Raw genomic sequence first — 229,136 nt, 5'->3', positions numbered from 1 at the left:
ACGTTCGCGCGAAGAGTCGGTTACGGCGGGTTCGGACGTTCCCACCCGTGTAATCCGCCAGGTGGACGGCGTTGGTTCGTCGTTCATCTGCTGTTGGCCGAGGCCCCCCGAAATCACTGTTCGGGGGGCCTCGACGCACATCATCGGGTTGCTACTTTCCGCCCTGATTCGCCACCGCGGCGGCGCCGGCAGCTGCGGCCTCCGGATCCAGGTAGGTGCCGCCGGGATTGAGCGGCTTCAGGTTCTCGTCGAGGTCGTAACGCAGCGGGATTCCGGTCGGGATGTTCAGGCCCGCGATGTCCTCGTCCGAGATGCCGTCGAGGTGCTTGACCAACGCACGCAGCGAGTTGCCGTGCGCGGTGACCAGCACGTTCCGGCCGGCGAGCAGCTCCTGGGAGATGGTGTCCTCCCAGTACGGGATCAGACGCTTGACGACGTCGAGCAGGCACTCGGTCAAGGGAACCTCGTCGAGGTTCGCGTACCGGGGATCGGTGTCCTGGCTGTACTCGCTGCCGGCTTCGATGGCGGGCGGCGGGGTGTCGTAGCTACGACGCCAGAGCATGAACTGCTCGTTTCCGTACTCTTCCTTGGTCTGCGCCTTGTTCTTGCCCTGCAGAGCGCCGTAGTGGCGCTCGTTGAGACGCCAGTCGCGCACTACCGGGATCCAGTGGCGATCGGCGGCGTCGAGCGCGAGGTTGGCTGTGCTGATCGCGCGGCGCAGCAGAGACGTGTAGAGAACGTCGGGCAACAGGTTGTGCTCGGCGAGCAGTTCGCCGGCGCGCTTGCCCTCGGCCATGCCCTTGTCTGTCAGGTGTACGTCCACCCAGCCGGTGAACAGATTGAGTGCATTCCATTCGCTCTCGCCGTGGCGGAGCAGGACCAGGGTTCCGATACTCATGGCGTTCATCCTGGCACGAGTACCGGAACCCTTCTTGATCAACCCTGTCCGGAAATCAGCTCGGGGCAACTTCCGCAGTTCGCAGATCCTTGCGGAGGATCTTTCCGGCCGCGGATTTCGGCACGGTGCTGATGAATGAAACCTGGCGGACCTTCTTGTGCGGCGAGACGCGCTCGGCGACGAAGGTGATCACGTCGGCTTCGGTCAACTCGGCGCCGTCCTGGAGCACGACGAATGCCTTCGGGACCTCTTCGCCCTCGGCGTCGAGCACACCGATCACTGCGGCGTCGGCGATCTGCGGATGGGTCAGCAGCAAGGCCTCGAGTTCCGCCGGGGGAACCTGGTAGCCCTTGTACTTGATCAGTTCCTTGAGGCGGTCGACGATCTTGACGACGCCGTCGCCGTCGACGGTCGCGATGTCACCGGTGTGCAGGTAACCGTCGTCGTCGAGGGTGTCCTTGGTGGCCTGGTCGTTGCCGAGGTAGCCGAGCATGATGTTCGGGCCCTTGCACCACAGTTCGCCGGGCTCGCTGACGCCGTCCGAGCCGAGAGCCGGGTACGCGACCTCTTCGCCCGTTCCGGGGTCGACGAGCTTGCATTCCATGTTGGCGATGGTCGGACCACACGTGTCGAGGGCGATGTCGTCACGATCGAACGGGATCGCGTGCGAGACCGGGCTCATCTCGGACATGCCGTAGCCCTGGCGGACGTGGCAGTTCAACCGGTCGGCGACGGCCTTGCCGAGCGCCGCGTCGAGCGGGGCCGCACCGGAGAAGATGGTGTGCACGCTCGAGAGGTCGTACTGATCGACGAGCGGGTGCTTTGCCAGCGCGACGGCAACGGGCGGTGCGACGAAGATGTACGTCGACTTCTGCTCGGCGACGATCCGCAGGAACTCGACGAGATCGAACTTCGGCATCGTGATGAGGCTCGCGCGGCGGTAGAGCGCAGCGTTGAGCAGGACCGTCATGCCGTAGATGTGGAAGAACGGTAGGACCGCGAGGATCTTGTCGTCGGTCTCGATGCCCATCCGCGGAATGATCTGGCAGACGTTGGCCACGAGGTTCCGATGGGTGAGCATGACCCCCTTGGGTCGGCCGGTGGTGCCCGAGGAGTACGGCAGCACCGCGAGTTGGGTGGCCGGATCGAAGGAGACCTCGGGCGCCGCTGCACCCTCGCCGAGCAGATCACGCAGCGAGAGGTGGCCTTCGGCCCCGTCGAGTACGAACACGTTCTCGGCCGGGATACCGACCAGGTCAGCAGCGGCCTTTGCCTGCGGCAGGAGCGGCGAGACGGTGAAGAGGAACTTGGCCTTGGAATCGGTGAGCTGCTTGGCGATGTCCTCGGCGGTGTAGAGCGCGTTGATCGTGGTCGCGACGCCACCGGCACGAAGGATGCCGTGGAAGACGGAACCGAAGGCCGGGACGTTGGGCGAATGCAGCCCGACCACGTCGCCGACGCTGAGTCCGCGCGCTGCGAGAGCGCCTGCAACGCCGTTGATCTGTGCGATCAGCGAAGCGTATGTGGTGACTGCGCCCGAACTGCCCTCGACGAATGCCGTCTTGTCGAGGTCTGCGGGGTCGGTGTTTCCGAACAGGAAGTCGTAGACGCTGAGGTTGGGGATTTCAACGTCGGGGAACGGACTCTTGAAGCTCACTGTGCTCCTCGAAAAGTTGCGCGGCGGGGTGGTGTGACCAACTTACTGTGACTCACGGGAACAGTATTATTCCGTGACGACAGTCACAAGTAAAGGTCACTTTACGTGACACATCCGCGATGTGTCTCACCCCGCTCGATCAGCTCTGCGCGGGCTCCTCCTCGATGAGGTGCTTGAACGGTTCGAGATTCGCCAGCGACTCGCCTCGCGACACCCGCCACGCCCACTCACGCTTGATGGACGAGGAGAAGCCGAGTTCGAGGATGACGTTGAAATCGCCGTCGGCGGCTTCGAGAACCTGACCGAGCACTCGGTCGAGTTCATCGCCGGTCACGGCATGCTCCGCGATCTTGCCGACCAGGTAGATGTCCCCGACCTTGTCGAGTGTGTACGCCACCCCGTACAGACGGCGGTTGCGCTTGAGCAGGAACTTGTAGACGCCTTCGAAGTTCTCGTCCACCTTGCGGCACACGAAGGCCTCGACCCGCACACCGTGATTGCCAACGGTGAGCAGAGTCGACGTCTTGAGTTTGTGTTCACCGGGAAGTTCGACGATGAAATGCGCGTCGTCTTTTCTGGTGAAGTCGAGTTCACGCTCGGTGAGGGCCTGCTCGATGGTGTCCGAAATGCTGCTCATGTACGCACTCCCCCGGTCCGGCGCAGACGCCACAGACCCCGCGCACGGCGGGGCGAGAAGTCGCTGGGACCGGTTCCGTTGTTGTAGTTGACTGCGGCTTTGCGATAGCTCTCGAGCAAACCGTCCGCGGTGTGTTCCCACGAGAAATTTTCGGCGTGACGCGGTGCCTGCGCGGCGAGTTCGGCCAAGCGCGTCGGTGCTGTCACCAAAGATTCGAGGGCGCCGGCCCAGTCTTCGGTGCGGTGTCCTTGAACCAGCAGGCCTGTCTCCCCGTTGCGTACGGCTACTCCCAGTCCGCCGACGTCGGCGGCGATCACGGGAGTTCCGCAGGCTTGAGCTTCGATGGCGACCAATCCGAAGGACTCCGAATAGCTCGGCACCGCAACCAGATCCGAGGCACGGTAGACATCGGCGAGACGCTCAGGAGCCTGCGGCGGCAAGAACGTCACCTGCGCTGTGATGCCGAGTGAGCGTGCCAGTTCGATCAGCACGTCCGGCCGCGCGAGGCCAGTTCCGGACGGCCCGCCGACGACGAGGATGCGCAACGGCAACTCGGGGCGACGGCTGATCACTTCGGCGGCAGCACGCAGCAGAACGTCCGGCGCTTTCAGAGGTTGGATCCGGCCGACGAAAGTCACGACGACCTCGCCCGGGTCCAACCCCAACGACGCGCGGGCGGAATCGCGATCGCCCGGTCGGTAGCGGGTGAGATCGGCGCCGGGAGCCACGACGTCGATACGCGTGGGATCTGCGCCGTACAACTCGTGCAGCGCCTTGGCTTCGTCGGTGGTGTTGGCGACCAGGCGATCGGACTCGGCGACTACTTGCTGCTCGCCGATCTGACGTGCTGCCGGCTCCGGGGTGTCTCCCTCGGCAAGCGAAAGATTCTTCACCGCCGCGAGGGTGTGGGCGGTGTGTACGAGGGGCACGCCCCAGCGGTCGCGGGCCAGCCAGCCGACCTGACCGGACAACCAGTAGTGCGAGTGAATCAGGCTGTAGTACCCGGGGCCGTGGCGCGCTTCCTCCCGCAGAACTCCTGCGACGAAGGCACACAGTTGAGTCGGCAGATCCGCCTTGTCCAGCCCTTCGAAGGGACCAGCAGCAATGTTCCGAACCCGCACTCCGGGAGCGGCGTCCACCACGGGTGCGTCGGCCGAGGACGTCGCGCGGGTGAATATCTCCACCTCGACGCCACGTTTGGCGAGCTGAATGGCGGATTGCAGAACGTAGACGTTCATCCCACCCGCGTCACCGGTGCCGGGTTGTGCCAATGGCGAGGTGTGGACCGAGAGAACGGCCACCCGGCGAGGGCGCGAAATGTGCATGGGCGTCACGACTCCATACTGCCCCCTCACCGGGCGCGAACTCTAACCGAGGCTCGAGATGAAGGTTCGCACTTCGGACACGAATCGTGTCGGATCCTCCACGAACGGGCCGTGATTGCAGCCTTCCCAGTACGACGCCTGGGACTTGGGAATCAGTTCCTCGGCGTGCTTACCTGCGCTCACGTCGACGACGGAGTCGTCGGTTCCGTGCAGAACGAGGACCGGGATGTCCAGGTTGCGAAGCAACTCGTCGTGACCGACAGCACGGTTGAACAGTGCTGCGCGCACCCGCGGACGCGTCGAGAGGCTGTACCCGAACAAGGCCTGCGACGCTGCACCCTTGCCCTCGGGTGGGCCGGTGAGAGCATTGCCGAAAGCGCCGAGTGCACGGATCGCCTCGCGGGGATCTTCGGACATCGCGCCGGGAACTGCGCTACGCATCGCCGAGCCGACCTTGCCACCTTTTTCGCCGCGCCCGATGCTGGTGATCGCCCCGACCAGAACCGCGCCCGCCACCGCGCCGGTGCCGTGCGCTGCCAGGTAATCGCAGATCACCAGACCGCCGTACGACCAGCCGAGCAGGATCGCGTTCTCGGTGACGCCTTCGGCCGCAAGAACAGCCGCGACGTCGCCGGCCCAGTTCGCGGAATCGTCGTATCCGGATTCGGGCGCATCTGAGTAACCGTGGCCGCGCAGATCGACGGCGATCAGCCGATAGTCCGCGGCCAGGTCCGCGAGGACCTGCTCGCCCCAGCACTGCGAGGACTGAGCCCAGCCGTGCAGCAACACCAGCGGGGTCCCCGCCGAATTTCCGGTTACTCGATAGACGATGGACGTGCCGTCGACGCTGACGGCTTCACGAATAGACATGCCGTCACGATAGAGGCTGCGACTGCGGCGCCGACGGCGAGCATGTAGGCCGACGGGACGCCGTAGCGATCGATCAGCTGTCCGGCCAGCGCAGACCCGAGCGCCACGCCGACGCCGAGGCCGGTAACCGTCAGGGTCATTCCCTCGGTGAGCTTTTCCGGTGGGACGATCTGTTCGACCAGGGCTGTCGCGATGATGAGCGTCGGTGCGATGGTCGCGCCCGCCAGCACGTAGGCACCCGCAAGTGCGGCCACGTTTCCGACCAACAGAAGCGGGACGCTGAGAACGGCGACCGCCGAGGACGCGATCATCAACTGCCCGCGCAGCGATCGCGCCGGGTGCATCGACCCGAAGATCAGTCCCGCGATTCCCGAACCGCCGGCGAACAGCGCGAGGACCAGCGTCGCCGACCCCGGCGAATTCTGTTCCTTGGTGAACGCGATGGCGCCGACGTCGATGACGCCGAAGATCGTTCCGAGCATCACCATGATCACGATGACGATCCACATCACGTGGTTACCGAGAACCGATCGTCCGCGGCCGGGTCGACGCGGATGCACCTTCGGTTCGGTTCCGCGCTGTATGACCAGCAGCAGGGTTCCGGTGACCAGCAGGATCAACCCTGCCAGTGGTCCAGCCTCGGGGAAGAGCCCGATGCTCAGACCTACCGATATGACCGGGCCCGCCACGAAGCAGAGCTCGTCCACCACCGATTCGAAGGCGAAGGCGGTGCGCAGCTGAGGTTTTCCGACATAGATCGCCACCCACCTGGCGCGAATCATCGCGCCGATCGTCGGAGTGGCGCCGCCGGGGACGACCAGAACGAACAGCAGCCAGTCGGGAGCTTCCATCCGGACTGCGAGCAGGAGCGCCCCGATCGCGGTGACGCTCACGGCTGCGGCAATCGGCAGGACCGCTCGCTGTCCGAAGCGGTCGACCGCACGCGAGACCGCGGGCGCGATGATCGCCGACGAGAGCGCAAAAACCGCGGCGAGCGCGCCGGCGAGCGCGTAGTCACCACGAAGTTGCGAGATCATCGTCACGATTCCGATACCGATCATGGCGATCGGCAGCCTTGCGACAAATCCGGCGGCCGAGAAGGCGACCGATCCGGGGGCGGCAAAGATCTCGCGGTAGGCGCTCAGCAGGCCTTTGTTGGTGGATTCGCTCATGTCAGCTTCTCGTGCACTGAACAAGGTTCACAGAGCCGAGGCCGACTCGACAAATCGTTTTCACTGTGCGCTCGGGTTGACCTGTCGGTAACTTGCCTTACGATTGCGCGAATGAGTGTCCTGGTGTGTTTCCACGCCCATCCCGATGACGAAGTTTTCACTACGGGCGGCGTGATGAGAATGGCCGCCGACGCAGGTCACCGCGTCGTAGTCGTCACCGCTACCGACGGTGCTCTCGGTGAATTCCCCGACGGACTGTTGGACGAATACGAGACGTTGGCTCAGCGCCGCAGCCGTGAGCTCGAGGCGTCCACCGACGCGTTGGGTGCCAGTCGCGTCGTGTCCCTGCACTACCCGGATTCGGGGATGGTGGGTACGCCCGAGAACGAGAATCCGGAAGCGTTCTGCAACGTCGACGTCGAGAAGGCCGCCGAGCGTCTGGCCGAGGTTCTTCGTGAAGAGAACGCCGATGTCCTGACCATCTACGACCCCAACGGCGGATACGGCCACCCGGATCACATCCAGGTCCACCACGTCGGCGTTCGTGCTGCAGAACTCGCGGGCACGCCGTTCGTCTACGAGGCGTCCACCAACCGCGATCACATGAAGATGCTGATGCAGGCCAACCCCGAGTGGACCGAGGAGGCGCAGCCGCCGGACATCGAATCGTTCGGGCTTCCGGCTGACCAACTCACCACCGCAGTCGACGTCAGTTCGGTGATCTCGTCCAAGCGCGCGGCCATGTACGCGCACGCAACGCAGGTCGGCGATTTCGGCCCGTTCCTCGAAATGCCGACGGAGCAGCTCGCCGCGGCATTCGGCACCGAGTGGTTCCGTCGTCGCAACGCGCCGGAAGGGCTGTCGGAAACCGCCCTGCCCCTGTGAGTCACCGCCCTCGATAAACCGAAGTCCCGACGGAGGTTTCGGCGGCTCGTTAACATCGGTAGGCATGGACCTCGAACAACTTGTCGCGAGCATGCCTTTTGCAGTTCACACCGGAATTCAGTTGGACAGCGCGGCACCCGAACAGGTTGTCGGCCATCTGGATTGGGACAGCCACCGCACCACCGCCGGCAACGGAATGCACGGCGGCGCCTTGATGACGCTGGCAGACAGCGTCGGCGCCGTCTGTGCATTCCTCAATCTGCCGCCCGGCGCAAGTACGTCCACCACCAGTTCGTCGACCGTCTTCACTCGCGGCGTGCGCAAGGGCACGGTCACCGCCACCGCCCGGCCACTGCACGCGGGGCGCAGCACCGTCGCGGTGGTGACCGAGATCCGCGACGACGAGGGCCGCCTCGTCGCTCAGGTCACCGCATCACAGGCAGTACTGGGATCGTGAAGCTTCCCGCGTACCGCGCTTCGGGTGCCACCCTGCCGTACGGCAATCTGCTTGCCTCCCATGACGTTGCGATGGAGGGTTACTTCTGGCGATTCACGATGCCAGACAGCGGGCGGGTGGTGATCGCGCTCGCCGGAATCAACAAGGCCGACGGCGACAGCTGGTCGACGCTCGGTCTCGCGGCACATCCAGGCGGATTCCTCCGCACTGCTGAGCATCCGAATGGATCGGCCGATCCCCGTATCCTGGGGGCCTACGCCGACAACGCTTTCCGCGGCAATGCCGATCGACTCCAGGTCGATTTCGGCGACAGTCATCTCGACGTGCGCATCAGTAGTCAGCGATTCTGGCCGCACCGCCGCTTCGGGGGATCGAGTTACTTCCAATCAATTCCCGCACTCAATCAGTACTGGCATCCGTGGCTGCTCGGCGGCCGGGTCGAGGGAAGCGCCGTCATCGACGGGCAGAGCTGGGATCTCACCGGAGCGCAGGTGTACGGCGAGAAGAACTGGGGAAAGGGAGGATTTCCGGAATCCTGGTGGTGGGGACAGGCACAGGGGTTCACCGATCCTCGAGCCTGCGTGGCGTTTGCCGGCGGACAGGTCAGCGCCGGACCTCTGCGCACCGAAGTCACCGCCGTCGTTGCCGCGCTACCGGACGGAACGGTATTGCGGCTGGGTAATCCACTGACGTCACAGGTGGAGACGACGGTGTCCGACGATCGCTGGACGCTTCGGGGTTACAGCCGGAAGTGGAGCGTCGACATCAACGGGACCGCACCCATCGCCGACGCACACATACTTCCTGTTCCGATACCTGCCGAGCGTCGAAACGTGCCAGGAGCGCTCGAGCATCTCGGTGGAACGATGTCGGTCATCGTCCGGCGACGCGGCACCATTGTCTGGAAGGACAGGTCGAGGTTGGCTGCTCTCGAGCACGGCGGATTGGATCGGGCGCAGGCCGAACTCACTCGGCGGGAACAGCTCTCGCAAGATCGATGAGAGCGGAGGCCGCAGGATTCTTGCCGCCCGACGAACGCCAGACCAATTCCAGCCGAGATCGCGCCTCCGGTTCGAGATCGATCCGATGCAACTCCCCCACTGCCGACTCGGGAAGCACGGCCATTCCCAGCCCCTGCGCTGCCAATGAAACGATGATGCCGAGGTTGCTTGCCTCGAGCGCAACCGTCGGCGTGGTGCCGGCCGCGGCGCACGCGAAGTTCAGACACGTCCTGATACCGGTTCCCTCCGGCAGACAGATGACCGATCGCGTGGCGAGCTCGGCAAACGGTAGAGACGACACCTCGGCCAGCGGATGATCCGTTGCCACTCCGGCCACCAGTCGTTCGTCGGTGATCACCCTCGATTCGAGCCCTTCCGGCAGCTCTCCCGCCACCCCGATGACGGCTATGTCGAAGGTTCCGTCCGACACTCCGGCAAGCAGACTGCGCGAATCGTCCTCGGCCAGCGAGATGTCCAGGCCGGGGTGTCTGGTGTGCAACCGACTGAGCAGATCGGTCAGATCGGCGGAGGCACAGGCGGTGACCATCCCGACCGAAACGGAGCCGCGAACAAGTCCGTTCAGGGCATCGACAGCGTCGCGGGTGCTCTGAACGGAAGCAAGTGCAGCGTAGGCGTGTGGGAGGACAGCTCGCCCGGCGTCGGTCAGACGAACGGTTCGACCACTACGATCGAGCAATTCCTGCCCCAGCTCACGTTCCAGCCTTTTGACCTGCGCACTCACACCCGGCTGGGCTACGTGAAGCCGCTCGGCGGCGCGAGTGAAATTAGCTTCCTCAACGACAGCGACAAAGTACTCGAGTTGCCGAAGTTCCATAACTGCTAATTCTAGCTGCGAGACAAACTAGATCTTGGACTTATCGCCGGTACGGTAGAACGATGGAAGCATGACAACAACAGATGACGTTCAGAAGGCCGGAACCCCGGAAGACATCGCGAAGCTTTTCGTGCAGTTTGCCAACGCTGGTGACGCAGACGCCGTCGCCGCACTTTACGAGGAGGATGCGGTGATGGCCTTCCCGCCCGGGTCCCTCACCGTGGGCCGCCAAGCCATCCGCGAGGTGATCTCTCAGATGCTGGCAGCTGCACCGAGATTCACCGTCGAGGAATCTCTACCGACGGTGATCAGCGGCGACCTGGCAATGACCTCGACCAAACCTTCCGACGGAACCGGCGGGCGCACGCAGGTCGCGCGCCGCCAGCCCGACGGATCATGGTTGCGAGTCTTGGATCGACCGGAACTCTGACTACCCTCTTCGCAGTCAGACGGCCGACGCGCGGCGCATAGCCGCAGCGGGATCAGCAAACAGTGAGCTCAGTGACACGACCGTGGAAGCGTATTCCTGAACCCGATTGCCGAAACCGGTAATTCGAATGTCCTTACGCTCCAAGGAGGATGCCGTCGAGAAGGCCTCGGCGACATGGGGCACCCCGGCGGGATAGTCGGTAAATGCCTGACCACCCAGAATCACCCGATCCGGGTTGAACAGGTCACGCAGCATCGCCACTGTCCGGCCGAGGACGCGTGCTCGATCAACCAGAAGCTCGTGTGCCGGAATGGAACCCGACGACGCGGCCCGGTAGACGTCCGCGATCGTGACACGCTCGCTGCCCTGGATCACGGCGCCCGAAGACAAAGCCCGCGCGACTACGGCGCGGTCACTGATCGTCGCTTCAAGGCAACCCACGGCTCCGCAGGTGCACCGTGCGGACGAACCGGTGGGGAGGTGCGCGATCGAACCGGGTCCGCTGGACGGCGTGTGTACTCGCCCTTCGAAAGTGATTGCGATACCGGCAGTTTCACGAGCATAGAAGTACAGGCCGGTAGTGCCCGGCGTCGGGGCTTCGGCACGGTCGGTGCTGAGCAGAAGTTCCGACGCGGCCATCGCCTCGACGTGGGCGGCTACCGATACAGGGAGATCCAAGCCGGCTCCGATGATGGACCCGACCTTGGCGCCCTTCCATCCCAGACGCGGGTGATCGACGACTCCGGTCGCTGAATCGACGCGACCGCCGATGGCCACGCCGACGGCGAGCGGACGACGCTTGTGCCACCGCGAGGCAAAGGATTTGGCCGAGCGCGCAATCGTGGCAAGCGCGACAGCAGAATTGGTGGCAGGCGTCGGAATCTCGACGGCGCCGAGCACCTTTCCACGAATGTCGCTGGCGATGATGCTGGTGACGACGGCACCGATGTGGATGCCGACTGTCAGATAAGGCTCGTGGTTGACCTCGAACGGAACTCGCGGACGCCCGATTGCTCCGGATGCCGTCAGGTCCGCGCGTTCGCGCAGGATCCCGAGGTCCAGCAGGCTCGTGACCTGCCGGTTCACGGTGGCGATGCTCAGCCCTGATGCCTTTGCCGCAGTGTCACGTGAGAGCGGCCCACGGGATCGAGCAATGCGCAACACAGTCGCGGACGGACCGTCGGCGATGCGTAGTTCGGGCGCAACTATCTGGGTACGGGTCCGGGTTCCCGAGAGCGCGGTTCGCGATCGGATGTTCGGAATGGCGGAGATTGTGGGTGTCGACATGGCTGTCCCTTGCAGAAGGAGGAGAAGGCGCATATCTCTGTCGACCGAGAAATCAGCGTTTCCACTGGTCACACGAAGAAATAGACAGAAAAGGCGCAGAAATTAGCTGCAGAAAGAACGGCGGCGACAACACAGCTCTCGCGCCAGAGGCAGACGCGAACCAAGCGCAGCGGTCACATAGGTGACCCGCAAAGCGGCAGGCTGGTCGGTCGACATGGCTCCAAAAGTAGCAGCTTCACCGAGATTCACAAATCAGGTGCGGTAACGATCACACTGAACGCAACCCTGTCGGGGCGAAATCTCGCGTGTTTGGGTGGGCACACTCCCCACGAAAGGTGCACCATGTCTACAGCTTTCGCCAAGCCGACCCTCACGAATTCGGCATCAACGAACGGAGCGGCCGTTGACGCCGCTCGCGGCACTGTCACCACCCTCGGCGCGCATATCGGCGCCCGAATCGACGGAATCACTCTCGGCGGGCATCTCGACCCGGCGACGATTTCCCTCATCCGGCAAGCACTTCTCGAACACAAGGTGATCTTCTTTCGCGGGCAAGACCACCTCGACAACGATTCGCAGTACGAGTTCGCCCAACTGCTGGGTACCCCGACCACTGCCCACCCCACCGTGAAGTCGCACGGCGCAAAAGTTCTGCCCATCGACTCGGACCTGGGCAAGGCCAACAGCTGGCACACCGACGTCACCTTCGTCGACCGCATCCCCAAGGCTTCGATCCTGCGCGCGGTGCAGCTACCCGAATACGGCGGTTCCACGACGTGGGCGTCAGGGGTAGCCGCCTACAACGGACTGCCGGATCCGCTCAAGGCGCTCGCGGAGAACCTCTGGGCTCGCCACACGAACGTCTACGACTATGCGGCAACCAGCGCCGAGCGGCTCACCGAAGATCGCACGGCCGCCTACCGCGAGGAGTTCCAGTCCACGTACTTCGAGACGGAACACCCGGTGGTGCGGGTCCACCCCGAAACCGGAGAACGCACGCTCGTCCTCGGACATTTTGTCAAGAACTTCGTCGGGTTGAGCACCGAACAGTCGAACGGTGTATTCAAGCTCTTGCAGGATCACGCCATCAAGCTCGAGTACACGACGCGGTGGAACTGGGAAGCGGGTGACGTCGCGATCTGGGACAACCGCGCCACCCAGCACTACGCGATCGCCGACTACGACGATCAGTACCGGCGTCTGGAACGCATCACCCTTGCCGGCGACATCCCGGTCAACATCCACGGGGAACGAAGCCGCAGCATCGCCGGCGACGCTTCCGAATACTCGATCATCGAAGGCGCCTCGACTCTCCCATGACTTCACCGGATTCCGCCCCTCCTCCGCACGCCCGCGGATACGAAGGCTTCGAGGGTCGAATCGGCCGCACCGCAGCCGATTCGACCCCGTCGTGGCCCACCTCCACGACCCCGATTCCCGGATCACCCAACATCGTCGTGGTTCTGATCGACGACATGGGGTACAGCGACATCGGGCCGTTCGGCTCCGAGATCGAGACTCCCACCCTCGACCGCCTTGCCGCGCAGGGCATTCGGATGACCAACTATCACACGACGCCCCTCTGCTCGCCGTCGCGCGCAGCTCTTCTCACCGGCCTGAATCCGCACCGCGCCGGGTACGGTTTTGTCGCCAACGCCGATCCGGGCTACCCCGGACTGCGTCTGGAATTGGCCGACGACGTCCAGACACTCCCCGAAATCCTCCGCGGCGCGGGCTATGCGACCTATGCCGTCGGCAAGTGGCACCTCGTACGCGACGCCAACCTGGCCCCGGGACGAAGTCGTGACTCCTGGCCGACGCAGCGCGGTTTCGATCGCTACTACGGCTCACTCGAAGGCCTCAACTCCTTCTACTATCCCAATCAACTGATCTCCGACAATTCTGTGGTCGACGTGGACGAGTACCCCGAGGGGTACTACCTCACCGACGATCTGACCGACAAAGCGGTCGGGTACATCAAGGACCTCCGCGCCCACGATCAGGACAAGCCGTTCTTCCTCTACTTCGCACACGTCGCCATGCACGGACCGTTGCAGGCCAAGCCTGCCGACCAGAAAAAGTACCGCGGCCGCTACGACGAAGGGTGGGATCGAATCCGCGAGTCGCGGTTCGCCTCTCAGCTCGTGCAAGGCCTCTTTCCGGAAGGTACGCAACAAGCACCGCGAAACTCCGAACCCGGCTTCGACGTCCCCGAATGGGAATCACTCACGCCGGAAGTGCAGTCCAGGTTCGCCCGCTACATGGAGGTGTACGCGGCGATGGTCGACTCGATCGATCAGAGCGTCGGACGCATCGTCGACACCCTGGACGAACTCGGCGAGCTCGACAACACGATCATCGTCTTCACCTCCGACAACGGCGGCACCGCCGAGGGCGGTTCGGACGGGACCCGAAGCTACTTCGCACAGTTCGCGCATGTTCAGGATCCGGACTGGGTGGGCGATGTCCCCCACGACGAATCCCTCATCGGCGGACCTGAATTGGGCGTCCACTATCCACGTGGATGGGGACAGACGTCCAACACCCCGTTCCGGTTCTACAAAGGGCAATCCTTTGCCGGCGGGATCCGTGTTCCTTTTCTCCTGTCCTGGCCCGCTGGATTGAAACCCGGAGCAGACGACAACGGGATTCGCGACCAGTTCGCGTACGTCACCGACCTGACCCCTACGCTGCTCGAACTGGCCGGAATCGACGCACCCAGTGTGCGAAACGGGCTCCCGGTGAAAGAGTTCGACGGGGTGTCTTCCGCGTCCGTTCTGCGTTCGTCTGCCGCTCCGAGCACTCACACCGAGCAGTACACCGAGATGACCGGCAACCGTGGCTACTACAAGGACGGCTGGAAACTGCTGGCTCTCACCCCGGCGGACATCGACAAACCGCACTGGCAGTTGTTCGACGTCCGCACCGACCCGACCGAGCTCGACGACCTGGCATCACGGTTTCCCGACAAGGTTCGCGAACTCGCCGAGGCCTGGGACCACTCGGCGTGGGCGAACACCGTGTTTCCTCTACTCGGCAATACCGTCGGCGCGGTTCGCCGTCCGGAGGAAGGAGCACTCTCACGCCCGGTGCGACTACTTGCCGGAACGCCCCCGCTGGAGCGCTACCGCTCATCCAAGCTGATCGGGTTCCGCGACTTCGACATCACGGTCGAACTCGACGGTTACCGCGAAAGTGACGCCGGTGTCCTTGTCGCCCATGGCGATCCGCAGGGTGGGTACCTTCTCTACGTCGAGGACGGGCACCTGCATCTCGGGTACAACGCGTTCGGTTCCTACTCCGTTGTCGACGCCGGACCGCTGGCGCTCGGCACCGAACGCATCGAGCTGTCGGTGACGGTGGTACCGCGGTTGCGTTGGGATCTCCACGTCAGCGTCGACGGCATTCACGCGGGCCGGCTGCTCGGGCAAGTACAACTGGTGGGAATGGCGCCGTGGACCGGTATCTCGGTCGGTGTCGACGCCAGGGGACCTGTGTCGTGGGAGGTACGACGACGCCATGGTCCCTTCCGGTACAGCGGCGCGCTGCGCGCCGTCACCTACACACCCGGCCGGATACAAGTACCGCGTCGTCACATCGAATCCATCGAACGGGAAGCAGAGTATGCCGCCGACTAGCCCTACGATTGCATCATGACCATTTCTTCCGATGCCCGCATCGCCGTAGTCACCGGAGCCAGCTCCGGCATCGGTGAGGCCACCGCCCGCACCCTGGCAGCTCAGGGATTCCACGTCGTGATCGGTGCTCGCCGCGTCGATCGTCTCGAGAAGATCGCCGAGGAAATCGGTGGTACCGCTCTCGAACTCGACGTCACCGACGAGGATTCCGTCGACGCGTTTGCGGCCGTGGTCCCCCGTGTCGACGTGTTGGTCAACAACGCGGGTGGTGCAAAGGGTCTGGCAACAGTCCTGGACGCCGATCTGGACGACTGGCGGTGGATGTGGGAGACCAATGTTCTGGGCACGTTGCGTGTGACGAAGGCACTGCTGCCCAAGCTGATCGATTCGGGTGACGGTCTGGTCGTGACCATCACCTCGGTGGCCGCGCTGGAGGCATACGACAACGGCTCGGGCTACACCACCGCCAAGCACGCTCAAGCCGTCCTTCATCGGACATTGCGTGGTGAACTGTTGGGCAAGCCCGTTCGACTGACCGAAATCGCGCCGGGAGCCGTCGAGACGGAGTTCTCACTCGTCCGGTTCGAGGGCGATCAGGACAAGGCCGACAAGGTGTACGAGGGAATCACACCGTTGGTGGCGCAGGACATCGCCGAGATCATCGGTTTTGTCGCGTCGCGGCCGTCACATGTGAACCTCGATCAGATCATCGTCAAGCCGAGGGATCAGGCAAGCCCCGGTCGGTTCCACCGCACCACCAGCTAGTTCGAATCGTTCTGACTAACCAGTGCGAATCACCCGGTGCAGGACGAGGCCGAGATTGCGTGCAATCTCGGCCTCCGTCATTTCCGTGGAAGCGCTACGGGCACTTACGGTTTCACCAGCGGTGACGATGTACCGACCATCTCCGGCATAGTCGTACCAGTGGAACGTTATTCCGTCGTCTGTCGGTCTGCTGTCCACCGCTCCTCCCGGGTATGTGGTGACTTCACCGATCGAGGTCCGCTCTCGGCCGAAGAATCTGCTCACTTCCTCGCTCCCGCGCGCACCGGCAGCACTGCTCAGAAAGCTCGCTCTACCGGAAGTTTTCGGCCTTTCGATGCTCACACCACGCTCCGATCCAGCGGGGCAGGTCGGCAGGTGATCGACGAGCATCCGTGGAATTGCCGATGGGCGTACCACGGTGAAAACCACGTCGGAGCCACAGTCGACAGTCCTGCCGGGCAGTTGAGTCAGGAGCACCCCCAGGTCGCCGGCAACAACGCCGTGCAATCGCGTCACCGTACTCATGTTCTGCCCGTGAAAACCGAAAACCTCCACGCGAGCATCAGGATTCGCAAGAGCACCGAGAACGTGATGCAGCCGATCGTCGAGCAACCAAGCCAGGTGTGCTCCCGCTCGACGTCGCTCTTCTGTCAGCTCGTTCATGGTTTCGGCCGTCGGACGAAACCGCAGCGGGTACGGGAGTCGGTCACGTCCGACCGCTTCCCAGAGAATCTGGAATTCGAGGCCGGTGAACTGCCACTGCATGGTGGTCATTCGCCCAGCACCGCCGGGGAGACCATCGGTAGGTCGCCGACCAGGGCATTGCCGTTCTCGACGGTGACGAGGTAGCCGGGGGTGTCGTGAACGTTGTCTTCGTCTTGCCCTTGCCCTCGTCCCGGTGCCATGCCGCCGACGCCACCCATCGCGCCCCGACCGCTCTGCGCGCCCGTCGCCGAGGTACCGCCAGTTCCGTTGACGCCCCCACGCCCGCCATTGGCGAGGCCGCCCACGCCGCCAGGGCCGAGAGCGCCACCTCCGGTTCCACCTGGCCCGAAGCCTCCGGTACCGATTCCACCTGCGGAACCACCACCCGAACCGCTACCCATGAGGCCTGAAGGCACTCCGGAACCGAGCTGAGCACCATTCGGAGTTGCACGAGCTAGGCCATCTGGCGCTGCACCGGCGGACAGTGGACCGGCATGTGCCGCCGTGGTCCCGGCCGGGTCGGAATCGGTTCCGGATCGAACTGCATCGACGTTCGGATTCCCTTGGGCATCAACGCCGCTACGGTTGTCACCATTTCCGGAATCGGTGCCGGATGGATTCTGACCGGAACCGTGTCCGGGCGGGTTTGCCCCACCGGAGTTTCCACCGTCCGCTCCCCCGCCAATTCCGCCACCCGATGTAGATGGCGTGCCGAGCCCGTTTCCTGGACCCGAAAAGTTCCCGCCGTCGGCACCACCACCACCGAATGCGCCGCCACTTCCAGCCCCGCCACTTCCAGCCCCTCCACCGCCGGTGACCGGATTGAATGCGGCCGGGAGGATCGGCACCTGATCGTCCGCACGCTTCATGGACGGCAGATACACGTCCTTCATCACCTGGCGCGCTTGACGTTCGGCTTCTTCCGCTTCGTATTGGGCCTGCTTCCATGTAGCCCCGGGAACCATGCTGAGAAACCTCTCGACCGTCGAGGCGCCGTCGGGGGCCGGAATCGAGCGTTTGGCCTCGTCGAGTGCGATCTTCGCCTCCTCGATCTTGTTCGAGATCAGATCGACCCGCACCTTCAGCTCACCCGCATCAGCCGAGTAGACCAGCACTGCTTCCAGCGCAGCCGAGCCGCCGCGCCCCTGCCAGCCTTCGGTGATCGCACCGTTCACGTCGTTCTGGAACTTCCCGATGCCGGCTTCGACCCGGCCTGCAATGGCCTTCCAAGCCTCACCGATCGCACTCAGGGTTGCCGGATTCATCTCGTTGACGTGGTCGAAGATTTCGGAGTGCGACATCGCATCGAACGGATCGTCGTCCACGATTGCGTGTTCGCTGTACTCGAGCGACGACGTCTGGGCGGTGAGGGCATCGCGCTCACCCCAGGCTCGTGCGCGCTCCACATCGGCGTCGACGGTCGCAGCAGCCATCTCGTCGTCGAACGCGCCGCGGTCGTCGGTTATGGATTGCACCAGAGCAGATGTAGCGATTGCGCTCGCGATGGGAGTGCCGACAACTGGCAATGCCGCCACGCCAGGAGGCACGGCCTGCGTCGCTTCGGAGATTCTTCCCAGCACGTCTTCCAGAAATGGAATGCCCACCGCTGTCCCCCTGAAGTCGAAAACCCCCGTCGGACTCCCCCGAGCCGACAGCACTTACCTGTACAGACGCAAGCAGAGCCCGGACGGTTCCCTCATCCACGGATTTACCGCAGTACAGAGTTACGGCAGTGCCGACATCGACTTCCAGGTCGGCAGATCGATTGCCCAGTCGTAGATGTCGCCGTCCGCAGGAGACAGGTCGATCGACGTGCCGGTCACCTCTACGGGGTCACCGTAGAGGGCGGTTCCGAAGTATTCCTGCGCGTCGGATGTCGACAGGTTGATGCAACCGTTCGTGACGTTCGACGAGCCCTGCACCCCGGTGGTCTCAGGATTGGCGTGGATGAATTCGCCGTTGTTGGAGATGCGCACCGCCCAACGCTCACGCACGTTCTCGTAGAACGGCGGATTGGACATCATGAAGTCTTCGTACTTCTCCGTCACCATGTGAATGCCGCTGCGCGTGACGTTTCGAGGTTCGTTTCCCTCGCCGTAGCTGACGGGAATGTCCATGATCGTCTGACCGTCGCGCACCACCTGCATGCGGTGGCTGGGCGCATTCGCCTTCACGATCTGGCTACGACCGATCGTGAAGTCGAGCGTGAGATCCTGGTCGCCGAAGGCGCCACCGCCGTAGTTCAAGCCGTACAGCTTGGCGTCCAGATGGACAGTCGTGCCCGGCACCCAGTAATCGGCCGGACGCCAATGGGCCCGCGATCCGCCGTTGTCGTCGGCCAGCCAAGCCCACGATCCGGCGGTGGGCGGCACGGTGGTCACGACAAGCGCCTTCTCGACGGCCGCCTTGTCGACGACGGAGTTGTCGAACTGCAACGTGATCGGTGCCGCGATACCAACTTCTTGGCCGTCGGCGATGTTGAGGGTGGCGCCGGTGGTCGACTCCGGGGCAACCGTCGTAAAGCTCCCTTGGACTGGCACGGATTTACCGTCGGTCCCGGTTGCCGAGCCCGACCACGAATACGTGGTGCCGTAGCCGAGTGCCTCACTGACGGTGAACGATGTCTTGTCAGGCGACAATTGTCCTGCAACGGCTTTACCGGCTGCGTTGCTGAGGCTGACGTCGGACAGCGTTCCCTGGGTCACCGCCACCGAGACGGGAGCGACCGGGCTGACATCTTTGGTGCCGGGCGCCGGCGTCGACACCACAGTCGCCACCGGTGCTGGTTCGGCGGCCGCCGCGCCGCCCTGTCCGTCCTTGCCGCCGATCGTGCAGCCGACGACGGCCACCATCACAGCGAGCAATACAGCTACCAACGCAACAAGACGCGAACGACTTCTCCTACCACCCAGCTCATGCACTTCAACAGGCTACCTGCGGGCTCTGTCAGGAGTCAGACGGTGCAGCCCACAGTTACCGGTTCCGGTTCCAGGTGGACACCGAACGCGGCTTCGACGCCGTCGCGTACTGTCCGCGCGAGCGAGACCACATCCGCGCTCGTTGCCGACCCTCTGTTGGTCAACGCCAAGGTGTGTTTGGTCGACAGCCTGGCCGGTGCATCTTCACCGGGATAACCCTTCGAGAATCCGGCCCGTTCGATCAACCATCCGGCCGAGAGCTTGGTTCCACCGCTGCCCGGGAACTGCGGCACTGTGACGTCTCCGAGCTGTTCGGCGATTGCTCCGAGCACGGCGGGCAGCTTGTCGTCCGGCACCACGGGGTTGGTGAAGAAGGAACCCGCGCTCCAGGTGTCGTGGTCGTACGGATCGAGCACCATCGCCTTACCCGTCCGAAGTCCCAGAACTGCCTCGCGGACCTGCGACGCAGGTAACCGCTCGCCTTCTTCGGCCCCGAGTGCGGTGAACAGTTCGCGGTACGCGAGCGGGGCACTCAGTCCGTCGGTCGACGCATCGAATTCGACGGCGAGAACCACTGCTGCATCGGAATGCTTGAGGACGCTCGACCGGTAACCCAATTCGAGTTTCGACGGTTCGACCCACGACACTTCGCTACTGCGTCGGTCGAGCAATTGAACCCGCCGGAGCCGCGAGCCCACCTCGACGCCGTACGCGCCGACGTTCTGCACCGGCGTCGCACCGGTCGAGCCCGGAATCCCGGACAGGCACTCGAGGCCACCCAGTTCCGCGGCGACCGATTGACCGACTACTTCGTCCCACACGGCACCCGCTTCGGCAACGACGCGGTCCGTGTCGAGGCTCACGGTGGTGTTGGCCACACGAACGACAACTCCGTCGAATCCCGAGTCGGAGATCACGAGATTGGATCCGCCGGCGAGAATCAGCGTCGGGATCTGCTCGCGATCGAGCAGCGTCACGACGTCGATCAACGACTGCGTCGTCGGACATTCGGCGAGCAGCCGCGCCGGTCCCCCGATTCGGAGCGTCGTCAATCCCGACAAGTCAACGTTCTCGGACACGAAAGCGCCTGATTCCACGACGCGTCTGCCAATGGTTACGTCCCACACATCGATAAACGGTAGCCTCCACAATCGTGAGCCGTCGCATCGAGCATTCGTCGAAGTACACAGTCCCCGCCGAGAAGGTCCATGAGGCGGTGACCTCCGAGCAGTACTGGCGCGACCGAATCGTCGCTGTCGGTGGTCCCGGCGCAACGATCGAAGAGCTGACCGTTCGCGACGAGACCGTCGCGGTCACGATGTCGCAGATCATTGCCGCAGAGCATCTCCCCAGCATGGTGTCGAAAGTCGTCAACGGCGACATCGTCATCAAGCGCAGTGAAACGATGGCGCCTTTCAAGGACGGCAAGGCCACCGGCACCTTCTCCGCCCACGTCGACGGCGTTCCCGCCCGTGTCGAGGGCACGCAGGTGCTGACAGGTGACGAGAACTCCGCCACTCTCGAGATCGACGGTGAGGTCGAGGTCAAGATCCCGTTCCTCGGCGGAAAGATCGAAAGTGCGATTGTCGACGAGGTTGTCCGGCTCATCCAAGCCGAACAGGATTTCACCCGGGAGTGGATCACGAAGTAAAACCCTGCGGGCGGCGGCAGTTGTGGATACAGCCGATTTGGCTTGTCACAGCGTGTAACCGGTATTCTTTCCGATCATGGCTCGCCGCATCGACTACTCCGCCCGCTATCAGCACTCCCCCGAGCAGGTCTATGCGGCGCTGGCGGACCGCTCGTACTGGGAGGCCCGTGTCGAGGAGATGCGCAAGCATTCCGAGAACCATGTGGAACATTTCGAGGTCACCGATTCCGGAATCGATCTCGTGCTCCACCACATTCTTCCGCGCACGGATTTGCCTGACATCGCTCAGACAGTGATGAAGAAGGATCTTGTCATCACTCGTAAGGAGTCGTACGGCGCCTTCGGTGACACCGTGACCGGAACGTACGAAGCGTCCATCCCGGCCGGGCCGGGGAGTTTGTCCGGCACCATGGAGTTGTTCGCGACCGATACCGGGTCCACGCTGCGAACCACGTCCGAGGCCAAGGTCTTCATACCGTTCATCGGCGCGAAGTTGGAGCAACTGATGCTCATCAACCTCGTAGATCTGTTCCGCACCGAAGCCCAGGTCACCGCGACCTGGCTCGCCGCACGCTGAACCCGCCGTGAAGAAAGCTCCACCCCCGAAGATCGAGGGGGTCATCACCCGTGGCACGACGGGAATCAACAGACTGCGACGTAGTGACCGGTGGATCGTGCACAACCGCACTATCGCGCACGCCCTGAACAACGCGACCGATCCGTTGATCGTCGACCTCGGGTACGGGGCGAGGCCGGACACCACCTTCGAGATGGCAAGCCGCCTCACCGCTGTCCGGCGGGATCGACGCGTCATCGGGCTCGAGATCGACCCCGCCCGCGTGGTCGAGAGTCGTGACGGTGTCAGCTTCGCCCGTGGTGGATTCGAACTTGCCGGTCTCACACCCGTTTTCGTACGCGCCTTCAACGTGCTCCGGCAGTACCCGGAGGAGGCTGTGGACTCTGCGTGGTCACACATTCAGTCCGGTCTCGCACCGGGCGGGCTGCTACTCGACGGAACCTGCGACGAGCTCGGGAGACGTTGCGCCTGGGTGCTTCTCGACGCTGATCGTCCATTGACCCTGACACTGGCCTGGGATCCCTTCGACATCGAGCGCCCTTCCGACATCGCGGAACGTCTCCCGAAGGCTCTCATCCACCGCAACGTTCCCGGTGAGCCGATCCACGCGTTGCTCAGCGCGGCCGATCGAGCCTGGGCCACCGCCGCGCCGCACGCCTCGTTCGGACCTCGCCATCGTTGGGCTGCCGCATTGGAAATTCTTCGGGCGCAAGGAATTCCCGTGCAGCCCGCGCGGCGACGTCTTCGTGACTGCATCCTGACCGTGCCCTGGCACGTCGTAGCGCCGAATCCCTGAACTCACAGACGGGAAACGCCCCGCCGCGGAGGTGTTCTCCGCGGCGGGGCGTCCGTGTGCAGGCGTCGGGCTAGGACCCGAAGATGTTTTCCAGGCTTCCCAGTGAACCGGTCGAACTGCCGCCGTTGCCGGGATCGCCGCCGTCGGACTCTGCCGTGACCTTGACGGTGACTGCGGCCTGGGTCTCGGAACCGAGATAGCCGTCAGTTCCGCTGAACACCGCGGTGATTCGGCGATCTCCGAGTTCGGTGAAGGTGTGCGAGAGCGTGGCCTTACCGTTCACCACCGCAACTGGTCCACCGATCGGGGTGGTTCCGTCCATGAACTGAACCGTTCCTGCGCTGAGCGTAGGTACCACTGCCGCAACGAGATCAACCTTCGCGCCCTTGACCGCTGACGCCGGAGCGCTCACGGTGATGGACGTTTCCTGATCCTCCGCGGCCGGAGCCGTGACCGAAACCGACTGAGCGGCCGAGGTAGAGGTGAGGAATCCTGTTGCACCCGAGTAGACGGCCGTGATGTCGTGCGTACCGACGCTCGCGAACTCGTGCATGATCGACGCCTTGCCCTCGACGACCGGCACCGGCGAGCCGAGATTGCCCGAGCCGTCCTTGAACTGCACTGTGCCGCCCACCGGCGTCGGCGTAACGGTTACGGACAGACCAACTGCCGTACCGGTTTTTGCATCCGCCGGAACGGTCAAGACCGTCTGGGTCTGCTGGTCGGTGGGAGCCGGCGCCTTGACGTTCACGGTCTGGGCGTTCGATGTCGAACCCACGTAGTTGCCCGAGCCCGAGAACACTGCGGTGATGCTGTACTCGCCCGCCACGTTGAAGGTCGGCGTGGTTGTTGCCTTACCTGAGGCATCCACGGGAACCGGGGATCCCAGATCCCTGCCACCTTCCTTGAACTGCACGGTTCCGCCTGCAGCACCGGTCGAGACGGAGGCAGTGAACGACAAGGCCTCCCCTGTCGAACCTGTCGACGGGCCGACGAGGGTAGTCGTTGTGTTCTCCTCGACCACCACCGGAGCGACTGTCAGCGCATGTGGCGCCGACGTCGAAGTCTGGTAGACACCGGAACCGGAGTACACCGCCACGATCGAATGCGCTCCGACTACATAGGAATTCGTCAGCGAAGCCTTGCCGTTGGCATCGACGGGAACGGCGCCGCCGAGGTCGGTTGCACCGTCCTTGAACTGCACCGTGCCACCCGCCGGAGTGGGCGACACCGTAGCCTCGACGGTCACGGACTCACCTGCAACCGCGCTTGAGGGACCGGTGATCGTGGTGGCAGTGCTCTTGTCGGCTTCGGACACTACGACGTCGACAGCCGACGACGTGGAAGTCGCTACCTTTGCATTACCGAGATACTTGGCCGTCACGCTGTGGGTTCGGACGTCAGCCGGTGTCCAGGCAAGCGTTGCAACACCATTGGCGAGCGCGCCCGCACCGACCTTGGTGGCACCGTCGAAGAACTCCACCGAATCACCGTCGGCACCACCGGTCACCGTCGCGCTCAGCGGAACAAGTTGTCCCAACTTCACGCCACTGGTCGGTGACAGCGTCGTCGTCGAAATGTTCTTCGACACCGTCACCGCCGGGCCCTTGTTCTGGAAATCGGAACTCGTCACTGACGCGTTGTAATGCACCGAAGTATCCAACGGCACCTCACGCGCACAATCCGCGCCCACCGTGTACTTGAACTCGAAAGTCTTCGAGTCGTTGTTGTACAGCGGCCACTCTGTCAGTGACCCCTTCACACGAACAAAATCAGCACCCTTGGACTCGACACTCCGCGTCGAACCATTCACCTTCGCTGAACCCTCGACGTACGTCAGACATGTCGGATGAACATCCTTGATCGCATACAGGTAATCCACGACGATGTTCTTCCGCTTGAACACAGTCTTCACGGTGATCGTCTCGCCCTCGGACGGAGTCACATTGCTGATCGTCCGCGTGTATTCGTAGTTGTTCGCATTCCACGTCAACGAACCCGGTGTCTCCGGCGCAGCTCCCGCAACCCCGACACCCGCAACCACCGCGAAACCCGCAGCAACAGCAAACACACTCAGACCTGCAACTGCACGACGTGCAGAACCTACAGACATAGATTTTCCTTCTCGAGAAGTGAGGGATATGGGTGATGCCCCACCACCTGAAGCGGGCGGGGCATCACCGGGTATCGATTGCTAGGAGCCGAAGATGTTGCCGAGGCTGCCGAGCGAACCGGTGCCGTTGCCTGGTTCTTCACCGTCGACGGGTGCGGCGATCTGGACGGAGACCTGATCGGACGATGCCGTCACCGTGCCGGCGCCCGAGTACTCCGCCGCGACAACTCGCTGCCCTTGAGTTGCGGGCTTCCACGAAAGGCTGGCCTTTCCGGATGAATCGACCGTGGCCGTGCCGATGACGGTCTCGCCGTCCTTGAAGGTGACTGTGCCACCCGCATTGGCGGGGCTGATTTGAGCGGAGATCGTCTGGGCAACGCCGACCTGGCCCGCTACTACGCTGAGATCTGTTGTGGAGCTTGTTGTTCCGGCGGGCTGTTCGGCGACTGTCACATTCGCGGTGGTACTCGACCCGGTGACACCGGATCGACCGGCGAATACGGCTTCCACCGTCTGTGCACCGGCGACCGTCGGAACCCAGGCATAGGTCGCTTCACCGTTGCCTGCCACCGGCACCGAAGCGAGCACCGTTCCGCCGACCTTGAACGTGACCGTTCCACCGGTGCCCGACGCGGACACAGTCGCTTTGAGATTGGTCGACTTGCCGACCTGCGCGCCCGAGATCGGCGCCAGAGTCGTGCTGGACTGAGCATCGGCCTGCGAAACGTTCACGATCAGCGCTGCCGAAGCGGAGCCGACGGCACGCGCCGTGTCGGCGAACTTCGCTGTGATCGAGTGGTCTCCACGGGTGGTCGGTGTCCAGGCAAGTGTTGCAACACCATTGGCGAGGGTACCCGCACCAATCTTGGTGGCGGCGTCGAAGAACTCCACCGAATCACCGTCGGCACCACCGGTCACCGTCGCGCTCAGCGTCACCGGTTGCCCCACCTGAGCGCCACCGACGGGCGCAAGTGCTGTCGTCGAGACGTTCTTCTGAATGTTGACCGAAGGACCACGACCATTTGTCGTGTCATTCACCCAAGCCGAACCGTCGAAATGCACTGTGCTTGCCAGATCGGTCCCGCGCTCACATCCTGCGCCGACCCGATACTGAAACTCGAACGACTTCGTATTGTTCTGATACAACGGCCAATCCGTGATGCTCGCGCTCACACGCACAGAATCAGCGCTCACCGGCGTTTCCGGGGAATAGGCCTTCCCGTTCACCTTCGCCGAGCCCTCGACATACGTCATGCACGACGGATGAAAATCCCGAACCGCGTAGAGGTAATTGACCACAAAGTCGGTCCGCTTGAACACTGTCGTAGAGGTGATCACATCACCTTCCGACGGCGTCGCGTTACTGATCGTTCGTGTGATCTTGTAACCACTCGAATTGAACTCCGCCGTCACCGGAGCCGCACCAGCAACCCCGACGCCCGCAACCACCGCGAAGCCCGCAGAAACAGCAAAAACACTCAACCCACCGACAACACGACGAACACCACTCACGGACATCCAGATCCCTCTCGACAACGGGGCAGACAGGCGTCCAGGACAAGCGTCCGTCTGCTTTCGATGCCGTGACGTTATCCCATTGACTGCAAAGTAACTACGCTTTTCGCAGATTTAGTTCATCGGCGACATCGCCGAACTGCAGTAACAGTGGGCTGAACGTCCCGAACCGCACATCTGGATGCGTTCTTACCTGCGCTAAAGACAAAACAGTCGCCCGAAAATAGCGATTTACAAATCTCTGATATCGGCGTCATATTCGATTTCGGGCGTGATGCCAGAAGGTCGCAGGAGCCTCGAAGATCTCTCTCGGCTACAGGCTTGCGGCCAGAGCCAACTCGACCCGAACAGCAACGTCGACGCTCGCGTTCTCACACGAGAGATACAACTCGTGCGCGTCCAGTCGGCCTATCGCGACCGCATCGGCGACTACTTCGTTGAGCAGAACTTGAGAGATTCCACCGGAAGCGAGGTCGTGCACGGTGCGCAAAGGCGTGGTGATGCGGATGGGCCCGATCTGTTCACACTCGTCGTCCGCGAGCGGCAGTCGGTGCAGTGCTACCTGGCGGGTCGGCGCCGCGAGAGGGTGCGCAACGGAGAGGTGGATGAAGCGAGGTTGCAGGTGCCCGAGGCCATGCAGATCTGCGGCACTGTAGTGCGAGACGGTGGCGCTACCGGCGAACCACGTGCACCACTTCGCGAACTCGTCCAAGGCGGTATGTCTGACGCGTTCGAGGCGAAAAAGTCCGCGACACTCACATGTCCATGTTCCGGATTCCGTCATTTCTTCCATCAACGCCAGACCGAAACCCAGTTCGGATGCCTGGAGAGCCGTGACAAATCCGCACTGTCGCAGCGCCAGCAGTTCGAGTGATTCGTAGTCCGAAGCCATGACCACCTCCGGTGACCGTCGTAAACGCCGTTTCGAACAGACTACGGGCGAGTGTGTCGCGCATCACAGAAATGAGGAAGTGCGTATTCACAGAGTTCGTTCAGACTCGTCGGGAAGAATCTGGCGAATGACTGTCGCAGCGAACAACCCTCGTCCGCGCAACCGAGTGCTCATCATCCTTCTCGTGGTGATCGCCGTACTCGTCGCGGCGCTCGTCGGTGGAGAACTGTACGTACGCAACCAGGTGAAGACCTGCATGGCCGATCAGTTCCAGAGCGAACTGGGATCCCAGGTAGACGTCGGGTTGAGCTGGAAGCCCGTACTCCTGCAGGCAGTCGACAAGAAGGTGCCGTACATCAGCATCGACAGTGACGACTCTTCGTTCGGCCCCGCAACGGGAATGCAGGTTCACGCGAAGGTGAACGACATCAACTTGCAGCCCTCGGCGGGCAACAGCGGCACCATCGGCAGCTCCAGCGCCGACGTCACCTGGTCTACCGCAGGCATTCTCGCCACCTTGCAGGAACAGACCTTCGGCGGGCTCGTCTCCGGCGTCACCGCCGACTCGAGCGCCGGAACACTCGCGTTCGACGTCGGTCCGGTCGGGCTCGCGAAGCTCACGGTCAAGCCCACCGTCACCAACGGTGTGGTCGACGTCCAGACCGTCGGCGCCGAGATTCTCGGATTGGGTCTGCCGACCGATCTGGTCGACGGCATCGTCCAGACACTCACCGACAGCCTGCAGACCTACCCGCTGGACATGAAGCCCACGAAGCTGACCGTCACCGACGACGCTATCCAGATCTCGTTGGAGGGCGGCGCTTACGCCATGCCCGTCGCCGACGCGAACAACCAGAACACCTCGGCGGTTCCGGACAGCTGCGGCCTGCTGACCTAGTCGGCCAGACCGTCCAATACTGCTCGACTTCCGGATAGTCCGAGGCGGGTGGCGCCGGCCGCAATCATGTCGAGCGCTGCCTGCGTCGTACGTATTCCGCCACTGGCCTTGACTCCCACGCCCGGGCCGACCGTCTGCGCCATCAGTGCGACGGCCTCGACCGTCGCTCCACCCGCGGGGTGGAAGCCGGTGGAGGTCTTGACGAAGTTCGCTCCGGCACGCACAGCTGCGCGGCAACATTCGACGATAGCCTCGTCGGACAGCGCTGCGGTTTCGAGGATCACTTTGAGGATCGCACTCTCCCCCATCGCCTCGCGGACGGTGAGGATATCGGCCAACACCGCGCTGTAGTCGCCGGCGACCGCCGCTCCTACGTCGATGACCATGTCGATCTCGGCTGCGCCTTGATCGACGGCCAGTCGCGCTTCAGCACCCTTGACCAGCGAATGATGCTTCCCCGACGGGAATCCGACGACGGCCGCCGTCACAAGTCCCTCGGCGCGAATCGGCAACATCGACGGCGAGACACAGACAGCCAGCACACCGAGGCTGCGTGCTTCGTCGATCAGGGCGGTCACATCGGCCGCGGTGGCTTCGGGTTTGAGGAGAGTGTGGTCCAACATCGCGGCAACCTGGGAACGAGTGAGTGCAGCTTCAGACATGTTGGAAAGCTTGGCACACCACCACACGACCGTCGCTGCAGCCGCACCTGAGAGACTAGGCCGCATGACCGCTGCACCATCGATCGATGATCGTCGCTATGTTCTGTCCCTCGGCTGCCCCGACACCACGGGCATCGTCGCACGCATCTCGACCTTTCTCACCGACGTCGGTGGATGGATCGTGGAGGCTGCATACCACGCCGATGCCGACACCGGATGGTTCTTCACGCGTCAGGCGGTCCGTGCATCGTCGGTGAGCATGAGCATCGACGAGCTTCGTGAACGGTTCAAAGCTGTTGCGGCCGAGATCGGTCCGGAAACCGAGTGGACTCTTCACGACTCCGGCGCACCCAAGAAGATCGTGTTGCTCGTGAGCAAGGAAGGTCACTGCTTGCATGACCTCCTTGGCCGCGCCGCGGGCGGGGAACTCCCCGCAGAAATCAGCGCCGTCATCGGAAACCACGAAGATCTGCGCAGTGTCACCGAGCGCCACGGGATCGACTTCCACCATGTTCCGTTCGCCAAGGACCCGGCAGAACGGGGACCGTCCTTCGAGAAGGTCCGCGCCCTGGTCGACGCTCACAATCCCGACGCCGTGGTTCTTGCCCGATTCATGCAGGTGCTGCCCGAATCACTGTGCGAGCACTGGGCCGGGCGCGCGATCAACATCCACCACAGCTTCTTGCCGTCGTTCATCGGTGCCCGCCCCTATCACCAGGCGTTCGCCCGCGGCGTGAAGTTGATCGGCGCCACCTGCCACTACGTGACCGCCGAACTCGATGCCGGTCCGATCATCGAGCAGGACGTGATCCGTGTGGACCACGCCGACGATGTCGCCGATATGGTCCGTCAGGGTCGAGACATCGAAAAGCTCGTGCTCTCCCGCGGACTGCGCTGGCACCTCGAGGATCGTGTGCTGGTCCACGGGCGCAAGACGGTCGTCTTCAGCTAGAGCTGCGTTGCGCTAGAGATTGCGCAGTCGCACGATTTCCTTGTCGAACTCGTCGATGTTCTCGATCGACGACATGTGACCGACGCCCGGCAACACGATCAACCGTTCGAGGTTGCCGGCGTCGTCGAGGACTTGCGCAAGCTTGCGCGCATGGACCGGCGGAGTGAGTCGGTCGAGCGAACCGACGAGCACGGTGGTCGGCACTTCGAGATTGTCGAGTCCCTCGTGAATGTCGAGGGTGCTCAGCGCTGCTCCCCAACCTCCACGGATGCGGGGCTTGCACTCACGAACGATGTTCTCGCAGAACTGAATCTCGGCCTTGGTCGCGTTCGGTGACATCGAGACGTACTGGATCGCCTTCGTCATGGCGCCCGAGGAGACGAACGGAACGGGCGAACTGAGGATGGCGCGGCCCACGGGGACCGGCACGCGAGGGAAACGATTGGGCAGTGGGATGACCGTGGTCTCGGCGATCAACCTTTCGCTCGCGGTGCTCGCGAGCATGACCGCCGACGCGTACTTCTTGACCTCGTCGGGGTGACGACCCGCCCAGGCGATGATGCTCATCCCGCCCATGCTGTGACCGACGATGACGGCCTTCTTGTCCTCACGAACCGTGGCCGCCAGCACTGCAGAGAGATCGTCGGCAAGGACGTCCGGGCCGAGCGGAAGATTGCCGACGGTGCTGCGGCCATGACCGCGCTGATCGTAGGTGATGACGCGATATTCGCCGGCAAGCGCATTGACCTGCGGGTACCAGAATTCGGTGGAGCACGTCCAGCCGTGACTGAGAACGATCGGATCGCCGTCGACGGGACCGTAAGCCCGGACATTGATGATCGCACCGTCGTCGGTGGTCAGTTCGCTGATGTCAGCTTTGAGAGTCGGAGTCTTCAGGAGTGCATTGGGCTCGACGTCGCTCGAAAGAGTCAACCCACGCGTGGATCGCCGATGACGGATCCCAGCGACGGCCGCGACGAGTGCTCCCACTCCGACGGCGCCTGCCAGTACTCGAAGCTCTGTGGTGCGCGAACGACTGGACATGCATTTACCCCTGACTGCTGCTGACGACAGACGGATGCAATCTATGTGTGACTGCCGTTAACCGACACTATCACTCGAACAACGCCCGTTGTCAGCGTTGGAGAGAAGAGTGGGGCAGCACACCATGAGCCGGGAACCACGGCTCGGAATGAGCGGGAGTGCGGCAAACTACCAGCGAGAACCGCCGTGCTGAATGTCGTCCACCCGCGGGCGAACGTCGACGAGATACACGCACACTGCAACGACCGCGATGATGCCCAGGAGCCCGACAGGGGACGTCGCCAAGAGGATCAACGCCGCGACGATCAGAATTCCCAGCCAGATCGGCTTGGTCAATTTGTTGACCGCGGTGAAAGCGTCAGGACGCTGCCTGACGGCATGAACGATCGCGTAGACAGCACCCACCAATGCGAGCACTTTGAGTGCGAGAAAGATCAGACCGACTAGCCCATCGACTTGAGTCACAACTACATCCTAAGTTCTCATCCGGTTCCCGACGAACACGAAGGCTCCCACACTCGGCTGAGTGAGGGAGCCTTCGTCAGGTGGAGCTGGGCAAATCAGGCCTTCTTGGCCGGAGCAGCCTTCTTGGCCGGAGCCGGTGCGGTGGCCTTGGCCGGAGCAGCCTTGGCGGGTGCAGCCTTGGCCGGAGCGGCCTTCTTCGCGGCGGTGGTCGCGCGCTCCTGGACGTCGGAAGCAGCAGCAGTCACGCGAGCGGCAGCTTCCTTGGAAGCCTCGTCAGCCTGGTCACCGAGGTCGAGGACCTTCAGTGCAGCCTCGTCGCCTGCGTCGGCGATCTTCTCACCGGCGTCAGAGATCTTCTCGCCGACCTCTTCTGCGGTGTCCGAGATGCGTCCGGCAGCGCGGCCGGCCAGCTTGGCAGCCTGCTCGCCTACGGCGCGCGTCTGACGAGCAACGGTTCCGAGTGCGTCTTCGGTCAGCTCGACGGCGTCGCCGAGTGCCGACTCTGCAGCAGCGATGCCTTCTTCGACTGCGGGCTGCTTGCGGATGCGCTCGACTGCGTCTTCGCCACGTTCTGCGAGGGAGTTGTACAGATCTCCGGCAACCTTGAGGTATGCCTCGGCGACCTTGCGGAGTTCCTCGGGTGAGAACTTCTCGCGCAGCTCGGCAAGCTCTTCGGGCAGCTCGGACGGCAGGCCGGCGAGACGCTCGCGCAGCGCATCGACGCTCTCGGCAACGTCACCCTGGACGGAAGCGAGCTTCTCGCGAGCACCGTCGACACGGCCGTTGACATCGCCCTGGGTGTTCTCGGCGCGCTCACGAACCTGAGCAACTACATCGGCCACGGCCTGGACAACCAGGTCGCCTGCGCCGACGGCGGCGTAGAGCGAGGTCTTGACGCTGTCGATGGCGTTCTTGTCAGTCATCTTGTTCTCCTAGTGAAGTCTCGGTGTCTGGAATTGCGGCCGATTCAGCGAAATCGGGCGCTGCGGCTGGTCTTGACGACTCGTTCTCGCGACAGAACGAGTCGTAGATTTCGAGCAGTACTTGCTTCTGCCGTTCGTTGATGGCCGTCTCGGCCAACACCGCGTCCCTGATGGGACTGTGCGGGCGTTGCTCGAGATATCCCGCTTGGACGTACAGCACTTCTGATGAGACTCGAAGGCCCTTGGCGATTTGCGCCAGTACGTCCGCCGACGGTTTGCGCAATCCGCGTTCGATCTGACTCAGATACGGATTGCTGACGCCGGCGAGTTGAGCGAGTTGGCGCATCGAAACTTGGGCGGCTTCCCGCTGTGCACGAATGAACCCCCCGATGTCGTGTGCCGCAGAGCTGACGACGCGAGCTGCCAAGTCGCTTGCTCCGGCTGCGGCACCGGATGATTCACGATCTCCGTCATCGGAGTTCGTCGACTTCGCTGGCATTGCGTCCTCCCTTTCCAGTGGACATTTCCCAGAATAGGAGAGGGTGCTAACTATTGCAAGCACTACTGCTAGCACTCGTGGTGGACGTCACATACCGGACAGCTCAGCCGAAGATGAGCGTCGAAATCGTGTAGATCAGCAGTCCGGCGATCGAGCCCACAACGGTGCCGTTGATACGGATGAACTGAAGATCTCGACCGACCTGCAACTCGATCTTCTGGCTCGCTTCGTCGGCGTCCCACCGCTCGACGGTGTCACTGATGACTCCAGTGATCTCGTCGGTGTAGTTCTCCGCGATGTACTTGGTGCCCTGCACCAGCCAGCCGTCGACCTTCTCACGCATGGACTCGTCGTCACGCAGCCTGACTCCGAAGCCGGCGACGTTCTCGGCGACCTTGGTCCGCAGGGTGCTGTTCGGATCGTCGACGGACTCCATGATGAGCCGCTTGGCAACCTGCCATGTCGACGACGCCAGACCCGTCACTTCCTCGCGACCCATGATCTCGGCCTTGATCCCCTCGGCCTTCTTGATGGTCTCCGGGTCGTTCTGCAGATCATCGGCGAAGTCGATCAGGAAGCGGTTGGCGGCGAGGCGTACCTCGTGTTCGGGGTTGGAACGGACCTTCCAGGTGAACTCGACTAGTTCCTTGTAGATCTTCTCCCCCAGCATGGCGTCGACGAACTTCGGCGACCACGCGGGCGAATCGCGAACGATCACACGATCGATCGTCTCCTGGCTGCCGAGAGCCCACTGATGTGCCCGCTCGGCAAGCAATTCGATGATCGGCAGTTGCTTGTTGTCCTTGAGAAGTTCACCGAGCACTCGGCCGATCGGCGGTCCCCACATGGGCTCGGCCAGACGCTTCACGATCGTGTTGTCGATGATCTGGGCGATGTCCTCGTCGCGAAGAACCTCGACCATGCCGCGCAAGACCGTCGACGTCTCGGCGGCGACGCGAGCGGCGTTGGCAGGTTCGGCCATCCACGTTCCGAGCCGCAGCGGAATCTGCGCCTGCTGCACCTTGGCCGACACAACCTCGGGAGCCAGGAAGTTTTGACCGACGAATGAGCTCAGGCTGGCTCCGAGCTGGTCTTTCTTACGCTTGATGATGGCAGTGTGCGGGATGGGAAGGCCCATCGGATGACGGAAGAGCGCGGTGACGGCAAACCAGTCGGCAAGCGCGCCGACCATGCCTGCCTCGGACGCGGCCCGGACGTACCCGACCCACTCTCCGGCGCCGCGGGATTCCTGCCACCGGCAGAAGATGTAGACCACCGTCGCGAAGCCCAGAAGGCCAGTAGCGAAGACCTTCATCTTGCGAAGGTCCCGACGCTTGGCGGCGTCGTCGAAGGCGGAGAGGCTCAGTTGCTGCACCCTCGCCATTGTGCCGAAAGGTGTGACGCGGCGTAGCGCGAGCGACACGAAGTCCGATTCTGCAGGACCTAATCCCCCGAACTGCGGATGTGAGTGCCCGAGATAAAGGCGCGGACATTAAGCTGGACCGGAAAGTAGACCGATCGGACGTGGCTCGCACCACAGATATGAGATGACTCGTGGCCAAGAATGCCGTGCAGGACAACGAGCAGGTAGACGGCCCAGTCGTTGCTGATGCGAAGCCCGAGAAATCCGACGGTCGGAAGCGTCGTTGGCGTGAGCACAAGATCGCTCGCCGCGAGGAACTCGTCGACGGCACCATCGCCGCCATCCGCGCGCGCGGCCGTGAGATCGGCATGGACGAGATCGCGTCCGAGATCGGTGTCTCCAAGACCGTGCTCTACCGATACTTCGCCGACAAGAGCGACCTCACGACCGCCACGATGATGCGGTACGTCGAGACCATCCTGTCGCCGCGTATCTACGAAGCGATCAGTGGCGATCTCGACGATTTCGAACTCACCCAGGCGAGCATCACCGCATACGTCGAGACGGTGGCATCCGACCCCGACATCTACCTCTACGTCATGGCCAACGGCGCCGGCGCCAACCGCGACGTCGTTGCCGATTCCGAGCGCATGATCGCCGAATTGCTCTCCACGGTGTTGGGCAATCGTCTTCGCGAGATGGAGATGGATTCCGGCGGTTCGCTGCCGTGGGCGTTCGGGATCGTCGGCGGAATTCAGCTCGCGACGCACTGGTGGATCTCCAACAAGTCGATGTCCGCGGAATCGCTGATCGACTACCTCACGATGATGACGTGGGGCGGCATCACCGGCATAGCTGCGGTCAACGGATCACCGGCCAAGTTCAAGTCGGTTCCGCATCCCCTCGTCAAGCCTGCCGAGGACTGACTCGCCCGAGACCGAACTTTCGGGCCACCGGGCGCGATCCTGTGGCACTCTTTCGGCATGGCACAAGACTCGCTGTGGGAAACACCGGCCGCCAAGACCCTGCGGGTGGAGCCCGGGTTCGAACTCGATCAACTCGATCGCAACAGCACTCCGGGATTCACCGGAAACAAAGCTGACGGCGAACGTCTGCTCGAGGAGCGCGGCGCGGTTCTGTCCGACCTGCAGGAGTTGCTGTACGCCAACGGCCGGTCAGGGGACAGTCGTTCAGTCCTGCTGGTTCTGCAAGGAATGGACACCGCAGGCAAGGGTGGCATGGTCCGACACGTGATCGGTCACGTGGATCCTTCGGGAGTTCAGCACGCGGCCTTCGGCGTCCCGACCGAAGAGGAAAAGCAACATCACTACCTTTGGCGGATCAAGAAGGAACTCCCCCGCGGCGGCTATCTCGGTGTGTTCGATCGCTCCCACTACGAGGACGTCCTGGTAGTGCGCGTCCACGATCTTGTCCCGGAGGATGTCTGGAGCAAGCGCTACGACGAGATCAACCAGTTCGAAAAGGAACTCGTCGACGCCGGAACCACTATCGTGAAAGTCGCGATGTTCGTCTCGCTCGACGAGCAGAAGAAGCGACTCGAAGAACGTCTCGACCGCCCGGACAAGTACTGGAAGTACAACCCCGGCGACGTGACCGAACGCGGTTTGTGGCCTGCATATCAACAGGCGTATCAGGCAATGCTCGACAAGACGTCGACCGAGCACGCGCCGTGGTACGTCGTGCCGTGTGATCGGAAGTGGTACAGCCGCATTGCGGTCACGGAGCTACTGATCGACGCTCTGGAAAAGCTCGATCTCGACTGGCCCCCTGCCGACTTCGACATCGAGGCGGAGAAGGCACGACTCGCACAGTCTTGATCAGAAGCAGGCCTGATCAGAACAGGTGTGGGGATTCGCGGTGCACTTTGTGGTCGTGACGCACAGTACTGGCGTACAGGGCTACCGCGAGGCCGATGCACGCGACGCCGGCGAGGCCGGCGATCAATGCCCAACCACCCTGGCCTGAACCTGCCGCCACCAGAAAACTGCCGAGGCAGACCACTGTGGCCAGCACCAGGAAATACGACGCCCACGCTGCAAAGAGATTGAGCTTCATCGTTCGCTCCTCCGGTCGGATCTCTTTCGTTTCGACCGTACGCCGGAGCATGACGGTCGACAAGACACTGCCGCCTCGAGGTTTCCCGACGTCTACGCCGGGTAGCCGAATTACATGGACATCGGAACTCTTTATCGCGGAATCGAATCCGCTCGCGGACTGGACGGTCCGTCCACTGGCCTCAGGCGCAGAATCCTCGAGATCACGGAGCGATCCGACCGATCGCGCACTGTCGCGGCACTTCTGCGCGGCGCCGCCGTCGGGCATCCCATCCATCCTGCCCTCGTGACCATTCCCGCGGGCGCGTGGACGGCTTCGTTGATCTTCGATGTTCTAGGCGATCCGCAGACTGCACGACGGCTGATCGGGCTCGGATTGGTTTCGACTCCGCCGGCTTTGCTGACGGGATGGCTGGACTGGTCCGAACGTGGCGACGTCGCACGCCGAGTGGGGCTGGTGCACGCGGCGTCGAATGCAGTGGGGATCTGGTCTTTTGCGGCGTCGTACAGGCTACGCGGAAAGGACTCACTCGCGCTGGCGCGAGTGCTGTCGGTGCTGGGGCTCACCGCGGTCGGTGTCGGTGGCGCGCTCGGTGGTCACATCGTTTTCAAGCTAATGGACGATCCGGCCGTCGAGGCTGCAGCGACTCCGGTTCTCGATCCCATCCTGGATGTAGTCAACTGAGCCGATCGGACCTCGATACTGTTCAGGCGTAAGCACTTCCGGAGTAGCTCCGCAGTTCTCGCGCGGTCTCGTCCGAATCCGCCAATGGTCTGTTCATGACCCAGTGTGGGCTGCGCGCGCCCAGTGTCGCGGCAAAATCGGCGACGGCGTCCGGGGTCGGCACTGCGTGTTCGCCCAGATATCCGAGAACGATGAGGTCCTCCCCTGATCTGGTCTCCACGGCCAGGGCCCAACCGCACGTCTCCTCCCACAGCAAAGCCACCTCGCGCCCGGGGAAACGCGGCACAGTTCGGTCCAATGCGATGTAAGCCTCCAGAGGGTGCTCGCGCCTGCAACACCACTGCTCGATGCCGGCCCCCACACCGACCGCCACCCGTTGTACGTACCGCTCGAACCCGAGTCCGACGGTTGCGTCGACCAGCATTTGTTCTGTCATCGAACCTCACTCCTCGCCATCGTGTTTGGAATGTGCCCAGCGCTGACCGCGTCGAAACCCGGTTCAGATCACGGACTCCGGGTATCCCCAGACGAACCGATCAAGTGGAGAGGGGACCCGATGAAGTACTCGCCCGCTATGGCTCCCGGACGAATGCTGAAGATCTCCATGGTGTCGGTGAACGCCGATCCACTCGCACCGGTGGGCTGCTCGGCAGCCGGTGCACAGAACCTGCACGTCGACGAACTGTCTGCCGCCTTGGTTCGTGCCGGACACGACGTCACCGTCTTCACCAGGCGTGCCCACGTCGGTGGGCCGGACCGCGTTCGCGCCCGCGCCGGGTACTCCGTCGACTATCTCGAGGCCGGCCCGACGCAGGCTCTTCCGGATGCCGACATCCTCCCTCACCTGGGAACCTTTGCCAGCATTCTGCGCGCTCAGTGGAGTACCGACCGACCCGATGTGGTGCACTCGCACTTCTGGATGTCCGGTGTGGCAACGGAACTCGCGACCCGATCGCTCGGCATCCCCGTACTTCAGACATTCCATTCCCTGGGATCTGCGGCGCACCGCCACCTCGGAGCAGCCGACGACAGCCCCTCGGAGCGGACTCACCTGGAACCGTTGATCGCCAGGGGCGCAACCCATGTCATCGCGACCAGTTCGGACGAAATCTTCGATCTGGTCCGGCAGGGATCACCGCGATCACGGACCACGATGGTGCCCTCGGGCGTGGACACCGAAGCATTCACCCCGGAGGGACCCGCCGCGAAGAAAACCGCACCACATCGATTGATCTGCGTCGGAAGACTGGTGGAGCAGAAGGGCTTCGATGTTGCCGTCGCCGCGCTGGCTTCGCTGCCGGATACGGAGTTGGTGGTGATCGGCGGGCCACCCGTCGCGCAACTGAGCACCGACGAAGTGGCGATCCGCTTGGTCAAGCTCGCCGAGCGCCTCGGCGTCGCAGATCGCGTCCAATTGTTGGGACGGGTTCCGCACCGCCAACTACCGAAACTGATGCGATCGGCCGACGCCCTCGTGTGCACCCCTCGATACGAACCGTTCGGAATCGCGGCGCTGGAAGCAATGGCGTGCGGAGTTCCCGTAGTCGCGACTCCTGTTGGCGGACTGCGGGATACGGTGATCGACGGACTCACCGGGCGTCGGGTCCCGGTCAACAACCCGGTGGAAACCGCGCGCGCAGTCCGCCATCTTCTCGACGACGAGGACGAAGGCGCGGCGTTTGCACGGCAGAGCCGGGCCCGAGCGTGCGAATCGTATTCGTGGGATCACGTCGCCACCGAAGTGGTCCGCACCTACGGCCGCTGCGTCACAGCACCGCCGAGAGCCCGCCAACACAAGGGCACTCACCGAAGTGAAGTGCACTGACGCTGACGGGCTCTACGAAACTGAATTTCACGAAGCTTGGACTGAAACTGCGTGATCAAGCGGGGAAACGTCGGGTCTCTTCGAGTCCGATTGCATGATCGAGCGACTCGTAGCAGGCAAACATCGACTCCTGACCAGCTGCTTTGAGCAACCTTTGCACCGGGCGGGCGCAGACGAGCGCGAGTGTGCCGCCCACGTCGCGTGATCGCGTCGACAGGACCGACAGTACGGACAAGCCGCAGGTCCCCATGAATTCGAGTTCGGATAGATCGACGACCAGCGTCCGGTCCGCGGCCACGTGGTACGTCAAGAAGTCACGAAAAGCATTGGCGCTCATCAGATCGATCTCACCACGAACTTTGATCACAGCGGTGTGTGCACTGATGCGGTGCGCGTGAAACGATGCGGTCGCTGTCCCGGTCGCGGGAGGTCCGTAGTCTACCGATCCCTTCGCCGCGTTCGTAAAGCCTGAAATAGATGATCCTGGAACAACAGTCATGGTTCTCCCATCCCGCAACGGTTTACACTCTGCAAAAGAGAAGGGACCTCCGAAGGAGACGCACGATGAACGGGTCTCCAGAAATACGGATAAATCCCTCATCGGCTGTGTGCTCAACCTCGGTTTGAAACAGTACGCCAGCATGACGGACGTCACAAGTGCGTTGCGACCATTCGTTTCGGTGTTCCGAACAAAAATGTGGTTTGGTCTGCGGTTCCGCGAGGTAATCCGATGTTGCGATCGCCAACGGTCGTGAGCAGAATCGTGTCGTTTACCCCGGCACCACCATCGACCAAATTTCGTGTTCGGGGGTCACTGTGGAGGTCGGGATGGGTATCGTTCTCGGCACCAGACTTCACCGCGACCCCTGGTACGACGATCCGGAGAACTTATGGCACACCTCAGCGCACTCGAGCCCGATCAGGATCAGACTCAGCCAGTTGTGGAGTTGAGGATTCAAGCGACTCTCGATCAGCTGTCGATTTTGCGTGCACTGGCCGCCACCGTTGCCATTCAGGAAAACTTCGACCTCGACGCCATCGCCGACATCAAACTGGCCATGGACGAAATCTGTACGCATCTGATCGTTCGCGCTGCGCCTGATTCGGTTCTGGTGTGTCGGTTCGTCTTCACGCCCCCGCAATTGCACGTGTCCGTGTCCACGACGACCACGGAGTACGAGGACAGCAGTCAGCGTTCGTTCGGGTGGCACATCCTCACCGAACTCACCGATTCGATTTCGCTCGACCAGGAAGAGAACCTCGGCGGCGTCGGCTACATCACCACCATGAAGTTCACCAAGGCCCTCAGCGGGCGCCTGTGACCGCTTCCGCAGACGGCCCGTCACGCCCGCGTCGGCGGTCCACCGACGAATATCGGGACGTAATACCAGTTTTCGAGGAACTGCGGACCCTCGAGCCCCACAGCCCGGAGTACGAACGAGTGCGCACTGCACTCATCACCAGATGCCTACCGTTGGCCGAGCACATCGCCAGACGATTCGACGGTCGTGGCGAGGCACACGACGATCTGGTTCAGGTGGCGCGTCTCGGTCTGGTCAACGCCGTCGACCGTTTCGATTCCACGCGCGGATCCGATTTCGTCTCGTTCGCAGTTCCCACCGTCATGGGCGAGGTTCGACGACACTTCCGCGACACCGGTTGGGCATTGCGGGTTCCCCGCCGGATGAAGGAGTTGCACTTCCAACTCGGGCAGGCCATCAGCGAGCTGTCACAACAGCTCGGGCACGCGCCGACCGTCGACGAGTTGGCCGAGACGTTGGGGATCGAACGCGAAGAAGTTGCCCAGGCCTTGATCGCCGGCAACGCGTATCAGACGGTCTCGGTCGACGGTGCCGCGTCCAATCACACCGACGATCTCCCGCTCGTGGAGACACTCGGTGACTACGACGCAGCTCTCGAGAACGTCGAGAATCACGAGGCGTTGCGTCCGCTTCTCGACAAGCTGCCCGAGCGAGAGCGGACGGTGTTGATGCTCAGATTCTTCGGAAATCTGACGCAGACACAGATCGCCGAGAAAGTCGGTGTGTCCCAGATGCACGTGTCGAGGTTGCTCGCGAAGACATTGAGTAATCTTCGCGAGCAACTCGACTGAGCTCCGCGAACAATTCGACTGAGCAGGACCGAGCGGGTCAGATTGTTGCGGTGTCGATCACGAATCGGTATCGGACGTCGCTCTTGATCACGCGCTCGTAAGCGTCGTTGATGTCGCTCGCCGGGATCAGTTCGATTTCTGCGCCGATGCCGTGCTCGGCGCAGAAGTCGAGCATCTCCTGTGTCTGCGGGATACCGCCGACCATGGAGCCGGCGAGGCTACGACGGTTTGCGGCGAGCGAGAATGCTCGAACTTCGATCGGCTTCTCGGGTAGGCCGAGTTCGACGAGAGTGCCGTTGATGGCGAGCAAGGACATGTAGGCGTCGATGTCGAGGTTGACCGAGACCGTGTTGAGGATCAGGTCGAACTCGCCACGAAGAGCCTTGAACGTCTCACGGTCGTTGGTCGCGTAGTAGTGATCGGCACCGAGACGAAGGCCGTCTTCCTTCTTGCCGAGCGTCTGGCTCAGGACGGTGACTTCCGCGCCGAGCGCCTTGGCGATCTTCACACCGACGTGACCGAGGCCGCCGAACCCGATGATGGCGACCTTCTTGCCGGGGCCGGCATTCCAGTGCCGCAGCGGTGAGTACAAGGTGATGCCCGCGCACAGGAGCGGCGCTGCAACGTCGAGTTCGATGCCCTCCGGGATCGAGAGCACGAAGTGCTCGGTGACGACGATGTGCGTCGAGTAGCCACCCTGAGTGCGCTCGCCGTCGCGGCCGGTGGCGTTGTACGTACCCGTCACACCCTTGCGGCAGTACTGCTCTTCACCGGCGGTGCAGGCGTCGCACTCCCCGCACGAGTCGACGAAGCAGCCGACGCCCACTCGGTCGCCGACCTTGTGCTTGGTGACATCGGAACCCACGGCGGCGACGACGCCGGCGATTTCGTGTCCGGGGACGATCGGGTACTTCGCTCCGCCCCACTCGTTGCGAGCGGTGTGGATGTCGGAATGGCAGATGCCGGCAAATTTGATGTCGATGAGAATGTCCAGTGGACCGAGCTCGCGGCGTTCGACAGTGGTCTTCTCGAGGGGACCGTCAGCGGACGTCGCGGCATAAGCAGCAGCAGTAACCATGCACACATGCCTACCCGTGCATGGAGGGACCTGCAACTCGCAGGCCCCTCCATGACTTGTTCTTTACGTGACTTACCCGGCGTCGCGCTCGGCTTGCTCGGCCCGACGACGCAGGCGCCTCGCGGCCGCAACCATATTGCGCAGCGAAGGCTCGAGTTGCCACGGATGGCGAGTCTTGAGGCCGCCGTCCGGGTTTGCCCACAAGCGATCGAGAGAGATCGATTCGCTTGCCTCAGTGAGCAATTCGTCGAGTTCGTCGATGTCGGGAATCCGAGCCGAGCGAGATTCGTAGACACCGGGGCCGACGCCGTGCGTGAGCGCGCCTTCCTTGAGTGCTTCGAGAACCCACGTGATGGAGCGGGTCGCGACGATAGCCGTCACATCGGCGTCCAACCGTTCGATGGCGTCGACCACCGACGACCGAGCGGAGTACGTCAAATGTGTGTGGATCTGTGTTTCCGGCTTCGCTCCACCTGTTGCCAGACGGAACGCGTCGACGGCCCACTCCAGGTAGGCCTCCCGGCCGTCCTCACGCAGTGGCAGCAGTTCACGAATTGCCGGTTCGTCCACCTGGATGATGGCGATTCCGGCAGCTTCGAGATCCGCGATTTCGTCTCGAATGACAAGTGCCAGTTGCTCTGCCGTTTCGTAGAGCGGCTGATCCTGGCGAACGAACGAACGGGCGATCATGGTGACCGGACCCGTCAGCATGCCCTTGACCGGCTTGTCGGTCAGCGACTGCGCGTACGCAATCCACTCGACCGTCATCGGCTTCGGACGTGCGATGTCGCCGTAGAGAATCGGCGGACGCGTGCAACGAGATCCGTAGGCCTGAACCCAACCGTTGTGCGTGAAGGCATAGCCCTCGAGCAGTTCGGCGAAGTACTGGACCATGTCGTTGCGCTCGTGCTCGCCGTGCACGAAAACATCGAGACCGATGTCCTCTTGCAGACGGATTGTGCGCTCGATCTCTTCCTGGATGCGCTTGTAGTAGTCGTCCCACTCCAAACGCCCCTGGCCGAGTTCGTAACGAGCCTGGCGAATCGCGTCGGTCTGCGGGAACGAACCCAGTGTCTGGGCCGGCACCAAGGGCAGATTCAACCGTTCCTGCTGAGCCTTACGACGCTCCTCGTACGGTGCACGCACACGATCTTCGGGCTTGATCGCGTTCACCCGAGCACGGACAGCGTGCTTGAGCTTGAAGTGCACCTTCGTCGGACGCTTACGCCACTTGTCCGAAGGACCTTCGGTGAGCGCCTTCGCCAGTGAGACGACTTCGCCGACCTTCTGCTTCGCAAAAGCCAGACGGTCTGCGACGTCTCCCGGAATGTCGTACTCGGAGAGCACGTCGTACGGCACGTGCAGCAGCGACGACGACGTGGAGACGACGAGGTCAGGCACAACGTCTTTGAGTTCGTTCAGGTACGTCAAGGTGTTGAACCGGTCGACGCGCCAGACGTTGCGACCGTCGACGACGCCCGCGTAGATGCGCTTGCGCTTGATGTTCGGCACCGCGGCCAGTTCCTCGGCCGTGATCTTGCCGTGCACCAGGTCCAGACCGAAGGCTTCGATCTTGGTGGGCGCCAAGATGTTGAGGGCTTCGCCGAACTTGCCGTACGGACCCGTCACCAACAGGCGCGGGCGCAGCGGGGCCGTCGAAAGCTTCTCGTACGCACGTCCCAGAGCGGCTAGCTCCTCGGGGGTGCGGTCCTCGGTGACCGAAGGCTCGTCCAACTGAACACAGGTCGCACCGGCCTTGGCGAGCTGCTCGAAGAGCTTCTCGTACTCGGGCAGGAGCGCGTCCAACAGGTCGAGCGGGGTGAAGTTCGGATCGGACTTCTCGGTGGCAGGTCCGACCTTCGAAAGCAGAAGCAGCGAGACGGGCCCCATGATGACGGGGCGCAATTCGATGCCGCGCGCCTTCGCACGTTCGAACTCGTCGAGAAGTGCATCCGAGTTGAGCGCGAACACAGTGTTCGCGTCGATCTCGGGCTGACGGTAGTAGTAGTTCGTACCGAAGAAGCGCACCAGCTCGAGAGGCGGGAAGTCCGGGCGGCCGCGGGCCATCGTGAAGTAGAAATCGAGCGGATCGAGGGCGCCCTCGAGCGGCTTGAACCGCTCCGGCACTGCGCCGAAGAGCAGCGCATTGTCGAGCACGTGATCGTAGAAGGAGAAGGTGTTGCCGGGAACCTGGCTCAATCCCGTCGCAGCCAATTCGCTCCAGGTCGATTCCTGGAGTTCCTTGGCGACCGCGAGAAGTGCGTCCTTGTCCGAAGTGCCGTGCCAGTAGGACTCGAGGGCGCGCTTGAGCTCACGGCGCGGCCCGATGCGCGGATACCCCAGGACGCTGGAGCCGAATGCTGCAGTGCTGCTGGACATGCGGTCGACCTTTCTAACCGAGGGGCGCGAGCGCCCTGTGCGCCTTTGTGGTAGCCGGAACTACCAGAAAGGCGCACAGGGGCGTTGGGCCTTAGCTTGCCTGCTTGGTGGAGCGACCGTTGTCGGCGTACTCGTAGAAGCCCGCGCCGGACTTCTTGCCGGTCAAGCCTGCTTCGACCATACGCAGGAGCAACGGCGGAGCGGAGTACAGCGGCTCCTTGAACTCTTCGTACATGGAGTCGGCGATGGACTTGACGGTGTCGAGTCCGACCAGGTCCGTCAGAGCCAGCGGACCCATGGGGTGCGCGAGGCCGAGAACCGTTGCCTTGTCGATGTCTTCCTTGGTCGCGAAGCCCGACTCGACCATGCGGATCGCCGAGAGCAGGTACGGCACCAGGAGTGCGTTGACGACGAAGCCGGAGCGGTCGGCACTGCGGACGACCTGCTTGCCGAGGATGTCGCTGGCAAAAGCCTCGGCGCGCTGCGAGACGGAGGCACTGGTCTTGAGCGTCGTCACCAATTCGACGAGCGGCAGAACCGGAACCGGGTTGAAGAAGTGCATGCCGATGACTCGCTCGGGACGCTTGGTTGAGATGCCGAGCTTCATGATCGGGATCGACGACGTGTTGGACGCGAGAACCGCATCCGGGTCCGTCACGACCGCGTCGAGCTCGGCGAAGATTTCGCTCTTGATCTTCTCGTCTTCGACGACGGCCTCCACGACGAGCTGGCGGTCCGCGAAATCTCCCAGATCGGAGGTGAAACGCAGACGCCATGCGGCCTGCTCACGCTCACGTTCTGTGATCTTTCCGCTGCTCACGCCGCGGTCGAGCGAACGCAGGATGCGTGAACGCCCGGCTGCTGCAAGCTCGCGAGTCTGCTCGAAGACCAGAACATCGACATGTGCGCGGGCGCACACCTCGGCGATTCCGGCACCCATGATTCCGGCGCCGATAACGCCGACGCGCTGAATTTTTTCGCTGGTCACGTCAGCTCCTTGTTTGTCTCGTGGAGTTTGTCTGGTGAAGGTGTTGCAAAACAAGCACTTCGAACTGCGTCGACGCTGGTGGCCGACGCAATCGGAACTGCCTTGAAGACGAGAGAAAGTAGTGTGGTGATACAAGCAGGGGAGAGACCCGAAGCCGAGCCTCTCCCCCACCCGAAGTCAGTTCTTAGTGGAACTGTCCCTCTTCGGTGGAGCCCTTGAGAGCTGCCGTCGAGGTGTTGGGGTCAACGGTGGTGGCGATGGTGTCGAAGTAGCCGGCGCCAACCTCACGCTGGTGCTTGATGGCGGTGAAGCCACGCTCTTCGGCAGCCTTGAACTCGCGCTCCTGCAGGTCGACGAATGCCGTCATGCCTTCGCGGGCGTAGCCGTAGGCAAGGTCGAACATGCCGTAGTTGAGCGAGTGGAAGCCGGCCAGCGTGATGAACTGGAACTTGAAGCCCATTGCGCCGAGCTCCTTCTGGAACTTCGCGATGGTCGCGTCGTCCAGGTGCGCCTTCCAGTTGAAGGAAGGGGAGCAGTTGTAGGCCAGGAGCTGGTCCGGGAATTCGCTGCGAACGGACTCGGCGAACTTCTTTGCAACCTCGAGATCCGGCACGCCGGTCTCCATCCAGATGAGGTCTGCGTACGGTGCGTAAGCCTTGGCGCGAGCGATGCAGGGCTCGATGCCGTTCTTGACGCCGTAGAAGCCTTCAGCCGTGCGGGTTCCGTCGAGGAACGGGCGGTCACGCTCGTCCACGTCGGAGGTGATGAGGGTTGCGGCCTCAGCGTCGGTGCGGGCGATGATGACGGACGGAACGTCCGCGACGTCGGAAGCCAGGCGAGCCGAGGTCAGGGTGCGGATGTGCTGCTGCGTGGGGATGAGCACCTTGCCGCCGAGGTGGCCGCACTTCTTCTCCGAAGCGAGCTGATCCTCCCAGTGGACACCGGCAGCGCCGGCGCCGATCATGGCCTTCTGCAGCTCGTAAGCGTTGAGAGCGCCACCGAAGCCGGCTTCGGCGTCGGCAACGATCGGAGCGAGCCAGTTGCTGACGGAGGTGTCACCCTCGGTCTTGGCGATCTCGTCGGCGCGCAGCAGTGCGTTGTTGATGCGACGGACGACGGTCGGAACCGAGTTGGCCGGGTAGAGGCTCTGGTCCGGGTACGTGTGGCCCGAGAGGTTCGCATCGCCGGCAACCTGCCAACCGGAGAGGTAGATGGCCTTCAGGCCGGCGCGAACCTGCTGCACAGCCATGTTGCCGGTAAGTGCACCGAGGGAGTTGATGTAGTCCTCGTTGTTCACGAGATCCCACAGGATCTCGGATCCGCGACGAGCGAGGGTCTGCTCCTCGACGACGGTGCCCTGGAGCTTGACGACCTGATCGGCCGTGTAGTTACGAGTAACGCCCTTCCAGCGAGGGTTGGTGTCCCAATCCTGCTGGAGCTCAGCTGCGGTCTTCGGGGTGCCGGTGGTCGACATCAAGACTCCATCTCTTTGATCTGCTGGTCCGGCCTGTTGTGAGCAGTACGTGCGTACTACTTCACATACTTGCCAGGCCCTTCTTGTGTACTTACCGAGGATGGCACATCGAAAAAGTGCCGTCTACCTGTTGCTAATGCCAATCTTCGCTACCTTTTCAACACACTTTGCTAAGTCTGTGAAGATTCCTACGCGACTGGTACTACCCAATCGGACAGGTTCCGTACTGGCGAGTAGGAAAGAAACCGCAGGCTGTGAACGAAATGCACTCAACTCCGCCGCTTGCGAATTCCGGCAGTTCGCATGGCACTCGGAACAGGCCCTTCCGCTACTTCGGAGCCAACTTCGCTACCTGCGAGTGACCGCAATCACTCCCCGGCAACAGGCTTCGCTCGGGCAATTCCAGGGATCTACCCGCCAGAAAGCCACAGACAACCCGTTCGCCGGCCATATGCTGTCGAACCATGACTTGTCGTTCGACGCCCCCGACCGGGCGATAAAGCGGTGCCGGACAACTATCAGCGGCCACCGAACAACCAGGCATGGTCGCAATCCGGTCCACAGCCGCCGCAGTTGGGCTACCGAGCCGCGCCGCAGTCGTATCCCCCGCCCCAGGGATTCCCGCCTGCACCGCCACGTGGAAATCCGCCGCCGCGTCGGCCCGGCTGGGTGATTCCGGTATCCGTAATCGGAGTCATCACTGTGTTGGCTCTCTTCGGCGGGCTTGCCTGGGTCCTCTGGCCGAAGGACGTCCCCAACTCGGCCGCCGGTGGCGCCGCCCACACCACCATCGGCGCCGCGAACACACCCGGCACCACGACAACCGCTCCCAGCACGACATCCCCGACGACCACACGCGCCGCGAACTTCCCGGCCGGTGCGTCCGCCTGCCCCGGCGGGCAGCCGGCCGGAAGTTACAAGGAGTCCGCGACAAGTGGGGGCAAAACTTCATGTGAGTTTGCCGAGGCGGTTCGGATCGCCTACGGGAACTCCGGTGCAACCGGTGCATCCAGCACCGTGTCCGCACGTAGTCCGGTGACCGGCAAGGAGTACACGATGGCATGCAAGGTGACCTCCGGCATCGTCACCTGTACCGGCGGAGACAACGCGGTTGTGTACTTGCGCTGACGGGCGCAATTGCGGCATCGGCAACCCGGTGCGTGTCGTTCCAGTGTCGCACTTACGGATCCTCCGATAGCGTGACCGCATGCCTCTGTACGAGTTTCGCTGTACCGGCTGCGGCCCGCTCGAGCGGTCGTTCGCGATGGCCGAAGTGCCCCAGTCGATTACTTGCCCCCAGTGCAGTCTCGAGTCCAAGCGGGTGGTCTCGTCTCCCCGGTTGAGTCACGCGTCGTCGGCCGCGATGGGTCTACTGGACAGCACTGCTCGATCGGCTCACGAGCCTGCCGTGGTCAGTGGGTCGCTACCCGGCCGCGGCCGGCAATCTGCCCCGACGACGTCCAATCCGTTGCACCGCAAGCTACCTCGCCCCTGAGCGTCCTCACCGCGCGTCCTCGCCATGAGGCCCGATCCGACACGAAAGTCCTGCCGCCACGAGTTTTCCGTTTCTTCGAGAATGAGGAGTGCATATGCCTGAACTGCTGTTTCCACTCGATTCCGCCAAGAAATTCACCGACCAGGCAATCGTCGGCCACAATCGGTGGCACCCGGACATCCCAGCGGCGGTGACAGTGAAACCCGGTGATGCGTTTCGTGTCCATTGCCGCGAATGGTTCGACGGCGCAATACACAACGACGACTCAGCCGACGACATTCTCAATGCACCACTGACCACGGTCCACACGCTGTCCGGCCCCTTTGCCGTCGAAGGCGCGAAGCCCGGCGACCTCTTGATCGTCGACATCTTGGATATCGGGCCTATCCCCCAAGAAGATTCGGGTCCGTTGGCCGGCCAAGGCTGGGGGTACACGGGCATCTTCCCTCGGAACAACGGCGGCGGCTTCCTCACCGAACAGTTCCCCGATGCGTACAAAGCCGTCTGGGATTTCTCCGGCCAAACGGCGACGTCGCGTCACATTCCGCACGTCTCGTTCACGGGCATCGTCCACCCGGGACTCATGGGCACGGCTCCGTCGGCAGCCTTGCTCGCCAAGTGGAATGCCCGCGAGGGCGCCCTCATTGCCACCGATCCCAATCGGGTTCCCCCGCTTGCACTTCCGCCCGAGCCCCGCGATGCAGTACTGGGAACCTTGACCGGTGACGAGTACACACGCGTGGCCGGCGAGGCGGCGCGCACCGCTCCCCCTCGCGAGAACGGTGGAAACCAGGACATCAAGAACCTCACCAAGGGCAGCCGAATCTTCTATCCGGTATTCGTGGACGGTGCGAATCTGTCGGTCGGCGATCTTCACTTCTCCCAGGGCGACGGAGAGATCACTTTCTGCGGTGCCATCGAGATGGGCGGCTTCATCGATCTTCGTGTGGACATCATCAAGGGCGGAATGGATACCTACGGCGTTTCCGAGAACGCCATCTTCATGCCGGGCAACACGGATCCGCAGTATTCCGAGTGGCTTGCGTTCTCGGGCACTTCCGTCACGTTGGACGGCGAACAGAAGTACCTGGATTCACATCTGTCCTACCAGCGTGCGTGCCTGCATGCGATCGAGTATCTGACCAAGTTCGGGTACGCGCCAGAGCAGGCGTACCTGCTACTCGGCGCGGCGCCGATCGAGGGCCGCCTGTCGGGTGTCGTGGATATCCCCAACTCGTGTTCGACGGTCTATCTCCCGACTGCGATCTTCGACTTCCCCCTTGCACCCTCGTCGAGCGGGCCGTTCCAGATCGATCCCGGAATCGGCGCCCCGCGTTCGGAGAACAGGGTCTAGGCCTCCGGCCCCGTGAGTGGTTAGGGAGTGCCGAGGCTCCTCAACCACTCACGGGGGCGGAGCCCCTGTGCGAAGACTGCGAACCCACCTTTGCGAAGCCGGACTGTCACTCGTATCCTGGGAAAATGTCGAAAACCTTTGTCGGTGTCCGGCTCCGCCAACTGCGGACCGAGCGCGGGTTGAGTCAGGCTTCGCTGGCCAAGACGCTCGAGATCTCGGCAAGCTATCTCAATCAGATCGAGCACGACGTCCGGCCACTCACCGTGCCGGTTCTCCTGCGAATCAGTGAAGTCTTCGGTGTCGACACCACCTTCTTCTCCCCGCAGGACGACACACGCCTGATCGCGGAAATGCGTGAAGTTGCCCTCGATCAGGAGATGGGTATTGACGCCGACGCCCACGAAATCGCGGAGATGGTCTCCACCCACCCCGGCCTCGCCAAGGCGATGGTGAACATGCATCGCCGCTTCCGCAACACGACGGCCCAGCTCGCCGCAGCCACGGAGGACCGTTTCTCGGACGGCAGCGGCAGCGGTTCGATCACCATGCCGCACGAGGAAGTGCGCGACTACTTCTATCAGCGACAGAACTACATCCACGATCTCGACACCGCAGCCGAAGAACTCACTGCCCGGATGCGCTTTCACCGTGGCGACGTCGCCGGCGAGATCGCCAGACGCCTCGAGTCCGTCCATGACGTGCAGATCGTTCGACGAGTCGACTTGGGCGAGAACATACTTCACCGTTACGACCCGGACACCAGGGTCCTGGAAATTTCCGCAAGGCTCTCCGGCGGGCAACAGGTCTTCAAGTTCGCGACAGAACTCGCATACCTCGAGCATGGCGACCTGCTCGACTCGTTGGTGGCCGAGGGCAACTTCACCAGCGAAGCGTCGGTCTCCCTGGCGAAGCTTGGTTTGGCCAACTATTTCGCCGCGGCCACCGTGCTGCCCTACAGCCAGTTTCACGAGGTTGCCGAGGACTTCCGGTACGACATCGAGCGCATGTCCGCCTTCTATTCCGCGAGCTACGAGACGATCTGCCACCGCCTCTCGACCCTGCAGCGCCCCAAACTTCGCGGGGTTCCGTTCATGTTCGTGCGTGTCGATCGTGCCGGAAACATGTCGAAGCGTCAGTCCGCCACCGGATTCCACTTCTCCACCAGCGGCGGTACGTGCCCGCTGTGGAACGTCTACGAGACGTTCTCATATCCGGGCAAGATCATGCCTCAGATCGCGCAGATGCCCGACGGTCGTCGATACCTCTGGGTTGCGCGCACGGTCGAACGTCGAGCGGCTCGATACGGACAGCCCGCAAAGATCTTCGCCATCGGATTGGGATGCGAGATTCGACACGCCCACCGACTCGTCTACAGCGACGGTCTGGATCTGGACGAGTCGAATCCGGGAACGCCGATCGGCTCGGGCTGCCGTGTCTGCGAACGCCTCAATTGTCCGCAGCGTGCCTTCCCTCCGTTGGGTAAAGACCTCGACATCAGCGAGCACCGGAGTTCGATTTCGCCGTACGTGATTCGCTGACCGCGCTAACGCACGTGGTCGCGTAGGAACGCGACTGTGCGATCGAACGCGATCACCCCGTCCACGGTGTCGAGGTCGAACTGATATTCGTGGTCGAGTGCAGGCTCGTGATCGTCCGGGTAGAACAGTGCATCGACCTCGACGCCCAGATCGGCGAGCCGTTCTGCCATGGGTTTCGACTGGTTGGCGGTCAGTGGGTCGACATTTCCGCCGGTGATGAACGTCGCTGGAAAGTCCGAGGTCACATGACCCAGTGTCGACATCTGACCCACTGCAGTCGACCCGTCGAAGTCCCTCGTTCCGAGGTACCCCCACAGCGATTGCTTGTCGACGCCCCAACCGAAGTACTTCCCCTGTGACAGCAGCGGTTTCAGATCGAAGACCCCACAGTCGAGGACAACTCCGCGTATCTGCTCGGGACGTAATGCCGGCTCCACACCCATTTCCGACGCGTAGTCAGGGCTGGTCATGACGGTCGCCAACTGACTGGACAACTGCGCGCCTGCCGAATCTCCCGCAAGAAAGAGATTGGTCGAATCGACATGCAACCTGTCCGCATTGCTCACGATGAATCGATACGCGTCGTTCAGCTGATTCACTGCGGTGGGGTAATACGCATCTGGTCCCAGTGAGTAGTCCACCGAAATCACAGTGAAGCCTTGATTTGCCAACAGTTTGTAGTAACCGTCGGCATCAGTTCTCGATCCTGATATCCAGCCACCGCCGTGCACCCAGACCACCGTGGGTAGCGCCGAAGTGGACTCCGACGGGTAGTACGCGTCCAGTTGTGCATCGTCGTCGCCGTCGCGGTACGACTGATCGAGAATCGAGACGATTCCTGACGGTGCATGCCTGTCGAGTTGTGCGTGAGTCGCTTCGGAGCCACCCGCTGACATCCACCGTACGAGGAGAACTCCTGGCCACGGACTGACGAGTGCCGCGGTTACCCCGGACAGCAGAATGACGACGAATACCGCCGCGATTCCGACAATGCGCCTTCGCCGTCTGTCGGGGGAAGACGCGCGCACAACAACTCCTGGGGTCGGATCGGATTCACCCAGGCTAGACCAAAAGGACCAGTTGAGAATTCCCTGGCAACGCACCCGCGGAGCTTTGTCCAAAATGACCATTTTCGCAGTGGTTCACCACAATCCGACATTTAGCCGGTATGAGCCTCGAGAAACTGAACCGTGCGATCGAGCGCAGTGAGACCGTCGGCATTGTCCAGATCGAACTGATACTCGTGACCGAGCGCCGGAACGTGATCGGCCGGATAGAACAGTGTGTCGACCGCAACTCCCAACCCGGTCAATTTGTCAGCCATCGGTTTCGACTGAGAATCCGTCAACGGATCGGCGTTGCCGCCGCTGATGTAGGCAGGCGGAAATCGATCGGTGACGTAGTTCAAGGTCGACATCTGATCCGCTGCGGCGGTACTCATGAAGTCACGCACGCCGGTATACGCCCAGAGGGACCGATCAACTCCCCAACCGATGATGCCGGGTCCGCCGACCATGTTCCCGACGTCGTAGATTCCACAGTTCAGGATTACTCCACGTAACTGATCCGGCCGCAGCGACGGGACCACGCCCACACGGTTCGCATAGGCGGGATCAGTGATGAGAGTGGCGAGCTGACTCGAGAGTTGCGCTCCCGCAGAATCACCCGCCAGAACGACCGTCGTCGGATCAACATGCAGCCGTTCCGCATTCGCGACGACGTACGCGTGAGCGTCGTTGAGCTGCCGCACTCCCGTCGGATAGTGGTGCTCAGGTCCGAGTGAGTAGTCCAGGGACACAACTGTGTAGCCACGCGAGGCCAGCAACTCGTAGTACGGCGCGTAGTTGGACTTGCTTCCCGAGATCCAGGCACCGCCATGAGTCCAGATCACCGTAGGCAATGCGGTCGTCGTCGCTGCGGGAAAGTAGACATCCAGGTATGCGTCGTCGTCATCGGCGCGGTACTGCTGGTCCTTGATCGAGTCGACGCCTCCGGGCGCGTGCTTCTCGAGCGCCTCGGTGACTTTCACCGCATCACGATCGAAGACCCATCGCACGGTGAGTGCGCCAGGTCTCGGGCTCAGAACGAAGGCCAGAACCACGGCTCCGACCAGAACGAACACAATTGCCAGAGCCCACAGCAAGCGCCTGCGCCACCGATGCGGTGAAGGGTTCGTCATCGGGTTTCCTTCACTCTCGGCACAATGTCCGGATCAGCGTAACGCGAAGCCGGTACCGCCAAGTGCGATCAGCCGAGTTCAGCGATCCGCCTCTGCGCGAGTGCCTTGACTTCACCCTTGGCTACTTTGCCGCCTGCCGCCATCGGCAATTCGGCGACCGTCATCACGTACTCGGGTATGTACTCGCGGGTCACTCCTCGGCTCTGCAGCCAGGCGGTCAGATCCTCCGAACTCAGATCGTCATCGGCGGACACGACGACCGCACAGACCTTCTCACCGAACAGCGGATCGTCGACCCCGACCACGGCGACCAACTCCACCGAAGGGTGCGCGCGCACGTACTCCTCGACTTCGACCGCGGAGATGTTCTTGCCGCCACGAATGATGATGTCGGCTTTGCGCCCGACCACACGCACCCGTCCTGTCTCGTCGATCTCGACGATGTCGCCGAGAAGCATCCAACCGTCATCGGTGTACAACTCGTCGTTCGCATCGGTGTCCCCCCAATAGCCCTGACACATCAGCGGTCCGTTCACCCCAGGCTGACCGCGGCAGACGGAGCCGGTCATTTCCTTTGCCGCATCGTCGAATACACGAACTTGCATGCGATCGATGACGTGGCCGCACGTCTTCAGTCGGGTGTCGGAATCGTCCGAAACCGTCGTCACCGAGACGGCGCCGGTTTCGTTCGATCCGTAGAACTGCAGGACAGCCGCTCCGGTACGTTGTTCGAATGCCAGCGCCTCCGAATAGGGCACGGCTTCACCACCGGTGAACATGAAACGAAGTGACGAGAGATCGGCCGATTCCGCGGCCTCCGAACGCAACAGCATCTTGAATTGTGTACTCACACAATTCAAAGCAGTCACCCGTTCGCGCTCGATCAACTCGATCATCACCGAAACGTCGAAGCGTTCCATGACGACATTGCGAGCACCGAGTAGTGCCGGCAGGAAATGCGAAGTCCAGAGGCCGAATCCGAAAGGTGCTGGAACCGCGCCGAGGAACACCTCATCCGAACCGATCGCCGCCGCCTCGGCGGCAATCTCGGAGAAACCAACCCAACGATCCTCGGTTTGTGTGACCAGTTTGGGTAGGCCCGTTGTGCCGGAGGTCGAGTTCAGCATCGAAACGGCTGACGTGACAAAACACGGACTGGTTGCGGGGAACTGCTTTAACTCGACCGGCAACGAGGTGAGTTCGCCGTTTGCGCTCACGCGTTCGAAACTCACGTCGGCGCGTTCGTCGGCGAAGACGACGTCCAGTCCGGGATGCTCTGCCCGCAGACTCGCCACGAGTTCGGCGGTACCGACGCCGCGCAGCGTGCGAGTGGTGACGAGAACGGAGGCTTCCGAGCGGGCGATCAGATGAGAGATCTCGCGAATGCCCGAGCGCGAACCGATTCCGACGGCGACGCGGCCGGTACGAAATGCTGCGCAGAGAGCCGCATGGAATACAGCGGTGTCGGGGAGCAACACGGCTACATGTCCGTATCCCTCACCAGCTAGATCCAGCGCCGACGCGATCGCATCGGCAGCCGCGTCGTACTGCTTCCACGACACCCTCGATTCCGGAGTGACAAAGGCGGTTTCGTCCGGGATGGTCTCAGACCAATGCCTGACCATTTCGCTGATGCTGACGCCGGCGAAGCGGTCCGGATTCGTGGCGAATTCACCGACGGTGAAGTCGAGTGTCTTCGTTTCAAGCATGATCGTCGATCATCTCCCGTCGGCGCTGAGGACGCCCATCGATTGTTTGTACGCGTTGTCCAGTGTCGCTGCGGAATCGCATTCGTGGACGAGTTCGCCGCGCTGCATGACATATCCGCGGTCGACAACCGATTTCAGTGCAGTAAGTGCCGGTTCCGTCACGATGACGGTCACACCCTCGGCGGCCAGACCCCCGACCAATGCTCGCAGCTCCGCGACGATTTTCGGTGCCAGTCCTGTCATCATCTCGTCGAGGAGCAACACCTTCGGGGTTTCCAGAAGGGCCCGCCCCAGAACCAACATCTGCTGCTCACCACCGCTGAGGACCCCGGCATAACTCTCCGAGCGTTCACGCAGGATCGGGAACCTCTCGAAAGCTGTTTCCACGGCTTCGGCTTTCAATCCCAGCAGGTCTGCGCCCACGCGTAGATTCTCGCGAACGGACATTCGCATGAACAGTTGCCTGCCTTGGGGAACGTAGGCAAATCCGCTGCGGACACGATCCAGTGCCGATAATTTCTGGATCTCTCGACCATCGAATTTGATTGTCCCGGTGGCGGGAACCGAGCCGTAGATGGATCCCGCCAAGCTGGTCTTGCCCGCACCGTTCGGCCCGACGATGGCTGTCACTTCACCGGCGGGAGCGGCAAGGGAGACTTCCCGGACGGCGACAGCGGATCCGTATCGAACTGTGACTCTGTCGAGTTCGAGCATGTCAGGCGCCTTCCTCGTATTCGGAACCGAAATAGACTTCTCGCATCGCGTCGCTGGCCAAGCACTCCTGCGGTGGTCCGTAGAACGCCACTGATCCGAAATTGAGCAGCACGATCTTGGTTGCGAGCGCCGCGATGAGATCGACGTTGTGATCAACCAGGACTACTCCTTTGCCCTGCGCGGCAATCGATCGCACGGCACCGGAGATGGCAGCGATGCCGTCGTGATCCGCGCCGGCAAACGGTTCGTCCAACAGGAGGACTTCGGGTTCGGTCGCCATCGCCCGCGCCACCTCGACCAGACGCTGCGCCCCCAAACTGAGATCCCCGCAAGCACTCTCGACGTCGGTGACCGAGTATCGCGCAGCAATCTCCCGGGCCCGCTGTGCTGTCCGGTCCCAGTTCTCGAAAGGTCCTTTGATCGCCCACCACAGCGAGTGCAGAGGTGAGGTGATCTTGTGCCCGTACAGTCCCGGGATGATGTTGTCGACGGCGTCGAGTTCCGCCGCGAGCTGCGGATGTTGAAACGTGCGCGAGAGCCCTTGCCGTGCACGGCGCTCCGACGGCCCGGTCAAGGGAGCACCCGCGAGCGCGACGGTTCCGGAGTCTGCTTGCTGAGTGCCGAAGATGCAGTCCACCAGTGTGGTCTTGCCTGCCCCGTTCGGGCCGACCAGTCCGATCACCTCTCCCGGTCCGACGCTGAACGAGACATCGTCGACAGCGCGGACGCCTCCGTAGGACTTGTGGAGCCCGCTCACTTCGAGTAGCCGAGTCATCGATTGCCACGCTCCTTGTACAGACGGTTCATTCGACCCAGAACGTTCTGACTCCACCCGATCACCCCACCAGGCGCGACGATGAGGATCACCAGGACGGCTCCGGCAAGCAGGAGTTCGCCACTTCCCTGGTACCCGGGCATATTCAGCGTCACGATCACCACGATCAATGCACCGAGCGGAGCACCCCACGCCGAACCGCGACCGCCGATGATCGGCATGAAGATTGCGAGGAAAACAATACTGAGAGTGAAGGTTTCAGGAGTGACAGCCTGCACCGACACGGTGAACAGCGATCCGCCGGTCGACGCGATCGCAGCACCGATCGCCAGCGCCACGACGGTCAGGTGCGCAGGATTGACGCCGGAAGACCGTGCGACATTACGATTGTCGCGGGCAGCTTGCAACATCAGCCCCCACACCGATTTCCGGAGTCGATCCACAGCGACCGCGATCAGACACACGAACAAGATCGCGAACACGACCAACACATAGCGCGGTGGCTCCCAGCCGAACATCGTCACAGTCTCGACACCCGAGATCCCGGCCGACCCGCCGGTGAAACTCGGCCCGTCGATCAACCAGTGCTCGAAAGCGATACCGAACAACAAGGTCACCGCGGCAAGGTAGAAGCCGGAGAGTTTCTGTGTTGCCAAGCTGAGGAGTACTGCAACCGCTGCAGCGGCGAGGGCGCCGAGAATCCATCCCCACCACATCGACAACCCGGTCCGAACCGAGATCAGCGCAACGGCATACGCGCCGATCGCCGCATACGCGCTGTACGCCATCGACAGTGATCCCGCGAGCACGAATGGCACGTACATGCCGAGTGCGATCAGCGAATACGTCGCAGCGAGGAACACCAGATCCTGCCGGTACAGACTCGGCCCCATCCACAGCAGCACGGCAGCAACCACGACCACGGTGATCAGCGCTTCTCGTGACAGGGCGAGCATCCTCGTCCGGGAACGGCCGGATGTAGTGGGCGGATTTGACGTCAGCGGACTGGTAGAAAGCGAGGCCATCAGACGCGAACCTTCCTCGAGAGCAAGCCTTCCGGACGGAAAGCGAAGAACACCAGGGCAATCAACAGAATCGCGGTTTGCGCAGCACTCGCACCGAAGTAGTACGGGGCGAATACCTGGACGACGCCCAACACCATTCCGCCGATCAGCGGAGCCCAACTTCGGCCGGTACCACCGATGACGAGTGCGATGAATGCCGTCAGCGTCCATGACAGACCGCTCGTGAACTGAACACCGGCCTTGGGAGCGAACAGAAGTCCGGCGACGGCGGCGATCACACCCGCGAGGGTGAACGCGATGAGGCGTACCCGATCCACCGGCAAGCCCAGGACGCGGGCGGCATCCGGACTGTCGCCGACGGCGCGTAGCAGACGGCCCGAGGTGGACCGGTTCAGCCACAGTCCGATACCGACGAAGATCACGGCAGTTCCGACGACGAGTACAACGGTCGAACTGTCGACGGTGGCACCGAGCACCGATATCGGATCGAAGTCGAAGATCTTCTGTCCGGGAAGTGGTGTTCGGCCGAAGACCGTGCCGGCGAGCTGCTGGATCCCGAACAGTACTGCGGTCACCGCCACCAACGCCGGTAGTTCCCCACGACCCGAACGCTTCTGAACCTGTTTGACCACAAGCTTTTCCGTCAGGATCGACAGCGCCACCGCTACCGCGATCCCCAGCGGCATGGCAATCCAGAGAGCGAGCCCGTAATTGATCGCGACCCAACTCGACGCCATGGCCGCAGCCATCGCGTACGGGCCCATCGCAAAGTTGAAGAAATCGGCGCCGACCACCACGAGATACATTCCGAGGGCTATCAGCGAGAAGAAGGCACCGATCTCGATGGCTGCGAGCCACAGTTGTGCGTCTGTCATGTCAATGCTCCTCGGTTATCCGCACGGGGGCTGGTAGGAATCCCACGGACGGGCAGGCTTGTTGTCCTCACCGAATTCGACGAGTACCAGGCCGCAGAGGCTGTCCGGAGCCAGGTGATCCTGCGAGGAGAACGACAGTGTCAATCCGTCCTGGCCGAAGCTGGCGGGAAGTGCCGAAACCTGTTGAAGAGCATCACGAACGGCCGTCCGATCTCGGTGGTCGCCGGCAATTTCGATTGCCTCGGCCAACATCATGACGGCGTCGTACGCCTGTGCGTCGTAGGCGGTCAGTTGATAATCAGGCCCCTTCACCGCCTGCACCTTGCGACGCAGTTCGGCGGTTCTCGGGTTGTTCTCACTGAGCGAGCCCATGTACACCATGCCGCTCAACGCCTTCGGGTCCGCCAAAGCCCAAGATGCGGGCTGGTTTCCGATGGAAGCGAGTGAGAAGCGTTGCGTCTGCGGGGTGACCTTCGACAAGGTGTTGTGCGCGAGGATTTCGAAGTGCCCGCCGATACTGGCGACCAGAATCGCGTCCGGTTCGGTTTCCGCGAGACGTGAGACCTGTGCGGTGATGTCCGCGGCATCGACCGGCGCCTTTTCGACGCCCGTCACTCTCGCGCACTTCTCGAGCGCCGGCCACAGGGTCTTGATGATTCCGTCGATGGACGCACTCGCGTCACCGAGAATTCCCAGGGACTTGTACCCCATCTTCTCGAAAGCCCCGCAGTACACCTGGGCGTACTGCTTCAACGAGTTCGGAATCATGAACGAGAAGTCGTTGTCGGGCGCCGAGGCAAAGGCGTCGCTGAGAACGACCGGAGCTATCGCAGGAATCTTCGACTGCTGGAGAATCGACTTGGCCTGCAGCACCGACCCGCTGCCCGTGGCGAGGATGACCGCACTGGACCCGTGATCGACCAACTTCCGAATGATCGACGGGGTTTTGGTGGGACTGCTCTCGTCGTTCTCGACAACCAATTCGACTTGCTTACCGTTGATTCCGCCCGCCTGGTTGATCAGGTCGACGGTCATCCGCACCGTCTTGCCGGCGATCGTGCTGTACGACGCACCGGGCCCGGTGGAGTCCTCGTCCAAACCGATGACGATGGTGTCTTCGGGAATGACACCGGCAGATGCGCACGCGCTCGCCCCGAGGACCACTGCCGCGCAGACGGCGATCGCCTTTCCGAGTCTCACATCGAACTCCCGTCCAAACTGTGCTTGGTAAATCAAACAAGCGCTTGATTTACGAGTGTGGACAGAAGTATGCACTGGGTCACACTGATAGTCAAAATCCGAACTACACGCGCAGGAACTGCGGTGTTACGGCTTCTGCAGCTGCCGGATCGACGAGCTGAGTTCGCGAATGACGGACTTCAATTCGTCGACATCAGAGCGGAGTTCGGCAAGGTCCGAGTCGGGAGATTCGGTCTGCGCTTCCTTCTTCGCCGTGCGCCGCGCAATGCGTGCCACCGGCTCACCGTCGACGGAACGTGCGGCAAAGCCGTCCAGGAAAACCGAAATCAGATTGCGCTGCAGATCTTCGGCCAATTCGGAAAGCTGTGGGCGATACTGCGCGACGGTGGACCAGACGGATTCACGCAGGAGACGGTGAAACTGTTCGGGATCGATGTCTTCCCGAAACTCCGCGTCGGCAATTCCGCGAGCGATAGCCGATCGCCAGTAGCTGTGTGCCTTCTGAACCAGGATGGTGATGGGCGCGTCCGCCGGTTGCGACGAAAGTATGGCTTCTCCCTGATAGACCTCCGTGGCATACGGGTGATCCACCGCCGAGGCAAAGGAGACCGACACCATCGTGGCCAGGCGATTTCGAGCCGAACCTTCCGGTTCGATCGAGTCCTCGTACCGGACGTTGAGATCTTCGAGGAACCGGACGACGATCTCGTTGGCTATCGCATCCTTGGAGTCGAAGTAGTGATAGAGGCTGCCGGAGAGGATCCCGACTTCGTCGGCGATGTCGCGCACCGTCGTCGCGGCGATTCCCCGCTCACTGAACAGCTTGGCCGCATGAGCGAGTATTTCGTCCCGTCGGGTCGAGCGCACGAGAAGATCCTTCCGACGTTCCGATCGTCAAGCGAGTGCTTGATCAATTTCTCGTCGATGCTAACACCGCACCCTCGCTGACCTGCGGTGTGAGGTCCTGGATACCCAATCGAAACACCGGACACACACTTGTCACCGACAGTCATTCCACCGCAACAACTTCCACCTACTCTGTGCACTCGACGAATACAGCGTTGTATACGCACTCCGGATACAGATCTGTCAGAGCCATTGTCTGCCAGAGCCATCGACACGAAAGGCCCGTACATGCGAACCTTCTCGAAGCGCACCCTTGCCGCGCCGGCCGCTCTCGCCGCGCTGGGCTTGGTTCTCACCGGCTGCGGAAGCAAGGCAACAGACACCGCATCGGGAGATTCGACGGCTACGTCGTGCGTCGACACCTCGGGGGACACGATCAAGGTCGGTTCCCTGAATTCACTCTCGGGCACCATGGCCATCAGTGAAGTGACGGTCCGCGACTCCATCTCGTTGGCGGTGCAGGAGATCAACGATTCCGGCGGTGTACTGGGTAAGAAGATCCAGATCGTGGCAGAGGACGGTGCGTCGGAGCCGACAGTGTTCGCCGAGAAGGCCGAGAAACTGATCAGCAGCGATTGCGTCGCAGCAGTTTTCGGTGGCTGGACCTCCTCGAGCCGCAAGGCCATGCTGCCCGTGTTCGAGGACAACAACTCTTTGCTCTACTACCCGGTCCAGTACGAGGGACTGGAAGATTCGAAGAACATCTTCTACACGGGCGCAACGACCAACCAGCAGATCATCCCGGCGCTGGATTACCTGAAGGAGAAGGGCGTCAAGTCGCTGTATCTGGTCGGCAGCGACTACGTGTTCCCGCAGACCGCCAACCGCATCATCAAGGCGTACGCGGCAGCGAACGGCATCGAGATCAAGGGCGAGGATTACACGCCTCTGGGTTCGACCGACTTCTCCACCATCGTGAACAAGGTCCGCACAGCCGACGCCGATGCCGTGTTCAACACACTCAACGGCGATTCCAACGTTGCGTTCTTCCGTGAATACTCGAATGTCGGCCTGAAACCCGCCGACATGCCCGTCGTCTCCGTCTCCATTGCGGAGGAAGAGGTCGGTGGTATCGGAGTCCAGAACGTCGAAGGCCAGCTGACGGCGTGGAACTACTACCAGACCATCGACTCCCCCGAGAACAAGAAGTTCGTCGCGGCGTACAAGGCGAAGTTCGGGCAGGACAAGCCCACGTCCGATCCGATGGAAGCGGCATATACCTCCGTCTACCTCTGGAAGAACACCGTCGAGAAGGCCAACTCGTTTGCGGTCAAGGATATTCAGGACAACGCCGACGGTGTGACCTTCCAGGCGCCCGAAGGACTCGTCACCATCGACGGCGACAACCACCACATCACCAAGACTGCCCGGATCGGCGAAATCCGTTCCGACGGACTGATCTACACGGTCTGGGATTCGGGACAGCCGATCGAGCCGGATCCGTACCTGAAGAACTACCCCTGGGCTGAGGGCCTCGGTAGCTGATCGACAAAAGGCGGAATTGACGGAATCGACGAGTAGAGAGGTGGAGCGTCTGTCATGGATGTTGTGATCGGGCAGTTGTTCACGGGTTTGAGTATCGGATCGATTCTCCTGTTGGCAGCGTTGGGGTTGTCTCTCACGTTCGGGCAGATGGGTGTCATCAACATGGCACACGGCGAGTTCATCATGGCCGGCTCGTACACCGCATACGTAGTGCAGCAGGTGATCTCGAATGCAACGGGATCGTTGATCATTTCTCTGCTCGTCGGTTTCGTCGTCGGCGGACTGATGGGTGTTGTGCTCGAAGTGGTCCTGGTATCGCGGATGTACCACCGACCCCTCGACACCCTGTTGGTGACATTCGGCGTCGGATTGATCCTTCAGCAGTTGGCGCGCGACATCTTCGGCGCGCCGGCAGTCAATGTTTCGGCGCCGAGCTGGCTTTCGGGCGGGGTCGATATTTTCGGCGCCGTGGTGCCGAAAACCCGCATCTTCATTCTGGTGTTGGCGATCGCAGCAGTGATCGCACTTTCGGTCGCACTGAAGCAGTCGTCGATGGGTAGACGCATCCGGGCCGTCGTCCAAAATCGCGATCTGGCCGAGACGAGCGGAATCTCCTCTCGTCGTACGGACATCACGACCTTCTTCCTCGGTTCCGGGCTCGCCGGCGTCGCGGGTGTCGCGTTGACGCTCATCGGTTCCACCAGCCCGACCATCGGCCAGTCCTATCTGATCGACGCCTTCCTGGTTGTTGTCGTCGGCGGTCTCGGTCAGATGAAGGGAGCCGTGATCGCAGCCTTCGCCCTCGGCATCTTGAACTCGTTCATCGAGTACTCGACGACAGCGTCGATCGCGAAGGTGATCGTGTTCGTCATCATCGTCGTCTTCCTTCAAGTTCGGCCGCAGGGCCTGTTCGCAGTCAAGACGAGGAGCCTCGTATGAGCATCCTGAACAATTCCCGAATTCGGGTGTGGGGCGGTTTTGCACTTGCCGCGATCGTGCTGTTCGCCGTCGCTCCGGCTGTGCTCTCGGACTTCAGGCTGTCACTGTTGGCAAAATTCCTGTGCTTCGCCATAGTCGCTGTCGGTATCGGTTTGGCTTGGGGCAGAGGCGGAATGCTCACGCTCGGCCAGGGCGTCTTCTTCGGAATCGGCGCATACGTGATGGCGATGCACCTCAAGATCGCCGATGCCGAACTCAAGGGCGACGCGGTCCCGGACTTCATGTCCATCGCCGGCAAGACCGAACTGCCGGGATACTGGCAACCGTTCGCCTCGCCATTCGTGGCGATCTTCGCCATCCTTTTCCTGCCGGCCGCTGTTGCCTTTCTCCTCGGACTCGGTGTGTTCAAGCGGAGAGTCAAGGGCGCGTACTTCGCGATCCTCTCGCAGGCACTCGCCGCGGCTTTCGCGATCCTCTTGATCGGCCAGCAGTCGATCGGTGGCAGCAACGGCCTCAACCGCTTTCGCACGTTCTTCGGTTTCAATCTCAACGATCCGGCGAACAAGCAGATGTTGTTCTTCATCGCCGCCGGAGTTCTTCTCGCATCGGTCGCTCTGATTCGCCAGCTGATGAACTCCCGATACGGCGAACTCCTCGTCGCCGTCCGTGATCAAGAGGAGCGAGTACGTTTCCTCGGATACGATCCGGCGAACATCAAACTGGTCGCCTACGTGACCGCGGCGTTCCTCGCCGGTATCGCCGGCGCGCTGTTCGTTCCGATCGTGGGCATCATCTCCCCCGCCGACGTCGGGATCGTCCCGTCCATCGCTTTCCTCATCGGGGTCGCGATCGGCGGCCGCGCAACGCTTCTCGGTCCGGTACTCGGTGCGATCGGCGTCGCGTGGGCGCAGTCGACATTCTCGGAGAAACTCCCTTCGGGATGGATCTACGCACAAGGGTTGATGTTCATCGTCGTGGTCGGGTTCTTCCCGGCAGGTGTGGCCGGATTGTTCGCCCTGATGCGCCACCGCAAGAAGCGTGAGACCCCGGCCGACCCGCCGGTCAAGGTCTCCCAACCCGAACCAGTGGAGGTGTCGTCATGACCAACACAACCGCCACCAGCGAACCCACACCGGCACTGGGTGGCAACGCCGGAATGTCGTCCGAGTACCTCGAAGTACGAAATCTTTCGGTCAGCTTCGACGGTTTCAAGGCCGTCGACGGCGTCGACTTGACCCTCATGCAGGGCGACCTGAGGTTTCTCATCGGCCCGAACGGGGCTGGAAAGACAACGTTGGTCGACGCCATCACCGGACTCGTTCCCGCGACGGGTTCCATCACGAAGTCCGGCGAGCAACTGCTCGGCAAGAAGGTTCACAAGATCGCCCGCCTCGGCGTCGGGCGAACCTTCCAGACGGCAAGCGTCTTCGAAGAGCTCTCGGTGCTGCAGAATCTCGACATCGCGGCCGGAGCCGGCCGATCACCGTGGAACCTGCTCAGAAAACGCAAAGGTGTGCTTCCCGAGATCGAAGAGGCGCTGGAGACAACCGGGTTGGAGCACCTCAGGGACACCGCCGCAGGCATTCTGGCGCACGGACAGAAGCAGTGGCTCGAAATCGGAATGTTGTTGGTACAGAACTGTTCCGTGCTCCTGCTCGACGAGCCCGTCGCAGGCATGAGCCTCGAGGAGCGCGAGGAGACCGGGAACCTTCTGCGGCGCATCGGCGGTGCGCGAACCGTCGTCGTAGTCGAGCACGACATGGACTTCATGCGATCCTTCGCCACGTCCGTCACAGTGCTCGCCGCTGGGAAAGTGCTTGCCGAAGGAACTGTGGCGGAGGTCCAAGCCGACCCCAAGGTGCAAGAGGTCTACCTCGGCACAGCCGCTGCCGGAACCGATCTCGGCGCCGACACCGAACCGACCCCGGAGGACTGAATCATGCTCGAGCTCGTCGACATCCGCGCCGGCTACGGACGCACCGAAGTGATCCACGGCGTATCCCTGCTGGTTCCCAGCGACGGAGTTGCGGCAGTCATGGGTCACAACGGTGCGGGTAAAACCACCTTGCTGCGCGCCGCCGTCGGTCTGATCAAACCTACACGGGGAAAGGTACTTCTGAACGGTGAGGACATCACCGGTCTACGGCCGAGCGCCCGCGTCGCTCGCGGACTTGCCTACGTACCCCAGGGTCAGCAGTCGTTCGGACAACTGACAACTGCCGAGAATCTTCGGGTGGTCGCCGACGGGCGCAAACGCGGAAAGGCACTCATCGCAGAGGCATTGGATCTGTTTCCCGCACTCACCACGCTCCTCGACCGTCGCGCGGGACTTCTCTCCGGTGGGCAGCGACAACAGCTTGCCATCGCTCGCGCCCTGATCACCGAGCCCAAGATCCTCATTCTGGACGAACCAACCGAGGGCATTCAGCCCAACGTGGTCGCCGAAATCGAAAGAACCGTCATGGAACTCACCGAGCGCGGCGATCTCGGTGTCCTCCTCGTAGAGCAGCACATCGGTTTCGCGCTCCAATCTGCGCAGCATTACAGCATTCTCGCGGCGGGACACGTGACCTCGACCGGTGAGGGCGGCACCACGTCCACCGAGGCGGTTCGTCGAGCGATGGCAATCTGACATGAGTGTGCGCCCGCCGCTGCGCGAGCAGGTCTATCGGTCGATCCGGAACGATCTGATGTCGGGTCAGATCGCGCCATCCGAACGACTCGGCGAAGAACGGTTGGCTCATCTCTACGGTGTCTCGCGAACACCGGTGCGCGAAGCGCTCGCGAAGTTGGAATCCGACGGGCTGGTCGAGCGCGACGAACATGGACTCTTTCCGTACCGACCGCACCTCGACGAGTTGGGTGGCCTCTACGAGCTGCGCATACTCCTCGAAGTGCACGGGCTTCGGCGGGTACTAGACGGTGAGGCCCCCGCTCATGATCGAGACGCGCTCGGTTCCGAACTCGACAAGTGGTACACATTTCTCAAACAGATGCCGGTACCGGACGCCGGCTTCGTGACGCTCGACGAGGAGTTCCACATCGCGCTCCTCGCCTCATCCGGAAACCACGCGTTGGTCGACGCCTTGCAGGCCGTCAACTCGAAGCTGCGCCCCGTGCGGATGTTCGACTACCTGACTCCCGACCGTATGAAGGCCACCGTGGAGGAACATATCTCCGTCGTCGAACTGGTGCTGGACGGCAAGATTCCGCAAGCACACGAGGCACTGGTGTCGCACATCGACATCTCTCGTGCGGTTGTCCTCGACCGCGCTCGGCAGGCCCTCTCGTTGGCCGCCATGGCCAACGCTGTGCGGAACTGATCGAGCGGGAGTCACCGCCCCTCCGAAAATCGCACTTGCTCAGCGTGGGAAGGCTCTCGGAAATAGGAATGGACTCACAGCGGTTGCACCTCACAACGACGCTTGCGTTCTATTCGCTGAGAAAGGCTCCACCTCCATGGCCGTACCACTTTCCATCCTCGATCTCGCCCACATCGGCGACAACGAAACCGCCAAAGACAGCTTCGACGCCAGCGTGACCTTGGCGCAGCGTGCCGAGGAGTGGGGTTACAAGCGAATCTGGTATGCCGAGCACCACAACATGGGTTCCATCGCGTCTTCGGCCACCAGCGTTCTGATCAGCCACGTCGCCGCGCACACCAGCAAAATCCGCCTCGGCGCCGGTGGAATCATGCTGCCCAACCACGCACCGCTGACGATCGCCGAGCAGTTCGGCACCCTCGAGACTCTGCACCCGGGTCGCATCGATCTCGGTCTCGGTCGCGCGCCCGGTAGTGATCAGAAGACCATGCAGGCTTTGCGACGCGACCCGAGTTCTTCGGACAGCTTCCCGCAGGACGTACTCGAGCTTCAGGGCTACCTCGGCGACACTTCGCGCGTCCCCGGAATCAATGCCGTTCCCGGTAAGGGCACTCACGTTCCGCTCTACATTCTCGGATCGTCACTGTTCGGAGCCAAGCTCGCCGCGATGCTCGGCCTGCCGTATGCATTTGCCTCGCACTTCGCCCCCAACGCCCTGCGCGACGCCGTCGCGATCTATCGACGCGAGTTCAAGCCGTCGGAGCAGTTGGCGGAGCCGTACGTCATCGCGGGCGTCAACGTCATCGCCGCCGACACCCATGAGCAGGCTCAGCAGGACTTCCTCGCGGCCAAGCGTTCGCGCGTCAGCCTTCTTCTCGGACGCGGACGCAAGTTCACGGACGACGAAGCGGACATGCTGCTCGACTCCCCCGCGGGTCAGCAGGTTCTGCAGATGACCAAGTACAGCGCCATCGGCACGCCCACGGAGGTCCGCGCCTACCTCGACGAGTTCACCGAGCATGCACAGGCCGACGAGCTGATCACGGTGTCGACCGGCACCAACCGCGAGGCTTGGTTGCGCACGTTCGAACTCCTCGCCGACGTGAGCGATCTGGTACCCGCCTAAGCTGCCGGTATGGGCGATCCATCCCGTCGCGGGTTCATCTCGGTACTGGCAGTTCTACTTTCGACGGGTTGGGCCGCCAACCACTTTGCTTCGCTCATCCCGGTTCTCCGGGTGGACGAGGGTCTTTCGCATACCGTGCTCGACGGTGTTTTCGGTATCTACGCGCTCGGACTCCTACCCGGCCTGTTGACCGGTGGAGCACTGTCGGATCGCGTCGGCCGAGCTGTAGTCGTCCTGCCCGGAGCGCTCATAGCCTCGCTCGGAACCTTGATTCTTCTTCTCTGGCACGACGCGCCCGGGCTCATGGTCGGGCGCCTCGTTGTCGGTATCGGTGCCGGTCTGGCAATCGGCGCCGGCACCGCGTGGGCGGCTGACCTTCGCGGCAAGTCCGGAACCGTGATGGCGGGCGTAGTACTCACCTCGGGTTTTGCACTGGGACCACTGTTTTCGGGTCTGTTGGCACAATTTGCCGCCTTCCCACTCGCTACGCCCTTTGTCGTCTCGGCCGTCTTGTCGGTGGGTTCGGTTACCGCGGCAGCTGTGTGGAGTCGTACACCTGTTTCCGTAGAAGCCGCGACCATCACACCCGTCCCAGACGGCGCGGAGCGCTCCGTCGCAAATGCGCCAGACGGCGCGGAGCGCTCCGTCGCAAATGCGCTGCTCTGGGCACTTCCGTTGGCGCCGTGGGTGTTCGCCAGCGCAACAGTCTCTTTTGTGACCATGACGGCCAGGCTCGGAGACCGCTACTCCGGCCCTCTCCTTCCGGGTTTCGCGGCGGCGCTGACTCTGGGTGCTGGAATCTTGGTTCAAACCGCTGCGCGCCATCGCAATTGGGGTCCTCAGGCCGGCACGGTCGGCGCCGCACTGGCGGCGCTCGGATACTGCCTGGTCGCCGTCGGCGGCGCGCACCCCGCGCTCGGGTTGTTCATCGTCTGCGCGCTCGTCCTCGGTACGGCCTACGGACTGTGTCTGCGTGAGGGACTGCTCGACCTCGAGTCGCTGGCTCCCCCGGCCTCGCGGGGCGCCCTGACCGGGATCTTCTACGTCGGCACCTATCTCGGATTCGGACTGCCGGTGCTACTGGTTGTCATCGAACCCACGATGGGTCCGTCGCTGCCGTTGGTGATCCTCGCCGCTGTTGCCGCCGTCGTTGCCGTGGTCCGATTCCGTCGATTGCGGTCGACCCAGGCTTCCTCGTCACATCCGCGTCTCGAAGCCGCATCGGTCTGAACACCCGTTCGGACGGAGTTGGCGGTACTTGCAGTCGCAGCTACCCGGCGGTGTTAGCGTCGGAGGACCAGAAGGTCACTGCGTAGGGACACAGCAATGGGCAAGAGCGAGGCGGGCAAGGCCGAATCGGCCAAGAGTAGTGCGGACGACCTGACGGGTCGGCGCATCCTGATCACCGGCGCTGCCCGCAATATCGGTTCTTCGCTGGCCAGACGCCTGTACGACCGTGGTGCGTCCGTGGGACTGCTCGGCCTCGAGCCTGAACTTCTCGAACAAGTCGCCACTTCCTGCGGCCGCGCGCCGTGGCAGTTGTGCGACGTCGCCGACCTCGAGCAGGTATCTCGCGGCGTCGACTACATCGCTGAGAAGCTGGGAGGCATCGACGTCGTCGTCGCCAATGCCGGTGTCGAGGCGAACTCGTCGATCCTCGGCGGCGACCCTGCGGACATGCGCCGCGCCGTCGAAGTCAATCTCATGGGCACGTACTACACCCTGCGCGCAGCCGGTCCGCACATCAGTCACGAAAACGGTTACGCCCTGGTGGTCGCCTCGGCTCACGGCGCCGCCAAGCATCCGTTTCGCGGACCGTTCGGTGCTTCGCGCGCCGGCGTCGAAGCCTTGGGTGACGCGTTGCGCTTGGAAATGAAACACCTCGGCACCAAGGTGGGCGTCGCGTATATCGGCGACATCGACACCGATACCACCGCACTGTCGTTCGACGGAGCACGCGGAACCCTCGCCAGCGCCGGCACCACGACCGTCGCTGACGCCGTCGACGCGTTCGAGCGCGGTATCGTCGGCCGGAAGTCACGCGTACACGCGCCACGCCGCAGCGCCGCGGTTCGCCACATCGCGCAACGAGCTATCGACCTCCGTCCCTCTCACATCCGTGGAGTCGCATGAACCCCCGCATCCCGCCCGGCCGATTCAAGGACCTCGGTCCGATCAACTGGGGAATCTGGCGTGTCCTGTCGAAGGCTGCCGGAGCACCCGATGCGCATCTGTTCAGCACCTTGGGGCGCACGGGCGGACTCTTCCGCGGTTGGCTGCACTACTCCGGCTCACTCATGCCCGGCGGCAAGATCTCTCGCCACGACACCGAACTGATCATCCTGCGGGTCGCGCACCTGCGGGACTGCGGTTACGAGATGGATCACCACATCAGGCTCGGCCGCAAAGCCGGAATCGACGCAGAAGAACTGGCCCGAATCATCGAGGGCCCTGGCGCTTCCGAGTTGAGTCCGCGTCACCGTGCGATCTTGACTGCGGTCGACGAGTTGGTCACCACCAAGGACGTCACCGACGACACGTGGGGAACGCTCTCGCAGCATCTCGACGATCGTCGGTTGATCGAATTCACCTTGTTGGTCACTCAGTACGACGGCCTGGCCACCACGATCGGAACCTTGCGGGTTCAGCGCGACTTCTCCTGAAGTTCCGCGGCGGCCGTAACTCAGCTCTAACCCGAAGACATCTGGACGAAACACCTGATCAATAGCGTATACAGGTATGTCGACAGGGATGAATACGGCGCCGGAGCCACTGCGTGAGGTGGTCTACCGGGAACTACGCACCGAACTGGTCAACGGGACTATCGGGTTCGATCAGCGCCTGACGGAACCGAAACTCTCCACGCGTTTCGGCATTTCTCGCACACCAGTACGGGAAGCGTTGACGATGCTGTGCGCCGATGGACTCCTGCGCCGGGAAGAGTACGGGTTCTCCGCCGTGCGCCCGAGTATCCCGCGGATCCGAGATCTGTATGAACTCCGAATCACTCTGGAACTACAAGGAATTACCCGGGCGATCGCAGATCCGACGATCCGGCACGACCGAACAATCCTCGACGACGAATTGGTGCGGTGGCGTGCCCTGGCTCTCGATCCGCCCGCTCAGGAACCGGGGTTCGTCGAACTGGACGAGGAATTCCACGTCGCCGTACTGAGGGCGTCGGGAAACAATGAACTGGTCGCGTCGCTGCTGTCGGTGAATTCCCGTATCCGGCACGTTCGGATGTACGACTTCATGGTCAACGGCCGCATCGACACCTCGATCGCGGAGCACATTCGAATCCTCGAAGAACTACGTGCCGGCAATCTGCCCGAGGCCCGCACGCTTTTGCACCAGCACATCGGCGAGTCTCTCGACGTCGTCCTCGACCGAGTGACCCGCGCGATCACCGCGCTCTCACTCGCCAACATCACGGACTGATCGGAGCAGTACACACCATGACCATCGCAGCAGAAGTTTTCACCCCGACAGCCCGGGTCGAGCAGGCATTCCAGCGGATCGAGGAAGTAGATCGCCCCGAAGTCTGGATCACGTTGCGCCGCAAGGAAGATGTGCTTGCCGATGCCGCTTCGGTCGAAGCCAGAATCGCCACGGGCGAGCATCTTCCTCTGGCTGGGCGTCTGGTCGCCGTCAAGGACAACGTCGACGTCGCCGGTCTGCCGACCACAGCGGCGTGCCCCGAATTCGCGTATTCGCCGGACGAAACCGCCAGTGCCGTTGCGCGGTTGATCGAGCACGGGGCTGTTGTTCTGGGGAAGACCAATCTGGACCAGTTCGCCACCGGACTGGTCGGAACGCGCAGTCCGTACGGAGCCGTTCGCTGCGCCTGGGACGAAGAGTTGATCTCGGGCGGTAGTAGCTCCGGATCCGCCGTCGCTGTCGCGCTGGGAATTGCAGACATCGGAATCGGCACCGACACTGCCGGTTCGGGCCGGGTGCCGGCAGCGTTCCACGGGATCTACGGACTCAAGCTCTCGCTCGGCGTCATCCCCGCCCACGGAGTAGTGCCCGCCTGCGTCGACTACGACGCTCTGACGGTATTTGCCGACGACCTCGAATCGGCAACCGCGGCAGCGGCAATCATGATCGGCCACGAACCTCGAGATCCCCGCAGCCGCGTCTGGCCTTCCGACGTTCGTCTCGCGGCGGCGCCGAATCCCCGCGTCGCCGTCCCCCGAATCGAGGATCTCGCTCAACTGAGCCCGCCGTATCTGGCAGCATTTCAGGACACTGTGACAGCTCTGGTAGCCGGCGGCGCCGAGACCGAGACCGTCGACATATCCGGACTGCTCGACGCGGCCCGATTGCTCTACGACGGCGCCGTGGTGGCGCAGCGGTACGCCGCTGCCGGCGAGTTCCTCGAAACTCGTCCTGCCGGAGCAGATCCCGCGGTGTCCGACATCGTGCTCGGTGCGAAGCACCCCACCGGATACCAGCTAGTCGACGATCTCGATGCTCTCACCCGCGCCAAGGCTGCCGCCCGGGAACTCCTCGCCGGGTTCGACGCCCTACTGCTTCCCACCACCACCGAACACCCGACGATTGCCGCCGTGACCGAGGATCCGTTCGGAATCAACCGCCGGATGGGAGCTTTCACCAACTTCTGCAACCTGCTCGACATGGCGGCCGTCGCGGCGCCCGGACACCGCACTGCCGAAGATCACCCGTTCGGCGTCATGTTCGTCGTACCCGCTTTCGACGACCAGATCGCCATCGACCTCGCTGCGCGACTCGGCGGTGTGCCTTCACCCACCCTCGTCGATACCGGAATCGACCTCGCAGTATTCGGCGCTCACCTGCGCGGGCAACCCCTCAACACACAGTTGGTCGACCTCGGCGCGCGGTACGTCGAAACCGTCACGACCTCGGATGCCTACCGGCTCTTCGCTCTCGACACGACGCCACCGAAGCCCGGCCTGGTACGCCGTGGCCCTGGACTCGGCGCACCGGTCGTCGGCGAGATCTTCCGAATCTCACCGGCCGGGCTGGGAACGTTCCTCGCCGCCTTGCCTGCACCGATGGCGCTCACCAGCGTCGAGTTATCCGACGGCAGAACGACAGTCGGTTTCAGCTGCACTCATGACGCCGTAAACGGCGCAGCTGACATCACCGACTACGGCGGTTGGGCCGCGTACCTCTCTCGCTGACAGTCACGGCTTGCAGAGTCGAGTGACGGCCTCGCGCACCACTTCACGGCGGCGCGCGATCTCGTCGGCGTCGACGTTCTGGTTGTCGGCCACACCGGGGGCCACCACCCAGCCGAACACGAGGCCGAACAGCATCGTGATCAGGTCCTGGGGGTCCCAGTGCTTCGAGATGAGGCCGTCTTCTTGAGCCTTGCGGATCGTGGCCATTCGCGGAACCCAGCTGGAATGTTCCTCGGCCAACTTCTTCATCCGTGGTGCCTCACCCTGCAATTGACCCCAGATCATCATCCGTTGAATCTGTGGTTTGCCGAGCATTGCGTCGAACAGTTCGACAGCATGCGCGGGCATGTCTTCACCGGTGAACTCGACGGATTCCATCGCCTGCTCGAAGTCGACGTCGAGCACCGCGTGGAACAACGCGACCTTGTCACCGAAATAGGCGTAGAGGCGCTCCTTACTGGCGTTTCCGTTCTTCGCAATCCGATCGATGCGCGCACCGGCAAGCCCGTAGGTGCCGAATTCTTCTTGCGCAGCGTCGAGGATTCGCTGTTTCGTCGCGGTCACGTCAGTGGGAGCCATAGTGATGATGGTAACCGAACGAACTATTTCGTTTGACTCACCCGAGAAGGCTGGAATACCTTTTTCCAATGACCACCACGTCCCACGTCGACGGCGGCACTCTGCCACCGATCCCGGCTGTCTCCGAGAATCCGAATCATCAACGTCGCTGGCTGGTGCTCTGCATCGTCGCGTTCGCTCAACTCATGGTGGTGCTCGACGGCACCATCGTCTCCATCGCCCTACCGGCAGCCCAGGAGGAACTGGGCATCAGCGACCTTGACCGCGCGTGGGTGGTCACGTCGTACGCCTTGGCGTTCGGTGCGCTGCTGCTCCTCGGCGGACGTATCGCCGACTACTGGGGCCGCAAGCGCTCCTTCATCGTCGGCATGGCGGGCTTCGCGGTTGCCTCCGGCATCGGCGGCATCGCGCAGAGCGGTATCGAACTGTTCATCGCTCGCGCCGGCCAGGGCGTCTTCGCAGCATTGCTCGCGCCCGCTGCGCTGTCGATGCTCACCACCACCTTCATCGGAGAGAAGGAGCGCGCCAAGGCTTTTGCCGTCTACGGCGCGATCTCCGGCGGTGGCGCTGCCATCGGCCTGCTCCTCGGTGGAGTGCTGACGCAGTACGTCGACTGGCGTTGGTGCCTGCTCGTCAACATCCCGATCGCGCTGATCGCCATCGCTGCAGCCGTCCCGATCGTCAAGGAAACCAAAGCGCACGGCGACACGAGCTACGACCTTCCCGGCGCTGTCCTCATCGCCCTGGGGCTCGGCTCACTGGTCTACGGATTCACACGCGCCGAGCACGGCTGGGGTCAGGCGGACACTTTGCTGTTCATCGCACTGGGTCTGGTCTTCCTCGCGATCTTCGTGGTCGTCGAGAGCCGCAGCAAGAATCCGCTTCTACCGCTGAGCGTTCCGTGGCATCGCGATCGCGGCGCTGCTCTGATCGGCTCCATGCTGGTGGGCGCCGCCCTGCTCGGCGGCACGTTGTACCTGACGTTCTACCTGCAGATCGTGCTCGGATTCAGCCCGGTCATGGCCGGCGTCGGATCGCTGCCGATGGCGTTCTTCATCGTCTTGGCGTCGACCATCGCAGCGCAGTTGTCCACCAAGATCGGCCCCAAGCCGCTCATGGTCGCCGGCCCGCTGGTGGCAGCAGTAGGACTGCTCATGCTGACCCAGATCGAGGTACACAGCTCCTACTGGACGCACGTGTTCCCCGGCCTCGCGATCTTCGGCTTCGGACTGGGTCTGCTGATGGTGCCGATGCAGAACCTCGCACTGATCGGTGTCCCCGACCACGACGCCGGCGCTGCCAGTGCCCTGGTCAACGCCACCCTGCAGATCGGCGGCGCACTCGGAACCGCACTGTTCACCACGATCTACGCTTCGGCAAAGTCGGCCTTCACCGCCGACAACGCGGCGCCGATCCCGCCGGAAGGCATTCCTGTCGACATGTCGAACGCGACCATCCCGACTGGTGACCAATTGGCGCTACTCCCCCAGCCGGTGCAGGACTTCGTCGCCTCGATGACGGACTACTTCTTCGGCGCCGAGGTATCCGGATACTCGGCCGCATTCGGTTGGGCGGCAATCCTGTTGGCGATCATCGCACCGGTAGTGCTGGTTCTGGTCCGCGCCAAGAAGGGTGATCTGCCCGCCGAGGGTGCAGTCCACATGGGGTAACCCCTGTGCGCCTTTATTAACCGCCCGCGGTTAATAAAGGCGCACAGCAGGTCAGGCCTTCTTCAACACCTCAGCCACCGGAGTGCTGCTGCGGCCGATCAACTTCTGCAGGTCGCCAGACTCGGTGTCCAACGCCCCCTTGGCAATTGCAGCATCGGAATCGGCGAGGATCTGCGCAACCGGTGCAGGCAGTCCGACGCTCTCGAGAATGCCTTCGTATGCCTCCGCGTCCACGAACTGGTACGCGACGGGCTTGCCGGCGAATTCGCTGATCTTTGCGGCCAATTCGGCATAGGTGAGCCTCTCGTCACCGCCCAACTCGTACACTGCACCTTCGTGGCCATCGGTGGTCGCGACTACTGCTGCGGCGTCGGCGTAATCCGCACGCGCCGCAGCCGCGATCTTGCCTTCCGCTCCCGCACCGACCAGTGCGCCGCGTTCGATCACACCGGCCAGGTCGTTGGTGAAGTTCTCCCAGTACCAACCGTTGCGCAACAGCGCGAACGGAATACCGCTCCGAATGAGCACGTCCTCGGTCGCCTTGTGCTCGGCAGCAAGCTTCATCGGCGTGTCCTGAGCATTCAAGATGCTCGTGTAGGCGATGAATCCGACGCCGGCAGCCTTCGCCGCGTCGATGATGTTGGCGTGTTGCGCGAGCCGTGACCCCACTTCACTTCCCGAGATCAGAACCAGCTTGTCGACGCCCGCCAGTGCGGTTTCCAACGCCGAGGCATCGGCGTAGTCCGCTTGGCGTACAACTACTCCGCGGGCGGCGAGGCTTTCCGCCTTCTGTGGATTGCGGACCACTGCGACGATGTCGGACGCGGCGGTTCCCCGCTCGATCAACGACTCGACTACCAGTTGTCCGAGGTTTCCGGTTGCGCCGGTGACTGCAATGCTCATGCGAACTCCCGATCCAGGTTGAAGCGTAAATGCGTTCTGCAACCATCATGCACTTATTTTTCGTAAGTGCAACACGTCGAGTTAGCGCTATGGGATCGTGCAGTAGTAGCCTGGGTTCATGACCAGCACCGACTCACCTTCACGTGCTGCCCAGACCCCTGATCCGAATGCCGACGTCGTGGACCCAACGCTCGAGGCTGACGTCTTCGCTCGCGGGTGCAACTCTCGGGCGGCATTGCAGAATGCAACCGGACGCTGGGGAGCACTCGCGCTGGCGGCATTGAACGAGGGCCCGTACCGGTTCAGTGCCCTGCGCCGACGCGTCGACGGAGTCAGCGAGCGCATGCTCTCGCAGACCCTGCAAACACTCGAGCGGGATGGCCTCGTGCACCGTGAGGTACTCGAAACCATCCCGCCCAAAGTGGAATACAGCCTGACCGAACTCGGCGCCGACGTCGCCGCAAAGATCACGGCCCTGATCGAACTACTCGAGTCGCAGGTTCCGAAAATCGTTGCGTCACAAGCGTCGTACGACGCTCGGAATCAGCTCAACTTGTCCGAAAGCTGAGCGATGAACTCGTCGAATGCGTAGGGAACGCTCAGCACCGTCGGAGCGGACGTAGCCATCGCGTAGTCCATTCCGACCAGACGAACCAGACGGCCGTTCGACACCGAGGTCATGTTCGCGAACGGACCGAAGGACATCAGCTTGTCCAGGTTGGTGCCGTCGGCGTCGACGAGAATGAAGACGTCGGCGTCGAGTGTGTCGATGGATTCCATGCCCACGGACACCGAACTGTCGCCGGAAGTGCACACTGCGTCGACACCGGGCGAGGTCTTCACCCCGAGCTGGCCGAGAAGACGGATCCGCGGGTCGGTGCCGCAGAAGACGATCAGGCCCTCGTCGGTGCGCATTGCATACGTTGCGGTTTTGCCCTGGAACTGTGGGTGATCAGCGGCCTGCTTCTCGAAGTACGCCCCGGTCTCGTCGATCAGCGTCTGGGCCTGCTCCGGCTGTCCGAGCGCTGCACCGATCATGCTCATCTGCTTGTCCCACGCCGTATCCCACGGCTGGTCGGGGAACGCGACGGTCGGCGCGATGTCACTGAGACGCTTGTACTCGCCCTCGTCGATGCCGGAGTAGACGGCGAGGATCACGTCGGGATCGAGCCCGAGGATCTGCTCGAACGGGATATCGGGATTGGTCGTCATGAGAACAGGCTTGGCACCGTTCAGACGCGAAGCGTCCCAGGGCAGGATGTTGTTCTCGATGCCGGCGCCGGAGAAGCTCTCCATGGCGACCGGAACCTTGTTCAGTGCGATCACCGCATCCTGGCCACTCCATCCGATGGTCACGATGCGCATAGGCTCCGCGTCGATCGTCGTCGAACCATAGGCGTGGTCGACGGTCACGGGGAACGCCCCCGCCTCGGCGGCACCCGAAGCTTCGGCGTCCGATCCGGAGTCACCTGAGGTTCCACAGGCGGAGAGCGTCAGCGCGACGCAAGCCGCGAGCAGTACGGAACGAGTTTTCATGAGTGGTCCTTCGAAAGCCGAATGGTCGACTCGGGACGCTAATGCGTTGCGCGCCTACACCCCGACTCGAAGGCCTCAGATGGCGGTTTCGCAACACAACTCGACACAAAAGACGAAAAACCCCGTGTGCCTTTCCGGTAGTGCGAACTACCGAAAAGGCGCACGGGGCCGAAGGCCCTGCCGTCAGAAGTTGATCATGTGGCCGGCGAGGCCGTGGATCGCTTCCTGCAGTGCCTCACTGAGCGTGGGGTGGGTGTGGACGTTGCGTGCCAACTCGTTGACCGTGAGGTCCCACTTCTGGGCCAAGGTCAGCTCGGGCAGCAGTTCCGAAACGTCCGGTCCGATGAGGTGCCCGCCGAGCAGTTCGCCGTACTTCTTGTCGGCGATCAGCTTGACGAAACCGGTCGGGTCACCGAGACCGTGTGCCTTGCCGTTGGCAGCGAACGGGAAGTTCGCGACCTTGACGTCGTAGCCCTCGGCCTTGGCCTGCTCCTCGGTCAAACCGAACGAGGCGACCTGCGGCTGGCAGAACGTCGCACGCGGCATCATCCGGTAGTCACCGAGTGTCTGCGTCTCCGCGCCGCCGATGGTCTCGGCAGCGACGACAGCCTGAGCTTCTGCGACGTGCGCGAGCTGCAGCTTGGCGGTGACGTCACCGATGGCGAAGATGTGCGGGACGTTGGTGCGCATGTAGTCGTCGATCGCGATGGCGCCGCGATCGGTCAACGCGACACCGGTGTTCTCGAGACCGAAGCCCTCCACACGCGGTGCGAAGCCGACGGACTGCAGAACCTTGTCGACGACCACGGTCTCGATCTCGCCGGACTTGTTGTCCTTGATCGAGACGGTGACCTTGCTGCCGTCGTCGCTGATGGACTGCACAGCGGCACCGGTCTTGATGGTGACGCCGAGCTTCTTGTACTGCTTGGCGATTTCCTTCGAGACGTCGGCGTCCTCGTTGGGCAGTGCCCGATCGAGGAACTCGACGATCGTGACGTCGACGCCGTAGTTCTTGAGGACGTAACCGAACTCCATGCCGATCGCGCCGGCACCGACGATCAGGATCGAACCCGGAAGGTCACGGGTGAGGATCTGCTCTTCGTAGGTCACGACGTTCTCGCTCAGCGAGGTGCCGGGCAGCAGCTTGGTGTACGAACCCGTCGCGATGATCGCGTTGTCGAACGTGATCGTCTCGGTGCCACCCTTGCTCAGCTCCACGCTGATGGTGTTGGCGTCGACGAACGTGCCCTTGCCGTCGTACTCCGGGATCTTGTTCTTCTTCATCAAGAAGTGAATGCCCTTGACTCGCCCGTCCGCGACCTTGCGGCTGCGATCGAAAGCGGAGCCGAAATCGAAGGACACGTCTCCGGACATGCCGAACGTCTTCGCTTCTTTCGTGAAGATGTGCGCGAGTTCGGCGTTACGGAGAAGCGCCTTGGACGGAATGCAGCCGACATTCAGGCATACACCGCCCCAGTACTTCTGCTCGATGATGGCGGTGCTCAGGCCCAGTTGTGCCGCGCGGATAGCAGCGACGTACCCACCGGGGCCGGCTCCGAGGACAACGACGTCATAGTGTGAGGTCACGATTCACCAGGGTAGTCCTGCATCGTTTCGCTGTCCCCAGATGGTCGTATTACCCGTCGGTAGCCCACACTTCTCGGGCAACTCGGGCGAAATTTCCGCCGTACACGGCCTCGATCGACGGCTCGTCGAAGCCCCGCTCACGCAATACCTGATCAAGTGTCAGCACCTCCTCCGGAGGAGTCCACTGCAGTGGCCCCCACGCGGTGTACGCCTCGGAGAACGACGACGGGTTCTGCTCGATCTCTTCGCGGAAGTCGTCGGCGTCGAATGAGAAGTCGGAGCCGATCCCGACATGATCGATGCCGACGAGTCCCACAGCCTCTTCGATGTGGTCGGCCATCGCGGACAGCCGAGCCTGGTCGTCATCCGGTCCGTTGACGCCGAGGAATATGCCCACGCCGTTGATCCCGACGACGCCGCCGGTCTCCGCACACGCTCTGGCCTGATCGTCGGTGATGTTGCGCGGATGCTCCCACAACCTTCGGAGGTTCGAGTGGCTGTAGATCATTGCTCGCTGGGTGATAGCTGAGATGTCCAACCCCGTCTGTACAGAACAATGTGAGCCGTCGACCGTCATTCCGACGCGATTCATCTCGGCAACCAGGTCACGGCCGTATCCACTCAACCCCGTGTCCGCCAGGTCCAAGCAGCCGCAGCCGGCAGCGTTCATGTAGTTATACGTCGGCAACATCGAGCGGACTCCGAGGTCGTAGAAGTACGAGACGTTGGCCAGGTCTCCCTCCAGCGGATTCGAGTCCTCCAGGTCGAAGGCCAGGGCGATTCCGCCGGACTCCTGAATCTCGACGACGCCGTCGACGGTGAAGACAGGGGTGATCTCCGGGAACTCGACCCGCGCCTGCCACGCGAAACTCTTGGCGATTGCCGTCGAGTCCGCGCGAGTCTGCGGCGAGTAACCGACGTTCACCGAAACGTAACTCCCCGCTGGGCGCTGATATCGGAGAAGATCTTCGACAGACGCGTTCGACTGCAGAGGTAGGCAACAATGTTGTTCCCATAGTGGATATGTCCGGTTCACTCACTAATCCCGTCGATGATCAGGGAAATTCACCTGAAACTGGTCGTACGTTCAGCAAATCTCTGGTTCACTGGCGGATAACGCACCGATGCGGTAGAACTTACAAGACTCACACGCCCTGTACCTATCGACAGAGCATGTACCCAGCATGAATTCCCGTACGGGAACAGCAACAAAGGACCGTTCACTCCTGGGCGGATTCGAAGGAATTTTAGGTGGAGGTTTCTGAACGTATGCGTGCTCGCACTTTCAAGCGTGGCCGTCTGGTCGCCGCTGTAGCCGCAGTATCCGTGCTGCCGATGCTGATCAGCCCTGCAGTGTCGTCCGCAGGCGGAGATCCGTCGACCACCACGGCAACTGTTGCCAAGGCAAACACAACGGGTTCCAAGCTCTCGAGCCGCACGGACAACGGGCGCATCGCCACCATCAAGGTGTACTCCCCTTCCATGGAACGCGATATTCCGCTCGAGGTCATCCTCCCGGCAGACGGCAGCGAACCCCGCCCGACCCTCTACCTGCTCAACGGTGCAGGCGGCGGCGAAGACCGGGCGACGTGGCAGCGTCAGACCGACGTCAACGAGTTCTTCGCTGACAAGAACGTCAACGTCGTCACCCCGCTCGAAGGTGCATTCAGCTACTACACCGACTGGGTGAACGACGACCCGTCCCTCGGCCGTCAGAAGTGGCAGACGTTCCTGACCCAGGAACTCCCGCCCGTCATCGACGCCGAGTTCAACACCAACGGCGTCCAGTCGATCTCCGCGATCTCGATGACCGCGACCTCGGTCCTCAACCTCGCCATCGCAGCTCCGGGCCTCTACAAGGGCGTCGGTGCATACAGCGGATGCGCCGAAACCAGCACACCGGTCGGCCAGTCCTCCATCGAACTGGTTGTGGGCATGCGCGGCGACGCTGACGTGACCAACATGTGGGGCCCCCTCGACGGCCAGGGCTGGATCGACAACGACCCCGTCGTCAACGCCGAGAAGCTCCGCGGCACCGAGCTCTTCATCTCCACCGGCTCCGGACTCCCCGGCCCGCACGACACCCTGAACAACGAGGCGATCAACGGACAGGTCGGCACACTCGCCAACCAGGTGATCGTCGGCGGCGTCATCGAGGCAGCAGTCAACTACTGCACCCACAACCTCGCCTACCGCCTCAACGATCTCAAGATCCCGGCCACCTTCGACTTCAAGCCGACCGGCACCCACTCGTGGGGCTACTGGGAAGACGATCTCCACAACTCCTGGCCGATGCTCGCTCGTTCGATGGGCATCTGACCGAAATCGTTCCGACTCGACCCCGCTCCCTGCACTTCCGGGAGCGGGGTCGAGTGCTTGTCTGGGCCGATTCGGGGGTTAATTCGGGGGTTAATTCGGGGGTTAATTCCGGGGCCAATTCAATTGTCAGGCAATCGAATCGCGTCACTTTCTGCGCCCGCTCTGCTTTACTGACACATAACAAAAAGTGAACCTGTTCCAGTAAGGGCTCACAGGCACTTCGATCCGTTCCGGATCCGAAGACATTCAGGTGGAGGATCCGAACGTATGCGTGCTCGAATTTTCAAGCGTGGCAGTGTGATCGCAGCTCTCGCAGTGGCCACGGTGCTGCCGATGCTGATCAGTCCGGCGACAGCTTCTGCGGGCGGTGACACGTCCGGATCGCACGTCGTGAGCAACACCAAGACCGGCGACCGCAAGGTCACCATCTCGGTCTTCTCCCCGGCGATGGATCGCAACATCCCGCTCGAGGTCATCCTCCCCGCAGATGGCAGCGAACCCCGCCCGACGCTCTACCTGCTCAACGGTGCAGGCGGCGGCGAAGACTCGGCGACCTGGCAACGCAAGACCGACGTCATGAACTTCTTCCAGGACAAGAACGTCAACGTCGTCACTCCACTCGAAGGCGCGTTCAGCTATTACACCGACTGGGTGAACGACGATCCGGTTCTCGGTCGCCAGAAGTGGCAGACGTTCCTCACCAAGGAACTCCCGCCCGTCATCGACGCCGAGTTCAACACCAACAAGGTCCAGTCGATCTCCGCGATCTCCATGACCGCGACCTCGGTCCTCAACCTCGCCATCGCGGCTCCCGGCCTCTACAAGGGCGTCGGGGCGTACAGCGGATGCGCTGAGACCAGCACCCCCGTCGGTCAGAGTGCGATCGAACTTGTCACAGGTACCCGCGGCGGAGCTGACATCACCAACATGTGGGGCCCGCTCGACGGTCAGGGCTGGAAGGACAACGATCCGGTCCTCAACGCCGAGAAGCTCCGCGGCACCGAACTCTACGTCTCCACCGGCTCCGGACTCCCCGGCCCACACGACACTCTCGCCAATCCCGCGATCAACGGTCAGGTCGGTGCGCTCGCCAACCAGGCGATCGTCGGCGGCGTCATCGAGGCAGCGGTCAACTACTGCACCCACAACCTCGCCTACCGCCTGAGCGATCTGAAGATCCCGGCCACCTTCGACTTCAAGCCGACCGGCACCCACTCGTGGGGCTACTGGCAGGACGATCTCCACAACTCCTGGCCGATGCTCGCTCACTCCCTGGGCGTCTGACCCGATTCGTTCTCACTCGACCCCGCTCCAGTGTTTCGGGAGCGGGGTCGAGTGCTGTCGGGAGCGAGCAGTAAGAATGGACGTATGACTTCCGATCAGCAGCCCACCACCGGCGACGACCCCTACCTCTGGCTCGAAGACGTGACCGGTGAGTCTGCACTCGATTGGGTCCGTCAGCACAATGCCGTGACCGAGGAGCAGCTCACCGACAACGAGCGCTTCGATCGACTACAGAGCGACGTGCGCGAGATCCTCGATACCGACGCGCGAATCCCCTACGTCCGCCGTCGAGGTGAGTTCCTCTACAACTTCTGGCGCGACAGCACCCACGTTCGCGGATTGTGGCGACGCACGACGTTCGATCAGTACGTCACCGACGACCCGGAATGGGACGTCCTGGTCGACCTCGACGCCCTGGCCGAGGCCGAGGGCGAGAACTGGGTCTGGAAGGGCACGCAACTTCTACGGCCACACCGCAACCGTGCATTGATCAGCCTCTCCCGCGGCGGGGCAGACGCGGCGGTCGTTCGCGAGTTCGACATCGACAAGCGCGAGTTCCTCGCTCCCGAGGGCGAGAATCCCGGCTTCTACCTTCCCGAGGCCAAGACCGACATCGACTGGATCGACATCGATACCGTCTACGTCGGAACGGATATCGGACCGGGGTCGCTCACCGATTCCGGATATCCCCGTCTGGCCCAGCGGTGGAAGCGCGGCACTCCCCTCTCCAGCGCCGAGACCGTCTACGAGGGCCAGGCCACGGACGTGGCCATCTCGGCTTCGCACGATCCGACGCCCGGGTTCGAACGGGACTTCGTCACTCGCTCGGTCGATTTCTACAACTCTCAGCATTTCGAAGTTCGCCCCGACGGTGAACTGGTGCTCGTGGACGTCCCCGAGGACGCCGGGATCTCGATTCACCACGAGTGGTTGTTGATCCGCACCAAGTCCGTGTGGGCCGTCGAGGACACCGAATATCCGACCGGCGCACTGCTTGCCATCCGTTACGACGATTTCCTTGCCGGCTCACGAGCACTGACATCGATCTTCGAACCCGACGCACATTCCTCGCTCGAGCACTACACCTGGACACGCGATCATCTGATTCTGGTGGTCCTGACCGACGTGCGCACGACGCTGCGAATCCTGACGCCGGGCGAAAACGGCTGGGAGGATCGACCTTTCGAAGGGCTTCCAGAACTGACCAGTATCGAAATTCTCGACACCGACCCTGATGTCAGCAACGAGTACTTCGTCAATTCGAGTGGATACACCTCCCCTGCAACTCTTTTGCACGGCGTGATCGGCGAAACCGAACCCACTGCCCTCAAGCAGGCTCCCGCGTTCTTCGACGCCGAGGGCATCACCACGGAGCAGTTCTTCGCCACCTCTGCCGACGGCACCCAAGTTCCGTACTTCGTGGTGCGCAGTCCGCGTAGCGAGCCCGGCCCTACCCTGCTCTACGGGTACGGCGGATTCGAGATCTCGCTGACACCGTCGTACAGCGGTTCTCTGGGCCGTGCCTGGCTGACGCAGGGCGGAACCTATGTGGTTGCGAACATTCGTGGTGGCGGCGAGTACGGACCCGGTTGGCACACACAGGTTCTCAAGGCCGGGCGCCACAAGGTGCACGAAGACTTCGCTGCCGTCGCGAGAGACCTCGTCGATCGCGGAATCACGACCCCGGATCTTCTGGCAGCTCAGGGCGGTAGCAACGGCGGCCTGCTGATGGGCATCATGCTGACCAAGTACCCCGAGCTCTTCGGCGCCATCGTCTGTCAGGTCCCGCTGCTGGACATGCGCCGATTCCATCTCCTGCTGGCCGGCGCTTCGTGGATGGCCGAATACGGTGACCCCGATGTCCCGGAGGAGTGGGCATTCATCTCGGAGTACTCGCCGTATCAGAACATCGACGCCGCCGCGTCGTACCCACCGATCCTGATCGCGACGTCCACCCGCGACGACCGCGTCCACCCCGCGCATGCCCGCAAGATGGCCGCACGGCTGGAAGAGCTGGGCAAGCCGGTGCTGTATTTCGAGAACATCGAGGGTGGCCACGGCGGCGCCGCGGACAATGCTCAGCTGGCCTTCAAGACTGCGCTGACCTACGAGTTCCTCTGGCAGAAACTCGGCTGATCTTTCAGCGGTCGCGCAACCACGCGACGACGCGCTCGCTCACAGCGGTGGGATTGCGTATCCAACCGTTGTGACCGAGTGGTTCGTCGATGTGCGTCATCGTCACTTGGGCCCCGGAGAGCTTGTCCACCAGGTTCTTTGCCGACCGGCGTGGAGCGAGATCGTCCCCTTCGATCGTGATCGACAGAACCGGCAAGGTCAGGCGAGCGATCCGCTCCTCGTAGTCGATATCCGCACCGACGGGTTCCATGCGACCGGTCCTGGCGAACCGTGCCCAATCGGTGATCAGTACTTTCGACTGTCGACCGAAGCCGCCGACGTTGACCCGGTCTCCCGGCCAGAAGCCGGCAATGTTGGCTGTCACCGACATCGCGGACGAACCCAGATAGAGTCCGGGCGCACGGATTCCGGGGAATCCGCGGTGATACGGCGATCCGGAGGCAACCAGGATCAGTCCGCCGAGCCGGCCCCGAATCCTCGACGCGTACATCACCCCGATCTGGCCGCCCATGCTGTGCCCCATCAGAAATGGTGTGCTGGCCGGGAACCGCTCGCGCACTACCTCGAACGTCGCCGGACAATCGATCGAGACCAGTTCCTGATATCCGAAAACACTCGACGCGCTCGGGCGCGGTTTGCTGTCACCTTGGCCACGCAGTTCACCGATGGCCGCATTGAAGCCGGCTTCGACCACGGCCTGCGCCACCGGATCGTAGAACCCGGCGGGAACTCCGAGCCCGGGCAACATCACCACCACGGGTGCGTCGTCGTTCGGTCCGGGAAACAGACGGATCGGGGTCACGGTGCCGTCGGGGAGTTGGATCGGTACGGTCTCCATTCAACTCACACTAACCACCCACGCCGCGGATGGGCAGAGCCCACGCGCCGACTATTCGAGGCTTCCCACGATCAGCGGATCCGGAGTACCCACGATCTCGTAATCCTTGTTGTCGTAATCGAACTGACTGAGCACGTGACGCATCGCGTTTATCCGCGCGCGTTTCTTGTCATTGCTCTTGATGACGGTCCACGGAGCGGTGTCGGTATCGGTGAACCGGATCATCTCTTCCTTCGCCGCCGTGTACGCATCCCACTTGTCCAGAGAAGCGATGTCCATCGGCGAAAGCTTCCACTGCCGCACGGGATCGACCTGTCTGATCGCGAACCGCGTGCGCTGCTCCAGCGGGGAAACCGAGAACCAGAACTTGATCAAGCTGATGCCGTCGTCGACGAGCATCTGCTCGAACAACGGCACCTGGCGCAGAAATCGCTCATGCTCCTCGTCGGTGCAGAAACCCATGACCCGCTCGACCCCGGCCCGGTTGTACCAAGATCGATCGAACATCACCAGTTCCCCGGCGGCGGGAAGGTGCTGCACGTAACGCTGGAAGTACCACTGCGTCGACTCGCGAGCCGACGGCTTCTCCAGCGCGACGACGCGAGCGCCACGAGGATTGAGGTGCTCCATGAATCGTTTGATCGTTCCGCCCTTACCGGCAGCGTCGCGTCCTTCGAACACGATGGCGTGCCGTGCGCCGGTTTCTTTCGACCAGTTCTGCAGCTTGAGGAGTTCGATCTGCAGCAGACGCTTGGACATTTCGTACTCGTCCCGAGGCATCCGTGCCTCGTACGGGTAGCCCTCCCGCCAAGTGTCGACCTCGAAACCGTCCGGCGACGTCAGCAGCACCGGATCGTCGTCGTCATTGTCGTCGACGGTGAAGGCGGCGGTGTCGGCCAGATCGACGGCGGTCGAAAGATCCGCGAAGGCGCTGAGGAACGGTCGGCGTTCTGCTAAATCGGTCACCGCCGACAAGTTAGTCTCCCGCAGCAACCGTTCGGTGAAGCTGGGATGAACTACCGGGGTATGACACGACGGCCTCAAAAGATCAGGGTGCAAATGGGGGTCGTCCCCGATGGTGCGCGGCGCCATCTCGCTTCAGAATTGAAGCATGACATTCGAAAGCAACACACCTCGCCCCTTCACCCGTTCCAACGACAAGAAAATGTTCGCCGGAGTGTGCGGCGGAATTGCAGATTACTTCGGCGCCGACGTCAATCTTGTCCGTCTACTCGCGGTTATCGCCGCTATTTGCACGGGTGGAACCGCGGCTTTGGTATATCTCGCCGCCTGGATGCTCATGCCGTTAGGTTGAGAATTCCGGCACTTGGCATGGCGAGAATTACGCGCCGACAAAAGGTATTTCGGGGCCTACGCGCCAACACGAGCAGGCCCCGAAATCAACAATCTACTTGGCGGCCTTCAACTCTCCACCGCTGAGCGCAGCGAGGGCCTCGAGACCCTTGACGGCCAGGCCACTGACGCTGCCCAACCCCTGACCGATGATCGCACCGACTGAGCCGGCAGCGTCCATGACAGATCCTTCAAGCATGACGTTCTCCTTTAGATGTTCAGTGGTTCACTTGGGACGAGCAAATGACGCCGATCAGAAAACTCAGGGAACGACAGGCGGCGTAAAGCTGAGGGTGTCGAGAGATCCGAAGATTCCACCGGCGGTGTCAGCCAGTGAACCGAAGAGGTTTGCACCGACATTGTCCAATCCCAGCAGCATTGTCAGCAAAGCCTGCATCGGTGCACCGTCCCCATTCGGACCACCGAGAATATCCATCAACGAACCCATGTTCAGCTCCTCGCGTAGGTGATTCTTTTTACCGTCGGTGACGATTATCGAACCAGTCCGGCGGTAGACACTCGACGTGTCGACAGTCACATTAATCCGCGAGATAACGACTCGACACCACTACGGACAATTACCTTAATTAGGATGAATTCGACAGAAATTTCCCGAACACAAATCGTCGATTCACCACAAGTTCCGACGCAAGTTGCACTTTATCGTTCGACTACCTCACGATTTTGGTCAGAAACTGCCTGCAGAAGCGTCGTGAACCCCACCCGCAACAATTCGACGTAGTGCTCGATATCCGGCATCGTCTCTTGCGAGACGATGACATTGAGCGTCAGAGAACCTCCACGCGCGGCAATGAGGAAGTGGCGCAGAATGTCTCCGTCGACCGGCGCCTGCCCGCCGAGAACTGCCACCGCCGGCGCACCTTCGAAAACATTGCCGTCGACCGATACCGGGACATTGCTGATCGTCGTGTTCTGAATGACCTTGTGCGAAGGGTCCAGCTTGTTGAGCCGACGCGAGAGACCGGTGAGTCTGAGCAGAGCCGCAGGCGAGGTTTCGATGCGTGTGCCGTAACGACGGACGGCTGGGTGCGAACTCCGCCCCTTTGCCATCAGCGCCGAATCCCTGATCAGTGTCAGCCGCTCGACCGGATCTTCGACGTCCGTGTGCAGATCGACCGTCAACAGCGCCAGTTGGTTGGCCGATTCCCATTCGGCTATCTGCCGCATCGATCGGGGAACCATCGCCGCCAACCCACTGGCCGACTTCTCGCCCTTTTCCGACAGGTATGCGTCGAGAGCACCGGCGACCACGGTCAGGAAGATGTCGTTGACCGTCACGTCCGGAACGGCCGCTCGGATCGCTTTGATGTCTGCGCCGTTCAGCGTCAGGAAATCGATCGTGATGTCTCCACCCAGCACGCCGTTGAATCGGGTCGGTAGGCGGTCGGCCGAGTACGTAGGCAGCTCTCCGGCCTCTTCCGCCTCCCGAACCGTCTCGGCCGCAACCTTTGTCACGGACAGACCCCGGCCGAAACGGATCGCCTGGCCGGGCAGACCCACGACCGTGCGCCCGATCAAATCCAGCGACGAAAGCCCCGAACCGGCACGCTTCGTCTGCGGTTTCGGCGGACCGGAGAACAGAAGGTTGGTCAGATCGCGGATCGCCAGACCGTCACCGGCCCCGTGGTGGGTCTTGAGCATGATCAGCGTCAGATTGCCAGGTAGCTCGTCGATCCCGCGCACGCCGGTCATGACGTGCAACTCCCAGGGCGGCCGGGACAGGTCCATCGGCTCCCCGAGCGAGCGCCCGAGCAATTCACGAACCGGCGCCCACCCGGCAACAGGGGCACGATGGACGTGCACGTGATCATCGACGTCGAAATCGGCCGGGACCCAATAGGGATAGTCCAGATCCAGCGGAACTCGCTGGAGCCGACTCGTGAACAGTGGCCAGTACCCGAATCTTTCGGTGATCCACCGAACCGCGTCGTCGTGCGTCATCTCTGCGAGCGGATGGCCCGTCGTGTCGAAGAAGTAGGCGCAGACCATGTGGCTCAGATGTCCGCCGGACTCGTTGTAGACGAACTCCGCGTCTCGCGGTCCCATCTGAGATACCGCGGCTGGCAACGAGTTCCGAAAGATCATGCATGCCCCTCAATTCCGACGCTGAACGAATGTCCGAATTGTAGCGAGCTGACATGCAGATCCTCTGGGTTCTGCTCGGAATCGTTGGGTGTCACCAAATCCAGCAATCGGAGAAGGTGCCTGCGATTCCGATCGATCAGGAGGCAACCTCTTGGTTAGGTGAATCCGCAGTCTGCATCGCGGCTGCCGCTGCCAAGTCATCGAAACTTGCTCGCAGTAGTTCGATGTAATGGTGGAGATCGGGCATGGTCGCGGTGTCCGCGATGACGTTGAGGGTCAGTCCCCCACCTGCTGCGGCGACCATGAAATGCCGTAGCCCATCCCCGTCGATGGGCGCTTGCACTGCAAGCACAGCCGCGCCCGGGGCGCCGGCAAGCGTCAACCCTTCGACCGAGAGTGGAATGTTACTCACCATCGTGTGCTGGTAACGCGGTCGATCGAGGCTGTGATCGTTCTGCTTGCGCGCATACGCCATCAATCTCATCAAAGGCGCGGGCGTGGTCTCGACTGCGGCCCCGGCACGCCTGACCGCGGGATGGGACGTGCGCGCCTTCTCCGACCGTGCCGAACTCGAAATGAGCGCCAACCTCTCCAATGGGGACTCGACCTGGGTGTGCATATCCACCAGCAGAGCCACCAACTGATTCGCCGACTCCCACGCTTCGACCTTACGCACCGAGCGAGGAACCATCGCGATCAAGGAATCGCTTGGCCTTTCATCCTTTTCCGTGAGGTAGCGCGTCAGAGCGCCTCCGACAACGGCGAGTAGAACGTCGTTGACAGTGGCACCGGGCACCGAATCCTTGATCTCACGGACCTGCTCCCCGGACATTGTCATCGGTTCGAGTGAGGCAGCTCCACTCACCTTGCCGTTGAATCGAATTGCAGGCCTCTCGTTGAGGCTCTCCACCCATTCTCCTGCCTTCTTCGCAGCGTCAGCATCTCTCTGAGCGCGTCGGTTGCCTGGTACCTGCCTTGCGAAGCGATATATTCGGCCGGGAAACCCCAGTAGCGACTTGGTGAATATCCTCGCTCGCACAAACGGCACAGACGGTTCGGACCCAGCCTGCTGCACCTTGCCCGAAAAGATAGCCTCGCCCAACGTCCTGATGGCGATACCGTCAGCTGCACTGTGGTGAGACTTGAGCACCACCGCCGTCAGTCGGCCCGGCAATTCTTCAAGTCCCTCCAAACCTACGAAGAAGTGCAGTTCCCACGGCGGACGGCGCAGGTCCATCTTCGTGGTCAACAACGCGCTCAACGGCTTTTGCAGCGCTGCCCATCCTGTGTCGTTGATCTTGTTGACGTACACGTGCTTTCGGACGTCGAAGTCAGGGTCTGTCACCCAGTAGGGATGGTCCAGTCCCAACGGAGTCCGTTGGACTCGTTGAGTGAACATGCGATCACATCCGAGGCGTGCGGTAACCCAGTCCACTGCCTGTTCTGCCGTGAATTCCGCGCTTGGGTGCAACGATGTCTCGAAGAAGTACACAGCGATCAGATGGTTCAGGTGACCAGCGCCCTCGTGATAGATGAATTCGGCATCGCGTGGGTTCAGCTGCGCCATCCTTGCGCCTGACGTGTTGGACGCGCCCATTGAACTCCTTGTATCGCGGCTGGTTGCCCGCACATTCGCCTGAGTGCAAAGCTTGTGACTATGAGGCCAGTGATTGCAAAACCGATGGTCCCCGAAGCCAGAGGGCTACGGGGACCAAAGTTTCAAGCAAGTGCAGGTTGTGCAGGTTCGCCTGACTGCTCCGCTACGATGCTGTCCTCGACAACCGAACAATATGATGCAGTCGCTGGAGTGATCACGGCTTTTGTGGAGGATCCTTGATGATCTTGCTTCCAGTGGAAGTGAGACCAAGCATGTTCGATACCCACGTGATCATTCCGGTTAAATAAGTTTGCAGCATGACCGATTCCGTTCTTTCTATGGCGTGGGGGAAGACGACAGCGCGTTCAAATACTTCACAAACGTGCCCACGAGATCGACCGATCCGAAATCGACGATCTTGGACAGGTAGTCCAGGAAGAGATCGAACATCTTTTCTCCTTCTCCTTTTACAGGCCGGCTACGGAGCCGAGGACCGATTGGACGCTGCCCGCCGCAGCCTCACCGAGCGCACCGCCCATGTTGAGGCTTCCGGTGATCGACACGAAGATTCCGTCAACGACCTTGACCAAGTAGAACAGTGGATCCACGAGGGATCCGACGTCAACGCTTGCGAGCGCACCTATCAAACTAGCTGTGTCCACCGTATTTCACACTCCTTGAGATTGATTTCGTTCACTGGCTAAAGCAATTCACTTCTCAGTCGACGTTCGGGAACCAGCCGAAGTCAACCGAGGCGATAAACGGGGTAAACAAAGCCATCCCGAGAATGTTTTTGATCAACCCCCCGGCCTCGCCCTCGAGAACGTCCGCAATCGATCCCAGATCCATCATTCGCTCCTGTCATCAAAAACATTGGAAGAAGAACTTGCAGGTGCCGTCAACTGAGGTCGATTGCCGAAACCAACGATCCGGTGACCCCGTCGATTCCCGGCATGAGCGAACCGGACCAGACGTTACCCAGCAGGTCGGTGAACAATGCCGCCGTTGTCTGCAGGAACATGACGATCATATTGAATCCCACGCTTTCGATTGGCCGCGAATACTCACGGAACATTTACATTGGAATGCTTGATGCAGCCCACAAAGAACCGGTCCGAGCAGCAATTAAAGAATCCCAGTCGAACGATGAAGCCGAGATCCTCCGGGGCTGGTGCCCACTTTCCGCGGCTGTGACTGACATCAAGGTAGTGCAATAGGATCCGGTTTGGGTGCTTTTTGCCCAAGAATTTCAGATGGATCTGAAACCTGTTCCATATTCGCAGGTCTAGCGTCCAAGACGCCTGAAAATCGAGCAAAATGGAATAGCAACCGGAATTTACGTCGTCCGAAAGGCTTAGTACTTGAGGGTATTCAGGACAGAATTATCCACCAAAAGAACTAGACGTATCCGCACTTCACAGGTTAGCGGAGGCGAACAATCGGGACGGAAAATATCAAACATCCTTCAACATTCGGATAGATGAAGCTTCTCGTTCCCCACCTTCTCGATACACCTGTTACGCCATGAGGTTGTCCACACACACGCGGCCATCCACAAAGTGGCTTCTGAATCCGCGTCGTCAGGCTCTTGCCGCCACAGTGCATACGTGGAAGTTGTCACAAGAAACCAGTTGCTCGAGCAGGGCACTTCGCGCAGTTCGATCTCCCGATCCACGCGGTCAGGGCGACTCCATCGAATCCTGCCGTCGGTGTACTCCACCGAAGAACCTGGATACTTCGAGCGTTGCGTCGCGGTCACACTGTGGAAGCCTGAGGCCGTCCTCAGCCATACCAGCGCAGCCTGGCTGTGGGATCTCCTGCCGGAGGAACCACTCTTCGTCGAGGCCACCGTGGCTCCCAGCGTCCGAGCAGCCAGTCCGCAGTGGGTACGGCTTCACCGACGAACAGGAGTCTCGTCGGATGAGTGGATGGGTTTACCGATCGTGCCGATCGAGCAGTGCTTCATCGACGTCGCGACCACGTTGCCACGGCCCGCACTCGAGGCCTTCTTCGACGCGGCGGTATCGACCCGAGTGCCGTGGAAGTCGATAGCCCAACTGTGTGATGCGAGCCGCGGCAGGCACGGGATCCCCGCCGTACGCGAACAACTCCGCACCTGTTGCCCGCTCACTCGTTCGGAACCGGAGCGAGCAGTCGCCCGTGCACTGACTGCGCGCAACGTTCACCTGGAGATCAACGCTCGGGTCGGACCCTACTTCGGCGATCTGGTCGACACGCGAGCCCGGGTGATCGTGGAGATCGACGGGCGCGAATTCCATACCGACCCCGCAACTTTCAACAACGATCGACGGCGTCAGAACGCACTCGTTCTCGACGGATGGATGGTGTTGCGTTACTCCGCCGCCACCGCGATGGCCCATCTCGACGCTGTGGCGGACGAAATCATCACAGTGGTCCGAAGACGCCGACACAACCGGGCGTAAGCGCGGGCGTAAACGCACACAGCATCGAGCGCGCAACGGGAAACCGCGATCGCGTCGCAGTAGTGGACAAAAATGCCCGCAAATACCTCCGCACAAGCAAAAGCCCGGCCCACCAAACGGTGGGCCGGGCTCTAGGAGCTAGGTGGAGATGGACTCAGAAGTCCATGCCGCCCATGCCGCCGGTCGGATCGCCTGCAGGCGCTCCGGCCTTCTCGGGCTTGTCAGCGACAACGGCTTCGGTCGTCAGGAACAGAGCCGCGATGGACGCTGCGTTCTGCAGTGCCGAGCGGGTGACCTTGACCGGGTCGTTGATGCCTGCAGCGAGCAGGTCGCCGTACTCGTTGGTCGCAGCGTTGAGGCCGTGACCTGCGGGCAGGTTGGAGACCTTGTCCGCAACAACGCCGGGCTCGAGGCCTGCGTTGAATGCGATCTGCTTGAGCGGAGCGGACAGTGCAACGCGAACGATGTTCGCGCCGGTTGCCTCGTCACCTTCGAGCTTGAGGTCGTCCAGTGCGGGAGCTGCCTGGAGAAGTGCAACGCCACCACCGGCGACGATGCCCTCTTCGACGGCTGCCTTTGCGTTACGCACTGCATCTTCGATGCGGTGCTTGCGCTCCTTGAGCTCGACCTCGGTAGCAGCGCCGGCCTTGATGACTGCAACGCCGCCGGCCAGCTTGGCCAGACGTTCCTGCAGCTTCTCACGGTCGTAATCCGAGTCGCTGTTCTCGATCTCGGCGCGGATCTGGCTGACACGACCGGCGATTGCGTCGGCGTCGCCGGCACCCTCGACGATGGTGGTCTCGTCCTTGGTGATGACGACCTTGCGTGCCTGGCCGAGGAGCTCGAGGCCTGCGGTCTCCAAGGAGAGTCCGACCTCTTCGCTGATGACCTCGCCACCGGTGAGGATGGCGATGTCGGCGAGCTGAGCCTTACGACGGTCACCGAAGCCGGGAGCCTTGACGGCAACAGACTTGAAGGTGCCACGGATCTTGTTGACCACGAGGGTGGAGAGAGCTTCGCCCTCGACGTCCTCGGCGATGATCAGGAGCGGCTTGCCGGACTGGATGACCTTCTCCAGCAGGGGCAGCAGGTCCTTGACCGTGGAGATCTTGGAGCTGACGAGCAGGATGTACGCGTCTTCGAGGACGGCTTCCTGACGCTCTGCATCGGTGGCGAAGTACGCCGAGATGTAGCCCTTGTCGAAGCGCATGCCCTCGGTGAGCTCGAGCTGCAGGCCGAAGGTGTTGGACTCCTCGACCGTGATGACGCCTTCCTTGCCGACCTTGTCCATAGCCTCGGCGATGAGCTCACCGATGGACGGGTCGCCGGCGGAAATACCGGCGGTAGCAGCGATCTGCTCCTTGGTGTCGATCTCCTTGGCGGTCTCGAGCAAGCGAGCTGTGACAGCCTCGACAGCCTTCTCGATGCCGCGCTTGAGGCCGAGCGGGTTCGCGCCGGCTGCGACGTTGCGCAGGCCTTCACGGACCAGAGCCTGTGCGAGAACGGTAGCGGTGGTGGTGCCGTCGCCAGCGACGTCGTCAGTCTTCTTGGCGACCTCCTTGACGAGCTCGGCGCCGATCTTCTCGTACGGGTCGTCGAGTTCGATCTCCTTGGCGATGGAAACACCATCGTTGGTGATCGTGGGGGCGCCCCACTTCTTTTCGAGAACGACGTTGCGACCCTTGGGGCCCAACGTCACCTTGACAGCGTCGGCGAGGGCGTTGAGGCCTCGCTCGAGGCCACGACGTGCCTCTTCGTCGAACGCGATGATCTTTGCCATTGCGAAGTGATCCTCCGGATAGGGGGTGACACACAAGGTGACCGCTCGTCGGGTCACCTCATCGGCACAAGGCGACCGTTTGACCAGTCACCTCATTACACGGGCGACCGATTTGCCTGGTCACCCATCTACGCCTGTGGTCTAGTCAGTGCCCGCGACGGACGACCGGGGGTGTCTATGGTTCCCGGTCTCACTGCCTCGACCTGGCACTCACGGTTCGCGAGTGCCAACTGCATTTTTAGCACTCGAGCGTGCCGAGTGCAAGGTTGAGCCTCAGCCCGCGATGCAGAACTGTCCGTTACTCAAATTGACCGCAAACGAGAGCACTCCGACGCAGTCGACGCCGTTGGCATCGGCCGTAGCGCCCGCTCCGTAACCAGCGATGGCGAAGGTGACGTTGCCGTCAGCCGCCCCGGCCCGCGCGATACCGCCGCCGAGCGCAAATGCCTGCGCCTGACCGTTACCGCGAGAAGCCCCCAGCGCGGTTCCGAAGCCGTTTGCATATGAATTGGAGTAGCCGTTGTCGGCGGCGACGCTCACAGCGGTACCGCTCTCGGCAGCACCGGCCTGCGAACGGCCGGCTCCGACGGACTGCGCGCCGCAGCTCGCGGTCTCGGAGACCTGGATGTCATTGGCCGACGGCGGCGAGACACACGTGACGGGGGCTGCCGAAGCAGCTCCCGCACCGGTCAGCGCCAGCCCGGCGGCGAGCCCCATACCTACAGTCATCACAGCCCCTGTTCTCGCCAGGCGGCCCCCCAACCGACTACTGGAAATTCCGCTGACTCGAGAGGATGAGCGACGGAACCAGACTGACGAGATCAAGGGCATAGAAAACTCCTTCGTGGAACAAGTTCATTGGATTCGGGCGCGAGAGTACCCGCTCGAGTGAAGTCCGTCACCCCCGCCTGGTCAAGCCTCGAGGACGACCCCGAGAAGGGCCGGAAGATCCGCGACCGAATCGATGACATGATCAGGCTTCTGAACCGACAGATCGAGCACTGTTTGCCGAAACTTGCCTGTGCGCACCAGAACTCCGGTCAAGCCGACTCGTTGTGAGGAGAGGACGTCCCCGATCAGGTCGTCGCCGACCATCACCGTCGCCTCAGGTTCGACATGCATCAGCTCCGTGGCTGTCAGGAACCCCGTGAGAGACGGTTTACCCACTGCGGCGATATTTACACCTGCCACTTCCTCGAAGCCCGGCAAGTACGTTCCGGTGTCGATCCGAAGGCCGTCTACGGTCTCCCACATCATCCCGCGGTGCATCGCGACGACGGGCACACCGGCGAGCAGAAGTTCGAGCACTCGGCTCAGCGCCTCGTGAGTGAACTCCGGGCCGGCACCGCCGAGAATCACGACCTCAGGATCGGCGTCGTCGAATTCGATTCCCTCGAGATCGGCAGACACGTCACCGTGATTGAGGACCCACGCCCGCGCGTCCGGATACGTCGCCCGCACGTACTCCCCTGTGAGCCTGGCGGCAGTAACTATCTGGCTCGCCTCGACCTCGATACCGGCGTCGCACAACCCCTGCGCGATGAGCGACGAACTGCGCGAAGTGGTGTTGGTCAGAAACCCACAGGCCAATCCCCGCCGCCGAACTTCGCGTACGGCTTCCCCTGCTCCCTCGATCGGCTGCCAGGACGTGAGCAGGACTCCGTCGATATCGAACAGAACACCTTCGATGTCGGCCATTGCACCAGCCTATATTCGCCATCGAGGTCCTGCCGAGGCGTCGGAACCCGAAATCCGTCGATCGCTCAGTAGGCTCCCACCCATGGACCTGCGCGACGACGACCTATTCTCCGTTGCCGGTTCTCTGGCCGAATTGCTCGGCGCTCCCGTCACGATCGAGGACGAGAACTCGACTGTCCTCGCGTACTCCGGCGGCGAGCAGGCCGTGGACGAAGCCCGCATCGGCACGATCCTCGGCCGGCAGGTACCCAGCCGATTCCGCCAATTACTCTCCGATGCAGGAGTATTCGATCGTCTCCACCGAGAGAGCGACCCAATCTACGTTGATCTCGAAGACCCTGCGATCACGCCGCGCCTGGTCATCGCAGTTCGCGAGAACGATCACCCCGTCGGCTCGATCTGGGTCGCACTCGCCGGAACACCGACGCCCACACAGGAATCGATACTTCGATCCGCGGTATCTGTCGTGGCCGAGAGAATCGCCTCGGAGCGTGACCGGGTCGACAGCACACGCCGTCGCCAATCCCAGCGCGTCCAAGCTCTGATCGGCGGTGGCGAACCCGCATTCCGCGCCGCAGACGACTTGCGGTTGGCAGGCCCGCTCACCGTCGTCGCCGTCGGAACCGTTGCGGGACCACTGCCGGCGGGGTTGGTCGCGTCCTTGAGCTTGTACCTCGACACTCTGGCCGTCGACGCCGTTGCCGCTCAACTGTCCGAGACCATCTACCTTGTCATCGCGACCGACGAGACCAACGCTCGCCGATTGTCCGCCGACTTCCTCACCCGCGCCCGTGGCCGCGAATTCCTGGCAGTGGCCGTCGGTCGGACAGTGAAGTCTGCAAGCGAATCACATCTTTCGCGCTCGGACACCGACCATGTTCTCGGAGCGCTTCGTCATGGCCGGTCCGGCGGAACCGTCGCGGGAATGAGGGACACGTTGGCCTCCGTTCTCGCCCTGCACGTCGCCGACATCATCGACGGACTCGGCGACTCCACACCACTCGGAAGCCTCGAACGTCACGACTCTCAGCACGGCAGCGATCTGGTCGCGACGGCAAAGGCCTTTCTCGAGCACGGCGGTGACGTGGCGAATTCTTCTGCCGCACTGCATGTTCACCCCAACACGCTCCGCAACCGCCTGCGTCGAGGCAAGGAGATGTGCGGCGTCGACCTGACCGACGCCGACACCCGCTTGATTCTGATGCTGCAGTTCAAACTCGCTCGCTGAGCAGGCGCGGCGGTGCGTTGTGCGAATCCACAACGAGGTAGCTCCGACGATGGCCGAACGGCCAGTCCTTTTGCCGCCCCCGCGATTCATGCTTGAGAGAAGAGCCGGATGTGACCGGCGTCTCGGTTCGAGCAGAGTCTGTAGAAGGAGTGCGTCATGGGAACTCGTCAGAGCCCCGATCGTGTGGTCGTGGTCGGTGCGGGCGTTGTCGGATTGTCGACGGCCTGGTTCTTGCAGGAACGTGGAGTCGAGGTCACCGTCGTCGATCGCGACGGCGTCGCAGCCGACGCGAGCTGGGGCAACGCCGGTTGGCTTGCCCCCGCATTGACGCTTCCGCTGCCCGAACCCGCAGTGCTCCAATACGGCTTGCGCGCGATGCTCAGCCCGTCGTCCCCGGTGTACGTGCCACTGACCACCGATCTGAAGCTGATTCGGTTCCTGGTCGGGTTCGCGCGCCACTGCACGCCGTCGAAGTGGCAGGAAGCGATGTCGGTCTACACCGAGGTCAACCGAACAGCCTTGGGCGCGTATGACGAACTCGCCGACGGTGGCGTCAAAGAGCTGACCCGCCTGGCCGATCCTTTCCTCGCCGCGTTTGCATCCGAGAAGGACCGACAGACTTTGGTGGACGAGTTCCATCACGTCGAGGCCGCGGGCGGCGAGGTCGACTTCGACCTCCTCGACTACGACGCGATTCATTCGCTCGAGCCTTCACTCGGCCAGGGTGTGAAAGCCGGTTTGCGCCTGCGCAATCAGCGTTTCATCGATCCCCCGTTGTTCGTGAACTCGTTGGCGGACGCGGTTCGTGAACGCGGTGGAGAAATCGTCAGCGGTTTCGACGTCACGCAGATCGACGATCGGGTCGGCGGAGTCACTGTTCGCAGTGCACACGGTGATTCACGCGACGGTGACTCCGTAGTCATCTCGAGCGGTGCCCGCTTGAACAAGCTCGCAGCACCGTTCGGTGTGCGCAAACTGGTGCAGGCCGGACGCGGATACAGCTTCAGCGTCAAGCCCGAGCACCTCCCCAAGAACCCTGTGTATTTCCCCACCCAGCGCGTCGCATGCACTCCGTTGCACGATCGCTTCCGAGTGGCCGGAATGATGGAATTCCGCAGCCCTGACGCGCCGCTGGATCCGCGCCGCGTGCAGGCGATCATCGATGCGGCCAAGCCGATGCTCAGCGGCATCGACTGGACTGCGAGGGAAGAGGAATGGGTGGGATCACGACCGTGCACTACCGACGGCTTGCCGTTGATCGGAGCCACGCGCTCGCCGCGCGTGCACGTCGCCGGTGGCCACGGGATGTGGGGAATCGCTCTGGGTCCGTTGACGGGAAAGATGGTGGCCGACTCGATGACCGGTGCTCAGACGCCGACCGTCATGAGTCACTTCGATCCGCTGCGCTGACAGCCGGTTTCACCCACTTGTAGTACGCGCCCGTCAGCAGAACCAGCCATCCGGCGCCGACGAGCAGCGCAACTCGGGTATCGGCGATGACGCCGAGCAACACGATGACAAAAGCCAGGAACACGATCGCGAAGATCTGACCGTACGGCCACAGCGGCACTGGAAACTTCAGTGCCGCTGTTTCGTCTGCACTCATCTGAGCGCGGGAACGGAACTGCGAGAGCAGGATCATGATCCAGACGAAAATGGTGGCGAAGGTCGCCAGCGAGGCGATGACGAGGAACACCTGGTCCGGGATCAGGTAGTTGAGCACTACTCCCACCAACAGGGCAACGGTCATGATGACAACGGTCATCCACGGAACACCGTTGGCGGAGACTCTCTTCATCACCTGCGGGGCCTGGCCGGCATGCGACATTCCGAACATCATGCGACCCGCACCGAAAACGTCGCTGTTGATGGCTGACAGGGCTGCGGTGATGACGACGATGTTGAGGATCGATGCGGCCGTTCCCAATCCGAGGTTCTCGAAGATCTGGACGAACGGGCTGTTGTCGGAGTTGATGGTCTGCCACGGAATGATCGCCATGATGACGGCGAGGGTGCAGATGTAGAAGAGAATGATGCGCACCGGGACCGTGTTGACGGCTTTCCTGATGGTCTGCGCCGGATCCTCGGCTTCGCCCGCGGTGATACCGATGATCTCGGTGCCACCGAACGCGAACATGACGATCGCGAAACACGCGACGAATCCGCCGAAGCCCGTCGCGAAGAACCCGCCGTCCGACCAGAGGTGGCTGATTCCGGCATCGGTGTCGTGAACGCCGAATCCGAACACGATGATCGCGATGCCGCCGGCGATCATCGCGATGATGGCGGTGATCTTCACGAGCGTGAACCAGAATTCCAGTTCGCCGAACACCTTGACGCTCAACAGGTTTATCGCGCCGATGAAGAAGACGACAGCCAGAACCCAGATCCATCTCGGTACGTCCGGGAACCAGAACTGCATGTACAGGCCGAAGGCGGTGACGTCGGCGAGGCACACGATCACCATCTCGAACGTGTACGTCCACCCGGTCATGAAACCGGCGAGTGGTCCGAGGTGCTTGTTCGCGTACTCGCTGAACGAACCGGAAACCGGGTTACGGACCGCCATCTCGCCGAGCGCTCGCAACACCAGGTAGACCGCGATACCGCCGATCAGGTAGGCCAGGAGCACCGACGGGCCGGCTCGTTTGATGGCCTCGGCGCTGCCGTAGAACAGTCCGGTTCCGATGGCTGATCCGAGGGCGATGAAGCGGATATGGCGCGCTGTCAGCCCTCGCTTGAGGCCATCCTGCGTCGCGGCGTCGCTGTTCACTTCTCGGTACTCCAGTCGGATGGATCGTCATACGTGCGCGAACCATTGTCCGCTACCACCGCGCGTGTTCCCGCACGACCCTGTTGGACGGCCGTACAGTGACCTGACACACATGGTCCATTGACGGATCGCTTACGATCGACAAAAGTGTTTGTAACTTTACGTAGCATCAACTCGACTGGAGAGACTGTGTCCAACACCCTCGAAGCAAGCATCGACATCGACGCATCACCGCAGGACGTGTGGGCAATCGTCGCCGACCTGCAGCGCATGGGCGAATGGAGCCCCCAGTGCAAGGTGATGAAGGTAATCGGCGGGACCGTGCGTGAGGGCGCCAAGACGATCAACGTCAACCGCAAGGGCCTGCTGGTCTGGCCGACGTCGTCGAAGGTCGTTCGCTTCGAGCCCAACAAGTCGGTGGCGTTCCGCATCGCGGAGAACCGCACGATCTGGTCCTACGAACTCGAGCCGACCGCTACCGGCACCAAAGTGACCGAGCGTCGCGAGGCTCCCACCGGAACGTCGAAGGTCTCGCAGTTCCTCGTCAAGACCGTCCTGGGCGGAAACGCCGACTTCGAGGTCGAGCTCGTTGAAGGCATGAATGCCACCTTGAAGCGTGTGAAGAGCGAGGCCGAGGCGGCTGCACGCACCTCTGCTTGACCCTCGACCTGGTCGAGGCATCAGGATCCGTTCCATGGATCCCGTGATGACACAGATAGCGCAGGCACAAGAATTGGCGAGCTCCGGCGATCGAGCCGGGGCTCGCTCTGCGTTCGAGAAGGTGTGGGAAGAGATCAGCGCCGCCCCCGATGCGCTCCACATCGTCTCCCTCGCGCACTACATGGCCGACGTTCAAGACGATCCGGCTCAAGAGCTCTGCTGGGACCTGCGCGCCCTCGACGCTGCAGATTCGTTGACCGACGCGCGAGCCCAGGAACACCACGCATCGCTGCAGGTCGCCGGTTTCTATCCATCGCTGCACCTCAACCTGGCTGCCGACTACCGCAAACTCGGACGCGACGCCGAGGCCGTCGAGCATCTGACGAAGGCCGAGGCGTCGGTCGGCACACTCGCCGACGACGGTTACGGCCGGATGATCAGGGGCGCTATCGAGCGACTGCGGGCAGAATTGATCCGTGACCACTAGTTCCGCCCTCTTGACGATCGGCGAGATGTCCAGGGCGTCGGCGCTCCCGATCAGCGCGCTGCGGTTCTACGACAAGGAAGGCGTGCTCGTCCCGCATTCCGTCGATCCGCACACCGGTTACCGCTGGTACACCGACGACCAACTCCGCGACGCACGCGTGATCGCCGGTATGCGGCGCGTCGGTGTTCCGATCCGCGACATGATGGCCGTCCTGACCGGACCGGAACCCCATTCGTGCCTCGACGCCCATCTGCGCAACCTCGAGGACGGTCTCGCCGACGCCCGCGCCGAACTGGGGCGAATTCACCGGCTGATCGATTCGCTACCTGCCTCCGGCGGCGTGGACATCGACTCGTGGGATCTACGACGCGCACTCGACGCCGTGCTGTTCGCAGTGAACGAGGAATCGGAGTTCCCGATACTTCGCGGCGTCCACCTCGACATTCACGACGGCGTCGCTGCGTTTGTCACCACTGATCAGTTCCGGCTCGCGGTCGCCGAGGTGAAAGTTCACTCCGCTCTGACGGTGTCCGCTGTCGTTCCCGTCACCTTCGCGCGATTGTTACGCGACGTCGCCGGCGTCGTGACGTTGACTTTCTCCGCGCGCACGGTGACTGCGTCGTATCCGGGAGGTGAGGTGTCCAGTCCCCTGATCGAGGACGGAGAGTTCCCTGATCACCGAATCCTGCGCGAGCACCACAACGCCGTCGAACTGAGCGGCGACCACCTTGCTGCCCTGCTCAACGGCACCGAGGACAGTGCCGTCGTCAGCGTCGGCGAAGACGGTGGTGCCCGGGTGGATCCGGGCGGAACAGATCCCCGTGAGAAGTTCCGAGTACTGGTCGACCGGCAGCGACTGCGCGACGCCGCCGCAGCCCAACCGGGGCGGCAACTGGTGATCCGAGTAAGCGGTGCGACGCTCCCGCTGGCGATACGCACCGGCGACTGTGTCGGGTACTACTCGTACTTGATGCCACTACAGCCTGTAGGAGAGAAGGCGTTCACGTAATCTATGGATGCTCTACCGCCCCGTACTGTCAGTGCGACCAGCAGAAGACCTACCGAGTAGTTAGAGGAGCCTGTGGCACGCCGACCCACACCCCCCGGAACCCCGCAACCCACCGGGATCGGACATATCGTCGATCTGGTTCGCCATGCGATTCCGCCACTTCATCCCGCCGGCCTGCCGTTCGTGCTGGCCCCGCTGGGAGTTGCAGCTCTGGGCCGCAACCGTAAGTGGGTGCGCCGAGCCGGTCTGACCACCGCCGCCGCATGCGCCACGTTCTTCCGTCACCCGCACCGGGTGCCGCCCAACCGCATCGGCGTCGTCGTCGCACCCGCCGACGGCGAGGTGGCGTTGGTCGACAACGCCGTTCCGCCCGCCGAGCTCAATCTCGGAAGCGAGCCGCGCCCGCGCGTCAGCATCTTCCTGTCGGTTCTCGACGTGCATGTCCAGCGCAGCCCTGTCGGTGGAACGGTCAAAGAGGTCGTTCACCAGGCAGGCAAGTTCCTCTCCGCAGATCTCGCCGACGCCAGCGAGGTCAACGAGCGCAACAGCATGCTGATCGAAACCGCCGATGGTCACGACGTTGCGGTTGTCCAGATCGCGGGACTGCTTGCACGCCGCATCGTCTGCTACGCCGGTGTCGGTGACGTCCTGCCGATCGGCGACACGTACGGACTGATCCGTTTCGGCTCACGCGTCGACACCTATTTCCCCGCCGGAACCACACTCCTGGTCGAGCCGGGACAACGCACGATCGGTGCTGAAACAGTTATCGCGCAACTGCCGTGAAGACGCCGAAGATGAAGTCAGCCGTGAAGAAGCCGGGAGCAGCCCAACCCGGCGCGAAGATGCCCAAACGCACCCAGGCGGTGCGGTTGCTGCCGTCCGTCATCACCATCCTGGCGCTGTGCGCCGGGCTGTCCGCCGTCAAATTCGCTCTCGACGGACAACCCGGTACCTCGCTCGCGATGATCGGCGCCGCTGCCGTCCTCGATTCACTCGACGGCCGCATCGCGCGACTGCTCGACGCCACCAGCAAGATCGGCGCCGAACTCGACTCACTGGCCGACTCCATCTCCTTCGGCGTCGCCCCGGCCCTGGTCCTGTACGTGACCTTGCTGGACGGCACCAGCATCGGCTGGATCATCGCGTTGATCTACGCGGTCAGCATCGTGTTGCGACTCGCACGTTTCAACACTCTGCTCGACGACGACGACGTCCCCGCGTACGCACGTGAGTACTTCGTCGGCGTTCCGGCTCCGGCCGGCGCACTCATCGCCCTCACTCCCCTGGCCGCGACGGCTCAGTGGGGTGACGGCTGGTGGTCTTCGCACTTCGTCGTCATCGTGTGGACGCTCTTCTCGGCTGCACTGATCGTCAGCCGCATCCCGACGCTGGCGATGAAGTCGGTATCCGTGCCGCCGCACATGGCGGCCGGCCTGCTCGTCCTGGTGACGTTGGCTGCGGCCGCACTCATCACCTACCCGTACATCCTGCTGATCGTTCTCATCGCGATCTACCTGGTGCACATCCCGTTTGCCGTGCACTCGAAGCGGTGGGTGGCAGCACGTCCCGAAACCTGGGACATCAAGCCTTCCGAACGCCGCGCGATCCGACGCCAACCCAACGTCGGTGGCCGCCGCTCGGCCGCTCGTCTCGGATTGCGGCGACCCCGCTAGTCCACGACGTACTCTCGAGAGGTGACTTCGCCGGAACTCGCCCTCACCGTTCGACTCAACACCTCTGCCGCCGACCTACGCCGCGGGGTAGTGCGCTTGCACCCCGAAGCGTTGGCGGCGTTGGGCATCCGCGAATGGGATGCCATCGCACTCATGGGAGCCCGCGGCACCGCGACCGTCGCGGGCCGTGCGCCCACCGGAACCCCGGCAGGCACGATCCTTCTCGACGACGTCACCATGTCGAACGTCGGCCTGACCGAGAACTCATCCGTCGTGGTCGGTCCGGTGACGGTGTACGGAGCGCGATCCGTCTCCGTCACCGGCTCGTCCATGGCGACAAATTCGATCAGCTCGACGGTTCTGCGACAAGCCCTTCTGGGCAAGGTCGTCAGCGTCGGCGACACGGTCTCGCTCCTCCCCCGCGATCTCGGTCCGGGTACGAGCACTTCCGAAGCCACCCAAGCGCTTTCCCGTACCTTCGGCGTCGCGTGGACATCCGAACTGCTCACCGTCACGGCCGTCGAACCTGCCGGTGGTCCGGTCAGCGTCCAGCCGAATTCGGCAGTCAACTGGGGTTCCGGCTCGGCGGGCACACTGACACCGAGTGCGCTTGTTTCCAGTCCGGCCGCCGTCGCGATCGAGCCTGCACCGTCGGTTCCGCTGGATCACCTCGTCGGCGCGCAAGCGCAGGCAGCCAAGCTGACCGAGTGGCTCGGCCTGGCACTCGACGAACCAGAACTGCTCCGTACGCTCGGCGCCTCACCGCACCTCGGCGTCCTCATCACGGGCCCCGCCGGCGTGGGCAAAGCCACGTTGGCCCGCTCGGTCCTGTCCTCGCGCAAACTTGTCGAACTCGACGGCCCGGGAGTCGGTGCCACCGAGGCGAATACCCGCCTGCAGCGAATCGTCGACGCCGTTGCTGCCGTGCGCGGCGGTGGTGTACTGCTGATCAGTGACATCGACGCTCTGCTTCCGGCCACCGCGGAACCGGTGTCCGCACTGATCCTCGAACAACTGCGCAGCGCCGTCGCAACCCCGGGCGTGGCATTCGTCGCGACCTCCGCCCATCCGGAGACCGTCGACGCGCGCCTTCGCGGCCAGGATCTCTGCGATCGAGAACTCGCACTTACCCTGCCGGACGGCGCAACCCGCAAGGCGTTGCTCGAACTCCTGCTCCGCCGCGTGCCCACCGGAACCCTCGAACTCGACGCCATCGCCTCGCGCGCACCCGGATTCGTGGTCGCCGACCTCGCGGCGCTCTGCCGTGAAGCTGCCTTGCGAGCGGCGACGCGGGCGTCCAAATCCGGTGATTCTCCGGAGATCACGCAGGAAGATCTTGTCGGTGCCCTCGAAGTGATTCGGCCACTGTCTCGTTCGAGTACCGAAGAACTGTCGATCGGCAGCGTCACCCTCGACGACGTCGGCGACATGGTCGAAACCAAACAGGCGCTCACCGAGGCGGTGTTGTGGCCGCTGCAGCACCCCGACTCCTTCGCGCGCCTCGGTGTCGACCCACCCCGCGGCGTGCTCCTCTACGGCCCTCCTGGCTGCGGCAAGACGTATCTCGTTCGTGCCCTTGCCAGCTCGGGGCACCTCAGCGTTCATGCCGTGAAAGGCGCAGAGCTGATGGACAAGTGGGTCGGCGCCTCCGAAAAGGCCGTAAGAGAGTTGTTCCAGCGCGCACGCGATTCGGCGCCGTCGTTGATCTTCCTCGACGAAATCGACGCCCTTGCCCCGCGTCGTGGTCAAAGTTCCGACTCCGGGGTGTCGGATCGCGTCGTAGCCGCGTTGCTGACCGAACTCGACGGCGTCGAACCGCTACGCGACGTCGTGGTGTTGGGCGCCACCAACCGACCGGATCTGATCGACCCGGCTCTTCTGCGCCCCGGCAGACTCGAACGTCTCGTATTCGTACCGCCGCCGGATGCGGAGGCCCGCAAAGCGATTCTGCGTGCTTCCGGCAAGTCGGTACCGCTCGCCGAAGATGTCGATTTGGACATTCTGGCCGTCGATCTCGAGGGATACTCGGCAGCAGACTGCTCGGCTCTCCTGCGTGAGGCTGCACTCGCCGCCATGCGTCGGAGCATGGACGCGGCCGACGTGACGGCCGCGGACGTGGCAACCGCCCGTGAGAAGGTACGTCCCTCACTCGATCCCGAGCAGGTGGCACACCTACAGGCGTACGCGGACAACCGATAAGGACTGACCATGGCTGCTGATCTGGTTCTGTACGGCGACATCGTGACCATGCACGAGGAAGCACCACGCGCCCAGGCGCTCGCCGTGACGGGCGGCCGGATCACGGCCGTCGGCGCGCGCACGGACGTCGAGGAACTGGTGGGGCCGGATACCCGCGTCGTCGACGTCGGAGGCGCCGCTGTTCTGCCGGGGTTCATCGAGCCGCACGGTCACCCCCTGGAAGAAGCCATCGTGCTCGGGCCTGACGTCGTCGACATCCGGCCTGTCACGATCACCGAGGCGGATGCCGTAGTTGCTGCCGTCGTCGACACTGTTCGTTCGCGAGGTGCTGCCGGCGCTTCTCTGAACGGTTGGGACCCGTTGCTGCAGAAGGGCCTACCCGATCCGACCATCGACTGGCTGGACTCCATAGCGCCGGAGTACCCCCTCGTGATCATGCACAACTCGGGACACGTCGCGTATTTCAACACGGCGGCAGCAGTGCAGGCCGGCATCACCCGCGATACCCCCGATCCGATCGGCGGATCGTACGGCCACGACGCGACGGGCGCACTCGACGGAGCCGCGTACGAAATGCCTGCGGTGTTCGCAGTCGCGGGCCACGCAGTCACCATCGGTGACGACTTCCCCGCACTGGTGGCGGCCGAATGCGCCCGGCTGAACGCCGCGGGAATCACCACCATCGCCGAATTGTCGTTCGACCCCAAGATGCGGCCCGCCCTGGCAGCGATAGCCGACGCCGGACTCCTCACCACCCGCCTGCGGCTCTACGAGATGTCCAACGACGCGCGCACTACCGAGGCGTCACCGGGCGACGGAAACGACCTGGTGCGCCAGATCGGCATCAAGGTCTGGTCCGACGGTTCACCGTGGGTCGGTAACATCGCCACCAGCTTCCCGTATCTCGATACCGAAGCCACCCGCGCGCTCGGGATCGCCTGCACGCACGGGCACGCCAACTACACCGGCGAACAGATCCACGACATCAGTTCCGCCTACTTCGCCAAAGGGTGGCAGATGGCGTGCCACGCCCATGGTGACGACGCGATCACCATGGTTCTCGATGCGTGGGAGCAACTTCTGAAGGAGCACCCCCGGCCCGATCACCGGTTGCGTCTCGAACACGTCGGCGCGATGCGTCCGGATCAGTTCGTCCGCGCGGCGGAACTGGGCGTCACGGTCAGCATCTTCATCGACCACCTGCACTACTGGGGTGACGTTCTGGTGGATGACCTGTTCGGCCCCGAATACGGATCCGTCTGGGCCGCAGCAGGATCTGCACTCGCGGCCGGGCAACGGTTCACCTTCCACAACGACGGTCCCGTCACCCCCGCCAATCCGCTACGGAATATGCAGGACGCCGTCACCAGACTTTCGCCCAGCGGCCGCGTCGTGGCACCCCAGGAACGGATCCCCGTGGATGCCGCAGTGCGCGCCCACACGGTCAACGCCGCGTGGCAGCTGTTCAGCGAAGATCACATCGGGTCCATCTTTCCCGGTGCCTACGCGGATCTTGTTGTGCTGTCGGCAAATCCCCTCGACGTCGAGCCGACCAGGCTGGCCGACATCACGGTGCTCGCCACCATCCTGGAGGGTCGGACGGTGTACGGAGACCTGAGCGCGATCGGCTGATCGGTCGCCGAACGCCGTGGACAAAGGCCGATAACCTTCTCTGCTCGAGTTCCAAGGATTGTTGCGAAAACGGAGACGGCGCAGGTGGTCTCAGGGTTCAGTGCGGATGTCGTCAACGACCTGAGCGATCGCATGTTTCGCCCAGGCCGTGATCTGCTCGTTCGTGTCGCGGTAGTACGGCAAGGCAACCAATGCAATCGACAGAGCCCATGCGCGGCCACGCGTCCAAGTGCCCTCGTCCACGTCAACATGAAGCCGGAATGTATGCCGAGTGCTCGGCGTCAGCAGAGTCCATGCAATGAGGTAGTCGAGATTGCCTGCCGCAAATCGAATGAAGATCCGAAAAGTCCCAAAAATCGGAATTGTCGAAAATTATTGCATAGGAACAGTTTTCGAGATACAAGTCTTGTGTTCGAAACTTTGTTCGATTAGACTTTTAGCATGGACAGTCGGGAAGCGTAGCAACTGGATAGCGAGGACCTCAAGAGCGAGGTTCTCGATCTGGTGCGCGCCCGACACGAGTTGCAGTCGCGGATGGTGCTGCTGATCGTGGAGATGTTTTCCCGGGAGGTTCTCGGCGGGAAGGGTTTTCGGGCGATCGCGCAATGGCTGCACGGGTCGACGAATCTGGAGATCGGTGAGTGCAGTCTGCTGGTCGGGTTGGCGCGGTTGCTGATGCTCGAACCCGTGGTGGGCGATGCGTTTCACCGCGGTGACGTTGATGCGTTGAAAGCCCGTCAGGTGGCGTCGTTTTGTCAGCATCCACCGAAGAACATGACCCTGGCGGATGTGGACAAGGCCCGCGGGATCCTGCTTGGCCTGGCGTCGAAGAACATCGCCGATTGTGATGCGGTGCGGGCGGCGATCCGGCGGATCGAGAAGCAGTACGGCAAACGCGAGGACGGCGTTCCGGTCGGCGAGGATTCCGAACGTAACGAGTTCTACGCGTCGAAAGGCCTGTACGGCAGAGTAACTGTGAAGGGCGAACTGGATGCTGTGAACGGGGCCCGTCTGATCACGTTGTTGTCGAGCCTGTCGGCGCCGACACCGGAGAAGGACGGCGTCAAAGACACCCGCACCCCGGCGCTGCGGCGTGCGGACGGGTTTTGTGAGTTGTTGCGCCGGTATGAGCGGGCGGGGTTGGGCCCGATCGAGGGCGGGGTGAAACCGCACATCACGGTCACCGCCAGCGCGAAAGACATGACGGATCTGCAAGCGTTGAAGGACTTGCTGCCGTCGACCGATGAACTCGGGTTTGCGTGGACGGATTGGGTAGGTCCGATCAGTATCGATACCGCGCGGATGTTGGCGTGCGACTGCACCGTGACGCGGATTTTGTTGGATGAGAATGGTGTTCCGCTCGACTGCGGTAAGGAAGCGAGAACAGCGACGGTACCCCAGCGGCGGGCGTTGGCGGTTCGTGATGGTGGGTGTGCGTTTCCGGGATGCGGAACGCCGTCGGGGTGGTGCGATGCCCACCATATTGTTCACTGGAACGATGGTGGCCCAACAGATCTCGACAATCTGATCTTGTTGTGCGGTCATCACCATCGGACGCTGCACCACACGGAGTGGCGGGTGGAGATCGGCCCGGATCGGAAGACGGTGTTCTATCCACCGATGTCGATCGATCCGTTCCAGCGGCCGATCGGCGGGAACAGCCCACCAACAGCCGCCTGAAGTGAAACAACTCGAGACGCGAGCACCGGGGCACGATCATGCCCCGGTGCTCATGCTGCGTTCCGTCATCTTCGCGGAGACGTACGGCCTACCAGCGGTTCCGAACCTCCTCGGCAAATCCGAGGAGATCTCGAACCACCACGGAGGTACCGTCGTCGAGGATCACTGTGCCGGAGAACTTTCCGAACACCTGATGCTGAATCGAACGCAGCACCCCGACGTCGAAAGTCGCGGCACGGTCGATGATCGGCTCGAAAGTCATCTCGAAGCGACCATCGTTGCTCGAGAAGTTCCACGGAGCGCCGTCGTACGTTCCCTGCGGGATGCCGAAGTCGATCCTGTCCAGTTTGTGTGCCCGGCCGCCGACAAACACGATGTTCTCGCTGGCCGCCGTAGTGTCGCCGAAGCCGTAACCGATGTTGAATCCGAACCGCTCGCCGTTCACCAGTCCGGATGCAGAACCCCAGTACCAGGTGTTGTCGTAAGTCCAGACTCCCCTGCCCCAATCGAGAACGCCGAACGAGTCTTCCGAGCGAAATGTGAAGTCGTCGCTCCCGATTCGCACGGTCCCGGCAGCGGGCAGGCAGTTGATCTTCTGGTTGTAGTAAAACGAACGGGACGCCTTCGGAAACGGTGTGGCGATCACCATCCGGTCATCGGCAGGACTCGCCAGGAACAAGTCGGCATGAAGACCTCGTCCACCGTCGAAAGCCGGGTAGTCGACGATCAGGTGGCGCCCACCGTCCACATGGCGAAACTCGAAGCGAGCTTTACCTTTCGACACCACCACATCACCGTCGTCGGCGCTTTCGGGCAGACCGAGCCTTCCCATCGGGAACGGCAGCATCACGTTTTCGGTGATCTCGTGTGGTGTTCGGAAATCGAGCCAGGAGACCCCGAGCAAGCCCATGTACCCGTTGTCGGCGACGGTCAGCGCGATGCCGTAATCCGCAGTGAGAACGCAGTAGTAGTCCCACTCCTTGATCCGGAACTTGGGAGCGGTGATCGCAGAGCGTCGATACTTGCGAATCTCCGATGGGGCCCAACCCGTCTCGACCAAATGTCCGCCATCGTCGAGAAGCGGGCCGGGCGACATCAGTGTCTGCATTCTTACTTCCAGCGTCCCAAGATCTCGTTCGCACGGTTGGCCAATGCCATCTGGAAGAACGGACCGAAGCTCACACGTGCCACTCCGAGCGGACCGAAACTTGCCGGGTCGTCCTGATCCGGGATTCCGATCGCATTGATCGGAAGTGGGAGCTCGGACGTCAGGCGGCGCTGGGTCGCGTCGTCATGGCGCCCGACGGGGTAGAGAACGTCGGCGCCGGCGTCGGCCGCCAGCTTGAGGCGTGCGATGGCGCGATCGACGCGATCGGACTCGTCACCGACCTGCTTCACGAACAGGTCGGTGCGCGCGTTGACGACAACGTGAACTCCGGCTGCGTCGGCGGCCTGACGAAGCCCACCCACGAAGTCGGCGTGCTCCTGCGCCTCGCGCAAGCGTCCGCCTTCACTGTGAACGGTGTCCTCGATGTTGAGTCCGACAGCGCCGGCATCGATCAACCCGTCGATGAGAACTGCCGGCTCGAGCCCGTAACCACCCTCGATGTCCACCGAGATCGGGGCGTCGACCGCACCGGTGATCTGCTTGATCCGGTGCAGAAGTTCGTCGAAGGTGATGCCCTCGTTGTCCGGCTTGCCGATGGAATCGGAAACCGGATGACTGCCTACCGTCAGGGCTGCAAAACCGGCAGCCACCGCAAGATTCGCCGACCACGCGTCCCACACCGTCGGGAGAATGACCGGATTACCTGGCTGGTGCAACGCCAGTAGAGCAGTTGCCTTGTCGTTGATCGAAGTCATGCGGTGGCTCCTCGAGATCGTGGGGTGTACCTCTCACCTACCGACTCTAGTGAGCGACCGGGCAGCCTGTGCTCTTGTAATCGACCTGGAACTCCTTGATGCCGTTGATCCAACCCGAGCGCAGACGGCGCGGATCACCGATCTTGGTGATGTCCGGGACGTTGTCGGCGATCGCGTTGAACATCAAGTCGATCTCCATACGAGCGAGGTTGGCACCGATGCAGAAGTGCGCGCCCGTTCCGCCGAAGCCCAAGTGCGGATTGGGGTTACGAGTGATGTCGAACGTCATCGGGTTCTCGAACACGTCCTCGTCGAAGTTCGCGGAGCTGTACAGCATCACCACGCGCTGCCCCTTCTTGATCGACACTCCTGCCAATTCCGTGTCCTCGAGCGCGGTGCGCTGGAAGGCGGTGACGGGTGTCGCCCAACGGACGATCTCGTCGGCCGTCGTCTTGGGACGTTCCTTCTTGTACAGCTCCCACTGCTCGGGGTTGTCCAGGAACGCGATCATTCCGTGCGTGATGGCGTTGCGGGTGGTCTCGTTCCCTGCGACCGCCAGGATGAGCACGAAGAACCCGAACTCCTCCGGGCTCAAGGAGTCGCCGTCGATGTCGGCCTGGACCAGAGTGGTGACGATGTCGTCTGCCGGGCAGGTACGACGTGCGTCTGCCATTTGGTACGCGTATCCGAGGACCTCGGTGGACGCGACTGCCGGATCACCCTGGTATTCCGGGTCGTCGTAGCCCATCATCTCGTTGGACCACTTGAACAGCTTGTCCCGATCGTCCTGCGGTACACCGATCAGATCCGCGATCGCCTGGAGCGGCAGCTCGCTGGCAACCTGCTTCACGAAGTCGCCCGGGCCTTCGCTCACAGCGGTGTCGACGATGCTCCGTGCACGACGATCCAATTCGTCGCGCATGCCGTTGATCGCGCGAGGCGTGAACAGCTTCGAAATCAGCTTGCGGAGCTTGGTGTGCTCCGGTGCATCCTTGTTGAGCAGAAGATGCCGGAGCATCTCGACGGCCTCACGTGGCATGTCGTCGGCGAAACGCGCGATCGCGGTGTTCTCCCAGCTCGAGAACACATCGCTGCGCTGGCTGACCTCTTTGACGTCAGCGTGACGCGAGACCACCCAGTAGCCCTCGTCCTGGAATCCACCGACCGTCGACGGCTGCTCACACCACCACACGGGTGCGTTGCGACGCAGTTCGGCGAATTCCTCGAAAGGGATCCGCTCCCCGAGGACAGCAGGATCGGTGACGTCGAATCCGGCCGGCAGGTCAGGCGTGCGTGTTGTGTCCGAGATGGTCATGGCGTCCTCTGATCGGTCGAATGTGCGCTACACCACAGAGTAGCTTTCACTAACGGACTGTCAAGTGAAAGACGGAGAGTCTCGTGCAACTGACCCGTGAGAGCCCCCGCGGCACTAGGATCCTGGTAATGACAGATACCTCCGGCAGACTGACGCTGCGAGAGAAGCAGAAGCAGCGAACCCGCGCAGACCTCGTGGATGCCGCCGGCGCGCTCTTCACCGAACGCGGATACGCGGCTGTCACCGTCGAGGACATCGCCGGCCGGGTCGGTTGCAGCCGAGCCACCTTCTACCTGCACTTTCCCGGGAAGATCGACATCCTCAAGGCGCTCGGCTCGAACACCGTAGTATCCAGCACCCTCGCCATATTCCAGGATCTCGACCACGTACTCGATTCCGGTTCGCGCGAAGAATTCGCCGGCTGGATCAACCGCGCTCTCGACTGGTGCCGCGATCACCACCACATGATGCGGGCGTGGGACGAGGCCATGGTCCTCGAACCCGAGTTCCGCACACTGGCCCGCGAAGGCATCTCCGCACTGCCCAACGCGATGCCGTCGTACCTGGCACGCTGGCCGCAGAGCCGACACGACGAGGCGAAACTCCGGGTCGAACTCCTGCTGACACAAGTCGAGCGCTTCTTCATTCGCTGGGCGGAACAGGGCGCGATCACCGCGGGTGCGGACGTCGCAGCAGACGTTCTCACCGACATCTGGTTTCCGGCACTCACGCCGCCCACGACCGATGTCGCGGCGCCGCGATAGGTTGGCCCGATGCCACTCGATCTTCGAGCGATCCTCACCACCGTCGCTGCGCTCCTGTCCGGGATACTCGCTGCGCTGGCCCTGACCAATCCGGTTCTCCGTGACTGGGCCATCGTGGCCTCTCCGTCGGAAGTAGATCGCTGGATCAGCAGTGGACCCACCGCTGTCGGGCTCGGCGCCGTGGTTGCCGTGCTTGCCTGCGCACTCTCGCAGCGTCGCGGCTCCCGTCGGGCAGCCTGGATCGCGATCACCGTCGGGGTCGCCGTCATCGCGATCATTCGGGCAGTCGTGCCCGAGGTTGCGTCACTGGACCTGCTGATCGCCGTGATCATCGTCAAAAGTGTTGCAGCCGGTGCGATTCTGGGTTGTGTGGTTGCCGTCAGTTGGGATCGCACCGCCACGAAGAACGCCACCCTCCTCGGCGTGCTTGCCACCTTCCTCGCGGTTCGCACGTTCTCCGGCGGGACGGGCCGGATGAGTACGTCTTCGGTAGGTGAGCCGTCGTGGTGGTTGATCGGCGCCACGGCCGCCGCAGCAATCGCCTGTGCAGTGACCGCGCAATCCGGCTTCCGGATCCGCAAGCCCGACGCGGGCGAAATCCGCATCGCGCTCGTGGTGATCGCCGCGCTGGCGATCGGGCATCGAGTGCTCGGCGCCGTGATCGATCGCCAGCAGTACGCGTCCGAGGCGACCGCCTGGATCGTCATGGTTTTGGCGGCAGGCGCTGCGCTCGCGTTGACATGGATCGCCGCCTACCGTCTCGGCGACACCTCCGGTGCTGGTGGCAAGTTCCTCTGGGCCGCAACCGCTCTGGCCGCTGCGTCGGCCCCGCTCTTCGTCGACATCGCGAAGGGTTCCGGCCACTGGGGTCCACTGAAGTCCCCCTGGGTACTGGTGCTTTTCGCAGCCCTGCCGGTCGCCGTCGGATTGCGACTGCACAAGCAGGTGCCAAACCTCGTTCCCATCGCCGTTCTCGTTGCGGTACCGCTGTCAGAACTACTGCCCTTCGACTCCGCGCACGGTGTCTGGTCAATCGCACTGAAGATCGCCGCACTGGGCCTCGCCGCCGGATTGCTGTTCGGTGCCCTTGCTCCCGGCAGCCTGGTCGACGCCACACTCGGACTCGCCATTCCCTTTGCCGCGATGACCTTCTCGTCGATCGCGATTCTCACCGATCAGCTCACCGCGCCGCCAGAGTTGACAGCGGCAGACATTCAGCGATTGATGGAACTTCCCGTCCCGGCGCACGTCAGCGCCGACGGAGGACTATTCGGACGCGGCATAGGAATCACCATCGACTACGTCACCCCTCAGACCGTCGGCACTGCAATCCTCTTCGCCTTGATCATCGGCTTCTGCGGTGCAGCGATCCTCCGACGGTCCCATCCACCCGTCGACACCACGGAATCTCGGATCGAACCGGAGCCAGTCGACTGACACACCGTCACCGGACTGAGACCTGCTATTGCGGTGCAACTGGTACCGGATTGACTATTTTGGAGCAGTGCCCATCGCCCGCAGGACGCTGCTCGTCGCGCTGAGTGGCGTGACGGCATTCGTCGTCACCGTCGTCGCCTTGGCACCGTTCGTGAACAGCCAGTCGACGTCGATTTCGACGGGCGACAGGTTCTGGTCGATCTCGACGATCGGCGCCGGCGTTCTGGCTGTGGTCGCGGTCGGGACAGCCGCGATGATGGCCCGCTGCCGGTTGCGGACCGCGGCCATGACGGTCTTCGGTGGACTCCTACTCGAACTGCCCGGGCTCTACGATCACAACTTCGAGGCACTCTCACCCGTCGGTGCGGGAGTCGCTGTCGGCGCGGTCACGGTTGCTGCCGCTCCCCGGGTCCGAGCCGCTTCCGTCGCGGGAACGATTGTTGCCGTGCATGTCTCGGATTCACTCCTCGACGAAGACGCTATTCCTCGGCGGTACGCAGACTACATCGCCGACAACACCAACCAGTTTCAACCACCAGTGTTGGGGGCAACACTGCTCGCGCTGGCATTGGCCGCCGCCTGCGTCGCCGCGTTCTGGTTCCACGACTTCGACAAGGACCACCCCAAAGAACGGATGGCCGTTCGACCGGTGACTATCGCGGCGGTGCTCACTCTCTTCGGGGTCGCTGCGAATTGGTGGTTCGAGATCACCACCGTCACGGCGGCGGTGCCTCTACTACTCGTCGCGCTGGTGATCACGGTGATCTGCGCGCGGGTGCTGGGCGACGGCAGTCGAATCCTGCTGATGTGTACCGCTGCCGTCGCAACTCTGGCGGCGGTCTCGGCGAACCGTCCCGCAACCGAAGCCATGGAATGGTCGAAAACCCCCGCCTCCACCGCCGTCGTGATCGGACTCGTCATCGTCGCCGCGGCAGCGATCGGCGCGATCGCTCCCTCGCGAGTCGTCGGCTACGGATTGCTCCTGACGGTCACGGTCGCCGGGATCGTCAGCTACGCCACGTCGCCGTCGCCGAAGATCGGTGACGTTCTCACGATCAGCGATCTTCTTGTCGCCTTCACCGCTGCGGTCGTCACATACGCGATCGCCAGCGCGATGTACCGAGAGCCACCGCGGACCGGAGCGTCGCGAGCACTCGTCGGACTCGGTGTCATCTTCGGCCCGACGGCGCTGGCCCTGCTCGTCTATCCGCAGTTCGACTACGGATGGACGGCGTACACGCCGCTCGACGAGAACAAGCCCTTCAACGGCATCACGACGGTCGGCCCGTTCGAAATCTCGACCGACATTCTGATACTCGACGCCGTGGCGCTGATCATCGTGGCCGTCTGCGCCTACGTGAGTCTCCGATTGGGGCGGATCAATCGATTCGTTCCTCCGCCGATCAGTCGATCAGATCCATCGACGCCAGGCGATGGAACACTTTGAGCGATCCGGGCGCCACCTCGTCCATCGCTGCGTACTCGGCGAGCGTGAAGTAGCGGAACTCGGCGATCTCGCTGGTCGGGTGCGGGTCTCCGGCCATCTCCGCCAGATAACAACTCATGTGCAGGCCCGTGTCCGCGGAATGTCCGAAAGCGTGAGCCTCGAAGACGTCGAGGAACGTGACCGTCCCGTCGACCAGATCGACGTCGAGTTCCTCCCGAATTTCGCGGTGCAGTGCCTGCTCGGGCGTCTCCCCCGGGTCGATCTTTCCGCCGGCCATGTAGAACGCCGTCTTGCCCACGGAGCGGGTCTGGATCAGCTTGCGGTCACGAATGTGTGCAAGGGCAGCGGTACGGATGATCGTGGTGGGTGTCGACGAATTCACGTCGTCCAACCTACGTGTATCAGCGAGTGCCGATGATGTCCGAATCGACTCGCTGCACATCGAAACTGCCACGCCCGGTAATATGTACGCAAAGACAACCTCTCCGACAAGGTGAATTGTCTCGTTAATCCGATAGGTTCGATTTTGTTCGGACACCCCGCCGCCCGCTGACAACACGACGGAGTGCCTTTTGCTCGCTATCTTGCTTGCCCATGCCGTTGCCGCCCTCTTGGCTCCGCTTGTGGTGCGCAGGTTAGGGCGAAACGGCTTCTTCCCCCTCGCGATAGTCCCCCTCGCCGGCCTCGGCTGGGTAATCGACAAATGGGGCACCGTCGAGACGCTGCACATCACCTGGGTTCCAGGGCTGTCGATGGACATCGACTTCAGGTTCGACGCGCTCTCGGCCATCATGGCCGTGCTCGTCCTGGGTGTCGGCACGCTCATCCTGGTCTACTGCGCCCGCTACTTCACCGACGACGAACCTCGACTCGGTATCTTCGCCGCCGAGATGGTCGCCTTCGCGGGTGCCATGTTCGGGCTAGTGACCAGCGACAACATGCTGCTTCTCTACGTGTTCTGGGAACTGACAACGGTCCTGTCGTTCCTGCTCGTGGGTCACTACGCCGAACGCGCCACCAGCCGCCGCGCCGCGACCCAGGCACTGCTGGTCACCACCGCGGGTGGTCTGGCGATGTTGGTCGGCATGATCATCCTCGGCCAGGTCGGCGGCAGCTACAACCTGTCCGAACTGGTCGCGAACCCGCCGACGGGGTGGCTCCCGTCCGTCGCGATCGTCCTGATCCTGATCGGTGCGCTCTCCAAATCGGCAATCGTGCCCCTGCACTTCTGGCTTCCCGGTGCAATGGCCGCGCCAACCCCTGTCAGCGGTTATCTTCACGCTGCTGCAATGGTCAAGGCCGGTATCTACCTCGTCGCGCGCCTGGCTCCCGGGTACGCCGATTCGCCGCCGTGGCGCATCACCATCATCAGTTTGGGTCTGCTGTCGATGATCCTCGCCGGTTGGCGAGCCATGCGCGCGTACGACCTCAAACTCGTCCTCGCCTTCGGAACCGTCAGCCAACTCGGCTTCATGATGGTCCTGGTCGGCATCGGCACGCGTGACGCCGCCCTGGCCGGTATGACGATGGTCGTGGCGCACGCGATGTTCAAGGCCGCACTCTTCATGGTCGTTGGCATCATCGATCACACGACCGGTACCCGTGACCTGCGCAAACTTGCTCACCTGGGTAAAGCGGCACCCGCTCTCGCGATCATCGCGAGCCTCGCTGCCGCCAGCATGGCCGGTCTGCCACCGCTACTCGGATTCGTCGGCAAGGAAGCCGCACTCGAATCGGTGCTCGAAACGGACGCGCTCGGCCACTGGTCGTCCATCGCCGTCGTCACGGTGATCGTGTTGGGCTCGATCCTCACCGTCGGCTACAGCGTCCGCTTCATCTGGGGCGCCTTCGGACGTAAGACCCTGAGCAAGCCCAGCCCAGCCGTGAGCAAGATGCACAAGCCGGGTTGGCTGTTCCTGTTCGCGCCCGGCCTGCTCGCTGTTCTCGGTCTGGCCGCCGGCATTCTCTCGCCCCAGCTCGAGAAGCTGCTGACGCCGTACTCGACCACACTGGCCCCCGGACCTCACGCCGACTACCACCTCGCGCTGTGGCACGGATTCAACACTCCGCTGCTGCTCACCTGCATCGTCATCGCCGGCGGCATCGCGCTCTACATCGCGCAGCGTCAGATCAGCCGACTGCACTTCGAGCACCCGCCGCTCGGCAACGCCGACCGTATCTACGACGCGACCCTGCGCGGCATGGACACCATCTCGATGCGCCTGACCGGTGCCACTCAGCGTGGTTCGCTCCCTCGCACACAGTCGACGATTCTCGCGACGCTGGTCGTTGTGCCGCTGTTCCTGCTGATCATCGACACCGATGGCGGCGGAGTCGACCTTCGGATGTGGGATTCACCCATCCAGTTCACTATCGCGCTGATGATGATCTCGGCCGCCATCGCCGCGACGCTGATGCGCAACCGACTCGCCAGCGTCATCCTCGTCGGACTCACCGGCTACGGCTGCGGCGTGTTGTTCGCGCTGCACGGCGCACCCGACCTCGCGCTGACCCAGTTCCTCGTCGAGACACTGACACTGGTGATCTTCGTGCTCGTGCTCCGGAAGTTCCCCGCCGAAGTCGACGAGAGCAAGGCGATCGGCTTCAAGTGGCCGCGTGCCGCACTCGCTGTCGCCGTCGGTATCACCGTCACCACCATCGCGGCCTTCGCGACCAATGCCCGAAACACTCGTCCGATCTACGAGCTGCTTCCCGACGCTGCCTACGACCTGGGCAACGGCAAGAACGTCGTCAACGTCCTACTCGTCGACATCCGCGCATGGGACACCCTCGGTGAGATCTCGGTGCTGCTGGTAGCTGCGACAGGCGTCGCCAGCCTCGTCTTCCGCAACCGCCGGTTCGGTATCGCGCCGCGCGTCGCGGACGCCCCCTCCGTCATCGTCGACAAGGCAGCTGCCAACTCGGACACGACGTGGTTGCGCGGCGGAGACCTCATCGATCCTCGACACCGTTCGCTGGTTCTCGAGGTCACCACGAGGTTGATCTTCCCGACCATCATGGTGTTGTCGATCTACTTCTTCTTCTCCGGTCACAATGCCCCCGGTGGCGGTTTCGCCGGAGGCCTGACGGCGGGCCTGGCGCTGGTACTTCGGTACCTCGCCGGCGGACGCTACGAACTCGGTGAAGCCGTACCCATCGACGCGGGCAAGATTCTCGGCCTCGGTTTGGCGCTGGCCGCGGGCACCGCCCTGGTGTCGCTGTTCCTCGGCGCCCCGGCGCTCTCGTCCGCCGTCTTCGAGTTCACACTCCCGCTCATCGGCCACGTCAAACTGGTCACCGCACTGTTCTTCGACCTGGGCGTCTACCTCATCGTGGTCGGCCTGGTCCTGGACGTACTCCGAAGTCTCGGCGCCCGCCTCGACGCAGAAATCGAGGTGAAAGCACCATGAGCGCAAACATCGGAATGCTGATCCTGATCGGCGTCCTCACGTCGGCCGGTGTCTACCTGCTGATCGAACGAAGCATCACTCGGATGCTGCTCGGTCTACTTCTATTCGGCAACGCCATCAACCTCTTGATCCTGACCGTCGGTGGATCGGACGGGAATCCGCCCATCGTCGGCCGAGATTCGGTCCACGAGGAAATAGCGGATCCGCTCGCCCAGGGCATGATCCTGACGGCGATCGTGATCACGATGGGTATCGCCGGCTTCGTTCTGGCACTGGCGTACCGGTCTTACAAGATCAACACCGCCGACGCCGTCGAGGACGATCCCGAGGACACCAAGGTTCTCAAGCGTCGCCTGCCTGCCGACGCTCCCGACCACGACCGCTCCGACGACCCGGTCACCGGTGCCCCGAGCATCGGCGGCGACGCATTCGACAAGGACGGCAACCCTATTCCCCTCGAACAACTGGTCAACCTCGAGGACATCGAATGCTACGACGACCTCCACGACGGCGACTTCGAGGACGAACCGGTACCCGACTGGGCCACCGACCTTGCTCGTAAGAAGGAATCCGAGAAGCGGCGCAAAGACGCTCGCCAGACCAAGATCGAGGGAGGTGGAGGCGCATGACCATCTCGGACAACCTGATGGGAGCCCTTGCGCCCCTGCCCGTCTTGATCCCGATGCTGGCCGCAGCTGCGACGCTGGTCGTCGGCCGACGTCCTCGTTTTCAGCGCGTGATCACACTGATCGCGCTCGTCGGCGTCGTCGCGGTGTCGGGCTTGCTGCTCTACCTCGCCGACCGCGACGGTACGACGGCCGTTCAGGTCGGCGGCTGGGACTCCCCCATCGGCATCACACTCGTGGTCGACCGTCTCTCGGCGATGATGCTCGTGGTCTCGTCGGTGGTGTTGCTCGCCGTCATGATCTACGCGATCGGTCAGGGTATTCGCGACGGCAGCGAGGCCCAGCCGGTCTCGATCTTCCTGCCGACCTATCTCGCATTGACCGCCGGTATCTCCAACGCGTTCCTCGCCGGTGACCTCTTCAACCTGTACGTCGGATTCGAGGTTCTGCTCGCCGCGAGTTTCGTGCTCCTGACGCTCGGTGCCAGCGCCGACCGCGTCCGGGCCGGTGTCTCGTACGTGATGGTCTCGATGGTGTCCTCGCTGATCTTCCTGGCGGGCATCGCTTTCGCCTACGCGGCGACCGGCACCCTCAACATGGCCGACATGGCCCTGCGCTTCGACAACATTCCGCCGGGCACACGAACCGCCATCTTCGCTGTCCTGCTCGTGGCGTTCGGCATCAAGGCTGCGGTCTTCCCGCTGTCCGCGTGGCTACCGGACTCGTATCCGACCGCGCCCGCACCGATCACCGCCGTCTTCGCCGGGTTGCTCACCAAGGTCGGTGTGTACGCGATCATCCGCGCACACTCACTGCTGTTCCCGCAAGGGGAACTCGACAACGTACTGATGGTGTGCGGCCTGCTCACGATGGTGGTCGGCATCATGGGTGCCATCGCGCAGAGCGACATCAAACGTCTGCTCTCGTTCACACTGGTCAGCCATATCGGTTACATGATCTTCGGTATCGCACTGTCCACGACGTCCGGGCTGTCCGGCGCGATCTACTACGTCGCCCACCACATCATCGTGCAGACGACGCTCTTCCTCGTCGTGGGCCTGATCGAACGACAAGCCGGGTCGTCGTCGCTGCGCCGTCTCGGCGGTCTGGCGGCGGCCAGCCCGATCCTCGCGATCGTCTTCCTGATCCCGGCGCTGAATCTCGGTGGTATCCCGCCGTTCTCGGGCTTCATCGGCAAGGTCGCGCTCCTTCAGGCCGGTGCGGCCGACGCCAGCGCGTTGGCTTGGATCCTCGTTGCCGGCGGCACGATCACCAGCTTGCTGACGCTCTACGCCGTCGCCCGCGTGTGGACCAAGGCTTTCTGGCGAGCCCGGGCCGACGCGCCCGAAGGTGACCTCGCCGACGTCAGCCCGTCAGCGTTGATCGACGAGTCCGAAGAGGACATCGCGTTCGTCGACCGCGAGGATGTCGGCAAGATTCCGCTCTTCATGCTGATTCCGACGGTCGGACTTGTCATCGTCGGTCTGGCACTGACGGTGTTCGCGGGCCGGATCATCGACATCAGCGACAGAGCGGCGAAGGACCTGCAGGACCGGTCCATCTACATCGACGCGGTTCTCGGCAACCACCGGCCGGTGCCGGTCGACGAAGCTCCCGTCGCTGCAGACGACCCTGCTGTAGCTCCCAGTACCGATGTCCCGAATACCGAGGCCCCGAACACCGAGGAGGCTCCGCGATGAAACGCGAACAGGTACTCCGCGTCGGGATCCTGCTGTGGCTGATGGTCGTATGGATCCTGTTGTGGGGCAACATCAGTTTCGGCAACATCTTCGGCGGACTCGCCGTCGGCCTGATCATCATGGTCCTGCTTCCCCTCCCCCGCGTACCGGTCGAGGGTCGGGTACATCTGCTGTCGATTCTGCGTCTGTTGTGGATGATCGTGTACTACGCGATCCAGTCGAGTATCCAGGTCGCGTGGCTGGCGATCCGCCCGTCGCCGCCCCCGGTCACCGGAGTTCTGCGGTACCAACTCGGGATCAAGTCCGACCTGGTTCTCACCCTGTGCATCGACGTTCTCAACCTGATCCCCGGCACGATGGTTCTCGAGATCGACCAGAACCGACGCATCGTCTACGTCCACGTGCTCGACGTCGGCTCGCAGAAAGCCGTCAGCGCGTTCTACCGCTCGGTGGAGGACCTCGAGCGGTTGTTCATCGCGTCGTTCGAACGTGATTCGGACTGGCAACCCAGCCCATGGCACCAGCGCGACTACGAATTCGATGCACCCCGGCAGGAGGACCAACCATGAACGGGTTCATCACCACAATCTTGATCATTTCCGGAGTGATTCTGCTGATCGCCGCCGTACTGACCACGTTCCGATTGCTCGACGGTCCGAGCTCACTCGACCGCCTCGTAGCCCTGGACACGATCATCGCGGTCTCGATGTGTGGACTCGCGGTCTGGGCCGCGTACAGCAAAGACACGACCATCGTTCCCGCGATCGTCGCGCTGGCGCTGGTCGGCTTCATCGGTTCCGTGTCCGTCGCGCGCTTCCGGGTGAGTGACCAGTGATCGGCAACATCCTCGACACGATCGGAGCCATCTCCATCTTCCTCGGCGCGCTGCTCGCGCTGACCGCCGCGGTGGGAATCGTTCGCTTCCCCGACACTCTGCGTCGTATGCACGCGGCCACGAAACCTCAGGTGGTCGGACTGATCTTGGTCCTGATGGGCGCCGTGTTCCTGCTTCGTGGGAGCGTCGACATCTGGATGTTGGTCCTGGTGGGCATCTTCACGCTGCTGACGGCGCCCGTGATCGCGCACAGCGTCGGCCGAGTCGCCTACCGCGAACAGCGCGAAGAGGACGACCTCATGAAGATCAACGAGCTGGAAGACCCGGACTCTCTCCGGTAACGGCATCCCACTCGCCGTCGCGCTCGCCCCACACCGCAAGAGCAGTGCCGGGGCGGGCGAAGAAGGTGGCGAAGTACGCCACCGACATGAGAACCAGGACAGCCATCAGCAGCGGCCCGAAGATCGCCGGGTACTCGGCCATCTGCACCGCAGCGAACCGGTACGAGAGCAACAATCCCGCCAGGAGTGCCGAGCCACCGATCAACAGACGCACTCGGAACCAACCCCAGCCGCGCTCCGGATCCCGTAGCGCCGCATCGAGGGTCAAGCACAGGACGGCACCGGCAATGAGGTCGACGCCGTAGTGGAATCCGAAGCCGAGCGTCGCGGTCAGGGTCGCAACGAGCCAGAACGATCCCAGGCTGCGAATCCACCACGGTCCGCTGCGCGAGTGGATGAACAGCGCGACTGCCCACGCGGTGTGCAGGCTCGGCATGCAGTTTCGTGGCGCGGCGTCGTCGAACGGTAGCGACGACGGTGATGCGAAGTCGAAACTGGGCACGATGTTCGGCCAGTAGTCACCGATCTGGAATCCGAAACCACGCGGACCGAAGGCGAACACCGGGCCGACCACCGGGAACAGGACGTAGAAGATCGGGCCGATCAGCCCGATGAGCAGGAACGTGCGCAGCAGGTGATGCGACGGCCATCCCTTACGTACTTGATAGAGAGCAACCACGATCACCGCGACCGGCAGTTCGACGTAGATCCAGTCGAGGGCTGCGGCACCGACGGGGCCCATGGCGTCGACGATCTGGCCCATCACCCACGACGGATTCCCGAGAGCCTGGTCGGCGAGAAAGACGTACTCGTCCCACACGTCGGTGCCGACGAGAATGGTGATCTCCAGCCACGTCTCGGCAACCTTGGCCGCGATGATGAGCAACGCGCCCAGCGCGACGCCGTGCAGAACGCTGAGTCGACGCTCACCGGACAACTTCCACACCGCGTACACCGCGATGGCCGTCAGCACCCAGGTGCCGCCGGTGCCCATCGTCAGCGGTCCACCCGAGAACCAGCGGATCGCGCCGACGACCACGTCGATCACGACGGCCGCGGATACCGCGTAGATGCGTTCTTTGTTGTTCAGTCCGACGAGCGCGAGAGCGAGGCCCACCCAAGGCATGGTCGCGGAGCGGGGAACGAGGAAGTAGTCACCGAACAGGCTTTCCACCGGACCGAGATAGCCCTTGTACGACGCGAACGCCTGCACGCCCAGGACCAGCACGGTCAATGCTGCTGTGCCGATCAGAAGGAGTCGGTGAGAACTCGACCACGAACGGTCCGACTGTCCGGGTGCGCCCCCTCGTTGGGACCAACTGTCTATCAACACCGGACAATAGTAAACGGCGTGTGAACTGAATATGGACACCCACTGGACAAACGGTTGGTATGCCCGGATTTCCAGTCCGCGAAACAGTCCTTCGCACTGTGAACCTGCTAGGTGCCCAACTCTGCGACCAAGGCGTCGACGACCGCAACCAGATCGCCGCCCGTCGCTTCCGCGACACGACGTTGCCGCTGGTAGGACGCGCCGCGACGGGGAATGTCCGCCACCGACGCCAACTCGTCCGCGCAGCCGAGTGAGACCGCAATCGGCGCCAAGTCGTCGAGCAGGCGATCCAGATCGTCAGTGACGAGGCACTCGTTTGCGTCGGAGTCGAGGATGATCTCGGCGTCCAGTCCGTATCTCGCTGCGCGCCACTTGTTTTCCTTGACGTGCCACGGCTGCATGTTCGGCAGAGTCTCACCGGCGCTCAGTCTGCGGTCCAGATCGACGATGAGGCAGTGGACCAGAGCAACGAGGGCACCCAGTTCGGCGCGTGTCGAGACGCCGTCGAACACCCGGACCTCGATGGTTCCCCACTTCGGCGCGGGACGGATGTCCCAGTGCATGCCACCGATCTTGGTGATCACACCGGTCTTCATCTGGTCGTCGATGAACGACTCGTATTCGGCCCAGTTCTCGAACTGGTACGGAAGACCTGCGGTGGGGAGCTGCTGGAACATCAATGCTCGATTGGACGCATACCCCGTGTCGACACCGGCCCACATCGGCGAGGATGCCGACAGCGCCAGCAAATGCGGATAGCGCTGCAGCAGTGCGTTGATGATGGGGAAAACGCGGTCCGCGGACGAGACACCCACGTGGACGTGCACGCCCCAGATCAGCATCTGCCGACCCCACCACTGCGTGCGTTCGATGAGCTCGTCGTAGTCGGGCGTCCGGGTGACCAACTGAGTCGACCATTGCGCGAACGGGTGCGTGCCCGCGCTGATGAGGTCGACGCCCAGCGGATTCGCAGCGCGACGCAGCAGATCCAGTGACCTGTCGAGATCACTCATCGCCTCGCCGACCGTCGAATGAATACCCGTGACGAGTTCGACGGTATTTCGCAGTAGTTCCTTGGTGATGTGCGGGGTTTCGGAGCCGGCAAGCTCTTCGACCGCCGAAAACACCTCGGCTGCTGTGTTGGAGAGATCTCTGGTCTTGCGATCGACCAGCGCGATCTCCCACTCCACGCCCAGCGTCGGGCGCGGCGAACCTGGAAATGGAACTACCACGCAGAGAATCCAATCACAGTGTCGGTAAAAACACCGTGCTGGCTACTGCGTGGTAGTCGCCGGAAGTGATGCAAAACTCAGGTGAGTTGTCAGCTCTTGGTGATGACACCGCAAGCAACGCGTCCGCCTGCGTCACCGGTGTCTAGAGTCTGCTGGTCCGGTGCCGGCGCGTAACGCGTCGGGATGTTGCCGAAGTTGTCCGCTCCGGCGTGGATCATGACGGATGTTCCACCGTTTGCGACCAGTTCGTCGACGGTGAATGCATCGGTCGTGGTGACCAGCGTGGCGGTGCCGTCTTCGAGGACCTGAACCGAAGTGAGGTCGCCGCTCGCCGGGTGGCCCGTGTGACCCTCGGCCTGGAAGTGTCCGCCTGCCGAGAGGAAGTTACCCGGCTCTCCGCCGCTGGGGGCAACGGAATTGGTCTCGCACTTGGCGACCTGGTGGACGTGGAATCCGTGGAAGCCGGGGGTGAGGCCCTTGGCGTCGAGGGTGACCTTGACGTCGCTACCTTCCTGCGCGAACGTGACCGTTCCGACCTTGGCGCCGTCGGTGCCGTTCAGCGTTGCGGTGACCGTTTCGGCAGAAGCGCCGGCGTGAGCCGTCTCGGAACCGTGGCCGCCCGCGCTTTCGTGCGCGCTGGGATCGGCTGCACCGGTCCACACCGGAGGAGTCGTGCCGGGGACGCTGCTGGGCTCTTCGCTGTTACTGCAAGCGGTCAAGCCGAAAGCGGCAATCGCGACTACAGGGGCAACGACGCGCCAGGACATACGCCGGGTGCTGCTGGGGGCCATCGAACCGCTCCTTTGAGGTGGCGAGAAAGTGCTTCTGATCATAACGGCGCGTGTAGTAGCTGGAACCGACGGGTCAGTTCCACCTTCACGACCGGTCAGTTGGAGGTCACGATCACGATCACGCCAGGTGACGCGTTCGCGATGCCGGCGAATCGAGGCTCTGCGGAGACTCCGAGTTCAGCCGCGATCTTCTGCGCCGCTGCCTTCTCCGCCGCGGACGATCCGTAATACACCGTCGTCGTACTGACGGTGCCCTCGCTGTAGTTACCCGTCTCCTCGACGTTCCAACCTGCTGCCGTCAATTCCTCGGCGGTGCCTGCTGCCAGACCGGAGACGGTGCTGTTGTTGAGAACTCGAACGCTGACATTCGACGTGTCGGTGCCGCTCGCGGAGCTGGAAGTCGTGGTCGTCGCAGTTCCCGAGGGTCGCGACGTGGTGGTGGTATCGCCCGAAGCGGGTTGCGTCGTCGCTGCCGGCTTGGAAGTGGCAGGTGCCGGCGCGGGGGCGCTCGTCGTGGCAGGCGCCGAGGATTCGGTCTGCTCTGCTGCGGTGTTCTCGTCGCTCGATCCACCGTCGCTCGATCCACCCAGTGAGGCTGCTCCGAGACCGATGAACACGATCGCCAACGCGATCAACACCATGGCGATTGCGCGAAGCGGAGGTCCGGACGGCTGCTCTTTCGGGGTACTCACGATGTCGACCTTATCGCCAGTGCGTGGACAGCCCGATCATATGTACGCGTGATTCAGGTGACCTCGAAGCCGAGGCGACGCGCGGCCCTGGCCTTCTGACGGCTGGCGCGCAGACGACGCAGGCGCTTGACCAGCATGGGATCAGCCGCCAAGGATTCGGGGCGATCGACCAAGGCGTTGAGAACCTGGTAGTAGCGGGTTGCCGACATGTCGAACAACTCCTTGATGGCTTCTTCCTTCGCACCGGCGTACTTCCACCACTGACGCTCGAAGGAGAGGATGTCGTGCTCCCGGCGGGTGAGGCCGTCTTCGCCGACCTCGTGCATGCCTGCTGTATCTACTACCGAATCGTCGGCGCCAGTGCCTTCGGACTGGTTCCGACTACGCGCGGTTGCGCCGTCCATGTCACTCCTCGACTGCTGTGCTCGGCGTCAGCGAGACTCGTATGCCCGGTGTTCTTTTTCCGACCGAATTCTCGCGGCCGTGAGTTTCCCGGTCCCCTGGCCCGAAGGTAACTCACAATTTCCCCCGCGGCCCACGTTCCGACCGAGCAACGAATTACATCGCTGTTCTTCAGCAACCATTGAACCATGATCGAGTGTGCGGGCCGTGATAACTGCGCGGGCGCGCCGCACTATCCTTGTCCGCATGGCTATCCTCCCCATCCGAATCGTCGGCGACCCGGTACTGCACAAGGCGACAGAGCCGGTCACTCAGTCCCCGGCCGAGATCGCCGAACTGATCGCAGACATGTACGAGACGATGGACGCTGCCAACGGCGTCGGTCTGGCGGCCAATCAGGTCGGTGTTCCACTGCGAGTCTTCGTCTACGACTGCCCCGGTGACGACCGCAGCAGCGAGCGTCGACGCGGCGTCGTCGTGAACCCGGTACTCGAGACGTCCGAAATCCCCCAGACGATGCCCGACCCGGACGAAGACTTCGAGGGTTGCCTGTCCGTTCCCGGCGAGCAGTTCCCGACGGGTCGCGCCGATTGGGCGAAGGTCACCGGCACCGACGCCGACGGCAACCCGATCGAGGTCGAGGGCACCGGATTCTTCGCACGGATGCTCCAGCACGAGACCGGGCATCTCGACGGTTTCCTCTACACGGACGTACTGATCGGCCGCAACGCGCGCGCTGCCAAGAAGATCATCAAGCGTTCCGGTTGGGGCAAGCCCGGTCTGACCTGGACGCCGGGGACCGTCGACGATCCGTTCGGTCACGACGACGACGATTACGAAGACTGAGAATTCTGCTCTGAACGGCAACATTTCGATCGGTAGCCGGGTGGTCTTGCGATACAAGCTCCCACCCGGCTATTCGCATCCCATGACCGACGTCATCGGCATCCTCGAGGGCGCCGATCCCATCGCCGTTCGCGCCGGCGACGGTCGGCTGGTCCAGGTCTCCGCCGATCAGGTGATCGCGCTCAAGAGTCTCTCGGCCCGCCCGATTCGCATCGGCGAGATTCGAAACCTCGAAACGGCTGCTGCGGCGGCGTGGCCGGGGGTCGAGCAGGCGTGGATCGACGGCTGGTTGCTGCGCGCCGGTCACGGTGTCACCGGCCGCGCCAATTCGGCTTTGCCGCTCGGTGGTGCGGGGGCGGTTGCCGGCTTCGACGCGAGCACCATCGAGCGGATACGCCAGTGGTTCGGTGACCGCGGACTGCCGACCCTGCTGCTCCTCCCCGATCGACTCGGCACCGCTCCGGACGGGTGGAGCAGCGAGAAGGAAACCATCGTGATGGCCGCCGATCTGGGCAATGTCACGCTGCCGCTCGGTCCTCCGGTCACCTCGTTCGCCGACCGCCCCGACCACAACTGGCTGTCGATGTACGACGCCCACGGCGATCCGGCGTACGTCGAGGCGGTCCTCACGGCTGTCGTGGGCACTGCAACTTTCGGCGCGATCGGAAACACCGACACGACGCTTGCCATCGGGCGCGCTGCGCTCACCGAGGCACCCGACCACAAACGCTGGGTAGGACTGACCGGCATTCACGTCGCCCCTGAACACCGTCGTCACGGAATCGGGTCGCTGATCTGCGGAGATCTACTCTCCTGGGGTCGTGAGAACGGTGCGACGCACGCGTACCTCCAGGTTTCGGCGGACAACTCCGCGGCGATCGCGCTCTACGAGCAGCTCGGATTCGTCGAACACCACCGCTACCGATACGCCACCGATCCTGTCGGCGGCTGACGCTAGGCTTGCCCTCGTGCGCATCGCTACCTGGAACGTCAACTCCGTCCGTGCCCGTACCGACAGGATCATCGACTGGCTCGGTCGATCCGACGTCGACGTCCTGGCAATGCAGGAAACCAAGTGCAAGGACGAGCAGTTTCCGTACGAACGCTTCAAGGAAATCGGCTACGAGGTCGCCCACATCGGGTTGAGCCAGTGGAACGGTGTTGCCATCGCTTCCCGCGTCGGCTTGGACGACGTGCAGATCGGATTCGAGGATCAGCCCGGATTCGACAAGGATCCCGAGGCAGACCCGGTCCGCGAGGCACGTGCGATCGGTGCCACCTGCGGCGGTGTGCGGGTGTGGAGCCTGTACGTCCCCAACGGCCGTGAGCTGGAAGACCCGCATTACGCCTACAAGCTGGATTGGCTGGCCAAGCTGCGCGACGACGCGGAGGGCTGGCTCAAGCAGGATCCCGACGCGCAGATCGCCCTGGTCGGCGACTGGAACGTCGCTCCCACGGACGACGACGTGTGGGATCCCGCTTTCTTCGAGGGCAAGACCCACACGTCGGAGCCGGAACGAGCTGCGTTCACCGCCTTCACCGAGTCCGGGTTCGCGGACGTCGTTCGCCCGTACACACCCGGTCCCGGCGTGTACACGTACTGGGACTACACGCAGCTTCGCTTCCCGAAGAAGCAGGGCATGCGAATCGACTTCATCCTCGGCTCACCGGCATTCGCAGCTCGCGTCGAGGCGGCCGAGATCGATCGAAACGAGCGAAAAGGCAAGGGCGCCAGCGATCACGCTCCGGTGATCGTGAATCTCGGGTGATCGTGAATCTCGGAGCCTGATCGTCTGTTTGCACCCTCGGGCTTCTAGTCCTCGACGAGCAGTTCCAGATACTCGGGATGCTCGCCGAGGTACCGCTGAACATAGGTACACACGGGCCGTACCGACCAATCACGTTCACGGGCGCAGTCCATTGCGAACTGCACGAGTACGGCTGCCAGTCCCTGCCCGCCGTACTCCTCTTTGACGACGGTATGCATGTACGCAACCACGTCGCCCGCTTCGGCTCCGCTCCCCGAAATCTCGTCTTCGTCGCGGTATCCGAGGATGCCGACCAACTCGTCGTCGGAGAGCAGTTCGAATCGTTCGTGCGACGGATTGTCCACGAGCGTGACTTCCGGTGAGGTTCCGGTTTTCGAATTTTCGATGTCGTTCATTGCGGCGACCTCCACGGCACGATGTGCACCTGCGCGATCGGCGACAGCTGCGTTCGCACGCTCTCCATAACTGTGATCCATGCCACTCATAGAATCAGCTACCGACGACGCTGTCCCGGGTTCGACCAATTTTTGCACCGGGAACGACCGGATCGCAATCGCAGTTCGCGCCGTCGTTCCCGCGAGAGGTGGGACCGAGCTGCCGTTTCCCCAGGTCCGATCGGTAGGCTCGTCGTCGTGAAGCTGCTGCCCCTGACCCCCGCCGGACAGACCCCGATTCGGGCATTGACCATCGCCGGAACCGACTCCGGTGGCGGAGCCGGCATTCAAGCCGATTCCCGCACGATGGCGATGTGCGGAGTGCACGCCTGCGTGGCCGTCGCCGCAGTGACGGTCCAGAATTCGGTGGGAGTCAGCGGATTCCACGAGATTCCGCCGGAGATCGTCGCCGACCAGGTGCGCGTCGTGGTCTCGGACATCGGCGTCGGTGCGGCGAAGACGGGAATGCTCGCGTCGACGACGATCATCGAAGCGGTGGCCGCGGTTGCCGCCGAGGTTGGGATCGGCCGCGACCGTCCGATTCCGCTCGTGGTCGACCCGGTGTGCGCGTCGATGCACGGCGATCCGCTGTTGCACGAAGAAGCTCTCGACGCGGTCCGCAACACCTTGATTCCGGCAGCCACGGTGGTCACTCCGAACCTCGACGAGGTTCGGTTGATCACCGGTATCGAGGTCGTCGACGACAAGAGCGCCCGCCAAGCGGCAGAAGCGCTGCATGCGCTCGGCGCTCAATGGTCCATCGTCAAGGGTGGCCACCTTCGTACTTCGGAGTTGTCCACCGACCTGTTGTTCGACGGCGACCGTTTCCTCGAATTCAGCAGTGCCCGGATCGACACCGGCAACGATCACGGCGGCGGAGACACGCTGGCTGCTGCGATCACTTGCGCTCTCGCACACGGCTATTCCGTTCCGGACGCGGTGGCGTTCGGCAAAGAGTGGGTGACCAAGTGTCTCGAGGCGTCGTACGACCTCGGCGCGGGACATGGTCCGGTGTCCCCGCTCTGGCGGCTCCAGGTTTAGTGCGCTAGTTCCGGCGCACGCGCCAGATTCCCAGGTCGACGGGAACTCCGTTGGGCGTGGTCGCGAAAAACCCTCGCCGCCATGGCCGGATCGTGAGATCGAGATCCTCGAGGGTGCCGGCTTCGAGTTCCTCGAGAGTTGTCGCCGACATCATGACGTTGCCGTCGCCGCCCAAGCCCATCATCCGGGCGGCGATGGTCACGTCGACGCCGAGCCAGTCGTCACCGATCTGACGCGGGGTACCCGTGTGTAGGCCGACGCGCATGCGCGGGGTGTATCCGTCGAGATCGACTTCCGCGAGCGCGTCCTGCGCGGTGAACACCGCCTTCAAAGCCGCATCCGGGCGAATGAACACTGCCATCAGACCGTCGCCCATCCGTTTGACGACGTGTCCGCCGTTGTCGGTGATCGGAGTTTCCACGGCCTGCGCCACCGCACGCAGAAGGGTCAGCGTCGCGCCGTCACCGGCTGCGAGCGACCAGGTGGAGAAGCCCACCAGATCGGTGAAGACGATGGTCAGTTCTTGATCCCCGCGGCCGCGGCCCATCTTTTCCAGCGCTGCCTGCCAGACCTGCAGTGCTCCGAGGCTCACTTCGCGAGTGGCTGCCGGTTTCTGATCGAGCAATCTGTCAGCGACGCGGGCCACGGCGCGGGCACCGCCGGGGCCGGCGAGCGAGAGCGGGTCCCCGAACCCGGGATCGCCGGGTAATGCCCGCCTGAGCCGCCGTAGCGCATCGATGAGCTGCTGTCGACGGTTCAGTTCTGCCGCAGAATTCAAGACGACGTCGACGACGCCTCGAACCGAGGAGGAAGAAGCACCTGTCGTGTCGGTGTTCTCCGGGGACAGATCAGCCATAACTCAAGCGTAACTCAGAGTTACAGACAGTGTGCTGCCGCGGTTCTCGCACAGTGGCCTCCTGGTCGCTCGCGCAGTCGATCATTCGGTCAGTCGATCATTCGGTCAGTCGATCATTCGGTTCTGGCCTGTGTCCGGGCATCGCCGACGGGAACTCCGTTCGGCCCGCTCAAATCCTGGGCATACGTCGCAACTCCGAAGGCTACTGCAGAAGCGTTGGCAGCGAGCGCTTCGCGATCGATGTTCGCGAGGTTGTCCTGGGCACTGTGGTAGTTCGGGTCGAAGGTCTCCTCCGCTTCTCCGCCCCACTTCTCGGCCTGTGCCGGCGTCTTGCGCTCGTCCGCGCCGCTGAACACTCCGCCCGCCGGGATTCCGATCTCGATGAACGGGCCGTAGTCGGAACGCCCGTCGAAGTCCGTTCCGTCCGCCGCAATCCCCCGATCGGCAAGGAAGTCGACGAAGGTGCGCTCGATGCCCGCCGACCCCTCGGGCCCGGGCCCCTCCCCCACGGCGTCCGAGTTGTCGCCGTCGTAAGCCAGGTATCCGGCGTTGGGCGAACCGAGCATGTCGAAATTCAGGTACAGGGCGATGTCGACCCGTTCCTGATCGCTCAGACCCTCGACGTAGCGGGTGGAGCCGACCAATCCCACTTCTTCCGCTCCCCAGAAAGCGAAACGCACGGCATTTTCGATGCTCGGTGAGCTTCCCATCTGCAGCGCGGTTTCCAGTACGGCTGCGGTACCGCTTCCGTTGTCGTTGATTCCGGGACCTTCCGGCACGCTGTCGAGGTGGGCGCCCACGACAACCACGTTGTCGGTCGCGCCGGTCTTGGTCTGTGCAATCACGTTGCGCGACTTCGTCGTTTCCGTCGACGTGTCGAGAATCAGCGTGAGGTCTCCGGGCGCTGCGGCAAGAGCCTCGCCCGACGCCTTGCTCACCCCGCCGGTCGGGATGCGGGCGTCTTCGGGTTCACCCAAGGTTGCCCCGCCCAGCATCGCGTCCTCGTTGTTGGCAACCAACAACGCTGCCGCGCCGCGGTCAGCGGCGATCTTCTGCTTGTCGCCGAACGGGCACACTCCGCGGGTGACCAGCACGATTGCACCGTTCACGTCGCGGCCGTCGTAGTCGGTGGCCTCGCAACCGGGGGTCTCGTCGGCGGGAATCGCCACCAGACGCGCCGTGATTCCGGTCGGTCCCGTGGAGGTGGAATATGTCAGCGCCCGCACCGGAACATCGGAGCCGTCAGCGGCTTTCAGGGATTCGGTGCCGGGATCGAAGGAGCTGAAGTCGAATTCCGGGGTGCTGACCTCGAAACCCTTGTCTTCGAGCAGGTTTGCCACGTAGTCGACACTGGCGTCATAGCCGGGGGTACCGGCCGATCGATTGCCCTCGTTGTTGGCGGCGATCTTCTCGAGTTGCTCCAGATGCCCGGTCACGGCGTCGACCGTGACGGTCTCGGAGAATGCAACCGGGTCTGTCGGGACGGCCGCTTCACTTCCCGACGAGCATCCACTCACCACGAGTGCTCCAGCCATTGCGACCACAACCACACCGAAGAGTCTCATCTTCGGAGGATATCGGCCGAAGCACAGGAAAGGGACCCAGTACGAATGGTTTTTCGTACTGGGTCCCTACTCTGCTGTCACTCCTGGTTCTCGGTAGGTCTCCCGACAACACCTACCGAGGGAGCGACAAGATCAGGCGTCGCGACGATTCACGATGACGATACTTGCTCCGAAAATCACCAGAACGAAGGCCGCGAAGTAGATCAGGCTGCCCCAGGGTCCCCAGTGGAAGTCGACGCCACCGCTGCTCGCACTGAGGAAGTGGTTTGCATTCGCGAACGGCAGGAACGGGGTGATCTTCTCGCCGAAGCTGCCGAACAGTCCGAACAGGCTCTCGATGAGCAGCGGCCAGAGCAGGAGCAACGCAATTGCGCCGGCCGACTGGCGAATGATCGATCCGACGCCGACAGCGAGAATCACGCACAGGAAGGCGTAGATCGGGATGCCGTAGATCGCGCGCCAGTCACTGCCGCTCGACAGGGTCAATCCGGCACTCGCCTCGGTACCGGCGATGGCCTTGGCCATGGCGTACGCGCCGAAGGCGAGAACAAATGTCAGTACAGCACCGAAAGCACCGATGAGGCCGGCTTTGGCGATCAGAACCGAGGCACGGTTCGGAACGGCCTGGAAGGTGGTGCGGATGGTCCCGAAGCGGTACTCACTGGTGACCGCGAGGGCCGCCATGATCATGAGAACCATGATTCCGAAACCCGAGATGCCGGCCGTGGCAACGGCGGTGTCGAGGTCCGGTGCTCCCTGGACGTCGGAGGACGTCAGAGCCGACTTGGCAACCGCGCCCATGATGGCCGCGAAGCCGAGCGCGAGCACGACGATGATGACCGAGCACCACAGCGGCGACTTGGTCGTGGTGATCTTGATACGTTCAGCACTGAGAACAGCCATTACAGTGCACCTCCCATAGCCTGCTGCGTGTTTGCCTGCTGTGTATTTGCGTGGTGTGCACCGACACCCGGATCGATACCGGATGCGTGGTACTGGACATCGTCCCCGGTCAACTTCATGAACGCATCCTCGAGCGACCCCTGCTGAGAAGCCAACTCGTACAACACGATTCCCTGCGAACCAGCTAAACCACCGATCACATCGGTGGTCGAATCCACGACCACCAATGCCGGGGCAACGCCGGAACCGTCTTCACGCACCGTCAGCCCCTGCGAGAGCAACACACTGCGCAACGCATCGAGCTGTGGGCTGCGCACGCGCACCGTCGACTCCGACGAACGATCCACGAACTCCGCGACCGTCGAATCCGAAATCAACCGACCCCGACCGATCACCACCAACTGCTCCGCCGTGAGCGCCATCTCCGACAGGAGGTGACTCGACACCAGCACCGTGCGGCCCTCGGCCGCCAACCGCTGCATGAACTTACGAATCCAGACGATGCCCTCCGGATCGAGACCGTTGACCGGCTCGTCGAACAACAACACCTTCGGATCCCCCAACAACGCACCCGCCAACCCCAGACGCTGCGACATACCGAGCGAGAACCCGCCGGCCTTCTTGCCAGCCACCTCGGACAACCCGACCAACCCGAGCACCTCGTCGACGCGGGACTTCGGGATCCCGTTCGAAGCAGCCATCCACTGCAGATGTGCACGCGCACTGCGATTGGGGTGCACCCACTTCGCATCCAACAACGCACCCACCGTCCGCAACGGCGTCTTGAGCTCGCGGTACGGCTTGCCCTCGATCAACGCCGCACCCGACGTCGGCTGATCCAGACCCAGGATCATCCGCATCGTCGTCGACTTACCTGCACCGTTCGGGCCCAGGAAGCCCGTCACGATGCCCGGCTTGACCGTGAACGACAAATCGTCCACCGCTTTCGTCGGTCCGTAAACCTTGGTCAATCCCCTCAGTTCAATCATGAGGAGAACTTTGCCCTACCGGCAATGACCAGCACATCGGCCACAGGTCTAGTTCCGAGTGGTACTCAGGTAGGACACGAAGCCGGACAATCTGGGCATAACCCTGAGAAAACACCCGGAAATGGTCCGTCAGGACGATGCTTGGGCCCAGAACCGCTTGGGAATCCGGCCGGCGTGACGCGCTTCGAAACCTGCTACCACTGCGTGCCGCATCGCCGACGCCATCAACGCGGGATTCTTGGCCCGCGTCACCGCTGTCGCAAGTAGGACGGCGTTGCAGCCCAACTCCATGGCAAGGGTGGCGTCGCTGGCCGTTCCGATTCCGGCGTCGAGGATGACGGGCACGCCGGCGCGCTCGACGATCATCTCGATATTGTGCGGATTCGCGATACCCAGCCCTGTCCCGATGGGTGAACCGAGCGGCATGACTGCCGCGCAGCCGACCTCTTCGAGGCGAAGCGCCAGCACCGGATCGTCCGTCGTGTACGGCAGGACGGTGAATCCGTCGTCCACCAATTGTTCTGCGGCGGAGACGAGTTCGATTGCGTCGGGCAGCAGAGTCCGCTCGTCGGCGATGACTTCGAGTTTGACCCAGTTCGTCTCGAGCGCTTCGCGTGCCAACTGCGCCGTCAGGACCGCTTCGGCGGCGCCCCGACACCCGGCGGTGTTCGGCAACGGTTCGATTCCGAGGCGACGAAGCAGGTCCAGAACGCCGGTGCCGCCGGCCGCGTCGACTCGCCGCATCGCGACGGTGGTCAGTTCGGTACCGGAGGCGACAAGCGCTTCCTCGAGGACCGCAAGGTTGGCGGCGCCGCCTGTCCCCGTGATGAGCCGGGAACCGAAACTGCGGCCCGCGATAGTGAGAAGGTCCTGCTCAGCCACCCTGCACCGCCGTGAGGATCTCGATTTCCCAACCACGTCCGACGGATTCGTCCCAACGCCCGCGAGGAAAGAGCGCACCGTCGACGGCGACGGCGATGCCTTTGCTCGGCAACTCGAGGTGCGTCAGAAGTTCGGTCACCGTGACTGCTCGATCGAACTCGAGATCTTCGCCGTTGACGGTGATCCCGATCGGGACCTGCTCACTCATGAATTTTCCTTAGCTACTGCGAACCGCTCGGGTTCGGTTCCTTTTACCTCGACCAAAGATGTGCCGTTCAGCAACGCGACCGTCGCATCGGCGGTGACGGGCGTCAGCAGGACTCCGTTGCGGCCGTGCCCGGTGGAGACGACAACACGATCGGACACGCGCCCGATCAACGGCAGGTTGTCCGGCGTCATGGGACGCAGACCTGCCGCGCACTCGTACAGTTCGTATTCGCCGATCGCCGGCATCAGTGCCTCGGCGTCGTTGATCAGGTCCCGTACTCCGGCCATCGTGACCTGTGTGTCCTCGCCGGACTCGTATTGTGTTGCGCCGACGACGATTCCGTCACCGCGCGGGACGAGGTAGGCGGGCCGCCCGTGGACGCTTCCGCGGATGGTGCGGCTGGGCGCCGGGGTGACTCCAGGCCTACTGCGCAAGCGAAGGATTTCGCCCTTGACCGGGCGTACCGGTAGCCCGGGCCACAGCTTGGGTGACGCGATACCGGCGGTGAGCACTATCTGATCGGTATCGAGTTCGGCGAGGTCGTCGACGGCCCGCGCGATCAATTCGACGCCGGATTCCGCACAGGCCTTCTGCAACGCCGCCAGCAGAAGTCTGTTGTCGACGGCGGACTCACCGACAGCCATCAACCCCGACCGGATGCCCCGGCCCAGCATCGGTTCGAGTTCACGGATGCGCGCGCGACCGAGAACTTCGAGTTCGTGCCCCTGCGAGCTCACCCACTCGGCGATGGTCTGCAGGTCCTGCGCGTCGGCAGCGTCGAGTGCAACCGTCAGCGAGCTGTCCGCGGTGAAGACCGATTGCCCGAATTTTCCGAGCTCCTCACCGAACGTCGGCCACCGTTCCAGGGACGCTGCACCGATTGTCAACGCGGTTTCTTCACCCGGCCAGCCTTCGGAAAGCGGGGCAAGCATTCCGCCCGCCACCCACGAAGCACCTGATCCAATGGACGGGTCGTACAACCGAACGGCCCACCCGTCGCGGGCTGCTCGCCACGCGATAGCGAGACCGATGACACCGCCGCCGACAACCGACACCGTACGAGCGTGTGTACTCACGAAACTCCACCTCCACTTCCTGCGCCGGCATGATCCGGGTCAGGTCTGACGGTCGGGATCTGGTCGCGATCCCCTCTCAGCCCTACGAACCTCGCAGTCACGACAAAAAGTGACGACGACGTTTCAGGACTCCCGTGTCGAACCTTGCTCCCTAGAGGCTACCGTTTGCTCCGTGCACCCCACACATCCCAGTAACGACATCGACCGGCGCGAGCGCCTGGCAGCAGCACGGCTGTACCTGTGCACCGACGCGCGCCGCGAGAAAGGCGACCTCGCGCAGTTCGCCGAGGCAGCATTGTCCGGCGGAGTCGACATCATCCAATTGCGTGACAAAGGCTCTGCCGGTGAGCGCGAGTTCGGCCCGCTCGAGGCCAAGGACGAACTGGTGGCGCTGGGCATTCTCGCGGCCGCAGCGCGACGCCACGGCGCATTGTTGGCCGTCAACGATCGCGCGGATCTCGCGATGGCTTCCGGCGCCGACATCCTCCACCTCGGCCAGAACGACATTCCCGTCCCCTACGCGCGAACCGTTGTCGGTGAAGACGTCGTCATCGGCCGTTCGACGAGCAGTCGCGCGCAGGCGAGTCTGGCCGCCATCGAGGAGGGCGTCGACTACTTCTGTACCGGGCCGGTCTGGGCGACACCGACCAAACCGAATCGAAGTGCGTCCGGTTTGGAACTGGTTCGATCGACCGCCGACGCCGCACCGCCGCGGCCCTGGTTCGCGATCGGCGGCATCGACGAGGAACATCTGCCAGAGCTGCTCGATGCCGGCGCCACGCGCATCGTCGTCGTGCGTGCAATCACGCAAGCATCGGATCCCCAGGCGGCCGCGCAACGCCTCGCCGCAGCCGTCGCTGGGCGCTGAAAGCCGATAACTGGCGTTCGTCAAGTGTTTGCCGGGCGATTTCCGCACAGTTACGGGTCAGCACGCCTGACTCGAATTGTGAACGGAAGTTGTCCGATCAGACAACAAACTCCCAGTTCCTAGGTGCGATTGGATGTCCGAAAAGTCGGATTAAGTGATCTTGCTCACAGTTGCTTCGATTGCGTGTCACATCCCATTCGGTTTGTTGTAGTTTACCTCCAGTTACTAACTGAACCTAGGAGCACTAAATGGGATCCCTCGACACCGGCTCGCTCAGCACCGAATCGCTCGAAGACCTGAACCTCGGCAAGATCAGCGAGCTGCTCAAGCTCGGTATCACCGCGGTCAGCTTCATCACGGCGCTGAACTCGCTCAGCTGAGCCTCGTTTCGGTCGACGACCGAAACACCGAAGGGCCGGACTCCCGCGGAGTCCGGCCCTTCTGCTGTGTATGAACTGTGAAGACTCGAGTGCTACGACTGCGTACTCGACGCCTCGGACAGGTTCTGGTCACTGCCTGACTGCTCACTGCCTTGGTGGGAACTGCCTTGGTGGGAACTACCCGACAACCATCCGAATCCGCCGTCCTCGAGCACGACGGTGTGCGGATCGCCGTCCACGGCCACAACAGGCTCGGTCCGGAGGTCGGGCCATGAGGAACCGAAGCCCGGATGCAGCGGCAGTGAGTCGACGTCGGCTTCGCGTACCCACCGCAACTCGGTGCTCTCACCATTGGCAACCGTCGACAGTGGATGCGCCGCGTCAGCCACGACGGTGGTGTAAGTCCACCCGCTCTCGGCGCGCATCGTCACTACTTCCCCGCGGACACGGACGGCGTCCTCGGCGATACCTGCTTCTTCGTGTGCTTCCCGGACGGCAGCGTGCGTCGTGCTCTCGTGTGAGTCCCGCGCACCGCCGGGCAGTGCCCACGTTCCGCCCTGATGGCTCCACGCCGCACGATGCTGCAGCAAGACCATGGGTGATCCGTCCGAATCGGGGGCACGCAGAAGCAGTCCTGCGGCTCCGTGTTTACCCCAATGCCGAGTACCGTCCGATCCGATGGACCAACCGTCACCGTCACCACGCATCGACTACCTCGCTCCGCCTGCTCTCGCCGTTGTCCCACACTAACCGTTTCAATCTGCTCCAGGTGTAGGTGATGCTTATATGCTCGCGAAGATGCCCTGAATCATTTCTCGGCGGCATCATTTCTCGGTCCCGCCTACAGCGAAGTGAGGTGCTCGATGGTCGACCGTGTCGTCCCGTCCATCGAACCCCGGTCGCTGCCGCCCTCCGAGGCCACATCAGTGTCGGCGGAGGACGAGCAGGCACTTCTGCGGCGCGAACTGCAGGCCTTCATGTCCTCGACGCCTGGCCGGTTGACCGTCGTCGGACTGATCCTGATCGCGATCACTTTGATCGCCGGACTCCTCGCCACCGCAGCGATCGAGAACCGCCAGGCGAACCTCGACCTCCTCCTCGTCGAAACCGAGCCTCTCGCCAACTCGGCCCAGAATCTCTACAGTGCGTTGTCCTTGGCAGACGCCGCCGCGGCCACCGCCTTCATCTCCGGCGGCCTCGAACCCGCCGAAGTCCGCGACCGATACACGCAGTCGATCGGTGAGGCCTCTGCGGAGATCGTCCAGGCGTCGGCCGGTCTCGACTCGACCGATCTTGCCGGTCACAGCGCGTTGACCACCATCTCGACCGACCTCTCCGTCTACACCGGGCTGGTCGAAACTGCACGGGCGAACAATCGCGTCGGAAACCCGGTCGGGGCAGCATATTTGAGCGAGGCCTCGCAGTTGATGCAGACCTCGCTGCTGCCGATGGCCCAGCAACTGCACGCCTCGCAGGAGACGCTGGTCTCCCAAGTACAGCGCGATTTCGAGACTCCACCGTGGTGGCCGATCGTGGCGTTCGTCTTCGTGCTGTGCGCGCTGGTGGCGACACAGATGTACTTCTCCCGCAAGAGTCGCCGACGCTTCAATCTCGGGTTGATCCTTGCCTCGCTCGCGGTCGCTGCAGCTCTGCTGTGGCTGCTCACGGTCGGACTGGTCTCCGCACTGGCCACCGGGCGCGCGCTCGACGCCGGGGCCGAGCCACTGCACGAACTGACCGAGGCACGAATCATGGCGCAGCAAGCACGCACCGTGGAAACCCTCACGCTGGCGAGGCGGGATTCGACCGCCGAGGACAACGTGACGTTCACCCGCAAGGTCGATGCTCTGCGGGACATCCTCGAGGGCCTGCAAAGCGACGAACGCGCCCGAGTGAACAGCGAAGTGCTGACCGCCGCACTCGACTCGCGCCAGCAGTGGGTGGCTGCGCACACGCGCATGTACGACCGTCTCGGAAACGGCGACTTCACGTCCGCCGCAGCCATCACCATCGGCGCCGGAGAACAGGATTCGGCCGCGGAGTACGGAAAGCTCGATCACGAACTCTGGCAGGGAATCGTGGATTCGCGCACGAATCTTCGGTCCGACGTCTCGTACGCCTCCCGGGTGTTGGCTGCCTCTGCACCGGGCATGTCTGTATTGGCAGTTCTCGGAGTTGCCGGAATCTTCATCGGATTCTGGCCTCGACTGCGGGAGTATCAGTGACGGGAGTACCGGTGATGCGGAGGAAGAGCCCGGCCGTATGTGTCGCGGTTCTGGCAGCGGCCATGCTGGTGCTCGCCGGTTGCGGTGCGGATCGAGCCGAAGACTTGGACAACGCAGGCGCCACGTCGTACACGGAACCGCCGCTGCCGGCCGAGGCCACCATCGCTCCCAGCCCGACACCGACGACTACCGCGTCGTGCACCAACCTCACCGCGAGCCTGCGGCCCACCCCCGCAGACGCATCTCCGCAGCCACCCACGCCGAGCCTCGACGCCATCCGCGCCCGCGGGCGGCTGATCGTGGGCCTGGACACCGGTTCCAACCTCATGAGCTTTCGCGATCCGGCCACCGGGCGCCTCGAGGGTTTCGACGTGGACATCGCCCGCGAAATCGCCCGAGATCTGCTCGGTGACCCGGAGAAGATCGAGTACCGAATCCTGACGTCGGACGATCGGATCGCCGCACTCCAGGAATCGATGGTCGACGTGGTCGTCAAGACCATGACCATCACGTGCGAGCGGCGCGAGAAGGTCGACTTCTCGACGCAGTACTTCTCCGCTGAACAACGAATTCAGGTCTTGCAGGGGTCATCCGTCCGCGGCATCGACGACCTCGCAGGCAAGCGGGTCTGCGCTGCCCGGGGAACGACCTCGGCGACTCGAATCCAGCAACTCCAACCCGAAGCCACCGTCGTCACCGTCCCGATGTGGTCCGACTGCCTCGTCGTCCTCCAGCAGGGGCAGGTGGACGCGATCAGCACCGACGACACGATCCTCGCGGGCCTCGCCTCGCAAGACCCGTATCTCATGATGGTCGGTGGCTCACTGGGCGTCGAACCATACGGAATCGGAGTGAACAAGGACAACCCCGACTTGGTCCGATTCGTCAACGGAACCCTGGATCGGATCCGCGGGGACGGGACCTGGAACCGTATCTACGACCGCTGGCTCAGCGTCCTCGGTCCTTCGCCCGGTCCCCCGCCGGCCGTCTACCGGGATTGAGGCTGACATGACCGAAGAAACCGGCCCCGAGCCCGACGCCACGCAGGCTTCCATGCGTCCCGAACCCGAAGCCACCGGCGCCCACGAGCGGCCCGAGCCCGAAGCCACGGGCGCCTACGAGCGTCTCGAACCGACCTCGGCCCAGATACGAGCAACCACGCCGTCCGCGTCCTCCTCCCCTACCGGCCGCTCCACTCGATCCCGCCGCAGCCGGTCGGGGCGAAAGCTGCGCCTCGGCGGCGGCCTGGTCGAGGTTCCCCCCGTCCCGCAGATCGACCCCGCATCTGCGGTGATGAGTGACCCGACCGTCCCCGAGCGGAAACGCTTCTGTTGGAAATGCAACGAACCAGTCGGTCGTAAGAGCGCAAGCACCAAGGCAACTCAGCACGGCACCTGCCCCAAGTGCGGTTCCACTTTCGACTTCCGCCCACTTCTCGAAGAGGGCGAATTGGTGTCCGGTCAGTACGAGGTTCAAGGGCCCATCGCGCACGGCGGCCTGGGATGGATCTACCTCGCGATCGATCGCAATGTCAGCGACAGGTGGGTAGTTCTCAAGGGGCTCTTGCATTTCGGTGATTCCGAAGCGCAAGCCGTTGCGGTGGCCGAGCGTCAGTTCCTCGCCGAGGTCGCCAACCCCAGCATCGTCAAGATCTTCAACTTCGTCGAGCATCCGCGCCCGGACGGCACACCCATGGGGTACATCGTCATGGAGTACGTGGGTGGGCGATCATTGCGAGAGGTGCTGGCCGAATTCCCGGACGGCAAGCACATGCCGATCGAGCAGGCAATCGGCTACGTACTGGAAATCCTTCCGGCGCTGAGCTATCTGCATTCCACCGGCCTGGCCTACAACGACCTCAAACCCGAGAACGTGATGGTCACCGAGGATCAGTTGAAGCTGATCGATCTCGGCGCCGTGTCCGGAATCGAAGACTACGGATACCTGTACGGTACCGCCGGCTATCAAGCACCCGAGATCATCGAGACCGGTCCGACCATCGCCTCCGACATCTTCACCGTCGGAAGAACACTCGCGGTTCTCACCCTCGACATGCCTTCGAAGCACGGACGGTACCTCGACGGCCTTCCCGAACCCGAGGACGAGCCACTACTGCGCGACCACGAGTTCTTCCACCGTCTCCTGCTACGCGCCACCGACCCGGATCCGAAGAAGCGATTCCAGTCCGCCGAGGAAATCGCGGGACAACTCACCGGCGTTCTGCGAGAAATCCTCGCCGAGCAAACCGGCCAGGAGAATCCCGGACTCTCGCTCGTGTTCAGCAGGCAGCGAACGTCTTTCGGCACCGATGAATTGGTCGGGCAAACCGATGTGTACGTGGACGGTGTCAGCCACGACGCCGCTCTCGATCCGCGCGAAGTTGCGCACGCACTTCCCATTCCGTTGGTCGACCCCACCGATCCCAGCGCGCCGTTGCTGGCGGCAGCGGTGCACAGCGAACCGTCGCAGACCCTCGATGCGTTGAAACACGCCCGCGAGAACGGAATCGACCGAACATCGGGCACACCGGCGGCCGCCGTCTCGGGCGAAGTTCGACTGGCCGAGGCCAAAGCTCATCTCGATCTCGGTGATCCGGAAACCGCACTGACAGTTCTGGGCGAACTCCAGCAGAACATCGGGGACCACTGGAAGATCGAGTGGTATCGAGGACTTGCGGCGTTACAACTGGACCGATTCGAGCCCGCTTTCAGTCACTTCGAGACAGTTCTCACCGCACTGCCCGGCGAGGCTGCACCAAAGCTGGCGTTGGCAGCGACGGCAGAACTGATTCTCCAGCACTGGGAGAGCGACGACCCGGACCAATGGTGCCGCTTCTCCGAGAAGTACTACCGCACCGTCTGGCGGACCGAACGAAACTACGTGAGCGCAGCATTCGGGCTCGCCCGACAACTCGCCGATCACGGCAACAAGAAGGCAGCCATCGCCGCCCTCGACGAAGTACCCACGTCTTCCCGGCACTACAACGTCGCACGGATGTCCAGCGCTCTGACGATGCTGTCCGGCGTTCCGATCGCCGAACTCGACGAATCGACTCTGCGGGAAGCCGCCCGTCGTGTTCGGGCGCTACCTGCTGAAGAGAGCCGAAGCCTGCAGATGCGAACCCTGGTGTTGGGCACGGCACTCGATTGGATTCGCTACGGCAATCGCTCGCACACCGAACTCGAACCCATCCTCGACCTGCCCTTCACCGAGCAAGGTCTGCGCACCGGAGCCGAAGCCTGCCTTCGCGCCCTCGCTCGCGCCACGACCTCCCGCACGCACCGCTACGCCCTCGTGGACCGGGCGAATGCGGTGCGTCCGCGCAGCAATTTCTGACGGACGCCCCGAGGTTTACAGTGCTGCAGAAACCTACAGTGCGGCCACCAAAGCCTTCGCCGCGCGGGCGATCGCCAACTCCTCGTTGGTGGGGACCACCAGCACCTCGACGGCCGACGAGGATGCGGAGATACGACGCTCGTCGCGACTCTTCGCCTCGTTGAGAGCCGGATCGACCTCGATACCGAGACGGGAAAGCCCGGCCAGGCTGTCGCGTCGTACGTCGACGTTGTTCTCGCCAACACCGCCGGTGAAGGTGATGACGTCGACGCCACCGAGTTGAACGATGAAGGCACCGATGTACTTACGGAGCATGTGTACGTAAACGTCGTACGCAAGTTGTGCGTCTTGGTCGCCGCCCTCGATCAGTGCGAGCAGGGCACGGAAATCGTTGACTCCCGACAGTCCCTTCAAACCGGAGCGCCGGTTGAGGAGGTCGTCGATCTCGTCGACCTTCATTCCCGAGTTGCGATTGAGGTGCAAGATGATGCCTGGGTCGATGTCGCCGCTGCGGGTGCCCATGACAAGACCCTCGAGCGGGGTGAGGCCCATCGTGGTGTCGATGGCCTTGCCGCCCTTGATTGCCGAGGCCGAAGCGCCGTTTCCGAGGTGCAGGACTATCTGATTCAGCTCGGCGGGATCCTTGCCGAGGAACTCCGCGACCCGTCCAGACACGTATTCGTGTGAGGTCCCGTGGAAGCCGTATCGACGAATCTGGTTGGCCTTGGCCACATCCCGATCGATCGCGTAGGTCGACGCTGCGGCGGGCAGCGTGTGAAAGAAGGCGGTGTCGAACACTGCTACGTGCGGAACGTCGGGCAGTTCCTCGCGCGCCACCTCGATACCGATCACGTTGGCCGGATTGTGCAGCGGCGCAAGGTTCGACAAATCCGCGATGGCTTTCACGACGCCGTCGTCGATGAGAGTCGGCGAATAGAAGATGTCACCACCGTGCACGACTCGGTGACCGACTGCGATGATTCCGGCCTCGCTCAGCGGCCGTCCGACCTCGGCGACGATGTCGAGCACCATCTTCAGACCTGCGCGGTGATCGGCGATCGGAAGGCTCCGGTCTTCGACTCCGGTGCGGTGGTTGTAGACGATGTGGCCGTCGGGCTCACCGATGCGCTCGATGAGACCGTGCGCCACCGATTCCGCCGTATCCGGATGCACGAGTTGAAATTTGATGGATGACGAGCCGGAATTGATGACCAGTACGGTGCCGTCGCTCACGTTTGCGCTCCCTGTGCCTGTATTGCCGTGATAGCCACGGTGTTGACGATGTCCTGGACCAACGCTCCACGCGAGAGGTCGTTGACCGGCTTGTTCAGTCCCTGCAGAACCGGCCCGACGGCGATAGCACCGGCGCTACGCTGCACTGCCTTGTACGTGTTGTTGCCGGTGTTCAGGTCCGGGAACACGAACACCGTTGCTTTGCCCGCCACCAGCGAATCCGGCATCTTCTTGTCGGCGACACTCTGCTCGACGGCGGCGTCGTACTGAATGGGCCCTTCCACCAACAGATCCGGTCGACGCTCGCGCACCAAAGCGGTCGCGGTGCGAACCTTGTCGACGTCGGCTCCGCTGCCCGAATCCCCGGTGGAGTACGAGAGCATCGCGATGCGCGGATCGATCCCGAACTGCGACGCCGTCTGTGCGGACGAGATCGCGATGTCCGCCAACTGCTCCGACGTCGGGTCCGGAACCACGGCGCAGTCACCGTAGGAGAGAACGCGGTCGGCCAGGCACATCAGGAAGATGCTCGAGACCGTCGAGACACCGGGGGCGGTCTTGATGATCTCGAACGAGGGTCGAATCGTGTGAGCGGTGGTGTGCGCAGCGCCGGACACCATGCCGTCGGCAATTCCCAAGTGCACCATCATCGTTCCGAAGTACGAGATGTCGGCGATCACCTCGCGGGCCTGCTCGATGGTCATGCCCTTGTGAGCACGCAGCGCGGTGTATTCCTGTGCGAAGCGCTCGGTGTACTCGGACTGCGCGGGTGCGAGTACCTGCGCGCCACTGATGTCGACGCCGAGTTCCGCTGCGCGTCGACGCACACTGGGTTCGTCACCGAGGATCGTCAGGTCGGCAACCTGGCGCTGCAGCAACCGGCCGGCCGCGCGCAGGATCCGGTCGTCGTCACCCTCAGGCAGGACGATGTGCTTGCGATCGCGTCGAGCACGGTCGATCAGCTTGTACTCGAACATCTGTGGGGTCACGACGGACGGGATCGGCAGTGCCAGTCGGTCCATCAGGACGTCGGCGTCGACGCGCTGTTCCATCAAGCTCAACGCGGTGTCGACCTTGCGCTGCGAACCGACTGCCACGCGTCCGCGGGTTTGGGCTGCGGCGCTTGCGGTGTCGAAGGTACCGAGGGTTGTCGTCAGGATCGGAAGACGCTGTTTGAGGCCGGCCATCAACGCTGCGATGGCTGGGTGCGGTGTGATTCCGCCGTTCATGATGATGCCCGCGAGCGACGGAAATCCCTCCGCCTCATGCGCATTGAGCAACGCGAGCAGCACGTCCGAGCGGTCACCCGGTGCGATGACGACCATGCCCTCGACCAGACGCTCGAGGATGTGCTCCGCGGTCATGCCGCCCACCATCACCTTCAGTGCCTCGCGGTGCAGCAGTTCCGGGTCACCCGAGTACAACTCGCCGCCGGTGGCTTCCATCAACTCGGCCATCGTGGGTGAGACGAGCAACGGAATCTCCGGCAGGCTCCACGTCGGAACACCGATGTCGGACAGCGCTGCGGTGACCTCGTCGAGCTTGTCGGGATCGCAACGATTGGCGACGACGGCGAGCAGATGAGCGTGGTTGGCGGCCAACTCGGCGGCGCATAGATGCGCGAGCTGGGCGACCTCCTCGACACTGCGCCGAGCGCCGCGTACCGCCAGCAGAACCGGCGCGCCGAGGTTCACGGCGATGCGGGCGTTGAAGCTCAGCTCGCTCGGGCTTGCTACGTCGGTGTAGTCACTTCCGATGATGACGACGGCGTCGCACTGCTCGGCCACGGTGTGGTACTTCGCGACGATGTCGGCCAGCGCGGCTTCAGGATCGGCGTGAACCTGCTCGTAGGTGACGCCGAGTGCGTCGGCGTAGGAGAGATCGGCGGTGGTGTGCTCGAGCAGCAGTTCGAGGATGTAGTCGGTTTCCTCGGTAGAGCGGGCGATCGGGCGGAAGACACCGACCCGGGCGACGGTCGCGCACAGCATCTGCAGCACGCCAAGCGCGATGGTGGATTTTCCGGTGTCACCTTCAGGAGAGGCAACGTAGACACTCGACACGGCAGCGGGCGCTTCTGGCATGCCCAACAGCCTAGTGTGGGCCGCCGCCCACCTTGCCACTGATCGTGGTCACGCTCACGCTCGTGCCGACAACCGGCGGCTACGAGAAAGACGAACGGTGCCTGCCACACGTCGAGTGGCAGACACCGTTCAGTTGATCTCGAGGATCAGCCCAGAGCACGCAAGCGAGGCGCGAGGTCACGCTCGAACAGTTCGAGGAACCGGCGCTGATCATGGCCCGGTGCGTGGAACACCAGGTGATTGAGACCGGCATCGACGTAGGCCTTGACCTGCTCGACGGCGTCGTCCGGATCGGAAGCGACGATCCAGCGCTTGGCCACCTGCTCGATGGGCAGAGCGTCGGCAGCGGCTTCCATTTCGATCGGATCCTCGATGCTGTGCTTCTGCTCCGGCGTCAGGGACAGCGGAGCCCAGAAGCGGGTGTTCTCGAGTGCAGCCTCCGGATCGGTGTCGTAGCTGATCTTGATCTCGATCATCTTGTCGATGTCGGCGACGTCGCGCTCGGCCTTGGCTGCGCCCTCGGCAACGGCTGGAAGCAGCTTCTCGGTGTAGAGCTCCATGCCCTTTCCGGAGGTGCAGATGAAGCCGTCACCGGCACGTCCCGCGTATCGGGCGACAACGGGTCCGCCGGCCGCGATGTACACGGGAATGCCGCCCTCGGGAACGTCGTAGATCGACGCGCCACGAGTGGTGAAGTACTCGCCTTCGAAGTCGACACGATCGCCCAGCCACAGCTCACGCATCAACCGCACGGACTCACGCAGCCGCGCGAAGCGTTCCTTGAACTCGGGCCACTCGCCCTGGAAGCCGGTGGCGATCTCGTTGAGAGCCTCACCGCTGCCGACGCCGAGCATGATGCGTCCCGGGTAGAGACATCCCATCGTCGCGAACGCCTGAGCGATGACTGCCGGGTTGTAGCGGAACGTCGGCGTCATCACGGACGTGCCGATCTGCACGCGCTCGGTGCGCTCACCGACGGCGGTCATCCAGGCGAGCGAGAACGGTGCGTGGCCACCGTTGTGGCGCCACGGCTGGAAATGATCGCTCACCGCAACGGAATCCATGCCGTGCTGCTCTGCCAGAACTGCCAGCTCTACCAGTTCGCGAGGGCCGAATTGCTCAGCCGATGCCTTGTATCCGAGCTTGAGTTCCTGCGCCACCGTGCACTCCCTTGTCGTCTGTTTCGTTTACTTCTCTGACATGCTTCACGTTCTTTGCAGACTATCCAGACACCGCTCGGACTTCTCTGCGTATCTCAGCGAGCGAGGCTGGTGACCACCGTTGCCACGCCGGCTGCGACGGCAACCCCGGCCAGTGCCAGTGCAAACAGCCACAAAGCGTGCGGTTCCGGCATCGCCGCTCCGTCCTCGAGCGCCTTCTTCACCTGTAGCCAGCGTCGCATACCTACCAGTGCGGCCGCCGCCGCGAGTGCGATCAGGGTCAGACCGAGAGTCGTGCGAACCCACCCTGTACTCCATTCCGGTACCAATTGGACGACGGCGATGCCTCCGGCCAGCAGGGCGAGTGAGCTACGCATCCAGGCGAGGAAGGTGCGCTCGCTGGCAAGGGTGAAGCGCTCGTCCGGGCGGTTCGGTTCACTCATGCGTGCTCACCTCCGTGCGGTGCCACCAGATCCGGGTCCTGACGCCAGTCGTAGACGACCTCGGTGCGCAGAACGATGTCCTGCAACGAACGTCGTCGTCGATCGACCGCCGACCACAGCAATCCGAAGGCGAAGAGCACGCAGAGCACCGCACGGATGAAGGCCAACGGCCAGCGCACGAGGCGATGCCCGGACGTGATCACCCGCAGCCCCATCACGAGGGACCCGACGGTCCGACCGGTGGTCGCCCAGCAGGCGGTCAGATACGCCACCGAGACACCGAGAAATGCCGTCGTGGACAGGAAGATTCCCGGTTCCGAGAAAGTGAAACTCTGTGGCGAGAAGAGCAGTCGGACGAAGGCGAAGCCCACGTACACGGAACCCATCAGGAGCAGGACGACGCCCAGGTCGATCAGTCCGGCGAGTCCACGGGTGACGATGCCGGCTGGGCCGGAACTCTCCTGGGCCACTAGCGTTCGCCTGCGTTCGTCTTCGGATCGGTCTCTGTCGACGGTTTTTCTGGTGACGGTTTATCTGATGACGGTGCGTTGTCGCGGCCGAAGAGTCGCCCGACGAAGCCGGCGACAGCGTCGTCCGCCTGCATGCCCTGCACTCGAGCTCCGTGCACGGCTTCCGTGGAGAGTGAACCGGTCGATTCACGAATCATCTGGGGCAGGTCGACGCCCTCGATGACCTGGTCGGCGATCTTGACGAGGTCGATGCGGTTGACCTGGCGTTCGAGGTCGACCGTGTCGACTATCCCGTCGAGATCGAGGCGATCGATCACCGCTTTGACGTCGAGGCGGCTTGCGATCTCGTCCACGTCGACCCGGTCGATGATCGGTTCGAGCGAGACCCGTTCGGCAATCTTGTCCACGTCGATGTTCTCGGCGATCTTGTCGATGTCCACGTGGTCGACGACGATCTTGGTGATGTCGACTTCGGACAGAGCAGCGTCGACGACAGCTTTGATCACCGTCCGCAAGGTCGAGTCGGCGAACTCCACGGTCGAGTGCATCGCTTCCGTGCCGCGAGTGGTGACCTGGGTGATCGCGCCGTCGAGTGCGTCACCGACGACAGGGATCCGCTGCACGGAATCAAGTGCGAGACCAGCGGTTCTGCGCGCCGCACCAGCCGTGATCGCGGCCAGCCCGAAGGCCAGCCGAATCACGTCGGATTCGGGGTGGTGCGACTGCGATCCCACGCAATTGTCTCCATCTTCTTATACGACTGTTACCCGGACATTCGTCACTCCTCTTCGCATTGTGCCACTGTTGGAAGGCACAAATACGCTGTCCGGCTTGCGCCTGGGGGGAAATATGAAGACACGTCGTTTCACGGTTCGGCTGACGATGGCGGTGGCCATGGCCGCCGGCTTTCTCGGCCTCAGCGCGCCGACCGCGAGCGCGGATTCCGTGGTCAGTCGCATCGACGTCTACTCCCCCTCGATGGACCGCTGGATCGCCAACGACGTGATTTCGCCGGCCGGAGGAGGCCCGGCCCCGACCTTCTATCTGTTGACCGGTGTCGGCGGCGGCGAGGACGGGATCTCGTGGTTCAACAACACCGGAGTTCGTGACTTCTTCGACGACAAACACGTCAACGTGGTCATGCCGGTCGGCGGCAAGTTCAGCATGTACACCGACTGGAACGCCGACGATCCGGTGCTGGGCCTTAACAAGTGGCAGACGTACCTCACCAAGGAACTACCGGCGGCGGTCAACGCTCGGTACAACACGACCGGTGTCAACGCACTCGGTGGTGTGTCGATGGCCGGCGGACCGGTTCTGGACCTCGCGATCCAGTCGCCGGGCACCTACCGCGCAGTCGGCTCGTACAGCGGCTGTCCGCGCGCCGGCGACCCGCTCGGCCAGGCAGCGGTGCGCTCGATGGTCGAGATACTCGGCGGCGGCAACGCAGCCAACATGTGGGGGCCGTGGGGTAGCCCGCAGTGGGCGGCGCACGACCCGTTGATCAACGCCGAGAGACTGCGTGGCACAGCGCTGTTCATCTCGACCGGCAACGGCCTCCCCGGCCCGGTGGACGGAATCAACTCGCTGGCGATGGCCGCCGGCGTCGTTCCCGGCGCGGTCCTCGAAGGCATCACCAACATGTGCACCGCTGCCCTGCAGGGGCGATTCGGTCAGCTCGGCATTCCCGCGACGTTCAGCTTCCGACCCGAAGGCACCCACACCTGGGGGCTCTTCGAAGCCGACATGCGCGCGTCGTGGCCGATGATCGCGGGCGCTATCGGGGCGTGAGCCTCACGGCCCTCCTTACAAGCCATGGCGTCAGGTGAGACTGCGCGCCCAGTCCCGCATCCCGGCGGGGCCAGTGCCGGTGGCGTATTCAGCGAACAGATTTCGCGCTTCGTCACGGCGGATGCCGCCGAGGACTTCACGCGGCTTACAGAAAAACGGAAGTTCCACAGGCGGCGCCCACAGCTGCACGAGTTCCGCCGCACCGTCGTTCGGGGATTCGAGAGCGAACCACACCCGGGTCACGCCGAGCGTGATCGCGGCACCCATACACATGAGACATGGTTCGAGATTGACCGCCAATGTCAATTCACCGGACGCTCGAGTGAATCCGAGAGCCTCGTCGGCCTGCAAGAGCGCTTGAAGGTCCGCATGGACTACCCGTCGGCCGAGTGCCCGTTCTTGCGTATACGCCCGCCCGAGCACACGGTCGTCGTCGAACACGACTGCGCCGATCGGCATCTCCCCGAGCTCCATGCCCTCACGCGCTACGTCAAGAGCAACCGCAAGGGCATCTCGAGGTGAAAACATCACTCGACACTAATGGACCAAGGCAAACTCACGCTGCCAGTAGTGCGGGTAGTCCCCATTCCTTGGCAAGCAGCTCGTACGAGCGCAGACGATCCTCGTGCCGATGGGTCACCCCGGTGATTACCAATTCGTCCGCTCCGGTGAGCTTCTGCAAACTGTCGAGCCTGTCGGCGACGGTAGACGGTGAACCGACGAACTGCGTGATCAGCCGATCCTCCACCACTGCTTTGTCGGCGTCGGAAAGTGGGAGCGCTGTCGCGGGATCGGGGTACGGGATGGCGCCGTGTCCGCTGCGAATGCTGTGCGTCCAGTGCCCGAACGTAGACGCCAACTCTCTCGCCGTCGCATCGTCTTCCGCAGCAACAACATCCGCGGAGACGACGACATACGGCTCCGACAGAACTGCCGACGGTCGGAATGCTGCACGGTATGCCTCGACGGCATCGAGCGTACTCGAGGGCGCCACATGGTAATTCGCACCGAACGGCAATCCGAGTCGTCCGGCGAGCTCGGCACTGGGGCCCGCACTGCTTCCGAACACCCACAGTTCGACGTCGGCATTCTCGCCGGGACTGGCGTGCAATTCGATGCCGTCGCGGGTTCTGTAGGTACCGTTCAGGAGCGAGCGTATGTCGTCGACCTGCTGCTTGAAATCGGGCGCCTGCGCGCCCGGAAACGCCAATGCCTCGAACGACGCCTGCAACCGCGGTGACGTGAGAAGACCGGTTGGATCGAAGGGTGCCGGGATCACGACGCCGTCGCGTACGACGTTCTCTCGCTTCGATTCTGCCGGCGCAGGCGTTCCGGCAGCGACGGCGCGAAGTGCCTCCACCCGACGCTGTCCGCTGCGCCCGATACCGAGATCGATACGACCCGGATACAACGCTTCGACGGTACCGAAGGCCTCGACCACCTGAGCCGCCGTGTTGTTGCCCAGCAGCACGGCGGCCGAGCCGACACGAATGGTGTTGGTGGCGGCCGCGATCAGCCCGACAAGCACTGCTGGCGACGAAGAGGCAACACCGACGAAGTGGTGTTCGGCGACCCAGTAACGCTTGTATCCCCACGCTTCGGCAGAACGAGCGAGGTCCAGCGAGTTCCGCAAAGCCTGGCGGGCCGTTCCGCCCTCACTGATCGGCGAGAGGTCGAGTACGGACAGCGGCGCGCTCACCTCGGTCCGCTTTCGGAGCGGGTGTCCGGTGTCTTCTCGCCGGCTTCCACCGCGAACGCCAGGCGGTTCTCGGCGGGGGCCACCGGGCACGTCGCGTAATCGGTGAACGCGCAGGGCAGGTTCGACGCCCGATTGAAATCGAGGACTACCGCGCCACCGGGTTCAGGTGCGCTCACGTGCAGCGAGCGTGCGGCCGGGTAGGTGGACACACCACTGGTCGCGTCGGTGAACAGGATGTGAAAGCCGTTGTCCTTGCCCGCGAACGCAATCAGCGTATACGTTGCACCGTCGTGTTCGAAGCTGATGGTTCCTAGGGCGTCGTGATGATGCTCGAGGCGCTCGACGACCGCGCCCGTCGTCACCGTGCGAGCCTCCTCGAAAGCTGTGAAGACACCCTCGATGCGCCACTGCGGGTTCGGCTCGAAGGTCGGGATACCACTGAACTGCGCCAATGCCGGGGCCGACGAATCGTGGATCCGCAGAGCCACCTCGCCGGTGCGGCGGATGACCTCGACCAACCGTGCGCCCTGCTTGACGATCAGTCCCGGCGCCCCCTCGATCGGATTCAGAGTGGCCGAACCGTCCACTGCGACGCCGTCGATCGACAAGTCGTCTGCGGGCGTCGCGGTGACGACAACGGCATTCGCGTCGGCGCGCCATGCACCGGGCAGGTCCGCGAAGGTGGAATCGGTGTCCACCAGCCAATGCAACGCAGTCAGGCTCAGCCAGCCGAGGGGTTCGCCGAAGGTGGCGTCGCGCGAGGCGTGCCAGGCATTCCAATCGCCGGTGAAGGTACTGGTGGAAGTGTCGGTAACGGTCATGATGCGCGGACTCCTTCAGCCTGCTCGTGCGGGTGGCGCAGCCCGAGATGGCTGCGCAGGGTGGTTCCTGAGTACTCGGTCCGGAAACTGCCGCGGTCCTGAAGTTCCGGTACGACGGTGTCGATGAACTCGTCGAGGCCCGCGGGGGTGATGTGGGGAACGAGGATGAATCCGTCGCTTGCGTCGCCCTGGACGTAGCTGTCGATCTCGGCAGCGACCTCGGCGGCGCTACCCACGAACTGTTGGCGGGCAGTCACTTCGATGATGAGTTCACGGATGCTGAGGTTTTCGGCCTCGGCCTTGGCACGCCACTGATCTGCGACCGCTCGTGGATCCTTGACGTGGCGGACGCGTCCACGGGTGATGTTGACGTCGTCCGACGGATCTTCCTTCGGCAACGGGCCGTCGGCGTCGTACTGGGAAAGGTCTCTGCCCCAAACCTGTTCGAGAAAAGCGATGGCAGTCTGGGGTCCGACCTGCTGCCGCCGGATGTGATATGCCTTCTCCTGTGCGTCCGCGGCGTTGTCACCGAGGACGAAGGTGGCGGCGGGGAGAATCTTGAGGTCTGCGTGCGTGCGTCCGTACTTGGCCAAGCGTCCCTTCACGTCGGCGTAGAACGCCTTGCCTGCTTCGAGCGTTCCGTGCCCGGTGAAGATGGCATCGGCCTTGGCCGCGCCGAACTCGCGTCCTTCGTCGGAGTCACCGGCCTGCAACAGAACTGGGTGCCCCTGCGGACTCCGTGGAACTTCGAAGCGTCCGGCGATGTCGAACTGCTTACCGGAGTGCTGGAACTGGCCGACCTGCTGGTTGGTGGCGAAAACACCGCGCTCACGGTCGACGATCGGACGGTCGACGCTCCAGCTGTCCCACAGCGTCCGTACTGCGTCGACCAACTCGTTGGCGCGTGCATACCGCTCGGAATGCTCCAGATAGCCACCGCGGCGGAAGTTCTCGCCGGTGAAGGCGTCCGAGGAGGTGACCAGGTTCCAGGCGGCGCGGCCGTCGGAGAGATGATCGAGCGTCGAGAACTGCTTGGCCAACTCGTACGGTTCGTTGAATGTGGTGTTGATCGTCCCGGCCAGGCCGAGATGCGTTGTCACACCGGCAACCGCATTGAGAATGCTGAAGGTGTCCGGGCGACCGACTACGTCGAGGTCGTGAATTTTGCCCTGATGCTCGCGTAGGCGCAAACCCTCTGCGAGGAAGAAGAAGTCGAACAATCCGCGTTCGGCACTGCGGGCGAGATGCTCGAACGAGCTGAACTCGATCTGACTCTTGGACGCCGGATCGGTCCACACCGTGGTGTTGTTCACGCCGGGAAAGTGAGCGCCCAGATGGACTTGCTTGCGAATCCTGTTCTGTGTCATCGGTGTTCCTGTTCTCTACTCGCGCTACGCGAACTGATTGACGGGCAACTGGAAGCCCAACCGCTCGCGCAGCGTCGGGGCGGTACTCGGTCGCGGATTGAGAGTTGGCACTACGTCCGTCGCGATCTTCTCCACGGCGGCGGCCAGCGCCAGTGGACGCAGAACCACACCGTCGATCCCGGCGAGCCCACCGATCTCACGCAGCAGCGCAGTCAAACCCGCGCTGTCACCGCGATAGAACAGCGAGTGCGGGGCATACGGCGCTCCCGCCCATTCCTCGAGTTCCGCCAAAGCGTCGTCGGCGGCACCGCGATCGGCGCCGAGGAGCACGTCGACGTCGAGGAGAACCCGCACGCTGCGCCCGAGGGCGGCGGCACTCGCGTGGACCAGCTTGGCCGTAGTTTTGGCCTCGGCGAGATCGGTTGCCGAGATCCGAATCAGATCTCCGCGCGCAACCGCGAGTTCGCGAGCCTCCGGCCTGCTCGCGTCGACGGCGATCAGCGGCTGCCCCTGCGGGGAGCGCGGCGTGATGGACGGGCCCTTGACGGAAAAGTTCTTTCCCTCGAAGTCGATGTAGTGCAGCTTGTCCCGATCGATGAATCGTCCGCTCGCAGCGTCACGTATCTCGGCGTCGTCCTCCCAGCTGTCCCACAGCCGACTGACCACCTCGACAGCCTCGGACGCTTCCTCCCACGCAGACTCAGGACCCTGCACTGTCTTTCGGCCGAACAACGCCGCCTGCTCGGCGGTGTCGGACACCGCGACCTGCCAACCGGCCCGCCCAGCAGACGAGTAGTCGATACTCGCGACGGCCTTGGAGATGTGGAACGGCTCGGTGTGCGTGACTGTCGCAGTGGGGATCAGACCGATGCGCGAGGTCACGGCACTCAGCCGCGCCGCAGTTGCCACCGCCTCCAATCTCCCGCGCACTGCGTGCCGGCCTTCGGATTGCAGTCCGAACGAGTCAGGGAGGAACGCCAGATCCACCCCACCCCGATCCGCGGTGGTCACCAGGTCCACCCAGTACGACGGTGTGAACAGATCTTCGGCGCGTGAGTCCTCGCGTCGCCAGGAGTACGGATGAGCTCCGGTGCCCTCGAATTCGAGACCGACCAGGAATGCTCCGGAACTACGCTCGGACATGTTCGGCCTTTCGTGTCGAATGATCCCGCCCGGGGATCGCCTCGAGAAGTGTGCGTGTGTACTCGTTTCGGGGATTGTCGAAAATCTCGGTGGTAGTGCCGATTTCGAGCAATCGCCCGGCCTGCATGACGCCGACGACGTCGCTGATCTGGCGAACAACCGCCAGATCGTGGGAAATGAAGAGATAGGTCAAGCCCAGTTCTCGCTGCAACTCGTCGAGTAGCGCCAGAATCTGCGCTTGCACCGAGACGTCGAGAGCGGACACAGGTTCGTCGAGAACGAGCAGGTCCGGCTTCAAAGCGAGCGCACGAGCGATCGCCACCCGTTGACGCTGGCCGCCCGAGAGTTCGTCCGGTTTGCGGCTCAGGAACTGCTCGGGAAGTGCAACCTGATCGAGCAACTCTGCTGCACGACTCTGCTGCTGGCTGCGTCCACCAACCTTGAAGGCCCGCAGCGGCTCCGCAACGATGTCCTGGACGGACAATTTCGGGTCGAGTGATGCATAGGGGTTCTGATACACGAGCTGGATCCTTCGGCGCAGCTCACGCAGGTCGCTGCCCTTGACCTTCGTGATGTCCTGGCCGTCGAAGGTGATGGTGCCGGCATCCGCCTGCTCCAATCGCACGACAATGCGTGCGGTGGTCGACTTGCCGGAGCCCGACTCCCCCACCAGCGACACCGTCTGACCCCTCGGAACAGTCAGCGACACTTCGTTCACCGCGGTGATCGAACTCCCGCGTCCGACGTTGAAGTGCTTGGTGATTCCCGTCAGGGTCAGCAGCGGGCTGGTGTCCTGGCGGACCGGGCGAACGACTGGTCCCGAGGACAGGCTCGGCGCAGAGCTCAGAAGTTTCTTCGTGTACTCGTCTCGCGGGTTGTCCAGAATATCCGCGGTGCGGCCGGATTCGACGATCCTGCCGCCCTGCATCACCAGGATCCGGTCCGCGCGGTCTGCGGCCACACCCAGGTCGTGCGTGATCAGGAGCACGGCGGCACCGGATTCGGCAATCCGCTCGTCGAGATGGTCGAGAATGCGCCGTTGAACCGTGACGTCCAGAGCACTGGTCGGCTCGTCGGCGATTACGAGGGCCGGGGTCGCGACAAGCGCGATACCGATCAGAACGCGTTGCCGCATACCGCCGGAGAGCTCGTGCGGGTACTGGCGTGCTCGGATTTCCGGCCGGTCGATACCCGCGCGCTCGAGCACCTCGACGGCGTCCAACCGGGCTTTGCGACGGTCTGCGAGGCCGTGGATCCGGAGGACTTCTGCAACCTGGTCGCCGATCCTCGTCACCGGGTTGAGCGAGGTCGTCGGATCCTGCGGCACCAAACCGATACGCGCGCCGCGGATTCGCTGCCACGCACGGTCGGAATACGAGTCGATCTGTTCACCCTCGAACTCGACGGTCCCGCCGGTGACGTGGCCACTGCCGGCGAGCAGACCCAATATCGCGTGGGCCGTGGTCGACTTACCGGAACCCGATTCCCCTACCACCGCAACTACTTCGCCCCGACCGACGGTGAAGCTCACGCCGGATACCGCGGGCTCGGCGCCGTAGGCGATCTGTAAGTCGGTGACGGAAAGCAACTGTTCCTCGGTCGTGCTCATCGCCGGTTGTTCCTTTCGATCTCGTGGCCGATACGGTGTGCCGAGATGACCACGGCGACAATCGCGAGACCGGGAAGTGTGGTCATCCACCAGGCATTGGCGAGGAAATTACGTCCCTCGGATACCAGCGATCCCCATTCCGGGGTAGGCGGAACGGCGCCGAATCCCAAGAAGCTCAGAGCCGACACCGCCAGTACTGCCTGCCCGAACTCGACAGCGGACAGCGCGACCACCGGCGCGTAGGAGTTGGGAAGCACGTGCCGACGCAGGACACCGAGCCACTGCACACCCGAACTGAACGCGGCCTCGACGTACTGAGCTCCGCGCACCCGCATCACTTCGGCACGCATCACTCGCGCGAAATTGGCGACCATACTGACGCCGACAGCAATGGCGACGTTGATGGTGCCGAAGCCGAGTGCGGTCACCAGTGCCAACGAGAGCAGCAGCGCCGGAATGGACAGCAGCACGTCGACGATGCGCATCAGCACGGCGTCGACGACGCCACCGACAAAGCCCGCGAGCAAACCGATTATCGATCCCGCCACCAATGCGATTCCGACCGCCACCAAGGTTGCGGTCAGGGACAGCGCGGCGCCGTGCACGAACCGTGTGTACAGGTCACGACCGAGATTGTCGGTTCCGAACCAGTGAGCCAGGCTCGGGCCCTGCAGTTTGTCCGCCGGGACACCGGACAACGGATCGCCGCTGGCAAAGAATCCGGGTGCGACGGCAAAGCCGATGGCAAGCAACACGATCAACACCGGAATCACCAAGCCGGGCTTTCGGATCCAGCCGATGGCCGTGGACTTTCGGCGCGAAACAACAGGTGCCTTCGCCTCGACGGTCGGATCGAGGAGTAGGGGTTCGATCAATGTGTCAGACATGAGCCGGCTCCAGATCGGTCGAGCTTTCGGTATTCGACTTTTCGGTGTGACTCTTCTTCGTCTGGATGATCCGTGGATCTATCAAGGGGTAGAAGAGGTCGACCGCGAGGTTGACGAGCACGAACACGAGAGAGGCGAACACAACGACTCCCTGCACCACCGGGATGTCCTGCGCCATCACCGACGTCTGTGTCAGACGGCCGACGCCCGCGCGGGAGAACACCGTTTCCACAACCACCGAGCCCGCCAGCAGCGTGCCGACCAGCACACCGGCAATGGTGAATGCCGGAATGCTCGCCAGTCGCAACGCGTGACGGGTCTGCACGCGCCAACGGCTTGCGCCCTTGGCGTACGCAGTCTCCACGTGCGGCGAACGTAGCGTCGACTGCAGGCTGGTCGTGAGCACCTGCGCGATCACCGCGCCGGTCGGGATCGCCAAGGTGATCGCCGGAAGAATCACCGTTGCGAATCCCTTGTCTCCGAAAGCGGGGAAGATGTGCAGACGGAACGAGAACAGCTGCAGAAGAATCAGGCCAACCCAGAAGGTAGGCACCGCCACACCCAGCGGCGGCAGCGAGAACAACAGATTCGCGAGCCACCGCTTGCGGGTGTAGGCAGCGAAGAACGCGATCGCCACTCCGAACAACACGGCCAGAACCAAAGCGGTGGTTGCCAAGACCAGAGTGCTCGGCAGCGCCGAGAAGATGGCATCCGTCACCGACTGACCGGTGGAGATGGACGTACCGAAATCGCCGCGAAGAGCATTCGTCAGCGACGTCCAGTACTGCACCCACACCGACTCGTCCAAGCCGTACCGTGCCCGAAGCTGATCGAGCGCAGCCTGATCCACTGCAACACCCTGACCGGACGAGTCGGCAGCCATGCTGACGGGATCACTCGGCAGGAGGAACAGAATCACGAACGAGATGGTGAAGGCGGCCCACAGAACCACTGCGGCCTGGCCCAGTCGGGTGAGTACGTATCGAGTCATGATTACTTACCCGACAACCATGCGTCGTAGAACTGCAGGCGCGAGGAGGCTTCGAAGTTCAGGTCCTGCACACTCGATCCGGCGCCGATGGCCTGCGAGAGCTCGATGGTGGGGATGGAGAGTCCACGGTCGAGGATCAATTCCTGTGCGGTGGATACCAGTTCGCCGCGTTGGCCGTTGTCCGTGGCTGCAAGCTGGTCTGTGAGTACCTTGTCGAGCTCCGGATCTGCGCCGCGACGGTTCAGGTTGCGGCCTTCGGTGCTGAACGATGCCCGCAAGATGTCGGCGTCCGCGCGAGTGCTGTTGTAATACAGCGAATCGTAATCACCCGATACTCCCTTCTCGGTCCATTCACCGTTCGAGACCAAGTTGAGCTGCAGGTCGACGCCGACCTTCTTGAGCTGCTGCTGCACGAGCTCGAGGATGGCCTGGTTACCCGAGAACACCGGACTGAAGGTGACGCTGAAAGTGAGCTTCTGCCCGTCCTTCTCGCGGATACCGTCGCTGCCGGTCTTCCAACCAGCCGCGTCGAGGAGTTTCGCCGACTTGTCGGCGTCGTACGTCACGACACTGGATTCGTCGCTGTAGAGCGGAGTGGTGTGAGCCAGCGGGCTCGTGGCCGGGAAGAACGACGGATCCAGAACGGTGTCGACGAGTTCTTGGCGGTTGATCGCGGGAATGATGGCCTGACGAACAGCCTGATCAGCGAGAACGCCGCGACTGACGTTGGGCTGGAAGAAGAAGCTCACACCCGGGTTCGGCCTTGTGAGGATTCGTCCACCCGCGCCCTCGATTTGCGGCGCATCCTGCGGAAGCGCATCGCTGACCGCATCGAGCTGGCCGGAGGCCACGCTGCCCGCCCGCACACCGGATTCGGGAACCACCGTGAAGTCGACGCCATCGAGGTACGCCTCGCCCTGATGCGCGACCGCATCCGAGGCCCAGTTGTATCCCGCACGCTTGGCGATCTTGACGCTCTTGTCCTGCTGCCAGTCGGTGTACACGAACGGTCCGGAGGCGATCACCGCTGCACCGGGGCAGCGCTGCTCGGATGCCAGCGCGGTGGTGGAATCGGCGAGGATTCCGAGCTGTGGCGTCGAAGTTGCTTGCAGGAACTGAACATTGGGTCCGGAGAAATTGATCTTCGCCGTGTGAGCATCTACGACGTCGGTACCGGTGTACGAGGACAGGTAACTCTTCGCCAACGACGCGTTCGGTCCCAGGTTCTTGACCGAGTCGAAGGTCTTCTTCACCGAATCCGCCGTCACCGGTGTGCCGTCACTGAAGGTGGCGTCGTCGCGAAGGACGAACGTGAAGCTAGCGGCGTCGGGGCTGATCTCCCAACTCTTGGCGAGCCACGGGGTGATCTCTCCGGTGTCGGGATTTTGATCGGTAAGCGAATCCACCACTGTCCGAGTGACATACACGGTCTGGTTACTGCCGGCCTGGGCCGGATCGGCGCACGTCGGCGCCTGCGACAGACCGTAGCGAAGGGTTCCGCCGGACTGGGCGGGGCCTGCGTCGGCAGCACTGTCACTCCCGCTGCTGCAGCCGGCGAGGACGGTGCCGAGAACCGAGACAGCACCGATACCGGCGATTACGGTCGCGCGTTTGCGGGCACCGAATGAGGGCGAAGACACCAAGAACTCCTAAAGAGGCATGCCGAAGAGCGCACCCGTCGCCTGAGACGAAAAAGGCGATCGAGCACGAATCACTTGTGAGAGAAGAGAAAACAGACTTGTCGACGACTCGCCTGAGTGTGAATGACTGACCGAGAGGTCAGTTGGTACAGAAAGATCCCGCGGTGCGGCACAGGTCTACGTGACGACGCGACCAGGCGGTATCGAAACCGCCTTCGACTGCCTTCATTTCGTGTTCCTCCATCGGTCCTGGCGGTAGCACCCGCACCCGATCACTCGGGGGGTTGCTGCGACGTCAATGAGCCAGGTCTCTCGGTCGCTCTGGATGGTCGTTCGCAAGTGTACGAGGTCAAACCCGGGTGTTGTCAACCCGGTCGGTAGGAATTGCTGCTCGAGTCACATTTTCGAGCACCCGAAGCTGCTTCTCGAACGGGTGGACGCCCACTTCTTCGGGCGAGAGCGAAGCGTCGTAAAGCGGTGTGTATCCACTGGACAGATACAGCGCGACGGCCTCCGGTTGCCGAGGCCCTGTCGTGAGGAACACCCGACTGTATCCGCGAAGCTCGATCTCTCGTTCCAACTCACGAACGACGGCCTTGCCGAGGCCACGCTTCCGATAGTCGACCGACGTCCAGATTCTCTTCAGTTCCGCAGTGGTGGAATCGAATTGACGAAAAGCACCGCCGGCGATCGGCAGACCGTCGTGGGTGAGCACCAGAAGCGCACCCTGCGGGTAGGCAAATTCTTCTGCCGGATACGTCGTGAGATCCTCGAGCATCGCTTCGCGAGTCCCGCCGTAACGCGAACTGTATTCGAGTGCCAACTCCGCGATCAGTGGAGCTGCCAAGGGATCGTCCTGCGATACCGAATAGACCTCTACCGCTCCGACACCCTCGAGCTGTCGAGTTCCGAGCTCCAGTGCCACAACACTTTCCTCCATGAATCTGGTCAACGCTCCCCCAGCCTGAAAACTTCCGGAGCGAGGGTGGTTCCGTCGACGAGGTCCGCCACAAGTTCACCCAAGGCCGGACCGAACTTGAACCCATGCCCCGAGAATCCCGCCGCCACCGTGACGGCGCCGACTCGGTCGATGACGAAGTTACTGTCCGGCGTGCTCGTGTACAGGCAGGTGAGCGACTCGACACGGGTGGAATCGACGCCGGGCAACCACGACTCGGCGTACTGGGCCAATCGCTGCTCTCCGTCGACATCAGGGGTGTAGTCACGGGTCTGCGGAGTCACCACCGGCCCGGTCGCGTGTTCGCCGATCTTGATCCCGTCCTCGGAACCGAGCCCGTAGATCCCCGCGGTCTCCAATTCTGCGCCGGTGTGGTGGACGAAACTCGGCCACTCGACTCCGGGATCGAGCGGTGCAAAGTGGGCCGGTTGTTCCTGTGTCGTGCGCAGCGTCGGCAGTACGATCTCGGAGCCGAGACCGCTGTCTGCGATCAGATCTGCAGTCCACGCACCGGCCGCGATCACGACCTGACGAGCTGCGAGCGTTCCACTGTCCGTCACCACGTCCACGCCGTAGGACGCTCGCGCGAGTGCCAACACCCGAACATCGTGACGGACCTCGGCACCGGCAAACACCGCTCCCGCCTTCAGAGCGGTCACGGCGCGGTCCGCGTGCAACCGGCCTGCGTCGGGGTGATGGAGCACCGTGGTGTCGAATCGCAGCCCCGGCCAACGGGCGGACGCCTCGGCAGGAGTGAGGATCTCACCCTTGATGCCCGCCTCGCGAAGTATCTTCGCCTTGGACTGCACTGCCTGCGGCAGGCCGTGATCAACGGCACCGGTGAGTTCCAGGAACCCGATGTCCGTCGTGGTCTCCAACTCCCGCCACAGCGGCAGCGCGCCGGCCGCCAAACCTGTGTACCGGTGATTGTCGTAGGCCTGCCGGTAGATACGCGAAGTACCGTGCGACGCACCGTGCTTGTGACTCGGCCCGAACTGTTCCAACTGAATGACGCTACGTCCGCGTGCCGCGAGCCGCCATGCGGCGGAGGACCCGACGAGTCCTCCGCCGATGACGATCACATCGAGAATCTCACTCATGGACGAGAGCTCACTTGGTCTTCGGAAGGCCGGGCGGGTTGATCAGGGACGTGTCGACGGCTTCGCTGGTGATGTTCCAGCGCTCGAGGATCTGCTGGTACGTGCCGTTCTCGATCGTGTGGTTGATCGCGTCGTTGATCGCCTTGATCAGGCCGTTGTCCTTCTTCACCAGCACCGCGATCTGCCCCTGCAGGGTGTCGCCGGCCCCGGAGAACTCACCGACAACCTCGGTCTCCCCCGACTGCTTGGCGTGGAACTGCGATGACGGGTTCGGGCCGAAGTAGGCGTCGATCCGGCCGGACTGCAGCGGGAGGTAGTAGTCGGTGGTGTTCTGGTAGTAGGAGATGTCGGTAGGCGCCAGGCCGGCCGCGACGTTCTGCTCACTCCACTTGACCAGCAGCGCTTCCTGATTGGTGCCCGAGGAGACGGCGATCTTCTTGCCCGCGACGTCCTTGGGTTCCTTGATGGAGATTCCGGCACCCTTCTTGGCTTCGAAGGCGAGGGTGTCGAGACGGTAGGTCGCGAAGTCGTACTTCTCCTTACGCTCCTCTGTGACAGTCACATTGGAGAGGAAGGCGTCGGCCTCACCGGAGTCGATCCGGACGAAGTTCTGTGCCCAATCTGCTGTCTGCAGGTCGACCTTCAAGCCGAGAACGTCACCGATCAGATAGGCGAAGTCGGTCTCGGAACCGATGAGAGTGGTGTCGTCGTCGGCGTAGAAACGGAGCGGCGGAGCGGAACCGGCACTACCGGTGACGCGCAGCGTGCCACGATCGCGGATGTCCTGAGGTAGCTCGGCGGCGATTGAATCCACCTTGTCGGTGCTGATGCGGTTCTGATCGGCCGTGAGGTTGTAACCCGCAGCAGCGGTGACCTGGGCGCCGTCGGACTCGGCGTCCGCGCTGCTGCATGCAGCGCTGAGCAATCCGACGGTGGCAAGCGCCGAGATCAGAAAAGTCGCGCGACGGGATGTGGAGAACATCAATTTTTCCTTCCGGGAATGAGTCTGGGTCGCGTCAGAGGACGCGGGAGAGAAAGGCTTTGGTCCGTTCGTGGACCGGATTGTCGATCACCTGCGAAGGCGGGCCCTGTTCGACGATGACGCCGCCGTCCATGAAGACCGCAGTGTCCGCCACTTCCCGAGCAAATCCGACCTCGTGTGTGACGATCACCAAGGTGGCGCCGTCACGGGCCAGCTGAGCCAGGACTTCGAGAACCTCGCCCACCAGTTCCGGGTCGAGCGCCGACGTCGGCTCGTCGAAGAGAATGACCGCCGGCCGCAGTGCCAGCGCTCGCGCTATCGCGACGCGCTGTTGCTGGCCACCGGAGAGTTGGCGGGGATACTCGTCCGCCTTGTCCCCCACTCCCACTCGCTCGAGCAGCGCGCGGGCCTCGCGGTACACCTCGTCACGATCACGCTTCTGGGCCGAGAGCGGCGCTTCCACCACGTTTTCCAATGCGGTCAGGTGCGGAAACAGGTTGAAGTTCTGGAACACGAATCCGATGTGCGAACGCTGTTTCAGGATCTCGCGGTCACGCAGTTCGTGGAGTCGATTTCCCTTGCGCCGGTATCCGATCAGCTCTCCGTCGATCCGTACGGTTCCGCGGTCGACTTTTTCGAGGTGATTGAGGGTTCGCAGCAAGGTGGACTTACCGGAACCCGACGGACCGAGAATGACGGTCACTTCGCCCTTGCGAACCAGGAGATCAACGCCGGCAAGTACTTCCAAGGCACCGAAAGACTTGTGAATTCCGCGTGCTTCGACGGCGTACACCGAATCTTCGGCCAGTTCTGCGGTCATCGGGTAGCACCTCTCGGAATATCGAGACGCGCATCGCGAATCTCTTCGAACTTCTTGCGCGCCTTCTGTACCGGAGTCAACGGAAGAGCACGAGCGGATCCTCGTGCATAGTGGCGCTCCACGTAGTACTGACCGATCGAGAGCAATGTCGTGAGGATGATGTACCAGATCGTGGCGACCATCAGCAGGGGCACGACTCGTCCGTTGCGGCCGAAGATGACCTGCACCTGGTAGAACAGTTCGGCGATTGCCATGGTGGAGACGATCGACGTTCCCTTGAAGAGTCCGATGACCTCGTTGGCGGCGTTGGGGAGGATCGCCCGCATTGCCTGCGGGAGAACGATCTTGAAGAACTGGCGACTGCGCGGAATGCCGAGCGAGTGAGCAGCTTCGATCTGACCGTGATCCACCGAGATGATTCCGGAGCGAATGATCTCGGCCGAGTATGCAGCCTGGTGCAGCGCCAAACCGATGACTGCTGCGGTGAATCCGCCGATCACACCGCTGACCTGGAAGGTGAAGAACTCGGGCCCGAAAGGTATTCCGAGAGAAAGTGTCTGGTACAGGTAAGTGATGTTGAACCAGAAGAGCAGCTGCACGATGAGTGGAATCGAGCGGAAGGCCCAGATGTAGGTCCAGGCGATCACCTGCAGGACCGGATTCTTCGACAACCGACCGAGCGCCAGGAAGACACCGAGACCGAAACCGAGGATCGTCCCCCACAAGGTCAGTTTGATCGTCATCCACAACGCGGCGAGCACTGATTTCGCGGTGAAGTACTGCGCGAACGTCGGCCAGTCCCAGCCGGGGTTGACGACGAGCCCGTGGATGAACTGAGCAAGCAGGACCAGCACGACCGCACTGATCACCCAGCGCAGCGGGTGCCAGGTGCGAGCGACGACAAGCTCCGAGTCGGGAAGTTGCGACTCGGACACCGACTTTTCGGGGCGGACATCGGTGGGCGCGCTCACGGCGCGCTACCTGACGGAGTGGACATGACGAATAGACCTTTCGGGGAATGGGAACGCAGCTGTGTCCTCGAGTTGGTGTGCTCGAGTTGCGAAGACGACGAGAGTTCGGTCAGCGACAGTGACACGAAGCGGTGCGGCACAGATCGATGTGACGTCGCTTGTGCGCAGCGTGCGAAGTGGTACCCATGTGATGCCTTCCATCGGTCCTGGCGGTAGCACCCGCTCCCGATCACTCGGGGGGTTGCTGCGACGTCGACGAGCCAGGTCTCTCGGTCGCTCTGGATGGTGAGCAAAGACTAGACGCGAAATGTCGAGTCGTCAAATGTTGTATTTCCCTGCACTGCAAGGGAAATGAAGGGTCCACGATGTTGAAATCGCATTGATTCCAACGGTGTCCGCAGCCGCGTTCGGCGTGTTGAATGGAGCGTTCGAATGGAGACCGGGACCGCCGTCCGGACTGACTTTTCCTCTGCCGTACCGTCTGCGGAGTGAGTGGACTCGACGCTTTCTTCATCTTGTTGGCCGGTATCGGCGCGGGCGCGATCAACGCCGTGGTCGGCAGTGGAACGCTGATCACGTTCCCGACGCTGGTCGCCTTCGGCATGCCGCCCGTGACCGCAACCATGTCCAACGCGGTCGGGCTCGTCGCCGGCGGAGTTTCGGGTACCTGGGGCTACCGACGTGAGCTGTCCGGACAGTGGGATCGACTGAAGTGGCAGATTCCGGCGTCACTCGCCGGGGCACTACTCGGTTCGTGGTTGCTCATGCATCTACCCGAGAAACTGTTCGAGACCATCGTTCCGGTGCTGCTGGTCCTCGCTCTCGCGCTCGTCCTCCTCCAACCACGCATCCAGGCGTGGGCCAAGAAGCGTTCCACCGAAGAAACGACGCTGTCCACCAAGAGGCTGATGCTCCTGACCGCCGGCACTTTTGCAGTCGGGATCTACGGCGGGTACTTCACTGCCGCGCAGGGCATCCTTCTCATCGGTGTGATGGGTGCCATCCTCCCGGAAACCCTCCAGCGCATGAACGGCGCGAAGAACCTGCTGTCGCTGCTCGTCAACATCGTTGCAGCAGGGATGTACATCACTCTGGCATTCGATCAGATCAATTGGGCAGCAGCCGGTTTGATCGCTGTCGGGTCGCTCGGTGGTGGCGTTCTCGGCGCCCGCTACGGACGGCGCCTGTCCCCCACTGCATTGCGCTACACGATTGTCGTCGTCGGCCTGATCGGACTGTGGCGCCTTCTCGCTTGACCGCCCACATCGGGCGCCACCCGCACATACTGGAGTAATGACCAGTACAGAAGATCAGACCGGTTGGACCTACCTCATGGACATGGACGGGGTTCTCGTCCACGAGGAGCACTTGATACCTGGAGCGGACACGTTCCTGGCAGAGCTGGCGTCGAACGACATCCCGTACATGGTGCTCACCAACAACTCCATCCGCACCCCGCGTGACCTGCGAGCACGCCTGCTCAATTCGGGACTCGACATCCCGGAGAAGTCGATCTGGACGTCAGCGCTCGCAACCGCGACGTTCCTGGCCAACCAGCGGCCGGGCGGCAGCGCCTACGTGGTCGGCGAATCGGGCCTGACCACTGCCCTGCACGACATCGGTTACGTTCTGACGGACAGCGACCCCGACTACGTCGTCCTCGGCGAGACGCGAACGTACTCCTTCGAGGCAATCACCACCGCCATTCGCCTGGTCGAGCGTGGATCGCGGTTCATCGCCACCAACCCGGACGCCACTGGACCGTCGCGAGACGGCTCGCTGCCGGCCACCGGCTCTGTCGCGGCACTCATCACCAAGGCAACCGGACGCGATCCCTACTACGTCGGCAAGCCCAACGCCTTGATGATGCGCTCAGCCCTGCGGTCCATCGGCGCTCATTCCGCCAATACGTTGATGATCGGCGACCGCATGGACACCGACATCGTCTGTGGCCTCGAAGCCGGACTGCAGACGATTCTGGTGATGACCGGGATCTCGACCCGCGCGTCGGTAGAGCTCTATCCCTATCGCCCGACCATCGTCCTCGAGTCGGTCGCCGATCTTGTGGGAACAACAACCGATCCATTTCGTAGCAACACAAACAATTGATTCAAATTGCAAAACAAAACCGAAACTCGGTAATTAACTGGTAAAAAACAGCAGATTTGCCAGGTTCCGACTCGTCCGCTTTGTCCAACTGAACAAACCAACGGTTTTATTCGCACCAAACTTACAAACGAGTAGTTAGACGCAGGTCAAAGATCATTTCGACACCGAGTGACAGTTGGACTCCAGTCGTAAAATTGATTTTTCGAAAAGTGGTAACGAATCGTTTGCCGTGTCTGATACTCATGTCTGAATGGCCCCATTTCGGGTCCCAGACATGAAATGAGATTTTCATGAAGAAGCAGACCAAGGGTGCGATCGCTGCTGCGGCGGCCGGTGCCCTCCTCCTCGGCGGTGCCGGCTCGCTCGCAGTCTGGAGCGATTCGGCCGACGTCAGTGGCGGCGGGCCCGTCACGTCCGGCGCCCTCGACCTGAGCTCTTGCGCACCGGTCGGTGGCGGGTGGAACTCCCTCAACCCGACGAAGACCGCGATCACCAACATCTCGGCTTACCGAATAGTCACCACCGAGAGCATCGAATACACCTGCGACGTCACTGTGACCGCAGTGGGCGATCGTCTCGCGGCTGTTCTGACCGCTGATACGGCCGGAATCGTTCCGGGTGCGAACAGCGCCGAGCTTGCCGCTGCTGTCGTGCCCGTGACGACAATCAAGGACACTGGCGGCAACCCGATTTCGCAGATCACCAAAGCCCAGAACGGAACGATCGTCCACGTCGGAGTCCGGCTGAACTTCAACGAGGTGGCCAATCAGGTCGCGCAGAACCAGTCGCTGAACTTGTCGGCGATGAAGTTGGTCGTCACTCAGACAGCACTGACACCGGCCCCGTAATTTCATGAGGAAAAAGGTCTGGGGAGCGATCGCAGTCGCGGTGGCTGCTGTAGCGGTGTTTGCATCGACACAGCAGTCGCTCGCGCTGTGGTCCGATTCGGCGAGCGCGAATGGCGGTACGGCGACAGCCGCCAGCGTCAACCTCACGGTTGGTACATCTGCCGGAACCAGTGCGGCGTACACCCTGGCGAACTTGACGACGGCCGCGACGCCCGTTGTCCCGGGAAACACGGTGCAAGCACCGCTCACCGTCAAGAATTCGGGGACTGATCCTCTGCAATGGCGAATGCAGTCGACGACCGCATTTACGGGATTCACGTTGACCACTTACGGAGTCGCCAACGAAGGCGCCTGCCCTGCCGGCGTCAACACCGCGGCTCCGGCAGTGACCCCACTGACGTCCGGATCGATGGATGCATCGCTGCAGTACCCGGTTTCACCGGCGTACATGCCGAGTCCACTGGTCTCAGGCGGTACGTACATTCTGTGCTTGCGACTCACGGTAGGCGTCGGGGCGGTCTCAGGTGCAACAAGCACCACGACCTTGACCTTCCAGGCAGGTCCGGTATGACAAAACACTCCACGAAGCGCACCGATCGCACCGGCCCACTCTGGTGGATCACCTCTATCGTCAGTTGGACACTGCTGCTGGCAATTTCGGCAGTCATCGTCGCAACGATTGTCGTTCCCTTCTTTGCCGGAGCACAGCGCTTCACGATTCTGACCGGTTCGATGCGCCCGACGTACAACCCTGGATCACTGGTAGTGGTCAAACCTGTCGATCCGTCCGAACTGGGGATCGGTACACCTATTACGTACCAGCTGGAATCGGGTCAGCCGACCGTCGTCACGCACCGGATCATCGCCACAAGTGAAAACCAGAAGGGTGAAAGAACTTTCATCACCCAGGGCGATGCGAACGGTGAGCCTGACGAGAAGGAAGTGCGGCCGGTGCAGATCCGGGGAAAGGTCTGGTACAGCCTGCCTTATCTCGGTTACGTGAACACCTGGCTGACGGGAGAGCAGCGCACCGTGATCGTGGTGATCGTAGTGACCGCTCTACTGCTGTACGCGTCGTACATGATGATCAGCGGCATCCGTGACGGCCGGAAGGAGCGGGCTCGAGCCCGATTGGCTCCTGACCCTGCAACTTTCGCGCCCGCAGACTCCGCCCAGATCGAGAAAGGCCAGCACGATGCCCTCGCGCCCTGACCGTCCGGCCCATCGGATTCGTCACCTGTTGACCAGCACGCGTTTTCGCGCGCTGCTCGCGCTGGGGATGGTGCTTGGTGTCGGCGGAGTGACCACGCTCGCGGCCTGGACGTCTTCCGCCACGGCAACCTCGGGCAACATCACGACGGGTTCTATCAATCTGCAGTTGAACAGCACCGCCCAGCCCACCCTGACCAAGTCCCTGAATTTCAGTGAGCTTGGCAAGTCCGGAATGATTCCCGGTGATTCGAACACCGCTCTGATCAAGGTCAACAACCTGGGCACAGCGGCAACTGTCCCACTGAAGTACACGATCACGTCTACGAGTAGCGGTGCGTTGACGACTTCTCTACGAATGACGGTTTCCTCCAACGGAACTGTTGCCAACAAGTGCACTGACGGCGCCAACGTTGTGTCCTCGCTCGCGCTGACACTCACCGCGAATCAAGCCATCGGTAGCCCCGACCGCCCACTGGCGGTCGGGGCTACCGAGAATTTATGTGTCTCGGTGCAGCTTCCGACAACACCGACACCGCCGACGAACAGCACGTCGAACATCGTCCTGACCTTCACGGCAAAGGTGTGATGGCAATGGCTCGACACACGAAAAAACATGCAAAGGCCTCGATGCAGAACCGGGTACGGGAAGTCCTGCTCAGCCTGGGAGCCCTCGCAGGCTTGGTATCCATCATCATTTTCATCGCCGGTCTGGCTTTCGGTATCACCCCGCTGATCTTTCGGAGTGGATCGATGTCACCCACGATCGATACCGGTGCTCTCGCATTCGCGCGCACCGTGCCTGCTTCGGAAGTGCTGGTCGGTGACATCGTCAGCGTCTCCGACAGCCAAGGCACGCGCATCACCCATCGTGTGGAATCAATAGATCAGCAGGGCAACAACCTTGCCGTCGCACAACTGCGTGGTGATGCAAATCCGATCGCCGATCCCGATCCCTACGTCATCACCGAAGCCGATCGCGTCTTCTTCAGCATCAACCGCCTCGGATACGTGGCAGTCTGGCTGTCCGGACCGAGTGGGCTTGTGCTTGGTGCGATTGCCGTCGGCGGGCTCCTGTACATCGCGTTCCGTCGACGTGAGGCTTCCGACGCGGAGGAACCTCAGCGGGATCGTCAGGACATACGCGGCGACTCCCATGCCCTCAAGGCCATCGTCGCCTTGGCTACGGTCGGTCTCACGGTGGTCGGTGTGTCCCAGATCGGTGGTACCAAGGCGGGGTACACCGACACAGCCGCGGCAACAAGCATTCAGTTCGGCACTGCTGCAACCTTTCCCACGTCGCCAAGCACAGCCAGTTGCGCGGTGAATTTTGCGCTCGTTGTTCCGGTCGCAGTAACGATCACTTGGCCCGCGACTGTCGGAAGCTCATACCGCCTCATCGCTCGCGACGCCAGCGGAAACCTTTTGGGGTCGAACGACTACACCGCAACGTCTACTACAGGCTCCATGAGATACGGCTCGGGCGGTACAACAGTCGCGTTCCCGCTCATAGTCGGCACCTACAACATCGAAATCCATGGACTGAGCGGCACGTCGGTCACGCCGTCGTACTCCGGCTACCAATTCAGCATTCTCGTCGGCCTGCTCTACTCGTGTGGCGGTCCGATCAGCGGGACATCTGCTCTCAGTCGATCGGCAGCGCCGGCACTGGCGGCAGACGCTCCGAGCACTCCTACTACGGCCGTCACTTCCACGACCGCCTCATCCACCACGCCCACCACGACATTGGCGCCGGCTGTGACAACCACCAGCACAACTGCACCGTCGACAACCACCAGCACAACTGCACCGTCGACAACCACCTCGTCACCGGCTACAACTACGGCGCCCCAGACGACGACCGCTACAACGACAACGACAACGACAACGACAACGGTGCCACCAACTACGACCACCCCGAGCGAGGTTCCCGTCGACGCCCCGGCGACCACGACCGGTCTCAGCGCCCAGAAGCTCTCGACTGCCAGCGGAACGGTTGTGTCCGTGTCGAATTCATCGGGCGCTGAGGTATATCGAGGTCCCGTTGACAGCGACGCTGTCCTGCATTGGCTCACCGGTACCGATCAGCTATACGTAATCACCCCTTCCGGAGTCACCGTCATCGACACGTCAACGGGAGTCTGGGCCGAATCTCCTACCCCGAGCGAACTTCCGGACGAAATCAAGGCACTGGTGCCGTGATGAAGAAGACGACGAAGGCTGCAATGGCAGTCGCCGCGGCCGGAGCTGTATTGCTCGGCGGCTCGGGCACATTGGCGAAGTGGACCGACAGTGCGACCCTGACAAGCGCCGCTGTCCAGTCCGGGACCCTGGATCTGGGAGCATGCGTGACCACGAACGGCGGGGGCTGGTATTCGCAGGTCTACGTCAACGCGCCCACCAATCCGAATCCACTCGTATATATCCCGGACATCACTACCTACCGGCTCAAGCCCGGATTCAACTACACGTATTTCTGCGATTCGAAGGTGATGGCCACCGGCCCACGTCTGAAAGCGAACGTGACAGTCGACAAGACCAAGTTGAGCGGCGGGCTCGCAGCCGCCAACATCGACCTTCGCACGTACGTCACGGATCAGAGCAACAATCTGCTGTACGACAGCACAGCACCGACGCCGAACCTCATCGCGGTCACGTCGGCCCTGAACAACACCAATCTGACGGCGCAGGTGTTGTTCACGATCTACCCCACCGACACGACAAGCTCAGGTCTCACACTGAATACGACGGCGTTGACGATCGACGTCAAACAACTGGGTCTCACGCCCGCACCGTAGAACGCCTTGCCGTCGGAAGTTCGAGGCAAGGCGCTCCAGCGATTCAGCCGAGTGCTCGCTTCAGATCAGCCAACAGATCAGCCGTGTCTTCGAGCCCGACGGACAGACGGACAACGCCGTCTGTAAGACCCACTGCTGCACGGCCTTCCGGCCCCATGGCCCGGTGCGTTGTCGTGGCGGGGTGAGTGATCAACGACTTGGAATCTCCCAAGTTGTTGGAGATGTCGATGACGCGCAGGCCGTTGAGAACCTCGAACGCCCGCTTCTTGCCCTCTCCGTCAGGCGCATCGAGCTCGAACGTGACAACCGTTCCGCCACCGCTCATCTGAGACTTCGCGAGCTCGTGCTGCGGATGCGACGTCAGGTACGGATACTTGACCCACTTGACGCCGGAGTGTCCTTCGAGGAATTCGGCGATCTCGAGTGCCGAAGCCACGGAGTGCCGAATACGAACCGGCATCGTCTCCAGGCCCTTGAGCAGAGTCCACGCATTGAACGGGCTGAGCGCAGGACCGGTGTGCCGCATCAGTTCTCGAACGGGACCGCTGATGTATTCCTCGGTACCGAGAATCGCGCCACCAAGCACGCGCCCCTGACCGTCGATGTGCTTGGTGCCGGAGTACACCACGACGTCGGCCCCCAGATCGAGGCTGCGCTGCAGAAGCGGCGTCGCGAAGACGTTGTCCAGCACTACCTTTGCACCGGCTGCATGAGCAAGCTCCGACACCCGTCGAACGTCGACGAGAGATTGCATCGGGTTGGACGGCGTCTCGAAGAACACTGCCGTGGTAGGCACGGACAGCGCCTCTTCCCACTGCGCGTTGTCCTCACCGTCGACGAAGACGACCTCGACTCCCCAGCGCGGAAGAATCTCGTTGCACACCACGAAGCAGGATCCGAAGAGACTGCGCGCAGCCACCAATCGGTCGCCGTTGGCCAACAGTGCGCCCAACGCCGTGAAGACTGCCGACATTCCGCTGGCAGTCGCAAAGCAGGCTTCTGCACCTTCGATGAGACGCAGACGCTCTTCGAACATCTTGACGGTCGGGTTGCCGTAGCGGGAGTAGACAAAATGATCCACCTCGCCGGTGAAGGCTTGTTCGGCGGCTTCTGCACTCTCGTAGACGAATCCGGAGTTGAGGAACAGCGCTTCGGAAGTCTCCTCGAACCCGGTACGCATCAGTCCGCCGCGAACACCGAGGGTGCCGAGACCGACGTCGTCCGGCAGCGCTCGTTGAAATGCGCCACCCTGGGGAATTCCGCTCACTGCTGCCTCCATGGCAAGCCGATGGCCCGCCAACCTACAAGTCCGCGATGTCCGTCGGCACCCAATGCGCCTTCGAACCCGTCGAGCACGTTGTACGACGGGCCGATGCCCGCCGCAGTCGCAGCTTCCGCCGCACCGATGGAACGTTGTCCGGATCGACACAGGAAAATCACCGGACGCTCCGACCCGGAGGAATCAGCAGTGATGCCGGCTTCCTTCAACTGGTCGACGAAGTTGTCATTGCGCGCGCCGGTCGGGTGGCTCACCCATTCGATCAGTGCAGCCTGCTTGCCGAGGGAGGACACATCGGGGACACCGACGTACTTCCACTCCGCATCGGTCCGCACGTCGACCAGCACGGCGTCGGGGTTTTCGCGGAGCAGCTCCCAGGCTTGCTCCGGCGTCAGATCGCCTGCGTAACTCACGTAGTCCATGTTTTCACAAGACTGCCGTGAGCGCCTGAGCGGGCCGTCAGTTGCAGACGACCCAACGGTTGCCGTCACGGGTCAGGGCCCAGGTCGAGACTCGCTCGCCCGCTCCGCCACCGGTGATCGTCACGTCGGCCCGGGCGCGATCGCCGTTGACCGCGACCCCGTCCACACCCTTCAGCTCGACCGTCCCGTCGACGCCGGCCATAGGACCGTTGCTCGAATTGAAGCTCGCGCAGGTCAGGGTCTTGATCGTCTCCGCGTCATTCCGATTCTCGGCATCGACGTAGTCGGTGACGGAGCGGCTCACGCGGTCCGACTCGGTGACGTTCTCCTCGGCCGGCGAGATCCACGATGCGACGAAGATTCCACCCAGGATCAAGGCGACGATGGCGACAGCCAAGAGGAACGGCCCCGCAGACGCCTTCTTGCCATCGATGTTGTCGGATTCGCGCAGCTCGTCACTCATAACGCCAATAGTCCCCCACAACTTGAAATTGTGGCCCGTCAAGGATCAGGCCCCTACCCCGGATACCCGAGACAACAGGAGAATGGGAGGAAAGAATAGGTTTACCCACAACCGATCGAGTGAGAGTGTGGATCCGTTCGGCCGCAACCGAGGCACTGTGCTTAGGTTCGGCTAAATTGGATACTTGTCGATATGTTGTCCGAACTTCGAAGAAGGTAGCTGTCCTCACGATGACTGACTCCAACCGCCCACTCCGGGTCGCGATCGTCGGCGCCGGCCCCGCCGGCATCTACGCCGCCGACGCCCTCATGAAATCCGACACCGCAGTTTCCGGCCGCGGCGTCAGCATCGACCTCTTCGAGCGCATGCCCGCGCCCTTCGGCCTGATTCGTTACGGCGTCGCGCCTGATCATCCGCGCATCAAGGGCATCATCACCGCCCTGCACAAGGTGCTCGACAAGCCTCAGGTACGCCTGCTCGGCAACATCGACTACGGCACCGACATCACCCTCGACGACCTGCAGTCGTTCTACGACGCGGTCATCTTCTCCACCGGCGCCAACGCCGACCGTGCGCTCGGCATCCCGGGCATCGAACTCGACGGCAGCTACGGCGCGGCCGACTTCGTCTCCTGGTACGACGGCCACCCCGACGTACCGCGTACGTGGCCGCTCGAAGCCGAGAAGGTCGCAGTCCTCGGCGTCGGCAACGTTGCCCTCGACATCGCCCGCGTTCTCGCCAAGACCGGCGACGAACTGCTGCCGACCGAGATCCCCGCCAACGTCTACGAGGGCCTCAAGAACAACAAGGCCGTCGAGGTTCACGTCTTCGGACGCCGCGGCCCGGCCCAGGCCAAGTTCACCCCTCTCGAACTGCGCGAACTCGACCACTCGCCGACCATCGAGGTCATCGTCGACCCCGAGGACATCGACTACGACGAGGGTTCCGAGCAGGCTCGCCGCAACTCCAAGCAGGTCGACATGGTTGCGAATACGCTGCAGGACTGGGCAATTCGCGACGTCGGAGCCCGTCCTCACAAGCTGTTCCTGCACTTCTTCGAATCTCCCACGGAGATCCTCGGTGAAGACGGTAAAGTCGTCGGCCTGCGCACCGAGCGCACTCAGCTCGACGGCACCGGCAACGTCAAGGGCACCGGCACGTACAAGGACTGGGATGTCCAGGCCGTGTACCGCGCCGTCGGTTACCTCTCGCAGAACATCACGCAGTTGCCGTTCGACGACCAGGCCGGCACCGTCCCCAACGACGCCGGACGCGTCGTCGCCGACGACAACGCCGAGGGCGCAGCCCGGTTCATGCCGGCCACCTACGTCACCGGCTGGATCAAGCGCGGCCCCGTCGGCCTCATCGGCCACACCAAGGGTGACGCCAACGAAACCGTCGCGAATCTTCTCGAGGACTCCGTCGACTTCGCGGGCGCCGCGAACCCCGACGAGAACGCCGTCATCGAGTTCCTCGAAGGCAAGCAGGTTCCGTACACGACCTGGCAGGGCTGGTACCGCCTCGACGCGCACGAGCGCAGCCTGGGCGAGCCCGAGGGCCGTGAGCGCATCAAGGTCGTCGAGCGTCACGACATGCTGAAGGCATCCGAGCCCGACCGCGCGAACTGAGTGCGCGGAAGTAACTGAACAGAAGCCCTCCACCGGCCCGACGCGACCCAGGTCACATCGGGCCGGTGGTGTGTGCAGGGACCCAGGGCAACAGGGCAAAATAGACCCCGTGTTTGACGCCCATGTGCATATCATCGACCCGCGCTTCCCGCTGGTCGAGAATCACGGGTACCTGCCTGAGCCCTTCACCGTGGCCGATTACCGGGCCCGGATTGCCTCGCTGAAGGGCCTCAGCGTTGACGGCGGCGCGGTGGTGACCGCGTCGTACCAGGGCAATGACCAGGAATACCTGAAAGCTGCCTTGTCCGAACTTGGCGAAGGCTGGGTGGGCGTCACTGCTTTGCCGCTCGATGCGACGGATGAAGACATCGTTGCTCTGGACGCACTGGGAGTACGTGCCGTCCGGTTCAACCTGCGCCGCGGCGCCACCGACCTGCGTCTGCTTGCCGATCTTGCCAACCGCGCATTCGATCTGGTCGGTTGGCACGCCGAGTTCTACGTCGATGCCACACTGTTGCTGTCGTTGGAACCGGTCTTCGCCAAATTGCCCGCGGTGAGCATCGACCATTTGGGAATGTCCACCCGCGGACTGCCGTATCTCCTCAACCTCGTCGACCGCGGAGTGCGCGTCAAAGCCACCGGGTTCGGCCGCACCACCATCTCCGACGTCAGCGATGTGCTGCGCCAGATCCACGCGGTCAATCCCGCTGCGCTGATGTTCGGCACCGATCTACCCGGTACACGGGCACGTCGAGCGTTCGAGGTCCACGACCTGGACGTGATCGCCGACGCTGTCGGCGACGACCTGCCCGCGGTCATGTGCGACAACGCCCGCTCCTGGTACCGCTGCGCTCAGGTGAACGCAACGGCTCCCAGCCACAGCCCCGCCGCGATCAGCGCTCCGAACAGTTCCACCAGCATGGACAATCCGACTGCCTTCACCGCGTGAAGCGTCGACGACCAAGCGATGTCGTAACGGCGCAGCCGCGCTAGTTCCGCGAAATACGTTCCGACGATGAATCCGAGGAACAACCCCACGACCGGAATCACGAAGAACCCGATGATGCCGACGACGCCGCCGACCACCACCGACAGGTTGGGCACTCCCCCGGACTTCATCCGCTTGCCCGGCCACGTGTACTTCACGATCCCGGTGACCACCAGTGCCAGCGCGGACAGCGCGAACACCGTCCACGCCGTGGCACCACCGGTCATGATCGCCCACACCAGAATTGCACCGAAAACGAGAAGCGTCCCCGGGAGAATCGGAACGACGACACCGATCAGACCGACCAGGATGACCAGCCCGACGAGGACCTCGGCCGCTGGACTCATCCGACGGGACGCACCTTCGACGCAGCCTCGCGAGCACGGTCGCGTGCAGTAGGCACATCGGCGGCCGTCGACACTGCAACACCCATGCGACGACGCGTGAAGCTCTCCGGCTTGCCGAAGAGCCGCAGGTCCGTCTCGGGAACCGCGAGCGCCTCGGCGACGCCGTCGAATCCGATCCCCTTTGCCTCCACTCCGCCGTAGATCACTGCCGATGCTCCCGGAGACGTGAGCGTCGTGTCGACCGGCAAGCCCAGGATCGCGCGGGCATGCAGTTCGAACTCCGAAAGTCGCTGCGTCCGCAGAGTCACCAATCCGGTGTCGTGCGGCCGTGGGCTCACTTCGGAGAAGAAGACGTCGTCGCCCTTCACGAATAGCTCGACGCCGAAGATGCCTCGCCCGCCCAGAGCCGTGGTCACCTTCTCGGCGACGTCTCGGGCCGAGGCGAGGGCAACCGCGGACATCTGCTGCGGCTGCCACGATTCGATGTAGTCTCCGGCCTCCTGCAGGTGCCCGATCGGTTCGCAGAACGACGTCTCGACCTGACCGCTCTCACCGACGGCTCGAACTGTCAATTGCGTTATCTCGTAATCGAAATCGACAAAGCCTTCGACGATCACCCGGCCGTGATTCACACGACCTCCGGCCATCGCGTAATCCCATGCGGCGTCGAGATCTTCGGCGGATCGAACCGTCGACTGTCCCTTCCCCGACGAGGACATGACTGGCTTGATGACGCACGGGAAACCGATTCGGTCTGTCGCTGCCTGCACTTCGGCAAGCGAGTCCGCGAAAGCGTACGGCGAAGTGGGCAGGCCCAACTCCTCGGCCGCGAGCCGACGGATTCCCTCACGGTTCATCGTGAGCTGGGTGGCTCGGGCGGTCGGAATGACCACCGCACCCCCGCGTTCTTCGACGAGTGCAAGCGCATCCGTCGCGATGGCCTCGATCTCGGGAACCACGAAGTGAGGCTTTTCCAACTCGATGACGGCAAGCAGTGCTTCCGGATCGGTCATGTCGACGGTATGAGCACGATGAGCCACCTGGTGCCCAGGGGCATCGGGATACCGATCCACCGCAATCACTTCGACGCCCAGACGCTGCAGCGCGATGACAACTTCCTTACCCAACTCGCCTGATCCCAACATCATCACGCGGATGGAGTTCTCGGTCAGTGGGGTTCCGAATCGGAGCGGAAGCGTCGGCAGGGGCGAAGGCGTCGAATCAAGCTGCATGGGTGCGACTATATGCCAATCCCGATGCAGGTCAGCGCGGTTATCGGCCGTCCACCACACCTTCGCGGCCAAATCCTCGCCGGATCGTTCGGGGTAGCGCAGGTTTGCGATAGGTGTGGGTGGCAGTGTCCGGCTCGGAATTCCGTTGCGGCACGGTGTCGTTGCCGACGCGGTGCACTTTCACGAGGTTGCGCCCAGCACGCTTGGCGTCGTACAGAGCCTCGTCTGCGACGCTCATGAGGGTCGACAGCGCCGGCGTCGCATGATCGACCCACGCGACGCCGACGCTGACGGTGCTCGTCACATCTGATTCGGCCGAGTACTCGACTTGCGCGCCGCGGACCGCCTCGGCGACATCGATTGCTCGCGCGTAGCTGCAGTCCGGAAGCAGAACGGCGAACTCCTCGCCGCCGAGCCTTCCGATCAGATCGCCGTCCGACAATCGGTCAGCGGCCCGCTCGGCGAAGTTCGCGAGAACGCTGTCACCGGTCATATGTCCATGCGTGTCGTTGATGCTCTTGAAGTGGTCCAGGTCGAGCATCAGCAGGCCGACCGGAGATTGTGTGCGAGTCGCGTCGGCAAGTTCCGCTTCCGCGTGGCCGAGGAACGCACCGCGCGAGAGGACCCCGGTCAGATGGTCGAATTCGACGGCAAGGAAGAGCTCACGCTCGGCAGCACGGCGTTCCTCGGTCGCACAGGCAACCGCTATCGGCCCCAACGCGATCAGGGTGACCGCTATGGATGTGATGACGTCCTCGTTCCACGTCGAGGCGGCTTGATCTCCGATGTCGAGTCGACCGCTACCCGCCATCATGAGTGACCACACCGACCAGACCACTGAAACGAAGGCAGTGCTCGGAACCGAGATGCGAGTGGCACACCAGAGGAGAGCTGGAATCGGCAAGACCAGCGCAATCGGCCCTTCGATACTGAGGGCGATCGGCACGCAGGCTGCAGTGGCGAGTAGCGGAACGCTCAGAGCGGCGACAGTTCTGGCGGTCAGTTTCCTGCGGAACTCGGCAAGACTCGATGGGATGGTGAGAGTGAGAATGAGAGGAAGGACCAGCAGGTACGCCATGACCTCGGTGGCACCCCAGTGGAAAAACGTGTCGGCAAAGGACTGACCGCGTAAGAGCCGGTCCAAGGCGCCGGCCGTGGCCGCGGTACCAGTCGCCGCGACGAACGAAACAAAGACCATCCATACCAGCGACTGCGAATCGACCAATCGGAACGGTGTGCGCTTCAAGTAGTACAGAACGAGAACACCGAGCGTCACTCCGGCGAGGTTGGCCCCGTTCAGCTGCAGGGCAAGCGACAGCGAGTTGCCCGTAATCAGGTCAGCGCAGACGTATCCGACGGCCGCGGCGATCCACGTCCGCCATTCGATCAGGACCGGCCATCTGACCATCATTCCAAGCAGAATGGCGTTGGCGCACCAGAAAGTCGCGAGCAAACCTGGTGGGCGCGTGAGGATGCCGATCAACGATGCCGCAAGTACGACGGCCAGCACTAGGAGAAGGCGCAGAAAGCGACTCGTCCCTACCATGCGTCACCTCGCGGTCGGCTACCTCTGAATTCGGGAGCACCGGACGTCGCGGTGACCGTATGCCGATGTCGTCGAACCATCGTACGCAGGTGCTGCCACTCGCAGTTCTGTGTTCACATGCCAAATCGGCAGCTGCGACCATCTCCGCAAACGCGAGTGCCCTCCGGCCACGACAGTGGACAGAGGGCACCTGCATGCAATCCGATCGGCAGAGCCGAATGGACCTGCCGGAAGGGATGACTACTCGGCGGATCCGCTGGACAGACCCGAGAGTGAACCGGTGGACGAGCCCTCGCCCTTGCCGGACAGCGATTCGGTGGGAACGGACTTGAGGAAAGCTCCGAGCGCGGTGAGCAGGGGTCCGAGGGTGCTGAGTGATCCGAACATAGGAGGTTCTCCTGTATGTGAGGTGATGTGATGTTCCAGCGCCATTCCGGCCGCAGGCGGTGGCCGAGATGGTTCGGGAACTTCTGCCGCACGGATGGCTGAACCGCCCCCCGAACAACATCCCGAGCTGTGATGTAGCGCACTTACTTGGCGCTGCCTGCATTTATAGACCGGCTTTCCACACTTGTCTAGCTACCTAATAGCTATCAATGCGGACTTTCGGTCACACCCTTACGGATAATTGCAGTTCAAAGGGCAAATCCACCCTCTAGAATGTCCCATAATGTGATTTAACTCACAGTGAAAAGCCGAAAAGTGTGACCCGCAGACAACTGCGAGCCACACTTTCGGACAAACTGGACTTACTTATCGGCCGCCGATCCCGTCCCAGGGGTGAGAGAGCCACCACCGAGTGCCGTGAACAGGTCCTTGAGCACCGGAATGAACGTCTTGACGACGCCGCTGAAGTCTTCGAATGAACCCATGTCGGGCCTCCTTTTGTCGGAATGCAGTTGAGATGAAGTGAGGACCGAGAACTACTCGGCGGCCGAACCGGCCGAACCCGAGCCGTCTGCCGATCCCGCGTTCAACTTGGTCACGAATGCAAGAACACTCTTGAGGAAGGCGTCGAGATTCTGAATCGAGGTCATGCGACTACTCCTGTGTTGTTTCGGAAGATTTCTCGAGGTCGAACGTCAGGAGTTCGAGCTCGCGGTGTCCAGCCCCTGAAGGGTTTTGAGCATGTTGACCAGGGGCAGAAGCTGGAGAATGCCCCAGCCCATACCGTTGGCCTTGAGGAGGTTTCCGAGGGATCCCATATGTGACTCCTTGCATGAATATCTATGACGCGGCGCACGTTTTGTTCGCTCCACGTCTTTGTAGCCAAGCTAAATACGTACGTCCAGTTTGTTTCTGTTCAAGCGAAAACGTGACACATTGGATTAATATGTAAACCTGCAGTTCAGGTGCTGTGACCTGAATCCAATCTCGAATTCGAGTGTGTTCGAGATCACAGTCAATTAGGACAAAAGGATGCAATCGTCAGAGTCGGTGCCAACCTCGACCGCGATCTGTCATACCGTGTGCGTGTGATCAATCGCGAACGAGCGGCAACCGAGGCAACTCACCGGGAACCGTCGTGCTAGCAAAACTCCTCAAGACGTACCTGCCGCCGTACCGCTGGTTGCTTGCCGGGGTCCTCGCACTGCAACTCTTCGGGGCCATCGCGTCGTTGGTCCTCCCCACACTCAACGCGCGGATCATCGACGACGGCGTCGCCCGAGGCGACACCGGATTCATCATGTCCACCGGCGGGATCATGCTCCTGGTCTCGCTTGCGTCGATCATCGCGTCGGTCGCATCGACCTATCTGGCTGCAAAATCGTCGATGGGCTTCGGCCACGACGTTCGAGGCGCCTTTTACAAGGCAGTCGGCAGTTTCTCGGATCGCGAATTCAACAGTTTCGGTGCGCCGACGCTGATCACACGCAACACCAACGACGTCCTGCAGATCCAGGCCCTGGTCATGCTGACGTCCTCGATGCTTGTCAGCGCCCCACTTATGTGCATCGGCGGCATCATCATGGCTCTGCGCGAGAACCTGCAGATGTCCTGGCTCCTGACGATTTCGGTACCACTGCTCGGCATCACCGTCTCGGTCGTGGTGGCCAAGCTGATCCCGCATTTCCGGACGATGCAGACGCGGATCGACAACATCAATCGATCACTGCGCGAACAGCTCACCGGTATGCGTGTCATTCGCGCCTTCGTTCGCGAACCCGACGAGACGATCCGCTTCGACAAGGCCAACAAGGAACTGACCGACACTTCGCTCCTCATCGGCCGGTACCAGGCGGTTCTGCTGCCCACCGTCATGTTGATCGCCAACCTGTCGAGCGTGGCGGTCCTGTGGTTCGGCGCGCATCTGGTCGACACCGGGGACATGCAGATCGGACAGATCAGCGCCTTCCTCGCCTACGTCATGCAGATCCTGATGTCGGTGGTCATGGCGACCATGTTGGCCGTCGTGATCCCCCGCGCCGCCGTGTGCGCCGACCGCATCACCGAAGTACTCGACACCGAGGCGACCGTGCCCGCGCCGGCCCAGCCCCTTCGCCCGACCAGCCCATACGGCGTGGTCGAGTTCGGTGGAGCCGGATTCACGTATCCGGGAGCAGAAACGCCGGTTCTGTCGAATGTTTCGATGCGATGCATGCCAGGCACGGTCACCGCGATCGTGGGCAGTACGGGCAGTGGCAAATCGACCCTCGTCTCACTCATCCCCCGGCTCTTCGACGTCACAGCCGGCGCCGTCCTGGTCGACGGCTTGGACGTCCGTGGCTGGGATCAGGACGAACTCTTCGCCAACTTCGGATACGTGCCCCAGAAGGCCTATCTGTTCGCCGGCACGATCGCGAGCAATATCCGCTACGGAAACCCGACCGCCACCGACGACGACATCTGGGCAGCCCTCACCATCGCCCAGGCAGACGACTTCGTCCGGGAACTCTCCGACGGTCTCGAGTCACCGATCGCGCAGGGCGGCGGCAATCTCTCGGGCGGACAGAAACAACGTCTCGCCATCGCCAGAGCGGTGGTCCGCAGACCCCGGATCTTCGTCTTCGACGATTCGTTCTCCGCTCTCGACATGCATACGGACGCCGCGGTCCGACGCGAACTCCGGACGGTTTCGACTCATTCGACGGTCATCATCGTGGCTCAGCGCGTCGCGTCGATCATCGATGCCGACCAGATCATGGTCCTCGAAGACGGTGCGCCGGTCGGCCTCGGCGACCATCAGTTCCTTCTGGCCAACTGTCCGACGTACCAAGAGATCGTGGCTTCCCAGATTCCCGCGGAGATGAGCGCATGACCAGCCCGCAGGACCCGACATGGGGCGGCCCCAACAGCCAGTACTTCGACGATGCCCCGACGGTGGTGTTCGCCAAGATCCCGAGCGAACCTGAATCCGCGGACGGGGATGCGAAGTCGAGTAACCCCGAGACCCCCGACAAAGAGCCGAAGCCCGCGCTGACCGCGACGGACACCAAACCTCGCCACTTCAAGGCGACGATGAAGCGGCTTCTCTCGCTTCTGCAGCCGCACAAGTTTGCAGTCTTCTGTGTCGTCGTTGCGACGATCGCCAGCATCGCGCTGTCGGTCGCAGTGCCGAAAATCCTCGGTCACGCGACAGACCTCATCTTCGCCGGGTTCATCGGCAAGAGCCTGCCCGCCGGACTGACCCGCGAGCAGGCCGCAGACGCCATCCGGGCATCAGGGAATTCGACGTTCGCCGATCTTGTCGCCAACTCGACCGACGTCGTTCCCGGTGTGGGTCTGAACTTCGACGCCATCGGCAAAGTCGTCATGCTCGCGATCGGCGTGTACTTGCTCTCGTCGCTGCTTGCCTGGTTGGAAGCATTCCTCCTCAACATCATCGTCCAGAAGACCATCTACAACCTGCGTGCCTCGGTGGAGGCGAAGCTTCACCGTCTCCCCCTTCCGTATTTCGACAAGACACCGCGCGGCGAGATCCTCAGCCGCGTCACCAACGACATCGACAACATCTCGTCGACGCTGTCGTCGACGTTGACCTCGCTCCTGACGTCGGTGCTCACCGTCCTCGGCGTCCTGACGATGATGTTCGTCATCTCTCCGATGCTCGCCCTGATCGCACTGATCGCGGTGCCGGTATCGGTGCTCCTCGTTGCCAGGGTCGCCAAGCGAGCACAGGTGTTGTACAAGGCTCAGTGGACCGAGACGGGCAAGATCAACGCGCAGATCGAGGAGAACTACAGCGGTCGCGACCTGGTACGCGTGTACGGGCATCAGGCCGAAGCCGAGCGTGAATTCGCCGAGCAGAACAAGAAGCTCCTCGACGCGTCCTTCGGCGCACAGTTCCTCTCCAGCCTGATCATGCCGGTCATGAACTTCGTCGGAAACATCACCTACGTGCTGCTCGCTGTGGTCGGCGCTCTCAAGGTCGCCAGCGGCAACATGTCACTCGGTGACGTTCAGGCCTTCATCGTCTATTCGCGCCAGTTCAGCCAGCCACTGACGCAGATCGCGTCCATGTCGACCAGCCTGCAGTCCGGAGCCGCGTCGGCGGAGCGGGTCTTCGAGCTTCTCGACGAACCCGAGCAGTCGCCCGACATCGACGTGCCGCTCCTCCCCGAGCCCGCCGGACGTCATCGCAACGTCGGTCACATCGAGTTCGAGAACGTCTCGTTCCGGTACGAGCCGGACAAGCCGTTGATCGAGAACGTGTACCTCACGGCCCGGCCCGGGCAGATGGTCGCCATCGTCGGGCCCACCGGTGCCGGCAAGACCACCTTGGTCAACCTGCTCATGCGCTTCTACGAAGTCGACTCCGGCCGAATCACTCTCGACGACGTCGACATCTCGCAGATGCGCCGCTCCGACTTGCGCAAGCACGTCGGCATGGTTCTGCAGGACACCTGGCTCTTCGGCGGCACGATCCGCGACAACATCGCATACGGCCGACTCGACGCCAGCGAATACGAGATTCACGAAGCCGCACGCGCTGCCTTCGTCGACCGCTTCATCCACACCCTCCCGGACGGGTACGACACCGTGCTGGACGAGGAGGCGTCGAACATCAGCTCCGGCGAGAAGCAGCTCATCACGATCGCTCGTGCATTCCTGTCGGAGCCGTCGCTGCTGATTCTCGACGAGGCGACGAGCTCGGTCGACACACGTACGGAACAGCTTGTGCAGCAAGCAATGTCCGCGTTGCGCGTCGGGCGGACCAGCTTCATCATCGCGCACCGGCTTTCGACCATCCGTAACGCCGATCTGATCGTCGTGATGGAGGCGGGCAAGATCGTCGAGCAGGGCACACACGACGAACTCATCGCAGCGGCGGGCGCGTACTTCCGTCTCTACAACGCTCAGTTCGAGGGTGCCGCCGTCTAGTGATCGGCGCCTCCCTCGGTGGACACAGTGCCCCGGAGCACACCTGATCGATTCGACACGTTACCGTCGGGTCAGAAGTGTTGTCACCGTCTGAATTGGGAGTGCGTGTGTCTGCAGAAGCTGTGGAGAAGAAGGGCCCGCTCGCGGGCATTCGGATCGTGGAATTCGCTGGATTGGGACCGGGCCCGCACGCCGCGACACTGTTGGCGGACATGGGCGCCGACATCGTCATCGTGCAGCGCGCAGGGCAGATTCCGCAGGACTCGAACGCAACCGACCAGATCAAGCGCGGCCGCCGCATCGTCGAGGCCAACCTGAAGGACCCGGCCGACGTCGCGAAAGTGCTCGATCTCCTGGGCCGCGCCGACGTCCTCATCGAGGGTTTCCGCCCCGGCGTCATGGAACGCATGGGACTCGGACCCGACGTGGTCTCGGAGCGCAATCCGCGCCTCGTCTACGCCCGTATGACGGGCTGGGGACAGGAAGGACCGCTCGCCAACGCCGCCGGTCACGATATCAACTACATCTCACTGACCGGTGTCCTCAACGCCATCGGACGCAAGGGTGAACGTCCCGTGCCGCCGCTCAACATGGTCGGCGATTTCGGCGGCGGTTCCATGTTCCTGATCTTCGGCATTCTGTCGGCTCTCGTCGAGCGCTCGACGTCCGGTAAGGGCCAGGTCGTCGACGCGGCAATGGTCGACGGAACCCTCGCGCTCTCCCACATGATGTGGGCATTCCGCGGTCGCGGCGTCTGGTCCGACGAGCGCGGCGTCAATCTCCTCGACACCGGCGCTCCGTTCTACGACACCTACGAGACCTCCGACGGCAAGTACATGGCCGTCGGATCCATCGAACCGCAGTTCTACGCATTGCTGCTCGAGGGCCTCGAACTCGATCCCGCGACGCTCCCTCACCAGATGGACACGTCCAAGTGGGACGACATGAAGAAGCTCTTCACCGAAAAGTTCCTGTCCAAGACTCGCGACGAGTGGGCCAAGATCTTCCTCGGCACCGACGCCTGCGTCTCCCCTGTCCTGACTTTCGCCGAGGCTCCGTCCAACGAACACATCGCAGCCCGCGGTTCGCTCATCGAACTGGACGGCGTCACCCAGCATGCTCCCGCACCGCGCTTCTCGCGCACGCCCACCACGACGCCTGCTGCGCCGGCGCGTGAGGCGACGGATATCGATACGGTCTGGACCTAGGGCCTTCGGCCCCTGTGCGCCTTTTTGGTAGTTACTGCAACCAAAAAGGCGCACGGGGCGTCAGCCCAACCTGTAGAACCTGAACATCTCGTGCTCGATCGGCAGCACGTCCACCCGCTCGAAACCTGCCGCGTTGGCATAGCTTTCGAGTGTCGAGTGCCTCATCACCGTCCCGGTGGCAATGCTTCCCGGATGCGAAAGACTGTCCGGTAAGCAGCAGGTCAGCGAAAATCCGTACAGCAATTGCTCGATCGGACCCGCCTCGGGATCGAACTCATCCGCCGTTCGTTCGTCCATCACGATCACCGGAGCGCCCGGCTGGGCAATCGCCCGAGCCGTGGACAGAAAACCCACCGGATCCGGAACGTCGTGAAGGCACTCGAAAGCGAAGACGGCGTCGTAGGTCCCGGCATCGGCTCGCCCGGCCTCAGGAGCCTGTCCGGCGACGTCGACCAACGAGAAATGCACGCGGTCGTCCACCCCCCGATCATGAGCGTTACGACGGGCAGCGTTCACCGACGCCGCGTCGACGTCGAAGCCGTGCACTTCGATCTTCGGGTATCCGAGGGCGAGCGCGATCGACGACCAGCCCTCCCCCATCCCGAGATCAGCGACCTGCCCGCCGTCCGAAAGTGTGGCGTGCAGGTCGGTGACTACCGGCAGAAACTGCTGACAGAGCTGATGGAGATACATCGGCCGATTCAGTAGCGCCTGACCCTCGCGAGCATCGGGGCCCATCGATTCCCACGTGACTCCCCCACCGTGACGATAAGCGTCGAGTAGACGTGGCATCGACGACGTCGTCGCGACGAACAGCCTCGCCAGCGGCGCCAGGAAAAGTAGGTTCTCGTCGTCGACCAGAACATCGGCGTGGGCCTGCGGCAGGCTGTACCGGCGATCGGCATCCGAATTGACGTCCACATAACCGGCGACGGCCTGCTGCTCGAGCCACTCCCGCGCATATCTTTCGACGGTCCCTGTCCGGTCCGCCAGCTCCGTCGACGTGAGCGGGCCGTGATCGCTCAGCGCGCGGTACCAGCCCAACCGGTCGCCCAGATACACGGCCTGCAGCTCCGATGCCCCGAGCGTGGCCGCGAACAATCGTTCTGCGAGCGCTTCCGCCGCACTGGTTCCCGCTGCGCCTGTACCGTCTACCGCCGTCATGCCCTACCTCCTGGTTTCACACCACTTTCAGGGTGTGTACCCAGTTCTCAGACGACGACCATTCGTTGGTCTGCCGTGTCGCGATCCGTCGCGAGAGTGTCGTACGCAGCGGCGATGGACGCAACGCCGCGAATGAGGTCCTCGGGAGAACGTGCGTACGGCACGCGGATGAATCGTTCGAACGCACCTTCTACGCCGAAACGGGGGCCGGCGGCAAGGAGTACGCCGAAGTTGGGTGCCACCGCCGCCAACGCCGTCGAGACGGGCGCGGACATTCGCATCCAGACCGACATTCCGCCGGAACCGATGGTGGGACGCCAGTCCGGCAGATGCTCGGCCACCGCACCGAGGAGTACCGCACGCTGTTCTCGCAGAACTTCGCGACGCTGTTCGAGCAACGAGCGGTCGTCGGCGAGCAAGTAGGCGGCTGCCAACTGATCCATGACGGGAGTACCGAGGTCGACCGCGGCACGCGCCCCCACCAACTGGGTGATGAGCGCGGCATCGGCGCGAATCCAACCGACACGTAGCCCGCCCCACAGCGACTTCGCGGTCGAACCGAGCGTCACCACTTCGGTTTTCGCTGCGCCTCGCCCATGTGAGGCGACCGGCGCCGGCGGTGGTGCGTCGAGCCACAGATCCACCATCGTCTCGTCGACGACCAGAGTCATTCGCGTTTCGTGCGCAATCTTCGCAAGCTCGGCGCGGCCGGAAGAGTCCATGCAGAGGCCGGTCGGGTTGTGAAAGTCGGGGATCAGGTATGCCATTCTGGCAGCGGTTTGCCTTGCTGCACTACGAATCCCGTCGAGATCCCAGGCTCCGGCTGCTGCGAACTCCGGTCGGACCGGAACCGGTACGGGCCGAGCGCCGTTTCGCCGAATCGCTTCCAGCGCATTGGGGTACGTCGGATGATCGACCAGCACTCGCTCGCCGGGTGAGGTGAGCACCGACAGCAACAATCGAAGCGCGTGCTGCGCACCCGAGGTCACCATGATCTGTTCGGCGGTGGTGGGAAGACCCCGCGCCGTGTAGCGCTGCGCGATCACGTCACGCAAGTCGGCGATCCCGACCGGTTCCATCCCGTGTGTGGGAAGGAAGTTCGGAAGTTCCTGCAGCGCAGACGCATACGCCAGTTCGACCTGAGCGGCGGGAGCTGCCATCGCCGCGTAACTGAGGTCGACGACGGGTCCACTCGGCCCGGGTTGATGGGAGCGGAACATCAACCCGTTCGGCCGCGCGCCGGCAGGCAATGCCACGGTGCTTCGCGAACCCTGCCGGCTGATCAGGTACCCCTCGTCTCGCAGCACCGAGTACGACGACGTGATCGTGGTTCGACTGAGTTCGAGTACCGCCGCAAGTTCACGCTCACTCGGCAGTGCGACTCCCAGCGGAACGCGACCGTCGTGCACGAGCAGGCGGATACCGTCGGCAAGCGCACGGTACGCGGGCCTGCGTCCGGACTCTTCCTGCCAGGATCCCAGATCGCGCGCAAGCGAACGGGCACCGAGAACTCGAGTCATCATGCAGTCCAGTATCGACAACTTGGCTATGTAACTCAATACCAGTCAAGTTGATCATATGTCCATGACTACCTTCGCAACCCTGATCGGCATCGGACTCTTCGTGGCACTCGTCTACTTCTTCGCGCCCGCCGAAGGTGAAGGTACATACATTCGGTTGGAGCAGTTTCGCCTGGCAGCACCCCTCGGCGGCATCTTCCACGACAAGACTTCAGACCGCGAGAACGACGCTGTCAGACCCCCGTGCGATTGTGATCAGGGGGAAGAATGCACTGATCTCAGTCCAGTTGCGTAAAACTGGACTCTCTCGCACTCAGAAAGTCTCCAGAGAGGGTTCCCATGCCGGCTTCCAAAAAGATTCTCTACGTCGATCTCGACAACACCTTGGTCAACTTCCAGTCGGGCATCGATCGCCTGACCGACGGCGTCCGAGAGAAGTACAAGAACGACCTCGACGAAGCGCCGCACATCTTCTCTCGCATGGATCCTCTCGACGGCGCTATCGACGCCTACCACCAACTGGCACAGCAGTTCGACACCTACATCCTCTCGACGGCGCCGTGGAAGAACGCCACAGCCTGGCACGACAAGGTTCTGTGGGTCCAAGAGCACCTCGGAATGGAGGAAGGCAGCGTCGCGTACAAACGTCTGATCCTCTCGCACCACAAACACCTCAATCGTGGCGACTACCTCGTCGACGACCGCGGAGCAAACGGAGCAGATCGATTCGAGGGTGAGTGGATCAAGTTCGGCAGCACCAAGTTTCCCGACTGGAAGTCCGTCACCGCACACTTGTCGAAGCTGGCTTGAAACTCGAAATCCCCGCTCATGCTTGCATGAGCGGGGATTTCGAGGGAACGAACTAGCGGACGATCTCGCGCCGGACGATCGTTTCGTCGCGGCCGGGGCCGACACCGATGCAGGAGATGAACGCACCCGAAAGCTCTTCGAGACGAAGCACGTAGTTCTGCGCATTCTGCGGCAGTTCCTCGAAGGTGCGAGCCTCCGAGATGTCTTCCCACCAGCCGGGCATCTCTTCGTAGATGGGCTTGGCGTGGTGAATGTCGCTCTGTGACATCGGCATTTCGTCGTGGCGGACACCGTCCACCTCGTACGCGACACAGATCGGCACGGTGTCGAGGCTGCTCAGCACGTCCAGCTTGGTGAGGAAGTAGTCGGTGATGCCGTTGACGCGCGTCGCGTAGCGCGCGATGACAGCGTCGAACCATCCCGTACGACGAGCGCGTCCGGTGGTGACACCGACCTCGCCGCCCTGCTTCGCCAGGTATGCGCCGTGATCGTCGAACAGCTCCGTCGGGAACGGACCGGAACCGACACGCGTCGTGTACGCCTTCAGGATGCCGAGCACGGTGGTGATCTTGGTGGGACCGATTCCCGAACCGACTGCCGCGCCACCCGAAGTGGGGTTGGACGAGGTCACGTACGGGTACGTGCCGTGGTCGACGTCCAGCAGAGTGCCCTGCGAACCTTCGAGCAGAACGGTCTCGCCGCGCTCGAGGGCGAGGTTGAGCTCCAGGCGCGTGTCCGAGATGCGGTGCTTGAAACCCTCGGCCTGCGTCAGTACCTCTTCGACGACCTGCTGCGGGTCGAGTGCCTTGCGGTTGTAGATCTTGACCAGCACCTGGTTCTTGAATTCGAGTGCTGCTTCGACCTTCTGGGTCAGGATCTTCTCGTCAAGGACGTCCGCGGCACGGACACCGACACGGGCGATCTTGTCCTGGTAGCACGGGCCGATACCGCGGCCGGTCGTGCCGATCTTCTTCGCTCCCAGGAAGCGTTCGGTGACCTTGTCGATGGCCACGTGGTACGGCATGATCAGGTGCGCATCAGCAGAAAGCAGGAGGCGGGACGTGTCCACGCCGCGCTCTTCCAGGCCTGCCAATTCGGTCAACAACACACCCGGGTCGACGACGACACCGTTACCGATGACGTTGTTGACGGCGGGGGTGAGGATTCCGGACGGGATGAGGTGCAGTGCGAACTTGTCACCGTTCGGCAGAACCACGGTGTGTCCGGCGTTGTTACCGCCCTGGTATCGCACGACCCACTGAAGCTGCTCGCCCAGTAGATCTGTAGCTTTGCCCTTACCTTCGTCGCCCCACTGGGCGCCGATCAGGACGATTGCCGGCATGACGTTGTCTCCTACGGTCGACGTGCAGCAGTTGTCCCGCCGCATTGGTACTGCCTGGCTTCCGCGCACATGATGCAGCGCCGAACTGTTGCAGTGACCGAAGGAGCAGTCTAGCCCAGAGCACCAGACCAGACCTGACGGTCCAGAATTTGGCCGGTGACCATCACGATTGCGAGTCGACACAGACACTCGCACTAAGATCGTCGGCAGTGATTCGGACGGCCATTTCGGGGAAGGGTGGCGAGGTCCCACTACCCGTGAAGAAGTCTTGATCGAGCTAGGAGTGGCTTTGACCCCTGTGGTGCTCAAATGTGGCGATTCGCCGGTTCCACTCCCCCTGGGTGAACTCACGTCGTTCACTGTCCCTGAACTTCCGGAGAAGCAAGACTTCGACGAGGCCCTGTCCCAACTGCAGGTCGTCACGGAACCTCGCTTGATCGTCGTGGGTAACGACGGCGCGTTTGCCGCGGCATTGACGCGGTTGATGCGATTGGAGCGACTCAACGTCGAACTCGCCTACGTCACCGAGAACAGGTCCGACGCAACCGACGCGTACAAACTCGCGACCGGTGCACGAGCTGCGCGCACGGCCTTGAAAGGCACAGTCCACACCGTGCCGCTCATTCGCGACGACGCCGGAATCGCGCTGGTAGGTGCAGCAACTGTCACGGGTCCGGCGGATGCAGACGAACTGATCGGCGAGGCCTACGTCGACGACAACAAGCTGTTCTCCGGCACAGTCCCCGGCATCCGGATAGTGCCGAGCCCCAAGCTCCCCGGGATCAAGGCATCAGTCGACCGCAAGAGCCGCTGGAGCGGGCGACGCTGGCTGGAAGGCCGAGCCATTCAACTGGGCTCGCCGGCAGCGCGACTGGTTCGCGACGGGGTGGCCAACCCACGCGATCTGAAGCGTTCGACCTTCTACCGGCACGACAAGACTTGGTTGTTGGTCAGGTGAGAACCGGAGCAGCACGGTCGGCGGTTCGGCCGAGCCCTGTCTTCCTCGGCGTCGTTGCGATCACTGTCATCGCCGGAATCGTCGCTTGGAACTCGACGTGGGGTTCCATCGCGGGCCGCGCGGGTGTTTTTGTCCTCGTGGTTGCCGGCTGGGTGGTCACGCTCTGCTTGCACGAATTCGCGCATGCCTATCTGGCGTGGCGTCATGGAGACACCGACGTCGAGGCTCGTGGCTACCTGACGCTCAACCCGCTCAAGTACAGCCATCCGATGCTCTCGATCGGTCTGCCGGTGCTGTTCATCGCATTGGGCGGCATCGGGCTTCCCGGCGGCGCCGTGTACCTGCGCACCGGGATGTTCCCGCCCAAGGTGCAGGCCCGAATATCGCTCGCCGGTCCGTTCACGAATGCCGTCGCCGCCGTGATCCTCCTCGTCGTCATACGTACGTACGGCTCATCGGCCGAGCATCTGACGTTCTGGGCCGGCCTCAGTTTCCTGGCTTTCTTGCAGGTCATGGCAACGGTTTTGAACCTGCTCCCAGTCCCGGGTCTGGACGGTTACAACGCGCTGGAGCCCTACCTCGCACCCAATACACGGCACCAACTCGACCAGTTCAAGCCGTACGGACTGCTCCTGCTGGTTGCGCTCCTGTTCGTCCCACAGATCAATGTCGTCTTCTTCGACGCGATCTACTGGATCTTCGAATTGAGCGGTGTGTCCGACTACTACGCCATGCTCGGTAACGCCCTCATGCGTTTTTGGACGTGATCGAGTGCGCTGGAGGAGACTCGTGAGAGTCTGACATTTCAGACATTCATTCTTCTTCAGGGGAGCATCGATGATTGCGACGTCATTTCAGTCCGGCGGAGTGGAGTACACCCTCACGCGGGCCGAGATTCGACACGTGGAGGCACTGATCGACTTGCTCGCCGACGACCCGATCGGCAGCACCCGGGAGACGACCAACCCCGAAGCCCGAACGATCTACGAGGACGCGTTCAAGCGAATCGACGAGGATCCGGCTCAACTTCTCGTCACCGTTCTGGTCGGCGACGCGGTAATCGGCACAATGCAATTGACCTTCATTCCGGGTATGAGCCGGATGGGTGCCACGCGACTGCAGATCGAAGCAGTTCGCGTCCACGAGGACTACCGAAGTAAAGGCATCGGCAGTTCGATGATCCGATGGGCCTGCGAAGAAGGTGCCCGGCGCGGCGCGTTTCTGGCGCAGCTCACCTCGGATCAAACTCGCAAGGAAGCTCACGACTTCTACGAGCGACTCGGATTTGTGGCCTCCCATGTCGGGTTCAAGAAGTCACTGAGCTGACGCCCTGCCACAAAACTCCCAAACTCGGGGACTCCCAAACGCGAGCTCGAGCACCGGGGCATGGTTGTGCCCCGGTGCTCACGTCTTCAGTTGTCGCGATTCACGCCGCGGTGGGCGGACTGTTCCCGCCGATGGGCCGCTGGAACGGATCAATCGACATCGGTGGATAGAACACTGTTTTTCGGTCGGGGCCGATCTCGACCCGCTATTCGGTGTGGTGCAGCGTTCGATGATGATGACCGCACAACAAGATCAGATTGTCGAGATCTGTTGGGCCACCATCGTTCCAGTGAACAATATGATGGGCATCGCACCACCCCGGCGGTGTCCCGCACCCCGGAAACGCGCAACCACCATCACGAACCGCCAACGCCCGCCGCTGCGGAACCGTCGCCGTTCTCGCTTCCTTGCCGCAGTCGAGCGGAACACCATTCTCGTCCAACAAAATCCGCGTCACGGTGCAGTCGCACGCCAACATCCGCGCGGTATCGATACTGATGGGGCCCACCCAATCCGCCCACGCGAAACCCAGTTCCTCGGTGGACGGCAACAGGTCTTTCAGAACTTTAAGGTCCGTCATATCTTTTGCCGACGCGGTCACCGTGATGTGCGGTTTCACTCCGCCCTCGATCGGACCCAACCCCGCCCGCTCGTACCGCTGCAGTAAATCGCAGAACCCATCCGCACGCCGTAATGCAGGCGTGCGTGTGTCCTTCACGCCGTCTTTTTCCGGTGTCGGCGCAGACAGGCTCGACAACAACGTGATCAACCGGGCCCCGTTCACAGCATCCAGATCACCCTTCACGGTCACCCGCCCGTACAAGCCTTTCGAGGCGTAGAACTCGTTGCGCTCCGAATCCTCACCCACCGGGACGCCGTCCTCACGCCTGCCGTACTGGTTCTCGATCCGCCGGATCGCCACTCGCACCGCATCACAATCCGCAATGTTCTTCGACGCCAGGCCAAGCAGGATCCCGCGAGCCGTCTCCACGTCCGCCGGCGTCATGTTCTTCGGCGGATGCTGACAGAACGACGCCACCTGCCACGCCTTCAACGCATCCACGTCACCACGGTGAAACGCATCGCCGACAACAGGTTCGAGCATCAACAACCGCGCCAACCCGACCAGCAGACTGCACTCACCGATCTCCAGATTCGTCGAACCATGCAACCACTGTGCGATCGCCCGAAAACCCTTCCCGCCGAGAACCTCACGGGAAAACATCTCCACGATCAGCAACACCATCCGCGACTGCAACTCGTGTCGGGCGCGCACCAGATCCAGAACCTCACCCTTGAGGTCCTCGCTATCCAGCTGCCATGCTTCCCGACTGTCCATGCTCAAAGTTTAATCGAACATACTTTCGATAACCAGAGACAAACCGGACAACTTCAAGAAGACCTACACTCGAGAGCTGTTGAGATGCATCGCTATTCGCGCAACCGCCGACGCGATTCGTTGACAGAGACTCGCAATTCCCCCAATGGCACTTCACGACCCGACTCACTGCGCACCTCGACGCGAACGCGCTCACCAGTAGCGTCGTCGGCCACCTCCAACGGTCCACCTTTTCCGCCGTGCAGATACTTGTCGCCCCACTGCATCAGCGCGAGAACCGCCGGCAGCAGGTCACGGCCCTTCTCGGCGAGCACATACTCGTGCCGCGTCCGCTTTCCAGGCTCCTTGTACGGCACACGCTCGAACAGTCCCGCCTCAGTGAGTTCTCTCAGCCTCGCCGACGCAACCGCCTCGGTGATGCCGACTCGCGACGCGAAGTCGTCGAAACGCGTTGTGCCGTAATAGGCCTCTCGCAGAATGAGCATCGCGGATCGAGTGCCGACCACTTCCATGGCCCGCCCGATCGAACAGTGCGTGGCCCGCCAGGCGTCGCGATCTTCGAGCACTCCGGTCAGTCGTACAGCGTCCATGCAATTCACCATACCCCCTGGCTTGCCATAACCATAGCCAGAGTCTAGATTGCTGACTATGGAACTTCATAGCCAGCCGGTGCGGATCGGACCCCTGCTCGCGATACTGTCGGGGGCGCCGTTTGTCGCCAGCCTCGATCTTTTTGTGGTCAACGTGGCCTTCGGCGACATCGCCAAGAGCTACCCGGGTCACTCGCTCGGCGAGTTCAGTTGGATCCTCAACAGCTACGCGATCGTCTACGCCGCACTGTTGATACCCCTCGGACGCTGGGCGGACAGGATCGGGCACAAGCGCGCCTTCATCGCCGGCCTCGCACTGTTCACCCTCGCCAGCGCCGCCTGTGCCTTCAGCCCGTCCTTGTGGGCACTGGTGGTCTTCCGTATCGTCCAGGCAGTCGGCGCCGCAGCGCTCACCCCGGCCAGCCTCGGGCTTCTGATCAATGCGCTTCCCGCCGCGAAACGTCAATCCGGCGTTCGCATCTGGGCAGCCGCCGGCGCTGCAGCAGCTGCATTCGGCCCTGTCGTGGGCGGCATCCTCGTAGAGGCCTCGTGGCGCTGGGTCTTCCTGATCAATGTTCCAGTGGGCATCGTGTTGCTCTACTTCGCAGTCCGACTCGTACCGGATACAACACACAAGGATCCCGATGCCGGTATCGACTTCGTCGGCGCTGCCCTCCTCACCGTCGGAATCGGCTCTCTCGCCCTGGCACTCGTCCAGGGTCCGGACTGGGGATGGACCGACAATCGCGTTCTGATCGCCTTCGCCGTGGCTGCCGTGACACTACTCTCGTTCTGGTGGAGCAACTCTCGTCACCGGAGTCCGTTGATTGCTCCGGATCTTCTGAAGATCCGCTCGTTTGCCTGGTCCAACGTCACCGCCATCCTGTTCAGCGCAGCATTCGCCGCGGGTCTTCTCTCGAACATCCTGTGGCTCCAGGAAGCCTGGGGATACTCCGCTCTGCGAACCGGTTTCGCCGTCTCACCGGGTCCGCTTCTCGTTCCGCTGTTCGCCATCGCCGGCGGATCGCTGACGCGCAGGTACTCGGCGGGACGCGTCGCCGCACTCGGCAGCCTTCTGTGGGCAGTCGGAACCGTACTCGTTCTCGTCTCGGTTGATACGACGCCCAACTACGCGACCGGACTCCTACCAGGCTGGATCATCGCCGGGATCGGTGTCGGCCTTGCCCTGCCGACCATCCTGTCGCAGGCCACGGCGGATCTGGCACCTGCCAGATCGGCCACCGGTAGCGCAATCGTCAGCATGAGCCGACAGATCGGAACCGTTCTCGGCGTGAGCGTTCTGATCGCGGTTCTCGGCTCTGCTGTCGACTACGACACCTTCCGCCAGGCCTGGTGGGTGATCTTTGGCGTCGCGCTTGTGTCTGCCCTGGCATCACTGGGAATGACGCCTGCGACCACACCCACCCCGGTTGTCCCTGCTGAATCCGCCATCCCTGAAAGGAATTTGTCATGAGAGACGCAGTTATCGTCGAAGCCGTTCGCACTCCGATCGGCAAGGGAAAGGCGAACGGCGCCCTGCACGGCATCAACGCCGTCGACCTCCTCGCCCACAGCCTCAAGGCGGTAGTCGAACGCACTGGAATCGATGCAGCATTGATCGACGACGTCATCGGTGGAGCGGTAAGCCAAGTCGGTGAACAGAGCCAGAATGTCACTCGCACTGCCCTTCTCGCCGCAGGCTACCCTGAGTCGGTACCGGGAACCACCGTCGACCGACAGTGTGGAAGTAGCCAACAAGCAGTTCATTTTGCCGCTCAGGGCGTCATTGCCGGTGCGTACGACATCGTTGTCGCTGCCGGAGTCGAGTCGATGAGCCGAGTCCCTATGGGCTCGAGCAGCATCGGGCGCGAATCACTCGGCGTGGGTTTCGAAGAGCGCTATCCGGACGGTCTGGTACCGCAGGGCATCAGCGCCGAATTGATTGCCGCCAAGTGGGGACTGAGCCGCACCCAACTCGACGAGTTCTCGGCGTCGAGTCATCGGAAAGCCGCGCTGGCAACCGAGAGTGGGTACTTCACCAAGGAACTCGCCACGCTCCCGCAGCTGTCGGTCGACGAGGCCATCCGCCCCGGCACCACGGTCGAGACCCTGGCCGGCCTACGGACCGCCTTCGAATCCGATTACTACGCACAGCGATTCCCACAGATCGACTGGTCCATCACCGCGGGCAACAGCAGCCCGCTTTCGGACGGCAGTTCGGCGGTGATGATCACGACCAGTGAGATCGCCGCGAAACTCGGCCTCACCCCGAAGGCACGATTGCACAGCTTCGCAGTTGCCGGCGACGATCCGCTCTACATGCTCACCGCGGTCATCCCGGCTACACAGAAGGTCCTGGCCCGTGCGGGATTGACGGTCTCGGACATCGATCTGTTCGAGGTCAACGAGGCCTTTGCCCCCGTCGTCCTGTCGTGGGCAGCGGACACCGGCGTCGACCTGTCCAAGGTGAACGTCCACGGCGGCGCCATCGCGCTCGGCCACCCACTGGGCGGCAGCGGAACGCGGATCATGACCACCCTGGTCAACGCGATGGAGCAGCGCGGCGCGCGCTACGGACTCCAGACCATGTGCGAGGCAGGTGGGTTGGCAAACGCGACCATCCTGGAGCGTCTGGGCTGAGCGATCCCCGATGGACGGCATTCCGACATCAGTGACCGAGTGCCGTCCATTCGGGATCCGGCTTGCGCGCAACGACCCGAAACACGATTCCGCCCCGGCCGCTGCGCTGCACCTCGTCGATCAGGAAACCGGCGTTTTCGAGGTATTCAACCGGTTGACGGGTGAGATGATCGGCACCGAACCGAACAAAAAGCGGTTCGACCACCTTCATCAACGTACGAGCAACAACGTTCTTGCTCGGTCCGTGCTCGGCGAGGACGAATCGACCACCGGGTACCAGGACTCGAAATGCTTCGTTCGCAACTCGGTCCGGATCGGGGATCGTGCAAAAGGCGTAGGTCGAGACCAACGTGTCCATGCACTCGTCGGGAACATCGAGTGCTTGCACGTCTCCGAGTCGTAGGTCGACTTCGGTCTTCACTCCCTCGGAGACCTTGAGCCTGGCCTGATCGAGCATCGCAGTCGAGATGTCCACGCCGATGACGTAATCGACGTCGTCTCCGTAGAGAGGCAGGTTCAGTCCGGTACCCACGGCGATCTCGACCACGCGGCCATGCGCCTGGTCCACGGCCCATTTCCGGGCGTCACCGAGCACAAAGCGTTCGAAGCGCCCGATCTGTCGGTCGTAGTGCGCCGCCATTGCGTCGAAAGTCTTGGCGACCTGTGCAGTGTCTGGTTCACGCATAGTGCCCCGTTTCGATCGATCTTCTGTGCAGTCTTACACGCGAGCACCGGGTCGGGAAGACCTTTCGTGACGAAGGGCAACCGACCTCGCGAGGTCGTCCCTGACGGATGCCCCCGGTATCGTTCCAGGTGACCTGACCTCACCTACGACGATCATGGATAGAGACCTCGTGCGATCAAGTAACTGCGTCACCGGTTCGGTCCGGCCACCTTTTTCCACTGATTCCACTGGAGGTCTGTGATGGCCGGCGGACTCTTCGCCCTGCTCGACGACGTCGCAGCCCTGGCTCGTATGGCTGCCGCCTCGATCGACGACGTTGCCGCCGCAACCGGTAAGGCGACCGCCAAAGCTGCCGGCGTGGTCATCGACGACGCAGCCGTCACGCCGCAGTACGTCCGTGGGCTCGCAGCCGAACGCGAGTTGCCCATCATCAAGCGCATCGCCATCGGATCGCTGCGCAACAAGCTGCTGATCATCCTTCCGATCGCTCTGCTGCTGAGTCAGTTCCTCCCCTGGCTGCTGACGCCACTGTTGATGGTCGGCGGCTGTTACCTCAGCTACGAAGCGGTTCACAAGATCTGGGGTGCAATCTTCGGCCACGGTGACCACCACGAGGCCGCTGACGAGCATCCTCGCGACGAAGAAGCAGTGGTTTCGGGCGCCGTCCGCACCGACCTGATCCTGTCCGCCGAGATCATGGTGATCGCACTCAACACCATCGCAGGCGAAGGCTTCTGGAGCCGATTGGTGATCCTTGCCGTCGTGGCGGTCGTCATCACCGTGGTCGTCTACGGAGTCGTCGGACTGATCGTGAAGATGGACGACATCGGATTGAAGATCGCCGAGACGTCGTCTGGCTTCACCCACAAGGTCGGCCGAGGCCTCGTTCGCGGCATGCCTCACGTGATGTCAGTGCTCTCGGTGGTGGGTACCGCCGCGATGCTGTGGGTCGGTGGCCACATCCTGTTGGTCGGCATCGACGAACTGGGCTTCCACCCGCTCTACGACGCCGTTCATCACGGCGAAGAAGCAGTCAGAGACATCGCCGGAGTCGGTGGCGTGTTGGCGTGGATCGTCAACACACTTGCGTCGGCGGCACTGGGTCTGGTGGTCGGCGCCATCATCGTCGCAGCTCAACTGGGTATCACTCGCCTGCTCGCAAAGCGTTCTGCAACGGCCTAGTCACTGCGAGTGTGGCGGAGCACCATCTGCTCCGCCACAGCCCGCAGTCCTTCACGCAACGACCGTGGCTCGAGCACTTCGACGTCCGCTCCCAAACCGATCAACTGCGAGAGCGCGACAGCTTCGCTCTCGAGTTTCAGCTCGGCACTCACCCATCCGTCGTTGTCCTCTGGCCCTACTTCGACTGCAGCGGCAAGCTCGCCCACCACATCGGGGAGCCGGCGCCTGCCCTCTGGTGTCAATCGCACGCGACACTCGAAGCGAAGCAGCGACCGGTCGAACTCGGCCATCGACGCCGCCCACCACGACGGCAGGTCGAAATCCACCGGCCGAGTGAACGAATCATCTTCTACCACGGCATTTTTGATGCGCCCGACTCGAAACGACAGCGTTCGACCGTTCATCCCCGCCACCAGATACCAAACACCGGCTTTGATGACCAGACCCAGCGGATCGACCGTCCGCTCGCGATCGCGATAGGCGAAGCGCAGTCGACGCGAGTCCAGCACAGCGGATGTGACGATCGGAAGCGCAGAGATGTCGTCGACGCCGCCGAACCAACCCGGAACGTCCACGAGAATGCGGTCCTGCCACAGTCGTGCACTCTCGCGCAGGGGACCGGGCAGGGAGCGGAGCAGTTTGGCCCCCGCCGAACCGACGGCGTCTGATCGTCCGAGATCTGCAGCGATGGACGGCACACCCAACAGCATGAGTGCGGACGTCTCGTCGTCCGTCATGCCGGACAACTTGGACTGCCATCCGTCGAGCAGACGGATGCCACCACCGGGGCCGCTCTCGGTCCAGATCGGCACGCCGTCAGCCGACAACGAGGCCACGTCGCGGTAGATCGTCCGCACCGAAACGCCGAACTCTTCGGCCAACTGCTCGGCGATAACGCCGCGACTCCCCTGCAAACGCAGCATGAGTTGGAGCAACCGCGCGGATCTCATGGACCGAACATTATCGAGAATTACTGACAGAAGTTGTCAGGAATAGGGGTGCACAATGACCGTCATGGTCACTTGGAAGCAGTTCTCCGAAGAAGTACCCGCTCTTGCCGACGCGGTCCAAGCGCGATTCAAAGCCCACAAGCATCACGTCCTCGCAACGCTGCGCAAGGACGGCTCACCACGGGTCAGCGGCACCGAAGTCGAAATCCTCGACGGGCGTCTGGTGCTCGGTTCGATGTTCGGCGCACTCAAGGCGAAGGATCTCATCCGTGACGGGCGCTACGCCCTACACAGCAATCCCGGTGAGCACACCATGGAGGGCGGCGATGCGAAGATCGCCGGACTCGCACGCGAGGTGACCCGCGACGAGTTCGAAGCCGTGCTCGCAAGCTACACCTACGAGGTTCCGAAACCTCTGCACCTCTTTGTCCTCGACATCGACGAGGTGGTGCACACGACTGTCGACGACGAACACATGTATGTCGACCTCTGGAAGCCGGGCAAGGAGATCACCCGCTTCACCAAGTGACGTTCTTCTCGCAATGCTCGCCGTTGGCACACGATTCCACCTGAACGGTGGCGTGGGAAAGACCGTGACTCTCGAGGACGGTGCGCGCGGATTCCAGAATGTTCGACGAATTCGCGTCACTGGTCAGGTGGACCGTCGCGACATCCATGCCGGTGGTGAGCGTCCAGACGTGTAGGTCGTGAACACCCATCACGCTCGGCAGCGCCGCCAGGTCGGCCTCGACCGCTTCGACGTCGACGTCGGCCGGCGACGCCTGCGTCAGAATGCGCAGCGATGCTGCGGCCAGTTTGATCGCACGCGGCACCACCCACAGCGAGATGAGAACACCGACGACGACGTCTGCCCACGTCCAGTTGAACAGCAGGACAAGGCCACCGGCGATCAGAACGCCGACGCTACCGACGGCGTCGGCAAGCACTTCGAGGTAGGCACCACGCACGGCCAGGCTGTCCTTGGAATCGCCGCGCAGCATCAGCATCACGACGATGTTCGCGGCCAGGCCGGCGGCCGCCGTGATGATCAGGGCGCCGCCCGGGATCTCGGGTTCGTTACCGATGCGGCCGATTGCCTCGTAGAAGACCCAGGCGGCGACGGCCAGCAGCATCACCGCATTGGCCATGGCGGTCAGCACTTCGGCGCGGTGCCAACCGAAGGTCCTGGCCGCGGTGGTGCTGCCCCTCTTCGCGAGCAGCAGCGCCGTCAGTCCCATGGCCATACCCACCACGTCTGTGAGCATGTGACCGGCGTCGGCAAGCAGAGCCAACGAGTTGATCAGGATGCCGACCGTGGCCTCGAGTACGAGGAACGCAACGAGGATCGCAAGCGCGATCGCCATTTTTCTGATGCGTTGCGGTGACGGTCCTACGCCGACCGAATCTGCTGCCGAGTGGCCATGTGAATGACCGTGCCCTGCTCCCATTTGTCCTGTTCCCTCCCAAGTCCTTCTCAGAGCATATGCATACATTCGCATACATACAACGAGTTGCTCAGTGAGCGGGAAACGGCAGAGGTCAGTGATCCGGCTCGTAGGCGGGATGAGGCACGGTGGGCGGCAGAGTGGCGATCGACGAGATTCGCTTCATGCCCGCGACCTGCAACAGGTCGACGACCAGCGATCGAATCTGGGCGAACACCACCGTCGAGGACAGGCCCGCGTTCTCCACTATCGCCGGTTTCAGTTCCTTCGCGACCGAGCGCAGGACGCGCGCTGCTTCGGCCTGATCAGGCTGCTCCCCCGGCTCCGCCAGGATCATGTCCTCGAGAACTTCGACGGCTTTCGACAAGCGCTCGACCTGAGCCACCAGACGCGGATCGAGGATCTCGTCGTCCCTGACCAACGTCAACGAACGACGCGCGAGCACTCGAATGTTGCGCATCGCGTTGTCGATGGGATCGGCTGTCGCCATGAGCCTTTCGAGGCGAGGCCGACTGTTCCAGTACAGCGGGGAGATTCGGCTGATCTCGCGCCCGCCGAGAAGGTTACTGCGCAACCCGTCGATGGCACCCTGAGTTGCGCGCGCCTTCTGCAGTGCCTTCACGATCGGGTCCGGGTCATTCGCGACGAGGCCGTCTGCCACCAATTGCAGTACCTCGGAAGCGGTTCCGAGGATCGATGCGGCATCCTTGCGCGCGCGTCGTACCGGGTGGGTGGGGATGATCGCGACCACCGCGATACCCACCAGACCACCGACAAGGGCATCGATCATGCGATCGGGACCGCCGCTGCCGCCCGGCGGGATCAGCGTCGCCACCAGCACAGCCGAGTTTCCCGCCTGCATGGAGAAGATCGGCCCGCTGTTGAGAAGCACCGCGACGGACATCGCCAGCACGACAACCAAACTGATCTGCCACGGTCCGCTCCCGATACCGGAGATGATCAGATCACCGATTCCGATACCGACCGTGACTCCCGCAACCAACTCGAACGAGCGTCGTAGTCGTGCACCCAACGACAGACCGAGCGAGACCACAGCGGCAATCGGCGCGAAGAACGGCGCGTGGTGCCCGATCACCGTGGTGGCAACCCACCACGCCAATCCGGCCGCCAAGGCACATTGAATGATCGGTAGCGCCGACGTCTGAAGCCGACGCACCGATTTGCGAGCCCGGTCCTTGATGCCGGCCCGGCTCGGACGGAAACTGCTAACCGAGGCCAAGCGCTTCGGCGGCGTTGGGATCGCAGTCTTCGAGCAGATCGAGGCAACGCGCGTACTCGTCGGCTTCACCGATCGTCTTCGCGGCCTTGGCCAGGACTGCGACGCAACGCAGGAAACCACGGTTCGGTTCATGGCTGTAGGGCACGGGACCGAAACCCTTCCAACCGTTGCGACGCAGTTGGTCGAGTCCGCGGTGGTATCCGGTACGCGCGTAGGCGTAGGCCGTGATGGTTTCGCCCTTGTCCAGGGCAGCCTCGGCCAGGTAGGCCCACGCAATGGAGGCAGTGGGGTGGTCGGCCGCTACCTGGGCCGGTTCAGCGTGGTTGAGCAGTGCCGATTCCGCGTCGTCGTCGCCGGGAAGCAGAGTGGGCTTGGGTCCGAGCAGGTCACCGAATTGGGTCATGCGCTCATTGTGCCCGCTACGCCTTTCTGCCACAGGACCGCCTCGCCGACGGTCGGAGTTATGCAGGCTACATACCGGTCGTTACCCTGACATGGTCATTGCTGCATAAGACCGAAGGGTTACCCGTGCCGGACTCGAAAGACGACAACTCGAAAAAGAGCGCAGCACCGAAGGGTGCGCCCGAGAAGTCGGCCCCGACCGAACCTGCGACTGTGGCGATCCAGAAGACAGACAAGGCCTCGAAAGCGGACGGCGACGCCAAAACTGCCAGCGCACCAACCGTCGCGATCCCCAAGGCAACTCAGGCAACCACAGCAGCACCGACACCCCAGCCCAAGCCGGAGCCTGCCACCGTCGCGATTCCGAAAGCCACGCAGCCGACACCACCACCCCGGCAGGCTCCGACCCCACCACCACCGCAGCGCGCTGCGCCTCAACCACCGCAGCGCGCCGCGCCTCAACGTGTGGGTGTCGCAGCGACCCCACCGCCGGCTCAGCCGAAGCCGACTCGCATCGAGCCCGCCGCGCCGGAGAAGACCAAGCGCAGCGGCAAGGGCTGGTACATCGCGGCAGCAGCGGCCGGCGTCGCCGTCCTCGCGGCGATCGGCGTCGCCGTATTCGTCTCGTCCAACAGCGGTAGCGGTGAAAGCTCACCCGAAGCTCAGGTCCAGACCGCCATCTCGACGTATGTCGACGCTCTGCAGACCGGCGACCTGGCAACGCTGCGAACGTCGACCTGTGGGGCGTTGGGCGAGTACTACCGCACCATTCCCGACGCAGCGTTCGCTCAGGTCCACGACAATGCCGTCGCGCAGAAGACGATCCCGCAGGTCGGAGCCGTCGACGCGGTGCGCATCACCGACGACACCGCTATCGCTCAGGTCCAGGCAAGTTTGCCGAGCACGGGCGAGCAGTCGTGGCGCACGTTCGACCTCGAGCGCCAGGACGGCACGTGGAAGGTCTGCGATCCCAGCAAGTAGGTACCTGAACAGAAAATGCGCGCCGGCGAGAATTTCGCCGGCGCGCATTTTGTTCTGTGAAGCGCAGTTGTGAAACCGATCAGCCTGCCGACACCGAGCGTCCGGCCGACTTCAGGTCGTTGCACGCCTCGACGACGCGAGCCGTCATGCCGGCTTCGGCCTTCTTGAGGTAGCTGCGCGGGTCGTATGCCTTCTTGTTTCCGACCTCGCCGTCGACCTTGAGGACGCCGTCGTAGTTGGTGAAGAAGTGTCCGGCGATCGGACGGGAGAACGCGTACTGGGTGTCGGTGTCGACGTTCATCTTGACGACGCCGAAGTTCAGCGAGTCCTCGATCTCCGACTTCAACGATCCCGATCCACCGTGGAAGACGAAGTCGAAGGGCTGCGAACCGGAAGCCAGGCCGAGCTTGGCAGCGGCGACCTTCTGGCCCTCTTCGAGAACCTCGGGCTTGAGCTTGACGTTGCCCGGCTTGTAGACGCCGTGGACGTTGCCGAAGGTGGCGGCAAGGAGGTACTTGCCCTGTTCGCCGATGCCCAGAGCATCGACCGTCTTCTCGAAGTCTTCGCTCGAGGTGTAGAGCTTGTCGTTGATCTCGGCTTCGACGCCGTCTTCTTCACCGCCGACGACACCGATCTCGACCTCGAGGATGATGCGTGCAGCCTTCGAGAGGGCGAGCAGTTCCTTGGCGATGGCCAGGTTCTCGTCGATCGGGATAGCCGAGCCGTCCCACATGTGCGACTGGAACAGCGGGTTACGACCGGCGTCGACGCGCTCCTGCGAGATCGCGAGCAGCGGACGCACGTAGGTGTCCAGCTTGTCCTTCGGGCAGTGATCGGTGTGCAGCGCGATGGTGACGTCGTACTTTGCCGCGATCACGTGTGCGAACTCGGCGAGCGCAACAGCGCCGGTGACCATGTCCTTGACGCCCAAACCGGAACCGAACTCGGCGCCGCCCGTCGAGAACTGGATGATGCCGTCACTGCCGGCGTCCGCGAAGCCCTTGATGGCTGCGTTGATGGATTCGGAGCCGACACAGTTGATGGCGGGGAAGGCAAAGGAATGCTCCTTGGCCCGACCAAGCATCTCGGCATAGACCTCGGGAGTTGCGATAGGCACGGCGGGAGTCCTCCATATACGTGTCGTTCGGAGCGCTCGGCGATGTGAAAGCGCTTCGTGTGGTCCTAGCAGTATGGCAAGTCCGACTCGTCACGTCTCTTTGCGGTCTCGGCCCGCCGCCACCGACGCGATGACCTGCGGTGGTGGGAAACACTCAGATTCGGCCGGTACTCTGGCCACCGTGAATGTGCAGGCAGCAACTGAATCCGTGACGAACCTGGCCTTGCTGCCCGGCTTCCTCGATCCCGTGAACCTCTTGAATTCCTTCGGAACGTGGGTTCTGGTGGGACTGCTTCTGGTGGTCTTCATCGAATCAGGCCTGCTGTTTCCGCTCTTGCCCGGCGATTCGCTCCTCTTCACCGCAGGGCTGATCGCGGCGTCCAAGTCCACCGAGATCGAACCGTTCGCGCCGCTGTGGGTGCTCCTGGTGACCATTCCGATCGCCGCGATTCTGGGTGACCAAGTCGGGTTCTACATCGGCGCCAAGGGCGGAACTGCCCTGTTCAAGACGGACGACGCGCGGTTCTTCAAGAAGAAGTACATCGACGAGTCACACGCCTTCTTCGAAAAGCACGGCCCGATCACCATTATCCTGGCTCGGTTCGTGCCGATCGTGCGTACTTTTGCTCCGGTTGTCGCCGGCGCTTCGAAGATGAAGTACTCACTGTTCCTGACGTACAACATCGTCGGCGGCATCCTGTGGGGTGCCGGCGTGACTTTGCTCGGCTACCTCCTGGGGCAGATCGAATTCATCCGCGACAATGTCGACTACATTTTCATCTTGATCGTCCTGGTGTCGGTTCTGCCGATCGTCTTCGAAATCGGGAAGCGAATTCTGGCGTCGAGACGTGGTGAAACGGCGAATACTTCCACTACGGACAATTCGACGGTGACAGTCCCCGAAGACCCCACCCCCTGATTGCAGAACGAGGCGAAGAACTGACGACGATGACGCTCGCATCCGGCAGTTTCTCCCCGCTCGAGACTGCCGGGCCTCTGTTGGTCTGGATCATCGTCGTCACGTTCGTCTTCATCGAGTGCGCGATCATCCTCGGGTTGTTTCTCCCCGGTGATTCGCTTCTGATCACAGCCGGAATCGTTCTCGCCGGCCACGAATCCGGCGCGGGCCACGTGTGGGCGTTGTCTGTCGGTGCGATGATCGCGGCCATCGCCGGCAACCAGGTCGGGTACGTCATCGGCCACCGGACCGGCAATCACATCAAAGCCCGTAAGGGCGGCAAGTACTTCACCGAGAAGAACCTGCACCGCGTGAACATCCTGTTGGAAAAACACGGATTCTGGGCGGTCCTGATTGCTCGCTGGGTTCCGTGGGTGCGCACCCTGTGCCCGATGGTCGCGGGCGCAGCCAAGATGAACCACACGCGCTACACCATCGCGAGCACCATCGGCGCGATCATCTGGGCGCCCGTGCTCCTGCTACTCGGTTTCTACGGTGGCTCGTTCCTCGATCGCGTGCCGTGGTTGCTGCCCGCCGTGCTGATCGTGATGATGGTCAGCTTGGTCATCGGTACTGCGCTGGGAATCTGGCAGTACCGCAAGGAGATGGCCCGACCGGCCGAAGACGTCGAGGTCGAAGAAGTCCTCGACTAGAAGCTGACTGCTCAGTGCAGGTGTCCCTGGTCCCACGCCGGCAGCGGGTCCTCGTAGCGAGTCCATGCCCGCGGTCCTTCGCGTAGTTCGTCATCGGTCAGCAGAGCCGGATCGAGGATTCGTGACGGCGCCGCCGGGTCCAGTTTCACTCCGATGAACACGATCTCCTGCCCTGGCACCTCCGCCGCCGACGCCCACAGTTGAGCCGGTTCGATGACGAGGTTGGGGCCTGCCTGCGACCAGATCGCGGCGAACTCGGGCCGACTGGCGATCCAGCAGAATCCCTTGCTCCGCAGGAGTCCGGCGAACTGACCGAGCGCGGCCTCGAGTCGCGCCGGATGAAAGGGTCGCGAGGCGCGGTATGTGACGCTGCGTATTCCGTATTCCTCGGTTTCCGGGGTGTGCCCACCGGCCAGTTCCTCGTCCCAACCGGGTACCTGCGCAGCCAGTTCCGGGTTATAGAGACCGGTTTCGAGGACACGGTCGAGGGTGACTTTGCCGTGATCCGTTCGAATCAGTTGAGCGGTGGGGTTGAGCCTACGAAGCGTCGCCTCGACGGTTCCTGCCGCCCGCGGGCTCACCAGGTCGGTTTTGTTCAGCAAGATGACGTCGGCGAACTCCACCTGATCGACCAGGAGATCGGAGATGCTGCGTCCGTCCCCCTCCCCGGCTTCGAGGTTGCGCTCGTCCAGTCGTTCGCCTTTTGCCAGCTCGCCGAGGAAGGTCGACGCGTCCACCACGGTCACCATGGTGTCGAGCTTCGCGAGCGAGCCGAGGCTGAAACCGTCCTCGAATTCCCAGTCGAAGGTGGCCGCCACCGGCATCGGTTCGGAGATGCCGGTGGATTCGATCACCAACTGATCGAATCGCCCCTCTCGGGCCAGGGCGCCGACGGCGTCGATCAGATCCTCACGCAGCGTGCAGCAGATGCATCCGTTGGTCAGCTCGACCAACTTCTCTTCCGTGCGGTCGAGATGACCCTGGCCCGCGACGAGGGCCGCGTCGATGTTGATCTCGCTCATGTCGTTGACGATGACGGCGACCCTCCGGCCATCGCGATTGGCGAGAATGTGGTTGAGGAGTGTGGTCTTGCCTGCGCCCAGAAATCCGGACAGCACGGTTACCGGTAGCTGCTTCATTCCTTAATGGTAACCATTGTCATTATTGACAACAGCGGGCGGGCCTACTGCACTGCAGAGGCACTACCCGAGAACTGGCTCTCGGGCCTCGGCAAACCGAAATGATCACGAAGGGTCGTACCCGAGTATTCGGTCCGGAAAAGACCGCGATCCTGCAGGATCGGGACCACACGCTCGGTGAAGATCTCGAGTCCACCCGGGTAGTACGGCGGCATGACGTTGAAGCCGTCAGCAGCACCGCTGGTGAACCATTCCTCGATCGTGTCAGCCACCTGCTCGGCGGTTCCAGCAAACACCCGGTGTCCGCGCGCACCCGCCAAACGATGAAGCAGTCCCCGAACCGTCGGACGCTCACGCTCGACTATGCCGGCGATCACCTGCAATCTGCTTTGCTTGTTGTCGGTGACATCACCTGCCGCCGCGAACAATTCGACAGGAACCGGTGCATCCAGTTCCAGATTCCGAACATCGGTCCCGGTGAGTGCACCGAGTTGCGCGAGCCCGTACTCCGGCGAAGTCAACTCGTTGAATTCTCGCTCGAGCGCCTTGGCTTGTTCCTCGGTGTCACCGATGAACGGGCTGATTCCGGGCAGGATCTTGACATGATCGGGGTTGCGCCCGAACTGAGCAGCCCTCGACTTGATGTCGGTGTAGAACGCCTGCGCATCGGAAAGTCTCTGGTGCGCTGTGAAAATCGCCTCCGCATACTGACCGGCAAACGCGCGACCGTCGTTGGACGCCCCGGCCTGCACCAGCACCGGGTATCCCTGCGGCGTTCGCGGTGCGTTGAACGGTCCCCGCACCCGAAGATGCCGGCCGACGTAGTTGATCTCGTGAATCTTGTTTCTGTCCGCGTAGATTCCGTTCTCCCGGTCCAGACTGATCGCGTCGTCCTCCCAGCTGTCCCACAACCGCACCACCGCGTCGACGAATTCCCTTGCACGCGAATACCGGTCGCCGTGGTCCGGATGCTTGGCCAGCCCGAAGTTCGCGGCAGCCAGATCCGTACCCGTGGTGACGATGTTCCACCCAGCACGTCCGTTCGAGATGTGGTCGAGCGAGGCGAACAGCCGAGCCAGGTTGTACGGCTCGTAGTACGTGGTCGACGCCGTCGCGATCAATCCGATCCGCTCGGTTGCCACTGCAATGGCCGTCAACAAGGTGATCGGCTCCAACGTTCCTGCAGGACCGTGCTCGACGTCGCTGCGCAACGCGGGACCGTCGGCGAAGAAGATTCCGTCGAACTTCGCCGCCTCAGCAGTGCGAGCGATCTCCTGGAAATACGTGACGTCGAACAGACGTTCCGGTGTTGTCCACGGATGACGCCACGCCGCTTCGTGATGACCGGCGGGGTGGATGAACGCGTTGAGGCTCAGTTGGCGCGGAGAATCAGACATGCCTGAATGCTGGCAACTGCCGCCGCAGTCCGACAGGGTTAGGGTTCGCGTGATTCCAACTCGGGGTTGGCAGCTCGGTATCGTCACATGGGTGAGCCGCGTAGTCGTAGCCGAGTTCGTACCGTCCGGATCGACAGCAACTGTTCTTCATCAGTGGTGTGAGGTCTTCGCCGAAGGCCAGCGTCACCTGTCCGGGACTGCGCCGACAGCGACTGCGCTGATGGAAATGATCGAGGCCGAAGACAATTCGGCCGATGTACGGCGTTGGATTGCACGCGACGCCGGCACCGACGAGGTCCTCGGCATCGCCCAGGCACGACGCAACTCGGCCGAAGCCGATCTCGCAGAGTTTCGGATGTACGTGACACCCCACGCGCAGCGACGAGGGGTGGGACGAGCGCTTGCCGAACTCGTCGAAGTCGACATCGCCGGGTTCGGCGTGCGAAGAATCAGAGTGACGGCGCTCGTCGGAAGCGCAGCCGAGCATTTCCTGCGATCGTTCGACGGTCACCGCGTGTTGCTTCGGTTGGCCAACCAGGTCCAGCACCTCAGTGCTCCCACCGCACACAGCGCTCGCCCCGGCTATCGAATCGTCAGTTGGCGCAACCGAACCCCGGACGAGCTGGTCCACTCCTTCTCGGAGGCATTGAACCGACTCCTCGACGCGCCGGGCGCCGAACTGCAGGTGCCCGAACGCAATTGGGGAGCCGACGAGGTCAGATCGTGGGAACAGAAGATGACGGACGGCTCTCAAGTGCTCCTGGTGTGCTGCGCGGTCGACGACAGCGTCGGCGAAGTAGCCGCAGCGACAGTGGTGACGGTGGACGAACATGACAGCACCCACGCATCGCAGCACGACACCGTGGTACTTCCCCAGCACCGCGGGCACGGTCTCGCTCAGTGGGTCAAGGAGCAACAAGCGTCTGTATTGGCAGCTGAATTTCCCTCCCTGCGAAAGATTTACACAACGGTGAACGCGGAGAATCACCCGATGCTGACCGTCAATCGGAGCCTGGGATACCAGACCGTCGCGGAGCGGATCCTGGTGGAAATCAGGAGAGCCGAGAGTGCGCCGCACAAGCCTCGGTGACGATCTTCCTCCACAGGAGCGGGTGAGACTGCCAGAAGTTGTGCGCGACACCGTCGACGACCTCGAAACTACCGTTAGGCACGAGCTCGGCCAGTTGCTGCAACGGCCACGACGGGCGAATGTCGTCGGCCGCCGCGAGAAATGTCATGGGCACTGGTGAGTCGGCCAACTGCCGAAACAGCTGTGGTTCATGGATCCATTCGATGAACGATTCTTGAAGCGATTGCCAGACAACAGGTTCCCAAGGTATCTGCGGGTCCGGCTCGATTCCCGCTTCGTACTGCTTCGACCATGTCCGGTCCTTGTGGAGGCCGTGCCCCGCGATGCCGACGACGCCGGACACCGATTCCGGACAGTCGAGTGCGTACCGCACCGCCAAGTCGGATCCCCACGAGTGCCCCAGCACGACCCAGCTGTCGATCTCGAACGTGCGGCGGACGAGTTCGAGGTCCGCAACGGCCTGCGCCATCGTATGAGCGCCGCCACCGGACCGGCCGACTCCGCGTGGCTCAGGGCACCACGCGCGCATTCCTTCCGGAACCAGCTCGTCGTGAACAAGATAGTGAACGCATCCCGGGCCGCCGGAGAGAACCAGAACGTCCGCCCCTGCCCCACCGACATCGACGTGAAGACGTACGCCGTCCGTGTCGACCACGTGCCGGGATTCCATGAGGAAAAAGCCTAACGCTTACGCGGGTATCCAGCCGCCGAGACGACAAATGCCGCCTCCATGAGCATCCACCCACCTACCTGCACCGAGAGGTCTCGCTCGGGCACGCTCGACGCGCGCACGGTTCCGGCGGCGAAGGTGGCGATGTCGCCGGACAGACTCGGCAACTGAGCATCCTTGGTCCAGTCGTGCCCGAACAGCGGCAGACCTTCGATCTGCAGTCTGTTGTTCCAGGCCGCTTCCGCGGAGGACAGAACGATCTGCGCTGCGAGTTCGCGCGCTCGCAGGTCCTCGTGAGTCTCCCAGGACAGGTTCACCACCACGAACGCGAGGTAGCGAGCCAGGATTGCGTTGAACAGCCCGCCGTCGCCTCCGCCACCGCCCGTGATGACTCCGTACTCGGTCATGCCGTCGTACACCGCGTCGACGAGTTTGTGGACTCGCTCGCGGTGGCGCGGTTCGCCCAATCGCGTCGACAACTCGGTTTCCAACCCCAGCGTGACGCCCTGACAGTACGAATAGATCGCGCGCTCGAGGGTGCCGTCGCGGCGGATACCGTCGAAGATCAGTCCGGAGTCCGGATCCCGCAGTGTCTCGTCGATCCAGTCGGCCGTTGCCTGCGCACGCCAGAGTTTTCCGGTGCGCGCCAGCATGATTCCGGCGGGTCCGTTTGCCGGTGTGTTGTAGAAATCGGAGCCTTTGCACCACGGAATACCGCCGCCGTCGGCCGGGGACCACGAATCGAAGAGTTGCGATTCGAGCGCCTGAACCGCGGTTCGGTGATCGACCGAGAACATGCGTTGCGCACGTTCGAGCGAGAGGCCCAGCCACGCCATGTCGTCGTAGTAGTTGTTGGTCCACGCCGAGACGTTGCGGACCCGCACACTGCGGGCAACCTTCGCGACCCGGCGACGACGCTTGGGGGTCGGGTCACGTTCGAGTGCGTCGATCGCAGTATCGAGCAGGTGCGCTTGCCACCAGTAGTGCCACGGCTTGAACATCCGCTCGCGTCGAACAGCAGGCCAGGCAACCACGCCGAGTGCTGTCCGGGGCATTCCCCACAGGCGCCGAAGGTGACGACTGACTATCGCGCCCTCAGCCGCATCGGCCCGCTCTGCCCACACTTCCTGCATAACTACCTATCCTGTCTGGTCGAGGCGCTACACGCTAGCCGGAATTCGCGAGCGAGATCAGCGGGAATCGGCGAGATCGGCATGCTCACGTACCCACGCGTGCATCGCGATGCCGGCCGCGACACCGGCGTTGATGCTGCGAGTCGAACCGAATTGTGCGATCGAGACCGTCATGGACGCAACCTCTTTCGCATGATCGGTCACTCCGGGGCCTTCTTGACCGAACAGCAGGATGCACTCCCGCGGCAGGCTTGCCGTTTCCAGCGGCACCGACCCCGGGGTGTTGTCGACGGCCACGATCGTGAGTGAATTCTCACGGGCGTACTCGACGAGTTCGCCGATGTCTGCGTGGTGAACGATGTGTTGGTATCGATCGGTCACCATGGCGCCCCGCCGATTCCAGCGCCGACGCCCCACGATGTGGACCGCGGCCGCGGCAAACGCGTTGGCCGTGCGGACCACCGTGCCGATGTTGGCGTCGTGCGCGAAGTTCTCGATGGCGACATGCATCGTGTGACGGCGTGAGTCGATATCCGCGACTATCGCTTCCCGCGTCCAGTACCGATACTCGTCCAAGACGTTTCGACGATCACCCTCGGCCAGAAGTACCGGGTCGTAGCGCGCGTCGGTCGGCGGTTCCGTGTCGTGCTCCTCGGCCCAGGGTCCGACGCCGTTGGGGTTCTCGCCCCACTCGGTGGGTCCCGGTTCACCGGCTCCGCCGGACACCTCGTCGGCTGCGACTTCGGTCATCAGAACACCTCGTTGGAATCTGCAGCCACGGTGAAGCCGTGCGTGGTCTGATCGTTGACACACGAGACGTCTGTCGCGGTGGTCGTACAGGTGAAACCCAGTTTGCTCAGCGGTTGACCGGCCGCCAACACCGGATCGGCGTCGGGGCCGCCAGAGGTGTACACCTCTCCGCCCGAACACATGAAAGCACCCTCACCCTCGTCGGTGACGCGAATACCGTTGCCCCAGTTGACCATGCAGCTCTCCGGCCGCGGCGGAACGGGAGTGGTCGTTCCCTCGCACCCGGCTTCGATTCTGGTGGGCAACTTGATGATGCCGCACTGGAAGTTTCCGTCGGGAGTGGTGAAGTAGTACGACTCGTTGCGCTCGAACTGCACGTCCGTGAGTGTCGTCGTCGGTGGCAGCGTCGTGGTCGGTGGTTCGGTGGTCGTGGGGACGACGGGCGCGACGGTGGTGGTTGTCGTCGGCACTGCGGTAGTGGTGGACGAACTGGGCTGCGCCGCTACGGTCGGCGCTGAATCCGCCTCCCCGCTGCACCCTGCGAGCACGAGCGCCGACCCGACGCCCAACAAGACGAACCCCACCCGAACACGAACCACCCGACTACCTCCACACACGTCATCTTGGCCCAGCAACAGCCGACAGTGCACTCTATCGTGTGGTCGACTAAGTGCTGGTGACGCGCTTGTTCATCAGCCGTGAGAGCCACGCGGGCGAGAACCGCGACGCGCTGAGGAAGAGCTTCGCCTGAGTTCCGACCGGGTAGTGAACCTTGTGCATCCGTCCGGCGCCGCGTGTGGCCGCCCACAGTTCCTGCGCGACGTCGGTTGCAGTCAGCTTGATACCCAACGATCTGGTGGCTCCGGTGTCCATTCCAGTGACCATCGCGGTCTGGACGAACAACGGCCAGAGCGCGAGAACACGGATGTCGTGCTGTGCCCATTCCAGATCGAGCGCCTCGGTCAGGCCGCGGATCGCGAACTTGGTTGCACCGTACGTCGCCAGTTCGGGCTGGCCGTAGATCGCCGAAGCGGAGCACAGATTGACCACCTGGGCGCCGACGGTATCGCGGAGGTACGGGAAAGCCGTGTGCGTGCCGTTGAGGGTGCCGGTGATGTTGATGTCGACCATTCGGCGATGCGCCGCAAGAGAAATATCCTCGAACCGTCCCGACGAGAGCACGCCCGCATTGTTGATCAGGATGTCCAGACGCCCGGACTCCCCGGCAAAATCGGCCAGACGCTGCGCCCATCCCGCCGGATCGGTGACATCCAGGACACCCGTCACGACACTGCCGCCGAAACCGTCGATCTCGGCCTTCAGGGAGGCAAGGCCGGCGTCGTCGATGTCGAACGCGCCGACGCGGTATCCGTTGCGCGCGAACAACAGCGACGTCTCCCGCCCGATTCCAGCCGCAGCACCGGTGATGAAGACGTTCGGTTCGCTCATCCGGTCAGGCTATCCTGGATGTGGAGGAAATCTGATGAATCACCGTCGCGTCGTACACACCGTGTGTTTCATCGCGGTGGGGTATCTGATCGTGCTCGCCGTGTGGCTCGGATGGCTGGTCGAGCACACTCCGCCTGGCACGCTGCCCTATCAGATCGGCGGGCTGCTCGCCGCTTTCGGCTCGGTTCTCGGATTCGGAATGGCATGGGCCAACCGCCCGACCCGCGCCGAGCGCAAACTCGAAAAGCACGGCCTCGAAGGGTGGGCACGAATCGACACCGTCACACCCCTGCGCCGAACCGTCGACGGCGAATTGGCCAAGCTCGCACTCCACCTCACGGTTCCAGGTTCCGATTCGTACTCGGGCCGGATCGAGTACGAGATCCGACCCGAGTACAAAGACAAGATCACTCCCGGATCCACGGTCACCGTCATGGTGGACCCGAAGAACCGAGACCGAATCATGCTGTGCCCGTGAAAGACTAGACGCTCTTCTTGCGCCCCAGCGCCAACATGCCCTCCACCAGCATCAGCTGCGCTCCCGCGTACGACGCCAGGATCACACCCTCGGCAGCAGCGCGGCCGGCGGTCCCGCGGATGTACAGACGACGCACCACGATCAGTCCGTCGGATGCGGTGAAGAGCACTCCGCCCAATCCGAGCCAGGAGCGTCGATCCTTGTTCGGGACGACCACGTCGAGCACGGCCTTGGACTGCGGTGCCAGAGCGGGGTCCGCCGACAACGTCGAGGTGGTTCCCAACATCAATCCGTATCCGGTGAGCGGCGTCGACACGCTCGGGGCCTTGGCACGGAGCAGTCCGGACGCCGTCGACCAACCGCTGATGCGGGGCCGCAGGGCAGCGCGGGTCGGCCGAGCGCCGCGCCGCAGCAGGAGCGCCGAGTAACTGGCCTGCATCACCGCGAACGAGGACGCGCCCTTGATCAGACGAGCATCGTTGTCCGGGTCGATCATGAACACGTCGCCGACAGTTGCAGCGGCGAGACCGGCCAGAAGCAGTGCGGTATCGGCAGTTTCCGTCTCCGAGCGCTTGCGCAGCACTCGGGCGGCCAGAGCGGGTGCGATCAACGGCTTCGCGATCTGCTGAACCCGCTCGTTACCGACTACTGCCCCGACCACTGTCGCTGCCGTCGCCGCCGCAAAAACTGCGTGCTCGATGCCCCACTTGCCCGCCATCACAATCCTCCTGTTGGTTACACGTCCAACAGCGACCGTACTGGGTCACTCAGGCGGCATCGCCGGATTTGACGTCCGCGCCGTAGACATCGACGTATTCCTGCCCCGACTGGTCACAGAGCACTGCCATCAATTCGTCCGTCGCCGCACGCACGACGGCCTGGTAGCCACGAAGTTCGCGGTACCGAGAGAAGTCGATCGGCTCCCCTACCGTGATCCGGACCTTGCTGAAGCGCCACATCCGCGTACCCGGCGGGTTGACTGCGTCGCCGCCGTGTACGACGACGGGAATGACCGGCGCCCCGGTTTCCAAGGCAACTCGAATCGCTCCGGTCTTTCCCTTGTACAGGCAACCGTCGGGTGATCGTGTTCCCTCGGGGTAGATCCCCCAGACACCACCCTTGTCGAGAATCCCGATGGCCGTGTCCAACGCCGCACGGGAGGCGTCGGCGCCGCTACGGTCGATCGGCACCTGACCGGCCCCACCGAAGAACCAGCGCTGCATCGCGCCCTTCACACCGGTCCCGGTGAAATATTCACTCTTCGCGACGAAGGTGATGCGTCGGCGCACCATGAGAACCAGGAAGAACGAGTCGACGACTGCCCGATGGTTGCCGGCGAGAATCACCGGCCCTCCCTTGGGGATGTGGTGCTGACCCTCGATCGTCGGCCGCCCGAACAGCCAGAGGACCGGGCCGATCAGGACGTATTTGAACAGCCAATAGAGCACAGGGCATCACCTTTTCCGTCTAGTAGACAGTGTCTACGACGAGAATAGTAGACACTGTCTTCCATGACTGTCAGCAGCCTTCGCGAAACACTCGTCGCCACCGGCGTCGAGATTCTCGATGCCGACGGCGCCACAGAACTGACGCTACGGGAGATAGCGCGTCGGGCGGGCGTGTCGCACGGCGCCCCGCGGAGATACTTTCCGACCCACAACAGCCTGCTAGCCGCAATTGCCTCACACGGCCTGCGCGATCTCGCCGACAGACTCGATCCCGTCCTCGCCGGCAAACAATCCGCTCGTAGCCGATTGATCTCGGCAGCAATCGAATACGTGTCATTCGCCCAGGAGCGACCGGCGATGTTCGAGTTGATGTTTCGCCACGACCTCCTCGAGGGCGCAGGCAGCAACCTCCGAGAGTCTTCTCTCCCACTCTTCGCCGCCCTGCAATCCCTGACCGAAGAGGCCGACGCCTCCGATCCCACCACATCTGCGTTGAACATCTGGACCGGAACCCACGGCATCGCAGTGCTGGCGGCAAATCGAAGCCTCGCACTCGTCGCACCCGACCTCGATGTGCCGTCGCTGGTAGCCACCGCCGTGACGGACCACCTTCCACGGACTCGTTGATTTACATAGTTAACCTATGCAATAATATTCTTCGTGACAGACGAAGAACAGCAACTGCACGAACTACTCGTCGACCTCGTGAGCAATACGCACCGCTTCGCGAAGCTGGCAGGCTCCTTCGCGTCCGATCAGTACCCACGCGCCTGGCTGCGCGCACTCTCGTTACTCGAGGAATACGGCGAAATGCGGATCAGCGACTTCGCTCGACTCGACAGAAGCTCGCAGCCCTCTGCCACTGCACTACTGCGCAAACTCGGCGAGAACGGTTACGTCGAACGCCGCGCCGACCCCGAGGACGCCCGGGCAGTTCGAGTGGCCATGACGGACAAGGGCCGAAAGATCTTGAACGACGGTCGAAACGAGATCGCCGACGCTCTAGTCCCCCACTTCGTCGAACTCGGGCCCGAGCAGATCAAGAAACTGGCCGACGGATTGGCCGAATTGCGGTCCATCATCAAGACTTCCGATCCCAGCTGAAACACCCACCACTGAAAAAGGAGGTGGCCGTGAGCAACACGACCGCGACATCAACGCACCAGAACGAGGCTCCGCCGAGCCTCCTGAAACAACCGAAAGCGGTGTGGGCGGTAGCCTTTGCCAGCGTCATCGCCTTCATGGGCATCGGATTGGTCGATCCGATCCTCAAACCGATCGGCGAACAACTCGACGCCACACCGTCGCAGGTTTCGCTGCTGTTCACCAGCTACATGCTCGTCACCGGCGTGGCCATGCTCATCACCGGTGTGGTGTCCAGCCGCATCGGCGCCAAGAAAACACTTCTTGCAGGCCTTGCCATCATCATCGTGTTCGCTTCTCTGGCAGGCGCTTCCAGCACCATCGGCCAGATCGTCGGATTCCGTGCGGGCTGGGGACTCGGCAATGCACTGTTCATCGCAACGGCGCTCGCGGCAATCGTCGGCGCGGCCAGCGGCGGCGTGGCACGGGCGATCATCCTGTACGAGGCTGCATTGGGCATCGGTATCGCAGTCGGACCGCTGGTCGGCGGAGTTCTCGGTGACATCAGCTGGCGCGCACCGTTCTTCGGCGTCGCAGCCCTGATGGCGGTCGCCTTCATTCTCATCGTGGTGATGCTTCCGAGCGCACCCAAGCCCGAACACCACACGTCCATCGCTGCGCCCTTCCAGGCGTTGCGGCACCGCGGGCTACTCACCGTTGCCATCACCGCGCTGCTCTACAACTACGGATTCTTCACGCTGCTCGCGTACACGCCGTTCCCCCTCGACATGGGGGCGTACCCGATCGGATTCATCTTCTTCGGTTGGGGCCTGATGCTGGCGATCTCGTCGGTTTTCCTCGCCCCTCGCCTGCAACGACGCTTCGGCACCCTGCCGATGATGATGCTGGCACTGACCCTGTTCGCACTCGACCTGGGCATGATGGCGCTCTTCACCGAGAACAAGATCGTCTTGATCGTCGGTGTCGTCCTCGCCGGTTTGTTCCTCGGCGTGAACAACACACTCATCACCGAAACCGTCATGATCTCAGCTCCCGTGGAGCGGTCGACCGCCTCGGCTGCTTACAGCTTCGTTCGATTCGTCGGCGGCGCCGCTGCTCCGTGGGTAGCCGGCAAGCTCGGCGAATCCAACGTCCACATGCCGTTCTGGGTCGGCGCGGTGCTCACCCTCGCCGCCGTATTCGTCCTGTCGAGCGGACGTAAGGTTCTCGCTCACGTCGACGACCACGATCCCGCGCCGCACAGCGTCGACGAAGCACTCGCCGTCACCGTAGGCGACTGACCCCTGTGAGTGGTTGAGGAGCGCAGGGACTCCTTAACCACTCACGGGGCGTCAGCTCAGGTTCAGATCTTCCAGGCCCAGCAGCGAGCGGTACTCGACGCCCTCGGCACCGATCACCGCATCCGCACCCGTCGCGCGATCGACGACCGTAGCGACTCCGACCACGGTGGCCCCTGCCTCGCGCAGGGCCTTCACTGCTGTCAACGGCGAATTGCCCGTCGTGGTCGTGTCCTCGACAACCAGGACACGCTTGCCGACGATGTCCGGGCCCTCGATCTGGCGCTGCATCCCGTGGGCCTTCGCGGCCTTGCGGACGACAAACGCATCGATCGGTCGGCCGGGAGCGTGCATCACCGCCATGGCAACCGGGTCGGCGCCCATCGTCAAACCGCCGACGGCGTCGAAATCCCAGTCCGCGACCAGTTCACGCAGCAGCGAGCCGATCAGCGGCGCTGCCTTGTGGTGAAGTGTCGCGCGGCGAAGGTCGACGTAGTAATCGGCTTCCTTGCCCGAGGACAACGTCACCTTTCCGTGTACAACAGCCAATTCGCGCACCAGCGCAGCCAAATCCTCACGATCGCTCATGAGTGCTCAGCCTACCGACCACTGCCTTGTGTTCGGCTTCTGCCTCTGGGCTACGTCCGGCTTCCGCCTCTGGGCTACGTCCGCCCGCGGCCACGTCCGACGATGTTGGTCAGCCGGCGAACCAGCCCCTTGGGAACGAGACGCCCGGCCGTCGTGAGGACCTTGTACTGGAATCCCGGAATACTGATGACCTTGTCGTCACCGAGATCCTTCATCGACGCCGCAACCACCTGGTCGACGCTCAGCCACATCGGCTTGGGGATCGTGGACATCTCGATGCCCGCGCGCTCGTGGAACTCGGTGCGAATGAAGCCCGGGCACAGCGCCTGCACGCGCACTCCCGTCCCGGCCAACCCGCCGGACAGCCCTTCGGTGAACGAGATGACATAGGCCTTGCTTGCCGAATACGTCGAACCCCGCCCGGACAGCAGGCCCGCGACGCTCGCCACGTTGACAATCGTTCCGTGCGCCGACGCGATCATGCTGGGCAGCGCCGCACGGGTCAGCCGCATCACGGCGGTGACGTTGACGTCGAGTTGAGACTGAAGAAGCGCCGGATCGGCGGTCCAGAACTCGCCGGAGGTACCGAATCCGGCGTTGTTCACCAACACCTCGACGCCCTTCTCCAAACGAAGCGCGACCGTGTCGCGTCCGGCCTCCGATGCGAGATCGGCAACCAGAATCTCCGACTCGGTGCCGAACATCGTCTTCAACTCGGACGCGAGGTCGTGCAATCTGACCTCGTCACGTGCGACGAGAACCAGGTCGTATCCGAGGGAGGCGTATTTCTTGGCGAAACCGGCGCCGAGACCAGAGGTGGGTCCGGTCACCAGGGCAACGGGACGCACAGGGCGATCCGAGTGGGAAGTCGACATACCGGCCACGCTAGTGGTTATCGCGCCTGGACGGGAACCTTAAAGGTCAGTCGACCGGGCGAATTGTGCCCGAGCGCTGCGACGCCGGACGCTGAGCCGGCTTGTCAGCCGCCTCGGGCTTGCGCAGCGATTGATCCGGACGTGGCGCAGATTCCCGCGGTGCGGGCTCCCGCGGTGCGGGCTCACGCGGTGCGGACTCACGCGGGGCAAATTCACGCGGCGGAGCGTCACGGGGCGGCTGCTCTTGACGCGAACGGGGCTGTTCTACCGGATCCGGAGTTGGGCGAGACTTCTCGGCGCCCGGCCGCGGGCGGCTCGGATCGTGATCGACCTCGAGTTCGTTGGGATCGGTGACGGGAGGCAGGACATGCAGAATGCCGGACAGGCGCGCAACCGACTCGATTGCCGCGTCCCAGTCCCGGCCGTTACTGGTCACCGGAAGCGAACCGAGCGTCCACTGCCCTTCGCTCCACAGCATGCTGATCGACGGCGGAACCGATTCGGTGAACGCCACCATGCGCTGATCACAGACACGACGTGCGATCTCGAGATCGGTCGCGAAGACGACTCGTGAACCGATCGCACCCAACAGGTTCAGGTCGCCGTCCTTGGGCGGAGCCGTCGACTTCAACCGAAGATCGATGTCGACGTCCGACCCGATCTCGCGGCGAACAGCCACGATGGTTGCGGTCTCCTCCAGGTCGAACAGCACGAACTGCTCTCCGCGACGGCGGCCGCGGACGACGTCGGTAGCAGTGAGGTAGTCCTGCTTGGCCATGACCGCGCGGTGCCATTCGCCTGCCAGCTGATCGTCAGTGGCCGTGTACGTGTAACCCTGCGCCTTGGCCCAGATCTGACGCACTCGGCCGGATTGATCTCGCCTCGTCCTGTCGACGTACAGAAGCGCACCCGCGCCTGCGAGTGCAATTGCTGCCAGTCCGAACCACATTCCAGTCATCACCCTCCAGGGTAGCGACTCGCGGCCTCAACCTCCCGCGACACCCTGGTGGACTCGCCCGATGTGTCGTGAACGACTCAGTTGCCGAACTTCGGCAGCGACGTACTCAGGATCGTGTTGGCGGTCATCGTGCCGTTCTCCACCGGCGTGCCGTCGACGACGATGTTGTCTCCCGGTTGCAGATCGGCGATGGTGGCGCGGTTGAGCGCGATGAGCGTGGTGTCCGCTGTGGTCAGAATCGTCACCTGCGAACCCCCGATCGAATCGATGACCAACGTGCCGCCGTCGTTCGACTTCACGGTGCCGACGGCTCCCCCGGCGTCACCGATGACTTCGCCGAGCCCGCCTGGAAGCTGGCTGAGCGGAGAATCCGTCGTCGGAGTCGGCGCCGTGGTGCTGGCCTTCGGCGGTGTCGTGGTCGGCGCCTGCGTCGTGGTGGTCGGGGGAACGAAAGCGGTCTGGGTGCCCTTGTCGTTCGAGCCGAACGCCGAGAACGCGATGATCGCGATCACGGCGACCAGGATCCCGACCACACCGGCGGCCACCCACGTCGCGAGCTTGCGCTTCTTACCGCCGCCCGACGATCCATCGTCGATGAACGGCTGTTCCGGCGGAACTCCACCGCCACCACCGGCAACCGGATACTGCTGTGTATTTCCGTACTGCTGCGTGTTCCCGTACTGATCCGGGTTCCCGTACTGCTGAGCGGTGTACGGCGGATAGGCCTGCGTCGCACCAGGCGGCGGCGCCTGCGGATCGAACTGCGGGTTGTAGGCAGGGAACGCCTGAGTGGGATTCGGCTGCTGCCCCTGCTGCCCCAAGTACTCCGTGTTCTGATCCGGTCCGCCGTAGGGATACTGCTGTGCCCCCGGATACTGCTGTGCCCCCGGCTGCTGACCGAAATACTCCGTCGGCTGGTTCGGATTCTGGCCGGACACCGTCCCGTACTGCTCCGTCGGCTGGTCGGGCGTACGCCCCCACACCTCGGTCGCCTCGGGATCCTCACGGCGCGGCCCACCCGAGTTACGCGGATCGTTCTGATCGGTCATGCCTGGCTCACCTTCGGTTGGGACGAAAGAGCGTCGGAGTCGTTCGGAGAGGCGCGGGTGCACTCGTCCCCGGTTCGAGCATCCAGCCATCCAGGGTAGAACAAAATGCGAATGCCCCGCCGATCCAAGTGGATCGACGGGGCATTCCGCTTACCGAATCAGGAGAGAACCAACTGATCCGCGTCCTCGCTGACACCGACGTGCACGGTGTCGCCGTCCTGGACCTTGCCGGCCAGGAGCAGCTTGGCGAGCTGGTCGCCGATCGACTGCTGAACGAGTCGACGCAATGGCCGAGCGCCGTACAGCGGGTCGTAGCCGCGCACTGCGAGCCACATCCGAGCCGCACCGTTCACCTCGAGGGTGAGACGACGCGCAGCCAGACGCTTCTGCAACTGCTCGAGCTGGATGTCCACGATGTGCTCCAACTGCTCCTCGGAGAGCGAGTCGAAGATGACCACGTCGTCGAGACGGTTGATGAACTCCGGCTTGAACGCGTGGCGTACCGCATCCATGACCTGCTCCCGCGTGCCACCGGATCCCAGGTTGGAGGTCAGGATCAAGATGGTGTTGCGGAAGTCCACCGTGCGGCCTTGACCGTCGGTCAGTCGGCCTTCGTCGAGTACTGCGAGCAAGACGTCGAACACGTCGGGGTGTGCCTTCTCGACCTCGTCGAAGAGGACCACCGAGTACGGGCGTCGTCGAACTGCTTCGGTGAGCTGGCCACCGGCTTCGTAGCCGACGTATCCCGGAGGAGCACCGACGAGTCGGGCCACCGAGTGCTTCTCACCGTATTCGCTCATGTCGATGCGGATCATCGCGCGCTCGTCGTCGAAGAGGAAGTCCGCCAAGGCTTTGGCGAGCTCCGTCTTACCGACGCCGGTCGGGCCGAGGAACAGGAAGGAACCGGTGGGCCGATTGGGGTCGGCGACACCTGCTCGGGCGCGGCGAACCGCATCCGAGACGGCGACGACGGCGTCGGTCTGGCCGACGACGCGCTTGCCGAGTTCGGACTCCATGCGGAGTAGCTTCTCGGTTTCGCCTTCCATCATCCGGCCGGCGGGGATTCCGGTCCAGGCTGCGACCACGTCTGCGACGTCGTCGGGCCCGACCTCTTCCTTGAGCATCACGTCACCGTCGGAGGCAGCTCCGGAAGCGGCTGCTGCCTCTTCCAGTTCCTTCTCGAGCGCCGGGATACGGCCGTAGCGCAACTCGGCTGCCTTGCCCAGATCGCCGTCACGCTCAGCGCGTTCGGACTCTCCTCGCAGGGTTTCGAGCTGTTCCTTCAGCACGCGCACCGAGTCGATGGCCTGCTTTTCGTTCTGCCAGCGGGTGCTGAGCTGATTGAGCTTTTCGCGGTCGTCCGCGAGTTCCTGACGCAGCTTCTCGAGCCGAGCCTTGGACGCGTCGTCGGTTTCCTTCTCGAGTGCCACTTCTTCGATTTCGAGTCGGCGAACCGTGCGTTCCACCTCGTCGATCTCGACGGGACGCGAGTCGATCTCCATACGAAGTCGCGATGCGGCTTCGTCCACGAGGTCGATGGCCTTGTCCGGCAGGAACCGCGACGTGATGTAGCGGTCCGACAGCGCGGCAGCCGCCACCAACGCGGAGTCGGTGATGCGCACGCCGTGGTGCACCTCGTAGCGCTCCTTGAGGCCGCGCAGGATACCGATGGTGTCCTCGACCGAGGGCTCACCGACGAGCACCTGCTGGAAACGACGCTCGAGTGCTGCGTCCTTCTCGATGTACTTGCGGTACTCCTCGAGTGTGGTCGCACCGACCAGCCGCAGCTCACCACGGGCGAGCATCGGCTTGATCATGTTGCCTGCGTCCATCGCGGATTCACCGGTGGCTCCGGCGCCGACGATGGTGTGCAACTCGTCGATGAAGGTGATGACCTGTCCGGCACTGTTCTTGATGTCGTCGAGGACAGCCTTGAGGCGTTCTTCGAATTCACCGCGGAACTTGGCACCGGCGACCATGGACCCGAGATCCAGGGACACGACGGTCTTGCCTCGCAGCGATTCCGGGACGTCACCCGCGACGATGCGTTGGGCAAGGCCCTCCACGATCGCGGTCTTGCCGACGCCGGGCTCACCGATGAGTACCGGGTTGTTCTTGGTACGACGCGAGAGCACCTGCACGACACGGCGAATCTCGGTGTCGCGACCGATCACCGGGTCGAGCTTGCCGCTACGTGCAGCTTCGGTGAGGTCGGTGGAGTACTTTTCCAGCGCTTGGTAGGTGCCTTCGGGCTCCGGGCTGGTGACGCGAGCGCTGCCGCGGACGGTGGTGAAGGCTTCACGCAATGCGTCCTGGGTGGCGCCGTGCCGTACGAGCAACTGTGCGACGTCGGAGTCGCCGCCGGCCAGTCCGTAGAGGACGTGCTCGGTGGAGACGTATTCGTCGTCCATCTCGGTGGCGAGGTGCTGAGCAGCAGTGAGTGCCGCGAGTGCCTCACGCCCGAGTTGCGGGGTGGAGCTTGCGCCGGTTGTCTTGGGCAGGCGATCGACGATTGCCTGTGCTTCACGGTGTACGACCGTGGGGTCGACGCCTACAGCTTTGAGTAGTGGGGCAGCGATGCCGTCGGTCTGGTCGAGCAATGCGACCAGCAGATGGGCAGGCCGGATATCGGGGTTACCCGCCGACGACGCCGACTGCAGTGCAGCCGTCATCGCAGCCTGGGTCTTGGTTGTTGGTGTGAACGAGTCCACTTGTCACCTTTCTGGCGAAGTCGAACGGGAAGAGCCGCGACCGGTTGGTATTGCGACTGTGTCAATATGCTCAACGCGGACAAACTTGAGTCTATTCCGCTCAAGTTTGTTTTCGCCAGGCCGAGTTGGTTTCGTAGGTCACATTTTCAGCCGTACTAGAATTGTGGCGAGAGTTGCAGCTGGTGCGAAAGGGGGATGGATTGGATCCGACAGTGATCGCCCGTCTGCAATCCAGCCTCGATTCCCTGACCGACGACGAAGAGAGCCGTGCGCACTTCTCGGCAGTGTTCTACACCGGCCTCTTTGCGGAACATCCTCTGTACCGCTCATTGTTCCCGGCCGGGATGGAATCGCAGGGCCACCGTTTCTTCAGAGCCATCGAGTTCGTCGTGAAGAATCTGCCCCAGCATCGCCGAATCCGGAAGTTCCTCACCCAACTCGGCCGCGACCACCGTCGCTACGGCGTCGAGCGTGAGCACTACGAGGCCGCCGGCGTCGCTCTGAAGCGCGCGGTTCGGTCGATGTACGGCACGAGCGCGCACAGCCGCTACAAGTGGACGCCGGAGCTGGACGAGGCCTGGTCTCAGTTCACCGACCTCGTCGTCGGCACGATGGCCGACGGCGCCGAATCCGATACGACCCCGGCGCTCTGGGGCGCAACCGTGGTCAGCCACGAACGAGTCCTCGACGATCTGGCGATTGTGCGCCTCGAAGCCGACCCACCCATTCCGTACGGGGCGGGGCAATACGTAGGTGTTCAGATTCCCCAGCGCCCGAAAATGTGGAGGTATTACTCACCGGCGATTCCGACCAACCCTTTCGGTCAGCTCGAGTTCCACATCCGCAAGGTGTCGGGAGGATGGGTCAGCCCCGCGATCGTCAGCGAAACCAACGTCGGTGACCGCTGGGTCATGTCCACTCCCCTCGGCGGTCTCGAGGTCGACTTCACCAGCGACCGTGACGTTCTCATGATCGGGTCCGGCACCGGTATCGCTCCACTGCGGGCACAGGTGATGGAAATGTCTCAACGCGCGCACAACCCGCGCGTGCACCTGTTCGTCGGCGGCCGCTATCCGTGCGATCTCTACGACCTCGAAACCCTCTGGCACATCTCGCTCAGCAACCCGTGGTTGACCGTCGTACCGGTTTCCGAAG

General features: G+C 62.8%; 230 protein-coding genes, 1 pseudogene and 3 riboswitches (1 of these 234 running past the window's edge). Of the genes and pseudogenes, 101 read left to right on the top strand and 130 right to left on the bottom strand.

Going from position 1 to position 229,136, the window contains the following annotated elements:
• Nucleotides 1-151 precede the first annotated feature (151 nt).
• From GN300_RS19015 to GN300_RS18990, 6 genes are all read right to left on the bottom strand, one after another.
• On the bottom strand, nt 152-907 hold the full coding sequence (locus tag GN300_RS19015) for a phosphoglyceromutase (RefSeq protein ID WP_003941992.1): 756 nt from the start codon (nt 905-907) through the stop codon (nt 152-154).
• 46 nt (nt 908-953) lie between these two features.
• Complete coding sequence (locus tag GN300_RS19010; protein ID WP_058227473.1) at nt 954-2,555, bottom strand: AMP-binding protein; 1,602 nt, start codon at nt 2,553-2,555, stop codon at nt 954-956.
• Nucleotides 2,556-2,694: 139 nt separating this feature from the next.
• On the bottom strand, nt 2,695-3,192 hold the full coding sequence (locus tag GN300_RS19005) for a YbjN domain-containing protein (protein WP_047268888.1): 498 nt from the start codon (nt 3,190-3,192) through the stop codon (nt 2,695-2,697).
• A complete protein-coding gene (gene mshA, locus GN300_RS19000) occupies nt 3,189-4,517 on the bottom strand; it encodes a D-inositol-3-phosphate glycosyltransferase (RefSeq protein ID WP_063314778.1) in 1,329 nt (442 codons plus the stop codon). Before mshA ends, GN300_RS19005 begins: the two co-directional genes overlap by 4 nt.
• Nucleotides 4,518-4,559: 42 nt before the next feature.
• Nucleotides 4,560-5,387: an alpha/beta fold hydrolase gene (locus tag GN300_RS18995; RefSeq protein WP_042452989.1), complete on the bottom strand. Its 828-nt coding sequence runs from the start codon at nt 5,385-5,387 to the stop codon at nt 4,560-4,562.
• Nucleotides 5,333-6,559: an MFS transporter gene (locus GN300_RS18990; RefSeq protein WP_003942019.1), complete on the bottom strand. Its 1,227-nt coding sequence runs from the start codon at nt 6,557-6,559 to the stop codon at nt 5,333-5,335. The genes GN300_RS18995 and GN300_RS18990 overlap by 55 nt, the downstream gene beginning before the upstream one ends.
• Before the next feature lie 111 nt (nt 6,560-6,670).
• Here GN300_RS18990 and GN300_RS18985 point away from each other — a divergent pair, with 111 nt between their 5' ends.
• From GN300_RS18985 to GN300_RS18975, 3 genes are all read left to right on the top strand, one after another.
• A complete protein-coding gene (locus GN300_RS18985) occupies nt 6,671-7,444 on the top strand; it encodes a PIG-L family deacetylase (protein WP_003942001.1) in 774 nt (257 codons plus the stop codon).
• Between the two features lie 64 nt (nt 7,445-7,508).
• Complete coding sequence (locus GN300_RS18980) at nt 7,509-7,901, top strand: PaaI family thioesterase (protein WP_058227471.1); 393 nt, start codon at nt 7,509-7,511, stop codon at nt 7,899-7,901.
• Nucleotides 7,898-8,902 carry a tocopherol cyclase family protein gene (locus tag GN300_RS18975; protein WP_063314779.1) on the top strand — a complete coding sequence of 335 codons (1,005 nt, stop codon included), beginning with the start codon at nt 7,898-7,900 and terminating at the stop codon, nt 8,900-8,902. Before GN300_RS18980 ends, GN300_RS18975 begins: the two co-directional genes overlap by 4 nt.
• Here the strand turns inward: GN300_RS18975 and GN300_RS18970 are convergent.
• Nucleotides 8,868-9,737: a LysR family transcriptional regulator gene (locus tag GN300_RS18970; protein ID WP_063314780.1), complete on the bottom strand. Its 870-nt coding sequence runs from the start codon at nt 9,735-9,737 to the stop codon at nt 8,868-8,870. The two genes, GN300_RS18975 and GN300_RS18970, sit on opposite strands and share 35 nt — an antisense overlap.
• Nucleotides 9,738-9,807: 70 nt before the next feature.
• Between GN300_RS18970 and GN300_RS18965 the strand changes: the two genes are divergently transcribed.
• On the top strand, nt 9,808-10,167 hold the full coding sequence (locus GN300_RS18965) for a nuclear transport factor 2 family protein (protein WP_054187841.1): 360 nt from the start codon (nt 9,808-9,810) through the stop codon (nt 10,165-10,167).
• A gap of 15 nt (nt 10,168-10,182) precedes the next feature.
• Here the strand turns inward: GN300_RS18965 and GN300_RS18960 are convergent, their stop codons facing one another.
• Nucleotides 10,183-11,454: an ROK family transcriptional regulator gene (locus tag GN300_RS18960; RefSeq protein ID WP_082845690.1), complete on the bottom strand. Its 1,272-nt coding sequence runs from the start codon at nt 11,452-11,454 to the stop codon at nt 10,183-10,185.
• Nucleotides 11,455-11,796: 342 nt separating this feature from the next.
• Here GN300_RS18960 and GN300_RS18955 point away from each other — a divergent pair, with 342 nt between their 5' ends.
• From GN300_RS18955 to GN300_RS18945, 3 genes are read left to right on the top strand one after another with little or no spacing between them, the layout of a single operon-like run.
• Nucleotides 11,797-12,774, top strand: a complete 978-nt coding sequence (locus GN300_RS18955) for a TauD/TfdA family dioxygenase (protein ID WP_042452972.1) — start codon at nt 11,797-11,799, stop codon at nt 12,772-12,774.
• Nucleotides 12,771-15,092, top strand: coding sequence for an arylsulfatase (locus tag GN300_RS18950; RefSeq protein WP_063314781.1), 2,322 nt, complete (start codon nt 12,771-12,773; stop codon nt 15,090-15,092). Before GN300_RS18955 ends, GN300_RS18950 begins: the two co-directional genes overlap by 4 nt.
• Before the next feature lie 15 nt (nt 15,093-15,107).
• The gene (locus tag GN300_RS18945; protein WP_003942076.1) at nt 15,108-15,857 is read left to right on the top strand and encodes an SDR family NAD(P)-dependent oxidoreductase; all 750 of its coding nucleotides are present in this window, start codon (nt 15,108-15,110) and stop codon (nt 15,855-15,857) included.
• A 15-nt stretch (nt 15,858-15,872) separates the two neighbouring features.
• Here GN300_RS18945 and GN300_RS18940 read toward each other — a convergent pair whose 3' ends face one another.
• From GN300_RS18940 to GN300_RS18925, 4 genes are all read right to left on the bottom strand, one after another.
• Complete coding sequence (locus GN300_RS18940) at nt 15,873-16,631, bottom strand: ESX secretion-associated protein EspG (RefSeq protein WP_063314782.1); 759 nt, start codon at nt 16,629-16,631, stop codon at nt 15,873-15,875.
• Entirely contained in the window at nt 16,628-18,166 is a 1,539-nt protein-coding gene (locus GN300_RS18935; RefSeq protein ID WP_063314783.1) for a hypothetical protein, read from the bottom strand. Before GN300_RS18935 ends, GN300_RS18940 begins: the two co-directional genes overlap by 4 nt.
• 120 nt (nt 18,167-18,286) lie before the next feature.
• Nucleotides 18,287-19,483 (bottom strand): Ig-like domain-containing protein, encoded by a 1,197-nt coding sequence (locus tag GN300_RS18930; protein ID WP_042452959.1) that lies wholly within the window; start codon nt 19,481-19,483, stop codon nt 18,287-18,289.
• Nucleotides 19,484-19,515: 32 nt separating this feature from the next.
• A complete protein-coding gene (locus GN300_RS18925; protein WP_063315125.1) occupies nt 19,516-20,559 on the bottom strand; it encodes a UDP-N-acetylmuramate dehydrogenase in 1,044 nt (347 codons plus the stop codon).
• Nucleotides 20,560-20,633: 74 nt separating this feature from the next.
• Between GN300_RS18925 and GN300_RS18920 the strand changes: the two genes are divergently transcribed.
• From GN300_RS18920 to GN300_RS18910, 3 genes are all read left to right on the top strand, one after another.
• On the top strand, nt 20,634-21,131 hold the full coding sequence (locus tag GN300_RS18920; RefSeq protein WP_042452956.1) for a DUF2505 domain-containing protein: 498 nt from the start codon (nt 20,634-20,636) through the stop codon (nt 21,129-21,131).
• Nucleotides 21,132-21,207: 76 nt separating this feature from the next.
• Entirely contained in the window at nt 21,208-21,708 is a 501-nt protein-coding gene (locus tag GN300_RS18915) for a DUF2505 domain-containing protein (protein WP_007735352.1), read from the top strand.
• A gap of 7 nt (nt 21,709-21,715) precedes the next feature.
• The gene (locus GN300_RS18910; RefSeq protein WP_003941937.1) at nt 21,716-22,504 is read left to right on the top strand and encodes a hypothetical protein; all 789 of its coding nucleotides are present in this window, start codon (nt 21,716-21,718) and stop codon (nt 22,502-22,504) included.
• Between the two features lie 70 nt (nt 22,505-22,574).
• Here GN300_RS18910 and GN300_RS18905 read toward each other — a convergent pair whose 3' ends face one another.
• The 3 genes from GN300_RS18905 to GN300_RS18895 form a co-directional block, all read right to left on the bottom strand.
• Nucleotides 22,575-24,617: an Ig-like domain-containing protein gene (locus tag GN300_RS18905; RefSeq protein ID WP_063314784.1), complete on the bottom strand. Its 2,043-nt coding sequence runs from the start codon at nt 24,615-24,617 to the stop codon at nt 22,575-22,577.
• Between the two features lie 81 nt (nt 24,618-24,698).
• A complete protein-coding gene (locus GN300_RS18900) occupies nt 24,699-26,135 on the bottom strand; it encodes an Ig-like domain-containing protein (protein ID WP_042923274.1) in 1,437 nt (478 codons plus the stop codon).
• A 310-nt stretch (nt 26,136-26,445) separates the two neighbouring features.
• Complete coding sequence (locus GN300_RS18895; RefSeq protein ID WP_003941523.1) at nt 26,446-27,024, bottom strand: hypothetical protein; 579 nt, start codon at nt 27,022-27,024, stop codon at nt 26,446-26,448.
• A gap of 127 nt (nt 27,025-27,151) precedes the next feature.
• On the opposite strand from GN300_RS18895, the gene GN300_RS18890 reads away from it, so the two are divergent.
• Nucleotides 27,152-27,922: a DUF2993 domain-containing protein gene (locus tag GN300_RS18890; protein WP_007735358.1), complete on the top strand. Its 771-nt coding sequence runs from the start codon at nt 27,152-27,154 to the stop codon at nt 27,920-27,922.
• Here the strand turns inward: GN300_RS18890 and deoC are convergent.
• On the bottom strand, nt 27,919-28,584 hold the full coding sequence (gene deoC / locus GN300_RS18885) for a deoxyribose-phosphate aldolase (RefSeq protein ID WP_063315126.1): 666 nt from the start codon (nt 28,582-28,584) through the stop codon (nt 27,919-27,921). The two genes, GN300_RS18890 and deoC, sit on opposite strands and share 4 nt — an antisense overlap.
• 64 nt (nt 28,585-28,648) lie before the next feature.
• On the opposite strand from deoC, the gene purU reads away from it, so the two are divergent.
• Nucleotides 28,649-29,536 (top strand): formyltetrahydrofolate deformylase, encoded by an 888-nt coding sequence (gene purU, locus GN300_RS18880; RefSeq protein WP_003941509.1) that lies wholly within the window; start codon nt 28,649-28,651, stop codon nt 29,534-29,536.
• Nucleotides 29,537-29,548: 12 nt separating this feature from the next.
• Here the strand turns inward: purU and GN300_RS18875 are convergent, their stop codons facing one another.
• The 5 genes from GN300_RS18875 to GN300_RS18855 form a co-directional block, all read right to left on the bottom strand.
• Complete coding sequence (locus GN300_RS18875; protein ID WP_021333908.1) at nt 29,549-30,580, bottom strand: alpha/beta fold hydrolase; 1,032 nt, start codon at nt 30,578-30,580, stop codon at nt 29,549-29,551.
• Nucleotides 30,581-30,748: 168 nt separating this feature from the next.
• The gene (locus GN300_RS18870) at nt 30,749-31,045 is read right to left on the bottom strand and encodes a DUF2516 family protein (RefSeq protein WP_003941505.1); all 297 of its coding nucleotides are present in this window, start codon (nt 31,043-31,045) and stop codon (nt 30,749-30,751) included.
• Nucleotides 31,046-31,140: 95 nt separating this feature from the next.
• Nucleotides 31,141-31,968 (bottom strand): heparin-binding hemagglutinin, encoded by an 828-nt coding sequence (locus GN300_RS18865; RefSeq protein WP_003941552.1) that lies wholly within the window; start codon nt 31,966-31,968, stop codon nt 31,141-31,143.
• A complete protein-coding gene (locus tag GN300_RS18860) occupies nt 31,961-32,467 on the bottom strand; it encodes a helix-turn-helix domain-containing protein (RefSeq protein WP_003941483.1) in 507 nt (168 codons plus the stop codon). Before GN300_RS18860 ends, GN300_RS18865 begins: the two co-directional genes overlap by 8 nt.
• A gap of 103 nt (nt 32,468-32,570) precedes the next feature.
• A complete protein-coding gene (locus tag GN300_RS18855; RefSeq protein WP_020968906.1) occupies nt 32,571-33,851 on the bottom strand; it encodes a DUF445 domain-containing protein in 1,281 nt (426 codons plus the stop codon).
• 170 nt (nt 33,852-34,021) lie between these two features.
• Here GN300_RS18855 and GN300_RS18850 point away from each other — a divergent pair, with 170 nt between their 5' ends.
• Both GN300_RS18850 and GN300_RS18845 read left to right on the top strand, forming a co-directional pair.
• Nucleotides 34,022-34,756: a TetR/AcrR family transcriptional regulator gene (locus tag GN300_RS18850; RefSeq protein WP_003941527.1), complete on the top strand. Its 735-nt coding sequence runs from the start codon at nt 34,022-34,024 to the stop codon at nt 34,754-34,756.
• Between the two features lie 57 nt (nt 34,757-34,813).
• Complete coding sequence (locus GN300_RS18845) at nt 34,814-35,668, top strand: polyphosphate kinase 2 family protein (RefSeq protein ID WP_063314785.1); 855 nt, start codon at nt 34,814-34,816, stop codon at nt 35,666-35,668.
• 16 nt (nt 35,669-35,684) lie between these two features.
• Here GN300_RS18845 and GN300_RS18840 read toward each other — a convergent pair whose 3' ends face one another.
• The gene (locus GN300_RS18840; protein ID WP_039973486.1) at nt 35,685-35,906 is read right to left on the bottom strand and encodes a hypothetical protein; all 222 of its coding nucleotides are present in this window, start codon (nt 35,904-35,906) and stop codon (nt 35,685-35,687) included.
• A 114-nt stretch (nt 35,907-36,020) separates the two neighbouring features.
• Here GN300_RS18840 and GN300_RS18835 point away from each other — a divergent pair, with 114 nt between their 5' ends.
• A complete protein-coding gene (locus GN300_RS18835; protein ID WP_007735369.1) occupies nt 36,021-36,590 on the top strand; it encodes a DUF2231 domain-containing protein in 570 nt (189 codons plus the stop codon).
• A 22-nt stretch (nt 36,591-36,612) separates the two neighbouring features.
• On the opposite strand, the gene GN300_RS18830 is transcribed toward GN300_RS18835, so the two are convergent.
• Entirely contained in the window at nt 36,613-37,026 is a 414-nt protein-coding gene (locus GN300_RS18830; RefSeq protein WP_063314786.1) for a DUF6292 family protein, read from the bottom strand.
• A gap of 120 nt (nt 37,027-37,146) precedes the next feature.
• On the opposite strand from GN300_RS18830, the gene GN300_RS18825 reads away from it, so the two are divergent.
• On the top strand, nt 37,147-38,415 hold the full coding sequence (locus GN300_RS18825) for a glycosyltransferase (protein WP_003941555.1): 1,269 nt from the start codon (nt 37,147-37,149) through the stop codon (nt 38,413-38,415).
• 55 nt (nt 38,416-38,470) lie between these two features.
• Here GN300_RS18825 and GN300_RS18820 read toward each other — a convergent pair whose 3' ends face one another.
• Nucleotides 38,471-38,914 (bottom strand): STAS domain-containing protein, encoded by a 444-nt coding sequence (locus GN300_RS18820; protein WP_007735372.1) that lies wholly within the window; start codon nt 38,912-38,914, stop codon nt 38,471-38,473.
• Between the two features lie 391 nt (nt 38,915-39,305).
• Here GN300_RS18820 and GN300_RS18815 point away from each other — a divergent pair, with 391 nt between their 5' ends.
• A complete protein-coding gene (locus GN300_RS18815) occupies nt 39,306-39,737 on the top strand; it encodes an ATP-binding protein (protein WP_003941553.1) in 432 nt (143 codons plus the stop codon).
• Complete coding sequence (locus GN300_RS18810) at nt 39,734-40,528, top strand: RNA polymerase sigma factor SigF (protein WP_003941515.1); 795 nt, start codon at nt 39,734-39,736, stop codon at nt 40,526-40,528. The genes GN300_RS18815 and GN300_RS18810 overlap by 4 nt, the downstream gene beginning before the upstream one ends.
• Nucleotides 40,529-40,565: 37 nt before the next feature.
• Here GN300_RS18810 and GN300_RS18805 read toward each other — a convergent pair whose 3' ends face one another.
• The 4 genes from GN300_RS18805 to aceA form a co-directional block, all read right to left on the bottom strand.
• Nucleotides 40,566-41,606: an NAD(P)-dependent alcohol dehydrogenase gene (locus GN300_RS18805; RefSeq protein WP_042452947.1), complete on the bottom strand. Its 1,041-nt coding sequence runs from the start codon at nt 41,604-41,606 to the stop codon at nt 40,566-40,568.
• Nucleotides 41,607-41,678: 72 nt separating this feature from the next.
• The gene (gene metE / locus GN300_RS18800; RefSeq protein ID WP_063314787.1) at nt 41,679-43,985 is read right to left on the bottom strand and encodes a 5-methyltetrahydropteroyltriglutamate--homocysteine S-methyltransferase; all 2,307 of its coding nucleotides are present in this window, start codon (nt 43,983-43,985) and stop codon (nt 41,679-41,681) included.
• A gap of 91 nt (nt 43,986-44,076) precedes the next feature.
• On the bottom strand, nt 44,077-44,973 hold the full coding sequence (locus GN300_RS18795) for a 3-hydroxybutyryl-CoA dehydrogenase (protein WP_003941541.1): 897 nt from the start codon (nt 44,971-44,973) through the stop codon (nt 44,077-44,079).
• 184 nt (nt 44,974-45,157) lie between these two features.
• Nucleotides 45,158-46,447, bottom strand: coding sequence for an isocitrate lyase (gene aceA, locus GN300_RS18790; protein WP_003941533.1), 1,290 nt, complete (start codon nt 46,445-46,447; stop codon nt 45,158-45,160).
• Between the two features lie 504 nt (nt 46,448-46,951).
• Between aceA and GN300_RS18785 the strand changes: the two genes are divergently transcribed.
• The 4 genes from GN300_RS18785 (at nt 46,952) to ramB (ending at nt 50,834) form a co-directional block, all read left to right on the top strand.
• Nucleotides 46,952-47,575, top strand: coding sequence for a serine/threonine protein kinase (locus GN300_RS18785; protein WP_233405668.1), 624 nt, complete (start codon nt 46,952-46,954; stop codon nt 47,573-47,575).
• 79 nt (nt 47,576-47,654) lie between these two features.
• On the top strand, nt 47,655-47,942 hold the full coding sequence (locus tag GN300_RS18780) for an FmdB family zinc ribbon protein (RefSeq protein ID WP_037129638.1): 288 nt from the start codon (nt 47,655-47,657) through the stop codon (nt 47,940-47,942).
• A gap of 94 nt (nt 47,943-48,036) precedes the next feature.
• Entirely contained in the window at nt 48,037-49,296 is a 1,260-nt protein-coding gene (gene fmdA, locus GN300_RS18775; protein ID WP_042923284.1) for a formamidase, read from the top strand.
• Between the two features lie 125 nt (nt 49,297-49,421).
• Nucleotides 49,422-50,834 (top strand): acetate metabolism transcriptional regulator RamB, encoded by a 1,413-nt coding sequence (gene ramB, locus GN300_RS18770; protein WP_003941547.1) that lies wholly within the window; start codon nt 49,422-49,424, stop codon nt 50,832-50,834.
• 5 nt (nt 50,835-50,839) lie between these two features.
• On the opposite strand, the gene GN300_RS18765 is transcribed toward ramB, so the two are convergent.
• The 9 genes from GN300_RS18765 to GN300_RS18725 all read right to left on the bottom strand — a co-directional run bounded on the left by GN300_RS18765 (nt 50,840) and on the right by GN300_RS18725 (nt 60,178).
• On the bottom strand, nt 50,840-51,862 hold the full coding sequence (locus tag GN300_RS18765; RefSeq protein WP_063314788.1) for an alpha/beta hydrolase: 1,023 nt from the start codon (nt 51,860-51,862) through the stop codon (nt 50,840-50,842).
• Between the two features lie 131 nt (nt 51,863-51,993).
• Nucleotides 51,994-53,013, bottom strand: a complete 1,020-nt coding sequence (locus GN300_RS18760; RefSeq protein WP_063314789.1) for an alpha/beta hydrolase — start codon at nt 53,011-53,013, stop codon at nt 51,994-51,996.
• A 68-nt stretch (nt 53,014-53,081) separates the two neighbouring features.
• Nucleotides 53,082-54,722, bottom strand: a complete 1,641-nt coding sequence (locus tag GN300_RS18755; RefSeq protein ID WP_063314790.1) for a class I adenylate-forming enzyme family protein — start codon at nt 54,720-54,722, stop codon at nt 53,082-53,084.
• Between the two features lie 9 nt (nt 54,723-54,731).
• Nucleotides 54,732-55,436, bottom strand: a complete 705-nt coding sequence (locus GN300_RS18750; protein WP_054781647.1) for an ABC transporter ATP-binding protein — start codon at nt 55,434-55,436, stop codon at nt 54,732-54,734.
• 1 nt (nt 55,437) lies between these two features.
• On the bottom strand, nt 55,438-56,211 hold the full coding sequence (locus tag GN300_RS18745; protein WP_007735383.1) for an ABC transporter ATP-binding protein: 774 nt from the start codon (nt 56,209-56,211) through the stop codon (nt 55,438-55,440).
• The gene (locus GN300_RS18740; RefSeq protein WP_054781648.1) at nt 56,208-57,236 is read right to left on the bottom strand and encodes a branched-chain amino acid ABC transporter permease; all 1,029 of its coding nucleotides are present in this window, start codon (nt 57,234-57,236) and stop codon (nt 56,208-56,210) included. Before GN300_RS18740 ends, GN300_RS18745 begins: the two co-directional genes overlap by 4 nt.
• Nucleotides 57,236-58,111, bottom strand: coding sequence for a branched-chain amino acid ABC transporter permease (locus GN300_RS18735; RefSeq protein WP_020906730.1), 876 nt, complete (start codon nt 58,109-58,111; stop codon nt 57,236-57,238). Before GN300_RS18735 ends, GN300_RS18740 begins: the two co-directional genes overlap by 1 nt.
• A gap of 15 nt (nt 58,112-58,126) precedes the next feature.
• On the bottom strand, nt 58,127-59,311 hold the full coding sequence (locus GN300_RS18730; protein WP_063314791.1) for an ABC transporter substrate-binding protein: 1,185 nt from the start codon (nt 59,309-59,311) through the stop codon (nt 58,127-58,129).
• Between the two features lie 126 nt (nt 59,312-59,437).
• The gene (locus GN300_RS18725; RefSeq protein ID WP_003941474.1) at nt 59,438-60,178 is read right to left on the bottom strand and encodes a TetR/AcrR family transcriptional regulator; all 741 of its coding nucleotides are present in this window, start codon (nt 60,176-60,178) and stop codon (nt 59,438-59,440) included.
• A gap of 267 nt (nt 60,179-60,445) precedes the next feature.
• Between GN300_RS18725 and urtA the strand changes: the two genes are divergently transcribed.
• The 12 genes from urtA to atzF all read left to right on the top strand — a co-directional run bounded on the left by urtA (nt 60,446) and on the right by atzF (nt 72,258).
• Nucleotides 60,446-61,702 (top strand): urea ABC transporter substrate-binding protein, encoded by a 1,257-nt coding sequence (gene urtA, locus GN300_RS18720; protein ID WP_007735391.1) that lies wholly within the window; start codon nt 60,446-60,448, stop codon nt 61,700-61,702.
• A gap of 54 nt (nt 61,703-61,756) precedes the next feature.
• Nucleotides 61,757-62,641, top strand: a complete 885-nt coding sequence (urtB, locus tag GN300_RS18715; RefSeq protein ID WP_003941514.1) for an urea ABC transporter permease subunit UrtB — start codon at nt 61,757-61,759, stop codon at nt 62,639-62,641.
• Nucleotides 62,638-63,744 carry an urea ABC transporter permease subunit UrtC gene (gene urtC, locus GN300_RS18710; RefSeq protein WP_007735392.1) on the top strand — a complete coding sequence of 369 codons (1,107 nt, stop codon included), beginning with the start codon at nt 62,638-62,640 and terminating at the stop codon, nt 63,742-63,744. Before urtB ends, urtC begins: the two co-directional genes overlap by 4 nt.
• The gene (urtD, locus tag GN300_RS18705) at nt 63,741-64,577 is read left to right on the top strand and encodes an urea ABC transporter ATP-binding protein UrtD (RefSeq protein ID WP_003941545.1); all 837 of its coding nucleotides are present in this window, start codon (nt 63,741-63,743) and stop codon (nt 64,575-64,577) included. The genes urtC and urtD overlap by 4 nt, the downstream gene beginning before the upstream one ends.
• A 3-nt stretch (nt 64,578-64,580) precedes the next feature.
• Nucleotides 64,581-65,273 carry an urea ABC transporter ATP-binding subunit UrtE gene (gene urtE, locus GN300_RS18700; protein WP_003941544.1) on the top strand — a complete coding sequence of 231 codons (693 nt, stop codon included), beginning with the start codon at nt 64,581-64,583 and terminating at the stop codon, nt 65,271-65,273.
• 1 nt (nt 65,274) lies between these two features.
• Nucleotides 65,275-65,964, top strand: coding sequence for a GntR family transcriptional regulator (locus GN300_RS18695; protein WP_063314792.1), 690 nt, complete (start codon nt 65,275-65,277; stop codon nt 65,962-65,964).
• 136 nt (nt 65,965-66,100) lie between these two features.
• Complete coding sequence (locus GN300_RS18690) at nt 66,101-67,090, top strand: LLM class flavin-dependent oxidoreductase (protein WP_039973481.1); 990 nt, start codon at nt 66,101-66,103, stop codon at nt 67,088-67,090.
• A gap of 9 nt (nt 67,091-67,099) precedes the next feature.
• Nucleotides 67,100-68,320: an MFS transporter gene (locus GN300_RS18685; RefSeq protein ID WP_063314793.1), complete on the top strand. Its 1,221-nt coding sequence runs from the start codon at nt 67,100-67,102 to the stop codon at nt 68,318-68,320.
• A 96-nt stretch (nt 68,321-68,416) separates the two neighbouring features.
• Nucleotides 68,417-69,223, top strand: a complete 807-nt coding sequence (locus tag GN300_RS18680; protein ID WP_042923321.1) for an SDR family NAD(P)-dependent oxidoreductase — start codon at nt 68,417-68,419, stop codon at nt 69,221-69,223.
• A complete protein-coding gene (locus tag GN300_RS18675) occupies nt 69,220-69,753 on the top strand; it encodes a carboxymuconolactone decarboxylase family protein (RefSeq protein ID WP_003941526.1) in 534 nt (177 codons plus the stop codon). Before GN300_RS18680 ends, GN300_RS18675 begins: the two co-directional genes overlap by 4 nt.
• 76 nt (nt 69,754-69,829) lie before the next feature.
• Nucleotides 69,830-70,531, top strand: a complete 702-nt coding sequence (locus GN300_RS18670) for a GntR family transcriptional regulator (protein WP_019744458.1) — start codon at nt 69,830-69,832, stop codon at nt 70,529-70,531.
• A gap of 17 nt (nt 70,532-70,548) precedes the next feature.
• Nucleotides 70,549-72,258 carry an allophanate hydrolase gene (gene atzF / locus GN300_RS18665; RefSeq protein ID WP_063314794.1) on the top strand — a complete coding sequence of 570 codons (1,710 nt, stop codon included), beginning with the start codon at nt 70,549-70,551 and terminating at the stop codon, nt 72,256-72,258.
• Nucleotides 72,259-72,261: 3 nt separating this feature from the next.
• Here atzF and GN300_RS18660 read toward each other — a convergent pair whose 3' ends face one another.
• On the bottom strand, nt 72,262-72,837 hold the full coding sequence (locus GN300_RS18660) for a TetR family transcriptional regulator (protein ID WP_063314795.1): 576 nt from the start codon (nt 72,835-72,837) through the stop codon (nt 72,262-72,264).
• Nucleotides 72,838-72,905: 68 nt separating this feature from the next.
• Between GN300_RS18660 and GN300_RS18655 the strand changes: the two genes are divergently transcribed.
• The gene (locus GN300_RS18655; protein ID WP_003941517.1) at nt 72,906-74,507 is read left to right on the top strand and encodes an MFS transporter; all 1,602 of its coding nucleotides are present in this window, start codon (nt 72,906-72,908) and stop codon (nt 74,505-74,507) included.
• 51 nt (nt 74,508-74,558) lie between these two features.
• On the opposite strand, the gene GN300_RS18650 is transcribed toward GN300_RS18655, so the two are convergent.
• A complete protein-coding gene (locus tag GN300_RS18650; RefSeq protein ID WP_063314796.1) occupies nt 74,559-75,410 on the bottom strand; it encodes an SDR family oxidoreductase in 852 nt (283 codons plus the stop codon).
• A gap of 118 nt (nt 75,411-75,528) precedes the next feature.
• Here GN300_RS18650 and GN300_RS18645 point away from each other — a divergent pair, with 118 nt between their 5' ends.
• Nucleotides 75,529-75,978: a helix-turn-helix domain-containing protein gene (locus GN300_RS18645; protein WP_007735410.1), complete on the top strand. Its 450-nt coding sequence runs from the start codon at nt 75,529-75,531 to the stop codon at nt 75,976-75,978.
• On the opposite strand, the gene GN300_RS18640 is transcribed toward GN300_RS18645, so the two are convergent.
• From GN300_RS18640 to GN300_RS18630, 3 genes are all read right to left on the bottom strand, one after another.
• Entirely contained in the window at nt 75,954-76,946 is a 993-nt protein-coding gene (locus GN300_RS18640) for an iron-siderophore ABC transporter substrate-binding protein (protein ID WP_063314797.1), read from the bottom strand. The genes GN300_RS18645 and GN300_RS18640 overlap by 25 nt on opposite strands.
• A 183-nt stretch (nt 76,947-77,129) precedes the next feature.
• The gene (gene lpdA / locus GN300_RS18635; RefSeq protein ID WP_003941477.1) at nt 77,130-78,533 is read right to left on the bottom strand and encodes a dihydrolipoyl dehydrogenase; all 1,404 of its coding nucleotides are present in this window, start codon (nt 78,531-78,533) and stop codon (nt 77,130-77,132) included.
• Nucleotides 78,534-78,582: 49 nt separating this feature from the next.
• Nucleotides 78,583-79,569 (bottom strand): dipeptidase, encoded by a 987-nt coding sequence (locus GN300_RS18630; RefSeq protein ID WP_058038501.1) that lies wholly within the window; start codon nt 79,567-79,569, stop codon nt 78,583-78,585.
• A gap of 233 nt (nt 79,570-79,802) precedes the next feature.
• Between GN300_RS18630 and GN300_RS18625 the strand changes: the two genes are divergently transcribed.
• From GN300_RS18625 to GN300_RS18615, 3 genes are all read left to right on the top strand, one after another.
• Complete coding sequence (locus GN300_RS18625) at nt 79,803-80,852, top strand: alpha/beta hydrolase family protein (RefSeq protein ID WP_007733735.1); 1,050 nt, start codon at nt 79,803-79,805, stop codon at nt 80,850-80,852.
• A 267-nt stretch (nt 80,853-81,119) separates the two neighbouring features.
• Nucleotides 81,120-82,136, top strand: coding sequence for an alpha/beta hydrolase family protein (locus GN300_RS18620; RefSeq protein WP_003941485.1), 1,017 nt, complete (start codon nt 81,120-81,122; stop codon nt 82,134-82,136).
• Between the two features lie 84 nt (nt 82,137-82,220).
• Nucleotides 82,221-84,272, top strand: coding sequence for a prolyl oligopeptidase family protein (locus tag GN300_RS18615; RefSeq protein WP_042450421.1), 2,052 nt, complete (start codon nt 82,221-82,223; stop codon nt 84,270-84,272).
• A 4-nt stretch (nt 84,273-84,276) separates the two neighbouring features.
• On the opposite strand, the gene GN300_RS18610 is transcribed toward GN300_RS18615, so the two are convergent.
• Nucleotides 84,277-85,110 (bottom strand): alpha/beta fold hydrolase, encoded by an 834-nt coding sequence (locus GN300_RS18610; RefSeq protein WP_063314798.1) that lies wholly within the window; start codon nt 85,108-85,110, stop codon nt 84,277-84,279.
• 51 nt (nt 85,111-85,161) lie between these two features.
• On the bottom strand, nt 85,162-86,076 hold the full coding sequence (ppk2, locus tag GN300_RS18605; RefSeq protein WP_037129644.1) for a polyphosphate kinase 2: 915 nt from the start codon (nt 86,074-86,076) through the stop codon (nt 85,162-85,164).
• A gap of 145 nt (nt 86,077-86,221) precedes the next feature.
• Here ppk2 and GN300_RS18600 point away from each other — a divergent pair, with 145 nt between their 5' ends.
• Nucleotides 86,222-86,425, top strand: coding sequence for a PspC domain-containing protein (locus GN300_RS18600; RefSeq protein ID WP_003941534.1), 204 nt, complete (start codon nt 86,222-86,224; stop codon nt 86,423-86,425).
• A gap of 93 nt (nt 86,426-86,518) precedes the next feature.
• Here GN300_RS18600 and GN300_RS18595 read toward each other — a convergent pair whose 3' ends face one another.
• From GN300_RS18595 to GN300_RS18570, 7 genes are all read right to left on the bottom strand, one after another.
• The gene (locus GN300_RS18595; RefSeq protein WP_003941503.1) at nt 86,519-86,662 is read right to left on the bottom strand and encodes a hypothetical protein; all 144 of its coding nucleotides are present in this window, start codon (nt 86,660-86,662) and stop codon (nt 86,519-86,521) included.
• Between the two features lie 63 nt (nt 86,663-86,725).
• Nucleotides 86,726-86,911, bottom strand: coding sequence for a hypothetical protein (locus tag GN300_RS18590; RefSeq protein WP_223304379.1), 186 nt, complete (start codon nt 86,909-86,911; stop codon nt 86,726-86,728).
• Between the two features lie 212 nt (nt 86,912-87,123).
• A complete protein-coding gene (locus GN300_RS18585) occupies nt 87,124-88,569 on the bottom strand; it encodes a wax ester/triacylglycerol synthase domain-containing protein (RefSeq protein ID WP_063314799.1) in 1,446 nt (481 codons plus the stop codon).
• Between the two features lie 136 nt (nt 88,570-88,705).
• A complete protein-coding gene (locus GN300_RS18580) occupies nt 88,706-90,166 on the bottom strand; it encodes a wax ester/triacylglycerol synthase domain-containing protein (protein WP_058038503.1) in 1,461 nt (486 codons plus the stop codon).
• Between the two features lie 467 nt (nt 90,167-90,633).
• Nucleotides 90,634-90,828, bottom strand: a complete 195-nt coding sequence (locus GN300_RS18575) for a hypothetical protein (RefSeq protein ID WP_031331808.1) — start codon at nt 90,826-90,828, stop codon at nt 90,634-90,636.
• A 55-nt stretch (nt 90,829-90,883) separates the two neighbouring features.
• Nucleotides 90,884-91,015 (bottom strand): hypothetical protein, encoded by a 132-nt coding sequence (locus GN300_RS29770; protein ID WP_003941467.1) that lies wholly within the window; start codon nt 91,013-91,015, stop codon nt 90,884-90,886.
• A gap of 49 nt (nt 91,016-91,064) precedes the next feature.
• The gene (locus tag GN300_RS18570; RefSeq protein ID WP_153212751.1) at nt 91,065-91,208 is read right to left on the bottom strand and encodes a hypothetical protein; all 144 of its coding nucleotides are present in this window, start codon (nt 91,206-91,208) and stop codon (nt 91,065-91,067) included.
• 565 nt (nt 91,209-91,773) lie between these two features.
• Between GN300_RS18570 and GN300_RS18565 the strand changes: the two genes are divergently transcribed.
• The gene (locus GN300_RS18565; protein WP_054781533.1) at nt 91,774-92,610 is read left to right on the top strand and encodes a DUF559 domain-containing protein; all 837 of its coding nucleotides are present in this window, start codon (nt 91,774-91,776) and stop codon (nt 92,608-92,610) included.
• Between the two features lie 154 nt (nt 92,611-92,764).
• On the opposite strand, the gene groL is transcribed toward GN300_RS18565, so the two are convergent.
• The 3 genes from groL to GN300_RS18550 all read right to left on the bottom strand — a co-directional run bounded on the left by groL (nt 92,765) and on the right by GN300_RS18550 (nt 96,088).
• Entirely contained in the window at nt 92,765-94,390 is a 1,626-nt protein-coding gene (gene groL, locus GN300_RS18560) for a chaperonin GroEL (RefSeq protein ID WP_003941476.1), read from the bottom strand.
• 273 nt (nt 94,391-94,663) lie between these two features.
• The gene (locus tag GN300_RS18555) at nt 94,664-95,221 is read right to left on the bottom strand and encodes a DUF6764 family protein (protein ID WP_019744475.1); all 558 of its coding nucleotides are present in this window, start codon (nt 95,219-95,221) and stop codon (nt 94,664-94,666) included.
• 81 nt (nt 95,222-95,302) lie between these two features.
• Nucleotides 95,303-96,088, bottom strand: coding sequence for an HAD-IIA family hydrolase (locus GN300_RS18550; RefSeq protein WP_020906711.1), 786 nt, complete (start codon nt 96,086-96,088; stop codon nt 95,303-95,305).
• Nucleotides 96,089-96,170: 82 nt separating this feature from the next.
• On the opposite strand from GN300_RS18550, the gene GN300_RS18545 reads away from it, so the two are divergent.
• Both GN300_RS18545 and GN300_RS18540 read left to right on the top strand, forming a co-directional pair.
• Nucleotides 96,171-97,316, top strand: coding sequence for a CdaR family transcriptional regulator (locus GN300_RS18545; RefSeq protein WP_003941492.1), 1,146 nt, complete (start codon nt 96,171-96,173; stop codon nt 97,314-97,316).
• A 156-nt stretch (nt 97,317-97,472) separates the two neighbouring features.
• Nucleotides 97,473-98,726 carry an FAD-binding oxidoreductase gene (locus GN300_RS18540; protein WP_042926583.1) on the top strand — a complete coding sequence of 418 codons (1,254 nt, stop codon included), beginning with the start codon at nt 97,473-97,475 and terminating at the stop codon, nt 98,724-98,726.
• On the opposite strand, the gene GN300_RS18535 is transcribed toward GN300_RS18540, so the two are convergent.
• Nucleotides 98,698-100,089: an amino acid permease gene (locus tag GN300_RS18535; RefSeq protein WP_021333985.1), complete on the bottom strand. Its 1,392-nt coding sequence runs from the start codon at nt 100,087-100,089 to the stop codon at nt 98,698-98,700. The genes GN300_RS18540 and GN300_RS18535 overlap by 29 nt on opposite strands.
• A 189-nt stretch (nt 100,090-100,278) precedes the next feature.
• On the opposite strand from GN300_RS18535, the gene GN300_RS18530 reads away from it, so the two are divergent.
• The 7 genes from GN300_RS18530 (at nt 100,279) to GN300_RS18500 (ending at nt 107,752) form a co-directional block, all read left to right on the top strand.
• A complete protein-coding gene (locus tag GN300_RS18530; protein WP_003941500.1) occupies nt 100,279-100,749 on the top strand; it encodes an SRPBCC family protein in 471 nt (156 codons plus the stop codon).
• Between the two features lie 34 nt (nt 100,750-100,783).
• Nucleotides 100,784-101,236 (top strand): hypothetical protein, encoded by a 453-nt coding sequence (locus GN300_RS18525; RefSeq protein WP_007733713.1) that lies wholly within the window; start codon nt 100,784-100,786, stop codon nt 101,234-101,236.
• A complete protein-coding gene (locus GN300_RS18520; RefSeq protein ID WP_063314800.1) occupies nt 101,226-102,245 on the top strand; it encodes a MerR family DNA-binding transcriptional regulator in 1,020 nt (339 codons plus the stop codon). Before GN300_RS18525 ends, GN300_RS18520 begins: the two co-directional genes overlap by 11 nt.
• A 72-nt stretch (nt 102,246-102,317) precedes the next feature.
• Entirely contained in the window at nt 102,318-103,031 is a 714-nt protein-coding gene (locus GN300_RS18515; RefSeq protein ID WP_003941540.1) for a phosphatidylserine decarboxylase, read from the top strand.
• Nucleotides 103,032-103,090: 59 nt separating this feature from the next.
• Nucleotides 103,091-103,921, top strand: coding sequence for a phosphatidylcholine/phosphatidylserine synthase (locus tag GN300_RS18510; RefSeq protein WP_029254795.1), 831 nt, complete (start codon nt 103,091-103,093; stop codon nt 103,919-103,921).
• Between the two features lie 21 nt (nt 103,922-103,942).
• On the top strand, nt 103,943-106,120 hold the full coding sequence (locus GN300_RS18505) for an AAA family ATPase (RefSeq protein ID WP_003941536.1): 2,178 nt from the start codon (nt 103,943-103,945) through the stop codon (nt 106,118-106,120).
• 9 nt (nt 106,121-106,129) lie between these two features.
• Complete coding sequence (locus GN300_RS18500; RefSeq protein ID WP_063314801.1) at nt 106,130-107,752, top strand: amidohydrolase; 1,623 nt, start codon at nt 106,130-106,132, stop codon at nt 107,750-107,752.
• A 90-nt stretch (nt 107,753-107,842) separates the two neighbouring features.
• Here the strand turns inward: GN300_RS18500 and GN300_RS18495 are convergent, their stop codons facing one another.
• Nucleotides 107,843-107,995 (bottom strand): hypothetical protein, encoded by a 153-nt coding sequence (locus tag GN300_RS18495; RefSeq protein WP_047268844.1) that lies wholly within the window; start codon nt 107,993-107,995, stop codon nt 107,843-107,845.
• Between the two features lie 222 nt (nt 107,996-108,217).
• On the opposite strand from GN300_RS18495, the gene GN300_RS18490 reads away from it, so the two are divergent.
• Nucleotides 108,218-109,432, top strand: coding sequence for an HNH endonuclease signature motif containing protein (locus tag GN300_RS18490; protein ID WP_233405708.1), 1,215 nt, complete (start codon nt 108,218-108,220; stop codon nt 109,430-109,432).
• A gap of 88 nt (nt 109,433-109,520) precedes the next feature.
• Here GN300_RS18490 and GN300_RS18485 read toward each other — a convergent pair whose 3' ends face one another.
• The 3 genes from GN300_RS18485 to GN300_RS18475 are packed head-to-tail and all read right to left on the bottom strand — an operon-like array spanning nt 109,521 to nt 112,610.
• Nucleotides 109,521-110,540: a DUF2804 domain-containing protein gene (locus tag GN300_RS18485; RefSeq protein WP_003945035.1), complete on the bottom strand. Its 1,020-nt coding sequence runs from the start codon at nt 110,538-110,540 to the stop codon at nt 109,521-109,523.
• Between the two features lie 2 nt (nt 110,541-110,542).
• Nucleotides 110,543-111,295, bottom strand: a complete 753-nt coding sequence (locus tag GN300_RS18480) for an isocitrate lyase/phosphoenolpyruvate mutase family protein (protein WP_007730096.1) — start codon at nt 111,293-111,295, stop codon at nt 110,543-110,545.
• A 46-nt stretch (nt 111,296-111,341) separates the two neighbouring features.
• Nucleotides 111,342-112,610, bottom strand: a complete 1,269-nt coding sequence (locus tag GN300_RS18475; protein ID WP_063314802.1) for a cytochrome P450 — start codon at nt 112,608-112,610, stop codon at nt 111,342-111,344.
• A gap of 128 nt (nt 112,611-112,738) precedes the next feature.
• Here GN300_RS18475 and GN300_RS18470 point away from each other — a divergent pair, with 128 nt between their 5' ends.
• The 3 genes from GN300_RS18470 (at nt 112,739) to GN300_RS18460 (ending at nt 116,258) form a co-directional block, all read left to right on the top strand.
• A complete protein-coding gene (locus GN300_RS18470) occupies nt 112,739-113,374 on the top strand; it encodes a TetR/AcrR family transcriptional regulator (protein ID WP_042926208.1) in 636 nt (211 codons plus the stop codon).
• Between the two features lie 9 nt (nt 113,375-113,383).
• Nucleotides 113,384-114,811 (top strand): hypothetical protein, encoded by a 1,428-nt coding sequence (locus GN300_RS18465; RefSeq protein WP_063314803.1) that lies wholly within the window; start codon nt 113,384-113,386, stop codon nt 114,809-114,811.
• A 67-nt stretch (nt 114,812-114,878) separates the two neighbouring features.
• Nucleotides 114,879-116,258, top strand: a complete 1,380-nt coding sequence (locus GN300_RS18460) for a hypothetical protein (RefSeq protein ID WP_233405667.1) — start codon at nt 114,879-114,881, stop codon at nt 116,256-116,258.
• Here GN300_RS18460 and GN300_RS18455 read toward each other — a convergent pair.
• Nucleotides 116,215-116,640, bottom strand: a complete 426-nt coding sequence (locus GN300_RS18455) for an NUDIX domain-containing protein (RefSeq protein WP_007730102.1) — start codon at nt 116,638-116,640, stop codon at nt 116,215-116,217. The two genes, GN300_RS18460 and GN300_RS18455, sit on opposite strands and share 44 nt — an antisense overlap.
• A gap of 190 nt (nt 116,641-116,830) precedes the next feature.
• Between GN300_RS18455 and GN300_RS18450 the strand changes: the two genes are divergently transcribed.
• Genes GN300_RS18450 through mnhG form a run of 6 tightly spaced genes read left to right on the top strand, consistent with a single transcriptional unit; the run spans nt 116,831 to nt 123,170 of the window.
• Nucleotides 116,831-119,668, top strand: a complete 2,838-nt coding sequence (locus tag GN300_RS18450; protein WP_063314804.1) for a Na+/H+ antiporter subunit A — start codon at nt 116,831-116,833, stop codon at nt 119,666-119,668.
• A complete protein-coding gene (locus GN300_RS18445; RefSeq protein ID WP_003945054.1) occupies nt 119,665-120,297 on the top strand; it encodes a Na(+)/H(+) antiporter subunit C in 633 nt (210 codons plus the stop codon). Before GN300_RS18450 ends, GN300_RS18445 begins: the two co-directional genes overlap by 4 nt.
• Nucleotides 120,294-121,994, top strand: a complete 1,701-nt coding sequence (locus GN300_RS18440; RefSeq protein WP_047268847.1) for a Na+/H+ antiporter subunit D — start codon at nt 120,294-120,296, stop codon at nt 121,992-121,994. Before GN300_RS18445 ends, GN300_RS18440 begins: the two co-directional genes overlap by 4 nt.
• Complete coding sequence (locus GN300_RS18435; protein WP_003945063.1) at nt 121,991-122,563, top strand: Na+/H+ antiporter subunit E; 573 nt, start codon at nt 121,991-121,993, stop codon at nt 122,561-122,563. The genes GN300_RS18440 and GN300_RS18435 overlap by 4 nt, the downstream gene beginning before the upstream one ends.
• On the top strand, nt 122,560-122,829 hold the full coding sequence (locus tag GN300_RS18430) for a monovalent cation/H+ antiporter complex subunit F (protein WP_003945061.1): 270 nt from the start codon (nt 122,560-122,562) through the stop codon (nt 122,827-122,829). Before GN300_RS18435 ends, GN300_RS18430 begins: the two co-directional genes overlap by 4 nt.
• The gene (mnhG, locus tag GN300_RS18425; protein ID WP_058038511.1) at nt 122,826-123,170 is read left to right on the top strand and encodes a monovalent cation/H(+) antiporter subunit G; all 345 of its coding nucleotides are present in this window, start codon (nt 122,826-122,828) and stop codon (nt 123,168-123,170) included. Before GN300_RS18430 ends, mnhG begins: the two co-directional genes overlap by 4 nt.
• Here mnhG and GN300_RS18420 read toward each other — a convergent pair.
• From GN300_RS18420 to GN300_RS18400, 5 genes are all read right to left on the bottom strand, one after another.
• Entirely contained in the window at nt 123,136-124,503 is a 1,368-nt protein-coding gene (locus GN300_RS18420) for a phosphatase PAP2 family protein (RefSeq protein WP_063314805.1), read from the bottom strand. The two genes, mnhG and GN300_RS18420, sit on opposite strands and share 35 nt — an antisense overlap.
• 107 nt (nt 124,504-124,610) lie before the next feature.
• On the bottom strand, nt 124,611-125,735 hold the full coding sequence (locus GN300_RS18415) for a glutamate--cysteine ligase (RefSeq protein WP_003945034.1): 1,125 nt from the start codon (nt 125,733-125,735) through the stop codon (nt 124,611-124,613).
• Nucleotides 125,736-125,824: 89 nt separating this feature from the next.
• A complete protein-coding gene (locus GN300_RS18410; RefSeq protein ID WP_007730117.1) occupies nt 125,825-126,526 on the bottom strand; it encodes a superoxide dismutase family protein in 702 nt (233 codons plus the stop codon).
• Nucleotides 126,527-126,621: 95 nt separating this feature from the next.
• Nucleotides 126,622-127,218: a LytR C-terminal domain-containing protein gene (locus tag GN300_RS18405; protein ID WP_063314806.1), complete on the bottom strand. Its 597-nt coding sequence runs from the start codon at nt 127,216-127,218 to the stop codon at nt 126,622-126,624.
• A gap of 53 nt (nt 127,219-127,271) precedes the next feature.
• Nucleotides 127,272-127,622, bottom strand: a complete 351-nt coding sequence (locus GN300_RS18400) for a DUF3263 domain-containing protein (RefSeq protein WP_007730120.1) — start codon at nt 127,620-127,622, stop codon at nt 127,272-127,274.
• A gap of 244 nt (nt 127,623-127,866) precedes the next feature.
• On the opposite strand from GN300_RS18400, the gene GN300_RS18395 reads away from it, so the two are divergent.
• From GN300_RS18395 to GN300_RS18385, 3 genes are read left to right on the top strand one after another with little or no spacing between them, the layout of a single operon-like run.
• A complete protein-coding gene (locus GN300_RS18395) occupies nt 127,867-128,466 on the top strand; it encodes a peptide deformylase (protein ID WP_003945053.1) in 600 nt (199 codons plus the stop codon).
• 40 nt (nt 128,467-128,506) lie between these two features.
• Nucleotides 128,507-129,418: an N-acetyltransferase gene (locus GN300_RS18390; RefSeq protein ID WP_082845665.1), complete on the top strand. Its 912-nt coding sequence runs from the start codon at nt 128,507-128,509 to the stop codon at nt 129,416-129,418.
• 16 nt (nt 129,419-129,434) lie between these two features.
• Entirely contained in the window at nt 129,435-130,235 is an 801-nt protein-coding gene (locus GN300_RS18385; RefSeq protein WP_063314808.1) for an exodeoxyribonuclease III, read from the top strand.
• A gap of 44 nt (nt 130,236-130,279) precedes the next feature.
• Here the strand turns inward: GN300_RS18385 and GN300_RS18380 are convergent, their stop codons facing one another.
• Nucleotides 130,280-130,711, bottom strand: a complete 432-nt coding sequence (locus GN300_RS18380) for a GNAT family N-acetyltransferase (RefSeq protein WP_231915197.1) — start codon at nt 130,709-130,711, stop codon at nt 130,280-130,282.
• A gap of 156 nt (nt 130,712-130,867) precedes the next feature.
• Between GN300_RS18380 and thiD the strand changes: the two genes are divergently transcribed.
• Nucleotides 130,868-131,710 (top strand): bifunctional hydroxymethylpyrimidine kinase/phosphomethylpyrimidine kinase, encoded by an 843-nt coding sequence (gene thiD / locus GN300_RS18375; RefSeq protein ID WP_003945044.1) that lies wholly within the window; start codon nt 130,868-130,870, stop codon nt 131,708-131,710.
• A 4-nt stretch (nt 131,711-131,714) separates the two neighbouring features.
• Here the strand turns inward: thiD and GN300_RS18370 are convergent, their stop codons facing one another.
• The 7 genes from GN300_RS18370 to thiO all read right to left on the bottom strand — a co-directional run bounded on the left by GN300_RS18370 (nt 131,715) and on the right by thiO (nt 138,189).
• A complete protein-coding gene (locus GN300_RS18370; protein WP_047268851.1) occupies nt 131,715-132,566 on the bottom strand; it encodes an adenylate/guanylate cyclase domain-containing protein in 852 nt (283 codons plus the stop codon).
• A 113-nt stretch (nt 132,567-132,679) separates the two neighbouring features.
• A complete protein-coding gene (locus GN300_RS18365; RefSeq protein WP_197487692.1) occupies nt 132,680-134,131 on the bottom strand; it encodes a M20/M25/M40 family metallo-hydrolase in 1,452 nt (483 codons plus the stop codon).
• A 132-nt stretch (nt 134,132-134,263) separates the two neighbouring features.
• Complete coding sequence (locus tag GN300_RS18360; RefSeq protein WP_047268852.1) at nt 134,264-135,034, bottom strand: ABC transporter permease; 771 nt, start codon at nt 135,032-135,034, stop codon at nt 134,264-134,266.
• Entirely contained in the window at nt 135,034-136,023 is a 990-nt protein-coding gene (locus tag GN300_RS18355; protein ID WP_058038516.1) for an ABC transporter ATP-binding protein, read from the bottom strand. Before GN300_RS18355 ends, GN300_RS18360 begins: the two co-directional genes overlap by 1 nt.
• A 129-nt stretch (nt 136,024-136,152) precedes the next feature.
• Entirely contained in the window at nt 136,153-136,905 is a 753-nt protein-coding gene (locus GN300_RS18350; protein WP_063314809.1) for a thiazole synthase, read from the bottom strand.
• On the bottom strand, nt 136,898-137,113 hold the full coding sequence (thiS, locus tag GN300_RS18345) for a sulfur carrier protein ThiS (protein ID WP_003944402.1): 216 nt from the start codon (nt 137,111-137,113) through the stop codon (nt 136,898-136,900). The genes GN300_RS18350 and thiS overlap by 8 nt, the downstream gene beginning before the upstream one ends.
• Nucleotides 137,110-138,189 (bottom strand): glycine oxidase ThiO, encoded by a 1,080-nt coding sequence (gene thiO / locus GN300_RS18340; protein WP_003944311.1) that lies wholly within the window; start codon nt 138,187-138,189, stop codon nt 137,110-137,112. The genes thiS and thiO overlap by 4 nt, the downstream gene beginning before the upstream one ends.
• A riboswitch (TPP riboswitch) is annotated at nt 138,189-138,335 on the bottom strand. Its footprint overlaps the gene before it by 1 nt.
• 26 nt (nt 138,336-138,361) lie before the next feature.
• Between thiO and thiE the strand changes: the two genes are divergently transcribed.
• Nucleotides 138,362-139,057 carry a thiamine phosphate synthase gene (thiE, locus tag GN300_RS18335; RefSeq protein ID WP_063314810.1) on the top strand — a complete coding sequence of 232 codons (696 nt, stop codon included), beginning with the start codon at nt 138,362-138,364 and terminating at the stop codon, nt 139,055-139,057.
• 248 nt (nt 139,058-139,305) lie between these two features.
• Nucleotides 139,306-139,437, top strand: a complete 132-nt coding sequence (locus tag GN300_RS29765) for a hypothetical protein (protein ID WP_003944354.1) — start codon at nt 139,306-139,308, stop codon at nt 139,435-139,437.
• 92 nt (nt 139,438-139,529) lie between these two features.
• Here the strand turns inward: GN300_RS29765 and GN300_RS18330 are convergent, their stop codons facing one another.
• Entirely contained in the window at nt 139,530-140,144 is a 615-nt protein-coding gene (locus GN300_RS18330) for an NUDIX hydrolase (protein WP_063314811.1), read from the bottom strand.
• 156 nt (nt 140,145-140,300) lie between these two features.
• On the opposite strand from GN300_RS18330, the gene GN300_RS18325 reads away from it, so the two are divergent.
• The 3 genes from GN300_RS18325 to GN300_RS18315 are packed head-to-tail and all read left to right on the top strand — an operon-like array spanning nt 140,301 to nt 144,998.
• The gene (locus GN300_RS18325) at nt 140,301-141,662 is read left to right on the top strand and encodes a hypothetical protein (protein ID WP_042452116.1); all 1,362 of its coding nucleotides are present in this window, start codon (nt 140,301-140,303) and stop codon (nt 141,660-141,662) included.
• 14 nt (nt 141,663-141,676) lie between these two features.
• Nucleotides 141,677-142,663, top strand: a complete 987-nt coding sequence (locus GN300_RS18320) for a glutamate ABC transporter substrate-binding protein (protein WP_063315129.1) — start codon at nt 141,677-141,679, stop codon at nt 142,661-142,663.
• Nucleotides 142,664-142,670: 7 nt separating this feature from the next.
• Nucleotides 142,671-144,998 (top strand): serine/threonine-protein kinase, encoded by a 2,328-nt coding sequence (locus GN300_RS18315; protein ID WP_063314812.1) that lies wholly within the window; start codon nt 142,671-142,673, stop codon nt 144,996-144,998.
• A 33-nt stretch (nt 144,999-145,031) separates the two neighbouring features.
• On the opposite strand, the gene GN300_RS18310 is transcribed toward GN300_RS18315, so the two are convergent.
• From GN300_RS18310 to GN300_RS18285, 6 genes are all read right to left on the bottom strand, one after another.
• Nucleotides 145,032-146,231: an acetate kinase gene (locus tag GN300_RS18310; RefSeq protein ID WP_047269457.1), complete on the bottom strand. Its 1,200-nt coding sequence runs from the start codon at nt 146,229-146,231 to the stop codon at nt 145,032-145,034.
• Nucleotides 146,228-148,312, bottom strand: a complete 2,085-nt coding sequence (pta, locus tag GN300_RS18305; protein WP_063314813.1) for a phosphate acetyltransferase — start codon at nt 148,310-148,312, stop codon at nt 146,228-146,230. The genes GN300_RS18310 and pta overlap by 4 nt, the downstream gene beginning before the upstream one ends.
• 146 nt (nt 148,313-148,458) lie before the next feature.
• Nucleotides 148,459-149,472, bottom strand: coding sequence for a glucose-6-phosphate dehydrogenase (coenzyme-F420) (gene fgd, locus GN300_RS18300; protein ID WP_003944371.1), 1,014 nt, complete (start codon nt 149,470-149,472; stop codon nt 148,459-148,461).
• Between the two features lie 95 nt (nt 149,473-149,567).
• Nucleotides 149,568-149,915, bottom strand: a complete 348-nt coding sequence (locus GN300_RS18295; protein WP_003944317.1) for a YidH family protein — start codon at nt 149,913-149,915, stop codon at nt 149,568-149,570.
• Nucleotides 149,912-150,385 (bottom strand): RDD family protein, encoded by a 474-nt coding sequence (locus GN300_RS18290; protein WP_003944375.1) that lies wholly within the window; start codon nt 150,383-150,385, stop codon nt 149,912-149,914. The genes GN300_RS18295 and GN300_RS18290 overlap by 4 nt, the downstream gene beginning before the upstream one ends.
• Nucleotides 150,385-151,119 (bottom strand): hypothetical protein, encoded by a 735-nt coding sequence (locus tag GN300_RS18285; RefSeq protein WP_003944326.1) that lies wholly within the window; start codon nt 151,117-151,119, stop codon nt 150,385-150,387. Before GN300_RS18285 ends, GN300_RS18290 begins: the two co-directional genes overlap by 1 nt.
• Nucleotides 151,120-151,234: 115 nt before the next feature.
• Between GN300_RS18285 and GN300_RS18280 the strand changes: the two genes are divergently transcribed.
• A complete protein-coding gene (locus tag GN300_RS18280; RefSeq protein WP_063314814.1) occupies nt 151,235-152,176 on the top strand; it encodes an alpha/beta hydrolase family protein in 942 nt (313 codons plus the stop codon).
• 30 nt (nt 152,177-152,206) lie between these two features.
• Here the strand turns inward: GN300_RS18280 and GN300_RS18275 are convergent, their stop codons facing one another.
• From GN300_RS18275 to GN300_RS30010, 16 genes are all read right to left on the bottom strand, one after another.
• Nucleotides 152,207-152,704, bottom strand: a complete 498-nt coding sequence (locus tag GN300_RS18275; protein ID WP_076948810.1) for a nucleoside deaminase — start codon at nt 152,702-152,704, stop codon at nt 152,207-152,209.
• Nucleotides 152,705-152,732: 28 nt separating this feature from the next.
• Nucleotides 152,733-153,875: an LLM class flavin-dependent oxidoreductase gene (locus tag GN300_RS18270; RefSeq protein WP_063314815.1), complete on the bottom strand. Its 1,143-nt coding sequence runs from the start codon at nt 153,873-153,875 to the stop codon at nt 152,733-152,735.
• Nucleotides 153,872-154,696, bottom strand: coding sequence for a DUF1684 domain-containing protein (locus GN300_RS18265; protein ID WP_042925888.1), 825 nt, complete (start codon nt 154,694-154,696; stop codon nt 153,872-153,874). Before GN300_RS18265 ends, GN300_RS18270 begins: the two co-directional genes overlap by 4 nt.
• Nucleotides 154,693-156,063 (bottom strand): NtaA/DmoA family FMN-dependent monooxygenase, encoded by a 1,371-nt coding sequence (locus tag GN300_RS18260; RefSeq protein ID WP_063314816.1) that lies wholly within the window; start codon nt 156,061-156,063, stop codon nt 154,693-154,695. The genes GN300_RS18265 and GN300_RS18260 overlap by 4 nt, the downstream gene beginning before the upstream one ends.
• Nucleotides 156,064-156,087: 24 nt before the next feature.
• Nucleotides 156,088-157,206, bottom strand: coding sequence for an LLM class flavin-dependent oxidoreductase (locus tag GN300_RS18255; protein ID WP_063314817.1), 1,119 nt, complete (start codon nt 157,204-157,206; stop codon nt 156,088-156,090).
• Nucleotides 157,193-158,815, bottom strand: coding sequence for an ABC transporter ATP-binding protein (locus GN300_RS18250; RefSeq protein WP_063314818.1), 1,623 nt, complete (start codon nt 158,813-158,815; stop codon nt 157,193-157,195). The genes GN300_RS18255 and GN300_RS18250 overlap by 14 nt, the downstream gene beginning before the upstream one ends.
• Entirely contained in the window at nt 158,812-159,702 is an 891-nt protein-coding gene (locus GN300_RS18245; RefSeq protein WP_042925872.1) for an ABC transporter permease, read from the bottom strand. The genes GN300_RS18250 and GN300_RS18245 overlap by 4 nt, the downstream gene beginning before the upstream one ends.
• Complete coding sequence (locus GN300_RS18240) at nt 159,695-160,693, bottom strand: ABC transporter permease (RefSeq protein WP_063314819.1); 999 nt, start codon at nt 160,691-160,693, stop codon at nt 159,695-159,697. Before GN300_RS18240 ends, GN300_RS18245 begins: the two co-directional genes overlap by 8 nt.
• Nucleotides 160,694-160,695: 2 nt before the next feature.
• Nucleotides 160,696-162,333 (bottom strand): ABC transporter substrate-binding protein, encoded by a 1,638-nt coding sequence (locus GN300_RS18235; RefSeq protein ID WP_003944291.1) that lies wholly within the window; start codon nt 162,331-162,333, stop codon nt 160,696-160,698.
• A 139-nt stretch (nt 162,334-162,472) separates the two neighbouring features.
• Nucleotides 162,473-162,562 carry a putative leader peptide gene (locus GN300_RS30015; protein ID WP_310504006.1) on the bottom strand — a complete coding sequence of 30 codons (90 nt, stop codon included), beginning with the start codon at nt 162,560-162,562 and terminating at the stop codon, nt 162,473-162,475.
• A gap of 8 nt (nt 162,563-162,570) precedes the next feature.
• A riboswitch (SAM riboswitch) is annotated at nt 162,571-162,665 on the bottom strand.
• Nucleotides 162,666-162,682: 17 nt separating this feature from the next.
• Nucleotides 162,683-163,273 (bottom strand): GNAT family N-acetyltransferase, encoded by a 591-nt coding sequence (locus GN300_RS18230; protein WP_047269464.1) that lies wholly within the window; start codon nt 163,271-163,273, stop codon nt 162,683-162,685.
• An 8-nt stretch (nt 163,274-163,281) separates the two neighbouring features.
• Complete coding sequence (locus tag GN300_RS18225) at nt 163,282-164,391, bottom strand: FAD-dependent oxidoreductase (protein ID WP_063314820.1); 1,110 nt, start codon at nt 164,389-164,391, stop codon at nt 163,282-163,284.
• 10 nt (nt 164,392-164,401) lie between these two features.
• Nucleotides 164,402-165,373, bottom strand: a complete 972-nt coding sequence (locus GN300_RS18220; RefSeq protein WP_063314821.1) for an ABC transporter substrate-binding protein — start codon at nt 165,371-165,373, stop codon at nt 164,402-164,404.
• 34 nt (nt 165,374-165,407) lie between these two features.
• A complete protein-coding gene (locus tag GN300_RS18215) occupies nt 165,408-166,193 on the bottom strand; it encodes an amino acid ABC transporter ATP-binding protein (RefSeq protein ID WP_054781841.1) in 786 nt (261 codons plus the stop codon).
• Nucleotides 166,190-167,164 carry an amino acid ABC transporter permease gene (locus GN300_RS18210; RefSeq protein ID WP_003944440.1) on the bottom strand — a complete coding sequence of 325 codons (975 nt, stop codon included), beginning with the start codon at nt 167,162-167,164 and terminating at the stop codon, nt 166,190-166,192. The genes GN300_RS18215 and GN300_RS18210 overlap by 4 nt, the downstream gene beginning before the upstream one ends.
• 109 nt (nt 167,165-167,273) lie before the next feature.
• Entirely contained in the window at nt 167,274-167,351 is a 78-nt protein-coding gene (locus GN300_RS30010; RefSeq protein WP_350318888.1) for a putative leader peptide, read from the bottom strand.
• A 7-nt stretch (nt 167,352-167,358) separates the two neighbouring features.
• Nucleotides 167,359-167,453: riboswitch (SAM riboswitch) on the bottom strand.
• A gap of 199 nt (nt 167,454-167,652) precedes the next feature.
• Between GN300_RS30010 and GN300_RS18205 the strand changes: the two genes are divergently transcribed.
• From GN300_RS18205 to GN300_RS18170, 8 genes are all read left to right on the top strand, one after another.
• Nucleotides 167,653-168,420, top strand: a complete 768-nt coding sequence (locus tag GN300_RS18205) for a sulfite exporter TauE/SafE family protein (RefSeq protein ID WP_003944404.1) — start codon at nt 167,653-167,655, stop codon at nt 168,418-168,420.
• Between the two features lie 37 nt (nt 168,421-168,457).
• A complete protein-coding gene (locus GN300_RS18200) occupies nt 168,458-169,273 on the top strand; it encodes an HAD-IIA family hydrolase (RefSeq protein WP_003944345.1) in 816 nt (271 codons plus the stop codon).
• 290 nt (nt 169,274-169,563) lie between these two features.
• The gene (locus GN300_RS18195; RefSeq protein ID WP_047269467.1) at nt 169,564-170,121 is read left to right on the top strand and encodes an alternate-type signal peptide domain-containing protein; all 558 of its coding nucleotides are present in this window, start codon (nt 169,564-169,566) and stop codon (nt 170,119-170,121) included.
• 4 nt (nt 170,122-170,125) lie between these two features.
• Nucleotides 170,126-170,692 (top strand): hypothetical protein, encoded by a 567-nt coding sequence (locus GN300_RS18190; RefSeq protein ID WP_063314822.1) that lies wholly within the window; start codon nt 170,126-170,128, stop codon nt 170,690-170,692.
• The gene (locus GN300_RS18185; RefSeq protein WP_063314823.1) at nt 170,689-171,333 is read left to right on the top strand and encodes a signal peptidase I; all 645 of its coding nucleotides are present in this window, start codon (nt 170,689-170,691) and stop codon (nt 171,331-171,333) included. Before GN300_RS18190 ends, GN300_RS18185 begins: the two co-directional genes overlap by 4 nt.
• A 28-nt stretch (nt 171,334-171,361) precedes the next feature.
• Nucleotides 171,362-171,919, top strand: coding sequence for a SipW-dependent-type signal peptide-containing protein (locus GN300_RS18180; protein WP_190287650.1), 558 nt, complete (start codon nt 171,362-171,364; stop codon nt 171,917-171,919).
• A gap of 5 nt (nt 171,920-171,924) precedes the next feature.
• Nucleotides 171,925-173,532: a signal peptidase I gene (locus GN300_RS18175; protein WP_190287649.1), complete on the top strand. Its 1,608-nt coding sequence runs from the start codon at nt 171,925-171,927 to the stop codon at nt 173,530-173,532.
• A complete protein-coding gene (locus GN300_RS18170) occupies nt 173,532-174,128 on the top strand; it encodes an alternate-type signal peptide domain-containing protein (RefSeq protein ID WP_054782213.1) in 597 nt (198 codons plus the stop codon). Before GN300_RS18175 ends, GN300_RS18170 begins: the two co-directional genes overlap by 1 nt.
• Before the next feature lie 43 nt (nt 174,129-174,171).
• Here GN300_RS18170 and GN300_RS18165 read toward each other — a convergent pair whose 3' ends face one another.
• The 3 genes from GN300_RS18165 to GN300_RS18155 are packed head-to-tail and all read right to left on the bottom strand — an operon-like array spanning nt 174,172 to nt 176,292.
• The gene (locus tag GN300_RS18165) at nt 174,172-175,395 is read right to left on the bottom strand and encodes an O-succinylhomoserine sulfhydrylase (protein ID WP_172403504.1); all 1,224 of its coding nucleotides are present in this window, start codon (nt 175,393-175,395) and stop codon (nt 174,172-174,174) included.
• The gene (locus tag GN300_RS18160; RefSeq protein WP_007726822.1) at nt 175,392-175,820 is read right to left on the bottom strand and encodes a rhodanese-like domain-containing protein; all 429 of its coding nucleotides are present in this window, start codon (nt 175,818-175,820) and stop codon (nt 175,392-175,394) included. Before GN300_RS18160 ends, GN300_RS18165 begins: the two co-directional genes overlap by 4 nt.
• Nucleotides 175,821-175,866: 46 nt before the next feature.
• Nucleotides 175,867-176,292, bottom strand: coding sequence for a hypothetical protein (locus tag GN300_RS18155; protein ID WP_007726820.1), 426 nt, complete (start codon nt 176,290-176,292; stop codon nt 175,867-175,869).
• Between the two features lie 230 nt (nt 176,293-176,522).
• Between GN300_RS18155 and GN300_RS18150 the strand changes: the two genes are divergently transcribed.
• Nucleotides 176,523-177,920: an FAD-dependent oxidoreductase gene (locus GN300_RS18150; RefSeq protein WP_003944405.1), complete on the top strand. Its 1,398-nt coding sequence runs from the start codon at nt 176,523-176,525 to the stop codon at nt 177,918-177,920.
• Nucleotides 177,921-178,029: 109 nt separating this feature from the next.
• The gene (locus tag GN300_RS18145; RefSeq protein ID WP_223304639.1) at nt 178,030-178,869 is read left to right on the top strand and encodes an amidohydrolase family protein; all 840 of its coding nucleotides are present in this window, start codon (nt 178,030-178,032) and stop codon (nt 178,867-178,869) included.
• Here the strand turns inward: GN300_RS18145 and GN300_RS18140 are convergent.
• The 6 genes from GN300_RS18140 to GN300_RS29755 form a co-directional block, all read right to left on the bottom strand.
• Complete coding sequence (locus GN300_RS18140) at nt 178,773-179,255, bottom strand: DUF456 domain-containing protein (protein ID WP_042924222.1); 483 nt, start codon at nt 179,253-179,255, stop codon at nt 178,773-178,775. The genes GN300_RS18145 and GN300_RS18140 overlap by 97 nt on opposite strands.
• Nucleotides 179,252-180,487, bottom strand: a complete 1,236-nt coding sequence (gene purT / locus GN300_RS18135) for a formate-dependent phosphoribosylglycinamide formyltransferase (RefSeq protein ID WP_003944342.1) — start codon at nt 180,485-180,487, stop codon at nt 179,252-179,254. The genes GN300_RS18140 and purT overlap by 4 nt, the downstream gene beginning before the upstream one ends.
• Before the next feature lie 40 nt (nt 180,488-180,527).
• Nucleotides 180,528-182,033: a GGDEF domain-containing protein gene (locus GN300_RS18130; protein ID WP_223304638.1), complete on the bottom strand. Its 1,506-nt coding sequence runs from the start codon at nt 182,031-182,033 to the stop codon at nt 180,528-180,530.
• 240 nt (nt 182,034-182,273) lie between these two features.
• Nucleotides 182,274-182,420, bottom strand: a complete 147-nt coding sequence (locus tag GN300_RS18125; protein WP_007726811.1) for a hypothetical protein — start codon at nt 182,418-182,420, stop codon at nt 182,274-182,276.
• 362 nt (nt 182,421-182,782) lie between these two features.
• Nucleotides 182,783-182,905 (bottom strand): hypothetical protein, encoded by a 123-nt coding sequence (locus GN300_RS29760; RefSeq protein WP_019749478.1) that lies wholly within the window; start codon nt 182,903-182,905, stop codon nt 182,783-182,785.
• Nucleotides 182,906-183,115: 210 nt separating this feature from the next.
• Complete coding sequence (locus GN300_RS29755) at nt 183,116-183,238, bottom strand: hypothetical protein (RefSeq protein WP_003944443.1); 123 nt, start codon at nt 183,236-183,238, stop codon at nt 183,116-183,118.
• A 320-nt stretch (nt 183,239-183,558) separates the two neighbouring features.
• Between GN300_RS29755 and GN300_RS18120 the strand changes: the two genes are divergently transcribed.
• The 3 genes from GN300_RS18120 (at nt 183,559) to GN300_RS18110 (ending at nt 188,563) form a co-directional block, all read left to right on the top strand.
• Complete coding sequence (locus tag GN300_RS18120) at nt 183,559-185,292, top strand: ABC transporter ATP-binding protein (protein WP_007726810.1); 1,734 nt, start codon at nt 183,559-183,561, stop codon at nt 185,290-185,292.
• On the top strand, nt 185,289-187,355 hold the full coding sequence (locus tag GN300_RS18115) for an ABC transporter ATP-binding protein (protein WP_003944426.1): 2,067 nt from the start codon (nt 185,289-185,291) through the stop codon (nt 187,353-187,355). Before GN300_RS18120 ends, GN300_RS18115 begins: the two co-directional genes overlap by 4 nt.
• Nucleotides 187,356-187,462: 107 nt before the next feature.
• On the top strand, nt 187,463-188,563 hold the full coding sequence (locus GN300_RS18110; protein WP_042924245.1) for a CaiB/BaiF CoA-transferase family protein: 1,101 nt from the start codon (nt 187,463-187,465) through the stop codon (nt 188,561-188,563).
• Nucleotides 188,564-188,623: 60 nt separating this feature from the next.
• Here GN300_RS18110 and GN300_RS18105 read toward each other — a convergent pair whose 3' ends face one another.
• Together GN300_RS18105 and GN300_RS18100 are read right to left on the bottom strand one after the other, a co-directional pair.
• On the bottom strand, nt 188,624-189,727 hold the full coding sequence (locus tag GN300_RS18105) for a bifunctional 2-polyprenyl-6-hydroxyphenol methylase/3-demethylubiquinol 3-O-methyltransferase UbiG (protein ID WP_063314827.1): 1,104 nt from the start codon (nt 189,725-189,727) through the stop codon (nt 188,624-188,626).
• Nucleotides 189,728-189,774: 47 nt separating this feature from the next.
• On the bottom strand, nt 189,775-191,250 hold the full coding sequence (locus GN300_RS18100; protein ID WP_019749471.1) for a PLP-dependent aminotransferase family protein: 1,476 nt from the start codon (nt 191,248-191,250) through the stop codon (nt 189,775-189,777).
• Between the two features lie 61 nt (nt 191,251-191,311).
• Between GN300_RS18100 and GN300_RS18095 the strand changes: the two genes are divergently transcribed.
• Complete coding sequence (locus GN300_RS18095) at nt 191,312-191,542, top strand: hypothetical protein (RefSeq protein ID WP_063315130.1); 231 nt, start codon at nt 191,312-191,314, stop codon at nt 191,540-191,542.
• A 44-nt stretch (nt 191,543-191,586) separates the two neighbouring features.
• Nucleotides 191,587-192,057: a hypothetical protein gene (locus tag GN300_RS18090; RefSeq protein WP_063314828.1), complete on the top strand. Its 471-nt coding sequence runs from the start codon at nt 191,587-191,589 to the stop codon at nt 192,055-192,057.
• A 52-nt stretch (nt 192,058-192,109) separates the two neighbouring features.
• On the opposite strand, the gene GN300_RS18085 is transcribed toward GN300_RS18090, so the two are convergent.
• Nucleotides 192,110-193,399: an adenylosuccinate synthase gene (locus GN300_RS18085; RefSeq protein WP_003944351.1), complete on the bottom strand. Its 1,290-nt coding sequence runs from the start codon at nt 193,397-193,399 to the stop codon at nt 192,110-192,112.
• A 283-nt stretch (nt 193,400-193,682) separates the two neighbouring features.
• On the opposite strand from GN300_RS18085, the gene GN300_RS18080 reads away from it, so the two are divergent.
• The 3 genes from GN300_RS18080 (at nt 193,683) to GN300_RS18070 (ending at nt 195,683) form a co-directional block, all read left to right on the top strand.
• A complete protein-coding gene (locus tag GN300_RS18080; protein ID WP_080961056.1) occupies nt 193,683-194,357 on the top strand; it encodes a hypothetical protein in 675 nt (224 codons plus the stop codon).
• Complete coding sequence (locus tag GN300_RS18075) at nt 194,354-195,124, top strand: site-2 protease family protein (protein ID WP_003944319.1); 771 nt, start codon at nt 194,354-194,356, stop codon at nt 195,122-195,124. The genes GN300_RS18080 and GN300_RS18075 overlap by 4 nt, the downstream gene beginning before the upstream one ends.
• 70 nt (nt 195,125-195,194) lie before the next feature.
• A complete protein-coding gene (locus tag GN300_RS18070; protein ID WP_007726792.1) occupies nt 195,195-195,683 on the top strand; it encodes a GNAT family N-acetyltransferase in 489 nt (162 codons plus the stop codon).
• A 100-nt stretch (nt 195,684-195,783) separates the two neighbouring features.
• On the opposite strand, the pseudogene GN300_RS18065 reads toward GN300_RS18070, so the two are convergent.
• Nucleotides 195,784-197,022, bottom strand: a pseudogene (locus tag GN300_RS18065) (DUF222 domain-containing protein).
• Between the two features lie 92 nt (nt 197,023-197,114).
• Nucleotides 197,115-197,612, bottom strand: a complete 498-nt coding sequence (locus GN300_RS18060; protein WP_063315131.1) for a helix-turn-helix domain-containing protein — start codon at nt 197,610-197,612, stop codon at nt 197,115-197,117.
• Between the two features lie 58 nt (nt 197,613-197,670).
• Here GN300_RS18060 and GN300_RS18055 point away from each other — a divergent pair, with 58 nt between their 5' ends.
• Both GN300_RS18055 and GN300_RS18050 read left to right on the top strand, forming a co-directional pair.
• On the top strand, nt 197,671-199,086 hold the full coding sequence (locus GN300_RS18055; RefSeq protein ID WP_063314829.1) for an MFS transporter: 1,416 nt from the start codon (nt 197,671-197,673) through the stop codon (nt 199,084-199,086).
• Entirely contained in the window at nt 199,083-200,252 is a 1,170-nt protein-coding gene (locus tag GN300_RS18050) for a thiolase family protein (protein WP_042452159.1), read from the top strand. The genes GN300_RS18055 and GN300_RS18050 overlap by 4 nt, the downstream gene beginning before the upstream one ends.
• Before the next feature lie 28 nt (nt 200,253-200,280).
• Here GN300_RS18050 and GN300_RS18045 read toward each other — a convergent pair whose 3' ends face one another.
• Nucleotides 200,281-200,937, bottom strand: a complete 657-nt coding sequence (locus tag GN300_RS18045) for a class I SAM-dependent methyltransferase (RefSeq protein ID WP_063314830.1) — start codon at nt 200,935-200,937, stop codon at nt 200,281-200,283.
• Between the two features lie 240 nt (nt 200,938-201,177).
• On the opposite strand from GN300_RS18045, the gene GN300_RS18040 reads away from it, so the two are divergent.
• Entirely contained in the window at nt 201,178-202,119 is a 942-nt protein-coding gene (locus tag GN300_RS18040) for a DUF808 domain-containing protein (RefSeq protein WP_030535980.1), read from the top strand.
• Here the strand turns inward: GN300_RS18040 and GN300_RS18035 are convergent.
• Nucleotides 202,116-203,069, bottom strand: a complete 954-nt coding sequence (locus GN300_RS18035) for a YafY family protein (RefSeq protein ID WP_063314831.1) — start codon at nt 203,067-203,069, stop codon at nt 202,116-202,118. The genes GN300_RS18040 and GN300_RS18035 overlap by 4 nt on opposite strands.
• A 64-nt stretch (nt 203,070-203,133) precedes the next feature.
• On the opposite strand from GN300_RS18035, the gene GN300_RS18030 reads away from it, so the two are divergent.
• Entirely contained in the window at nt 203,134-203,598 is a 465-nt protein-coding gene (locus GN300_RS18030; protein WP_054828425.1) for a pyridoxamine 5'-phosphate oxidase family protein, read from the top strand.
• On the opposite strand, the gene GN300_RS18025 is transcribed toward GN300_RS18030, so the two are convergent.
• The 3 genes from GN300_RS18025 to GN300_RS18015 form a co-directional block, all read right to left on the bottom strand.
• Entirely contained in the window at nt 203,588-204,517 is a 930-nt protein-coding gene (locus GN300_RS18025) for a cation diffusion facilitator family transporter (protein ID WP_063314832.1), read from the bottom strand. The genes GN300_RS18030 and GN300_RS18025 overlap by 11 nt on opposite strands.
• A gap of 91 nt (nt 204,518-204,608) precedes the next feature.
• Nucleotides 204,609-205,754 carry an aromatic acid exporter family protein gene (locus GN300_RS18020; protein WP_003944297.1) on the bottom strand — a complete coding sequence of 382 codons (1,146 nt, stop codon included), beginning with the start codon at nt 205,752-205,754 and terminating at the stop codon, nt 204,609-204,611.
• On the bottom strand, nt 205,741-206,157 hold the full coding sequence (locus GN300_RS18015) for a DUF3151 domain-containing protein (protein WP_007726781.1): 417 nt from the start codon (nt 206,155-206,157) through the stop codon (nt 205,741-205,743). The genes GN300_RS18020 and GN300_RS18015 overlap by 14 nt, the downstream gene beginning before the upstream one ends.
• A gap of 125 nt (nt 206,158-206,282) precedes the next feature.
• Here GN300_RS18015 and GN300_RS18010 point away from each other — a divergent pair, with 125 nt between their 5' ends.
• The gene (locus GN300_RS18010; RefSeq protein WP_063314833.1) at nt 206,283-207,137 is read left to right on the top strand and encodes a nuclear transport factor 2 family protein; all 855 of its coding nucleotides are present in this window, start codon (nt 206,283-206,285) and stop codon (nt 207,135-207,137) included.
• A gap of 79 nt (nt 207,138-207,216) precedes the next feature.
• Here the strand turns inward: GN300_RS18010 and fbaA are convergent, their stop codons facing one another.
• The gene (fbaA, locus tag GN300_RS18005; protein WP_007726777.1) at nt 207,217-208,254 is read right to left on the bottom strand and encodes a class II fructose-bisphosphate aldolase; all 1,038 of its coding nucleotides are present in this window, start codon (nt 208,252-208,254) and stop codon (nt 207,217-207,219) included.
• A gap of 181 nt (nt 208,255-208,435) precedes the next feature.
• On the opposite strand from fbaA, the gene GN300_RS18000 reads away from it, so the two are divergent.
• Both GN300_RS18000 and GN300_RS17995 read left to right on the top strand, forming a co-directional pair.
• The gene (locus GN300_RS18000) at nt 208,436-209,173 is read left to right on the top strand and encodes a VTT domain-containing protein (protein ID WP_003944390.1); all 738 of its coding nucleotides are present in this window, start codon (nt 208,436-208,438) and stop codon (nt 209,171-209,173) included.
• 29 nt (nt 209,174-209,202) lie between these two features.
• On the top strand, nt 209,203-209,865 hold the full coding sequence (locus GN300_RS17995) for a DedA family protein (RefSeq protein ID WP_003944306.1): 663 nt from the start codon (nt 209,203-209,205) through the stop codon (nt 209,863-209,865).
• Between the two features lie 11 nt (nt 209,866-209,876).
• Here the strand turns inward: GN300_RS17995 and GN300_RS17990 are convergent, their stop codons facing one another.
• Nucleotides 209,877-211,004 (bottom strand): GTP-binding protein, encoded by a 1,128-nt coding sequence (locus tag GN300_RS17990; RefSeq protein WP_054187136.1) that lies wholly within the window; start codon nt 211,002-211,004, stop codon nt 209,877-209,879.
• 44 nt (nt 211,005-211,048) lie between these two features.
• Nucleotides 211,049-212,401 (bottom strand): LLM class flavin-dependent oxidoreductase, encoded by a 1,353-nt coding sequence (locus GN300_RS17985; RefSeq protein WP_063314834.1) that lies wholly within the window; start codon nt 212,399-212,401, stop codon nt 211,049-211,051.
• Nucleotides 212,402-212,492: 91 nt separating this feature from the next.
• Here GN300_RS17985 and GN300_RS17980 point away from each other — a divergent pair, with 91 nt between their 5' ends.
• Nucleotides 212,493-213,491 (top strand): GNAT family N-acetyltransferase, encoded by a 999-nt coding sequence (locus GN300_RS17980; protein ID WP_233405666.1) that lies wholly within the window; start codon nt 212,493-212,495, stop codon nt 213,489-213,491.
• Here the strand turns inward: GN300_RS17980 and GN300_RS17975 are convergent.
• From GN300_RS17975 to GN300_RS17955, 5 genes are all read right to left on the bottom strand, one after another.
• Nucleotides 213,454-214,161 (bottom strand): alpha/beta fold hydrolase, encoded by a 708-nt coding sequence (locus GN300_RS17975; RefSeq protein WP_063314836.1) that lies wholly within the window; start codon nt 214,159-214,161, stop codon nt 213,454-213,456. The two genes, GN300_RS17980 and GN300_RS17975, sit on opposite strands and share 38 nt — an antisense overlap.
• Nucleotides 214,162-214,172: 11 nt before the next feature.
• The gene (locus GN300_RS17970) at nt 214,173-215,294 is read right to left on the bottom strand and encodes a glycoside hydrolase family 76 protein (protein ID WP_063314837.1); all 1,122 of its coding nucleotides are present in this window, start codon (nt 215,292-215,294) and stop codon (nt 214,173-214,175) included.
• Between the two features lie 57 nt (nt 215,295-215,351).
• A complete protein-coding gene (locus GN300_RS17965; RefSeq protein ID WP_063314838.1) occupies nt 215,352-216,044 on the bottom strand; it encodes a TrmH family RNA methyltransferase in 693 nt (230 codons plus the stop codon).
• Nucleotides 216,044-216,643, bottom strand: a complete 600-nt coding sequence (locus tag GN300_RS17960; RefSeq protein ID WP_003944380.1) for a DUF6636 domain-containing protein — start codon at nt 216,641-216,643, stop codon at nt 216,044-216,046. Before GN300_RS17960 ends, GN300_RS17965 begins: the two co-directional genes overlap by 1 nt.
• 67 nt (nt 216,644-216,710) lie before the next feature.
• Nucleotides 216,711-217,493, bottom strand: a complete 783-nt coding sequence (locus GN300_RS17955; protein ID WP_063314839.1) for an SDR family oxidoreductase — start codon at nt 217,491-217,493, stop codon at nt 216,711-216,713.
• A 34-nt stretch (nt 217,494-217,527) separates the two neighbouring features.
• On the opposite strand from GN300_RS17955, the gene GN300_RS17950 reads away from it, so the two are divergent.
• A complete protein-coding gene (locus GN300_RS17950; RefSeq protein ID WP_007726759.1) occupies nt 217,528-217,971 on the top strand; it encodes a hypothetical protein in 444 nt (147 codons plus the stop codon).
• Nucleotides 217,972-217,975: 4 nt separating this feature from the next.
• Here GN300_RS17950 and GN300_RS17945 read toward each other — a convergent pair whose 3' ends face one another.
• Together GN300_RS17945 and GN300_RS17940 are read right to left on the bottom strand one after the other, a co-directional pair.
• Entirely contained in the window at nt 217,976-218,689 is a 714-nt protein-coding gene (locus tag GN300_RS17945) for a lysoplasmalogenase (RefSeq protein ID WP_063314840.1), read from the bottom strand.
• 49 nt (nt 218,690-218,738) lie between these two features.
• The gene (locus tag GN300_RS17940) at nt 218,739-219,419 is read right to left on the bottom strand and encodes a 1-acyl-sn-glycerol-3-phosphate acyltransferase (RefSeq protein WP_063314841.1); all 681 of its coding nucleotides are present in this window, start codon (nt 219,417-219,419) and stop codon (nt 218,739-218,741) included.
• Between the two features lie 63 nt (nt 219,420-219,482).
• On the opposite strand from GN300_RS17940, the gene GN300_RS17935 reads away from it, so the two are divergent.
• Genes GN300_RS17935 through GN300_RS17925 form a run of 3 tightly spaced genes read left to right on the top strand, consistent with a single transcriptional unit; the run spans nt 219,483 to nt 221,803 of the window.
• Nucleotides 219,483-220,046 (top strand): TetR/AcrR family transcriptional regulator, encoded by a 564-nt coding sequence (locus tag GN300_RS17935; RefSeq protein WP_007726755.1) that lies wholly within the window; start codon nt 219,483-219,485, stop codon nt 220,044-220,046.
• 33 nt (nt 220,047-220,079) lie between these two features.
• Nucleotides 220,080-220,523 carry a MarR family winged helix-turn-helix transcriptional regulator gene (locus GN300_RS17930; RefSeq protein ID WP_003944339.1) on the top strand — a complete coding sequence of 148 codons (444 nt, stop codon included), beginning with the start codon at nt 220,080-220,082 and terminating at the stop codon, nt 220,521-220,523.
• A gap of 23 nt (nt 220,524-220,546) precedes the next feature.
• Nucleotides 220,547-221,803 (top strand): MFS transporter, encoded by a 1,257-nt coding sequence (locus GN300_RS17925; RefSeq protein WP_003944384.1) that lies wholly within the window; start codon nt 220,547-220,549, stop codon nt 221,801-221,803.
• A gap of 51 nt (nt 221,804-221,854) precedes the next feature.
• Here the strand turns inward: GN300_RS17925 and pyrE are convergent, their stop codons facing one another.
• From pyrE to clpB, 5 genes are all read right to left on the bottom strand, one after another.
• Nucleotides 221,855-222,388, bottom strand: a complete 534-nt coding sequence (gene pyrE, locus GN300_RS17920; protein WP_003944385.1) for an orotate phosphoribosyltransferase — start codon at nt 222,386-222,388, stop codon at nt 221,855-221,857.
• A gap of 74 nt (nt 222,389-222,462) precedes the next feature.
• Nucleotides 222,463-223,263, bottom strand: a complete 801-nt coding sequence (locus GN300_RS17915; protein ID WP_037131478.1) for an SDR family oxidoreductase — start codon at nt 223,261-223,263, stop codon at nt 222,463-222,465.
• Between the two features lie 46 nt (nt 223,264-223,309).
• Nucleotides 223,310-224,212 carry a hypothetical protein gene (locus GN300_RS17910; protein WP_063315132.1) on the bottom strand — a complete coding sequence of 301 codons (903 nt, stop codon included), beginning with the start codon at nt 224,210-224,212 and terminating at the stop codon, nt 223,310-223,312.
• Nucleotides 224,213-224,298: 86 nt separating this feature from the next.
• The gene (locus GN300_RS17905) at nt 224,299-225,270 is read right to left on the bottom strand and encodes a hypothetical protein (protein ID WP_042452195.1); all 972 of its coding nucleotides are present in this window, start codon (nt 225,268-225,270) and stop codon (nt 224,299-224,301) included.
• A 158-nt stretch (nt 225,271-225,428) separates the two neighbouring features.
• Nucleotides 225,429-227,981 carry an ATP-dependent chaperone ClpB gene (clpB, locus tag GN300_RS17900; RefSeq protein WP_007726750.1) on the bottom strand — a complete coding sequence of 851 codons (2,553 nt, stop codon included), beginning with the start codon at nt 227,979-227,981 and terminating at the stop codon, nt 225,429-225,431.
• Between the two features lie 182 nt (nt 227,982-228,163).
• Between clpB and GN300_RS17895 the strand changes: the two genes are divergently transcribed.
• On the top strand, nt 228,164-229,136 hold the 5' portion of the coding sequence (locus GN300_RS17895; RefSeq protein WP_007726748.1) for an FAD-binding oxidoreductase. 224 nt of this gene lie beyond the right edge of the window; the window shows 973 of its 1,197 coding nt (coding positions 1-973); its start codon is at nt 228,164-228,166; the stop codon falls past the right edge of the window.

It is taken from the genome of Rhodococcus sp. Ni2 (assembly GCF_021352185.1).
Taxonomy (GTDB): Bacteria; Actinomycetota; Actinomycetes; order Mycobacteriales; family Mycobacteriaceae; genus Rhodococcus_F; species Rhodococcus_F qingshengii.
This window is presented reverse-complemented; position numbering and strand designations above follow the sequence as displayed.

Coding starts and splice junctions, on each gene's coding strand:
- GN300_RS19015 (WP_003941992.1), bottom strand. CDS start 907: ATGAACGCCATGAGTATCGGAACCCTGGTCCTGCTCCGCCACGGCGAG.
- GN300_RS19005 (WP_047268888.1), bottom strand. CDS start 3,192: ATGAGCAGCATTTCGGACACCATCGAGCAGGCCCTCACCGAGCGTGAA.
- mshA (WP_063314778.1), bottom strand. CDS start 4,517: ATGCACATTTCGCGCCCTCGCCGGGTGGCCGTTCTCTCGGTCCACACC.
- GN300_RS18995 (WP_042452989.1), bottom strand. CDS start 5,387: ATGTCTATTCGTGAAGCCGTCAGCGTCGACGGCACGTCCATCGTCTAT.
- GN300_RS18990 (WP_003942019.1), bottom strand. CDS start 6,559: ATGAGCGAATCCACCAACAAAGGCCTGCTGAGCGCCTACCGCGAGATC.
- GN300_RS18985 (WP_003942001.1), top strand. CDS start 6,671: ATGAGTGTCCTGGTGTGTTTCCACGCCCATCCCGATGACGAAGTTTTC.
- GN300_RS18980 (WP_058227471.1), top strand. CDS start 7,509: ATGGACCTCGAACAACTTGTCGCGAGCATGCCTTTTGCAGTTCACACC.
- GN300_RS18970 (WP_063314780.1), bottom strand. CDS start 9,737: ATGGAACTTCGGCAACTCGAGTACTTTGTCGCTGTCGTTGAGGAAGCT.
- GN300_RS18965 (WP_054187841.1), top strand. CDS start 9,808: ATGACAACAACAGATGACGTTCAGAAGGCCGGAACCCCGGAAGACATC.
- GN300_RS18960 (WP_082845690.1), bottom strand. CDS start 11,454: ATGTCGACACCCACAATCTCCGCCATTCCGAACATCCGATCGCGAACC.
- GN300_RS18955 (WP_042452972.1), top strand. CDS start 11,797: ATGTCTACAGCTTTCGCCAAGCCGACCCTCACGAATTCGGCATCAACG.
- GN300_RS18950 (WP_063314781.1), top strand. CDS start 12,771: ATGACTTCACCGGATTCCGCCCCTCCTCCGCACGCCCGCGGATACGAA.
- GN300_RS18945 (WP_003942076.1), top strand. CDS start 15,108: ATGACCATTTCTTCCGATGCCCGCATCGCCGTAGTCACCGGAGCCAGC.
- GN300_RS18940 (WP_063314782.1), bottom strand. CDS start 16,631: ATGACCACCATGCAGTGGCAGTTCACCGGCCTCGAATTCCAGATTCTC.
- GN300_RS18915 (WP_007735352.1), top strand. CDS start 21,208: ATGGCTCGCCGCATCGACTACTCCGCCCGCTATCAGCACTCCCCCGAG.
- GN300_RS18905 (WP_063314784.1), bottom strand. CDS start 24,617: ATGTCTGTAGGTTCTGCACGTCGTGCAGTTGCAGGTCTGAGTGTGTTT.
- GN300_RS18900 (WP_042923274.1), bottom strand. CDS start 26,135: ATGTCCGTGAGTGGTGTTCGTCGTGTTGTCGGTGGGTTGAGTGTTTTT.
- GN300_RS18895 (WP_003941523.1), bottom strand. CDS start 27,024: ATGGCTTCGGACTACGAATCACTCGAACTGCTGGCGCTGCGACAGTGC.
- GN300_RS18890 (WP_007735358.1), top strand. CDS start 27,152: ATGACTGTCGCAGCGAACAACCCTCGTCCGCGCAACCGAGTGCTCATC.
- deoC (WP_063315126.1), bottom strand. CDS start 28,584: ATGTCTGAAGCTGCACTCACTCGTTCCCAGGTTGCCGCGATGTTGGAC.
- purU (WP_003941509.1), top strand. CDS start 28,649: ATGACCGCTGCACCATCGATCGATGATCGTCGCTATGTTCTGTCCCTC.
- GN300_RS18875 (WP_021333908.1), bottom strand. CDS start 30,580: ATGTCCAGTCGTTCGCGCACCACAGAGCTTCGAGTACTGGCAGGCGCC.
- GN300_RS18865 (WP_003941552.1), bottom strand. CDS start 31,968: ATGACTGACAAGAACGCCATCGACAGCGTCAAGACCTCGCTCTACGCC.
- GN300_RS18860 (WP_003941483.1), bottom strand. CDS start 32,467: ATGCCAGCGAAGTCGACGAACTCCGATGACGGAGATCGTGAATCATCC.
- GN300_RS18855 (WP_020968906.1), bottom strand. CDS start 33,851: ATGGCGAGGGTGCAGCAACTGAGCCTCTCCGCCTTCGACGACGCCGCC.
- GN300_RS18845 (WP_063314785.1), top strand. CDS start 34,814: ATGGCACAAGACTCGCTGTGGGAAACACCGGCCGCCAAGACCCTGCGG.
- GN300_RS18840 (WP_039973486.1), bottom strand. CDS start 35,906: ATGAAGCTCAATCTCTTTGCAGCGTGGGCGTCGTATTTCCTGGTGCTG.
- GN300_RS18835 (WP_007735369.1), top strand. CDS start 36,021: ATGGACATCGGAACTCTTTATCGCGGAATCGAATCCGCTCGCGGACTG.
- GN300_RS18830 (WP_063314786.1), bottom strand. CDS start 37,026: ATGACAGAACAAATGCTGGTCGACGCAACCGTCGGACTCGGGTTCGAG.
- GN300_RS18825 (WP_003941555.1), top strand. CDS start 37,147: ATGAAGTACTCGCCCGCTATGGCTCCCGGACGAATGCTGAAGATCTCC.
- GN300_RS18820 (WP_007735372.1), bottom strand. CDS start 38,914: ATGACTGTTGTTCCAGGATCATCTATTTCAGGCTTTACGAACGCGGCG.
- GN300_RS18815 (WP_003941553.1), top strand. CDS start 39,306: ATGGCACACCTCAGCGCACTCGAGCCCGATCAGGATCAGACTCAGCCA.
- GN300_RS18805 (WP_042452947.1), bottom strand. CDS start 41,606: ATGGTTACTGCTGCTGCTTATGCCGCGACGTCCGCTGACGGTCCCCTC.
- metE (WP_063314787.1), bottom strand. CDS start 43,985: ATGTCCAGCAGCACTGCAGCATTCGGCTCCAGCGTCCTGGGGTATCCG.
- aceA (WP_003941533.1), bottom strand. CDS start 46,447: ATGTCGACCACCGGCACCCCGAAGACCGCAGCTGAGCTCCAGCAGGAT.
- GN300_RS18780 (WP_037129638.1), top strand. CDS start 47,655: ATGCCTCTGTACGAGTTTCGCTGTACCGGCTGCGGCCCGCTCGAGCGG.
- fmdA (WP_042923284.1), top strand. CDS start 48,037: ATGCCTGAACTGCTGTTTCCACTCGATTCCGCCAAGAAATTCACCGAC.
- ramB (WP_003941547.1), top strand. CDS start 49,422: ATGTCGAAAACCTTTGTCGGTGTCCGGCTCCGCCAACTGCGGACCGAG.
- GN300_RS18760 (WP_063314789.1), bottom strand. CDS start 53,013: ATGACGAACCCTTCACCGCATCGGTGGCGCAGGCGCTTGCTGTGGGCT.
- GN300_RS18755 (WP_063314790.1), bottom strand. CDS start 54,722: ATGCTTGAAACGAAGACACTCGACTTCACCGTCGGTGAATTCGCCACG.
- GN300_RS18750 (WP_054781647.1), bottom strand. CDS start 55,436: ATGCTCGAACTCGACAGAGTCACAGTTCGATACGGATCCGCTGTCGCC.
- GN300_RS18745 (WP_007735383.1), bottom strand. CDS start 56,211: ATGACTCGGCTACTCGAAGTGAGCGGGCTCCACAAGTCCTACGGAGGC.
- GN300_RS18740 (WP_054781648.1), bottom strand. CDS start 57,236: ATGGCCTCGCTTTCTACCAGTCCGCTGACGTCAAATCCGCCCACTACA.
- GN300_RS18735 (WP_020906730.1), bottom strand. CDS start 58,111: ATGACAGACGCACAACTGTGGCTCGCAGCCATCGAGATCGGTGCCTTC.
- urtA (WP_007735391.1), top strand. CDS start 60,446: ATGCGAACCTTCTCGAAGCGCACCCTTGCCGCGCCGGCCGCTCTCGCC.
- urtB (WP_003941514.1), top strand. CDS start 61,757: ATGGATGTTGTGATCGGGCAGTTGTTCACGGGTTTGAGTATCGGATCG.
- urtC (WP_007735392.1), top strand. CDS start 62,638: ATGAGCATCCTGAACAATTCCCGAATTCGGGTGTGGGGCGGTTTTGCA.
- urtD (WP_003941545.1), top strand. CDS start 63,741: ATGACCAACACAACCGCCACCAGCGAACCCACACCGGCACTGGGTGGC.
- urtE (WP_003941544.1), top strand. CDS start 64,581: ATGCTCGAGCTCGTCGACATCCGCGCCGGCTACGGACGCACCGAAGTG.
- GN300_RS18695 (WP_063314792.1), top strand. CDS start 65,275: ATGAGTGTGCGCCCGCCGCTGCGCGAGCAGGTCTATCGGTCGATCCGG.
- GN300_RS18690 (WP_039973481.1), top strand. CDS start 66,101: ATGGCCGTACCACTTTCCATCCTCGATCTCGCCCACATCGGCGACAAC.
- GN300_RS18685 (WP_063314793.1), top strand. CDS start 67,100: ATGGGCGATCCATCCCGTCGCGGGTTCATCTCGGTACTGGCAGTTCTA.
- GN300_RS18680 (WP_042923321.1), top strand. CDS start 68,417: ATGGGCAAGAGCGAGGCGGGCAAGGCCGAATCGGCCAAGAGTAGTGCG.
- GN300_RS18675 (WP_003941526.1), top strand. CDS start 69,220: ATGAACCCCCGCATCCCGCCCGGCCGATTCAAGGACCTCGGTCCGATC.
- GN300_RS18670 (WP_019744458.1), top strand. CDS start 69,830: ATGTCGACAGGGATGAATACGGCGCCGGAGCCACTGCGTGAGGTGGTC.
- atzF (WP_063314794.1), top strand. CDS start 70,549: ATGACCATCGCAGCAGAAGTTTTCACCCCGACAGCCCGGGTCGAGCAG.
- GN300_RS18660 (WP_063314795.1), bottom strand. CDS start 72,837: ATGGCTCCCACTGACGTGACCGCGACGAAACAGCGAATCCTCGACGCT.
- GN300_RS18655 (WP_003941517.1), top strand. CDS start 72,906: ATGACCACCACGTCCCACGTCGACGGCGGCACTCTGCCACCGATCCCG.
- GN300_RS18650 (WP_063314796.1), bottom strand. CDS start 75,410: ATGAGCATTGCAGTCACCGGCGCAACCGGAAACCTCGGACAACTGGTA.
- GN300_RS18645 (WP_007735410.1), top strand. CDS start 75,529: ATGACCAGCACCGACTCACCTTCACGTGCTGCCCAGACCCCTGATCCG.
- GN300_RS18640 (WP_063314797.1), bottom strand. CDS start 76,946: ATGAAAACTCGTTCCGTACTGCTCGCGGCTTGCGTCGCGCTGACGCTC.
- GN300_RS18625 (WP_007733735.1), top strand. CDS start 79,803: ATGCGTGCTCGCACTTTCAAGCGTGGCCGTCTGGTCGCCGCTGTAGCC.
- GN300_RS18620 (WP_003941485.1), top strand. CDS start 81,120: ATGCGTGCTCGAATTTTCAAGCGTGGCAGTGTGATCGCAGCTCTCGCA.
- GN300_RS18615 (WP_042450421.1), top strand. CDS start 82,221: ATGACTTCCGATCAGCAGCCCACCACCGGCGACGACCCCTACCTCTGG.
- GN300_RS18610 (WP_063314798.1), bottom strand. CDS start 85,110: ATGGAGACCGTACCGATCCAACTCCCCGACGGCACCGTGACCCCGATC.
- GN300_RS18600 (WP_003941534.1), top strand. CDS start 86,222: ATGACATTCGAAAGCAACACACCTCGCCCCTTCACCCGTTCCAACGAC.
- GN300_RS18595 (WP_003941503.1), bottom strand. CDS start 86,662: ATGCTTGAAGGATCTGTCATGGACGCTGCCGGCTCAGTCGGTGCGATC.
- GN300_RS18590 (WP_223304379.1), bottom strand. CDS start 86,911: ATGGGTTCGTTGATGGATATTCTCGGTGGTCCGAATGGGGACGGTGCA.
- GN300_RS18585 (WP_063314799.1), bottom strand. CDS start 88,569: ATGATCTTTCGGAACTCGTTGCCAGCCGCGGTATCTCAGATGGGACCG.
- GN300_RS18580 (WP_058038503.1), bottom strand. CDS start 90,166: ATGGGCGCGTCCAACACGTCAGGCGCAAGGATGGCGCAGCTGAACCCA.
- GN300_RS29770 (WP_003941467.1), bottom strand. CDS start 91,015: ATGGATCTGGGATCGATTGCGGACGTTCTCGAGGGCGAGGCCGGGGGG.
- groL (WP_003941476.1), bottom strand. CDS start 94,390: ATGGCAAAGATCATCGCGTTCGACGAAGAGGCACGTCGTGGCCTCGAG.
- GN300_RS18555 (WP_019744475.1), bottom strand. CDS start 95,221: ATGCCCTTGATCTCGTCAGTCTGGTTCCGTCGCTCATCCTCTCGAGTC.
- GN300_RS18550 (WP_020906711.1), bottom strand. CDS start 96,088: ATGGCCGACATCGAAGGTGTTCTGTTCGATATCGACGGAGTCCTGCTC.
- GN300_RS18545 (WP_003941492.1), top strand. CDS start 96,171: ATGGACCTGCGCGACGACGACCTATTCTCCGTTGCCGGTTCTCTGGCC.
- GN300_RS18540 (WP_042926583.1), top strand. CDS start 97,473: ATGGGAACTCGTCAGAGCCCCGATCGTGTGGTCGTGGTCGGTGCGGGC.
- GN300_RS18525 (WP_007733713.1), top strand. CDS start 100,784: ATGGATCCCGTGATGACACAGATAGCGCAGGCACAAGAATTGGCGAGC.
- GN300_RS18510 (WP_029254795.1), top strand. CDS start 103,091: ATGCCCAAACGCACCCAGGCGGTGCGGTTGCTGCCGTCCGTCATCACC.
- GN300_RS18500 (WP_063314801.1), top strand. CDS start 106,130: ATGGCTGCTGATCTGGTTCTGTACGGCGACATCGTGACCATGCACGAG.
- GN300_RS18485 (WP_003945035.1), bottom strand. CDS start 110,540: ATGCAGACACTGATGTCGCCCGGCCCGCTTCTCGACGATGGCGGACAT.
- GN300_RS18480 (WP_007730096.1), bottom strand. CDS start 111,295: ATGACTTCGATCAACGACAAGGCAACTGCTCTACTGGCGTTGCACCAG.
- GN300_RS18475 (WP_063314802.1), bottom strand. CDS start 112,610: ATGACCATCTCGGACACAACACGCACGCCTGACCTGCCGGCCGGATTC.
- GN300_RS18470 (WP_042926208.1), top strand. CDS start 112,739: ATGACAGATACCTCCGGCAGACTGACGCTGCGAGAGAAGCAGAAGCAG.
- GN300_RS18465 (WP_063314803.1), top strand. CDS start 113,384: ATGCCACTCGATCTTCGAGCGATCCTCACCACCGTCGCTGCGCTCCTG.
- GN300_RS18445 (WP_003945054.1), top strand. CDS start 119,665: ATGAGCGCAAACATCGGAATGCTGATCCTGATCGGCGTCCTCACGTCG.
- GN300_RS18440 (WP_047268847.1), top strand. CDS start 120,294: ATGACCATCTCGGACAACCTGATGGGAGCCCTTGCGCCCCTGCCCGTC.
- GN300_RS18435 (WP_003945063.1), top strand. CDS start 121,991: ATGAAACGCGAACAGGTACTCCGCGTCGGGATCCTGCTGTGGCTGATG.
- GN300_RS18430 (WP_003945061.1), top strand. CDS start 122,560: ATGAACGGGTTCATCACCACAATCTTGATCATTTCCGGAGTGATTCTG.
- GN300_RS18410 (WP_007730117.1), bottom strand. CDS start 126,526: ATGGCCCCCAGCAGCACCCGGCGTATGTCCTGGCGCGTCGTTGCCCCT.
- GN300_RS18400 (WP_007730120.1), bottom strand. CDS start 127,622: ATGGACGGCGCAACCGCGCGTAGTCGGAACCAGTCCGAAGGCACTGGC.
- GN300_RS18395 (WP_003945053.1), top strand. CDS start 127,867: ATGGCTATCCTCCCCATCCGAATCGTCGGCGACCCGGTACTGCACAAG.
- GN300_RS18380 (WP_231915197.1), bottom strand. CDS start 130,711: ATGGATCACAGTTATGGAGAGCGTGCGAACGCAGCTGTCGCCGATCGC.
- GN300_RS18370 (WP_047268851.1), bottom strand. CDS start 132,566: ATGGCTGATCTGTCCCCGGAGAACACCGACACGACAGGTGCTTCTTCC.
- GN300_RS18365 (WP_197487692.1), bottom strand. CDS start 134,131: ATGAGACTCTTCGGTGTGGTTGTGGTCGCAATGGCTGGAGCACTCGTG.
- GN300_RS18360 (WP_047268852.1), bottom strand. CDS start 135,034: ATGGCTGTTCTCAGTGCTGAACGTATCAAGATCACCACGACCAAGTCG.
- GN300_RS18355 (WP_058038516.1), bottom strand. CDS start 136,023: ATGATTGAACTGAGGGGATTGACCAAGGTTTACGGACCGACGAAAGCG.
- thiS (WP_003944402.1), bottom strand. CDS start 137,113: ATGAGTGAGCAGGTCCCGATCGGGATCACCGTCAACGGCGAAGATCTC.
- GN300_RS29765 (WP_003944354.1), top strand. CDS start 139,306: ATGGGATCCCTCGACACCGGCTCGCTCAGCACCGAATCGCTCGAAGAC.
- GN300_RS18330 (WP_063314811.1), bottom strand. CDS start 140,144: ATGCGTGGTGACGGTGACGGTTGGTCCATCGGATCGGACGGTACTCGG.
- GN300_RS18325 (WP_042452116.1), top strand. CDS start 140,301: ATGGTCGACCGTGTCGTCCCGTCCATCGAACCCCGGTCGCTGCCGCCC.
- GN300_RS18320 (WP_063315129.1), top strand. CDS start 141,677: ATGCGGAGGAAGAGCCCGGCCGTATGTGTCGCGGTTCTGGCAGCGGCC.
- GN300_RS18315 (WP_063314812.1), top strand. CDS start 142,671: ATGACCGAAGAAACCGGCCCCGAGCCCGACGCCACGCAGGCTTCCATG.
- pta (WP_063314813.1), bottom strand. CDS start 148,312: ATGCCAGAAGCGCCCGCTGCCGTGTCGAGTGTCTACGTTGCCTCTCCT.
- GN300_RS18295 (WP_003944317.1), bottom strand. CDS start 149,915: ATGAGTGAACCGAACCGCCCGGACGAGCGCTTCACCCTTGCCAGCGAG.
- GN300_RS18280 (WP_063314814.1), top strand. CDS start 151,235: ATGAAGACACGTCGTTTCACGGTTCGGCTGACGATGGCGGTGGCCATG.
- GN300_RS18275 (WP_076948810.1), bottom strand. CDS start 152,704: ATGTTTTCACCTCGAGATGCCCTTGCGGTTGCTCTTGACGTAGCGCGT.
- GN300_RS18265 (WP_042925888.1), bottom strand. CDS start 154,696: ATGACCGTTACCGACACTTCCACCAGTACCTTCACCGGCGATTGGAAT.
- GN300_RS18260 (WP_063314816.1), bottom strand. CDS start 156,063: ATGACACAGAACAGGATTCGCAAGCAAGTCCATCTGGGCGCTCACTTT.
- GN300_RS18255 (WP_063314817.1), bottom strand. CDS start 157,206: ATGTCCGAGCGTAGTTCCGGAGCATTCCTGGTCGGTCTCGAATTCGAG.
- GN300_RS18250 (WP_063314818.1), bottom strand. CDS start 158,815: ATGAGCACGACCGAGGAACAGTTGCTTTCCGTCACCGACTTACAGATC.
- GN300_RS18245 (WP_042925872.1), bottom strand. CDS start 159,702: ATGTCTGACACATTGATCGAACCCCTACTCCTCGATCCGACCGTCGAG.
- GN300_RS18240 (WP_063314819.1), bottom strand. CDS start 160,693: ATGACTCGATACGTACTCACCCGACTGGGCCAGGCCGCAGTGGTTCTG.
- GN300_RS30015 (WP_310504006.1), bottom strand. CDS start 162,562: ATGAAGGCAGTCGAAGGCGGTTTCGATACCGCCTGGTCGCGTCGTCAC.
- GN300_RS18230 (WP_047269464.1), bottom strand. CDS start 163,273: ATGGAGGAAAGTGTTGTGGCACTGGAGCTCGGAACTCGACAGCTCGAG.
- GN300_RS18225 (WP_063314820.1), bottom strand. CDS start 164,391: ATGAGTGAGATTCTCGATGTGATCGTCATCGGCGGAGGACTCGTCGGG.
- GN300_RS18220 (WP_063314821.1), bottom strand. CDS start 165,373: ATGTTCTCCACATCCCGTCGCGCGACTTTTCTGATCTCGGCGCTTGCC.
- GN300_RS18215 (WP_054781841.1), bottom strand. CDS start 166,193: ATGACCGCAGAACTGGCCGAAGATTCGGTGTACGCCGTCGAAGCACGC.
- GN300_RS30010 (WP_350318888.1), bottom strand. CDS start 167,351: ATGGGTACCACTTCGCACGCTGCGCACAAGCGACGTCACATCGATCTG.
- GN300_RS18200 (WP_003944345.1), top strand. CDS start 168,458: ATGACCAGTACAGAAGATCAGACCGGTTGGACCTACCTCATGGACATG.
- GN300_RS18195 (WP_047269467.1), top strand. CDS start 169,564: ATGAAGAAGCAGACCAAGGGTGCGATCGCTGCTGCGGCGGCCGGTGCC.
- GN300_RS18190 (WP_063314822.1), top strand. CDS start 170,126: ATGAGGAAAAAGGTCTGGGGAGCGATCGCAGTCGCGGTGGCTGCTGTA.
- GN300_RS18185 (WP_063314823.1), top strand. CDS start 170,689: ATGACAAAACACTCCACGAAGCGCACCGATCGCACCGGCCCACTCTGG.
- GN300_RS18175 (WP_190287649.1), top strand. CDS start 171,925: ATGGCTCGACACACGAAAAAACATGCAAAGGCCTCGATGCAGAACCGG.
- GN300_RS18170 (WP_054782213.1), top strand. CDS start 173,532: ATGAAGAAGACGACGAAGGCTGCAATGGCAGTCGCCGCGGCCGGAGCT.
- GN300_RS18155 (WP_007726820.1), bottom strand. CDS start 176,292: ATGAGTGACGAGCTGCGCGAATCCGACAACATCGATGGCAAGAAGGCG.
- GN300_RS18150 (WP_003944405.1), top strand. CDS start 176,523: ATGACTGACTCCAACCGCCCACTCCGGGTCGCGATCGTCGGCGCCGGC.
- GN300_RS18140 (WP_042924222.1), bottom strand. CDS start 179,255: ATGAGTCCAGCGGCCGAGGTCCTCGTCGGGCTGGTCATCCTGGTCGGT.
- purT (WP_003944342.1), bottom strand. CDS start 180,487: ATGCAGCTTGATTCGACGCCTTCGCCCCTGCCGACGCTTCCGCTCCGA.
- GN300_RS18130 (WP_223304638.1), bottom strand. CDS start 182,033: ATGGTAGGGACGAGTCGCTTTCTGCGCCTTCTCCTAGTGCTGGCCGTC.
- GN300_RS18125 (WP_007726811.1), bottom strand. CDS start 182,420: ATGTTCGGATCACTCAGCACCCTCGGACCCCTGCTCACCGCGCTCGGA.
- GN300_RS29760 (WP_019749478.1), bottom strand. CDS start 182,905: ATGGGTTCATTCGAAGACTTCAGCGGCGTCGTCAAGACGTTCATTCCG.
- GN300_RS29755 (WP_003944443.1), bottom strand. CDS start 183,238: ATGGGATCCCTCGGAAACCTCCTCAAGGCCAACGGTATGGGCTGGGGC.
- GN300_RS18115 (WP_003944426.1), top strand. CDS start 185,289: ATGACCAGCCCGCAGGACCCGACATGGGGCGGCCCCAACAGCCAGTAC.
- GN300_RS18105 (WP_063314827.1), bottom strand. CDS start 189,727: ATGACGGCGGTAGACGGTACAGGCGCAGCGGGAACCAGTGCGGCGGAA.
- GN300_RS18100 (WP_019749471.1), bottom strand. CDS start 191,250: ATGATGACTCGAGTTCTCGGTGCCCGTTCGCTTGCGCGCGATCTGGGA.
- GN300_RS18095 (WP_063315130.1), top strand. CDS start 191,312: ATGACTACCTTCGCAACCCTGATCGGCATCGGACTCTTCGTGGCACTC.
- GN300_RS18090 (WP_063314828.1), top strand. CDS start 191,587: ATGCCGGCTTCCAAAAAGATTCTCTACGTCGATCTCGACAACACCTTG.
- GN300_RS18085 (WP_003944351.1), bottom strand. CDS start 193,399: ATGCCGGCAATCGTCCTGATCGGCGCCCAGTGGGGCGACGAAGGTAAG.
- GN300_RS18070 (WP_007726792.1), top strand. CDS start 195,195: ATGATTGCGACGTCATTTCAGTCCGGCGGAGTGGAGTACACCCTCACG.
- GN300_RS18060 (WP_063315131.1), bottom strand. CDS start 197,612: ATGGACGCTGTACGACTGACCGGAGTGCTCGAAGATCGCGACGCCTGG.
- GN300_RS18055 (WP_063314829.1), top strand. CDS start 197,671: ATGGAACTTCATAGCCAGCCGGTGCGGATCGGACCCCTGCTCGCGATA.
- GN300_RS18050 (WP_042452159.1), top strand. CDS start 199,083: ATGAGAGACGCAGTTATCGTCGAAGCCGTTCGCACTCCGATCGGCAAG.
- GN300_RS18045 (WP_063314830.1), bottom strand. CDS start 200,937: ATGCGTGAACCAGACACTGCACAGGTCGCCAAGACTTTCGACGCAATG.
- GN300_RS18040 (WP_030535980.1), top strand. CDS start 201,178: ATGGCCGGCGGACTCTTCGCCCTGCTCGACGACGTCGCAGCCCTGGCT.
- GN300_RS18035 (WP_063314831.1), bottom strand. CDS start 203,069: ATGAGATCCGCGCGGTTGCTCCAACTCATGCTGCGTTTGCAGGGGAGT.
- GN300_RS18030 (WP_054828425.1), top strand. CDS start 203,134: ATGGTCACTTGGAAGCAGTTCTCCGAAGAAGTACCCGCTCTTGCCGAC.
- GN300_RS18025 (WP_063314832.1), bottom strand. CDS start 204,517: ATGGGAGCAGGGCACGGTCATTCACATGGCCACTCGGCAGCAGATTCG.
- GN300_RS18015 (WP_007726781.1), bottom strand. CDS start 206,157: ATGACCCAATTCGGTGACCTGCTCGGACCCAAGCCCACTCTGCTTCCC.
- GN300_RS17995 (WP_003944306.1), top strand. CDS start 209,203: ATGACGCTCGCATCCGGCAGTTTCTCCCCGCTCGAGACTGCCGGGCCT.
- GN300_RS17990 (WP_054187136.1), bottom strand. CDS start 211,004: ATGAAGCAGCTACCGGTAACCGTGCTGTCCGGATTTCTGGGCGCAGGC.
- GN300_RS17985 (WP_063314834.1), bottom strand. CDS start 212,401: ATGTCTGATTCTCCGCGCCAACTGAGCCTCAACGCGTTCATCCACCCC.
- GN300_RS17975 (WP_063314836.1), bottom strand. CDS start 214,161: ATGGAATCCCGGCACGTGGTCGACACGGACGGCGTACGTCTTCACGTC.
- GN300_RS17970 (WP_063314837.1), bottom strand. CDS start 215,294: ATGCAGGAAGTGTGGGCAGAGCGGGCCGATGCGGCTGAGGGCGCGATA.
- GN300_RS17965 (WP_063314838.1), bottom strand. CDS start 216,044: ATGACCGAAGTCGCAGCCGACGAGGTGTCCGGCGGAGCCGGTGAACCG.
- GN300_RS17955 (WP_063314839.1), bottom strand. CDS start 217,493: ATGAGCGAACCGAACGTCTTCATCACCGGTGCTGCGGCTGGAATCGGG.
- GN300_RS17950 (WP_007726759.1), top strand. CDS start 217,528: ATGAATCACCGTCGCGTCGTACACACCGTGTGTTTCATCGCGGTGGGG.
- GN300_RS17945 (WP_063314840.1), bottom strand. CDS start 218,689: ATGGCGGGCAAGTGGGGCATCGAGCACGCAGTTTTTGCGGCGGCGACG.
- GN300_RS17935 (WP_007726755.1), top strand. CDS start 219,483: ATGACTGTCAGCAGCCTTCGCGAAACACTCGTCGCCACCGGCGTCGAG.
- pyrE (WP_003944385.1), bottom strand. CDS start 222,388: ATGAGCGATCGTGAGGATTTGGCTGCGCTGGTGCGCGAATTGGCTGTT.
- GN300_RS17915 (WP_037131478.1), bottom strand. CDS start 223,263: ATGTCGACTTCCCACTCGGATCGCCCTGTGCGTCCCGTTGCCCTGGTG.
- GN300_RS17910 (WP_063315132.1), bottom strand. CDS start 224,212: ATGTGGTTCGGACTGGCAGCAATTGCACTCGCAGGCGCGGGTGCGCTT.
- GN300_RS17905 (WP_042452195.1), bottom strand. CDS start 225,270: ATGACCGATCAGAACGATCCGCGTAACTCGGGTGGGCCGCGCCGTGAG.